The following is a 230,686-nucleotide window of genomic DNA, read 5'->3' as shown; positions in this document are numbered from 1 at the left end:
GATGTGGTTAATATAATAGTGGGAATATGTTTTAATTCATCACTTGCTTTTATGATTCTAAGAAATTCAATGCCATTTATTTTAGGCATGTTTAAATCTAATAGAATAATATCAGGAATATTAGCGCTGTTTTCTAAAAATTTAAGTGCTTCTTCACCGTTTTTTGCTTCATGTATCATATGCTTTAAATTTAAAAACGAAATAGTTCTTTTCATTTTCATTATTTCAATCAAATTATCTTCAACTAATAAAACTTTTAAACTTTTTTCCATTTTTATATATTTTGTTGCAAAAACGAAACTAAAGTACCATTAAAGAGAATTATTTTTACCTAAAGAATGGTTAAAAGCAAAATTATAAAGACAAAAGACCTATATCTATCGATGAACTGTTTTTTTTTTATCAAAAAAATAAATACTAAAAGTATACTGAAAATAAATTTAACTTACTAAGCTATTAAAATATTCGAAAATTTCACCTTTAGAAATGGAACTTCCTTTTTCAATTAAATCAAAAATTTCTAAATTTCTTTCAGATTGATATGCTTTTGAACCTTTAAAAACATCAACTGAATTATCCATAGGGTTTTGCATCAACCATTCAAAACCTTCTTGTTTTAATAAGTCAATATCCCAATTTATTTTGATAGCAATTCTATGCACTACCTTTTCATCACATTTAAATAAGTTAGCAGTAGTTTCAGAAAAATGTTCTACATAGCTTGTTTTTGATAAAACATCATCCCAAACAACATCAGAAAAAACATTCATTTCATCTTCTGCAACCGTTGGTTTTTCTTTTTTAATTTGATTCCATTCTTTTACATCGATACTTTGGGATGCTAAAAAACGTGCAAATTCTTCGTGTAAACTTTCAAATTGTTCTTTGGTAAGTTGTCTGTATTTCATATTCTATTATAAAAAAAACCGCCCAGTTATGGGCGGTTCAAATATCTAATTTTTTAAACGATTTAGAAAATATATCTTAATCCTATTTGCGCTTGCCAACGAGATCTTAAATCTGATACCGGAATATAAGTTTTAGTTAAATTAGAATCAAAAGTATACGTAGGTACTCTTGTTGTTGCATCTACAGAAACACCTAATGGTTGTAAATTTCTTGCTTGCTGTACAACCCCCAATTAGAATTAATTAAATTTCCAAGATTTAAAACATCTAAACTAATTTGAATAGTGTTTTGTTCATCTTTTGAAACATTAAAATTAATATCTTGTAATACTTTTAAATCCCAACGACCTGTCCAAGGTGCTAAAGCTCCATAGCGCTCAACATATTGACCTCTTCTTCCACTCAAGTAATCATCTTGTTTAATATATGATTCAAAAGCTGAAGATTGTCCTGCTCCTGAGAACTGCATTTGTGTAAGTTCTGATGCAGTTGGTACATATAATAAATCGTTAAGGTTAGAACCATCATTATTAATATCCCCACCGTACGTGTAATTGAATCTTCCTCCTTTTGCATATTCAAAAAATGTAGCAAATGTTGTTGGAGAATTTTCACCAAAAAAGTTAAACTTTTTAGAAACTACTCCTATTACTCTATGTGTATTTCCATATTTAGAAAAAGCTAAAACATCTGTGTTAGCATCACCTATAACAGGATTAAAAGCAAATGCATCTCCAGTAATTTCTGCTTCAATAGAATTCACATCTTTAGAATTTACATGACTATAAGCTATGTTCGCATATAAACCATTATCAAACGTTTTTTCAACTTTTGTAGAGAAACTATAAGTTCTCCCTTTGTTTGAATTTGTAAAAACAAAAGCGCTATTTCCTTTATCTGTATCTAAATAATAAGCTCTATTATCTGCACCTGTCAAAGTTCCCGTAGGGCTTCTTAAACCCCAATTTTGTACGTGTGCACCATTTAAATCTTTAGTATACGAAACATCCCCAGAAACTATATAACCACTTTCTAATTTGTAATCTAAACCAACATTAGTTCTCCATACTTGTGGAAATTTAAAATCTGGATCAACGGCTTGATAAAAGAATACTTCTGGATTTCCAATCTGGTTTCCTAACCAAACGAAAGGTAAACGACCTGTAAAAACTCCTGTACCTCCTCTAACTTGAATTGTACCTTCTCCGTTTGCATCCCAATTAAAACCTACTCTAGGGGAAACCAACCATTGATTTGTTGGCATTTTTCTATTATCTAATTTAACTGTTTCTCCTGTATTAGGATTATAATATGGAATATCTGGCACAAAACAACAAGCATTATCAATTACGTTTTGCGCTTTTTGTGAAGAATCAAAAAACAGAGGTTTATCGAAACGAATACCGTACGTTAATTTTAGATTATCGTTAACTTCCCATTCATCTTGAACATAAAATGCTAATTGACCTACATTTGTCTCTGCTAAAGCAAAACCTCCTGGATTTCCCGTGCCATTCGCTAGTCTATCATTATTTGCCGCTATAGCAGCATTAAATTGTCCTTGATAATTAGCGACTAAAGCTGCTGCTGCTGATGGGTTACCAACAGTATTCCTAAAATCACTTATGTCACCACTAGGAAAGAAAACTCCTTGTGCTCCATAAGCACCTAAATTAAACGAGTTATCAAATTCAAATTTCTCAAAAGCAAAGCCTACTGTATATGTATGGTCTCCTTTAAAAAAAGTCATATTATTTGTAATTTGAAAAACTTTTTGTTGTAAATTATTATTTATTGAAAATGGCTCATGACCAGCAATAATATAATTAGATCCACCACTTAAAAGTGTAATTGTTGGCGCAGGTGAAGATAATGCATTTCTAAAATCATCAAAATGCGTATAACCCACTTGTAGCTTATTTGTAGTTTCATCATTAAAAGAAGAATTAAGTTCAACTAAAAATGAATTGATATTATTATTAATTTCATATCCTGTGTTTTCAAATTGAAGGGTTGTAGCACTTGGTCCTCTAAAGCCTAAAGCTGTTGGGTGTGCAGGTTTTTCTTTTGATGCTGTTAAAAAATTATAAACAAAAGACACTCTATGTTTGTCGTTAATATTATAATCTAATTTAAACAATCCTTTAGTTGATTGTGCATCATAAGTAAATCCTCGATAAGTTCCTGGATCATAAAACTCGCCATTACCAATATTAACTTGAGATAAAATACCGCTAACTAACTGCATATCTGACTCCAACACTCTCGACTCATTGATTGCACCACTTCCTGTGTTTGGCTGAAAAGCAGAACCTAGTTCACTTACTTCATCCTTTTCGAAATTTGCAAAAAAGAATAATTTATTTTTAATAATTGGTCCACCTACGCTTACACCGTATTGATTTTGTTTTAAACTTGGTTTAAAAACTTTTTCTCCATTTACTTTTCCACCGGTTAAATCTTCATTTCTAAAGAAACCATAGACTGTACCTTTAAATTCATTTGTACCACTTTTTGTTACAGCATTTACAGAAGCTCCAGTAAACCCTGATTGAGTAACATCATAAGGAGCTACAGAAACTGATATTTGTTCAATTGCATCTAATGAAACTGGCTGAGAATCTGTTTGCCCTCCAGGTGTTGCTGCATCTAATCCAAAAGGGTTATTAAATATTGACCCGTCTAAAGAAAAATTATTGAATTGGTCATTTCTACCACCAAAAGAACCATTACTTGCAGTAGGCTCTAACCTTGTAAAGTCTGCTGCAGATCGCGAAATTGAGACCGTTGCAAGGAAGTGCCTAATAAAAAGCACAAAAATAACACGTTATTATTTATGTTAAATATTTGATTGTAAGTATATTAATCTGTAAATTTAGTGTATGAAAATACAAAAACAACCAACTTTAGCCGATAGCATTTGTGATTTACGAGCAAGAAAAATTAAAAAGACATTTTTCACCCAAATAAACACCCTTATCGATTGGGATACGATCTCTATCCTAATAAATAATGATTATTTAAAAGGAAAAAGTGCCACTGGCAAGCCTTCTTATGATGGGACATTACTTTTTAAAATGTGTCTTTTACAAAGTTGGTATGGTTTAAGCGATTATGAAGTTGAAGACCGAATAAATGACAGTCTTTCCTTTAGTTATTTTTGTGGGATGACCATTGAACAGGTTGCTCCAGATCATAGTACTTTAAGTAGGTTTAGAACCGCATTAACCAAAACACAAACCTTCGAAAAATTATTTACCTCCATAAACAAACAGCTAGAAGCACATAATATCATTGTAAAAACAGGTTTAATAATAGACGCTAGTGTAATAGATACGCCACTTAGACCAAAAGGAAAAACAAATTTTAAGGTAACCGAAGACCGCTGTGCAGACCAAGTAGAAGTACACAAAGAATATCCAGATAGTGTCGATAAAGAGGGTACTTGGTTAAAGAAAAGAGGAAAGTACCATTTTGGGTTTAAAAAGCATCATGTAACGGATAACGAAGGACTTGTTCTAGGAGTACTAACCACAACTGCGAGCAAAAATGAGATTGCAAATTTGGAGGAAGTTCTAGAAACTGTAAATGTAGCATTACCAAAAGACATCCCTCTAAAGGCAGATAAAGGGTACCAATCAAAGAAAAATGTTGCGATTTTAAAGAAGCGTAATTTAAAGAATCATATCCTTAAAAAGGCGGTAAAAAATAAACCGTTAACAAAATGGGAAACTAGATTCAATAAATTAATAGGAAAAACAAGGTTTAAAGTAGAACGTACTTTTGGAGGAATAAAATTATGGTTTAAAGGTGGAATTGCAAGATACAGAGGGATGAAAAAAATGCATACACAAAATTTGATGGAGGCAATGTGCTATAATTTATATCGAAGTCCAGGGATATTTGCGTCTAATTGTAAAAATTAAGGAAAAATGAAGCCTAAAAAAGGCATTTACTCACTTAAAATAGAAAAAAAATAGCATAATCGATGTTGTAGCTAAAAAAAAGGGAACTCTAAAAAGTAAAAATAATTAAGTTCGCTTTTTGCAACGGTCTTAAATTGTTGGTAATATTTTTAATTGAACAGCACTAATACTTGTCTGAGATCCAGTTCTATCTTTATTAAAAATTTTGTTTTTTGAAGATGAAATAATAATTTCATCTAAAGTTTCTCCGCTATCAGTAAGTGTTCCATTTACTTCTGCAGTTTTACCTAATGTTAAAAATATATTATTTACAACTTGTTCTTTATAGCCTAAATAACTAAAAGTTATACTATAAGGCCCTCCAACTCTTAAGTTTGGTATGGTATACTTACCATTATCTTGAGTTGTAGTACCAGATACAGATCCGGTAGGTACATGCATAACAACAATATTGGCGCCAAATAAAGTTTCTCCGTTATTGTCAATAACCGTTCCCTTAATCTTTGAAGTAGTTATTTGTGCATTTGAGCTATAACTAAAGATTAAGGTTACTAAAAATAAAAAAATAGTTTTTGTTTCATCTTGTTTGAGTGTTTTGAGTTTTAATCAAAGGCCAAAATAGGACAAAAAAAAAAGCCTACTAAAATTTAGTAGACTTTTTATTAACAATTTTTTAACAATTGATCTTATTCGGCAATCACTTCAAAAGTAATGTCAGCAACTACTGCTCTGTGCAATCTTACAGAAGCTTCGTATTTACCTAATCTTTTTACAGAACCACCAACAACTTTAATAAATTTCTTGTCTAATTCTGTTCCTGCTTTAGCAAGTGCTTCAGCTAAATCTATATTGTTTACAGAACCAAATAACTTGTCTCCTGAACCAACTTTAGAACCAATTTTAATTTCATATCCTTTAATTGTTTCCGCTACTACATTCGCATCTTCAATTAATTTAGCTTCTTTGTAAGCACGTTGTTTTAAATTCTCTGCTAATACTTTTTTTGCAGATGAAGTAGCTAAAACTGCTTGTCCTGTAGGGATTAAAAAATTTCTAGCATATCCGTTTTTAACGTCTACGATATCATCTCTAAATCCTAAATTGTCTACATCTTGTCTTAATATCAATTCCATGTCTCTACTTCTTTATTATTTTAACATATCTCCAACGTAAGGCATTAACGCTAAATGACGCGATCTCTTAATTGCTTGCGCAACTTTACGTTGATATTTTAGTGAAGTTCCTGTTAAACGTCTTGGTAAAATTTTACCTTGTTCGTTTACTAAATACATTAAGAAGTCTGCATCTTTATAATCGATATATTTAAAACCTTTCTTTTTAAATCTACAGTATTTTGCTTCTTTTTTAGTGTCTATATCTAATGGCGTTAAATATCTAACGTCAGCAGATTTACCACCTTTTGATTGTTGTTCTATTGTTGCCATTTCTTATTTTTTAGTAGATTTAACACGTTCAGTTCTAACTTTAGCCCAAGCAGCAGCATGTTTGTCTAATCTAACAGATAGGTAACGCATAATGCTATCATCTCTTCTAAATTCTAACTCAAATGCAGAAATTTCTTCTCCAGCTATTTTATACTCTAACAAGTGATAAAAACCACTTTTCTTCTTTTGAATTGGGTATGCTAATTTCTTTAAGCCCCAATCTTCTTTTGAGATCATTTCAGCTCCTTTGGAAACTAAATAATCTTCGAACTTTTGTACTGTCTCCTTTATCTGAGTATCAGATAAAACGGGATTCAAAATGAAAACAGTTTCGTAATGATTCATAAATTAAATATTTATTGTTTATTTTTGAGGATGCAAATATACATACTTTTTTATATTAAAAAGCATCTTTTTACCTTAAAAAATATATAACAAGAAATTATACGATTAACAAACTAAAATACTGATATGCAAATACCTGAAATACCAAATTTAATTCATTACGCAATTCCTTTTTTTATTTTAACTGTTATTATTGAAGTTATCTTGACTGTCAAAGTAAAATTAGAAGAATATGATTTTAAGGATTCTAGCACTTCTATTTTAATGGGTTTAGGAAATGTTTTTCTTGGTGTAATTGCAAAAGCAATAGTTTTAGTCATCTTTTTGTTTCTATATAAATATAGAATTTTTACTATTTCATTTGCTTGGTGGTCCTGGATTTTATTGCTATTTGTAGAAGATTTAACCTACTATTGGTTTCATAGAATTAGCCATGAAAGCAGGTTGTTTTGGGCGAGTCATGTAGTGCATCATTCCTCTAAAAAATACAATTTAAGCACCGCTTTAAGACAAACCTGGTCTGGCGGTTTCTATACCTTCGTTTTTTGGCTTCCTTTAGTTTTGATAGGGTTTCATCCTGTAATGGTATTAGTGCAAATGTCTATAAGTTTAATTTATCAATATTGGATTCATACAGAATTGATAAAAAAAATGCCAAAATGGTTTGAAGCGGTTTTTAACACACCAAGTCATCACAGAGTTCATCATGCTACAAACCCTCAATATTTAGATAGAAATCATGCAGGTATTTTTATTATTTGGGATCGCCTTTTTGGCACTTTTGAATTAGAAGTAGAAAAACCAGTATATGGTTTGGTTAAAAACATTGAAACTTACAATCCCTTAAAAATTGCTTTTATTGAATGGTATCAACTGTTTGTTGATTTTTTTACCTCAAAAACATCCATCCTCAATAAATTTAAATATTTCATAAAACCTCCTGGATGGAAACATGACGGAACAAGCGTTTTATCAAAAGATTTGAGAAAAGAATGGGTTGAAAAAAACCAATAAACTCGTTGTCTAATGAGTGAAACCGAACATAATTTAAAATTCCGATTCCACTCAAATTGACAACAAAAACTATCTTTAGTTCGTTTGTATAACTTTTATTCTAATCAAAAAGACCTTTTAATTCTTTGTAAACAATTTTACCTTTTACAATGTTTAACCCTTTTGATAAACTGATATCTGATTCACAAGCTTTTTCCCATCCTAAATTGGCTATTTTTAAGATGTAGGAAAGTGTCACATTTGTTAAAGCAATGGTAGAAGTATAAGGAACGGCTCCTGGCATATTTGCGACACAATAATGCACAACATCATCTATAATATATGTAGGATCTTCGTGTGTAGTTGCTTTTGTAGTTTCAAAACAGCCTCCTTGATCTACTGCAACATCAACCACAACAGTTCCTGGTCGCATTTCTTTTAGCATATCTCTAGTAATTAATTTTGGTGCCTTACCTCCTTTTACTAAAACTCCTCCAATAATTAAATCGTGTGTTTTTATAAGTTGTCTTATACTATATTCACTTGAAAAAGCAGTAATAACATGATTTGGTAAAATATCATTTACATAACGTAAACGCTTCATATTAATATCCATAATTGTTACATGAGCTCCTAAACCTGCAGCCATCTTTGCTGCTTGAACACCTACCACTCCTGCTCCTAAAATTAGTACTTTTCCAGGTGCTACTCCTGGAACACCGCCCAATAAAATTCCACGCCCTTTAATTGGTTTTTCTAAATATTTTGCCCCTTGCTGCACTGCCATTCTTCCTGCAACTTCAGACATTGGTGTTAATAATGGCAAAGTACCTTCATCATCTTCTACCGTTTCGTAAGCAATACAAATCGATTTACTTTCAATCATTGCTTTTGTAAGAGGTTCACTTGATGCAAAATGAAAATACGTAAAAACAATTTGATTTTCTTTAATAAGCGGATATTCTGATGCAATTGGCTCTTTCACCTTTACAATCATTTCACTTTGACTGTAAACTTCTTCGATGGTTGATAAAATGATTGCACCAACTTTAATATAATCCGCATCAAAAAAACCACTTCCTTCGCCGGCTGTATTTTGAATAAAAACAGTATGATTTTTTTTAGTTAGTTCAAAAACTCCTGCAGGTGTCATACCAACCCTGCTTTCGTTATTTTTAATTTCTTTGGGAATTCCAATTTTCATGTTGCTTAATTTGAATATTTAAGCACGTAAATTTATGTGGTTTTTTTTTCAATTTAAGATAAAAATTCAGCTTTTCTAATTTTTATGAATCCTACATAATTACATCAAAATACTATTTAATTCTTACAATATAAAGCGGATTTTAAACAATTAATAAAAGCCAACTTTTTACAGTTGGCTTTTATTTGATACTTGAAGAAAACGAGCTATAATTAATTCAAATCTAAACGAATTCCTAAAGAAATATTTCTAGTATCAGTATTTTTAAATAAAGAATTCATATCATACTTTGCATAAAAACTAGTAGATTTATATCCTAAATAAGCACTTAATCCATAATTAACAGTATTCATATTAAAGTTATCAAACTGAACTTCTTCTACATCCAATCCATTTATATCATTATATTCTAAATATTGTCTTGTTCCTAATTTAAAACCAACAAAACCACCAACTCCAAGACGAATCGCATTATTTGTTCTGTCTTTTACGCGTCCATCCTTATCTGTTTTATTTTTTGATAAATCCCATTCTAAATGCATAGGGAAGTTCATTTGCACATGTCTTAATCTGCTTTCTGATAATTGATTTCCATAAGTCTGAATTTCTGTATCATCTCCGTTTTTAACATGAATTCTATTCTCTTTTAATCTTAAATTATTCCAAAGAAAAGAAACCCCATATTTAAAATAAACCTGCGAAGGATCTTCCATTAAACGTGTTTTCCATGTCCAACCTACTTCATAAAAATGCGATTGCCAAAACTGATATTCAGAATCATTTAAAGAAGATAATTTATCGTTATTTAAAACATTGTTAACACCCATTGCAAATACAAATTGCGTCGATGTTCTTCTACTTGTTTTATTAAATATTTCCTTTTTAGAAACACTATCAATATCTTCGTCATTTTTTTCATCATCTTTAAATGTAAGTTTAAAAACTTTATTACCAATGGTAAATGTATTGTCATCATCTTCATTATCTGTTAATTCTTCAAAACTTGCTATCTTTCCGTTGGTTTTATCTTGTACCAATAATTGCAACAAACGTTCTTGTTCGCCAACCAATTTTTCAATCTTTCTTGCATGATACTCCGCAACTTCTTGCTTTAAAGTTCCCGAAGTTTCCTTGGTAATTTCACCTGCTTCTAGCTTATTATCAATGTCAATTATTTTCGCTTTTAAAGAATCTTTTTGCTGATTGGTAATATTTTCTATTCTTTTTGATATTTTAATCACTTCTTTCTCAAATGTTTTTTCTTGAGATTGCGCCATAGTTGTACATAACAACACTATAATTAGTAGTATTTTTTCATTTTATTAATTTTAAAATTTTGTAATTTATTTTTAACTTGGTCTTCTGATAACTTTGTCTCTAGCTTTAATTAAAACGTCTTTTAATATAACTAAAAACTGTTTATCAATTATTTAATCGTTTCTACTTGCAATTACCGTCGCAAAATCTGATATTTTATTCTTTAACGATTTCATAAAGTTATTCTGAAAATCATCATCATCAATTGTACGTTCTACTTCTGCCAAAATAGTTTCTGGATTTACTTTAATATTCGATTTTTTGAGCTCACTTTTAATCGTTCTTAAAATATCTTCTCTATCTAAACGATGTCTTGCATAATAGGTTTTTACCTCTATTTTGTTGTGAGTAACAGCGTACAATAAATCAATACTATTTATTTTAATTCTACTGTTTGGGTTTTGCTGTAAGGCTTCTTTTTTTACTTCGGATGGTTTCTTATCTAATAAGTTATTATCCACATTTGCTTTTATAATTTGTTCTTCATTTTTAGCAATAAGTATCCTGCTTTCCTTTGGATAAGATTTCGGACTCTTCACAACAACATTTGTGTTTTTAAGAGTACTTTTTATTTCCTTCTCGCCGACTTCATTACCATTTACAAGCGCTTTTTCAACAGGAATTTCGTTCATAAAGTTGTTCGTTTTTTTATCAATTATAGGCGTATCAATTGGATTCACAACTATAATTTCTTTCATTGGCTTACCTTCTGTCGTATTGTCAGAAAAAAATTGAAATCCGATTGAAACCAATAACAAAATACTCGCTGCTGCACCTATATAAAGAAACCAACCTTTTTTCTTTTTCTGTGGTTGTTCGTCTAATTGCGCAGACAAACGTTCCCAAGCGGAAGCTGAAGGTTCAAAAGTTCTATTAGCAAACTTTTCTTTTATACTTTTATCTATATTATTTGTCTCCATTAATCGTCTTATTCATTTTAATATAATTCTCTTGCAATAATTTACGTGCTTTAAACAATTGCGTTTTTGATGTACTTTCAGAAATGCCTAATTGTGCTGCAATTTCTGAATGTTTATAACCTTCTATGGCGTATAAATTAAACACCATTTTGTATCCGTCTGGCAATCTATCAATCAGTTTTTGAATGTCTTCTACAGAAGTGTTTTCTAAACTTTCTGTAGCTGTATCATTAAAAACATATTCTTCATCAGATAAATCTAACAAGTTTTTTTTGCGGAGATAAGAAAGACAGGAGTTTACCATAATTCTTCGAATCCAACCTTCAAAACTACCTTCGTTTTTAAACTTATGTAAGTTGGTAAAAACCTTTAAAAAACCCTGTAAAAGTAAATCTTCTGCGTGATGTACATCTTTTACATATTGCCTACAAACACCTAACATTTTAGGAGAATGTTGCTCAAACAATTGCTGTTGCGCATCTCTGTTATTGGCTATCACTTTTTTAATGAGCGATGTTTGGTTGTTATGTAATGATATAATTTTCACGCCTTTCGTTTCTGTTTTTACTGCCTTACAAATATATAGACTACAAAAGTTTTAAAAAGGTTGCCTTGGAGGAAAAAAATTAAACTTTTTTTATGAATACCTTTAATATTTGAAAATAAGGTGTTGTATTTATATATTATAAGAACAGAAAAAGTTAGAAAACTTCGAGTCCTTTTAAGTAGCATCTAATTTTACGGATACTGTATGCCATTTATAATTTCAGAAAAAGTGTACAGCTTTCATAATAAATACTAATTTTATTTTTAATCTAAGGTATTGCCTAAATTTTATTAATTTAACATTCATTAAAAATGACAATTATGAAAGAAAAACTATTCATCTTCTTACTATTAATACCGCTTTTTTTGTGTTCACAAACAGAAAAAGAATCAGAATACAATACAATTTCAGGTTTTATATCTTATCAAAACAATTGGCTATCAAATGTTACTATTTTTGTTGAAGGCACTATGAGATATACAGTAACAGATTCTAAGGGATTTTATAGTATTAATGTAAAACCCTTAGAATCTATAAGCTTCAGTTATGTTGGATTAAAAAAGTATATGTATTAATTGAAAAAATTACAAGTGTTCTTAATATCAATATGGAAATTGAAAACACTAGAGAGGAACTAAGGCTTAATAAAACCTTAAAATTAGGAGACGGTACTATTGGTGATTATCCTTCTGCATATATGATTAAGCAGATTGAAGGAGATAGTTTAAATAAAAATGCTACTTCATTAACAAAAGCCATTCAAGATAAAATTCCTGATTTGAGACTACGAATTAACGAATTTGCTGAAGAAGTTTTATATATAAGAGGACAAGAATTAGAAGGACCTGCTATTTGGATTTTTGATGGAGTTTCTTTTGATATTCCACTACCTGTTTACATCTCTGAGGTAAAAGAAGTTTTCGTAATAAATTCCAAAGAAACTGGTTTTGTAATTAGAGTAAAAACCAATATTGATTATTCGAAAGTAAAAGATATTGATTATGATAACTATTATTTTACCAATGCAGAGTATTATGCAAATGATGCCATTAAATACAAAAAATAAAATCAAAAACACCAATATATATAGATGAGTATCAAAAAAGAGCAAATTCAAATAAAGCGTTAAGCATATATCTAAACCAATACTCAAAATATAAAAATGAACCTAATTATCATTTTGAACTGCTTAATTATTTTAATAGGGAAAAATACAGTAAAAATATCATGTTAAAAGTTCTTTCAGATTTTGAAAACTTCGCTGCCAATAATCCTGAAGATCTCAAGGGAATTGCTTACAAATATCAAGAACTAGATGAACAGGAAAAAGCTTTATCCGTTTATAAGAAAATAATAGAATTAAGACCTAATTATTTGCAATCCTACAGAGATTTAGCGAATACTTTTTTAATCTTAAAAGAATATAGAAATCTATGGCTTGCTTACAATTACTTTCTAAATAAAGGTTATAAAATTGAAGATAATGACATTAGCGAAATTATGACTTCAGAAATAATAGCTGCTTATAATCTAGATAAAGAAGATCAAAGTAGTCGCAGAAAAATTAAAGTAAACAATCCGAACAAAAATATTGAAAGCGATGTTAGAATAGTTTTTGAATGGAATACTTCTGAAGCAGAGTTTATTCTTGAATTTGTAAATCCTAATTTACTAACGTATACGGCTGAAAATTCTTCTAACAACAATAATGATTTAATAATTGATCAAAAAAAGAAAGGTTATACATCTAAAGAAATATTTATAGAGGATTTAAAAGAAGGACCTTGGCAAGTAAATCTCACCTATTTAGGAAACAAACAATACTCGCCAACAATTTTTAAAGTTACAACCTATTATAATTGGGGAAGACCAAATCAACGTGAAAAAATAGATGTATTTGATTTTAATTTACAAAATATAAAAATGGAATTATTAAAATTGAATAGACGTTTTCTTTAAAAGCAACTTTTGTTTACGCACCGTTTTTTAAACCTTTTTTTTAGAAACAAAAGAAACAATTATTAAGAAGTCAAACAAAGACAAACTACATAAAAATGAACAACTAACTATTAATCTAATAAGCATCTACGTCAATTATAAACCGAATTGGTCTAAAATCTTTCACAGCTTCAAACGAATTTCTAATTTTTGAAACATGGTTTTTAGTATTTGTTAAATTTTGTTTTGGCGGAATTTTAATCACAATATTCTTTATAAACTGATTTCTAATTCGTGAAACTGCCGGTGAAGTCGGACCTAAAACATTTTCTCCGAATGAATTGTATAAAGATTTAAAAAGCCAATTAACTCCGCTATCAACTTTGTTATAATCTTTGTGTTTTAAAGTGATTTTTATCACTCGATAATATGGCGGATATTTATATTGCCAGCGTTCTTGCAACTGCTCTTTGTACATTTCTGTGTAACTTGTTGTAGAAACTTGCTGTAATATTTTATGAAAAGGATTGTAAGTTTGAATCGCTACATTTCCTTGTTTTTTACTTCTTCCTGCTCTACCAGAAACCTGCACCATCATATCATAAGCACGCTCATGCGATCTAAAATCGGGGAAGTTTAACATAGAATCTGCATTTAGAATTCCAACCAAAGTAACATTGTCAAAATCTAACCCTTTTGATAACATTTGTGTACCGACCAAAACATCAATTTCTCTGGCTTCAAAAGCACCAATTATTTTCTGATATCCGAATTTTCCACGAGTGGTATCTAAATCCATTCTTCCAATTTTAAAATCAGGGAAAAGTTCTTTTAATTCCAACTCAATTTGTTCTGTTCCAAAACCTTTGGTATCTAAAGTATTGCTGCCACAAGCGCCACAACTATTTGGCATTGCTCTCTGGTAATTGCAATAATGACAACGTAATTCGCTCCTAAATTTATGAAATGTTAGCGTTACATCACAATTTGGGCATTGAGGTGAAACTCCGCAAGTTTTACACTCGACAACTGGAGAAAATCCACGTCTATTTTGAAACAATATTACTTGTTCTTTTAAGTCTAAAGCCTCCTGAATTAATTTGAGCATTCGATCAGAAAAATGACCGTTCATTTCCTTTTTCCGATACTTCTCTTTCACATCAATCAACTCAATTTTGGGTAATAAAACATTTCCATGACGCCTATTTAGCTCAACAAAACCATATTTTTTTTGTTGCGCATTATAGTAACTTTCTAAAGACGGAGTTGCAGAACCTAATACTATTTTTCCCTTATGAATTTTAGCCAAAACAATTGCCGCATCACGTGCATTATATCTTGGCGAAGGTTCAAATTGTTTGTAAGAAGTTTCATGTTCTTCATCAACAACGATTAAACCTAAATTAGAAAATGGTAAAAAAATGGAAGATCTTGCGCCTAAAATAATTCTAGCTTTTGTTTTATTTTCTAAAACATTATTCCATACTTCTACCCTTTCATTCATAGAATATTTAGAATGGAAAACAGAAATCTGATCACCAAAATAAAATTGTAAACGGGTAATAATTTGTGTGGTTAATGCAATTTCTGGCAACAAAAACAAAACTTGTTTACCTTGATCTAAAACTTCCTGAATCAGCTTTGTATAGACTTCTGTTTTACCCGAACTTGTAATTCCGTGTAAAAGTGTTACGTCTTTTTCTTTGAAAGTTTCTTTAATTTCTACAAGTGCTTTTTGTTGATGTTCATTCAACTCTTTTAAATCATTTGTATCGCCTTTAAACTGAATTCTATCTGTTTGAATTTGATAAAACTCAAAGATATTTTTATCAACTAAAGACTTTAAAATTGATTGCGAAACTTTTGTTTTCTTTTCTAAATCTTTAGCTTTTATTGGTTTTTTAGTTGATAATAATTGAAAAAAACCTAAAACTGCTTCTCGCTGTTTTTTTGCATTAGATAATTCTTCTAACAAATTCCCAAGGGAATCATCATCAGCATAATCAGTATGTAAACGAATGTATTTAACTAATTTTGGTTTGTATTGCTCGTAAATTTCTTCCTTAATATAAATAGCAGATTTTTTTATCAGCTCGTTTACAATGGGCATTACTTTTTTATTTCCTAAAATATCTGCAACTTGATGTATGGTTAATTGAGATTGATGCTGCAACGCCTCAAAAATCAGAAACTCATCATCCTCTAAAACAGATTCCTCTAAAAAAGCATCATTTTTATACACAATAGTTTCACTTTCTAGTAAAAAAGCAGATGGTAAAGAAGCTCTATACACATCACCCAAAGAACACATATAGTAGGTAGAAATCCACTGCCAATGTTTTAATTGAAGCTCATTAACAATTGGTTTTTCGTCTAAAATCTGAAGAATTTCCTTAGCTTCGTATAAAATTGGCGCAGTTTGATGGATGTTAAAAACCAAACCGGTATACATTTTAGTTTTACCAAAAGAAACAGCCACGCGCATTCCCTTTTGCAAAAAATTTGCTTCATCTTCAGTTACAGAATACGTAAATGTTTTCTGAATTGGTATTGGTAATATAATGTCTATAAAATGCAATGTCACTTTAAATAATTTTACGGTTATACTGAGTAAAATTGTATCGAGAAGTCATCTTTAAAAAAGTGTTCGATACAATCCCGTACAAAAACAGGATCACGCAAACAGACCATTCGTACTAATAATTTCACCCAAAACTACATAAAATTCGCTACATTGTGATCAAAAATCACGAACAAATGGAAGAAATACAGAAACTTATTAATTACTCTGTAACTTCCAAAAATGTATTTGGTGCTGAATAAACTACAAATCCAGTTGTGAATTTAACAACTAAGTATAATTTTACGCAGATAATTGAACTAAAAGAGTTCATGCAGAACAAAAATTAGAAATAAAAATTAATATTTACATTTAAGAAACATGGGCAAACTTTTAAAAGACAAAAGTTAGGACGATATATTGCGAGACTTACAACTTATGGTTTTAGACAAATTAAAGACAAATTTAAAAGAGCAAATTTAAATCCAGAAATTCATACCAACTAAGATATTAATAAAGTTTGGGACAAATCAGATACTTCCGAAGGTAAAAATGAAATTATTATTTTAGGTAATTTTATAAATGAACACTATATATTTTGGCATAGATGGGTAAAGAGTTTAAAAGAAATAGAGTCCCTATAAAATTAATTATAGGAAGATAAGACTCTGTTAATAAAAAGTCTACGCCAGATCCTTTAGCTAAAAAAATTAAAGAAATTGAAGTTTTATGGATTGAAAACTATGAACGTAATCCCAAGTTAGAAAGTCCGAAAGAATGGGTTGAATCAGTACTGAAAGCATAAAATAAATACCAAAAATTATACAATTACAAATGTGTAAATCATCTAGATTGGAAAAATAAAAGTAAATTTATATCCGTTTTTTGTAATAACATTTTTGTTACTGACAAAGGGAAATCAAAAAAAACTATTCTTCTTCTTCTTCTGAACTAAAATCAGTATTGTTCTTTTTAAATTTACGTGAGCCTTCATATAAATCATATCTTACAAATTTACAGTCTAAATCGCCGTTTCGTAAATCAATTCTTTTAGAAGTTCGCAAGCCAACATTTTTCAATGCCTGAATATCCGAGGTGATAAACCAAGCTGTAGAATCTGGATAATTGTGTTTTAAAGTATCGCCAATTTTTTTGTAAAACTCTTGTGTATCGACATTTAAACGCTCACCATAAGGCGGGTTAAACAAGATGGTTGTTTTACCAAAAACCTCTTTGGTAGAGTTAAAAAAGTTAACGTGATGCACACCAATAAACTCATCAAGGTTCGCTTCAATAATATTTGCTTTTGCCTTTACAATAGCGGATGGCGCTTTATCAAAGCCCATAATTTTAAAATGGGAACTTCTAATTTTCTTTAAAAGTGCTTCTTGTATTACAAAGTATAACTCCTCATCATAATCTTTCCAGGTTTCAAAACCAAAACGTTTTCTGTTAATATTTGCAGGAATATTATTGGCAATCATTGCGGCCTCAATTAAAATTGTACCCGAACCACACATGGGATCAATAAAATTTTCCTCACCTCTATAACCAGATAACAAAACCATACCAGCTGCCAAAACTTCGTTTATTGGCGCAATATTGGTTGCTGTTCTATACCCACGTTTGTGCAAAGAATCTCCAGAAGAATCCAGAGAAATAGTTAAAAGATCTTTATTTATATGTATGTGGATTTTTAAATCTGGGTAATCTACATCAACATCAGGCCTTTTGCCAAAATTATCTCTAAAATAATCTGCAATTGCATCTTTCGATTTTAGTGCAATATAATGTGAATGATTTGGTAAATTTTTAGAATTAGATACGGCGCCTATTGCGAAAGTGCCATCAATATCTAAATATTTTTCCCATTTAATCTTTTTTACAGTATCGTATAAATCTTCTTCATCGTAGATTTTAGTTACTTTAATCGGTTTTAAAATACGAATAGCAGTTCTTAAAGCAATATTTGCTTTGTACATAAAACCTTCATCACCTTTAAAAGAAACACTTCTTATAGATTCTTGAACGTCTTTTGCGCCTAAATTTGTTAATTCTTCTGCTAAAACACCTTCTAAACCAAACATGGTGGTTGCCACCATTTTAAAATCTTTATTCATACTTGTAAAATTGACTGCAAAAGTACATTTTATATCTAGGAAAACGAACCCTGAATTCACAAATTTTCAGCAATACCAAAGTCTTAAATTAATTTAGGATAAAGCAAAACCCAATTTTATTTTATCATTTTTTAAAGATTAAAGTAAATAGTATCAAAACAGATTTTGTGCAACGTAAGATTTAGTTACTTTTACAGACTTAAAGTCCATAATGTACATTTGACAACAAAAACCAATATCAACCACTAAAAAACTATTTTTAAACACTTGGTTATTGCAAATTTTATAAAAATGAAAACAAAAGATTGGTTTACAGATTGGTTTAACACCCCTTATTACCACGTGCTTTACAAGGATAGAAATAATGAGGAGGCGCTGTTATTTATGAAAAATATAACTACCTTTTTAGCATTGCCAAAAACCACTCATATTTTAGATTTACCTTGTGGTAAAGGTAGGCATGCAGTTTTTTTAAATTCTTTAGGATATAAAGTTACTGGTGGAGATTTATCTAAAAACAGTATAAAATATGCGCAAGAGTTTGAGAACGATTCTCTAAATTTTAGCGTACATGACATGCGAAAACCTTTTAACAATCAGTACAATGCGGTTTTTAATTTATTTACCAGTTTTGGTTATTTTGAAGATGACAAAGATGATATTCTAATTCTGCAAAACATTAAAGATGGATTGAAAAAAGACGGTGTTTTTGTGTTCGATTTTTTAAATGCCGAATTTGTAAAAGCAACTTTAGTTGCTAAAGAAACTAAAATTGTAGATGGAATTACTTTTAATATCACAAGAGAAATTAAAGATGGTTTCATACTAAAAAATATTTCTTTTTTTGCGGATGATGAAAATCATTCTTATACAGAAAGAGTAAAATATTTAGAGGCAAAAAAAATGAAAGCTTATTTTGAAAAAGTAGGTTTTACAATCACCAATATTTTTGGAAATTATAACTTGTCTACCTTTGATGCACAAACATCCAAAAGATTAATATTAGTAGCAAAGTGAATTACATAATACTCCTTTTATCTGTTTTAGTTGGTTCTTTATTGGTTTTAATAATAAAACCCGGCAACAAAATTGTACGATTATTATTGGCGTTTAGTGGTGCTTATCTGCTATCTGTAACCATTTTACATTTATTACCAGAGGTGTACACAGTTCATACTGATGCCAAAAGAGTAGGTGTTTTTATTTTAGTAGGAATCATTTTACAATCGGTTTTAGAGTCATTTTCTAAAGGTGCAGAACATGGTCATATTCACATTCATTCTGATGGGAAAGAATTTCCTACATTACTATTTGTGAGCTTGTGTATTCATGCTTTTTCTGAAGGATTGCCAGTTCATAATGCTGATAGTAATTTATTATGGGCAATTGTAGTGCATAAAATACCTATTGCAATTGTGTTAACCACGTTTTTAATAAATACCAAATATCCTAAAAAAACTGTTTTTGGTTTTCTTTTTTTCTTCGGATTAATGAGTCCTTTAGGTGTTTTAGTTGGGGATAAAATTCCGTTTTTTACAGAGTATGCAACAGAAATTACCGCTTTAATTATTGGTGTTTTCTTACACATTTCTACGATTATTCTTTTTGAAAGTTCTGAAAACCATACGTTTAACTTACAAAAATTTACAGCGATTCTTTTAGGTGTTATTTTAACAATCGTTACTTTATAATATTTCACGTATTTTTAGTTAATTAAATATACCTATTTGTGGGTATAAGTATACTTATACCTTTTTTGGATATTTGAGATAAATTACTAACTCATAAAAAAAGAGAAATGGCACAATCTAAAATTAAAAGTATGCAATGTGTGCATTTTAAAATAGCTAAAAGAATCGTAGATTCTTATTCTAATTATTTTTAAAAAAAATTCTTTACAAGTCCTTTTGACCAAGAGCTAAATTCTTAGAAAGTAAGGATTAAAATTGGCTATCTGTTTATTTTTATCCAAAGGTAATTCTAAGGTTGATAAAATTTTAGAAAAATTAGTAGGTGACGGTTGAACAATCTTTTTTTGAATTTGATTATGAAATCAGCTTTATTGGATCCTTAAATAATGGCGAAGAGTTAGTAAAATTAGTTTCACGAAAACAACCAAAAATAGTAATTACTGATCCAAGAATGCCAAGAATGGATGGAATCCAAGCAACAAAGATTATCAACAAAAATGCCCACATATAAAAATCTTAGCAATGACAATATTTGATAAGCCAGAAGCAATAAAACAAATGTTAGATGCTGGTACAACTGGTTCTATTTTGAAAAACTCAGGAATTAAAATGTTATCAAAAGCAATTGTTGCAATTACCAATAGTGAATTTTTTTTAATCCAAATGTGGCTTTTAATTTTATAAATAGTTATGCAGACGATAATGTAACGTTAGATAATACTTCTAAAATTATTTTTTTAAACAGATAAAAAGAAATTTTAAACCTAATTGCAAATGCTACTAATTCTGAAAAATTTGCTGAATTCTTATTTATTGCTAAAACTAGGGTTGATGCTCATAGAAAAAATATGATTTATAAATTAGACTTAGCGTCTGGCGGTGATCTAATTAAATATGCTATTGATAAAAAATATAAATTTAATTCGCTACTTCATTTATAAATTTAATTCGCATTAAACGTAATTCTTCTTCATCATAATCCCCCTCAAATTCATCTAAAGCTTCCTGAATTTTATCAGATTTTGCTTCCATAAAATAATCGTGAATTTCTTCTTGCTGTTCTTCATCTAATAAATCATCTAACGCGTAATTTATATTTAATTTTGTTCCAGAAAAAATAATCATTTCCATTTCTTTAATTAATTCACTCATTTCCAAACCTTTAGACTTCGCAATATCATCTAAAGGCAATTTTCTATCTGTATTCTGAATGATATATAATTTTAGCCCAGAATTAACACCTGTACTTTTTACAATTAAATCATCTGGCCTTAAAATGTCATTTTCATCAACATAAGTTGTAATCAACTTTACAAATTCTTTACCAAATTTTCTTGCTTTTCCTTCACCTACCCCATGCACTGTGCAAAGTTCCTCTAGTGTTATTGGATATTTTAAAGCCATATCATCTATAGAAGGATCTTGAAAAACTGCAAAAGGAGGCAGACTTTGTTTCGCTGCAACACTCTTTCGTAAATCTTTTAATAATTTTACAAGTTTTTCATCCGCAGCACCTCCAGAAAATTTTGAATTTGAAATAATCAAATTATCACCATTTTCTATATATGAATGATCTTCTGTCATCATAAATGAAGTTGGATTTTTTAAATAACCTTCCCCTTCTTTATTTAACTTTATCACTCCATATTGTTCAATCTCTTTTTTAATAAAATTCACAACTAATACTTGACGTAAAAGTGCCATCCAGTAAGGAGCCGTTTTTTCTTTTCCAATTCCAAAAAATGGCTGTAGGTGCGTTCTATGAGACGTTAAAAGTGCATTTTCTTTACCAATAATTGTATTTACAACTTCTTTAGATTTGTATTGTTGCAAAGTATTTTTCACTACAGAAAGTAATTTAACAACATCTTCTTTAGCTTCATTTTTTTTCTTCGGATTTCTAGAGTTGTCATCCATATCTGCCCCATCTCCATGAACATCGTCAAATTCTTCACCAAAATAATGCAATAAATATTTACGTCTGTTCATAGAAGTTTCTGCATAACCAACAACTTCTTGTAACAAAGCATGACCAATTTCTTGTTCTGCAACTGGTTTACTAGACATAAATTTTTCTAACTTTTCAATATCTTTATAAGCATAAAAAGCCAAACAATAACCTTCACCATCATCTCTGCCCGCTCTACCGGTTTCTTGATAATAACTTTCTAAACTTTTTGGAATGTCGTGATGTATTACAAAACGCACATCTGGTTTGTCAATTCCCATTCCAAAAGCAATCGTTGCAACGACAACATCGCAATCTTCCATTAAAAACATATCTTGATGCCTCACCCTAGTTTTTGCGTCTAAACCTGCATGATAAGGAACTGCTTTAATTCCGTTTACCTGTAAAATCTGAGCAACTTCTTCAACCTTTTTTCTACTTAAACAGTAAATAATTCCTGATTTTCCCTCTCGTTGTTTTACAAAACGAATAATATCTTTTTCTACTTCTTTCGTTTTTGGTCTAACTTCATAAAATAAGTTTGCTCTATTAAAGGAAGCCTTAAATCTGTTTGCATCTGTAATACCTAAGGTTTTTAAAATATCTTCCTGTACTTTTTCTGTTGCTGTCGCTGTTAAACAAATAACAGGTACACTATCTATTGCTTTAATTATGTGTTTTAAATTTCTGTATTCTGGTCTAAAATCATGCCCCCATTCTGAGATACAATGCGCTTCATCAATAGCAACAAAAGAAATTTTTTGAGTTCTTAAAAAAGTAACATATTCTTCTTTAATAAGCGATTCCGGTGCTACATATAATAGTTTTGTAATTCCGCTTGCAATATCTTCTTTTACTTGATTTATTTCTGTTTTATTCAAAGAGGAGTTTAACACATGTGCAACTCCATTGTGCTCAGAAATACCTCTAATTGCATCTACTTGATTCTTCATCAATGCAATTAATGGTGAAACCACTATAGCAGTGCCTTCTGCCATTAAAGCCGGTAATTGATAGCAAAGTGATTTACCACCGCCTGTTGGCATTATTACAAAAGTATTTTCGTTATTTACAATACTTTTAATAACCTGCTCTTGTAATCCTTTAAACTTGTTAAATCCAAAGAATTTTTTTAGAGGACCATGTAAATCCATATATATTAATTTTCAATTTTTATTAAAGAAAATAAAACCAATTACTATAAAGTTTCAAGAAACTTTTTTTTGTAGTAAATTTGCTCGTTTTCTATATATAAAGATATAACTTTTTTTATTCTGATAAAAACATAAAGCTTGAAAGATAAATCTAACATTATTGCGAATGCAAAAAGAACAATTTTAGCAGAAAGCGAGGCTATTGCTAACTTGGCAAATTTTATAGATACTGCTTTTGAAAAAGCAGTTACCTATATTTACAAATCTAAAGGGCGAGTAATTGTCACCGGCATTGGCAAGAGCGCCAATATTGCTGCTAAAATTGTAGCCACATTTAATTCTACAGGAACTCCTGCCGTTTTTATGCATGCTGCCGATGCAATACATGGAGATTTAGGCACTGTTTTAAAAGATGATGTGGTAATTTGTATTTCAAAAAGTGGTAACACCCCAGAAATAAAGGTGTTAGTACCGTTAATTAAAAATTATGGAAATAAAATTATTGCTATTACTGGAAATGTTGATTCTTTTTTAGGTAAAAGTGCGGATTTTGCATTAAATACTTTTGTCGAAAAGGAAGCTTGCCCTAATAATTTAGCTCCAACCACTAGTACAACTGCACAATTAGTTATGGGTGATGCGTTGGCGGTTTGTTTATTAGAATTAAAAGGGTTTACAAGCAAAGATTTTGCAAAATATCATCCAGGTGGTGCTTTGGGAAAACGTTTATATTTAAGAGTTTCTGATCTGATAAAAAATAACCAGCTTCCAAAAGTTTTAGAGAATGATTCTATTGCACAAGTAATTATAGAAATTTCAGAAAAACGTTTAGGAGTCACTGCTGTTTTAAAAGATGATAAAATTGTTGGAATTATTACCGACGGAGACATTAGAAGAATGTTAAGTAAAACTACAGAAATCAATAATTTTAAGGCCAAAGACATCATGGGTAAGGACCCAAAATCTATTCATAAGGATGCGATGGCTATAGAAGCTTTAGATACTTTAGAAAATAATAGTATTACTCAGATTTTAGTAAAAGATGATGATAATAAGTATGTAGGCGTTGTACATTTGCATGATTTAATTAAAGAAGGAATTTTCTAATGGCAAAAAAACAAGAGGAAATGTCTTTTTTAGGACATTTAGAAGAATTAAGATGGCATTTAGTAAGAAGTTTTTTAGCCATATTTATTTTAGCATTTGTATTCTTTATTTTTGCAAAGGAAGTTTATGATAATTTTTTACTAGCGCATATTCAACCAGACTTTATAACGTATCGATTATTTTGTGATTTCTTTAATTTTTTTGGAATGGATAGTGCCTTTTGTACTATTAATTTTGCTGATAAAAAACTACAAAGTATTGAAGTTACCTCACAATTAATGAACTCCATTTGGTCTTCGTTAATTTTAGGATTTATAGCCTCTTTCCCTTATATATTATGGGAACTTTGGCGCTTTATTGCTCCTGGATTAACCAAAAAGGAGATAAATAATTCTAGAGGATTTATATTTATTGCATCTTTCTTATTCTTTCTTGGTGTACTGTTTAGCTTTTATGTAATAGCACCTATATCCATTCAGTTTTTATATAATTACCAAATTACGGATGCTATTGAAAATAGTTTTACGCTAGAATCTCATATAGGACTAGTTACCAACATGTTAATAGGAGTTTCTATTTTATTTGAACTGCCAGTTTTAATTTATTTCTTAACTAAAATCGGCTTAGTTACACCAGAATTTTTAAAGAGATACAGAAAACATGCTTTAGTGCTTGTTTTAATTGTCGCTGCAGTTATTACACCACCAGATATTGCAAGCCAAGTTATAGTTGCCATACCTATACTTATTTTATATGAAATAAGTATCATAGTTTCAAAAAGAGTAATTAAAAAACAACAAAAAAATGCCAACAAAAGTCCAAGAGTTTAATGAGTATCGTCAAAAAATGAACCATAAAATTTTAGCTTCTGATAATAAAGTAATTAAAAGAATCTTTAATTTAGATACAAATGCATATGCTGAAGGTCATTTATCAGTAAAAACAAAAGAATTATTAGGTTTAGTAGCATCGGCAGTTTTAAGATGTGATGATTGTATTGCTTATCACTTAGAAACCGCATATAAAAACGGCGTTACTAAAGAAGAAATGATGGAAACAATGTCTATAGCGACCTTAGTTGGTGGTACAATTGTTGTTCCGCATTTAAGAAGAGCTGTTGAATTTTGGGAAGCACTAGAGAGAGAAGTATAATTGTATACCTGTTTAAATGTGTAATTGTAATTGTAAACAATGTTTAAGAATGCTTTAAGATTCTTAGATATATTATTAATTATATTTACACCAATTAGCAATTAAACTTTTCCAAAATAAAACAATTACACATATTTTAAATATATGATTTTAAGAGCAGAGAACATTCAAAAAATATACGGAAGTAGAAAAGTTGTGCAGGATATTTCTTTAGAAGTTAAGCAGGGTGAAATAATCGGACTATTAGGTCCAAACGGTGCCGGAAAAACTACTTCTTTTTATATGATTGTTGGCATGGTAAAACCAAACGCTGGTCGTATTTTTTTAAATGAAGAAGAAATAACTGATGATGCCATGTACAAACGTGCACAAAAAGGTATTGGTTATTTAGCCCAAGAGGCGTCTGTTTTTAGAAAATTATCTGTAGAAGATAATATTTTGGCTGTTTTGCAATTTACAAACTTATCAAAAAAAGCACAAAAAATAAAGTTAGAATCTTTAATTGAAGAGTTTAACATAGGTCATGTTCGTAAAAATAGAGGTGATTTACTTTCTGGTGGAGAAAGACGTAGAACCGAAATTGCGCGTTGTTTAGCTTCTGACCCTAATTTTATTTTATTAGATGAACCTTTTGCAGGTGTAGATCCTATTGCTGTAGAAGATATACAAAGTATTGTTGCGCAATTAAAAAATAAAAATATTGGTATTTTAATTACCGATCACGATGTACAAGCAACTTTAGCGATTACAGACAAAACGTATTTAATGTACAATGGAAGCATCTTAAAAGAAGGAACTCCAGAAGAGTTGGCTGCGGATGAAATGGTGCGTAAAGTATATTTAGGTAAAGATTTTGAGTTAAAAAAGAAGAAATTTTTTACTCCTTAAAACTATCAAAATGCCAAAGAATTCCAGACGGGTCATGTAAAAAGAATTCTTTTCCCTAATCATTATGTACAATTTTAGCGGGTTTAACTTTCGTATATTTTGTGGTGAAATTTTTTTCTTGAATTGTATTAAAATACGCTTGAAGGTTTCTACTTCTAAAAATAGTATAGAATTATCTACCCAATCTTTTACGAATGCTTTTTGTAAATAAAACCCAAGTTTTTCATCAATTTTAAAATTAGACAAATTCTCTGATAAGGGGGTTTCTATAAAACCTAAATCTTTATAGAAGTTTTTAGATTCTTCAATGTTTTTTTGATCAAATAAAAGGTCATATTAATTTAAACATATCGTTTTAACCTTTGTCAAGTTTATTTTCTTTTATTAATGTAAAAATAGAAACAAACTCCTTTTTTACCATCTTCTCTTTTCTTTAAAGAAATTTCACCACCTAATCTCTTAACAATCGCTTTTACAGTTGCCAAACCAATTCCCGTATTATCATTATCTAAATCCTCTAAGGTTTCAAACATTACAAAGGCTTTATTCCAATATTGCTTTTCAATTCCTGGACCATTATCTTGGTAAGTAAAATGATATTTATGCACATCTTCTTTAAAACTTACCGCAATTATGGCCTTTTTTTCATTAGAAAATTTTCTAGAATTCGAAATTAAATTTTGGAAAACTTGTAAAAGTCCTATTTTAGAACTAAATATTTGCAAATCTAAATTTGCAGAATCTAAAAATAATCTTTCCTCAAAATCAATGTTATTTACAATGCTATCTATAAGCTCTTTTAAATTTAACTCTTCATACACTATATTCTCACTTGTTACTTTAGAGTAATTTAAAATCTCGTTTATTAAAGTATCTATATAAACAATTCTGTTAGAAATTAAATTTAAATGCCCCTCTGCTTCCGTATCTTTAAAGAGAGCTATATGATCTTCTTTTAAAACATTCAACAAAAAATAGATACCATTAATTGGTGACTTTAGATCATGTGTTAATCTGTAAGCAAAATTATTTAACTGCTCATTTAACTTTTCAACCTTTTTATTAGAAGCTAACAGTTCTTTATTCTTTTTCCTTAACTCTAAAAGTCGTACCACTTGTTTTGATAATAGTAATAAAGATTCTTTTTGATTTTCGCTAAGTATTTTAGGTTTATTATCAATAACACATAAGGTTCCTAAAGGATAACCTTCTGCAGTATTTAAAGGAGCCCCTGCGTAAAAAACTACTTTAGGATCTTCAGTTGTTAATGGGTTGTCAAAAAAGCGTCTGTCTTTCGTAGCATCATTTACGATAAATAACTCATCCGGTTTTAAAATAGTATACGCACAAAAAGCAATATCTCTTGGTGTTTCTATAAGGTTTAGTCCTTTACTAGATTTAAACCATTGTCTACTTTCATCCACTATAGTTACTAGAGCTATTGGGGTGTCACAAATACCAGCAGCTATTTTTGTAATCGCATCATATTCTTCTTCGGGTAAAGTATCTAAAATATTGTAATTTTTTAAAACTTTTAACCTTTCTTTTTCATTCTGGGGGATTTTAGCTGATTTCATTTTTATTATAATTTACAAAAATCTTTTTTTAAATACTGATAAAAGAATATACACCATGATGATTAATGGAATAGCGAGAAAGTTTAATTTAAAAATCAATAGCACTGAAGCTATCAGAAAAATGTATTTTATATAATTGTTCTTAAAAGAATACTCTTTAAACTTTAACGAAAATAAATGCAATTCTGCATTCATTAAAAAGCTTAAAACACAAGTCAAAGCAATTAAAAAGTAATTATTACTGATCAAATCATTTACAAATTCCACTTCTGAATGCATTCGTATTAATGGTAAAGAAATTACGAATAAACACATTGCTGGTGTTGGCAAACCTATAAAAGAATCCGTTTGTCTTGTATCTAAATTAAAACTTGCTAATCGATAACAAGCGGCTAAAGTTAAAATTAACCCAATAAGTGGTATGTCTAATATTTGCTCAGTTTTCATCTCTAAACTATTCTCCACAACTAAATTGCTTTGTATTAATTTAAACATTATAATACCAGGCACAACGCCACTTGTAACCATGTCTGCTAAGGAATCTAATTGTTTACCTAACTCTCCACTTACCTTTAATAAACGTGCAATAAAACCATCAAAAAAATCAAAAATAATTCCAATTAACACAAATATAGCTGCAGTTTTAAAATCTCCATCAACAGCAAATATAACTGCAACTGTGCCGGCAAGCAGATTACCTAACGTTATGTAATTTGGAATTTGGTTTCCTAAGCGCATAATAAGTTTTTTTCAATGGTAAAAGTAAGTAATCAAAATTAGCTAATTTTCTAAATAGTTATTTTTTTGTCATATTTGTAAAAAATAAAAACCTATGCCAGTTTTTTCTTCAGATTTTCTGCCAACTATGCCGTTTAGAAACGGTTATTTTAATACCACTTATAGGCCGCTTTTTATGAAGGATAAAGCAACCTATACTAGAAAAAGGATTTCCACTTGGGATCGTGATTTTTTTGATTTAGACTTTTCGTTTGTTGGTTCTAAAACCTTAATTTTATTGATACACGGCTTAGAAGGAAGTTCTGACTCCAAGTATATGGCTTCTAGCGTTAATCATTTAAAAAAGGAAGGCTTAGATACTGTTTGTTTCAATTTAAGAGGTTGTAGCGGCGAAGATAATTTGTTACTTTCTACCTATCACAGCGGAAAAACAGAAGATGTAGATTTTGTGGTAAATTATTTATTAGAAAATTATAATTATAAAAATATTGTTATTGTAGGTTTTAGTTTAGGAGGCAATTTAACGCTAAAATATATTGGTGAAAAAGGAGAAAATATTTCACCAATAGTTAAAGGCGGAATTGCAGTTTCAGTACCCATTGATATTGGCTCTGCAGAAATTGAAATGGATAAATTAAAAAACAAATTATTTATGGAAATGTTTTTTAAAACAATGAAAAACAAACTTTTAGAAAAAGCATACAAATTTCCAGAATACAAATTAGATCAAGGTAAACTTTTTAAAGCAACCAAGTTTAAGCACTTAGAACATTTATACACTGTGCCAGTTTTTGGTTTTGAAAGCCCAGAAGATTATTGGGAAAAAGCAAGTTCAAAGCCGCATCTTTTAAATATCAAGAAACCCACTTTACTCATCAACGCTAAAGATGACAGCTTCTTATCAAGAGAATGCTATCCTTATGAAGAAGCAGAAAATTCTAAATTTTTCTTTTTTGAGGAAACAAAATTCGGTGGTCATGTTGGTTTTATGACATCGTTTAAACCTAATGAAAACAGATGGTTAGAACATAGAATCGAGCGATTTATAAAAGAAAATATTCAATTAGATATTTTATAAACAATATCTGTCAAAAACATCAGTTATTTTAGTAGGTTTTTGGATATTTGTTATCTTTAATTTTCAATATTTGTGAAATACAAAGTAGTACTCTTATTAATTGCTTTTCCGCTTTTTTTTAATGCGCAATCCTTTAGAAATTATTCTAATGAATTTCTAAATATTGGTGTAGATGCTGCTGCGTTAGGAATGAGTAAAGCGGTAGTGGCAACTACCAATAATGTGAATGCCATTTACTGGAATCCAGCAGGTTTAGTTGGCATAGAAGATTATCAAGGTTCTTTGATGCATGCTTCTTATTTTGCAGGAATCGCCAATTACAATCATGCTGCTTTTGCAATGCCCGTTGATGACAATAGTGCTATTGGTATTTCTGTAATTCGTTTTGGAGTTGATGATATTTTAAATACCACAGAATTAATTGATAGCCAAGGAAACATCGATTTTAATAAAATTAGTTTATTTTCTGCGGCAGATTATGCTTTTAATTTTGCCTTTGCAAGAAAGTTAATTTTTAAGGATATTAAATTCGGAGTAAATGCAAAAATAGTTCGTAGAATTATTGGTGATTTTGCTTCTTCTTGGGGATTTGGTTTTGATGCTGGATTGCAGTTTGAAAGAAATAATTGGAAATTTGGATTGATGGCAAGAGACATCACTACAACGTATAATAGTTGGGCAATTAATGAAGAGGAGTTTAATAAAATAAAGGATGCAATTCCCGGACAAAATCAAGAATTACCAGAAACTACGGAAATTACAAAACCAAAAATACAATTAGGTGTTGCTAAAGATTTTAGGATCGGGCGCTTTTTTAATTTGCAAACCGAAGTAGATTTAAATGTTCGTTTTGAACAAACCAATGATATTTTCTCATCAAAAGTGGGTAGTATCGATCCTGCAATTGGTTTTCAGTTAGATTATGATCAGCTTGTATACCTGCGTTTAGGAGTTGGTAATTTTCAATATATCACAGAGTTTGACAATGGGAAATCGCTTTCTACACAGCCCAATTTTGGTGTTGGTTTTAACTACAGAGGAGTTCAAGTAGATTATGCTTTAACAAATATTGGTAGTGTTGGTAATGCCTTATTTTCAAATATTTTTTCAATTACTTTTGATTACAATTTTTTTAGATGATACTAATTTATGAAAAAAAAATACATACTATTATTCTTCCTTTTTGCTTTTATAAAATCCTATAATTCACAAGTAAATCTTTCTGTATATTCCGAAGTTAGTCTTATTACAGGTGGCCCAGGAGCTGAATTGTTTGAAGCCTTTGGCCATTCTGCCATCAGAATTAAAGATCCTGTTTTACAAATAGATCTTATTTACAATTACGGAATGTTCGATTTTAAAGCTCCAAACTTTTATTCAAACTTCACCAAAGGAAAACTTTTGTACAGTTTAGGAAGGTATAATTTCGAATACTTTTTAGAAAGTTATAAGAGAGATAAACGATGGGTAAAACAACAAGTTTTAAATTTAACGCAACAAGAAAAGCAAACATTTTTTTTGTATTTAGAAAATAATGCGCTACCAGAAAATGCTACGTATTCTTACGATCCTTATTTTAACAATTGCGCCACAAAATTAAGAGATATTACAATCTCAATTTTAGGAGATAAAGTTGTTTTTATTGATGAAAGTATTAAAAATAACCAATCTTTTAGACAACTAATGAACAAAGAAATTCATTGGAATACGTGGGGGAATTTCGGAATTAATTTAGCTTTAGGAAGTAAATTGGATCAAAAAGCAACTTCTGAACAGTATATGTATTTGCCTAAATATGTGTACGCCATTTTTAAGGACAGCCAATTATTTATAAAAAATCAGCCAGAAAATATAATTTTGAGACAAGACGTTCTTTTAGATTTTGAAGAACAAAAACAAGAAATAGCAATATTTAATCCTTTTTTAATTTTTAGTATCCTTTCTTTAATCGGAATTTTCATAACATTTTCTGATTACAAAAAGGGAAAAAGATCAAAATGGTTGGATTTTATACTCCTTTTTACAACAGGAATCGCTGGAATATTAATCGTTTTTCTGTGGTTTTTTACCGATCATTCTGCAGCGCCGAATAACTTTAATTTTTTATGGGCTTTTGCACCTAATTTAATTACTGCCTTTTTAATGCTCAAAAAAAATCATCAAAAATGGATGAAATTTTACTTCATATTTTCATTAGTTTTATTAATAAACATTCCAATTATTTGGATGTCTGAAGCTCAATTATTTCCGGTTGCAGTAATTCCTATTTTAATGCTACTTTTTATTAGATATTTGTTTTTATCAAAAAATTTGAAATAAGCAACTATTATTATTATTTTGATAATTTTTATAGCTTATTTTTGACGAATATTTTACATTTGATAATGTAATTTTTATTTTAAAAATACTTTTTTCTATCATAAAAATCTATGAAATCGGTAAAATTCGTATCTTATTTTTTTAACCAACAAATTCATCAATCATGAACAAACAACTTATAGAATGCGTTCCTAACATTAGTGAAGGTCGAGATATTAACAAAATAAATGCAATTGCAAATAGTGTAAAAACAGTTGAAGGTGTGAAATTATTGGATGTGGATGCTGGTAAAGCAACAAACAGAACGGTAATTACCTTTGTTGGCGAACCAAAAAATGTTATTGAAGCTGCTTTTAGATTGATAAAAAAAGCATCCGAATTAATTGACATGAGCAAACAAAAAGGCGAGCACCCGCGTTTTGGAGCTACCGATGTTTGTCCGTTAGTGCCAATCGCAAATATTTCAATGGAAGAAACTGCAGAATACGCGCGTCAATTGGGTAAAAGAGTTGGTGAAGAGTTAGGTATTTCTGGTTATTATTATGAAAACGCAGCAACTTCAGCAGATAGAAAAAACCTAGCTACCGTGCGTTCTGGAGAATATGAAGGCTTGAAAGAAAAACTTTCTAAACCAAATTGGAAACCCGATTTTGGTCCAACTGAATATAATCAACAAATAGTTTCATCTGGCGTTACAGCAATTTCTGCACGTGATTTTTTAATTGCTTACAACGTAAATTTAAACTCAACTTCTGCAAGACGAGCAAATGCGATTGCTTTTGATATTCGTGAAAATGGTCGAGTTCACACAATTAACGGGAAAAATGTTTTAGATAAAAATGGAAATCCAGAAAGAATTCCGGGTAAATTAAAAGCCGTAAAAGGTATTGGATGGTTTATTGAAGAATACGGAATTGCCCAAATTTCATACAATCTAACCAACATTTCAATCACATCCATGCACCAAGCTTTTTACGAAACAGATTTGTGTGCAACAGAACGCGGTTTGCGCGTAACAGGTTCAGAATTAGTTGGCTTAGTCCCGTTGCAAGCAATGTTAGATGCTGCCGATTTTTACTTACAAAAACAAGAACGTTCTTTAGGAATATCAGAAAGTGAGAAAATTAAAATCGCTATAAAATCGCTAGGTTTAGATGATTTAAAACCTTTTAATCCGCAAGAAAGAATCATAGAATATGTGATGAATGCGGATGCTGATAAAAAACTAATTGACTTTACAATTAAAGATTTTGCAGAGGAAACTGCATCAGAATCTATGGCTCCAGGAGGCGGAAGTATTGCTGCGTACGTTGGTGCTTTAGGTGTTTCTCTAGGTACAATGGTTGCCAATCTTTCTGCTCACAAACAGGGTTGGGATCAAAAATGGGAATATTTTTCTAACTGGGCTGTAAAAGGTCAAAAATATAAAAATGAACTGTTATTTTTGGTGGATGAAGACACCAACGCATTCAATAAAATTATTGACGGATTTAGAATGCCTAAAACCAACTATGAAGAAATTGAAGCAAGAAAGCTAGCCATTGAAAATGCTACTAAATATGCAACAGAAATTCCTTTTAAAGTGATGGAAACTGGGCACAATTCTATCGAAGTGATGATAGAGATGATGAAAAATGGAATTCAAAATTCACTTTCTGACGCTGGAGTTGGTGTTTTATGTGCAAAAACAGCCGTAACCGGTGCATATTTTAATGTACGAATAAATGCAAAAGATATAAAAGATAGAAAATTTGCAGAAGAAATCATCGCAAAAGCTGAAGCTATTTATCAAAAAACAATGGTTTTAGAACAGGAAATGATGCAAATTATTAATTCTAAAATTTAAACTTATTTGGGCATTCTTTTCTTTTTATAACGTCATTGCGAAGTTTACTTTTTTGTAAACTGTGGTAATCTCATAATTAGTAAACAGATTGCTTCGTTCCTCGCAATGACGCTTAATAGAAAGGATTTCCATTTAAATCCCTAATTATAATTATTCACTATGGAAATAGAAAAACTAGAAATTATAGCATATCAACCAGAATTTGCAAAAGACTTTTATAGTTTAAATGTGGCGTGGTTAGAAAAATATTTTTATGTAGAACCTTATGATGAAAAGGTTTTAAGCAATCCACAGGAATATGTCTTAGATCCCGGAGGGTATATTTTCTTTGCAAAATATAATGATGAAATTGTTGGAGTTATTGCACTAATCAACCAAACAACTTATTTTGAATTGAGTAAAATGGCTGTCTCACCAAAATATCAAGGTTTAAAAATTGGTTTAAAATTAATGAACTTCTGTGTAGAATTTGCTAAAAATAAAAAATGGAAAAGCATCACTTTGTACTCTCACAGAGGTTTAGTTCCTGCAATAAATTTATATAAGAAAATTGGTTTTAAAGAAGTTGACGTTGAAAAGGAGGTTCACTACAAAAGAGCAAATATTAAAATGCTTTTGGTGTTGTAGTCTATTAATTGGTAGTGTTTAGAAGCAGTTTAGAGTTTTTAAAAACTTTGCATACTTGGCGAAAAGCTTTGCATCTCTGTGTTTAAATTTTTATAAAAAACTCTGAATCGCTAATTCATATCCTTTTAAACCAAAACCAAATAAGACACCCTTAGCTGCAGGAGCAATAAAACTATGATGTCTAAATTCTTCACGGGCGTGTACATTAGAAATATGCAATTCTACAACCGGAGTTGTAATTCCTTTTACGGCATCTCCAATTCCTACAGAAGTATGTGTATAAGCTGCTGCATTTAAGATAATTCCATCATACTCAAAACCAACCTCATGTAGTTTATCAATAATTTCGCCTTCAATACTTGATTGATAATAAGACAATTCTATTTCTCTAAATTTTAGTTGAAGTTCCCTGAAAAATTCCTCAAAGGTTTTAGATCCATAAATTTCTGGTTCTCTTTTTCCTAATAAATTTAAATTTGGCCCGTTTATAATAATTAGTTTCATAAAATCTTTTAAAGTTGTAAATATATACTTTATTTTTAGCAAATGAAATGGCAAAACGCAATAAGAGATTATCAGTTGTATTTAAAAATTGAAAGAGGTTTGGCGCAAAATACAATAGATAGTTATTCTAGAGATTTAGAAAAACTGACCTTATTTTTAACTGAAAATGAAATCGACTTCACTCCAATTTCTATCGATACTGTTACCGTAAAGGAATTTAATTACGCGATTGCTAAAAAATAAATCCTAGAAGTCAAGCAAGAATCATATCTGGTTTGCGTAGTTTTTTTGATTATTTAGTATTTGAAGATTATAGAGAAACAAATCCTACAGATTTAGTTGAAGCGCCAAAAATTGGAAGAAAATTACCAGATACATTGTCTGTAGATGAAATAAACGAACTCATTTCTTCGGTCGATTTAAGCCATCCACAAGGAGAAAGAAACAGAACAATTTTAGAAACATTGTATAGTTGCGGTTTAAGAGTTAGCGAACTTATCACTTTAAAAATTTCAGACTTATTTTTTGAAGAAGGCTTTATAAAAGTCACCGGAAAAGGAAATAAAGAGCGTTTTGTACCGATACATTATAATGCTCAAAAATATATTACTATTTATATTGCAGAAATTAGAAGTCACTTAAAACCAACAAAAAGTTTTGAAGATACGTTGTTTTTAAACAGGCGCGGCAAAGGTTTAACGCGTCAAATGATATTTACTATTTTAAAAGAGTTGGCTGTTAAAATCAATTTGAATAAAAAAATAAGTCCGCATACATTCAGACATTCTTTTGCAACACATTTGTTAAAAAATGGCGCCGATTTAAGAGCTATACAGCTAATGTTAGGTCATGAAAGCATAACAACTACAGAAGTATATGTACATTTAGATACCGGTGATTTAAAAAAAGTTGTAGAAACGTATCATCCTAGAAAATAAAAAACAGGAATCAAAATTGGATACTTTGTAGTTAGATTATACTATTCTAATTTTTTTTTGTAGCCTTAAACCTTGTACCATAAGTATAAAATAACAAGTTCTTTTATTTGTTTTGTAAAAATACTACAACTTTCATACAATTATACTAGTTTATTTTAACGTAAATACTAGTCTAATTGCATAAAAACACTAGTACTATAGCAAATTTTCTAAGTAAGTTTGAGGAAAAAGTTACCTATAAATTACAAAAAAGTTACTAAGAAACAACAAACGTTCTTAGTAACTTTTTTTATGGAAATTCAATTTTATAATACTACTCTTTTATAAAAGTAAAAGGTTTACCAATAGAATATTTTTCTTAAGTTCTTAAAAAATATTTTAAGTTATAATGATATTCCTATATAATTGGCACTCTAGAATAATGAGATTTATCATCATATTTTGAACCATTTACGTCTTCCCACCAAGGAGTTAGTTCCTCTGAAACATTATCTAAAATAGGACTATTGCATTGTACTATTTTTACACCAAGTTCGAATTTTGAACACCAAATTATATCTCCATCAGAAATATCACCATCTTGACTGTCCTAGAATTCATATTGATATTAAAAAAATACTTAAAAATTTGTGTTTCATTTTGTAGTATATTTAATTTAATAATGAACTACAAAGCAAAAAATATGAAGTTAAACTAATGTATTGTGAGCCTTAGTATATTGAATCTAAAAACTAAAAGTAGTTTAAGACGTGGTTATCCCAAAGACCTTTTTTTGATTAAATGCACCATTAGTTTAAAAGTAACAACAAAAAAACCTTGAGTATATACTCAAGGTTTTTAAAACTATATTTTAATAGAAAACTACTTCGCCACATTTACAGCTCTAGTTTCTCTAATCACAGTCACTTTTACTTGTCCTGGATAGGTCATGTCATTTTGTATTTTTTGAGAAATACTAAAAGACAACTCAGCAGCTTTCGTATCACTTACTTTACCACTTTCTACCATTACACGTAATTCACGACCAGCTTGAATAGCATAGGCTTTCTGAACACCTGGAAAACCAAAAGCAATTTCTTCTAAATCTTTTAAACGTTGAATATATGAATCCAGAACTTGACGTCTTGCACCTGGTCTTGCTCCTGATATTGCATCACAAACTTGAACAATTGGTGATAGTAAACTCTTCATTTCTATCTCATCGTGGTGAGCTCCAATTGCATTACAAACTTCTTCTTTTTCACCGTATTTTTCTGCCCATTGCATTCCTAAAAGTGCGTGAGGAAGTTCGCTTTCTGTTTCTGGAACTTTACCAATATCATGCAATAAACCAGCCCTTTTAGCAAGTTTAGCATTTAAACCCATTTCCGAAGCCATAATTCCACAAAGGTTTGCAACTTCACGTGAGTGTTGTAATAAGTTTTGACCATAAGAAGAACGATATTTCATTCGTCCGATAGTTTTAATCAACTCTGGATGTAAACCATGAATTCCTAAATCTATCACCGTTCTTTTACCAACTTCTATAATTTCTTGGGTAATTTGAGTTTCTGTTTTCTTAACAACTTCTTCAATTCTTGCAGGATGTATTCTACCATCTGTAACCAATTTATGCATTGCTAAACGCGCAATTTCTCTACGAACAGGATCAAAGCAAGAAAGAATAATTGCTTCCGGGGTGTCATCAACAATAATTTCTACACCAGTTGCAGCTTCTAAAGCTCTAATATTACGACCTTCTCTACCAATAATTCGTCCTTTTACATCATCCGATTCAAGGTTAAAAACAGATACACAATTTTCTACGGCTTGCTCGACACCTACTCTTTGAATAGTTCCTAAAACTATTTTTCTAGCTTCTTGTTCTGCAGTTAATTTAGCTTCTTCTACCGAAGTTTGTACAAAAGCCATTGCTTCAGATTTTGCTATTTCTTTTAAAGATGCAACAAGCTCTACTTTCGCTTCTTGCGCAGACAAACCAGAAATTTGCTCTAACATATCTACATGACGTTTGTGCATTTTATCTAGATCCTCTTCTTTCTTTTCTAAAAAATCTAATTTAAAGGTGTAATCTTTTTCTTTTTGCTCTACAGATTGATTTAATCGTATGTTTTTATCAACTTCAGAAGCAACTTTAGATTCTCTCTCTCTTATTCTTTTTTCTACATCCAAAATCTTCTTTTCTCTTGATAAGATTACTTTTTCATGCTCAGATTTTAATTCAATAAATTTTTCTTTTGCTTGTAAAATTTTATCTTTTCTGATTGCTTCTGCATCAGTTTTTGCTTCCTTTAAAATTGAAGCCGCCTCTGCTCTTTTACTACTAAGTATTTTGTTCCCTTTCGATTTTTCAATCGATTTAAAGATTATAAAACCTACAGCTATTCCTATAAAAACTCCCACAATAATGGGAAGTATCATTCCATCCATAATTTAAATTTAAGGTATAAAAAAAAGCCTACGTTAGTTGGGTTTTTAAACTCCAAAATGATATTTATAGGACTAACTAACTCTTCAAGGGTCCTTTAAAAATGCTGAACAAGTTCAAGCGAAAAGGCATGCTTTAATAGTTAAGACTCATCCTTCATAATAGAATAGTGTTGAGTTTAATAAACAATTACTAACGTAGGCAGTGTCTTGTTAATGTATTTTAATGAACTTATTTTAAATGTTTACTTACCAAATTAGTAAGCTCATTTAATTTCTTTATTTCTTCTTCATTTGTGTCATTTTTATTTAAAGATAGCATTTCTAATTTTGATGCAAATTGTAATGCAGACATTGCTAAAACATCTTGTTTGTCGCTAACTGCATAATTTTGCTCGTACATAGAAATTAACTTATTAATAGCACTTGCTGCTTTACGCATACCTTCTTCTTCTTTCGTGTTGTTCACACTTAAAGGATATGTTCTACCCGCAATTACGATGTTAATCTTTAGTTTCTCCACAATTTAAAGAACTTTATTCTTGTAACTGAATTATACATTTATCAATTTCTCTAATTAATGTATTTATTTTCAGTTTTGTATCTTTTGTATTTGTACCACTGCCTTCAATAGTTTTAGCAATTTTTAACAGATTAAAATCTTTTTTTTGTTCTACTAATTGTTGCCTACTTTCTAAAACTTGATGTTGTAATTCTGTGCTACTTCGAAGCAAAATTTGATTTTCATTTTTTAAAAACTCATAATTTGAAAGTAGGTTTTTTAACTTATCTTCCAGTAAATGAATTGCTTCAAGCGTATTACTCATATTTAATTTTAGAATAAACTATAAATACAAAGTTAACATTCTGTTTGAAACTTTACAACATTTTATCACTTTTTTACTAATTATCTGAAAATAAACCAATTACAGAAAGGATGATTTTTCCTATTTTTGCATAAAAATAATTGAACTTTGAAAAAAACACTAATACTATCCTCTATATTATTTCATTTTTTATGTTTTTCTCAAGAAAAATATCCTCAAAATTATTTTAGTGTTCCTTTAGAGATTCCAATACTTTTATCTGGTTCTTTTGGCGAATTACGCAGCAATCATTTTCATGCGGGATTAGATATTAAAACCCAAGAAAAAGAAGGTTTAAAAGTTTTAGCTGCTGCAGAAGGATATATTTCTAGAATAAAGGTGCAACAGTTTGGATACGGAAAAGCTATTTATATTACGCATCCAAACGGATTTACAACTGTATACGGGCATCTAAGCAAATTTGCTGATAAAATTGAAACACATGTTATATCTGTACAATATAAGAAAGAAGATTATGAGACTGGTAATTTGTATTTTAATGAAACCGAATTTCCAGTTCAAAAAGGAGAAATCATTGCTTTATCTGGTGATACAGGCGGTTCTGGTGGGCCACATTTACACTTTGAAATAAGAAACACCATCACAGAAAATGTTATAAATCCGCTGTTCTTTGGTTTAAAAGTTGAAGATACTATTGCGCCTACTTTTCAAGATTTAAAAGTGTATGCTTTAAATTCGGATTCAAGAATTAATCAACAAAGAAAAAGTTTTCAAATTCCTCTTAAAAATATTGAAAAAGGAAAATACGCAGCAGATAGAATTACAGCAAGTGGCACAATTGGTTTTAGCGTAAATGTTATCGATCGATTTAATAATTCGAATAATAAAAACGGAATATTTAGTTTAGAAATGTTAGTAAATGGCAATCGAGTTTATTACCATGATGTTGAAGAATTTTCATTTTCTGAAAGCAAATATTTAAACTTACTAATTGATTATGAGTACTATAAAAAATACAAACAGAAATATCAAAAGACCTATAAAGAAACTGGAAGTAGATTATCTACTTTCAAAAATTTGATAAATAATGGTAAAATTAACATCGAAGAAGCACTAAACTATACTGTAGAAATCATAGCTAAAGATTTTGAAGGTAATACAAGTTCCATAAAAATACCGGTCGCTGGTGCTAAAAGTAATACCATATTTACAGAACAAGAAAACATAACAGCCTATAAAATCGTTGCAAAGAATTTTAATAAATTCAATGTAGAAAATGTTACGATCGCTTTCCCAAAAAAAACATTTTATGAGGACGTGTATCTAGATTTTAAAATAGATAAAGGAATCGCTAAAATTCATACACCAACAATTCCATTAGATAAAAGTTATACGCTAACTTTTAATGTTTCTAACTATTCAGAAGCCGAAAAACAGTTCTTATATATCGCAAATATCGAGTATCCAAGATACCCAAGATATCAATATACAAGAAAAAAAGACAGCTCTTTTTATACAACAACAAAAACTTTAGGTAATTACACATTAATGACCGATAAGCAAAAACCTACTATACAGTTATTGTATTTTAAAGACCAACAATGGCTTAGCAATTCTAAAACTCTAAAAGTAAAAATTGCTGATGTTGGTTCTGACATCAAAAACTACAGAGCAACCATCGATGACGAATGGATATTAATGGAGTTTAATCATAAAAAAATATTTTAACCTATAATTTTAGTGATAAAAAATTGGTTGGTAGCAAACATATCTTTAAAATTGTAGTCTCAGACAATGTAGGAAATACGAATGAGCTTTCTGCAACGTTCTTTAAGAAACAAATAAACTAACTTTTGTGAAAAATATACTTTTCTTTTTATTACTGATTCCTAGCTTTATAGTTGCGCAAAAAACAACGATCTTAAAAGGTACTGTAAAAAATAATCTAAATGAACCTGTAGAAAAAGTTTCTATAAAGTTTGGAAATACAGGAGATGTAACTGATAAAGAAGGGAATTATTCTATTAGAATTCCGTTTAACGAAGAAATTACCATAATTTTTAGCCATGTTTCTTACAGAACTTTTACCAAAATAATTACTGCAGCTAGCAGAAATGCAATTCGTTACTCGCCTACTTTAACTTTAAAAACAGAGGAATTAAAAGAGATTATTGTAAAAGATATTAGAAAAAAAGCAGAAGGGTTAATTAGTATCGATGCTAATAAAGCAAAAAATATTATCGGTCCCAATGCTGGGGTGGAAAATATTTTAATGACTTTACCAGGAGTCAATAACAATAATGAGTTAAGCACGCAATACAATGTTAGAGGTGGTAATTTTGATGAAAACTTAGTATATGTAAACGGAATTGAAATTTACAGACCATTTTTAATTAGATCTGGTCAGCAAGAAGGTTTAAGTTTTATCAACTCTAATATGGTGCAGAATATTAATTTTTCTGCCGGCGGATTTCAAGCAAAATATGGAGATAAATTATCATCCGTTTTAGATATTACGTATAGAAAACCTACGGAAACCGCCACAACAATAGATGCAAGCTTATTGGGAGCTAGTGTAACTTTTGAAGGCCAATTCCTAAACAATAAACTTAGTACTATTACCGGCGTTCGATATAGAGATAATAGTTTGTTTGTAAATAGCAAGCAAATTGAAACCAACTTTAGACCTAAATTTACTGATGTACAAACCTTTTTATCCTACGATTTCTCAGAAAAACTATCCTTAAATTTCTTAGGAAATTTTTCTTTGAATAATTACGATTATCAACCAATAAGTAGAAGAACAAGGTTTGGAACCGTTGCAAATCCGTTAGAATTAATTGTTTTTTATTCTGGTCAGGAAAAAGACAAATATTTAACACTATTTGGAGCTTTATCCGCAGATTATAAAGTGACTGATGATTTTACGCTAACCACAACCGCTTCTCGATATAATACTCAAGAAGAAGAGCATTTTGATATTGCTGCTGCTTACAATTTAGGTGAAGTAGATGCAAATATTGGTTCTCAAAATTTTGGTGAAGTAGATTTTTCTCAAGGAATTGGCTCTCAATTAAATCATGCTCGTAATGATTTAGATGCTTTAATATCCAATATTCAAGTAAAAGGAACTATCAAAAACGGTGAAACTCAATGGAATTTTGGCGCAAAATATCAGAAAGAAGATATTAAAGACAGAATTAGAGAATGGGAAATTATTGATTCCTTAGGATTTTCTGTAAGACCTCCTTTTCACTCCTCAAACAATCAGCCATACGAACCTTTTGAAGGCGAAATTACGCCGTTCCAAAACATCAGAAAAGATAACAATGTTGCAATCAATAGGGTTTCTGGCTTTGTGCAATTTAATCAACGCTCTTTTTGGGATAGTCATGAAGTTTTCTATAATTTAGGAATTAGGGCTCAAAATTGGTCAGTTACAGGAAACGGAATCCAATCTAAAAATCAAACAATTATTAGTCCAAGAGCTCAATTTGCAATCAAACCAAATTGGAAAAAAGACATGTTGTTTCGGTTTTCTGGCGGATTGTATGCACAACCACCTTCTTACAGAGAATTAAGAAATTTTGATGGTGATGTAAATGTGGATGTAAAAGCGCAAAAATCAATTCATTATGTGGCAGGAATGGACTATAGTTTTCAAATGTGGGAAAGACCTTTTAAGCTAACTACAGAGGTTTATTATAAAGATTTATTTGATGTAAATGCGTATTCGATTGATAACGTTAGAATTCGTTACAGAGCAGATAATGTTACCACTGCTTTTGCAACTGGTCTTGATGTTCGTTTAAATGGGGAGTTTGTTCCTGGAAGTGAAAGTTGGGTAAGTTTAGGATATTTAAAAACCGAAGAGAACATAGATAAAAGGGGTTCTATTGCAAGACCTTCTGATCAGCGAATTAAATTCGGAATTTTGTTTCAAGATTACGTGCCAAATTTACCAGATTTAAAAGCATATTTAAATTTAGTTTATAATACGGGCGTTCCTGGAGGTTCGCCTGCGTATGCAGATGTATATCGATTTCAAGAACGTTTAAGAGATTACAAACGTGCAGATTTGGGTGTTTCTTACATTTTTGTAGATGCTAACAAACAGTTTTCTGCAGGTTGGCTATCAAAATTTAAAGAATTAAGTGCTGGCTTGGAACTTTTTAATATGTTCGATATTCAGAACTCTATTACCAATACTTGGGTTAGAGATGTGTATTCTAAAACCCAATTTGGAATTCCGAATTACATGACAGGTAGAGTTTTAAATTTTAAAGTGGGCATGACATTTTAAAAAAAACGGATTGATAAATCAATCCGTAGAAATAATCAAAATTAAAAGTATTGCTAAAAAAATAATTATTTTATTTCTTTATTAAAAAGACAGAGCTAGACCTAATTTGGTAAAATTTCCATTATCATAAAAGATAATTATTCGAAATTACAAATACTAAAAATGCGCCCGAATTAATAAATTTTGGAATTAAAAACGGTTTAATATGAGCTTAGCTTAATATTTGCAGAGCATGTGCCTTCGTTTTTACTTTTAAAATAATATCTTCTATAATTCCTTTTTCATCAATTACAAAAGTAGTTCTATGAATTCCGTCATATTCTTTACCCATAAATTTTTTAGGTCCCCAAACATTAAAAGCTTCTATTACTGCTTTATCTTCATCTGCTAAAAGCGGAAAAGGAAGTTCGTTTTTATTGATGAAATTTTGTTGCCTTTTTCCAGAATCTGCACTCACACCTAAAACTTCATATCCTTTTGCTAAAAAAGATTGGTAATTGTCTCGTAAATCACACGCTTCTGCAGTACAACCTGGTGTACTTGCCTTTGGATAAAAAAATAACACTAATTTTTTACCAGCGTAATCTGTTAATTTTACCGTATTTCCTTCTTGGTCTTTCGCTTCAAATTGTGGCGCTAAATCTCCTATTTTTAATGATGTCATTTTTTATTGAGTTTAATTGTTATAAAGTAGGCAAGTTACAAAGTCTTAAAATAAATCCCTAAAAACTTACACAAAAAATTAAGTTGCAACGTGTACCTTTGTAATTATCAAAACGTAGACATGTTAAAGCAAGAAAAAGTACAATTTGTAATTGATACACTTCAAGAAAAGTATCCAGAAATCCCGATCCCTTTAGATCATAAAGATCCTTATACTTTATTAATTGCTGTTTTATTATCCGCTCAATGCACAGATATTCGTGTAAATAAAATTACACCTTTGTTGTTCGCTAAAGCGGATAATCCTTTCGATATGATAAAAATGTCTGTAGAGGAAATTAAAGCAATTATTCGCCCATGCGGATTATCGCCAATGAAGAGCAAAGGGATTTACGGTTTGTCAAAAATTATAATTGATAAATATAACGGCGAAGTTCCGCAATCTTTTGAAGGTTTAGAAGAACTTCCTGCAGTTGGTCATAAAACCGCAAGTGTTGTAATGAGTCAGGCTTTTGGTGTGCCCGCTTTTCCTGTGGATACTCATATTCACAGATTAATGTGGCGTTGGAATTTAACCAACGGAAAAAATGTTACTCAAACTGAAAAAGATGCTAAACGATTATTTCCAAAAGAAATCTGGAACGATTTACACTTACAAATTATCTGGTACGGACGAGAGTATTCGCCGGCTAGAGGTTGGGATTTGGAGAATGATATTATCACCAAAACTATTGGCAGAAAGTCTGTTTTAGATACGTATTATAAGAATAAGAAATAGACAAGGATTTTCACAAATGACACGAGCGTTTAGAAGGTTATTTCACAGAGAAATATTGAGATTCTCTCAAGTATCTTAAAAAAAATCATAAAAAAAGCTCCAACATTTTAATGTTGAAGCTTTTCCTCTCTTAATTCAAATTCAATTCAATGAGACCTTTTGATTTCGTTTTTACAAACGTTAAAGATTTGGAAAAATTAATCAAAAATTGAACTGTTTCTTTTTTAGGTTGCACCTGAAAATCAGATGACTTTTTTGAGTAAAGTTGCATCATATAAAGTTATTTAATCTACTGGTTATAAATTATTAACGATGCTTTTTTACTTTTATTATTGATTCACTAAAATAATTTTATTTTTTTCTATTAATTTTCTCATATTTATTAATGCATACCGCATTCTTCCCAATGCAGTATTAATGCTAACTCCAGTATTTTCGCTGATTTCTTTAAAACTCATGTCTTTATATATTCGCATAATTAAAACTTCTTTTTGTTCATCTGGCAAACCATTTACAAGCTCTCGAACATCCTCATAAATCTGATCTTGTATCAACTGTTTTTCGGCATTTAGGCTGTTATCACCTAAAACAGAAAAAATATTAAAATCGTCTGTATTTTTAAATTTAGGCATTCTGTTATTTTTCCTAAAATAATCAATCACTAAATTGTGAGAAATGCGCATTACCCATGGTAAAAACTTACCTTCTTCATTATAATTACCTTTTTTCAAGGTTTTTATCACCTTTATAAAAGTATCTTGAAAAATGTCTTCGGTAAGGTCTTTGTCCTTAATTTTACTATAAATAAAACTATATAAACGCTGCTGATGTCTCTTAATTAAAATTTCTAAAAAAGCTTCATTACCTTCTATATAACCCTTTATTAGACTGCTATCTGTTTTTTTTTGTATACGCATCATAACTACCCTTTAAAGAAAGAAAAGATTCTCTCTTTTTGATTTATTTATCAATAATTTAAAAAGTAATTTTTAACTATATGCGTCTTGTTTTGTGATTGTTAAGTTCTCAAATATATAAATATTTTTTCATCTAACAACTAATTTAACAAATTCCATATCAATCTTTTTTTTAGTGGTTAAAAATAATGGTATTTTTATAGCTTATATTTTTTATAAATGAAAGCAGACATTTCTACAGTAAATCCGAAAGAAAACATCATTATTAAAGGAGCAAGACTCCATAATTTAAAAAATATTGATGTTGTTATACCAAGAAACAAATTGGTTGTAATTACAGGTCTTTCTGGTTCTGGAAAATCTACTTTAGCGTTTGATACTTTATATGCAGAAGGTCAAAGGCGTTATGTAGAAAGTTTATCTTCTTATGCGCGTCAGTTTTTAGGAAAACTAAACAAACCAAAAGTAGATTACATTAAAGGTATTGCTCCTGCAATTGCTATTGAACAAAAAGTAAATTCTACAAATCCACGTTCTACGGTTGGCACATCCACAGAAATTTACGATTATATAAAACTTTTATACGCCAGAATTGGCAGAACCTACTCACCTATTTCGAATCAAGAAGTTAAAAAAGACACGGTTTCTGATGTTGTTAATTTTATAAAAAAGTTTGATGATAAAACGAAGCTTTTGTTATTAGCGCCTATTATTATTGATGAAAACAGAGAATTAAAAACCTTGCTACAAGTTTTAGAACAACAAGGATATGCGCGTTTAAAATGGAATGACATCATTTACAGAATTGCAGATTTTCCTCAAGATAAATATAAAAATGAAGCCCTTTTTTTGGTGATTGATAGAGTTGTAACGAAAGATGATGAAGATTTTTACAACAGATTGGCAGACTCCATTCAAACTGCTTTTTTTGAAGGAAAAGGAATTTGTTTTATAGAAAATTTAGAAGACAACAAAGTAACTGAATTTAGTAATAAATTCGATTTAGACGGTATGTCTTTTCTAGAACCTAACACACATTTATTCAGTTTTAACAATCCTTATGGCGCCTGCCCAACTTGCGAAGGTTATGGAAATGTCATCGGAATTGACGAAGATTTAGTGATTCCGAACACCGGATTATCCATTTTTGAAGATTGTATTTTTCCTTTTAAAACACCCTCTTACATTCATTATAAAGAAGATTTAATTGCGGTTGCGTATCAATTTGATATTCCTGTGCATAAACCTTGGTTTCAATTATCAGCAAAACAACAAGAATTGGTTTGGAATGGCAACAAATCTTTTAACGGAATTCATCATTTCTTTTCAGCTTTAGAAGAAAAAAGTTATAAAATTCAGAATAGAGTCATGCTTTCTCGTTATCGTGGAAAAACGAAATGCACCACTTGTCATGGCAAACGTTTGCGAGAAGAAACCAATTATGTAAAGATAAATGAACAAACAATTTCTGATTTAGTAACACTTCCTTTGGATGAATTATCGGTGTTTTTCAAAAACATACAACTAGATAAATACGATGAGAAAATTGCAAAACGTTTATTAACAGAAATCAATAATCGGTTACTATTTTTAACGGATGTTGGCCTGTCTTATTTAACAATTAACAGAACCTCTAATACACTTTCTGGAGGCGAAAGTCAACGTATAAACTTGGCAACTTCTTTAGGTAGTTCATTAGTGGGTTCTATGTATATTTTAGATGAACCAAGTATTGGCTTGCATCCAAAAGATACCGAAAGATTGATAAAAGTTTTAAAAGATTTACGTAATTTAGGCAACACAGTAATTGTTGTAGAACATGATGAAGACATCATGAAAGAAGCTGATTATATTATTGATATTGGTCCAGAAGCTGGAACATTTGGCGGACATGTTGTTGCAGAAGGAAATTTTGAGGCAATCTTAAAATCTGATTCTTTAACAGCTAAATATCTTAATGAGGATTTAAAAATTCATGTTCCTAAAAAACGAAGAACCTCAAAAAAAAGTATTCAAATTATTGGTGCTAGAGAGCATAATTTACAAAATATAGACGTTACGTTTCCGCTAAATTGTTTAACTGTAATTACTGGAGTTTCTGGTTCTGGAAAAAGTACGTTGGTAAAAAGTATTTTATATCCGTCCATGCAAAAAAAACTAACTGGATATGGAGATAAAGTCGGACAACATACAGAAATTAAAGGCGATTTTGAAGATATAAAAAACGTAGAATTTATAGATCAAAATCCTATCGGGCGTTCTTCTCGCTCAAATCCGGTAACTTATATTAAAGCCTATGATGATATTAGAGCTTTATTTTCTAATCAAAAATTAGCGAACATCAGAAATTATAAACCCAAACATTTTTCTTTTAATGTTGAAGGCGGACGTTGTGAAGTTTGTAAAGGAGACGGAATTGTTACCATAGAAATGCAATTTATGGCAGATGTTCATTTAGAATGTGATGTTTGTAATGGAAAACGTTTCAAAAAAGAAGTTTTAGAAGTTAAGTTTAATGGAAAATCGATTGACGATATTTTAAATCTTACAATAGATGATGCTGTTGAGTTTTTCTCTGAAAACTTAGTCTCTAAAATCGCTAAAAAACTAAAACCTTTGCAAGATGTTGGTTTGGGTTATGTGCAATTAGGGCAATCTTCATCTACACTTTCTGGCGGTGAAGCGCAGCGTATAAAATTGGCATCCTTTTTAGTAAAAGGAATTACCAAAGACAAAACCTTGTTTATTTTTGATGAACCAACAACTGGTTTGCATTTTCATGATATCAAAAAATTATTGGCGTCATTTAACGCCTTAATTGATAAAGGACATTCCATTATTGTAATTGAGCACAATATTGAATTGATAAAATGTGCAGATTACATTATTGATTTAGGTTTAGAAGGTGGTAAGAAGGGCGGAAATCTTATTTTTCAAGGAACTCCAGAGGATTTAGCAAAAAATAAAACATCATTTACAGCGAAGTATTTGGCAGAGAAATTATAAATTCAGTTTAAAAATATGGTTTATTTCTAGAAGCTATTTCCTGCTTTCACTACTCGCTTTTTTTATCCTAAAAAGGAATAAAAAAGAGCTCAAACAGACCGTTCAATCTGGGCTAAACCTGCTGAGTAACTCATAGGGAATTAAAAATATTATTCTTGTTTTCTAATTATTCAACGAATTCTAATTCACCTCTAACGAATTCTAAAACAGTAATAATTTACCTCAAGTTCAGTTTTACTTTTACAGTGTATTAACACCTAAAAAAGTAGAAATCATGAACAAAGTATTTAGAAAATCAGTATTTGCAGCAGCTATCATTTTAACTTCAAGCGTTTTTATAAATTGCGATAGAACATCAACAATTAAAAAAAATGAAACAGCAATTTCAGTAATCCACAACAATTTAGAGCATACTGTTAAAGAAAAAATAATTACACGAAAGCCCATTGTTTTTATCACTGGTTTTGATAAAGGTGATAAAACTTTTTACAACAATGCAAGAACCTATTTTAAAGAAAAAGAATTTGAAATTGTAGAAGATCAATATTCTTTAGAAGAAGTAATTACTTGGTTAAATAAGAATGAATCAGAAAATCCTTATGGAGAAATTCATATCGTAAACAAAAGTAATCCTTATAAAGGAATGACTTTAGAAACCATAATTAAAGGTGAAAAAGTAACCGCAGAATCGGTACGTAAAAATATTACAAAAGGAAATTTACCAACTTTAAAAGAAAGTGTAAATGCAAATTCTAAAATTATTTTTCATGCAAATGGTTTAGGTGAAAACATCGAATTAATGAATGCATTTAAAGATGCTTTTTGCTCAAATGAATTGCCAAATATAATCGCTTCGTCTTACTTTTCAATTTTTGATGGCGAGTTTACCAAACACTATTTAGCAAAACCATTTTATGTGTTTTATCCAACGGCCAATTCACCAGGAAAAATAGATTTATCAAAAGAAATAGCTAAAAAATATCCAGAAGAAAAAGACATCGATTGGTATGATGCTTTAAACAACGAGAAAGAACGTTATATTGGCGAAGCATATACCACCCAATTTTCGATTCCTGTAAAGTTTGAATTGGATTATCATAATTCTGATGATGAAGTTCCAAGTTTTGAAAATCAAGAAGAAATCATCCAATTTATTCAGTTAAAAGAAAGTTTATATGCAGATTTTGTAAAACTACAGATTCCTTTAAATAAATTTAGATGGACTTATACAATTAAAAATAGCAGCCTTACAATTTCTGGAAATACAACTGGTTTAATCGTTTTAAAACCCTTAATTAAACCTTATGGTGAGTTGCAACATATTGAACCAGATACCAATAACAAGCGCTTATATGCAATGAATTAAGTGAAAAAGGAAAATAAATTTAACAAACGTCATTATACAAAATTCTGTGTAATGACGTTTAAATTAGTAAGTTTGTACTATGATGTTTTACAAAAAAAATCTGCCCATTTTTTTTCTGTTGGTTTTTGTAAATGTTTTTGCTCAACAAAATAATTTACGCCTTTTCACAATTGATGATGGTTTGCCTAGCAATATTATTTTTGATGTAAAGCAAGATGAAACTGGCTATTTATGGATTGCCACAGACAAAGGAATTCTACAATTTGATGGCGATGATTTTACACAAATAACCAAATATAAAACCACCAATTTAGCTACTACAAACAATTTCATTTATATCGGTTTAGAAAACGGTTTATTTATTAAAAAACGCAGTAAAGAAAAATTTTTAGAATCTAAAAAAGTGTTGAAAACTTTCTTTTTTAAAGAAGAAGTTTTTGTTGGAACTGTTCAAGGTATTTATAGCATAAAAAAAGGCTCTTTACAACCAATTAAAATAAAGAAAGAAATTGATACGGCTAATATTAACGATTTACTTTTTGCAAATAACGCTTTCTATATTGGAACCAATAAGGGTTTATGGAAACTGAATCATTTAGAAAATCCGAATAAAATTGAAAAAATAAATAATGATAACATCATTTCTCTTACGAGTTTTCAAGATGAAATTATTGCAGCTACTTTTAGAAATGGATTAAAAACTATTGATATAAATTCGGTTGAAAAAACAATTACAACTAAAGAAAATTTAACATCCGTAAAAAAACTTAAAAACGAAATTTGGGTAACTTCTAGTAAAAACGGAATTGAAATTTTTACACTTCCCTCCTTTTCATTCAAACAAAAAATAAACAAATACAATTCTTTAAAAACCGATGCGATCAATGTTGTTTATAAAGACAATCAAAACACTATTTGGATTGCAACAAATAAAGGTTTATATCGTCTTAAAAATGAGGAATCAATCAATTTAAAGGATAATAAACCTCTTGTTTATTTTGAAAATTTAATAGTAAATAATCAAAATGTAGATTCACTTTTAGACAGTAACAAATCCATCAATTTTTTACCCTCAGAAAATAATATCTCCTTCAATTTTAAAACTGTTGATTTAATAAATTATCAAAAAGTAAAATATAGGTATAAATTGAATAGTAAATTTTCTTCTTGGTCTTCAAGTAATTCTGTGCAGTTTGCAAACTTAAATGCTGGCAAGTATACTTTTGAAATTCAATCTAAAATTGATGAAAATTTAAGTGAGATAAAACATTTTTCATTTAAAATTAAAACACCGCTATACAGAAAAACAGAATTTATTCTCGTGACAATTATTTTAATTTTATTAGCTGGATATTTTCTGTTGAATTTTTACATCAGAAATATCAATAAAAAAATAAAGAGAAAATTAACAAGCTAAAATTAAAAAATCATTTGATTTTTTTAGAGCAGAAAGCGCTCCAGCTACAAATGAATCCGCATTTTATTTTTAACGTTTTAAACGGAATTAAAGCCCTCGGAAACTCAGGAAAGACAGAAGAATTAAACACGACTATTTCTCAATTTTCAATCTTGTTAAGAAGTATTTTAAGCAACTCTAGAAAAGATGAAATTAGTTTAAAAGAAGAAATAGAATCTTTAAAAAACTATATTGAATTAGAACAAAAAATGAGTTCTAAAACCTTTGAATATCATATAATTACAAACCTAAATAATATTGATATTGAGGAGATTTTAATTCCGACTATGCTAATGCAACCGTTTATAGAAAATGCTATAAAGCACGGAATTCAAGCGAATCAAAAAGGAAAAATAACCATCTCTTTTGATGTAAAACATCATTTTTTAAATTGTTCAATTGTTGATAGCGGAATAGGAATTCATCAATCAAAAAAAGAAAAAATAAATTCAAATCATGATTCTCTAGCATTAAAAGTATCCAAAGAAAGAATTCAACATCTTTCAATGAAAAATTCATTTTCTATTGATGAAATTGTTGCAGATTCAATCATAAAAGGTACAAAAGTTTGGTTTAAAATTCCGTTAAAAACAGATTATTAATGAAAAGAAGAAAATTTATTAAAAAGACAATCTTTGGAGCTCTTGGTGTCGGTTTTTTAGGCGGAATTTATTCTTGGCAAATTGAACCCTATTGGCTTGAGTTTGTGCATAAAAAAATGCCAATTAAAAATTTACCAGAAAATTTAATAGGTAAAACACTCATTCAAATTAGTGATATTCATGTTGGTAATCGGTTTGACTATCAATATATAATAGATTCTTTTAAAAAAGCACAAAAATTAAATCCTGATTTTGTGGTGTATACTGGAGATTTCGTTTCTTACGATTCTGAAGAACAATTTGCTCAGTTAAAAGAAGTTTTTAAACATGTTGTTATTGGAAAATTAGGAACTGCTGGCGTTTTAGGAAATCATGATTATGGACATAATTGGATAGAACAAAAAGTTGCGAATACAATTACTTCAATTGTTGAAAATGCCGGAGTTAAAATTTTAAGTAATGCCGAATTTAATTTTAACGGACTTACGATTATTGGTTTGGATGATTTTTGGGGATTAAATTTTAATCCAAAAAAAATAATGGTCAAACACAATCCTACAAATGCCAATTTAGTGCTATGTCATAATCCTGATGTTTGTGATTTAAACATTTGGAATAATTACAAGGGCTGGATTTTATCTGGCCATACGCATGGCGGTCAAGTAAAACCTCCTTTTTTAAATCCACCAATTCTACCCGTAAAAAACAAAAAATATAGTGCAGGAGAAATTGATTTAAATGATGGAAGAACGCTTTATATTAATAGAGCTTTAGGATGCATCTATCCTGTACGATTTAATGTAAGGCCAGAAATAACTGTTTTTAATTTAGAAAAAAAAGCTTAAAATGAAAAAACTTACATCGATTGTAGTGGATGATATTCCTGTAGCATTAGAAATGTTGTGCGCTGATATTGAAAAAAATCATCCAGAAATAGAAATTATTGGAAAAGCAACGAGTGTAATTGAAGCAGCTAAATTATTACAAAAACAAAAACCTGACATTTTGTTTCTAGATATTATGTTAGGCGATGGAACTGGATTTGATCTGTTAGAAATCGTGCCAAATTTACAATCAAAAATAATATTCGTTACTGCAAGTGATGCCTATGCAATAAAAGCTTTTAAATTTGCTGCCATTGATTATATTTTAAAACCATATTCCAATGAAGATTTGGCAAATTCTATTGCAAAAGCGAAAGAGCAAATTCAACCAAATAAAGAACAAATAGCTGTTTTGCAAGAAGCTATAAAAAATCCTGTTTCAACCAATCAAAAAATATCTTTACACACATCCGAAAAAATAATTGTTGTGCAACTATCAGAAATTATCCGTTGTAAATCAGACAATAATTACACAACTTTCTATTTAGAAAACGGTCAAAAAATACTGGTTTCTAAAACTTTAAAATATTTTGCTGATATGTTAAAAGAGCATGGTTTTTCGAGAGTTCATCAAAGTCATTTAATAAACACCAAGTATATAAAAGAGTTTATAAAATCTGATGGTGGATATCTCATTTTAAAAGATAAAAGTAACATTCCGGTTTCAGTAAGAAAAAGAAACGAAGTAATAGAGTCTTTAAATAACCTAAAATAACTATTATTCATAAATTTTCCATACTTTCTGGATACAAAAAAAGTCTTCTCATTTCTGAGAAGACTTTGTTTTTGGGTGGAAGACGGGACTCGAACCCGCGACACTCGGTACCACAAACCGATACTCTAACCAACTGAGCTACAACCACCATATAATTTCGGGTGCAAATATAATTGTTTTTTCTTTTTCTATGAAAGAAAATATTAGATTAATTTACTTAAATTTTCAACAGCTGCGTAACGCTCTGTGGTAAAGCCTTCTGCATAATCCACACCAATTAATCTTCCAAGGTCTTTTGCTCTGTAATGAATACTGTCTATAAAGTTCTTACTTGTTATTGGTGTTTCGGGTTCATTACTCCTAGGATTATAAAATTGAGACGAATACGCCAAGATCGATTTTGTTTTAACATCCATAAACCCAGTGACATCGACAACAAAATGAGGTTCAATACTTTTCCATTGCAAATAATGGTATACTAATTTTGGTCGCCATTTTTCCTGTAATACCCCTTTTAATTGTGTTTCAACCTTTATCAATCCGCTTAAAAAACAAGCATCAGAAACTAAACTACTTCCTTTGGGATGATCTATATGTCGATCATCAATAGCATTGCAAAGCACTATTTCTGGCTGATATTTGCGAATCATTTTTATAATTTCTAATTGATGCTCTTTATCATTAGTGAAAAAACCATCCGCAAAACCTAAATTTTCACGAACAGAAACACCCAATATTCCCGCAGCATTTGCCGCCTCTTTATCTCTTAAATCCGCAGAACCACGAGTTCCTAACTCTCCTCTTGTTAAATCTATAATCCCTACTTTTTTACCCAAAGAAATTTCTTTGGCAATAGTTGCACCACAACCTAATTCTACATCATCTGGATGTGCACCAAAAGCTAAAATATCTAATTTCATATATCCTATGTATCAATTTTAATTCAATAATTACTTCCTCTTACATCAGAAAAAAAATATTCAGAAGTACAAATAGACATCATTTCTATTTAAAAAGAGTCTTTTAATGCCACAATATTAAAAAAACAACCAACTAATTGGTTGCTTTTTTTATGGCTTGTTCTATATCGGCAATTAAATCGTCTGTTTCTTCAATTCCCACCGAAAAACGAATTAATCCTGCTTTAATTCCTCTTTCTAAACGCTGTTCTTCACTTAATAAAGCATGTGTCGTTTGCGTCGGACTAACAGTAGTACTTTCCACGCCTGCTAAACTCATCGATGGTTTTATCAACTGTAAACTATTTTGAAATTTCATCGCATCAATTCCTTTTTTTAATTCAAAAGACAACATGGCACCAAAACCTTTCATTTGTTTTTTTGCAATTTCATACTGCGGATGACTTTTTAATCCTGGATAATAAACGCGATCAATATTAGTATTACTTTCAAAATATTCTGCCATAATTTGAGCATTTTTAGTTTGCTCTTTTACCCGCAGATTCAACGTTTTTAAACTTCTCTCTAACAACCAAACCGTTTGATCGCTTAAATTTCCTCCAAAATTAATAGCGGTTTTCCAAATTTGCTCAATATGTTCTTTGGATGCTGCAACTGCTCCTGCAGAAATATCTGAATGACCACCCATATATTTTGTTGCAGAATGTAAAATAATATCAATTCCGAAATCAACAGGATTTTGATTTATCGGTGATGCAAACGTATTATCAATCATTGTGATGATATTTTTTTCTTTTGCAGCATTGGCAATTTCCCGCATATCTGTAATTCCCAATAAAGGATTTGAAGGAGTTTCAATATATAAAATTTTGGTATTCTCTTTAATTAAAGCTTTAAAATCGGTTGCTTTATCGCTTTCTGTAAACGAATACTCAATACCATATTTTTTAAATTCAGTAACTACAAAATTATACATTCCTCCATAAATTACTTGCTGAATAATTACGTGATCACCTCTTTTCAAAAAAGCCAACATCGCACTAGAAATTGCCGCCATTCCTGAACCAAAAATCAAAGCATCTTCTGTACGCTCTAAAGCCGCAATTTTTTTGCATAACATTTCTTGATTTGGCGTGTTAAAATAACGCGGATACCGCTTTACATCTACTCCGTCAAAAGCATAGGAAGTCGACATATAAATTGGTGAAATTGCACCTTTAAATTGTTCGTCTTTTACTTCACCAACGTGAACGCATATTGAATTTATTCCTAGTTTACTACTTTTATTCATTTAAAAAAATTTATATCAGCAAAATTAAGGAAATCGATTGATTAGTTTCTACAAAAAAGCAATATCTTCGTTTTATGATATCAGTTTTACTTGTTGGAAAAGGAAATGTAGCAACTCATTTACAAAATGCCTTTAATCATATTGATAAAATAAAAGTTACACAAATCAGTTCTAGGGATTTAACCAGGGTTCCGCAAGCGGATGTTACAATTATTGCAGTTTCTGACGATGCAATTGCAGAAGTTTCATCAAAAATTACAAATAATTTTGTGGTTCATACTTCAGGTAGTGTTTCTTTAAGCGATTTAAAAAACAATACTAAAAAAGGAATTTTTTACATGTTACAAACTTTTTCCATGGATAAAAAAGTCGATTTTAAGGAAGTTCCTTTTTGTTTGGAAGCAGAAAATAAAAATGACTATAAATTATTGGAAACACTCGCAAAATCGATTGGAAAAAAATCTATAACATAAATTCTAAACAACGTAAAACCTTACATGCTGCTGCTGTTTTTGTGAACAATTTTACAAATCACATGTACAAAATTGGGAATGATATTTGCAAAGAAAACAATGTTCCTTTTGAGATTTTACAACCATTAATTAAAGAAACAGCATCAAAAGTTGCGCATTTATCACCAGAAAAATCGCAAACAGGTCCAGCGATTAGAAATGATCAAAAAACAATAAAAAATCATTTAAATTTGTTGAATTCAAATCAACAGAAAATTTATAAAATTCTCACAAAATCAATCCAAAATTCAATTGATTAAACCTAATACAAACTAACAATGTCACTTCTAGCGTAGTCGAGAAGTTTTATAAAATAAAATATGGAAATTAGTTACAAACAATTATTGCCCAATATAAATACTTTAATTTTTGATGTAGATGGCGTTCTTACAAATGGGATGGTCACGATTATGCCTGATGGAGAACTCATAAGACACATGAATATTAAAGATGGTTATGCTTTAAAAACTGCTGTAGACAAAGGTTATAACGTTTGTATTATTTCTGGCGGAACGAATGAAGGTGTAAAAACTCGTTTAGCAAATCTAGGTATTAAAGATATCTATTTAGGCGCACATAATAAAATTCATCAATACAACGAATTGATTAAAAAGCACAACCTAAAACCTGAAAATATCTTGTATATGGGTGATGACATACCAGATTATCCAGTAATGAAATTGGTTGGTTTATCTTGTTGCCCAAATGATGCTGCACCAGAAATTCAAAAAATATCTAGATACATTTCATACAAAAAAGGTGGCGAAGGTTGTGTTAGAGATATTATAGAACAAGTTTTAAAAGTTCAAGGAAAATGGGATTCTAATTTTAATGCTAAATATGATTAACACATTTTTTCGTTTGACTATTGAATCGTTTATCAAACTAAAAAATATTGTAATTCATAAACTCTAAATAGTTAAAACATAAAAAAATAATCTTAACAGCCCTTCTAATTACAATTAACTTTTCTATAAATGCGTAAGCTATTTTTGGAACATGGAATTCAAGAAATGATGTTACGGGCAAAAGTGATTCTGTAATTGAAGTTTATGATCAAAAGGGCAAAGCATTTGCAAAAATTATAGAGATTAAAAATCCTGACAGAAAAAATGCTGTTTGCGATTTGTGTGAAGGAAAAATAAAAACAAACTTATTTTAGGTTTGAATATTTTAACAGGCTTAGAAGAAGATGGTGACCAATGGTCTAGAGGCAAAGTATTAGAACCAAGAAATGGGAAAGCGTATAAATGCTGCATTAAACTTGAAGGAGCTAACAAACTTAAGATTAGAGGATACATAGGCTTTACTTTAATTGGGAAAACTGCTTATTGGGAAAGGCCAGAGTTAATTTTAGAATAAAATTTCTTCAATAAATTATTAAAAAAATTATGGAGAAAACCCATTTTGCTATTAAAAATGAGAGCCTTTCTGCTAAAAGTACTTTGGTAGAAAACATTTTAACCGGTGCCCATTCTTTACCAAATTTAGAAGGTAAAAAAGGACTTTTATTTTCTATTACAGTTTTAGATAAGTTTATAGAAAATGAAGCAAGATACGATGCACAAACTCTAACTTTTAAAGAGAACAGAGGTATTCGTACTTTTTCTAGTGGAGAACAAAAAAAAAGAGTGCTCAACTATTTAATTGAACAAAAACCCGATTTTTTAATTTTAGACAGTCCTTTTGATAGCTTAGATCTTAATGCAGTTTTAGACTTAAAAGAGAATCTTATAAAACTGTCTTCAGAAATTATTTTAATTCAAATCTTTAATAGAAAAGAAGAAATTTTACCAATAATTACGCACGTTTTAGAAATTAAAAATAATGTATTTTTATCAAGTAGTCCTATAGGAAAATATACTTTTAAAGAGAGTGATTTTGTTTTTAAAGGTACAATTCCTAAACCTATCACTTTTTATGAAAATATACCAAATCAGTTAGTATCACTACAAAATGTAACAATACATTACGGTGATAACTGTATTTTAAACAAGATAAATTGGACCATTAATAAAAATGAATTCTGGCAATTAATTGGACCAAATGGTTCTGGAAAAACAACTATTTTGTCTATGATTTATGGCAATAATGTAAAAGCTTACGGACAAGAAGTTTATTTATTTGGCAGGAAAAAAGGCTCTGGAGAAAGTGTTTGGGAAATAAAAGAGAAAATAGGATACTTTAGTCTGGCGATGTTAGAGTTATTTCAAAGACAAATAACTGTAAAAGAAATGGTCATATCTGGTTTCTTTGACAGTATTGGTCTCTATAAATCACCTACAACTTTACAAATTAAATTGGCTGAAGAATGGGTTAAAGTACTTGGTTTAGAAAGTGAAAAAGAGATTGCTTTTAAAAACGTAACTACAGCAAAACAACGTTTGGTTTTAATTGCTAGGGCTATGATTAAACATCCGCCTTTGTTAATTTTGGACGAAGCTTTGACTAATTTAGATAACCAAGGAACTGCTATCGTTGTGTCTTTAATTCATAAAATTGTAAGAGAAAGTGACACAACTATACTTTTTGTTTCTCACAGATACATTGATAATTTGCTACCTAATTGTGTATATGAACTTATTCCTACTAAGCATGGCTCTTTAGGAGCAATAAAACAATGCATTTAATTTTTTTGCTCCAACATTGGTACAAAAGCAAAATCCCCTAATTCGTGTTTTTCAAATTCATTGGCAGATTTTCTTATGAACAAAGTCATAATTTGAGTTTCATCACCAACCGGAATTAACAACCTTCCTCCTACTTTTAATTGAGACATTAAAGGTTTTGGAACAAATGGCGCACCAGCAGTAACTATAATTTTATCAAAAGGCGCTTGCTCTGGCAAACCTTTATAACCATCACCAAAAATAAATTTCTTCGGATTATATCCTAATTTAGGCAAAAATAAAGAGGTTTTTTTAAACAACTCTCGTTGTCTTTCAATGGAATATACTTCTGCATTTAGTTCTAATAAAACCGCGGTTTGATAACCCGAACCCGTACCAATTTCTAAAATTTTATCTCCGCTTTTAACGTCTAAAGTTTGAGATTGAAATGCAACAGTATAAGGCTGAGAAATTGTTTGATCTGCTGCAATAGGAAAAGCTTTGTCTTGATAAGCATGAGACTCAAAACTAGAGTCAATAAAAAGGTGTCTTGGGATTTTTTTAATTGCTTTTAATACATTTTTATCTGTAATGCCTTTTGCATTTAATACAGTAGCTAATTGGTTTCTAAGTCCTTGATGTTTTGCTGTGTCTTTCAATTCTTGGTAGTTTCTAGAGTCTAAAAATACTAATAAATCTAATTAAATTCTTATAAAATTGTATCTTTGTTTTATCGGTATTTAAAATACCAGAAAATACTAAAAAACAAGATTTTATGTTAAAAGTTGGGGTTTTAGGTGCAGGTCATCTTGGAAAAATTCATTTGCGTTTATTAGAGCAATCAAAAAAATACGAATTGGTTGGTTTTTATGATCAAGATACTATAAATGCACAAAAAGTTGCAGAAGAATTTGGATACAAATTATTTGCTTCTATCGATGATTTAATTGATGCTGTTGAAGTTGTGGATATTGTTACACCAACTTTATCTCATTTTGACTGTGCTAAAAAAGCAATAGAAAAAGGCTGTCACATTTTTATTGAAAAACCAATTGCAAAAACTGTTTTAGAAGCAGAAGCGATTAGAACTTTAGCGAGTCAGTATCATGTAAAAGGTCAAGTTGGTCATGTAGAAAGATTCAATCCTGCATTTATCGCGGCTAAAGGTATGATTGACAATCCGATGTTTATAGAAACGCATCGATTGGCAGAATTTAATCCAAGAGGTACAGATGTGCCTGTCGTTTTAGATTTAATGATTCATGATATTGACATTATCCTTTCTGTGGTAAAATCGAAAGTTAAAAATGTGTATGCAAGCGGAATTTCAGTAATTTCTGATACTCCTGATATTGCAAATGCAAGAATTGAGTTCGAAAATGGTTGTGTTGCTAATTTAACGGCAAGTAGAATTTCTATGAAAAACATGCGTAAAAGTCGTTTTTTTCAGAAGGATGCGTATATTTCTGTTGATTTGTTAGAAAAAAAAGCCGAAGTGGTAAGAATGAAAGATGTACCAGAAAATCCTGATGAATTTGCAATGATTTTACAGAATGCAGAAGGTGTTAAAAAACAAATTTATTTTGACAATCCTGAGATTGAAAATAACAATGCAATTTTAGATGAATTAGAAACTTTTGCAGATGCTATCATAAATAAAACCGAACCTATTGTTAGCTTAAGAAATGGAACAGATGCTTTAAGAGTTGCTCAAATGGTGATCGATAGTTTTTAAGTTTACCTTTTACTATATAAAAAGTATCATTGTTCATCGATATAAAGACTAAAGACCGTTTCACTTTTAGAACAAGACTTGCTTCCAATTATCTAATAAACAGATGAAAGTTAAAATAAGATTATCTGCTGTACCTCGATACTATTATCTCGAAAAAGCAAAGTGTCATTTAAAAAATTGGTGTACTATATTATTTATAAAAAGGTTTTATCAAACTAAAAATATTTTTTAATTGGACACTAATAAAAAGTTTTAAACCAAAAAAAATGCTTTCAATAATTTAAAAAAGTTAGCAAATAATTGCGTTAGGGATTGCAGTGGAAATCCTTTTTTTTAACATGTCCTTATAAAAAAGAGGGAGATTGCTTCATAAAGTAAAAAACTTTCTTTGCAAAGACGTACGTAAAAAAAAAGATTGAAACGTAAAACTCGACCTTTAGGGAACGCCCAAATAATATTAAAATAAAATAATACTTCATGAAAAATATAGCTGTAATTGGTGCTGGAACAATGGGAAATGGAATTGCGCATACATTTGCTCAGTTTAATTATAAAGTTCAATTGATTGATATTTCTGAAGCTGCTCTTGAAAAGGGAATGGCAACGATTACCAAAAATTTGGATAGAATGGTTGCTAAAGAAAAAATTTCTGAGGCTGATAAAGTAAAAACTTTAGGGAATATTAGTACTTTTACTTCTATAAAAGAGGGTGTTAAAAACACAAGTTTAGTAATTGAAGCTGCTACTGAAAATTCCATTTTAAAAGCCAAAATTTTCAAGGAATTAGATGAAGTTTGTGCTGAAGAAACCATTTTAGCAACAAATACATCCTCAATTTCTATTACTCAAATTGCAGGCGTAACTAAAAGACCCGAAAAAGTTATTGGAATGCATTTTATGAATCCTGTGCCAATTATGAAATTGGTAGAGATTATTAGAGGATACAATACTGCGGATGAAGTGATGACTTTTACGGTTGAATTGAGCAAAAAAATCAATAAAATTCCGGTCGAAGTGAATGATTATCCTGGTTTTGTTGCCAACAGAATTTTGATGCCAATGATTAACGAATCTATCGAAACTTTGTATAATGGCGTTGCGGGTGTTGCAGAAATTGATACCGTTATGATGCTTGGAATGGCACATCCAATGGGACCCTTACAATTGGCAGATTTTGTTGGTTTAGACGTTTGTTTGTCTATTTTAAATGTAATGTACGACGGATTTAAGAATCCGAAATATGCACCTTGCCCACTGTTAGTAAACATGGTAAATGCTGGTAAATTAGGCGTGAAATCTGGTGAAGGTTTTTATGATTATTCGGCAAGTAGAAAGGCGGAAAAGGTTGCTAAAATGTTTAGCTAACCTAAAGCTATGAAAAATAAGATTCTTACTCTTATATTATTTTTTATTGTCTCTTTTTCTTTTGGTCAGGAGAAAAAAAGGGTTGTTTTAAAACCTATTAAAATTGGTTTTTTATATAACTATGGTACAAATGAAAATTTTATAAATAATGATCCTGATTATACGTATGCTACAAATACATTTAAATTACAGGCTTTTTATACATTAGGAAACTAGAAAAATCTCGATTTCGAGTTAATAGTGCAACCTCAAGTTCAGTTTTTGGATCATCAATTATTAAACGGGCAATTTGTAACTCCGGATGAAGAAAATTACCTAGAAAAGAGAACCGAATTTACAAAAGCAAAAACTATCAATTTGTATGCGTTAGAATTTGGTTTTGCTGTAAAAAAACATATAACAGCCAAATTAGATTTTCAAACAACCTTAAGTTTAGGTTTTTCTGTGATTGATAAAAGAACCGAACGTTTGGCAAAAGGGTTTACGTTTATAGAAAACCTGTCTTTCGGATTTTCTCATGAAACTTTTTCGAATTCTTCCATATATCTAGGAACTAACTTTGGCCATGTTTCTAATTTAAATTTTCAAAAACCAAATAACGGTTATAATATTTTAGGATTAGAAGTTGGGTATTCTTATGTTTTAAATTAAAAAAAATGTCATTTTGAAAGTTAATTCAAAATGAAGTTTTAAAAGAATATTTATTTTGATTATTTACCCAACCAAGAGTTTAACATCCAGATTGTTTTTTCTTGTTCCGAAATAAAATCACTCATCATAGAATTTGTTCCTTCATCATTTGTTTCATCAGAAAGACTTAAAATACTTCTTTCAATTTTCAATAATTCTGATAAGGAATTTACAACCAGCTCCACTGCCTCTACATCATTAGAAATATCTTTTCCAACAGGCACAGAAGCTTTATTTATATAATCTTGAAAAGTATGCAAAGGCTTACCTTGCAAAGTTAAAATACGTTCTGCAATTTCATCTACTTTAACTTGAGAATCTGTGTAAAATTCCTCGAACTTTACATGTAATTGAAAAAAGTTCTTTCCTTTAATATTCCAATGTAAACCTCTTAAGTTTTGATAATATATTTGAAAGTTGGATAATAAACCGTTTAATTTTTCTACAGAATTTTGAGTCTCTTTTTTGTCTAAACCTAAAATGTTTTTGTCCATTTTTAATATGTTTTTAAATTATACTATAAATTTACAAAAAAATTAAGACTACAAACTATAATTATAATTGATAGTTTTAATATCTTTATCAAAAATAACTATAAAAATGACTATAACCCAATTAAAATACGTTTTATCCGTTGCAGAATATCAGAATTTCACAGTAGCTGCAGAACATAGTTTTGTTACGCAGCCCACATTGAGCATGCAAATTCAGAAACTAGAGGATGAATTAAGTGTTAAAATATTTAATCGTTCTAAAAAACCAATTGAATTGACTGAAGTTGGTAAAAAGATAGTTGGACAAGCAAAAGTTATTGTTGACGAAAGTAACCGCATTTTAGACATCGTTCATCAACAAAAAGGATTTATTGGAGGTGAATTTAAAATCGGAATTATACCAACTGTCATGCCTACTTTATTGCCGATGTTCTTACAAAATTTCACCAACAAATACCCAAAAGTAAAGTTGATTATTGAAGAATTAACAACTGAAGAGATTATTAGAAAATTAACAGACGGCCATATAGATGCGGCGATTGCTGCAACTCCTTTAGAAAATGAAGCCATTAAAGAACGACCTTTGTATTACGAACCATTTATTGGATTAATTCCGCAAAATCATCGATTATTCAAAAATAAAACCATCACTGTAGATGAATTAGAAATGGAAGATATTTTGTTATTGGAAGATGGACATTGTTTTAAAGAAAGTGTGCTCAATTTATGTAGAAATCATAAAGTTGATAATAAAAAACGATTTCAGTTAGAAAGCGGAAGTTTTGATACCTTGATAAAACTTTCTAAAGAAGGTCTAGGAATGACACTTTTACCGTATTTACATACGTTGGATTTAAATGAAATTGATAAATCTCATTTACGTGAATTTAACAACCCTCCTCCTGCAAGAGAAGTGAGTTTAATTTATCATAAATCGCAATTAAAAATGCAATTAATCGAAGCTTTAAAGAAAACGATTGATGGCGTAATTAGAGGTGCAATTTCTTTTTCTGATGTGAAAATTATTAGTCCTTTGCAGAAGAAATAAACCATAAAGAACCCTAAGAAAATAAAAAAATTCGCAAAGAAATTATAAAAAAATCTTTGCGAACTTTGATAAAAAGCTTTGCGATCTCTGCGTTTAAAAATTAAGCATACATACTTTCACGCAATTCTTTAATTTTTGGATCTGATAAATAATCATCAAAAGTTGAATATCTATCTATAACTCCCTTAGGCGTTAACTCAATTACCCTGTTAGCAACGGTTTGCGCAAACTCATGATCATGCGTAGAAATTAAAACAGTTCCTTTAAAGTTAATTAACGAGTTATTTAAAGATTGAATAGATTCTAAATCTAAGTGATTTGTTGGCTCATCTAAGATTAAAATATTAGCTCTTTTCATCATCATTCTAGAAAGCATACAACGTACTTTTTCTCCTCCGGAAAGCACATTACTTTTCTTCAAAGCTTCTTCGCCAGAAAAAATCATTTTCCCTAAAAATCCTCTTAAAAAAACTTCCTCACGCTCCTCTTCTGTTTGTGCATATTGTCTTAACCAATCTACTAAATTTAATTCTCCGCTTTGAAAAAATGATGAATTATCTAATGGCAAATAAGATTGAGTTGTAGTAACACCCCAAGAAAACTTACCCGCATCTGCTTTTTCATTATCTGTTATAATTTGATAAAAGGCAGAAATTGCTCTAGAATTTCTAGAAATAACCGCAATTTTATCCCCTTTATTTAAATTGATATGTACATTATCAAATAATTTATCACCTTCAAACTCTTTTGATAAACCATCAACCGTTAAAATCTGGTCTCCGGCTTCTCTATCTCTATCAAAAATAATTGCGGGATAACGTCTGCTAGAAGGTTTAATATCTTCAACATTTAATTTCTCAATCATTTTTTTACGAGAAGTTGCTTGTTTCGACTTCGCAACATTGGCAGAAAAACGACGAATAAATTCCTCCAATTCTTTCTTTTTATCTTCGGCTTTTTTATTTTGTTGTGCTCTTTGTTTTGCTGCTAATTGACTAGATTCATACCAAAAAGTATAATTACCGGAATAATTATTTATTTTGCTATAATCGATATCAGAAATATGTGTACAAACTGAATCTAGAAAGTGCCTATCATGCGAAACTACAATTACACAGTTATCAAAATTTGCGATAAAGTTTTCTAGCCACTCAATAGTTTCAAAATCTAAATCATTGGTTGGCTCATCCATAATTAACACATCAGGATTTCCAAACAGCGCTTGAGAAATTAACACACGTACTTTTTGTTTACCATCTAAATCTTTCATTAGAGTATAATGTAAATCTTCGGTAATACCTAAATTAGATAGCATTGCAGCAGCATCAGAATCTGCGCTCCAACCATTCATTTCTTCAAAAATTATTTGAAGCTCACCAATTTTATCCGCATTTTCATCAGAATAATCAGCATACAAATCATCTATCTGCTTTTTAATTTTAAAGAGCTCCTTGTTACCCATAACAACGGTTTCTAGAACAGGAAACTCGTCAAAAGCATAATGATCTTGGGATAAAACAGACATTCTTTTTCCTTTTTCTAAGTGAACTTGACCAGAAGTTGGATCCTGTTTACCAGAAATAATTTTTAAAAAAGTCGATTTTCCTGAGCCATTTGCACCAATAATTCCATAGCAATTTCCTTGAAGAAACTTTGTACTTACTTCATCAAACAAAATACGTTTTCCAAACTGAACGGATAAATTAGAAACTGATAACATAATTGTATTTTAAATTTCTGCAAAAGTACTAAATTGATTCTCTTTCCTTGCCTGATTTCTAATGCTTTTTGTAAAAAAAGATCTTAAAAGTTAAATTCTACTTAGAATATTTTTAACAGCGTATTAACAACTACAGCAACCTTGAATACCTAAATTTGTTCGTAGATTTTTTTGCCGTAAACTACTATGATGAAAAAAATAATTTACTTTTTACATTTATTGCTTTTAATGGCTTTATTGGCTTTAATGGGTTGTGATTCTAGTAAAAAGGAAACACTAACTTATTTTGGTGGTAAAATTATTAACCCAAAATCTAAATATGTGGTGCTTTTTTCTTTAGATAAAGTAATAGATACTTTATACTTAGATACAGAAAATAAATTTCTTGGAAAATTAAAAAACGCAAATGAAGGTTTGTATTATTTTTTTCATGGTGATGAAAATCAGTATATCTACCTAGAACCAAAAGATAGTTTAATGTTGCGTTTAAATACTTGGGATTTTGACGAATCTTTGGTATTTGCTGGAGAAGGTGCAGAAAGAAATAATATTTTAATAGATTGTTTTTTAGAAGACGAAAAGGAACGAAAAGCTTTTTATGATTTTAACAGGTTAGAACCTAAAACTTTTAAAAAGAAAGTAGCTTATTTAGAAAAGCAAAAGTTAGGTACATACAACGATTATTTAGAAAGTCATCCAAATGAAACCGAAGGTTTTAAAGAAATTTTAAAAGTTGCACTTATGTATCCTCTATATGAACAAATAGAAAAATACCCAATAATCTATGCTAAACATTCTGATTCTGAGCATTTCCCTAAATTAGACAAGTCCTTTTTCAATTATAGAAATCATGTGAACATAAACAAAGATTCTTTAATGTATTATCCTCCTTATTTTGGATATGTTAGAACTTATTTATACAATGAAACCTATGCATTAGGCCACCCATCAGTAAAAAGTAAATATTCGTCAAAATTTACTTCAGACCTATTGACCATAATTGATAAAAATATTACTTCTGAACTTTCAAAAAATGTACTCTTAAAACAAACTGTTATTAGTCATTTTTACAACAAATCTAGTTGTGAAATAAATGAAGAAGCTTTTGATAAATTTTTTGAGTTTAGTACGAACAAAAAAGATAAAAATCAAATTCAACAAATAATCAACGATTCTAAAGCTGTCAAAAAAAATAATATTTTACCCGATTTTAATGTCATTGACTTTGCAAATATTGAAATACCTATAAGTAAAATTATAAAAGGTAAGAATGCGCTCCTTTTCTTTTGGAATGAGGAATATTATACAGAAAATTATATAGCTTCAAGAATAAATTATTTATCAAAAGCCTATCCAACAGTAAGTTTTATTCAAATAAAAATGGATGGAGTAAAAACTAAAGGTATTGAAAATTCTGATTTAAAAAACCAATATTATATAAATGGTAAAAGTGAGGCAAATACTTTTTTAACTAGTAAAATGCCACGCTGTATTTTAGTAAATAAAGACAGAAAAGTAACAAATGGCTACGCATCTTTTTCTTCTTTTAACATAAACCCTTATTTAAAGGCACTTAGCGAAAATTAATTAATTCGTTTATAGGTGTATTATCTACTTAAATTAAAGTACCTTTGCACGATTTTAAAATTGAGATAACTCAATAAAATCAAGTCCAAGAATTATAATCAGATTTACAGGTGGGCGTTCTGTGAATCTACAAAAACACAGTAATGTCAACATTTAAAGAATTAGGTTTAAAAGAACCTATCATCAAAGCATTAACAGATTTAGGGTACGAAAACCCAACTGTTATTCAAGAACAAGCAATTCCACAAATAATTACCTCTAAAAGCGATTTAAAGGCTTTTGCACAAACAGGAACCGGTAAAACAGCTGCGTTTAGTTTGCCTATATTAGAACTTTTAGACACCAATAGCAATAATGTTCAAGCAATCATTTTATCACCAACAAGGGAACTTGCCGTTCAAATTGGTAATAATATTAAAGATTTTTGTAAATACTTAAAAGACGTTAATGTAACGACTGTTTATGGTGGATCTAGTATGGAAGAACAAATTAGATCTTTAAAAAGAGGGTCTCAAATTGTTGTTGGAACTCCAGGTAGAACGGTAGATTTAATTAATAGAAGAGCTTTAAAATTAGGAGACGTTAAATGGTTAGTCTTAGACGAAGCTGATGAAATGTTAAACATGGGCTTCAAAGACGAATTAGATAAAGTTTTAGAAGCAACACCAGACACCAAACAAACCTTATTATTTTCGGCAACCTTCCCTAGAGAAGTAGAGTCTATTGCAAGAAATTATATGACAAATCCAGTTGAAATTACTTCTGGTCAAAAAAATCAAGGTGCAGATAATGTAAGTCATGAATTTTATTCAGTTACAGAAAGAACTCGTTATCCGGCTTTAAAAAGGATTGCAGATTTAAATCCAGATATTTATGCAATTATTTTTTGTAGAACTCGTCGAGAAACACAAGAAGTTGCAGACAATTTAATAAAAGACGGTTATAGTGCAGATTCTTTGCATGGAGATTTATCGCAAGCACAAAGAGATTCTGTAATGGGAAAATTCAGGAAAAAATCAATTCAAATATTAGTAGCTACAGATGTTGCTGCTCGTGGATTGGATGTAACTGAATTAACACACGTAATTAACCATAAATTACCAGATCAAATAGAAAACTATACGCACAGAAGTGGTAGAACTGGTAGAGCTGGTAACACCGGAATTTCTATTGTTTTAGTAAATGGAAAGGAAAAAGGAAAGTTAAGAGCGATCGAGAAAATTATTCAAAAGAAATTTGAAGAAGGTAAAGTACCTTCTGGTAAAGAAATTTGTCAAAATCAATTAATGAACTTAATTGATAAAGTAAACAATATTGAAGTAAATGAAACTCAGATTAATGAGTTTTTACCAAGTATTTATGACAAATTAAAAGATTTAGATAGAGAAGAATTAATCAAGAAGTTTGTGTCTTTAGAGTTTAACACGATGTTATCGTATTATGAAAACGCTAAAGATTTAAACGATTTATCTAGAGATAATTCTAGATCTAGAGATACAGCAGATAATATGACTCGCTTTTTTATCAATATTGGTAGAAAAGACAGTTTAAACCCCGCTAAATTAATTGGATTAATTAATGACCAAAATATTGGTGATAAAATAGAAATTGGTGCAATTGATATTTTAGATACGTTCTCTTTCTTTGAAATTGATAAAAATTTCGAAGACAAAACATTAGAAGCTTTTTCTTCTAATCAACCAGATTTTGACGGTCGTTCTGTAAATATAGAAATTACTAAAAAAGATCGTTCTGACGGCGGTGGTGGCGGACGAAGAGGTGGTAAAAAACCTTTTGGTAAAAAAGATGGCGGCTTTGGAAGACGAAAAGGTTCTGAAGGTTCTTCATCTTCATCTGAAGGAGGAAGAAAAAGAAGTGATCGCCCTTCGGATAGACCAGACAGAGGTTCTGCTGACAGAAAAACTGGAGGATTTGGAAGAAGACATAGAGAAAGATAGTCTACAAAAATATACTTATAAAGCCTCACAAAATGTGAGGTTTTTTTATTTCTGAGTTTTTAAATATTCAATAACCGCTTTTCTAATATCAAAAGCTAGTTCGTTATTTTTTGGAGTATAAACTGAAAGTACTTCTTTGTTTTCCAATGATAAAAAAGGAATATCAAAACCTTTTAATAAGTAATCAGAAAAAGCAACCGTGTATGTTCTTTTAATATCTATTTCTTGGTTTTTAATATGCCATTTCTCTCCTACTTTTTCTGCATTAAACCTATGCAAATAGGCTCCAGTTCCGGCAGCTAAAAGTCCGTAATCTAAAACAAGTTTTAACAGTCTTCCTTTAATTTCAACTTTTAAAATCTCACCTCCATAGGGTAAAACTCTAAAAACATCTACCGCATTAATATCTCCTACTAATTCATCATCAATTCGAATAGAACCTCCATTTACGATTGCGCAATCAACTTTATCTTCAAAAGCAAAAGACATCGATTTTGTAATAATTGTTCCTAAATTAGTTTTTTTACTTCTAATTTGAGTATCTCTTCCATCCAAAGGAATTTTAGTTTTGTAGATTATCTCCTCCGGATTTTCGATAATATCTTTAATTTGTGTTTTTAAAATATCTTGCCATTTATGAACTACTACTCCAACTTTTTCATCACTCTTAATTGTTGCGTTTATTTCTTTTAATTCTGATTTTACAATGGTTTTCTTTGTCTTTTTATCATAAGAAACTCTATGGATATATGCCGTTTTAGCATTTGCATCGGCTTTAGAAATAATTACATTTCCTATTTTATCATAAGAATTTGTGTGTTCGTGACCACCCATAATTAAAGGTAAATTCGGTATTAATTTTGCAATTCTTTTATCATTTGTTAATTTTACATGTGTTAAACCAAAAACAACATCCACAGAATCTTTTATAGCCGCATAAGAAGCTCGCGCTTTTACAAACATATTTCCGTATTCTACGTATTCTGCGGGATTTGAAGGAATGCAAACACTTATAAAACCGACCTTAATTTTTGTACCATCTTCATCTGTAAACTCCTTTATAAACGTTTCATTTAAAGAAATTTGTTTTCCTTCCACTTCTTTGTAAAAAGGAATTGATTTTTCTTTTGTTTTTAATTTCACATTGGCAGAAATCCAGGGAAAATTACTTTCATTTAAACGTCTTTGTAAATCCTCTTGAGAAACATCAAACTCATGGTTTCCAAATGCAACCAAATCAAAATTCATCGCATTCATAACTTCAACCATTTGCCTCCCTCGAACTCTTTCTCCATCTACTTTTATGGTTCCTATTAAAGACGGATTTAAAAAATCGCCCGCCATAAATAACATTGTGTTTTTGTTCTCTTTCAATAATTCTTGATGCACAGTTTCTACTCTTCCCATTCCTCCAAATTCTCCTCCCTGAATTGGGGCTATTTCATACACATCATTAATTTGCAAAAAAGTGAACTCAATTTTATCATCATCTTTTTTACAAGAAAATAAAAGTGCAATAGATAGAATATATAGGAATAATTTTATACTTTTCATTTTAATTTTTTTTTTTGGTTTCGACAGTGCTTGACCAGATAAGTTTATAAATTACAGCTTTAAATCTTACACGAAAACCTCTAAAGCTTTGTTATACGCACTTTCAAAACTCATGGGCTTTATGTTTGTATCGGCTTTTGCCGCAGTAAAATAACTCAATAATTTTTCTGTTGGCATGTTGCCGGTTAATTCATCTTTCGCCATTGGGCAGCCGCCGTAACCTTTAATTGCACCATCAAAACGGTTGCAACCAGCTTTATATGCGGCATCTACTTTTTCGTGCCATTTATCTGGAGTTGTGTGCAAATGTGCACCAAACTCAATTTCTGGATACTTCGGAATTAGATTCGAAAATAAATACGAAATCACTTCTGGAGTAGAACTACCAACGGTATCTGAAAGCGATAAAATTTTTACACCCATTTTAAAAAGTTTCTCTGTCCACTCGCCAACAATATCAACATTCCAAGGATCTCCATAAGGATTTCCAAAACCCATAGATAAATACGCAACTACTTCTTTTTTTGATTTATCAGCAATATTTAAAATTTCGTCTAATGCTTCTATTGATTCAGCAATCGTTTTATGCGTATTACGCATTTGAAAATTTTCTGAAATTGAAAAAGGATATCCTAAATAATCAATCTCTTCAAATTGTGATGCATCTTTTGCGCCTCTTACATTTGCTATAATTGCTAACAATTTACTTTGTGTTCTAGATAGGTCTAATTTCGCTAAAACCGCCGCTGTGTCTCGCATTTGAGGTATGGCTTTTGGCGACACAAAACTACCAAAGTCGATGGTCTCAAAACCAACTTTTAATAAGGAATTAATATACAATGCTTTTTTTTCTGTGGATATAAAATGAGATTTTATACCTTGCATTGCATCTCTTGGGCATTCTATGATTTTGACTTTTTTCATCATTTCAAATATAGATAAAGTAATGTTGTTGCAAAATAATTTACGCTGATTATTATCCCCTTTATGGTAAATTCGCTTTCAAATGAGTAAATCAAAAATAATATTGCCCGTAATTGTTATTTCTCAATTTTTTTGTACCTCTTTGTGGTTTGCAGGAAACGGAGTCATGAGCAACCTTGTAAACACATTTCATCTAGAAGAAAATGCACTTTCTTTACTAACTTCTGCGGTTCAATTTGGATTTATAGCGGGTACTTTAATATTTGCGCTATTTACTATTGCAGACCGTTTTTCGCCCTCAAAAGTGTTTTTTATCAGTGCTTTTTTTGGCGCTCTTTTTAATATTGGTTTTATTTTTGAAAATCAAACTTTAGTTAGTTTGCTCACTTTACGTTTCTTAACAGGATTTTTCTTGGCAGGAATTTACCCTATTGGAATGAAAGTTGCTACTGATTATTATCAGAAAGGATTAGGTAAATCTTTAGGATTTATAGTGGGAGCCTTAGTTTTAGGAACTGCCTTGCCACATTTATTAAAAGATATTTTCATCCAATTTTCTTGGAAAAGTGTTTTAATTGCAACTTCTTCACTGGCGCTAACTGGAGGTTTATTAATGTTACTATTTGTTAAGAATGGTCCTTTTAGAAAACCAAGCACAACATTCGATGTATCAATTTGCTTTCACCTATTTAAAAATATAAATTTTAGAAAAGCAGCCTTCGGATATTTTGGTCACATGTGGGAATTGTATACTTTTTGGGCTTTTGTGCCTATTTTGCTAATTACATATCAAAACCTGCATCCAGAAATCACGTTTAATATTTCCATTTTATCCTTTATCATTATTTCAAGTGGCAGTATTTCCTGTATTATTGGAGGTTATATTTCAGAAAAAATAGGCGTTAAACAAACTGCTTTTAGCTTTTTATTCTTGTCTTGTATTTGTTGTATTGCCGCTCCCTTTCTATTTCAAGTTACAAATAAAAATTTATTTATCGCTTTTTTACTGTTTTGGGGAACGGTTGTTATTGCAGATTCACCTTTATTTTCAACTTTAGTTGCTCAAAATACACCATCAAAAGACAAAGGTACCGCTTTAACAATTGTTAATTGTATAGGGTTTTCAATTACAATTATTAGCATTCAAATTATAAGTAGCTTATTTAATTTCACAAAGTCAAATTTAGTTTTTTCAGCTTTAGCAATTGGCCCTATCTTTGGATTGATGAGTTTGAGAAATAAAACGATATAAATTTTAAAATAGATATTCTTTATTTATATTACACTCATGAAAATTTAAATAGTTAAGAAAGAAATTCAGTTTTTGTGTCATTATTCTGTAACAAAGAAAAACCTTAAAATATAACACAATAATAATTTTTGTTAATACGTAGTTAAAAACTGAGTATTTATAGAAGGAGTTTTCTTTTTTGTGTTATTTTTGACCGAACTAATAAATAAAAAAATGGCAAATATTACACTAAAAGGAAATGCGATAAACACAATTGGTACTTTACCTAAAATTGGTGCTAAAGCAGCTGATTTTAAATTAACTGCTGTAGATTTATCAGTAAAAAGTTTAAAAGAATATGCAGGTAAAAAAATTATTTTAAATATTTTTCCAAGCGTAGATACTGGTACTTGTGCAACTTCTGTAAGAGAGTTTAATAAAAAAGCAGCAGATTTAGAAAATACAGTAGTTTTATGCGTTTCTAAGGATTTACCTTTTGCTCAAGCTCGTTTTTGTGGTGCTGAAGGACTTGAAAATGTTGAAATGCTTTCTGATTTTGCTACTGGTCGTTTTGGAAAAGAATATGAAGTAGAAATTACAAACGGACCTTTAGCCCACTTGCATTCAAGAGCAATAATTATTGTTGATGAAAACGGAAACGTAGTATATACTGAACAAGTTCCTGACATTGTTGATGAACCAAATTACGCGGCTGCTCTAAAAGCAATTTAATTTATGAAAAATCCTAACGATGGTTATTTAAGAGGAAGATTAAGGAGTTTAAAATATGCCTTTAAAGGTTTTTATATTTTAATTACAACAGAAGATAGCATAAAAGCTCAGTTATTTTTTGCCTTAATTGCAACGATATTAGGATTTTATTTTAACATCTCTGAGACTGAATGGTGTTTGCAATTCATTGTTATTGGCTTAGTTTTAGTCGCAGAAGCAGCAAACACCGCTATTGAAGAATTAGCAGATTTTGTGCACCCAAAGTTTCATGTAAAAATTGGTTTGGTTAAAGATATTGCCGCGGGTATACCTACCTTTGCTGCGCTTATATCATTAATTGTTGCAGGTTTTATCTATATTCCTAAAATTTCATTGTTATTTTAAGCAAAAAAGTATCTTTACTTTTTAAAAGTATAATTAAATTTTAATGGCTAAACAGAAATTAAGTACCAATAAAACAAATGCCCAGAAAGTAGAAAAAACTAGTATTTTTTCTTACATAAAATCAAGGCATTCAAAAACATTGTTCTCAATATTTTTAATATTGTTTTCGTTTTTTTTATGTATTGCATTTATTTCGTTTTTTTTTAACTGGCAAGAGGATCAAAGTACATTAAACTACTTAACAGATAAAACTGTACAAAGTAAAAATCTTTTAGGTAAAATTGGTGCACATTTAAGTAACTTTTTTATCTATGAAGGTTTTGGATTAGCTGCATTTATAATTCCTTTTCAAGTTTTTTTAACAGGATTTTTTACAATTGTTCAAAAGAAATTTTCAAGAATTATTATTTCTTGGAACTGGGGTTTACTTACAATGGTATGGATTTCTATAGCTTTTGGATTTCTAAATGAAAATTATGCACTTTTGTCTGGTGTTGTAGGTTTTGAAATTAATAATTATTTACAAACTTTTATTGGAAAAACTGGACTAACAATCATTTTAATATTTACACTAATAAGCTACCTAGCTTTCCGTTACAAACTTTCATTTGATGCTTTCATCGAGAAAATGAAACAAAAAAGAGTGCAACGAGAAGCTGATAGCCTAGAAGAAGAAAGTCTAGACAAACCCTCAGAAAAAATTAAAGAAGAATCAAGTTCTGAATCTATCCATTTAAAAAAAGATAAAAAATCAGAATTTGAAGTAGCCCTAGAAAATTTAAAACCAACAATTGAAAAACATTCTGATGTTTCTCCCAAAAACGAAGGTATTATTTTAAAAATTGAAAAAGATCCTGAATTAAAAATTGAAGAAACAGTAAAAGTATTAGAAATTGATATTGAAGAAACCGAAGAAGAAGAATCTTCTACTGAAAATTTATCCGATAAAATATTAAAAGATTTTGGTGAGTTTGATCCTACTTTAGAATTATCAAACTTTAAATTCCCAACTTTCAATTTATTAAAACAATACAATGAAAGTATTTCAATCGATCCGCAAGAATTAGAGGCAAATAAAGACCGAATTGTAGAAACTTTAAAAAACTATAAAATTGGTATTGCAGAAATTAAAGCTACTGTAGGACCAACGATTACTTTATATGAAATTGTTCCAGAAGCAGGAATTAGAATTTCTAAAATTAAAAACTTAGAAGATGATATTGCATTGTCTTTATCGGCTTTAGGTATCAGAATTATTGCGCCAATTCCTGGAAAAGGGACCATCGGTATAGAAGTACCTAATAAAAAAGCGACAATTGTTTCTATGCATTCTGTTATTTCATCAAAGAAATTTCAAGAATCTCAAATGGAATTGCCAATTGCTTTAGGTAAAACGATTTCTAATGAAACTTTTGTAGTTGATTTGGCAACAATGCCTCACTTATTAATGGCAGGTGCTACTGGTCAAGGAAAATCGGTTGGTTTAAATGCGGTTTTAACCTCTCTTTTGTATAAAAAACATCCTGCAGAAGTAAAATTTATTTTGGTTGATCCGAAGAAAGTAGAACTGACCTTATTTAATAAAATTGAGCGCCATTATTTAGCAAAATTGCCAGATGTTGAAGAAGCAATTATTACGGATACGACAAAAGTTGTACACACATTAAATTCTTTATGTATTGAAATGGATAACAGGTATGACCTGTTAAAAGATGCCATGGTAAGAAATATTAAGGAATATAATGTAAAGTTTAAACAGCGTAAACTAAATCCTAACGACGGTCATCATTTTTTACCGTATATCATTTTGGTTATTGATGAATTTGCTGATTTAATTATGACCGCTGGTAAAGAGGTAGAAACACCAATAGCGCGTTTAGCACAATTGGCGAGAGCAATTGGAATTCATTTAATTGTTGCAACACAAAGACCCTCTGTAAATGTAATTACAGGTATAATTAAAGCCAATTTTCCTGCAAGAATTGCATTTAGAGTTACCTCAAAAATAGATTCTAGAACTATTTTAGATTCCGGTGGTGCAGATCAATTAATTGGACGTGGAGATTTACTATATACCGCAGGAAATGAAATAAATAGAATACAGTGTGCTTTTATAGATACACCTGAAGTTGAAAAAATTACAGATTTTATTGGTTCTCAAAAAGCCTATGCCGATGCTTATTTATTACCGGAATATGTAGACGATGAAAGTGGCACAAGTATTGATATTGATATTGAAGACAGAGATAAATTATTTAAAGATGCCGCAGAAATCATTGTGACAGCTCAGCAAGGTTCTGCTTCTTTGCTGCAAAGAAAATTAAAATTAGGTTACAATAGGGCGGGAAGATTAATTGATCAGTTAGAAGCGGCCGGTATTGTTGGGGGTTTTGAAGGAAGCAAAGCGAGACAAGTTTTAGTGCAAGATTTTATAGCATTAGAGCATCTATTAGAAAACGAAAAGAAACAATAAATTCTCGAAAATATTCGGGTTTACAATCACTACACATGAAAAAAATAACAACTTTATTTTTAAGTTTATTTATAACTACAATTGCTATTTCTCAAAACTCAAAAGGAGCAAAATCTTTGTTAGATGACGTTTCTGCAAAAATGGGAGCTTATCAGAATATGTTTATTGGTTTTAGCCAAACTTTAAGTAATGAAGATGCAGGAATTAAAGAAGGTGATGAACCGCCAATAAGAGGTGAAATTTATCTACAAGGAGAAAAATATAATTTAAAATACTTGGGGAATGATTTTATGTACGACGGAAAAAAACTCTATGTAATTAATAATGATGAAAAAGAAATTTCTATCACTAATGGTGATATAGATGGTGATGATGGTTTTATTTATCCTTCAAAATTATTAACTTTTCACAAAGAAGGTTACAATTTTAAAATGGGAAAATTACAAGATATGAATGGTCGAAAAATTCAGTTTGTAACCTTAAATCCCATTGATAGTAATTCAGACATCGTTAAAGTAGAGTTAGGTATAGATGCGAAAACAATGCACATTTACAAACTAATTCAAACGGGTTCAAATGGATCTAAAACGACATTTACAATTACTGAGTTTAAAAGTAATCAACCTTTATCAGAAACCTTTTTTAGGTTTGATAAAAAAAGGTATTTAGGTCAAAACTATACTATAGATTAATTATTTCAATTAACAGAAAATTAGTAGCACCTTTATAATTTAGATGCTACTTTTACGTTTTATGAAAATTTTAGATAAATACCTCTTAAAAAGTTTTTTTAAACCTTTTATAGCTACATTTTTAATTGTACTTTTTGTACTAGTGATGCAGGCTTTATGGCAGGCATTTGAAAATATTGCCGGTAAAGGAATTAGCCTTATTTTTATCTTGAAGTTTTTATACTACACAACTTTAATGATCATTCCGCAAGCATTACCAATTGGTGTCTTATTATCATCAATAATGGCTTTAGGAAATTTAGGTGAAAATTACGAATTTGCTGCGGCAAAATCTGCAGGAATCTCTTTGCAACGGTTGGTAAGACCAATTGGAATTTTAGCAATATTTTTAAGCGGAATCAACTTCTTATTTTTAAATAATGTATATCCCTATGCTGTTTTTAAACAAATAAACTTAAAGCAGAATATAAAAAAGAAACAACCAGCAATGGCTTTAGTTCCTGGAAGTTTTAATGCCGATTTACCGGGTTATCAAATTAAATTTGATGAAAAATATGGCGAAGAACAAAACCTTTTAAAAAATGTTTTAATCTATGACTTAAAAGGAAATAGAGGAAATCAAAAAGTAATTACGGCAAAAAGAGGGAAAATTGTTACAGAAGAAGGAAGTAGATATATGACCTTTATTCTATATGATGGCAACTATTATGAAGAACATGTAAAAGCTGCAAAAACCTCGCTTAAAAGATCAAAAATGGCAGCTTCAAATGCCACTTTTAAAGAATATGAATTTAACATAGATATTGGTAATGCTTTAGATGAAGGATCTTTAGATTCTTTGAGTAATAAAGGATATCCAATGATGTACAGTTTAAAAGAAATCAATGACACGATTCCTAAGTTAAAAGAAAGTTATTATGAAGTACTAGATATTAGAGCAAGAAATATCTTTTTAAGTGCACAAGCAATGGATTTATATAAATATCCAGATTCTTTAAAAAAGAAAAATTTAGAGAAAACTACTCTTCAAAACTTTCAAGACAAAGAAAAAGTTATTATTTTAAATTCGGCAATAGCAAAAACAAATAGAGTTGTTAGTAACTTAAAGAATAACAATCTTACCATAAAATGGAGAAGAAAAATATTGAACTTTTACGATACAGAATACTACAATAGATTTGCGTTTTCTTTATCCTGCATAATTCTATTTTTTATAGGAGCACCTTTAGGTTCTATCATTAGAAAAGGAGGTTTTGGCTTGCCAATGATTTTGGCAATAGCAGTATATGTAATCTATTTCTTTGCAAATACTTTTGGTAAAAACTTAGCAGAAGAAAGCACAATAACATCCTTCTTGGGTTCTTGGATTTCTGCAATTATTATGATACCAGTTGCCATATTACTAACAAGGAGAGCCACAAAAGACAAAGGAATATTTAATTTAGACTCATTTTTACAACCAATTACAAATTTTTTCAAAAAATTATACCAAAAAAAGGTACGAAAATATGACAGCACAAAATTTACATAAAGACACGAAATTAAATACAATAGAAGAGGCAATTAACGACATCAGAAATGGCAAAATCATTATTGTTGTTGATGATGAAAATCGTGAAAATGAAGGTGATTTTTTAGCAGCTGCAGAAAAAGTTACTCCAGAAATGGTCAATTTTATGGCAACGCATGGTCGTGGGTTAATTTGTACTCCATTAACTGAAAAACGTTGTAAAGAATTGGAGTTAGGAATGATGGTGTATAATAATACAGACCCTATGGAAACCGCCTTTACCGTTTCTGTAGATTTACGCGGAAAAGGAGTTACAACTGGTATTTCTGCTGCGGATAGAGCTTTAACAATTAGAGCTTTAATTGATCCTGAAACTAAGCCTTTTGATTTAGCGAGACCTGGTCATATTTTTCCACTAAGAGCAAAAGAAGGTGGCGTTTTACGTAGAACCGGCCATACAGAAGCTGCAATTGACTTTGCACGTTTAGCAGGCTTAAAACCCGCAGGAGTTATTGTAGAAATCATGAATGAAGATGGTACAATGGCGCGTTTACCACAACTTTTAAAAGTGGCAAAAAAGTTTGATATTAAAATTGTCTCTATAGAAGATTTAGTTGCATATAGAATGGAACATGATTCTCTAATTGAAAAGAAAGAGGATTTTGAAATTGAAACTCGTTTTGGAAAATTTAGATTAAGAGCTTACGAGCAAACGACTAATAATCAATTACATATTGCATTAACAAAAGGTTCTTGGACTAATAAAGAGGGCGTTTTAACCAGAATAAATTCTACCTTAGTGAACAACGATATTCTTGGCACTTTAACCAATAATGCTGATAAAAAATTAGACCAAATGTTTCAAGTAATAAATGAAGCAGAAAAAGGTGCAATATTGTTTATCAATCAGCAAAATGAATCTAAAAATTTATTGAGCAGATTATCAGTTTTAAAAGAAGGTCAGAAAAATGGCGAATTAAAAGCTCCAGCAATTGGCATGGATCAAAGGGACTTCGGAATTGGTGCACAAATTTTACACGATTTAAACATCAGTAAATTAAAATTGATAACCAATACGCAGCAAACAAAAAGAGTTGGTATGATTGGTTATGGGTTAGAAATAATAGATTATGTAAGTTATTAAAGAATAAAGAAGAGAGAATTTCGTATTTTTCTATTGATGAAATCCTTACTCGCATTCAACTTTACAAATTTGTAATTGGTGCTTTTTGCACCAATTTTCTATTCCAAAATTTCTTGCTTTTGTGTGTTCTACATTAATTTGTCTGCTAAAATGTCAGATAAAGTTTGCCAATTAGAAACAGTTATTCCTATTTTACTTCTTGCAGATTCAATTCCTAAATAGCCTTTTTTTTTAGCTAATGTTTCCATTCTCTCTGCTGTTATGGTGTAACCCTCTAAATTTTCGGCAACAACTGTGGTGAAAATTACAGCATAAAAATCTGTTTTTAAATCATCTACGATTATAATTTTAATTGGTATTTCGTTTCTGATAATTGAAGATCATCACTTGAAGATCATCACTTATAAATCTTTTTAAAATTTTAAAATTGTTATTTTCTACTATTTTTACGGATGCCTTATTTTCACCAACAACATAGGCTATTATTTTTTTCATTCCAATTTTTTGGCAATCAGAAATGAGACCTTTACAAATTTCAAAACCATAACCTAAACTCCAATAGTTTTCTAAAAAATGATATCCAATTTCATCATCATTATTAGGATCTTTTACAACTGCCACTGTTCCTATAAATTCATTATCGGACTTATTAATTATACCATATATCCAAAAATTATTATCAACCACAGTTTATCTATTGCTTAGTTCTTTTAATTCCTTCGTATTGTCATCGAAATTTTTTAATTTCCCATATGCAAATTGCTTCACTTTAAGATTACTTCGCATCTAGTGAAAGGATTGAACATCCTCAAAATTGAATTGTCTAACTATTAATCTTTCAGTCACAAAAACCATCATTAATTCTTAACTTTACCATGCTTAAATATAACTGCTTGATGATAGATACAGAAGTAACTTCTTACGTAAATTAAGACAAATAATCTAGTAGCTCAAAAAAGGTGAAATGTTACACTATTTATCAACATAAAAATTATAATAATTTATAGCTTGGCATTAAACTTGTAGCTATAAAGTAATGCAAATTCAATTCTTAGTTTTAAAAAAATAAAACATTAAAATGTCTAAAACACATATCTATTTTATGCCTGGACTAGGCGTTGGCCCAGAAATTTTTAAAAAGCTCACCTTATCGCCGGAGTTTGAAATGCACTATTTAGAATGGAAAAAACCTTTGTTCCAAGAAGAGACACTTGTTAATTATGCAATGAGAATGGTAGCCGATGTAACTCATGAAAATCCTGTTTTGATTGGTGTTTCGTTTGGGGGAATTTTAGTACAAGAAATGAGTACGTTTATTGACACTAAAAAACTTATAATTATTTCTAGTGTAAAGTCTAAAAATGAATTTCCAAAGAGATTTAAATTGGCAAATGCAAGTAACATTTATAAGCTTTTCCCCACAACTATTATTACAAATTTTGATGATTATAGTAAATTTTTTATCGGTAAATACCTTCGAAAAAAAGCTGAAAATTACAAGCGATACTTAACTGTTAGAGATAAAACTTATATTGAATGGTCTATTCACAACGTTTTAAATTGGAAACAAGAAATACCAACAAAAAACATTTTACATATTCATGGCACAAAAGACAATGTTTTCCCCATTAAATACATACATAATTGTGAAGAAATTATAGATGGAGACCATGCAATGATTATTCTAAAGGCAAAACAAATATCAGAAATTATTAATAATTATTTAAACTAAGAACAAAATTTAGAGTACTTTTAAATATAAAATATCAAATTAAAATGAGTAATACTTTCAAAATAATTTCTATCATTAGTCTAATTTCTGTCATTTTTTTATGTGTAAGTGCAAACAATAAAAGTCAATCAAACGCTGTATCCGCAGTAGCTAATGATCCAAAGGCAGTAGCTAATGATCCAAAGACTGGTACGCATTTAAACTATAAAATACAATCACTTAAGTTACCAGATAATCTAAATCTTGCGGGAGAAAGAGTTCCGCTTGAAATTGTAGATGTTAAGGAGCGAATGGAAAGAGAATTGTTAGTGAACACCTATTGGCAATCTAATGGTTTGCTTCTTTTAAAACGTGCAAATAAATATTTACCTATTATAGAACCTTTATTAGCAAAGCACGGCTTACCGGATGATTTTAAATTCTTAGCATTAGCCGAAAGTGGTTTTACTGATGAAACTTCTTCTGTTGGCGCTGCAGGTATGTGGCATTTTATGAAGGAAACTGGTAAAGAATATGGTTTAGAAATAAACGATAATGTGGATGAGAGATATCATATAGAAAAATCTACAGAAGTAGCTGCAGAGTATTTAAAAAATGCAAAAGAGAAGTTTGGATCATGGACACTCGCTGCTGCCTCCTACAATGCTGGTGTTTACGGAATATCAAGAAGAATAAAAGAGCAAGAAGTTACCAATTATTATGATGCCCTTTTACCCGATGAAACAGAACGCTATATTTTTAGAATTATCGCTTTAAAAGAAATTATAAATAATCCAGAAAAATATGGTTTTGTTTTTGAACAAGAAGACTTATATACTTTGCCAAAAACATACACGATTAAAGTTGATACAGCGATTACAAATATTACAAAATTTGCAAAAGGGTATGGATTAAATTACAAAGAGTTTAAAATTTTGAATCCTTGGTTAAGAGAAAGTAAATTGAATAACAGTAGTAAAAAATTATACGAAATTAAAATACCTGTAAAATAGTTATTCTATAATATTTTTAACTCTACCAACCAAACCAGATTCAAGCTGTACTTTTATTCCGTATGGATGTGACACAGATTTTGTTAATATTTTAGCAACTACACCTTGTGTAAGTTCCCCTGTTCTTTGATGTGGTTTTAATACTATTTCAACAAAAATTCCTAATTTAATATTTACTCTTTTTCTACCATCAATAATCATAATACAAAAATTTTACAAAAAAAAAGCCCATCAATATTTTGATGGGCTTTTAGATAAAAAATTAACTAGTAATAAATATATTATAATACTCTTACGTTTACTGCGTTTAATCCTTTTTTTCCATCTTGTAAGTCAAATTCAACTTCATCGTTTTCACGAATTTCGTCAATTAACCCTGACACATGCACAAAATGTTCTTTGTTTGATCCTTCTTCAGTGATAAATCCAAATCCTTTAGATTCGTTGAAAAATTTTACGGTACCTTTATTCATTATAAAAAATTATTGTGTTGCCAGTTTAATTACCAACAACGTTTATTAAAATGCAAATATAAAACCAATAAATGAATTACAAAATAAAATAATGTTTTTTTTATTAAATTTTAAATTCTATTTTAAATAAAAAAAAGCCTATCAACATTTGAAAGGCTTTTAGATAAAAATTAACTAGTAATAGATATGATATATATTATAATACTCTAACGTTTACTGCGTTTAATCCTTTTTTTCCATCTTGTAAGTCGAATTCAACTTCATCGTTTTCACGAATTTCGTCAATTAATCCTGACACATGTACAAAATGCTCTTTGTTGTTTCCTTCTTCAGTGATAAATCCGAATCCTTTAGATTCATTGAAAAATTTTACGATACCTTTATTCATTATAAAAAAATTATTGTGTTGCTAGATTAATTCCTATCAACGTTATGTTAAGCTACAAAGATAATACCAAATAAATTATTGACTACATAAAATATTAATTTTATTTTTAAAAAAACTTTAAAACCTAGTTATAAGCGTTTTAACTGAATTAAATTCCGAAATAATCTCTTCTAAAACATCTTTTGCAGGTTTTATTTCATGAATTAATCCTGCAATTTGACCAATTTCTAGCTCTCCGTCTTCTAAATCTCCTTCAAACATTCCTTTTTTTGCTCTTGCTCGGCCCAATAATTCCTTTAATTTTTCTTTGGATGGATTTTGTAAATACAATTCTTGAACATCATTATAAAATTTATTTTTCACCAAACGCACAGGCGCCAACTCCTTTAAAGTTACTTGAGTATCACCATCTTTTACATCAATAATTGTGTTTTTAAAATTTTGATGTGCAGAAGATTCTTCAGTTGCGGCAAACCTACTTCCTATTTGAACTCCATCGGCACCCAAGACCATCGCAGCCAACATTCCTCTTCCTGATGCAATTCCGCCCGCAGCAATTACAGGGATTTTTAAATACTCTTTCACCATTGGTATTAGTGTAAAAGTCGTAGTTTCTTCGCGTCCATTATGTCCGCCAGCTTCGAAACCTTCACAAACAACGGCATCAACTCCAGCTTCTTCTGCTTTTAACGCAAACTTTACAGAACTTACAACATGCACAACGGTAATCCCTTTTTCCTTTAAACAGGACGTCCATGTTTTAGGATTTCCTGCGGAAGTAAAAACAATCTTCACTCCTTCTTCCACAATAATATCCATAATTTTTTCAATATCAGGATACAACATTGGCACATTTACGCCAAAAGGTTTATTAGATGCTTTTTTACATTTTTGAATGTGTTCTCTTAAAATTTCGGGATACATAGATCCAGCACCAATTAATCCCAAACCGCCAGCATTTGAGACTGCAGAAGCTAATTTATAACCAGAAACCCAAATCATTCCACCTTGTATAATTGGATATTTTATATTGAAAAGTTGCCTAATTTTATTTGTCATTATTTTTTTATCAGTTTAACTGTTTTCTGCTGATTTTTATATTGAATTTTTAAGATATAAATTCCATTTTTAAGATTCTTCGTATCGATAGTTTTCGATACTAATTTAGAATTTTCGATAACTAATTGCCCTAAAATATTATAAATCTGAATGGATAAACTTTCGGTAGCATTCGCATCAACAGAAATAGAAAACGTATCTTTTATTGGATTTGGGAAAATTTTGATTGATGTATTCTTAAAATTATTCAGCGCCAATACTTGATTATAAGCAGCTTCAAAATCTGGAATTCCATACCCATATTGATCCGTAGGGTTATTAAATCTATCCGCAGATTTACGAATCAAATCCATAATTTCAAAATTCGTTTTATTAGGGAAAACTTGCCAAAAACAAGCGATAACTCCAGCCATTATCGGCGATGAAAAAGAGGTTCCATTTGATGTTGAAACGTTTCCTGAAGAATAATTTATGATTGCAGAATTTAGCCCTTGTGCCAAAACATCTGGTTTTATTCTTTGATCTGCAGTTGGTCCAAAAGAACTAAAAGAGGCAATTTTTTCTGAAGAGTTTACTGCACCAATTGAAAAAACAGAAACAGCATCTGCAGGAGCACCAATATATTTCCAGGTGCCATTTCCTTCATTTCCAGCGGCATTTACTAAAATAATTCCTCTTGAAGCACCAATTTCAGCACCTCGAGAAATAAAAGTCGTTTTCCCGTCCATATCTGCATACGTATGACTATGATTTGGATTATCATAAGTTGTATAACCTAAAGAGGTGTTTATCACATTTACACCTAAACTATCTGCTCTTTCTGCCGCTTCTACCCAAAGTGTTTCTTCTAAAACAGTTTCTTTTTCTGCAATTTCTGATATAAATAAATAAAACTTTGCATCTGGCGCTGTACCAACAAATTGATTTTCTAAATAGCCTGCAATTGTAGATAAAACATGAGTTCCATGATTATTTCTTGTATAAAAATTAGTGCTTCTATCAGCAAAATTATAACCCCCTAAAATTTGGTTATTACCTCTTATTCTTTGAAAAGCTGCAAGCGTATTTACATTAGGGAAACCAGCATCAATAATTGCAATTTGCATGCCTTCCCCTGTATAATTTTGTTGATGTAAAAAATCTCCTCTCAACATTTTAATCTGATTTTCTGCATTTCCGTACTTAAAATCGGTCGTAGTTTTAGAAAATTTATTTTGGTGTGAAGCAACTATTTTCTTACCCGTATTTTTAGCATTCGCATTTAAACTTTTATTTGCAAATTCAATGGATTCAATAAATGAATACGTATTTAATAGTGCTCTAACAGCAGACTCAACACCTTGAATATGAACAGCATTTAACCATTTAGATTTTCCTAAAACTGTAATATTCTCATTATTTTTTAATTGATTGTAATAGGTTATATCAACAGGTACATCTTTTAAATCTAAAGAAATATTTTGTGTAGTTCTTCTATCTAAAGAACGTTGAGAAAGCATTTGCAAAGGATTTTGTAAAAAAGTAGCAGAATTTGGTTTGTTGTAGAAATAAACCCAAGCGTCTTCTGTCTGTACAAAAGTGCTAAAAAAACTAATCGAGAATAAAAAAAGTAGCATTTTCTTCATATTTCGAAAATACTACTTTTTTACGATTTTATATATTTTTATTACGAAATTACTCCAGAACCTAACAATTCTTCATTTTGATACCAAGCAACAAATTGTCCTTCTTGTATTGCTGATTGTTTATTTCTAAATGCTACATATAAACCACTTTCTACTTTGTATAAAGTTGCTTTTTCTAAAACTTGTCTGTATCTTATTCTTGCATCAACATTCATAGTTTCTCCTGGTTTTAAAGCTAAATCTTCTCGAATCCAATGCAATTCTTTATTAGAAACAAACAATACATTTCTATATAATCCTTTGTGACTTTTACCTTCTCCTGTATAAATTACGTTTTCTACAACATCGGTTTCTATAACATACAAGCCTTCTTTTGTGCCGCCCACATTTAATCCTTTACGCTGACCTTTTGTAAAATAATGCGCTCCTTGATGTTTGCCTACTACTTTTCCGTCTTCTTTTTTATAAGAAAATTTTATTGAAAAAAAAGCAAGTTCAGCTTCCTTGTTTTCAAACTTTGGAACTTCTTTTGTGTACTGCTCAAAATCCGAAGGAATTGTAACGATTACTCCTTCTTTTGGCTGTAATTTTTGTTGTAAAAATTCTGGCAAACGTACTTTACCAATAAAACACAAACCTTGAGAATCTTTCTTATCAGCAGTAATTAAATTTGCTTTTTTGGCAATTTCCCTAACTTCTGGTTTTGTAAGTTCTCCAATTGGAAACAATGCTTTTGTTAATTGTTCTTGCGATAATTGACATAAAAAATAAGACTGATCTTTGTTATTGTCTTTCCCTGCTAATAATTTATAAACCGGTTTTCCATCAATAATTTCTTCATCCTTTCTGCAATAATGACCAGTTGCAACATAATCTGCACCTAGTTTTAAAGCGATATCCATAAAAACATCAAACTTTATTTCTCTGTTACAAAGAATATCAGGATTTGGAGTTCTTCCTTTTTCATATTCATCAAACATATAATCTACAATACGTTCTTTATATTGCTCGCTTAAATCTACAACTTGAAAAGGAATTTCTAATTTTTCGGCAACAATCATTGCATCGTTACTGTCTTCTAACCAAGGACATTCGTTAGAAATTGTTACAGAATCATCGTGCCAATTTTTCATAAAAAGACCAATAACCTCATACCCTTGTTCTTTTAATAAATGTGCTGTAACACTAGAATCTACACCACCAGAAAGACCAACAACTACTCGTTTCATTTTTTAATTTTGAGGATGCAAAGTTACAAAATTGATTAGAATTTATTGATTGAAAGAATTGATGTTTCTATTGCGGAAATTGATGATTAGATTTAGTGACGTAATTTATTCTGTTAATTTTTTACGTTTTATTTTCAATTCTGCAATCTCAATTTGCTCTTTTAATTCTTTCTTTTCATCAATACTTTTCTGTAATTCAGTTTCATCAATAATTCCGAAATTTGTTAGTTTCACGTAAAATCCAACAAGAACAGCTAAAACAAAAAGACAAAATATAATAGAAATTCCTTCCGTTCTAAAATAATCTCTATCAAATTCTTTTACAAAAACATAAATCAATGAAATTCCAGCAATGATTGAAATAATAAAAATGATTTTTCCTAAAATTATAATTCCATTTCTCTTTTTAGATTCAATAAATTTTCTCTTAAAAGTTATTGTTAATTTTTCTTTTTAAATTGCTTCTTATTATCCTTTTCATCTTTATCATTTGTTACTTCACCATCCAAATAATACTCCCATTCTCCTACTCTATTTCCATCTTTATACGAACCAGCTTCTTTTAAATTTCCATTTAATTCAAAATATTTAGCTGGCCCATTTTGCTTTCCTTTTTTAAAGGTGACTTCTTCTATTAAAATTCCGTCACTAGAATATTTTTGCGAAAGCCCTTCTTTTAATCCCTCTTTATAAAAAGTAATTTCTGTCTCTTTTCCGTTTGGATAATAATTAACCAATTTGCCCTCTAATTTTCCTTGTTTATAAACTTCTTCGGACATTATTTTTCCATCCGTAAAATAATACACCCAATCTCCTATTCTATTTTTATCTAAAAAAGAACCTTTGCTTTGTAATTTACCTTTTAAAGTATAAAATTCAACTAAAACTGCATCTTGACTTTTAGAATAAGTTTTAATAATTAAAGGAAAATCAGAACTCGAAATATCATAGAATTTAAAAACACCAATTTCTTTTCCATTTTCAAACTTACCGGTATAGCGTATTTTATCATTTGGATAATATTTTATCCAAGTACCAATTCGCTGTTTTTTCTCATTAAACTGATTGATTTTCTGTGCATTTATTTTATCAGCCGAAAAAAAACAACTAAAAATCACAGAAACAAAAAGAAGTCTTTTTATACTTAACATGGCAAAATTTTAAAGTAAATATACATAAATCAGATCAAAATGAGCATCCTATTTTTAACAGAACAACTTAATAATATGGAAAATCCTAAAAGGGAAAACCAACAACGAATTGCAAATCTGGCGTTAAAAGATCAAAAATTATGTAAAGAGTTCGTTTCTATTACTTTTGATGTTGATACTAAAGCATCTATAATAGCTGCTTGGATTTTAGAATGGATTTGCACACATCATTATTTAGAATAGATTTTACCACATTTAGATGAGTTTTCAGAAAAGATAACAACCCAAAATTTGGTAGCGCCATTAGACCTTGTGCAAAAATTTGTGAACATTTAGCAATTGCTTATTATGCCAAGAGCGAGAATGAAGTTCAAAAAAAACTAAAAATAAATCATATTGATACAATTATAGAAACTGGTTTTGATTGGCTAATTACGCCTCAAAAAATAGCTGTAAGAGCCCATACAAGAATACATTGTGTCTTTTCGGATTAAAAAAAGATTGGGTACATTTAGACTTAAAATACCTTATTATTACTACAATTATTTATGAAAGTATAAGCACAAATGCCAGAGGAAATCATATTTTAAAATTGATAGAAAACCATAAATAGTAAAAATTTAGATATGAATTTCACAAATTAAAAAAAGTTAGAACAAAATTTAGCTACTATAAGCGCAAAATTTATAAAAACTACAATTATATGGTGAATATAAAAGTATAAGAGAACGTTTACTTTTATTTCTGTTAATTCGTGAAATTAGTGTTTAAAAAACATCAAAAATCTACTTTATAAATCTGTTGAATTCACTATTTTTGCAATTAACAACAGAACTAAAATGAACTTAACACAATTAAATGCCATTTCACCAATTGATGGACGATACAGAGGTAAAATATCTAAATTAGCAGACTATTTTTCTGAAGAAGCTTTAATAAAGTACAGAGTTCGTGTAGAAATTGAATATTTTATTGCATTGTGCGAAATTCCTTTACCACAATTAGCAGATTTTAACACCGTTTTATTTACTGATTTGCGTAAAATTTATATCGATTTCACAACTGAAGATGCTCAGAAAATAAAAGATATTGAAAAAGTTACCAATCATGATGTAAAAGCGGTTGAGTATTTTATCAAAGAAAAATTTGATGCTTTAGGTTTACAAAAACATAAAGAATTTATCCACTTCGGATTGACTTCTCAGGACATTAATAATACTGCCATTCCACTTTCTATAAAAGAAGCAATGAACGACGTTTTTGTACCTCATTATTTTGAAGTCGTTGCGAGTTTAGAAGAATTAGTTATTGAATGGAAAGATATTTCTATGTTGGCAAGAACGCATGGTCAGCCAGCATCACCAACAAGATTAGGAAAGGAAATTAATGTTTTTGTAGTTCGTTTAAAGGAACAGTTTAAACTATTAAATGACATACCAAGTGCTGCGAAATTTGGAGGCGCAACTGGTAATTACAACGCACATAAAGTTGCATATCCAACAATTGATTGGAGAACTTTTGGTGGCGAATTTGTTCAAAAAAAATTAGGTTTACAACACTCTTTTCCGACCACACAAATAGAACATTATGATCATTTAGCGGCTTTATTTGATAACTTAAAACGTATCAATACCATCCTCATAGATTTAGATAGAGATTTCTGGACTTATGTTTCTATGGATTATTTTAAGCAAAAAATTAAGGCTGGTGAAGTAGGAAGTTCTGCAATGCCGCACAAAGTAAATCCGATTGATTTTGAAAATTCTGAAGGAAATTTAGGAATTGCAAATGCAATATTCGAACATTTATCAGCAAAATTACCAATTTCAAGATTGCAAAGAGATTTAACGGATAGTACAGTTTTACGCAATGTTGGTGTTCCTTTCGGACATACAATTATTGGTTTTACATCCACCTTAAAAGGATTGAATAAACTGTTACTGAATAAGCAAAAATTTGAGCAAGATTTAGATAATAATTGGGCTGTTGTTGCAGAAGCAATCCAAACAATTTTAAGACGTGAAGCGTATCCAAATCCTTATGAAGCGTTAAAAGGTTTGACAAGAACGAACGAGAAAATCAATCAAAAATCAATTGCGGATTTTATTGATACGTTAGAAGTTTCATCAGAAATTAAAAAAGAATTAAAAGCAATTACGCCATCAAATTATACAGGAATATAAATTATGATACAGATAGAATTCGGCAATAAAAAACAAGAAACAAGAAAATGGAAATTTAAAAAGCTAGGATCAATACTATCTTATTTTCTAATTTTATCCGTTCTTATTTTTTCGTCTTGTAAATCAGAATTTGAAGATAATTCAGATCGCTTTAAAGTAGGTGTTTTTGAAATTCCGGCCGGTAACGATTTTGTAAAAGAAACAATTATTAGAAAAGATAGTATTCAAATTAGTAAACATGGAAATCATGTAGATACTTTGTCTATAAAATGGAAAAATAATTTCTTTTACACTTTAAAATATATCAATCCAAAAAATGATTTAGAAAAAGATCCAATGTTTATACAGATTAATAAAATTAATAAAGATTCTTATGATTTTACTGTAAAAATTGGTTTTTCAAAATTCACGAAAAAAGGCACAATTTATAAAACAAAATAATATGGAAATATTTGCTCACGCAGATACTTGGGTTGCATTATTAACCTTAACCTTTTTAGAAATTATTTTAGGGATAGATAATATTATTTTTATTTCTATAACTGCCAATAAATTACCGAAAAATCAAATAAGGAAAGCGACACTTTTAGGTTTAGCTTTAGCAATGATTACAAGAATATTATTGCTTTTTAGCATCTCTTATTTAATTGCTTTAAAAGATCCTTTTTTTGGAGTAGATTTAGGTTGGTTTAAGACTGCTTTAACAGGACAAAGTATTATTTTATTTTTAGGAGGCTTGTTTTTATTGTATAAGAGCACTAAAGAAATTCGCCAAAAGGTAGAAAACACTAACGAAGAACAAGTTTTAAAATCGCCCAAAGTAATTTCATTTAAAAGTGTTCTTTTTCAAATTATATTAATAGATATCGTTTTTTCTTTTGATAGTATTTTAACTGCTGTTGGAATGACAAATGGTGTTGATGGTGCTTTACTTATTATGATAATTGCTGTTATTGTATCCATCATTATTATGATGATTTTCTCAAATCCGATAAGTAATTTTGTAAATAACAATCCTACAATACAGATGCTAGCCTTGTCTTTTTTAATCTTAATTGGTTTTATGTTAATTACAGAAGGTGCACATTTATCTCACACAGAAATATTTAACAAAACTGTAGGTGTGATTCCAAAAGGTTATTTGTACTTTGCAATTGCATTTTCTTTAGGTGTAGAAATGTTAAATTTAAAATCGCGTAAAAAATAAAATATTGTTTAAAAAATAATTAGTATTTTTTTCTTTTTGTATTGATAGCACCACTATCAATACAAATTTCGCATATTTTAGAAAACCATGAACATAGTGTTTGTACTTCGAAAGTAGACAAACACATTCATGAAAAAGATTTTGATTGTAAAATAGATCTTATAAAACTAAATCGTTTTTTTTTAGCAACTAATAATTTTCAATTAGATTTAAATACTAGAACAACTACTACTATAGGTAGTTTAGAATATAATTTCTTAAAAAATCATTATCAATTATCGTTTTCTGTGCGAGGGCCGCCTGTTAAATATTTAAATTAAGTTCTATTTAATTTAAATTATGAAAACAAAAAATGATAAAATTACTTTGTAAAAGTGTACTTGTAATATGTATAAGTACAAGTGCATTTGCACAAGATTGCCAACTATCCTTTAAAGGGAAAATCACTGATTTTCATGACAGTACACCAATTATTGGTGCTTCTCTAAAAATCGAAAATTCGAACAAATATGCCATAACAGATTTTGATGGTTTGTTTGAGTTTAAAAACTTGTGCGAAGGAAAAGCAATTATTATAATTGAGCATATATCTTGTGAAACTAAAAAAATTACGGTTAATTTAAATGAAAATACATTTAAAGAAATTACTTTGGAACACCATATAGAAGATTTAAATGAAATTATTGTAACATCTACACATAATGTAACATCTAAAACTATACAAACCACTAACATAGATCAGAGTACTATTGAGGAATATAGTGGTAAAAATTTAGGTGATATTTTAAAGAATGTAGCAGGAGTTTCTTCTATTAATACTGGTAATTCTATTGTAAAACCTGTAATAAATGGCTTACACAGTAGTAGAATTATTGTAATGACAAATGGCGTTAGATTGCAAGATCAAGAATGGGGAATTGAACATGCACCTAATATTGATATAAATAATGCAGCTAACATTACAGTGGTTAAAGGTCCAAATTCTTTAGAGTTTGGTGGTGACGCTATTGGTGGTGTTATTGTTTTAGAACCTACAAAGTACGCTTTAAAAGACAGCATTTTTGGTAAAACAATTTTAGGTTTACAAAGTAACGGTAGAGGCGGTAATTTGCATAGTAGTATCACTAAAACTAACAAAAAAGGTTGGTTTGTAAATGCTAAAACAACTATAAAAAGATTTGGCGATTTTAATACCCCAGATTATAATTTAACAAATACAGGTTTAGCTTCAAAAGCTTTTTCTTTACAAACAGGATTGAAAAAGTTTGAAGACGGATTTACTGTTGATTATAGTTTTGTAAATAATAATATTGGTATTTTAAAAGCCTCACATATTGGTAATCTAGATGATTTGGTAAGTGCTATAAATAACCAAGAACCTTTCATTATAGAGGATTTTAGTTATGATATTAACGAACCAAAGCAAGAAATAAATCACCATATTTTTAAAGTTGACTATTACAAAAGATTTAAAGATTTAGGTAAACTTGACATGCAATATGATTTTCAAAAAAACCAACGTTATGAGTATGATATAAGAGTAGGAGACGATAAAGATAAAGCAGCAATTGATTTAGATTTAACAACACACTCAATCGGTTCTGCTTTTGATTTTAACAACAAATTAGATCAAACTTATAAAGTGGGTATAAAAGGAGTTTATCAAAATAATTTTGCAAATCCTTTAACAGGTGTTAGACGATTAATACCAGATTACGATAAAATTGATGCAGGTATTTTTGCAATTGGTAATTTTGTTTTAAACGAGAAAACAACAGTAAATGTTGGTTTAAGATATGATTATAATTACATAAATGCAAAAAAATTCTATTTAAAAAGTAGATGGACAGAGAGAGGTTACGAGGAAGAATTTAGTGATTTAATTACCGGAGATTATACGACGCAATGGTTAGTAAACCCAGTATTTTCGTTTCATAATGTTTCTACTTCGGCAGGACTTGTTTATCAAGTTAATGATAAAAGTTCTGTTCTTTTTAACTACGGATTATCTAATAGAGCACCAAATGCATCAGAGCTGTTTAGTGATGGTTTGCATCATTCTGCTTCAAGAATTGAGTTGGGCGATTTAGCTTTAAAACAAGAAGTTTCTAACAGAATTTCTTCTACGTATAACTTTCAATCAAACAATTCAACAATTTCGGCAGAAGTCTTTTTTAACAACATTCATAATTTCATTTATTTAGAACCTACGGGAACAGAACAAACCATTCGTGGTGCATTTCCTGTATGGGAGTATAAATCTACAAATGCCAATTTATTTGGATTTGATTTAGCGTGGCAACAAAAAATTAACGATGCTTTTTTATTCAGTAATAAATCATCTTTAACTTTTGGAAACGACGCTAAAAACAATAAATCTTTAATAGATATTCCTGCTCCAAGTTTTAAGAATTCATTGGAGTACAGAAATAAAAAATGGCATCAACTAGGAGTTCGTTTAGAAAGTGAGTTGGTTTTAAAACAAAACAACTATCCAGATAACAACTTTACGGTTTATTTACCTGCGCAAGACAGTTATGCACTTGTAGATATTAGTTCTACTCCACCAAATTATCATTTATTGCATATACATACAGATGCCGTTTTTCATCTATCAAAAAAAACAGATATACAAATATCAGCAAGTATAACAAATCTATTAAACATAAAATATAGAGATTACTTAAATAGATTACGCTATTATGCCGATGATTTAGGAAGAAATTATAACCTACAATTAAAAATAAATTATTAAAAAACAGATTTTATGAAATCAATTAAGCACATATTAGTAGTAGCATCAATAATTATTTTAGCAGCATCTTGTTCTGATGATGACCCAGAAGTTGTAAACGAAGAAGAGCTGATTACAACCGTATCGGTTGTTTTAACCCCTCAAAGCGGTGGAAATATTATCACTTTAAAAAGCACCGATTTAGATGGTGATGGACCGAACGAACCTGAAATTTCGGTTTCTGGAAATTTAACTGCAAATACTATTTATACAGGAGTTACAACTCTTTTAAATGAAACTGTAAATCCTGCAGAAAATATTACAGCAGAGGTTGAAGAAGAAGGTATAGATCATCAATTTTTTTACGCATTTAAAAATAGTTTAGCATCTACAACTTATTTAGATACTGATGAAAACGGAGATCCTATTGGTATAAAATTTACTTTAACAACTGCAAGTGCTGGTTCAGAAGTTTTAACAGTAACTCTTATACATCTACCAGATAAAAATGGTAATAATGTTGTAAATGGAGATATTACTAATGCAAATGGAGGAACGGATGCTGAAGCTAGTTTTCCTTTTACAATTGAATAAACGTTAAAAGAATAGTAAGAAAGACACATAAAATTTATGTGTCTTTTTTTTATAATTTAGTTTCAAAAGAATTACTTTTGCAACTTATTTTTTAGCTGTTTTAAAGGTTTAATTAATCATTAAAAATGCGATTAACAAACCCGAAATGTCTAAATTACCAAAAGAACATCAATTTATAGATTTGTCTGATTATGGCAGACCACTAGCAAAAATCATTGCAAATTCCCTTAAAACCACAAAATTTACTCCAGTAGATGTTACGATTGCATTTGTAATTTCTGGATTGATTGGTGTGTTTTGTATTTTTAAAGGATTTTATTTTGCAGCCGCTTTCTTTTTAATTTTAAAATCTATTTTAGATGCTGCCGATGGTGAATTGGCAAGAATAAAAGAAACCCCATCTTACACAGGTAGATTTTTAGATTCAGTGTCTGATATTATCTTAAACTTTATTATTTTTATTACGATTTGGGTTTTAACTGATACCAGTTTATTCCTTACTTTTTTAGCTTTTTTCGGAATTCAATTACAAGGGACTTTGTACAATTATTACTATGTTATCCTCAGAAATAGATTTGATGGTGATACTACTAGTAGAGTTTTTGAAGATAAAACACCCATTGCTTTGCCTGGAGAAAAACAAAAAAATGTCAATATCCTTTTCTTCTTATACAAAGCTTTCTATGGCGTTTTTGATAAAATAATTTACGCTTTAGATAAAAATGCATCCGAAGGAAAAGCGCTTCCTAATTGGTTGATGTCTTTAATATCAACCTTTGGATTAGGATTTCAATTATTACTGATAAGTATTTTATTGGTTCTCAATTTAAAGGAAATTATAATTCCTTTTTTTATAGGATATTCTGGGTTGATTTTTGTCTTTATTGCTATCCGAAAAACCTTCTATTAAAATACATGCTTCGTTTTCTTTAAAGTACTTAAAACGATAAAAGAAGCTAAAAAGAAAATAGCTAAACACAACACAGACCATTGCATGGAATCTGTTATCTCATATAGAAATCCATACACAAAAGTTCCTAAAACAATTGCTATTTTTTCAGTAACATCATAAAAACTAAAATAAGTAGCGTGATCTTCTGTATCTGGCAATAATTTAGAATACGTAGATCTTGTTAAAGATTGAATTGCTCCTTGTACAAAACCTAATAAAACTCCTAATCCATAAAAATAATACGCTACATTTTCTTGGTTTTTATCTAACATAAAAGCAGCAAAACAGACGACCATCCAAATTAAGATTGTAACTTTTAATGCTTTAATATTTCCCCATTTTTCTGAAATTCTAGAAAACACGAATGCCCCAAAGATTGCTACAATTTGAACTAATAATATAGTAACAATTAAGTTCATAGTTGGCAAACCTAATTCACTAGAACCAAAAATTGCTGCCATTAAAATAATAGTCTGAACACCAATACTTAGTAAGAAAAATGAGATTAAAAAACGTTTTAAAACTGGGTAATTCGTCACTTCTTTTGCTACGATTTTCAACTCTCTAAAACCTCTCCAGATATAATCTTCTTTCGGTTTTTTATTGTAGATATCATTAGGCAATCTTTTAAACGTTATTTGCGCAAAACCAATCCACCAAACACCCACTAAAACAAAAGAAATACGCGAAGCCATGGCTGTTGTAATTCCAAATAAATCTGGCATTTGAATCATTACTAAATTTAAAATAAGCAAAAGAACAGAACCTGTATATCCATAAATAAACCCTTTTGCACTTGCTCTATCTTGTTGATCTGGACGCGCAACTTCTGGCAAATACGCATTGTAAAAAACCAAACTTGCCCAAAAACCAATACTTGCCAAAATGGTAAATATAATTCCGATCCAAACGGTATCTATTCCGTCAAAAAAATATAAACCTGCTACAGACAAACCTCCAATCCAACAGAAAAACTTCATAAATTTTTTCTTGCTTCCTGTGTAATCTGCAATTCCGGATAAAATTGGAGAAATAAAAGCCACAACCAGAAAAGAAAATGAAAGTGCATAACTGTACAAACTATCTGGATGATCCCATTTCATCCAAAGAAAAGAAACCGTTTTACTATCTGTAACGGCACTATAATATAAAGGGAAAACTGCAGTACTAATGACTAAAGAATACACCGAATTGGCCCAATCGTAAAACGCCCAGCCGTTTATTAGTTTTTTATCTCCTATTTTTAACATACTTATTTTATATAAAAAAACCGTTCAAAAAACAATTTTGAACGGACACAATATATGAAATCTATTTGTTATTCTATTTTTTCGACTGTAAATTACCTTTTACATTATATTCTGCTGCATATTTTCTAGCGGTTGGCAAATAACTTCTTAAATCTTGAATTCTAGATTCGTTTGATGGGTGTGTGCTTAAGATTTCTGGCTGAGAACTTCCGTCTGATTTCTCGCTCATTCTTACCCAAACTTCGGCAGCTTCTGTACCGTCATAACCTGCCATAATCATAAAAACTAACCCTAATCTGTCTGCTTCTTGTTCATGAACTCTGCTATACTTTAACATTCCTAAACCTGATGTTATACCAAAAGCTGTGTTCCAAATTTGTTGAGATTCTGCATTTTTATCAGAAGTTCCCAAAGCAACCAATAAACCACCTATTTGCTGTCCGTAAGAATTCGTCATTCTTTCTTGACCATGTTTAGCAAATGCATGTGCCACTTCATGGCCCATTACTGAGGCAACTCCGTCATTATTTGCGCAAATTGGCATAATACCTGTGTAAAAAACAACCTTTCCACCTGGCATACACCATGCGTTTATAGTTTTATCTTCTACTAAATTAAATTCCCATTTATATGAATTTGCCTCTTCAACCATGTTGTTTGCTCTCATAAATCGGTCTACTGCTGCTGAAATATTTTGACCAACTATTTTAACTTGATTCGTTAATTCTTTATTAGTGGAAAGTTTATTTTCTTCTAAAAACCCTTTGTATTGCGCAAAACTTGCTGGTAAAACCTGCGCATCACTTACTAAATTAATCCGTTTTCTGCCAGTAATTGGCACTGTGCTGCATTCTGCAAAAAGAAAAACTGCGACTACTAAAACTATTATTTTTTTCATTTTTTTTTACTTTTTAAATCCTATAATAAGACACTAAATATGTATTTTAGTCACTTATAAGAAAGGATATAAATTTTAATAAAATTACGTATTCTATTTTTCTAAAACTAAAACTTTACCATAAAAATAATGATTTTAACTGTAATTTAATTACGATATAACTGTAAGGTTTATCCTAAATAGTAGTCTAATTTTGCAAAGGGTAAATTTTATATTAAAGTGAATTAAATCGCCCTTAAATTCTAATAAATAAAAGTACAAATTAATTAATTTTTCTAATTTAAAATATATGAAAAAACTAGCAAGCATATTTGTTTTACTATTGATGATAAGTTGTGTTGGGAATGCGCAAAATTCATCCAAAGAAAAGAAAACTTATAAAGTTGAAAAGACAGCTACCGAATGGAAAAAACTACTTTCACCTGCACAGTATTACGTATTGAGAGAAGCAGGAACAGAAAGAGCATATTCAAGCGAGTTTAATGACAATCACAAAAAAGGAGTTTACGTTTGTGCAGCATGTAAAACAGCTTTGTATAAATCTGAATACAAATTTGATTCAGGTTCTGGTTGGCCTTCTTTTGATAGAGCTGAAAAAGGAAATGTAGAATTGGATGTTGATTACAAAATAGGTTATGCAAGAACTGAATTAAAATGCAATACTTGCGGAGGTCATTTAGGGCATTCTTTTGACGACGGGCCTAGAGAAACGACAGGGAAACGCCATTGTATAAATGGAGCTGCTTTAGAGTTTGTTGCTGAAAAATAAAATTTATTTTAAGTCTTTTTTAAAATAGTATCTTTAAAATCTGTTTTTAGACTTTAAAGATGAAAAAGATAAAATTTCCAAGCGCACAAACAGTTTTATTACTAATAGCTGCTTTTGTTGCGCTTTTAACTTGGGTTATTCCTTCTGGTCAATATGATCGATTAGCGTATAATAAAGAGGACAACTCCTTTATTAACACTACTCAAGAAAAATTAATTATTCTAGAAGCCTCTCAAAAAACATTAGATGATTTACAGGTTAAAATTCCCTTAGAGAAATTTACTTCTGGCGCAATTTATAAAGCAATTAGTATTCCCGGAACCTATCAAAAATTAGAAGCGAGACCTCAAGGTTTTATACCGTTTATTTTAGCGCCCTTAAAAGGGATTATTCAAGTTGCTGATATTATCATTTTAGTACTTTTTATTGGTGGATTAGTCGCTATCGTAAATTTTACGGGAGCTTTTGAAGCAGGAATATCCAGACTTTCAATTCTTTTAAAAGGCAAAGAATTTATCCTTATAATCGTTGTAACCACTTTAATTGCTTTAGGAGGGACCACTTTTGGTTTGGCTGAAGAAACGATTGCCTTCTACCCTATTTTAATTCCGATTTTTATTGCTGCAAAATACGATGCAATTGTAGCTTTAGCCTCTATTTATATTGGTTCTTCTATTGGCACAATGGTTTCTACCATAAATCCTTTTAGTACAATTATTGCCTCAAATTCGGCTGGTATTAATTGGACTAATGGAATTGAAGGACGCGTTATCATGTTAATTATTGGGTTAGTTATTTGCATTCTATACATTATAAGATATGCTCAAAAAGTAAAAAAAGATCCATCAAAATCTATCATTTTTGATCAAAAAGAAAGTATCGAAAAAAGGTTTTCTTTTCAGAATTCATCAGAAACCATCAACTTTACATTTCGTTTAAAATTAGTGCTTACTATTTTTATTTTATGTTTTGTAATAATGGTTTATGGTGTTAGTAATTTAGATTGGTGGTTTATAGAAATGACAGGCGTTTTCTTTGTTGGCGGACTTTTAATAGGATTTATATGCAGAATAAATGAAACAATTTTTGTGGATACTTTTATAAAAGGAGCTAACGAATTATTAAGTGTCGCTTTTATAATTGGTTTGGCAAGAGGTGTTACTATTTTAATGGAAGATGGTTTAATAAGTGATACTTTATTATTCTATTCTAGCTCTTTTACGAACGGAATGAACAAAGGCTTATTTATAAATTCTATGCTTTTTGTGTATAGCGGATTGTCGTTTTTTATTCCTTCATCATCGGGAATGGCTGTTTTAACAATGCCCATAATGTCTCCTTTGGCAGATACAGTTTCTTTAGGCAGAGAGCATGTGGTAAACACGTATCTTATAGGCATGGGGTTGTTTAACTTTATAAATCCAACAGGATTAATTTTAGCTTCGCTTGCTATTGTAAAAGTTGGTTATGATAAATGGCTAAAATTTGTAATACCTTTAGTTCTTATTTTAACCTTAGTTTCGATGATTTTTTTAACTATTTCTGTTTATCTCTAATTAAACGTCGATTCTTAAAAAAAATACTTCATTGATAAATGAAGTAAACTAATAAAACTTTTGTATTTATTTATTACTTTTAAAGCTGTAAATTATTGTTGGATGGATAAAGTTAAGATTGCCAATTTATTAGACGTAAAGTATCAAGAATTATTTAATTGGTTAGAACATCAACCAATAGAAAATTGGGAAAAGGGTCCAGACACAAAATGGTCTACAGGTCAGCATATACAGCACTTAGTCGATAGTTTACAATTATTAAATAATGCACTTAGTTATCCGAGATTTATTTTAAAATATAAATTTGGCATTTGTAATAGAAAACTTAGAGATTACGAAACTGTTGTTAAAATTTATAATCAAAAACTTATAGAAAATAAAGATGGTGCAAGAACTTTTAATCAAAAGTTAAAAAAACCAACTTTAAAAGAAAGAGATCGTTTGTTGACAAGATTGCAAATTCAACAAAAAAAATTACAATACAAAACCGTTCATATTAGCGAAAGAAATTTAGATACGTTGTTACTTCGTCATCCATTAATGGGTAAAATGACGGTTAGAGAAATTATTATGTGGACCGCTTATCATACAGAACATCATACAAATACTTTACAAAATTTATATTAAGTGAAAACGATTATTAAAAGACCACATATTTTCTTTTTTAGCTTAGTTCCGCTTTTTATAATTATCGGTATTCTTAAGCCTGATGGCATTATAGATGCGACTATAAACAATGCTTTTTTTTGCCATTAAAACACATTATTGGTGTTATTTTTCGGCTGTATTTATTAGTTTAATTGGCTTAAATTATTAAATATTTTATTGGGCTAAAAAACAAACTATACATATTTTGTCTTTGTTTTTATTATGTTTCAGGTCGCTTCATTAGTCCCTTTTATTTTTTGTGTCCTCTTTTTATATTCAAAAACAATTTTTACTTTCAATTTTTTATCGGATTCTATAGATTTTTATGCGATTCTTTCTGTCACCTATATCTTATTCACCATCTCTATTTGCTTGCATTTCCTTAATTTTATTTTAACTTTTTTCAAAAATACTTGATAATTGATTTTAATATTTATAAATAAAAAATTAATAACGAAACCTCATCTTTTTTTTTAGGACTAGCTTGCGCTTTTATTATATTAGGATTTTTAAAAAGGAATATTACTTTAGATATTGCTCTTTTTGATACGTATTTAATTTTTTATGCAGATTTGTGGTGTTATATCTCCGCTATTTTCTTTTGTTTAATTGGCTTAAATTATTTCTGTTTAATTTGGGCAAAAAAAGAAGCTAAAATATGGCTAACAATTGTGCATATATTTTTGCAAATAATCGCTGTAATTCTCTTTATATTTATCATTTTTAATTCAAAATCTGACGAAAAATTACCTGCAAATGATTTTTTATATTCTATCAATCTAGATCAAGCCTTACTTATATCCTTTATAATTTTCTTGTTTTCAATATTTATACATTTAATCAACTTTTTTACAAGCTTGTTTTTAAAGACTAATAATTAAAAAACTCCCTTTTATCACTTTACTAATCATCTCTAATTCTTATATTTGTGCTTCCTAAAAAAGAAGACAAATTATGTTTAATAATTTAAGCGATAAATTAGATAAAGCCTTACATACCTTAAAAGGTCATGGTAAAATTACAGAAGTTAACGTTGCAGAAACTTTAAAAGAAGTTAGAAGAGCACTTTTAGATGCCGATGTTAACTTTAAAATTGCCAAAGAATTTACCAAAAAAGTACAAACTGAAGCATTAGGTCAAGATGTATTAACGACCTTGAATCCGGGGCAATTAATGGTAAAGTTGGTAAAAGATCAACTAACTGAATTAATGGGTGGCGAAACTGTTGGCGTACATTTAGGAGGCTCACCAACGGTAATTTTAATGTCTGGTTTACAAGGTTCTGGTAAGACTACTTTTTCAGGAAAATTAGCAAACTATTTAAAAAATAAAAAATCTAAACAAGTTCTTTTAGTTGGTTGTGATGTATACAGACCAGCCGCTATAAATCAATTACAAATTGTTGGAGAACAAATTGGCGTTGAAGTGTATGCTGAAGTTGGCAACAATAATCCTGTAGAAATTTCTCAAAACGCTGTAAAATATGCCAAAGCAAATGGCAAAAATGTTGTTATTATAGATACTGCTGGGCGTTTAGCAGTAGACAAAGCAATGATGACAGAAATTTCTGACATTCATAAAGCTGTAAATCCGCAAGAAACCTTATTTGTGGTAGATTCTATGACTGGGCAAGATGCTGTAAATACTGCAAAAGCTTTTAATGATATCTTAAACTTTGACGGTGTTGTACTTACAAAATTAGATGGTGATACGCGCGGTGGAGCTGCTTTGTCTATAAAATCTGTTGTTAACAAACCGATAAAATTTATTGGTACTGGCGAGAAAATGGATGCTATTGATGTTTTTCATCCAGATAGAATGGCGGACAGAATATTGGGTATGGGAGATGTTATTTCTCTTGTTGAGCGTGCTCAAGATCAATATGATGAAGAAGAAGCTAGAAAATTACAAAAGAAAATTGCTAAAAATCAATTTGGTTTTGATGACTTTTTAAGTCAGATTCAACAAATTAAAAAGATGGGAAGCATGAAAGATTTAGTTGGTATGATTCCTGGAGCTGGTAAAGCAATGAAAGATGTAGATATTGATGATGATGCTTTTAAAGGAATTGAAGCAATTATTCATTCAATGACACCGGATGAAAGAAGCACACCTAATACGATAAATGCCAGTAGAAAAAAGAGAATTGCAAAAGGATCAGGAACGACCATTCAAGAAGTAAATCAATTGATGAAACAATTTAATCAAATGAGTAAGATGATGAAGATGATGCAAGGCGATGGTGGTAAAAAGATGATGCAAATGATGCAAGGAATGAAATAAAAATACTATTTGGATGCTTTTTTAGCAGCCATTTTAATTTGCATAATGTTTAAAGAACTTAAGAACTTTCTAAGCTTTGAAAAAATAAAAAATCTACTTTTTATATTTTTAGGCTTCTGTATTTTTTTTGTTTCCAATACGAATGGAATGTTTTGGGACAATATACTATTTGCCTCAAAAATGGGCAACCATTTATACTTAAATTCTATTTTAGATTGGACCATTCCAGATCAGTTTGATCCGGGTCATCCTCCTTTTTTAGGCTTTCTTTTAGCTATTTCATGGAAAATTTTGGGTCATAAACTTTGGGTAGCTCATTTATTGATGGTGCCCTTTACAATTGGTGTTTTTTATCAATTATTTAAATTTATATCCTATTTTATTGAAGATCAAAAAAATCAAATTCTAGCATTTTTATTGATTATTACAGATCCTACTTTATCAACGCAGTTTGTAATTGTAAATCCGGAAGTAATCATTGTATTTTTCTTTTTTCTAGCAATAAACGGAATTCTATTCAATCATAAAACAACTAAATTTATTGGTTTATTATTTTTAAGTATTGTCTCTTTTAGAAGTATGATGTTGTTTGGCGGACTCTTTTTGTTTGATGCTTTTAATAAACATTTTATAGAAAAGAAGAAACTAAAAATAATTCTGAATTTAAAATTTCTCTTATTCTACTTATTAAGTTGTTTACCCGGTTTTGTTTTTGTTTGTTGGAGATTACTAACAAAAGGTTGGTTACAAACTCACCCAGATTCCCCTTGGGTTGGACTTTGGGCGTTTGCTGATTTAAAAACATTTTTAAAAAACTGTTTTTTTTAGTTCAAAGATATTTAGATTTTGGAAGGGTTTTTATTTTTGTTTTTATAGTAGTCAGTTTTATCCTTTTTGGAAAAAAAATAATTGCATCATCAAAAAGTAAACAGCTTTTATTAATCGCATCAACTTCTGTATTTTTTATAGTTGTCGTTTCATTAATATCAACAAATACCTTTGGCCATCGCTATTTTATTGTCTCTTATATTACTTTTACTTTATTAGCATTTACTATTTTACAACACCGCTACAAATCAAAAAAAACACTATTCTCATTGCTTTTATTTGGCCTTGTTTCTGGGAACCTTTGGCTGTATCCAAGAGAAATATCACAAGGTTGGGATGCCACTTTAGCGCATGTTCCTTATCATTCCCTTAGAATAGAAGCTATTGATTATTTAAATAAAGAGAAAATTGATGTTGATAAAGTTGCTAGTTTTTTTCCAAATTTAACTACTTTAGATAATATTGATTTTAGAGGCGATCAAAGATCCTTTGAAAATTTTAATACAGTAAATAAGTATGTTTTTTATTCAAATGTGTACAATCTTACAGATAGCGAATATGAAATTTTAGATACTAATTACAGAATTTTACAAGAATTCAACAAAAATAATATAACAGTCATAATTTATATTTTAAAAGAAAATGATTTTACTAGACGGAAGAAAAACATCAGCAGATATTAAAGAAGAAATTGCTTTAGAAGTAAGAGAGTTCAAAAATAATGGAAACAAAACACCACATTTAGCTGCTATTATAGTTGGTAATAATGGCGCAAGTATTACGTATGTAAATGCAAAAGTAAAAGCTTGCGAAAGAGTTGGTTTTGAATCTACTTTAATACGATTATCAGAGAAAACCACCGAAGAAGATTTGTTAAATGAAATAGCAATTTTAAATGTTGATAATGATGTAGATGGATTTATTGTTCAGCTTCCTTTGCCAAAACATATCGATGAACAGAAAATATTAATGGCAATTAATCCTGATAAAGATGTTGACGGATTTCATCCAACAAATGTTGGGAAAATGGCATTGAACATACCAACGTTTATTTCTGCAACTCCTTTCGGTATTCTAGAATTATTAGACAGATACAACGTGGAAACTTCTGGAAAACATGTTGTTGTTTTAGGAAGAAGTCATATTGTTGGCAGCCCAATGAGTATTTTATTATCACAGAAAAGAAAAGTTGGTAATGCAACCGTTACCATGTGCCATAGCAGAACTAAAAATCTAAAAGAAATAACTTTACAAGCTGACATTATTATTGCTGCAATAGGGATTCCTGAGTTTATAAAAGCCGATATGGTTAAAGAACATGTTACCGTTATAGATGTTGGTATTACACGTGTTGCTGATTCTAGTAAGAAAAACGGATTTAGATTGGTTGGCGATGTTGCTTTTGACGAAGTTGCTAAAAAAGCAGATTTTATTACTCCGGTTCCTGGTGGAGTTGGCCCGATGACAATAGCAATGTTACTAAAAAATACTTTATTAGCTTGTAAAAGAAAAAGCCAAAATTAAATAATGAATTTTAAAAATAATATAGAAGCTTTTTTTGAAAATTTTCAGGTATTTATAGGAATTGTTCTTGCAAGTATTGGATTAAAAGCTTTTCTTTTACCTAATGGTTTTTTAGATGGTGGCGTTACTGGGATTGCTTTATTAGTAAAAACACAAGTAGATATTGACATCTCTTACTTGTTAGTCCTTTTTAGTATTCCTTTTTTAATTTTAGGTTTTTTTACAGTGTCTAAAAAAATTGTAATTAAATCTATCATTAGTATTTTAGGGTTGGCTGTATTTATCCATTTCGAAAACTTTCAAACTATTACGGATGATAAACTTCTTATCTCAATTTTTGGAGGATTATTAGTCGGGGCAGGAATAGGAATTGCCATTAGAAATGGTTCTGTATTAGATGGATCAGAAATTTTAGGAATCTATTTAAATGATAAATTTGGCATTAGTATTGGTAAAATTGTACTGGTTTTTAATGTTATTTTATTCAGTGCCACAGCTTTTGTAATATCCACAGAAATTGCCTTGTACTCTATACTTACCTACATTATTGCGGCAAAAGTAACGGACACGGTTATAGAAGGTTTTGAAGATTTTGTTGGCGTTACTATTGTTTCAAAAAAACATGACCTTATTAAAATTGCAATTATAGAAGAATTAGGTGTTGGCCTTACGGTTTACAAAGGTAGTTCTGGATTTGGAGGCAAGGGAACAGCTGAAGATTTTGATATTATTCACTCGGTAATTAACCGAATTGATATTAAAAAAATGTATAGAATCATACAAAAAATAGATGTAGAAGCTTTTATAATAGAATTTGACGTAAATAATGTAAAAGGTTGTGTTTTAAGACATTACCTAAACAAAAAGAAAAATAGTAAGTTTTTAAACTTAAAAAATTCAGTAACAACAAAAGGTTCTTAAATTTTCTATTCTTCCCTATTTACTAAATCCATAGAAAACGCAGGCAAACAAACAGCTAAATACTCACAATCGTTCTCAAACGGATTTGAATATTGAACGCGTGTATTTTTTTCTATTTTAATGGATTGACCAGCTTCCAAAATAATAACTTCGTCTTCAATAATAAACTGTTTTTTACCTTTAATGATATAGGTATATTCATCAAATGCTGGTGTTTGAAATGGTTCTTCCCATTTTGGCGGCGCAACCATATGTGCAATACTTATTTGTGAATTTTTAACTGTAGCATTGCCAAAATGCTCTTCAATTAATTTACCATCTGTCGTTGGCACAACAAATGGTTTATTTTGAATTGTATATTTCTTTTTCATATCCGTTAATAATAAATTAGGTTGTAAACGCTTTCGTAAAATCTGAAAAACCTCTTTCTATAGAATAATAATTATCTACTGCTTCAATACTAAAGTTTTCTAAAATAAGTTTTAGATAGAATTGCCAATTTAACATTCGATATATTTTTGCACTAATTGCCAATTTTAACGTATTTAAATGTGTTTTATCATTTAAAAGACAGCAAATAATACCGATGTTATCTGGCTCTACCGCTACACATTATAAAAGTATTTCTCTTTCCTTTTCATTAATTTGAATATCATTGTCTAAATAATTTTGAAAAATTATTCTTTTTTCAAACTCCGAATTAGGCTCTAAAACAGTTTCTCTATTATGTAAAAACGACAGGTCATTAAATAGTTTTACTTAAATAAACCAAACAATAAAAGATTTTATTTTTGCTAAATCAGGAATTTGTTCTAAAGATATTTTTTGCGTGATAAAATCTTTGATACCTAATTCATCTTTATCAATAGTAATTGTTGCATTTAATTCGTCTAAGAAAAGTGTAACAGATTGCAACGTAGATTCTGGTCTAAGAATATTACTAGCATTTATTTCAGAAAAATTAGAACTTAGACTAATGCCATTATTCGTTTTATAACGAATATCATGAATTTCAATACTTTTTATAGTTGATGTAGAATCTAATTGTTCTTTTGGTATTAATGTAAGTAAAAGGTTTCCGCCTTTTTCAAAAATTAAATATTCATCATCATCCTGAAAATAGTTATCGCCTAAAGCTCCTTCACTTAAATTTTTAACAATAGAATCATTTTTAAAAATTTTTTCTAAATCGTTAATTGTGGTTAAAGCAGAAATTTTGCCCACTCTTCCTTTCTCAATCTTAAAATCATCACTTTTATTACAGCTGATAATTAGTAATGAAAACACAATTACAATTAATGGTAAGAAATTCTTTTTATTCATTTTTAGTTGTTTTATTCTTAATTTAAACGTTAAATATTTAATTTTGTTATTTCATCACTTTATTTAAAATCCCAAAAAATGCTCTAATAAAAGGGCACTTGTTAAAACTTTTACAATTGGGTTTTCTTTTTACTCCTACTTGTGTATGTTCTAGAAGACGATTTTTGATTTCTTTCTCTTTCTTTCTGATCTTCTTCTTCCCTAATTGTTTTTTCTTTGGCGAAATTAATCTTTTCTATTTTACTATTCAGCATTTCGTAAGCACTTTCTCTATCTAATTCTTGGTAATATTTATATATTAATTTAGAGTTATCAATAATAGCCGTCAATTCTTTATACCTTAAAATATCCATTCTGCTCATTGGCGCACGCAACATCGCTATTGCTAAAGGAGTTGGAATACCTTTTTCGTTTAAAACGGATACAAATGCTTCTCCGATTCCTAATTGCGTTAATACTTCTTTAGGTTCATAATAATCAGAATTTGGGTGATTTTCTGCTGCCAATTTAATGGCCTTTCTGTCTTTTGCCGCAAAAGCTCTTAGTGCATGTTGCATTTTCAATCCCAATTGCGCTAAGACGTCTTCTGGAACATCATTCTGGTTCTGAGTTACAAAATACAACCCAATTCCCTTAAAACGAATTAACTTTACAATGCTCTCTATTTGATTTAATAATGATTTAGAAGCTTGCTCAAAAACCAGATGTGCTTCGTCTATAAAAATGATCAATTCTGATCTATCACTATCTCCTTGTTCCAGGAAAGTTTCATATATTTCTGCCAATAATTGCAGTATAAATGTAGAAAAAAGTTTTGGCTTATCTTGAATATCTGTTAAACGTAAAACAGAAATAATTTCTCTTCCGTTTTCATCAATTCCTGTTAAATCTTCTACATCAAAAGATTTTTCCCCAAAAAATAAAGCGCCTCCTTGTTGTTCTATTTCTATAATTTTACGCAAAAGAGTGCCTGTGCTTGAAGAAATGCGACCATATTCTTTTTAAATTTATTCTTTACCTTCATCCGTGACATATTGCACCACTTTTTTAAAGTCTTTAATATCTATTAAAGGCAATTTATTATCATCGCAATATTTAAAAATAATGGCAACAATTCCTTGTTGTACTTCTGATAAATCTAAAATTCTTGATAACAAAACTGGACCAAATTCTGATACAGTTGCGCACATTCTTTTTCCTTTTTGTTCTGATATTGACAGTATTTCAATTGGAAATTTTTTAGCTTCAAAAGGAAAACCAATCTTTGCATGACGTTCATCTATCTTTGGTTGTCCAGGCCTTGGTTGTGCTAAACCAGATAAATCTCCTTTAATATCCCTCAATAAAGCAGGAATTCCTTTGTCTAACAACGTTTCTGCTATAACTTGTAGCGTTTTTGTTTTTCTTATTCCGGTTGCGCCAGCAATAAAACCATGTCTGTTAAAAGTTTTTAAAGGTATTTTTACAACTGTGTTTGTAACTGTTTCTTATCCTAACATTGCTGCTCCCAATTCTATATAATCGCCTTTGGTTGCATAACCATTGTTTATAAACTCAGAGAATTCTTATTGCTGACTCATTTTATTAAATTTCTATAAAAATAATCAAAGTTTAAGATTATGAAAATAAAAAACAAATTTAGTTACCCTTTTCTTCCCTTCAAAAAATTATTGATACTACAAATTTGTTAAAATTAATTTCTAACTTATAAAGAGTCCTCAATTTTGTATATTGATCGCTTTTATCGCTAAAAACTAAACTCAATGAAAAAATTACTTACAATCCTTTTTATAAGTGCTAGTTCCCTACTCGTTTCACAAGAGTTTTCTATGGATATTCTAAAAAACATGAAACCAAGAAATATCGGCCCTGGCGGAATGTCTGGTCGTGTAACGTCTATAGATGTAGTTACCTCTAATCCTGAAATCATGTATGTTGGTACTGCTTCTGGTGGAATCTGGAAATCTACTTCTGGCGGTGTAAAATGGGAACCAATTTTCGAAAAAGAACTAACGGCTTCTATTGGTTCAGTTGCTATTCAACAATCAAATCCAAGTGTTGTTTGGGCAGGAACTGGTGAAGGAAATCCAAGAAATAGTTTAAATGGTGGATTCGGAATTTACAAATCTTTAGATGCAGGTAAATCTTGGAAATCTATGGGTTTATCAAAGACGAGACATATTCATAGAGTTGTAATCGATCCTACAAATCCTGATGTAGTTTACGTCGGCGCCATTGGTTCGCCTTGGGGAGAACACAAAGAACGTGGCGTTTATAAAACTACTGATGGTGGAAAATCTTGGAAACAAATTTTATTTACAAATACAAAATCGGGTACTGCAGATTTAATTATGGATCCTAAAAATCCGAATAAATTAATTGCTACCATGTGGGAACACAAACGTGATCCTTGGTTTTTTAAATCCGGAGGAACAGGAAGTGGCGTTTATATTACGCATGATGGCGGAGAAAATTGGAAACAAATTACAGAAAAAGAAGGTTTTCCAAAAGGAGAATTAGGTAGAATTGGTGTTGCAATTGCGCCTAGTAATCCTGATATTATATACGCTTTAGTAGAAGCAAAAAAGAATGCTTTATACAAAAGTGAAGATGGCGGATTTAAATGGGCAAAAATAAACGATAAAGAAGATATTGGAAATCGTCCTTTTTATTATTCAGAAATTTATGTTGATCCGCAGAATGAAAATAGATTATATACCGTTTTTACCTATATAAATGTTTCTCAAGACGGCGGTAAAAACTTCAAAGAATTAATGCCAGCTTATGGCGTTGATAATGGTGTGCATCCAGATCATCATGCCTGGTGGATTCATCCAACAAACGGCAAATTTATGATTGATGGTAATGATGGCGGTTTAAATATTACAAAAGATGGTGGAAAATCTTGGCGTTTTATTGGTAACATTCCTGTTGCACAGTTTTATCATATAAATGTAGATAATGAATTTCCTTATAATGTATATGGGGCATGCAAGACAATGGTTCTTGGCGAGGTCCTGCCTATATTTGGAAAGCGCAAGGAATTAGAAACTCCTATTGGCAAGAAATTAGTTTTGGTGATGGTTTCGACGTAGTTCCAGATAAAGATGATTCAAGATACGGCTGGTCTATGAGTCAGCAAGGTTCTGTTGTAAGATATGATTACATCACAGGAAATAATTACTCTGTACAACCAACACATGCTGACGCCACTATTGCCTTGCGTTTTAATTGGAATGCAGCTATAAATATAAATCCTTTTGATAGTTCTACCTTATATTTTGGAAGTCAGTTTGTACATAAATCGACGGATAAAGGGTTGACTTGGAGTGTTATTTCTCCTGATTTATCAACCAATAATCCTGATAAATTAAAACAAGGAGAAAGTGGCGGTTTAACGATGGATGCAACGGGTGCAGAAAATCATTGTACAGTTTTGGTAATCGAACCATCTGTTTTAGAAAAAAATATGTTGTGGGCTGCTACGGATGATGGTCAAGTGCACATCACAAAAAATGGTGGAGAATCTTGGACAAACGTTGCAAAAAACATTAAAGATTTGCCAGAAAATAGTTGGATTACACAAATAAAAGCATCCAACAAAAACAAAGGAGAAGCCTTTTTAATTGCGAATGATTATAGACGTTTTAACTATACGCCGTATGCATATAGAACCAAAAATTATGGAAAATCTTGGGAGCGTATTGTTGATGAAAATGACGTACAAAGTTACGCTTTGTGTATTATAGAAGATCCTGAAAATGAAAACTTACTGTTTTTAGGAACTGATGATGGTTTATATATTTCTATAAATGCTGGTGAAAAATGGATAAAATGGACGGAAGGTTTCCCTACTGTTCCTGTAAAAGATTTAGTAATACATCCAAGAGAAAACGATTTAATTATTGGAACTTTTGGCCGTGCAGCTTGGGTTCTAGATGACATTCGCCCTTTAAGAGCAATCGCAAAAGGAAATGTGATTTCTAAAAAATTAGAGCTATTTGCGCCACCAACCGCCTATCAATCAGAAACACAACAACCTACAGGAAGCAGATTTGGCGCGGATGCAATGTATCAAGGAGAAAATAGAGGTCGTGGTGCGCTGATTTCTTATTATATTAATAATCCTGATGCGAAAAAGAATGAAAATACATCCGATACTGATAAAGATGAAAAAGCGGATGAAAATAAAGAGGAGGATGCAATAACATCTAGTGATGATCCAGATAAAAATTCTGGTAAAAAAGAAAATACTGTAAAAAATGATTCTATAAAATTAGAAATTTTTGATGGAGAAAGACAGATTAGAACCTTAAAATTTAAAGTTCCTAAAGAAAACGGAATTCACAAAACTACTTGGTATTTAGATGAGAAAGGAGTTGAAAGTGCTTCAAGAACTCTTAAAAAATCGAAAAGAGAACCAAGTGGAGTTTCTGTAAAACCAGGCACGTATCGTCTAAAGATGACTTTTGGGGATATCTTTTCTGAACAGAATATTAAAGTTGAATTTGATCCAAGATTACAAATTTCTGAAGAAGCAATCAACCAGAAATACAATGCTAGCAAAGAACTTGAAACGTATCAAGAAAAAATTGCAGCCATTGTAAAACAATTAGTGGAAAGTAAAAATACTGCCGAAGCTATAAAATCTCAACTAACAAAAGAAGATGCTAAAAAGTTTAAAGCAGAAATAAAATCATCTACAGAAATTAGTAAAAAAATTGATGATTTAATTGCATTGTACTTAGGTAAAGTCGATAAGAGACAAGGAATTACAAGAAATCCAGAAGTTACCGTAACACAACGTTTTGGAGTTGCAAGCTACTATGTTAGTTCGCGTTTTGGAGAGCAAACAGCTACAGAAAAACAATTGATAAATCAGTTTAAAGAAGCCTATATAAAAGCGGTTTCTGAGACAAATACGTTTTTTAATACGGATTGGTTGACTTACAAATCGGCAACTGATAAAATTCAAATTTCAAAATTTAAGGAGACTAAAATTTATTCAACAAATTAAAAAACAAAAACAAAAAATAAGTATTCTTTTGTGCTTGCGTCTTTTTCATATTTAGGATACAAGCACAAAATTTTACTTAAAAAATTAAATAATAGTAGAAATTAACAACTTAAATAAAAACCAAAATTTAATGATCGAACCAATTTTTACAAATGATGCCATCGTTTTTGGTGTTTTAATGATTTCTTTAGGCTTTGTTTTTTACACCGAAAAAATAAAAACAGGTTTTTGGTATACCTTTTACAAGATTGTACCTGGTTTATTTATGGCCTATTTTATTCCTGCACTTTTTACAACTTTTAGAATTATATCCCCAGAATGGGAAACTGAAAACGCTGCTGGTGAAGTTGTAAAAAACAGCTCACAATTGTATTTTGTTTCCAGTCGATTTTTATTACCCGCAGCTTTGGTTTTAATGACCTTAAGCATCGATTTAAAAGCCATTTTTAATTTAGGTTCTAAAGCATTAATTATGTTTTTTACGGGAACTGTTGGTATTATCATTGGCGGACCTTTAGCTATTTTGTTAATTTCAATTTTCTCGCCAGAAACTGTTGGTGGATCGGATTTTAATGCCGTTTGGCGAGGTCTTTCTACACTTGCAGGAAGCTGGATTGGTGGTGGAGCAAACCAAACAGCCATGTTAGAAATTTACAAATACAACCCTGCAAAATACGGAGGAATGGTAATTGTTGATATTATTGTTGCCAATATTTGGATGGCAATTTTATTGATAGGAATTGGGAAGAAAAAGAAGATAAACAAATGGCTAAAAGCTGATAATTCTGCCATTGACGAATTAAAAGAAAAGGTGATTAAATTTACTAAAAAGGTAAAAAGAAATCCGTCTCTTACAGATTTAATGGTGATGCTCGCAATTGCTTTCGGAACTGTAGGTTTTGGTCATTTTGCAGCCAGCTATTTAAGCGCATTTTTCTCGGATATAGTTTTATCTTTAACATCACAAACATGGAGAAATATCTTCTCTTTTTTAGATTCAGAATTTTTCTGGTTGATTAGTATTTCTACAATTGTTGCCATTATTTTATCATTTACAAAAGCACGAAATTACGAAGGTGCTGGTGCTAGTAAATTAGGAAGCGTTTTTATTTATATTTTAGTAGCAACCATTGGAATGAAAATGGATTTAAATCAAGCTTTTGAAAACCCAGGTTTAATGGTTATTGGTATAGTTTGGATGACAATTCATGCAGTATTGTTAATTGTAGTTGCCAAAATTATTAGAGCGCCATATTTCTTTTTAGCAGTAGGAAGCCAAGCAAATGTGGGTGGTGCAGCTTCTGCTCCAATTGTTGCACAAGCTTTTCATCCCTCATTGGCAAGTGTTGGTGTTTTATTAGCTGTATTTGGCTATGCAATTGGTACTGTTGGCGCAATTGCTTGTACTATTTTAATGGAATTAGCATCCACCTTATAAAAAAAATTAGCATATTTGCATTCCAAAATTTTAATCAAAATGAAAAAAATTACTGCTGTTTTAGCTTTATCAATTATACTTTTTGCATGTTCTTCAAAAAAAGAAGGAAACATGATTGTTCAAGGACAAATTAAAGGCCTTAAAAAAGGAACTTTATATTTGCAGAAAATGGCAGATACTTTATTAATTTCTGTAGATTCGATTGCTTTAAACGGATCTGACATTTTTACTTTAACAGATAATGTAACATCACCTGTTTTGTATTATTTAACCTTTGATGGAAATACTACCGATAAAAGAATTTTATTTTTTGGTGAACAAGGTAGTATTACAATTAATGATAATGTAGAAAATTTTGGTTTTTCTCCTATAATTACGGGTTCTAAAAATCAAGAAATTTTAGAAAAATACAATGCTATTAGTAAACGATTTCAAAGTGAACGTTTAGAATTTATCAAAAATGATTTTTATGCAAAAAAGGCAAATGATGAAGATTTGATAAAAAAAATAGAAGAAGATTATAAAAGGTTAGTGAGAAAAAGAGTTTTATATACTACTAATTTTGCACTTACAAATGCTGATTTTGAAGCTGCGCCTTACATCGCTTTAACAGAAATGTATGATGCAAGTATAAAAATGTTAGATACTGTAAATGCAAGTTTAACACCTAAAATTAAAAATTCTGTTTACGGTAAACAGTATCAAAAATATTTAGATGCTATAAAAGCGAATGAACAAAAATAATTAAAAAGTTAATAAAATAAAAAACCGAGCAAGTTGCTCGGTTTTTTTTATGGAAAATTTTTAGAAAGAAATAAAAATAATTGATTCCTAAATCTATCAAGAATCTGTTTGAGTTATAAATCAGTATTAAGAATATTTATTAAAAAGTTGAAATTTTGTTTATGAAAAACGTTAGCTAGAATCCTTAAATCCTATAAAAGTAAAAAACGAGAAATAGTTTATTTCTCAATACTTTTTATAGCATCTAAAAGGCTTGTTTGTGGTAATTTACAAGTACCATTTACACAAACATAAATAAAGGTATTATCTTCATTAAACTTATAGGATAAAAGTGGTAAAGTACTATTATCGTGAGATACACCAGCAATTAAAATATTGGGTAAATACTTATTTATTAACCTTTTATTTATTCCAGAAGCATTTTTACCAGCAACTACCACTTCATAAAATGGCTTCGTAAAATTGGTCATTAAATGCAACCAATTACTATAATTACCTGGACTCATCTTAATATCATCCTTTAAATTATTTAACATTTGTTCTGAACTTTTTAAATAATTAGTATCAGAAAAATAATGCCCTAATTTAAAAAGAGAATTTGCTATTATAGAGTTTGATGATGGAATTACACCGTCTATAACTTCATATTTTCTAGAAATTAAATTTTTATCTTCTTTGGATGTAAAGTAGAACATTTTATTATTTTCATTAAAGAAATTAAGATGTAAAGTATCCATCAATTTTTTAGAAGTTACTAACCATTTTTCATCTAAGGTAACTTCATATAAAGAAATAAACGCATGAATTACAGCTGCATAATCTTCTGAATATCCATTTATGGTGCTTTTTCCATTTTTAAAATTTCTATTTAAACCATAATATGCTCTTAACTGATTTTCTATTAAAAAATTTGCATTTTTAAGTGCAGCCTCTAAATATTCTTTTGTACCAAAAGCCTTATAGGCATCTATATAACCTTGCAGCATTAATGCATTCCAAGACGTTAAAACTTTGTCGTCTAAATTTGGTTTGCTCCTTCTATTTCTTGTCTCAAAAAGTGTTTTTTTCCAGTGCTTAATTTTCTGATTCAAATTCTCTAAGGATAAATTATGTGCTTTTGCAAATGCTTCTTTTGACGTGTTTCTAATTAAAACATATTTCTCATTCTCCCAAAATCCATACTCATTTACATTATAAAATTCTTTAAAAAGATTAAAATCAGTATTTAATACTAATTTTAATTCCCCTACTTTCCAAGCATAAAAAGCACCTTCCTCTTTTTCACCTAATTCGTTTTTGCTATCAGCATCTAAAGAAGAGTAAAACGCGCCGTTTTTAGCCGTTAATTCTTCTTTGATAAAATCTAAAGTTTCATAAACGACGTTTTTATACAGCTCGTTCTTTTCATTTAAATAAGCTTTAGCATATAAACTTACCAGTTGCGCATTGTCATATAACATTTTTTCAAAATGAGGAATATGCCAATCTTCATCAATAGAATACCTTGAGAAACCCCCACCAATTTGATCGTAAATTCCACCATAGGCCATTTTAGTTAATGTAGTTTGTACATAGTTATCGATTATTTTATCATTAAACTGATACTTATACCTTACTAAAAAGTCTAGAGAATTTGGTGTTGGAAATTTTGGCGCATTTTTAAATCCGCCTTTAATTGTATCTAGTTGACTTTTTAAAAAGTTAACCGAAGATATAATCTCATTAAAATTAAAAACAGGAGCTTCTTTGTTTAAAGTAATTAATTGTGACTCTTGAATTCCTTTTGTTAGATTTTCTGCAAACTCAATTACTTTTTGAGGTTCTTCTTTGTATAATTTAGAGATACTAATTAAAACTTTAGACCATTGTTCTTTTGTAAAATACGTACCTCCAAAAATGGGTCTTCCGTCTGGAAGGGCTATACAATTTAATGGCCAACCATCACTTCCTGTCAAGAGCTGAACCGCGTTCATGTATACTTTATCAACATCGGGTCTTTCTGCTCTATCTACTTTTATACTGATAAAATTATCATTCATAATTTTAGCAATAGAATCGTTCTCAAAACTTTCTTCTTCCATTACATGACAACAATGACACGCAGAATAACCTACAGAAATAACAAGTAACTTATTTTCTTTTGTCGCAAGTTCTAATGTTTCATTATTCCAAGCTTTCCAATTAACAGGATTGTATGCGTGTTGTAATAAATAAGGACTTGTTTCATGGATCAAGTCGTTACTTGCCTTAGAACTTACTGTTTCTTTATTAGAACAACCTGCAACAAGAAACAAGTAGAATAAAAAAGAAAAAGATTTTAGAATAGTTTTCAATTGAATTATATTTTAAAAAATAAAGATATTAAATTCCTTTGATGTTATTAGGTAAATGGATTAAAATATATGGTATAAAAAAACGCCCAAAAAAATTTGGGCGTTTAACATTTGAAGAAAAGAAAGGATTCCTTACTCCTTTATAAATTTCATTGAACCAACAACGCTGTCTACTGTATACTTTAAGATATAAATACCTGTACTTAAAGAAGAGATATCTAATTTCTTAGAAGTTGCATTTACTGTATAAGACTGTACTTTTCTACCTAATACATTATAGATCGTAGCACTTTCTATTGTATTTTTTGCAGAAATTGTCAATTCATTTTGTGCAGGACTTGGATATAAATTAACATTTAATATGTTGTTTTTATCTATATTTAAAGGAGATCCAGTATAAAAATACATATTGTCCAAATAAATATCCAACGTTCCATCTGCGTTTGCTCCATTAAAACCATAAAACTTCATTTGAAAAATTTTACTTAAATCCACTCCTGTGAAATCTGACAAAGCAATATCTACAGAACTCCATACACCATTATTTGAAGTGATATTAACACTTGAAGTAGCTCCTCCTGACTGTATTAAAGCAAGACCTACGTCCTGCGTTTGTGCCCAAATATCTAAATGTAACATTGTCATACCAGATAAATCTGTTTCAGGAAACTGAACTCCTTGAAAGTCAAATGCTGGTAATTTAAGAGCTAAATCATTCTCAAAAGCTACTGAAGTAACGTTCCCAGAATTACCCCCCAGTTTGGAAAATCTATGCCTGCGATGTCTGCATATACACTAGTAGTTTCTGTTGTTTTCGAATATATTGAAATTACATCTGCAGCATTTCTTGCAGGAGCCGTTGGAGCTGCACCAGTAGGAGCTACCTGAACTACCACAGGGTCTGCACCAGGTGAAGAAATACTAGAAATTAAATAAGAATTAGTCTTTCCATTATACTCATTTGCACCATCCAAACCAAAATCCATAAAAAGAATAATTCGACCCCACGTATCAGCACCCTCAATACCAAAATTAAAAGTTACCTGCTGTTCACCAGAACCAATACTTTGTCCTTTTACCTCACGCGCTGCAGTAGATAAAGGATCGAGTTGAAATTTTAATAAGTGTGTGCGCACTTCTCCTTCAGCAACTCCTATAGGGTTCATAGTTACTGTAATTGTATTATTAGCTTTATCACTTAAAGAAATAGGTGTTGTTAAATCAAGATATGCTTGATCATATGCACGTCCATTTCCATTAAATTTCATTTTTCCATTTTCCATAACTACAGAACCTCCACCACCTCCAGCAGCATTATAGGTAAATAATTGGTTAGCAGTACTAAAATTTAAAGGCAACTTAATTTCTGGACATGCATCACAAGTACCGCCACAGTCAATCCCTGTTTCGTCTCCGTTTTTAATACCATCTGTACAAGAAGGTGCAACTGCTGTACCGTAAAAATAAATATTATCAAAATACATTATATCCGCAGTCCCTGGAGTTACAGGAATAATCCATTTTAAGTCTGCTAAATTTGCAATAGTGAAAAGACTAAGATCAATATCATAAGATAACCATTCACCAGATGCAGGAGCAATTTCAATAATTTTAGCTTGGCTACCACCAACACCGTTAGGGCTTTCTAATTTTAACTGAAATTCTGCTGGAGCACCATTAAAATATACATCTATATGCAGTTTCTCCTTTGAAGACACATCATAACTATTTCCACCTATTCCTGAATAATTATGAGCAGTATACTTAACTACAGTATTACCGTCACCTAATACAACATCTCCAGCAATAGTTGTACCATTAAAGCTGTCAAAAGTTACTCCGGTCTCATTAACGTATTGATCACCTGAAGGTGAAGAAATACCATTATAAAAAGACATGTAGTCCCCAGTAGCTCTCGCAATTGGGTCAGTAGCGCCAGTTGCTGGGTCTGAAGGAATAACACTACCATTTTGAGTGGTTATGTTATCAATCCAAACTTCTCTTACCTCAGTATTCCCATCTGTACCTATCCATCCTGTACCATCTTTAAGAGGAAAAAACGAAATGGTATTATACTCACCTGTACGGCCCGTAAAATCCCACGTAACTGAGCTCCATCCTGTACCAGGATGTGCACCGTTTACTTCTACGCCCCCTGCTAATTTACCTAAAATATCGATTGCACCACCAACATAATAAACATCTGCTGTTATCGTTTTTGTAGTTGAAATATCAATCTTGAAATCTGTCTTTGTAAGTATAGCATTTTGCCAAGGCTGTCCGTCAGCCTTTGTTATCATACGTCCAACCTTTCCGTAAGTAGCAAAATCTACTGTTGCATCAATAACATCAACGGTAGTCATTGGCTCACCGGCATTTGAAATCCAAACACCTGCTACTGAATCGAACGTTTCTGTCGTTTGTGAAAATCCTAATGAACTTGTCAAAAGAAATAATAATAATAATAATGTAATTTTTTCATCATAAAATGGATTTAGTATAAATTTATATGTTATTTTTAGGTATTTATCAAAAAAATACTTTTCTGAAAATATACCAATTATAATATATTGCAATATAAATAAGAATAATTATTAAATCCGCAAATAATACCCAAACAAAATACATACATCATATATTTTAACATTTTTCGTTAATGAATAATCAGTATTAGCTTAAAAAAAGAATGAAAATAAAATAAAATTAATAGAATTTAATTATCTTGATATTTGTCATGTATAGGTAATGTTGTGTGTAGCAATGAAGATTATAATCTTTTTTAAATATTAAGATTTATAAATACACAAAAAAAAGAAATTTATTTAAAATGATACTACTTTTAAAAAATCATTGTTACTAGTCACAATGATTAAGTTATCATTTTTAACTTTTCTTTTTATAATTTTTAGCGATCTGAAATCTGAAGAAAGATGTAATACCAAAATAGTTTTTTAATGCCGTATATTTTCATTATATTACGTTATGGGAAGAATAGCAAGTTTAGATATTTCAGAATCACTAATTGAGCTTAAAGAACTAGTGTCAAAGCAAACAACATTAAAAGGGGAAAAGCGAGTAAAATCTTTAATTTATATAAAGACAAAAAAGTTTAAAACTCGACAAGAAGTGTCAGCTTCTGTAGGAGTTCACATCAGAACATTAGAAAGATGGGTAGAAACCTATAAATTATTTGGAATTGATCAAATGATTAGTGATAAGCCAAAAAATAAACAATCAAAAATTATTACTTCTGAAATTCATTTAGGTTTATCGCAAAGAGTTAATGACCCTCTCAACCCTTTTTTAGGATATTGGGATGCGCAAATATGGGTAAATGAAACCTATGGGATTGAGATAAAATATCAACGTATTCGAGAGTATTTAAAGCAACATTTTAAAACAAAACTTAAAAGCCCGCGAAAATCTCATTACAAAAAAAATGTAGAGGCTGAAAAAGCCTTTTTAAAAACTACCTAATACGCTAAACAACATTAGATTAAGTCTAAATAAAAATAAATACAAAGAGGTAAATCTATATTTTCAAGACGAAGCTAGATTTGGAATGATGAATCATTTAGGAAAATATTTAACAGCTAGTGGAGTCAAACCAATAGTTACTTATCAGCATATTTTCAAAACAACTTATCTATATGGAAGTTATTCCCCAATCAATGGAGATTGTTTTGTATGGGAAATTAATGGTGTTGATACTAAAATATTCGAAGCCTATCTTAAAGAATTCTCTTTATATAAGCCTAAGGAATATAAAATTGTGGTGATCGATAACGCAGGTTTTCATTCAACAAAGAATATCGAAATACCTGAAAATATTCATTTATTAAGAATCCCCCCTTATAATCCAGAGTTAAATCCTTGTGAACAAGTTTGGCAATACATTAAAAATAGATTTAAAAATCAACGCTTTGAAAAAATGGAAAACCTTAAAGAATGGCTACATAAAACCGTCACGAAAATGGATAGTGAAACGATTAAATCTATAACTGGAAATCATCATTTTCTAAATGCATTTAATGCGGCATTTATTAACTAAATTGGTATAATACACTCTTTTCTAAAGGAGTAACTGCAAAATTATTTTCACCATCCCCAAGAAGTGATAATCCAGAACCAGCATAATACCTTGTGGTTTCTATTTCTACCCCATAATGATTACCTACTACCATAATATCTTTAAAGCCATCTCCATTAGAATCTTTAATTAACGGATCTTTTACAGGGATAACCTGCCCTTGTATTGGAAAAACTACTCTTTTTAAGATATTATTATCATTTATTAGAACGATACTTTCAAAATTGCTAATTTCATATACAACTGCATCATTCATTTTATCTTTAGGTAAAATATCTAGTAAGGTTGAGGACGCAAAACTATGATAATCTTTATATTTCTTTTATAGCTAAGGCATTTGTTGTTAAGAACATTCTTTTCCTCTCATTGGCACGTAATCATCCTTGTAGTTTTTTACCAAAACTAGATCATTAGTACCATTATTATTAAAATCATTGGCATACGTTTAAAATAAATGTTCTTTTGAAGATTTCAACTTCTTATTGATACCATATTTCCAATAATATATTCGCCGTCAACTACTTAGTTCACATCATTAGTAACAATATGCTAATAAGGCCAGGGACTTTTTTCTAGAATTCCAAATTTTTAAGTGTTGTTTTTAAGTATTCAATTTATATTTTCTGAAACCTTAATACCCGCATTCTCTCCTACAACCCATAACTCTTTATCTGCATCAATACAGCGTTGCGCAAGCATTTATATATAAGCATAAAGATACAGGAAGCTTCCTTAAAATTAATTTAGGAGGACACAGCTGGATGCTTTTAATAGTTCAAAACTACCACTTAGTTCTTTGAGATTCAAATCTCTTTTTTGAAGTAGTACAAGAAGAAAATAAAACAGTCGAAAACAAGGCAATGAATAAGAATAATTTGTACGTTTTCATAAAAAATATCGATTATGTACGTATTTTTAATTGTGATTTACGATTAAGATAGCTATTATTCAAAAATAATACTTTTTACAGAAATATCATAGATTCAAAACCAAAAAAAAAGGTTTTCATATTCCGAAACCTTTTTTTAGTAAAATATTTTGATTTTAAACTTGTAGTATTCTTTTTAGCGGAAAAATAAAGTAAGAACCTTCTCAAAAGTCTCTATTCTCTATTCTTTTACAGCATTTCTTTCCGCTAACGCAGCACTTACTTCGTGTGCTCTTTCTTCTGTTAAATCATAGTTCCGCATGACATACATTGCCAATAAAGTTCCTACTATGGGCAACCCAGAATAAAACAACCGAAGCCCGGTTATAGCGCCGTCTGGTTGTGTCTCGGCACCAGGATCAAAACCTACAAAGCCCATAATTACCCCAGTTAATAGGCCTGCAATTGCAAACCCAAATTTCACCATCCACCAATAAATAGCGCCAAAAGTTCCTTCCCTACGCTTTCCTGTATTCAATTCATCCAAATCGATTACATCAGATGTCATCGACATCATAAGTGTAAATAATCCTCCAATACCAAATGAGAAGAAAGGCAAGGCAATTAAAAATAAATATGGCTTTCCAGGAATAAATAAAAACCAAAATAAAATATACCCCACTATTGAAATAGATTGTGAAACTAAAAAAGCTTTCTTTTTACCTATTTTCTTTGACATCTTGGCAATAATAGGAATTACAGCAAAGGTAGTAATCAATGCACCTATACAGCCATTTAAAGTTGGCCAAAGACCTGCTGCACCTGCGTCTCCATTAAACATATAATATACAATTATAAAAAATGAAAATCCCGCAATGGTGTTAAAAGCATTGAAAATTAAGAAGGTAGCATAGCATAGTTTTTTAAATTGTGGAATTTTAAAAGCTTCCTTAAAACCGTCACGAATAAACCTTAAACTATTTCCGATATTTTTCGTATTTAAAGGCTCGTAATCTTCTTCTAATGTAGATTTACTTTTTATAAATAAAGCCGGTACCATGGCTAATACCATACAAATAATACCCACCCATGCTGCTAAAGATCTTGTCGCTACCTCACCAGACGCAAACCAATCTGGGTCATACATAATTACCCAAAACCAAGGTGCTATTACCCAGGCCCATTGCCCAATCCACTGTGAAACAGCCATAATATTGGTGCGTTCATGAAAATCGTCACTCATTTCATAACCCATCGCCACATACGGGACACTAAAGACTGTCATTCCTAAATAGAAGATTAATGAGGTAAATAGAAAGTAATAAAAATTATATTCCAACCCATTATCTTTGTAGAGCTGCCACATAATTATAAAAGTTAGCCCCATAATTAAAGCACCTATAAATACATACTGTCTTCTTCTTCCCCAGCGTGATTTTGTGTTATCTGAAATAAAGCCCATAATAGGATCGGTTATTGCATCAAACAATCTTGGCGCAAAATATAAAACGGCCCACATGGTTGTTGAAAAACCAAGATCTTCTACCAAAACAACAAAAAATATTCCCATGGCTGCTGGAAACATTTGGTTGGCTAGCATTCCTAGACCAAAAGCTACTTTTTGACCAAAATGTACTTTATTTGTATTTGACATTTAATTAATTTTTGTTGGTATCACTATTGTTTGAATAGCTTGTGGGTTAATATATAGTGCTGTTTCCTTGTCTCCTAAACGAATTTTAAAATTCTTTTTTTGATCTCCTTCATTGAATACAACTACGGAAATAGTACCATTCAGATTCTCTGCAGCAGTTACTAATAGGTCCTTATCTGAATGTTCAACATCCATTACTACTGCGCCTGGCCGTATGTATTTACTAAAATGAGCTAATGTGTAATAAATTGGTGTAAAGTAAACTTCGTCTTTAACCAGATCAACAATTACAGGTGCAACACACCAATTTTTAAACCAGTTTGGTCCTCCTTGGGTATCTAAAACCATATTCCAATCGATCCAACCATCTACATAATTATTTAAACAACCTATAATATCTCTTGCATATCTGTTTACTGGAGCGTACTTTGGATGCAAATGCTTGTCTTTTTCTGGAGCCCAATCCCAGCCCCAATCTGTAGCTTCTTTTTTCCAATACCAAGCGTCATCTTTCCATTTTGGTACTTCTGAATCTACACAAGCTTCTGATTGAATTAAATATTTATTTGGTGCTTTTTTATGAGCGTATTGTAATTGTTCTGGGAAATAATCATAAGTACTTGCATACCAATGAATTGCTGTTCCGTCAAAATATTTTGAGGTTTCTTCATTTTTATACATGGAATCTACCCACTCATTTAAGTGCTCTCTGTTCTGATCATAGCCTAATATTTTTACCTTTGGATAATCTACTTCTAATTTAGGTCCTAAATGATGCTGCACAAAATTGGTCATTTCATCAGGCGTATAATGCATGCTTTCCCAATTTTTATTGTTACCTAAAGGCTCATTTTCTACTGTAAATCCCCAAATATCAATGCCTTCTGCATTATAAGCGGACACATATTTAGAGAAAAATAATGCCCAAGTATCATAATATTCTGGCAATAACTTACCTCCAAGCCAACTCTTATTATCCTTCATCCAAGGAGAAGCTGTCCAAGGTGATGCCAAGATTTTAAAGCCGTCTTTAGATACTTTCATTGCATCTTTTATAAACGGAATAATATCATCTTTATCTTCATCAACAGAAAAATGCACGAGTTCTTTATCGTATTCAATTGGCGCATACGAATATTGACTTAAAGAAAAATCACAAGAATTCATATGCGTTCTTGTCAAAGAATATTTTGCACCACTTTCACCAAAATAAGCTTCAATAATACTATCTCTATTTTTTTACTGATATTATTTAATAAATACGCTGATGATTCTGTAAAAGAACCTCCAAAACCAGTTATTTTTTGTCGTTTTTGCCCCGGTAATAATTTAATTTGAATGGTGTTTTCTTGAATTTCATCCGAAGAAAAGTTTTCTAATTTGGTTAAATTATTTCCATTAGCAGAAGTTTCATAAACTTCTACAACTAATTTATTGTTTTGTGTATTACAACTTAGCATCATAAATGCTAAAAATGTATAGAAAAAATATTTTATGCTTTTCATAATAATCTTTAATTACCTTGGATAATCAGTATTTGGAACCATCACAGTTTTCATCATAGCTTTTTTATCGCCATTAAATGTTTTAGCTATTTTATTATCTCCTCTTTTTAATCCTTTAAAAGTTCCTTTATCAACTTCATCCCATAAAGCATATTTTGCTTTGCCATCAATAGTAAATAAACCAAAATTATTTTCTGAACCTTGAGGGTTTGTGGCATCTTTCCAAGATTCATCAAAAGCTGAAAAGTAAAAACAAGCTATTTTATTTTCATTCGTCCAATTTCTAATCAAATCATGGTATTTGGCTTGTTTATACTCATCAATAGCTTTTGAACCATTTGGTCCATAATGATCATTAGAAACTGTTGCCCAACCCGTTTCGCCAATATGAATTGGTTTATCAGCACCCACTTTTTTCATATAATTTGAAACACTTTCATATTGGTTTTTAGCATATTCTAAAGATCGTAAAAGAGCCAAATCAATTTTTTCAATATCAGATAAGTCTTTTTCATCCTCTGGAACTGCCCAAAAAGCAGAATTGTAATGTGTGTCATGCATAGGATAAGAATGCATGGAGATAAAATCTACAGCGTGAATTAATTTATTTAAATCTTCTGTATGATAGAAATCTTCTCCTCCACCCCAAGCAGCAAAATTATCTGAACTTGTTACCCATAAATCTTTCGGTAATTTTTCTGATTTTTTTAAATCTTGTAAATAATTTGCCCATTTTAAAATAATATTGGGTGTTACATAATATTGTTGTTGCCAAGTAATCATTGCTTCATTTCCGATAGCAATTACTTTTACAATATCTGGATATTTATTTGCCAAAGAAACAGCTATATTAATTTCCTTCGTATTACTTTCTAAATTTTCTTCATTATGAACTGGCGCTTTATCTGTAAATCCATTTTTACAATTAATCCAAACACCTAACATTACATACATTTCAAAATTTGGGTCTTCTTTTTTTAATTCTAATATTGCTTTTACAACATTAGAAGCATGAGGTAAATGCAATTTATACGTGCGAATAATGCCAATACCCATTGCAGATAATATTTTCATATCTTCTTTTAACTGTGCTATTGTTGGCTCTATGTCATGATTTACATCTCTATAACCACCATAAGAAATTGCTAAATAATCAGGGTTTCCTAAAATTGTAGCAGCTGTCATTGCTGGTTTTATTGCCAACTCTAACTTTACTTTATTTTTAGAATTGCATCCTACAAAAAAAATGAATGCAATAACCGCTATGAATATCTTAAAACTTATTTTCATGTTTAATTTTGAATGAATACTTACTTCTTTACAGAAACTTCAATTTTAGTTACTATTCCTGTTCTTTCAAAAACTAATTTTGAAGTACTTTCGTCAAGAATTAGGTCTTTTATTTCTTTTACACTTCCATCAGTATAAAATATTTTAACACCTTGTAATGCAGTGTTTTTATAAACAACCGGTATTTGGCAATAAGTAAAACCAAGAGAACCTTTGGCTAACTCAATTATTTTATCTTCTTTACTAATTGCTGTATATTTAAAAGTTTTAGGAGTCTTTAAAAACTCAGTTGCTCTTAATAATTTTGGATTAAAAATAATTTTACCTGCTCTTACAAAAACACCAAGCTCTCCTATTCTACTTAGCACATCCTCTTTCACTTGACCTGTCATTCCTGGCTGTTGTGCTCCTTTTCCTCCTGGTGTATGTGAATATGGGTCTGTTGGAAACGCACCATATAATTCTGGAGATTTATGCACACCAATACCCGCTTGAATCTCATAATAATGGTCAAAAAGCTTTCCTATTAGAACATCACTTTCATTATTTTGAACCGCTATTAAACAATTTTCTTGCACTGCTACTAACAACTTTGAAACCATGTGCCAGTATATAGAGCCTAAACCTTCATACCCAAAGAAAGTTCCAGAACGTCCTGTAAATGCCTTATGATTAAAAACCTCTTCAAAAATATGTAATACTAATTTTGATTCCGTTTCTATTAAAGCTGCATACCCCTCAGGCAATTCTTCAAAAGCTTCTTTTAAGCTTTTTGCATTGTTAAAGTTGGCATTAAAGTGATATTTCCCTGAAACGTCTTGGTTGATTATTTGCGTATTGCCGTCAATAACAAGCTTTGTTAATAATTGAGAGTTTGCTACTGCCTTACTAGCTATCACATTTTTCTCATCAAAGCGTGCCAATTCTTTATTTGGATATAAAATATAACTGTATTGATCTTCTCTGAACAAAGCGCTTGCCTTCATACCGTCTAAAACGTTTAAAGCTTCTTTAGAGGATAAATAACTTGCACTTAAAACAGCTACTTGCCCTTCTAACATTTCTGGTAAATAAGAAATAGATACTTCCGTATCATTTTCTATAGTCATTAAATTATACGCATGGTATAAATTATCTGAACGTTTGTTTGCTTTAATTGTATGCTCTAAATACTCTTTTGTAATTGAAAAGAAGGCTAATAATTCTGTTTTTGTAATCGTACTTCTTTCGCTAGAGAAACCATTTCCATAAATTGTAGATCTATACACACTTCCTGCCTCCCCTAAACCATCTAAAACAGTTTTTCTATCAATGTCTGAAACAGCACCCAAAAGGATATTTTTGTTTTGTTTAAAAGTTACTACTACCTCATTGAAAAACGTTGCTAATTCCGATGAAATTTCAACTTCTTCCGTTGCAGATTTTTCAACCAAATTTTCAAAGAATTTTATGAACCTATTTAAATAATTTAGCGTTACCATAGAAACACCATTACCCACTAAAGCGTTGTTTGCATCATTCCATTCCGGACGTTGCGTATTCATCCAAATTCCGCCCTCAGGAATAAAGTTAGAAACCTTCGCTAAAACAGTTGCTAATAATTTTTCTATTAAGTTTACTTTATATATAAAGAAATTTTCATCCCTTAACAATGCACCATCTGATCCTAATTCTTCTTTCTTTTGATGAATTTTAGCATCCAACTCGTGATCAAATTCAATAGTATCTTTAGAATTAGCTAAAATACTTTGGTAATCTTTTACCTTATAAGGCACATTTGCATACACAAAAATATCTTCAGAAAATCTTTTTTCTAATTGATTTGGATAATGATTTTCTATAAATTCTAAGAACTTTAATAAGTAAATTATTTGATGATCTCCCCAATATCCAATATAAGACCAAGGATCATTTTCTTCTATAATTTCCCAATCAAAACCATCTTTTGTAACTCTATAAGGATTGTAACCATCAAAAGTAGTTGCATTCAAAAACTTATGAATCATACTTTCTATAAAGGCAGGATATGAATGTGCTAATGTTTCCCAGTTTTGGAAAATATCACGCCAGTTTCCTTCATAATCTAAAATTTTAGAACCGTCTATTTCATTTTTTGTATTGATCGAAAACTTGTTCCAAGGCCTACTTGGATCTCCGTGTCTTCTGCTAAACTTTAATGGTAAATACTCAAAACAAAGTCTTTTAAAGTTTTGATCTTCATCTTTCTCTGCAATCTCAAGAATGGTGTTCAATTTAAATAATTCTGGTAAATCATTTAACAAGGCTTCTTTCTTTTTAATTACTTTTTTGTTTGCCTTTGCAATGTATTTTATAAAATCTTGCTTTTCAATATTGTAGTCGTCATCAAAAGTACCACCTCTCATTAAGTTAAAAAGTGTATTTGCAAAGTGTCTTGTATTTACTAAAGGGTCGTTTGTTACTTGCAAGCCATCTGCAGCTCCCGTTAAAGCAATTAACTTTTTAGTTCCTAATTGAATATCTTCTTGAATACTTTTAGCTAAATTTTTATCATTTACAATGGCTTTCGCAATACGTTGAATATCTACAATTGTTTGATTTACATTCGCAACAAAACGCCATTCCTTCGTTTCATTTGAATCTAAGGTTATATCGGTGCTAATAAAGAAAGCTCCTTTTTCTGCTTTTACATCTACTTCTTGATGTATGTCTTTTCCTCTTCTAAAGTTATCTAATTGTAATGATGATAGCAAATATGTTGGGTTTTCAATACCTAAAGACCATACAATATTTGCTTTTAAAGCCTCACTAGGCTCTGCTTTGTCGACGATTATAGCACTTAAAGCATATACTCCCAAACCAGATGGAAGTTGTAATTCACTTTTCTTATATGCATCCACTAGATTACTTCTAGAGTTTTGTAAATCTGTATCAACGTCTGAAGGAAGAATATTCTGTAATCCATCTAAAAAGGTAACTTGTACTTTTTCTGATGAATTGTTTATTAAAGTAGATTTTTTAACAAAACCAAAGATATCAGAAGAGCTCCACTGATATCTAAAAGTAATTCCTAAATCTTCATTTACTTCCTCAAAAACGACTTTGTTTCCAAAACTGTTTTTATATAAATTTTGTTTTGTTTCATACAAGCCAATTTGTCTTTGTGAAAAAGGCTCCCATAAATAAATATTTCCGTTTTTTAAAACTTGAAAAATAGATTTACTTCCTGTAACATCGGCAGCTTCTGTAATTTTGTCATCTGTATAATACGGAAACAATGAATACTCACTGTTTTTTCTACCTGCAGTAAGACCTCCATTACTTGAAATAAACATCCAATGGTTAGAATCTGAAACTAAACTCATAAAAAAAGGCCTCATTTCATCACTGTTGGCAATTTTATAATACGTTTCATTTTCAAAATGAATCATTTCACCTTTCACTTCTTGAGATTGAAAATCTGCTTTATTTTTTCCTAAAAAAATAGTTTTTTTTGTCATTAAAATTGGCATTCTATATACCTCTAAAATTTAAAAGAGGCTTGTTATTAAAATTTAATTACTTGTGAATCTTTTTAAAAATTCATCTTATTTTTTTTGTCTTCTTCTATTGCAAAAGACTTTTATTTTACTTTTAAAGGATATGCATAAAAAGCACATATAACCAATTATACGTACTTTTTATGCAAAGCTTTTTAAACTCAAGACTTTAAAATTGTACTTTTCTCTAAAAACAATATAGCCCCCCTTTTAAGATAGCAATACCTTAAGTAGCTCGAGTATTTAATATGTACTCAAGCTATTTATTGCTCTGAATTTATTTTATTTTTAAAACTACATTATCGATGTTTATAGTAGCATTCGCTGTACTGTTTACAATTTCTATTAAGAAGGAGAGCCCTCCTGCTACTTGCGCGGCACCGGCTGGTGTTGTAAATTCATATGATTTACGTTCCCAATTTGAAGACATACTCGTTGTAGCGGCTGTCAAAGTGTGCAGTGTTGCTCCTGAATTTGTACCTTCGGCTGGTTCAGAAAAAGTAAATGCTTTAAACACACCACCTTCTCCAAAAGCACCAGATGCTTTAATATCATACGTAACAGTGTATGTTGTATTTGGTTGAATGGTACCAACTCCTAACCTTTCTTGCTTTAAACCAACAGCGACTCCTGCTCTTCCTTGAATTTGACCTGACTTAGAACCACCATTGTTAATTGAAGTTGAAATCGTAGAACCGACTGCATCTAATAATTGCCAATCACAATCACAAGCCTCAAAATTACCATTAAATAATAATTCACCAGCAGGAGCGGCAGGACACGTAGTGGTACCTGCACAACCGTCTCCACCGCCAATAGTATTACCGCCGCCACCAGTTCCAGTTCCAGAACCATCGCCATACAGCTTCAAATCATCAAAATAATACGTGCTTGTATTGTTTGCATTTAAATCAAAGAAAATAACAACCTTATTAAACTTATTACTTTCTCCGCTACCAACAGCATATGTTAACTCTTCCCACCCACTAGTAACCGAAGTAGTCATTGTACCTATCTCTTTACTATTTCCTTGATTTCCAATTTCCTCTAACTTTATCAAAACAGCTGTGTTTGGTCTTGCAGACCACACTTTAATTTTTAATCCTGAATTTGAGTTAAAATCTAACTTAGCATTTAGGTTTAACTGAATATTATCCCAAGCAGCAACCCCTTGCTTTGTAACCTTTCCAACTTTACAAGAAGTATTTATTGCGTTGTCAAAATCTGGGTTGTCTATAATTTGAAAAGTCGCTCCATCTTCTATTATTGTAACTGCAGAAGCCATGGTAACATTTAAATCAGCTGCGCTAACTGATTGTGCTTCGTCTACATCACAAACACCTGGTGCAATTACTTGTACATTTCTAGCTGTAACAGTTGTATTACCATCTGAATCTATAACCATATAAGTTACTGCATAAGTTCCTAAAGTATTCGTATCTACAGTATCACCACCAATTACAATAGTACTTGTAACATCACCATCTTCGGTATCTGAAGCAGTTGCTCCTTGTTCTGTATACGGATCTCCTTGTGCTAACCTAATACTTGCGTCTCCAATTAATGTGATCACGGGTGCATCTCCTAAAGATACTTGCACAATATCGTCCATGTAAAAAGTTCCTCCTTTAGTACCAGTAGGGTCTACAAAAACAACTAGTTTAGAATAGCTAGCACTAGTGGTAAAGGTAAATTGCAGCTCTTCCCATCCAGATCCTGTATGGTTTACCGGAACTTCTTTGAAAGCAGTTCCTTGCTCTAATTTTAATAAAATACTTACTGCTGCATCCGACCAGAAATTCATTCTAATCGTATTGTTTGTTGTTAAATCAATTACGGTTTGTAATTCAAAAAACAGGCCTTCATAAGCTGCCCCGCTATTGGTAATAGATGCTACCATAGACGCTACATCATTAGATCCTCCTGGTGCAGGGTTCTCTACTACCTCATAGGCTACACCATCGAAAGCTGTTGCACTATAATTTACATTATCGTTGTCAAAAGTCATGGGTAAACCCAAAGGTAACGGCATATTTATAACAATAATATCTTCAAAATAAGAAATTGCTCCCGCAGCGTTCATTGCTTTTAATATAACGGTGTACGTACCGTTCATATAGCTTTTAATAGGATTAACTTCTAAAGAAGTAGATGCAGGTACCACGGGTATTTCATCTCCAAAGTCCCAAGAATAGGTAGTTGCATTCTCAGAAATATTAATAAATTCTACCGTACCTTTATTTTCATTTAAAGTATAGGTAAAGCCTGCAGTCATTTTAGGGAGTTCAACAACGTCTTCAGAACAACCTACATATATTATTGCCATCAAAAAGAAAGCAATAAGTTTACTGTTTTTTAATACTAATTTCATAATTATAATTTTATGTTTGTTTGTTTGTTTGTAAATATTTATTATTTGTTATAAACTCTTACGTAATCTATTAACATTGTTTGTGGAAAAACAGTTTCTTCATTTGGTGCGCCTACAAAATCTCCACCTACGGCTAAGTTGATAATAATATAGAAAGGTTGGTCGAATACCCAAGTTCCTTTTTCTTCTACCTGTTGGCGTGTAATTTGATTGTATAAAACATCATCCACATAATAATTAATATATTCTGGAGCCCACTCTATTCCAAAAACGTGAAAACCTGTATCGAAACGATCGTTTTCTAATGCATAACTTTTAGTAATCGCATTACCCGCAGCATAACCAGGACCATGAACACTGCCATGAACCACTGTTGGGTCTTGTCCTCGGTATTCCATAATATCTATTTCACCACAATTTGGCCATACTTCTGTATCTGCTGTTCCATCGCCACAATTAGCACCTAACAACCAGAAAGCGGGCCAAATCCCTTGACCTGTTGGTAATTGAATGCGCGCTTCAAAACGACCATAAGCTTGTTCTTTTAAACCTTTGGTTAAAATTTTACTAGATGTATATTCAGAACTATTATAGTCTTCTTTAAGTGCCTTAATTATTAATATACCATTCTGTACAGATACATTTTCTATACGATTTGTGTAAAATTGCTTTTCATTATTTCCCCATCCATTAGAACCCGTGCCAATATCAAAAGTCCAGATATCCGCATTGATTCTATTATCTGTATCAAATTCATCAGACAACACAAGGTTTTTAAACTCTGCAACGGTTTGTGTTTCGTCTGGATTACAAGCAATCATTATAAAAAAGATTCCTAAAAGAAGCGTTTTTAATAAAACTACTTTTTGACCCAATAAGGTTTTATTTGTTTTGTTCATTTTTTCTTGTTTTTATATTATTACTTATAGAAATACATATTATCCATATAAAAAGTTTTTATCTGAGAAGACTTTATATTTTCTATAATAATAATGTTAATTGCTGCTTTATTTAATCCAGTTTCTGAAGTTGGCCTAATTGGAATCTTTAGTGATTGCCATTCATTTGCAACCAATGAAGATGCAGGGTACACAATTGGAGCTCTTGAATCTAATTGATAATTTGAACCAATACGGTTTTGTTGAAAAGAACCGTCTGCAGACCTAAGTGTAATTAAAAGATCTATATTAAGAAGGTCTGTTGGTAATTCTAACATTAAAAGATCTACACTATAATGGGTCATAGCTGTAATATCTATCGCTTCTGTAAGCTGCGTTCCAACAAAATTAAAGTTGGTGTAATTTAAAATATTCTGACCATCTATGATCGTTTCCCCTCCTAATGTTGTTTGGTACGGTTGCCAATACCCATTGTGAAAATCTACAGGAACATTCGTGTAGGTATCACTAAATACTGAAATTACATTACTAGCACTTTCTTGAGGAGCAGGCGCAAGAGGAAAAGCGCCAGAAGCAGAAATTGTTAAAGACCCTTTCGCTTTAACTCCAGCAATAGCAGCTGTTATTTTTGCGGTACCAGGACCAACTATAGATACAATACCTGTTTCACTAACTCTCACTACCTCTATATCACTTGACTCAAAGTCAAAATACATTGGAGCAGCAATAATTGTTTGATTTAATCCAGAAGACAAATTAAATGTTTGTGTCAAACCGTAACCAGACAAGTTAAAAGAGTTCCCTACAAAGTTACCTTCCTCTAAATCTTTTCCATTTGCCATTGCTGGTTGAGGCTGACCAATATTTCCTAATTTTTCAAACTTTAAATCATCTATCCAAAAAGTAAAACCTAAACCATTAATTCCTGCTACTGCATATCTTAACATTCCTCTTTCATTAATCAATTTAGAGGGGTCTGGAATTGGAATTATATACTTTACCCAATTTGTAGATAAATCTACATTCCTAATAGTAGCTATATATTTATTATCACCAAAATCTTCTCCAAAACCTATTTCTCCAATAGTTCCTGTTTGTGATCCCTTAGCCCAAAAAGTTAAGGCGTCATATCCTGATAAATCACGCCCTTCGCCATCAATTCTTAAAATTGCACCTGCATAATTTCCTAGGGGATCTGTATCCTTTGGCACATCAATACGCATAGAAGATGCGCTTTCATGTCCCTCTTTAGTGTCTACTGACCATGCTGTTGGTTTTGACCCAACTGGATTGTTTGCATCTGGACCATAAGGAAAATAAAAATTACTCCCCAATCCAACCAAATTATCTGTAAATATATCTCCAGTTGTTGGGAAGGTTGTAAACTCAACATTTTCTGAAAGTTCTCTCTCACAATTGGCAAGCGTTAAAATTAAAATTAGTAAAAATATTAATTTTAGATATTTGTTTTTATTGTATTCATGATATCTCTTTTATAAATTATTTACCAATATTAATATGAATGTAAGTTCTTATTTCCCACTCTGAACCATTAGGAAACCCAACAGGACTAATAATTGGTGAAGTAGCAAATTCCTCTGCGATATTAGGGCTATATCTTGGAGAATTTTGATCTAATGATCTCCATGTACCACGAACCCCTACCTTCGTATTTGGTAACATAAACCAACCTGGTTTTCCTAAACTAGTAGATAGGTCTAACATTAATTGCGTTGGAAAGGTTAAGTTAAAATCCTTGTGGTAATCAAAAGGCCCCCAATCATTAAATTTTGCTTGTGCAGTAACCTTTAATTTATTTAAAATCATTCTAACATCTCCTCCAAAACGTTTAATCAATCTTGCATCATTCCCATTTGCCTGACCATTCCCATAGAAAAAATTACCAATAAACCCAAAATCTGGACCGACTTTAGAGACCACTCTAGAACTTATTTCCCATAAATCTTCTGCCGGAGCAGCCGTTGGAAAAGCAAAAAATGAACGATCTGCTAAAAACCCAATGTGTGCATCTTGCGTTGTCGGCAAGTGTCTGTATACGAAACCTAAATTCATAGCAAATACAGCGTCTTCTGCCCTGTCATTATCCCATTCATACATCCAAGTTCCTGGAGTAGGATCATAGCTAAACAACCATTCCATTCCTGCAGTTTCTCTGTTGCCTCTTACAGCAAAAGGATCGTCAATTACATTTCTCAATCTCCCGGTTCCCGTCACATCATTCGGCATTGCCGCTATCAATGGTTTTTGATATAAAAAATTTGGTGCTATCTGGAGGTCTCCAAAAGTATAAGTAGCACCAGTTAAAACATTTACTTGATTTCCACTTCCATTATCTTTTAATTTCCACCCTGTAAATGTCTTTGTCTGATCAGCACCTCCATTCGCAACTAAGCCCATGTAAGCTCCCTGGGCATACCAATTAAAAAGACCATTTTGGTAGGTGACTTTCGCTTTACCACCCCAATTATCCCGTGAATTTATTTTATCTTTATAAATGATATAGTTTCCAGAAGTACCTCTTGCATCCTGAAAAGTACTTCCATTTAAAGGGTTACCTGCCCAAAGAGCACCTACATTAAATTTAAAATCCCCAAAACTTCTTTCAATTGCAAGGCCAAATCTCTCTGTAGGAAATGCCGGAATAATACCTGATCTTAATTGATTTGCATCTAAGACTCTTCTTCCTGTTTCAGGATCAATTTTAATATCTGTATTTAAATCTCTATGATAAATACCTGTAACACCCCAATTTCCGAAATTTCTACTATATTTTAACAAGGCTGTAGGGTTTGCTCCCCACCATAGTTGTGGTCCAAATGCTGCTTTTAATCCTTTAAAAACACCTTTACCATCCATCTCAATTCCCGAGATTTCACCACCATAAATATCTAAATTTGGACCGTAATTTGCTTCTGTATAAAAACCAAAGAAATCTCCTTCATCTGCCCAATGATAATGTCCCGTTCTATAAAACCCTCTTAAATCAAAATCTTTAGCAGACCACTCAAATTCTGCATTGTAAACATTTACTCGGTTTACATCACCTAAAGTAACATTACCATTTTCTGTATTTACATTAATATCTCTACCTCTATTTTCATAGAAAATTTCATCGATAGCATTTTCTGTAATATTTCCTAAAACGTTAAAATTTACATTGGCTCTCATATTAGGCGAAGGATTTCCTTCTACACCAATATAATATGACTCCATGTGATCAAAACCTAATTGATTTGGATACCCTGCTAAATTTGAGTCTGCAGTATTTGGAGTTGTAATTAAACTACCCCCTGTATTAAATGTAGAAAACTCTGCACGTAAATTGCTAAGCTTAAGTTTTTCGTTACCTCCAATGGTAGCTTTATCACCTCTCGCTCTTAAAACACCATCCATTAGATTGATGTTTGAAAAATGGTTTAAAATGGATGCTGCAGTATTTCCTTTTTCTAGAGGATTTATACTGTGTACTTCTTTTAGAGCATAATATGCTGCTCTTGGATATAAAGTATACAAACCTTCTGAGTTAGTTGGGCCTTTAGCACAAATTCCAAACCACTCTTCATTCATGTTGTTATTACTACCTTTTATGTCTAAATAATATCCTCCATTAGACCAAGATGCATTGTTATCGTGTACATCTAAATTTTTTGTTTGACCATATTTCCACCAGCCATCTGAAAATTGAAATGTAAACCCACCAATTGCATTTCCTGCTTTTCCTAAGCCTGCAGCATTTTGATAAATTTCTTTCCAGTTTTCTACCATATAAAATGCTTGCATCTTTTGATCCTCTTCATTGCTAACTGCATTAAAAGCATCTGCACCAAATTCTGTGAATAAAATTGGCATACCTAATTCCTTTTTTACTCTTTCAAAAGCATCTGTAAATGATTTACCACGGTACATATTAGTTCCGTAAATATCTACATCTTTACATTCTTCAGCAATAATTTCAGCAAACAATAAATCACCATTACAAATAGCAATTGGTAAATTATTATTTATCGATTTCATTTTAATAGCTGCGTCATTCATCAATTTATACATTGGCCTACCACGACTCTCACCTATAAATTTTTTCTTTTCCTCCTCTTCTGGAAAATCTTCTGTTTCTGCTCCTGCCCAGAACAAACCATAATTATTTTCATTTCCTAATAAAAATAACAACAAACCAGGGATATCCTTATACTCCTTGGCCATTGCAGTAACTTCTGACAATAGCAAAATCTTAGTTTTAGGATCACCATATTCAGTAACTGGTGTCCAAACTCCGTTTATAGTTAGGCCATATCTACCAAACGTATGGTTTAACATTGTATAAATACCGTATGTTTCATAAACATAGGTAATCCATTTAGGCTGCATACCTGTATACACTCTAATAGTATTAACTCCCATGTTCTTTAAAAGACTCATTTCAGCATCTAAAGCGGCTTTAATCAACTCATCTGATTGCTTCCAAAGACTATAAGCATAGTTTTCACCAATTGGAACATAATCCCAATTCATACCGTTAACCATGAAATCTCTACCATTTACAACAAGTTTCATTCCTTGTTCGTCGCTAAATACAGAAACTTTATCTGCTTGTGCAAAACCATTTAACACGAATAAGAAAAGTGATAACTTCAAAATAATGTTACTCATAATTTTAATTTTTAATTAATGTTTGCACTTTTAATGCTTAATTATTACAAAATTTAATACAATTAATTTTTATTTTTTAAAACTAAAATAATTTTATTAGTATTTATCAAAAAAGACCTAAACAAAAAACATACATCGTAAGATTTTAACAAAAGGCCTATTTATATTAAACTTATAAAGAAAAATATGAAGTTCTACTTTGATTATTATCTCTATATGTTGTGGTGTTGTATTGTTAAATTTAAATACAGATTAGTGAAATAGGGAGTTTTATGTATTCTAGATTTTAAAAAACAGCATCAAAAAGCATCAAGCAATAAATTAATGTTCCTTAATTGTTGAAACTTTATACTATTTTTAAAAATTTCTATTGGTTAATAAAAAAGGTCAGTGATATACTGACCTTTTTTTATTAGCTTAAACTTGTTATCAAAGAATGATTATAAACCACCAATCAAAATCACTTGCTGCATCAGTTGTTTTTAAAATCATTTCATTGGGCGTTTCTCTACTGAAAATTTGATAGGTATGATTTCCACCTGTATAATATCCTATAAATGCATTACTAGTGTTAAGTTAATTATAATATGACGGATTTATTTTGTATTTCTGAAAAAAACATGATACGATACATTATTAAACTAAGTATTTGATACAAAATAAAGTGTACATTTTTAATAAATTGGCATATGGAAAAAGCACATCTTTTATTAAAAAAGAAATACGATTTATTACTTCCTCATTTGGATGAAAAATCAAGACGTCTTTACCTATCTTCAGAATCTATTGGTTTAGATAGAGGGAAAAAGCATCGTTTCTAATCTTACGAAAGTTTCAAGAGTAACCCTTATTTTTGGTGAAAAAGAGTTGTATTTAGAACCAACAAACCTATCCGATAAAGGAATAAGAAAAAAAGGGGGAGGTAGAAAAAAAGCGATTGCTTTAGATACTACTCTGGTTCAAGCGGTAAAGGATTTAGTTGCCCCTCATACATTAGGAGACCCTATGAGGCCTCTTTTGTGGACAAGCAAAAGCATTAGGAAATTGGAACAAGAAATTAATTCCCAAGGGTTTACTATCAGCTATAATGTTGTCAATCGAATTTTAAAATCAGAGTAATTTACTTTACAGTCAAACAGAAAAACAGATGAAGGTGGGAATCATCAGGATCGAGACGCACAATTTAAACATATAAACAAAACTACAATGGATTTTATGGCAAATGGAGACCCTGTGATTTCGCTTGACTGTAAGAAAAAAGAAGTAGTAGGTAATTTTAAAAATGGAGGAAAAGAATGGGATTTAAAAGGAAATCCCAAGGATGTAAAAGTGTATGATTTTATAGATAAAGACTTAGGGAAGGCCATTCCTTATGGAGTGTATGACATTTGTAAGAATGAAGGATGGATGAGCATTGGGGTTAATTTTGACACCGCAAAATTTGCAGTATCTAACATACGGAATTGGTGGTATGAAATGGGGGCGAATCTTTACAAGATCTTTCAAACGAATTAAACAAGGATATATATATTAGTCATTTTCCTCAAGGGACTAGTAAATGGAACAAAATTGAACATAAAATGTTTTCGTTTATTTCAATGAATTGGCGAGCAAAACCATTAACAAGTCTTCAAGTAATAATAAACCTGATTGCAAACACTACAACAAAAAAAAGGTTTGAAAATAAAAGCTAAAATGGATGAAAGAATTAACGAAAAAGGAATTAAAATAACTGATAAAGAATTGTTAGAAATAAATATTAGTAGAAACGAATTCCATGGAGAATGGAATTACATAATTAAACCAAAAGTGTAAATATTATTTTGTATCAAACCCTTAGAAAAATAAGTATTCACTATTAAAAAAAAAATTTCACCTAACTATAGAGCCTACCTGATAATAACAAATCTTTGTATAAAGTTACTTCTTCGGTAATCCTGTTAGACTGAGTAAGATTCAAATTGTTTGTAAAACTCTAAATGAAACGCATAAAAAAATCTCTTGGAGTTAAACTCCAAGAGATTAAAATATTTTTATTGAAACCTATAAAAGTTTTATAGGAGTAGTAATCAATTTAAAAATATAAATCTAATATCAATCAATCCTATATTTATTGTCTCACCAATTTATACGACCAAAATCCACCACCAGCAATTTCTATATCTAACTCTAAAGTATTACCATCTAAAACAGCAATATAAGTTATTGAGCCTGGTGCATCCCCTGGAGCTGCTAATTCACCACCATTAAAAGGTTTAGATAAACCCAAATATGCACCTTTTCCATTAAGCGTTACTGCACTGGCACCAGCATCATAAGTAAACGTTGCTGCTGCACTTCCGTCATGTGGAAAAACTGGTGTACCACAACCATCTGGTGTAGCACCTTGCCATCCTTCTAACCAAGTATCTGCTCCTAAAACATTTGAAAAAGTGCCATCTGCGTTAAATACATATTCATCATCAAATAAACATGCTCTTCCGGTTACATCATCTGCTGAACTTGAAAACCAAGAAACATTATCCTTTGCTGGGCCAACTCCAAAAGCTCCCGATTCTGGAGCTAATTTCCAAGTACCTTCTATCGAAGGTGCTGCATCTCTAACTAATTTATAAGACCAAAATCCTCCACCAGCAATTTCTATATCTAACTCTAAAGTATCACCATCTAAAACAGCAATATAAGTTATTGAGTCTGGTGCATCCCCTGGAGCTGCTAATTCACCACCATTAAAAGGTTTAGATAAACCCAAATACGCACCTTTTCCATTAAGCGTTACTGCACCGGCACCAGCATCATAAGTAAACGTTGCTGCTGCACTTCCGTCATGTGGAAAAACTGGTGTACCACAACCATCTGGTGTAGCACCTTGCCATCCTTCTAACCAAGTATCTGCTCCTAAAACATTTGAAAAAGTGCCATCTGCGTTAAATACATATTCATCATCAAATAAACATGCTCTTCCGGTTACATCATCTGCTGAACTTGAAAACCAAGAAACATTATCCTTTGCTGGGCCAACTCCAAAAGCTCCCGATTCTGGAGCTAATCTCCAAGTACCTGCTAAAGGGTTACCACCTGCTGTTGGTGGCGGTGCTACTACAAAAGTTACCTTATGTTCTTTAGTTATAGAAACATCTGCAACTCCTTCCAGCGAAGCAGTAACAGTAATTATATAAGTCATTGTTTCATCTGGGTAATCATACGTAACCATAGGAGCACTTGTTTGAAATAAATCTGTATCTGAATCTGCAGTTGCTCCAAAATCTACGGTATATAAAATATTCCCATTTCCGAATGCTGTTGTAGGTATTACTCCTGTTTTTGTTCCATCCGAATTTAATGTTGCCACTACAAAGTCTAAACCTGTAATTGAAGCCACATCGTCATTGTCATCTTCACAAGAAATTGTAAAGCTTGCTAAAAATACTAGTAGGATGTATGATCCTTTTTTTAATAAATTCATATTCTTCTGTTTATTGTTGTTTTACTTAATTTATATTAATATCCTGGGTTTTGACCCCACTTTTCTACCGCATTCGCCAATTGTAATTCTACTAAAGGAATTGGGAAAATTTCGTGTTTATTTTCTGTGAAATTTACAGCATTAAATTCTGCCGGCTTGCTTGCATTAAATGCATCAAAGTTAGCTTTCGCTTTACCTGTTCTTACAAGATCGAAAAAACGATGACCTTCACCAGCTAATTCTTTACGTCTTTCTGTATAAATTGCTTCTAAAAGAGAACCTTCAGCAGTAGTGTAATTTTGACTATTATTACCGAATGCTCTTGCTCTTACTTCATTTAGGTATGCAGCTGCATTTGAACCACCACTTTGCACTTCTGCTTCTGCAAGCATTAATAATACATCTGCATAACGAATTGCTCTGTAATTATTAGCATGGTTTAATGGATCTGCACCTATTTTAGCATCTGCTTTACGTGGTAAATATTTACGATTAAAAAAACCAGTATCATCTCTACCTTGAGAATAAGTATCTTGATCATTTCTTAAATCTAAAAAGGTAACTTCTCTTCTGTTATCATTTGCATCAAATAGATCATATAATTGTTGTGTTGGTAAATTAAATCCCCAACCTGATCTATATACTGGATTATCATAAGGAGATCTTGGTCCATTATATTGAACAAAATAAGATCCTTCACTACAGATAATACAACCCCATGACGCAGCTTCAACTCCTGAATACTGGATTTCAAAAACAGATTCGTCTCCGTTCTCACCTTCACTTTCAAAAAGGTTTGTGTAATCTGCGCCTTGTTTTAAACTATATTTACCATACACATGAACTAAAGTAGTCGCTGCCTGTGCAAATTTAGAATTATCAAAGGTACCATGATATAAATATACTTTACCTAATAATGCTTGAGCAGCACCTTTAGTAATTTTATATTTTTGACTTTGAGTCGCTGGTAAACTAGTAATAGCTTCTTTTAAATCTTCTTCAATTAAGCTATATACATCTGCAATACTACCTACTCTGTTTACATCAAACTCTTCACCAAATAAAATTCTTTTATCTGTCATTCTATTTACACCACCTCTTTCTTCAAATGTTAATGGAACATCTCCAAAAAACTTTGTCAATTCAAAAGTGAAATAAGCTCTTAAGAAATAAGCTTGTGCTATTACTGCAGCTTTACCTGCAAATTCTGTTTTATCTTTAAATTCTAAAACATAATTAGCTCTATTGATTCCTGCATACATCAATTGCCATACTTCTCTTAATTGATTATTATCAGAAGGTGTATGAATCATTGAATTGATATTCTGCAATGTTGGTTGATCATAATTAAATGGATCTCCACCAGCAATAAAATCATCTGAAGCAACTACGCTTATTAAAACATTTTGAAAAGTAGCTTGTAATAAATCATAAGCTCCTATAAGAGCACTTTCGTATTCTTCTTCAGAATTAAAGTAATCTTCTGCTTCAACCCCTATAGGATCTACATCTACAAAATCATCACATGCTGTAAATGTTATTAGTACCATTAAAAGATACTTTACTATTTTTATATTCTTCATCTTTTATTAAAAATTTAAGTTAACACCTAACAAATAAGAACTTGCAACCGGATAAAATCCTTTATCTACACCTGCTCCAATTGGAGATCCAGAACTTGCTGAAGGATCATAACCTGTATAATCTGTAATTGTAAATAAATTATTTCCTGTAAGATATATTCTTAATTTACTGATTCCTGAACCTGCTAAACTACTAGGTTGAATCGTATAACCAACTTGTATGTTCTGTAATCGAACAAAAGAAGCATCCTCTACAAAGAAATCAGAAAAATTATCTGTATTTATTGACGCTCCAGCAAAAGCTCTTGGTACAGTATTACTTGTACCAGTGCCTTGCCATCTGTCTAACATATAAGTACCTCTATTTGCATATAAATCTTTACGTTCATAATCTCTAACCATATCATTACCTATAGATGCAAATGCATTTGCACTGAAATCAAAGTTTTTATATGAAAAGCCAATATTGAAACCCATTGTAAGATCTGCTATTGGATCTCCAATATATGCTTTATCTGCATCTGTAATCTCTCCATCACCATTCGTGTCAACAAACTTTAAGTCTCCAGGACCAGCTGTATTATGATATATTCCATTTGGTGATGATGCATTTAAAGCATCAATTTCTGCTTGTGTTTGATACAATCCGTCAGTTTTAAATCCATGAAAATATCCCATTGGAAAACCAGCTTCCATTCTTGATGTGAATATTCCTAAACCAACTCCAAAATCCCCTCCTTGTTCAAAACCTGAATCACTTGAAACAAAAAGTACTTCATTATCAATTGTAGTAAAGTTAAAACTCATATTAAATTTAAAATCTTCTGAAAAACTATCATTGTAATCAATCTTAAATTCAAAACCTTTGTTTTCTACTGTTCCTGCATTTTTAACAGGTGTAGAAGCACCTGGCGCATACGGCCCAATTAAACCTGAGACTTGAGGTGCAATTAATAAATCTTCTGTTCTTTTTGAGAAAGCATCCATAGAAATTTTAACTTTTCTATCTAAAAAACTAGCATCAAAACCAATATTAGCAGATTTTTGTTTTTCCCATCTTATATCTGGATTTCCAATTTTACCAATTGCAACTCCAAATAATAAATCTTCTTGTGTTACTTCATTATTGGATGCGTATACTCCTTCACCATTTAATAATGAAACAAATGCTCCACCAGGTATTTTATCATTACCAATAACACCGTAACTTGCTCTAATTTTTAAAGAGTTAATTACTTTATTGTCTTCAAAAAATGGTTCATCTGAAACATTCCAACCAACTGATGCTGATGGGAAATAACCAAATTTATTATTTGGACCAAAACTAGTTGAACCGTCTCTACGAAGCACTGCAGATAATAAATATTTACCTTTATAACTATATTGCAATCTTGTGAAAATTGAAGATAAACGGCTATCAAAAAAACCTACTCCTCTTGCAATATCAAAATCTATAACTCTAGGCTGGACTAATGTTCCATCTTGACTAGATCCATAAAATTGTTCTCCTGTAGTTTTAAATATAGAAGTACCTAATAAAACAGTTAAATCATGATCATCGTTAAATATATTTGTATAATTAATATAGTTATCCCAAGTATAATCATCATAAATATCAGAAAAATCTGTTGTAAATTCTTGCAATCTATTTGCAGATTTCCCTGGACCATAATCAGCTATTGGACTAAAAGAATCATAAAGAACTGTTGCGTGATTTATTTGAAACTTAGAACTAGCTGTAAAGTTTTTTAAGAACGTATAATCTAAACCAATAGTAGCACTATATCTGTCTATTCTTGTTGTATTATTATTATTCGCAATTTGTGCTAATGGGTTTATGATTTCAATTTGTGAAATATCATCTACAGTAGAAAAATTCCCATTCTCATCTCTAATCGCCAAATCTGGATTCACGTTTACTGCACTATATAATACAGAACCAATTCCTCCTTCAGGTAAATTATTCTTTTCAGAGTTTGTAAATAAACCTGTTGTAGATAATTTTAAATTATCTAAAATATCATAATTAAAACCTATTCTTGCCGTAGTTCTTGTAAAGTTAGATTTACCTACACCCACAATTCCATCTTGATCTAAACGAGATACCCCAAAAGTATATGCTGCTTTTTTAGTACCACCACTTGCACTAAAATTAACACTAGAAATCATTGCTTGATCAAATACTTCATCTTGCCAATCAGTACCTTTATTTGGATATACAAAAAATCTTGTTTTGTCTCCCGCATCATTTACATAAAGTGCAAAATCTCTAGCATTTAATAAATCAATTTTTTTACTAGTTGATTGAATACCTGTCCATGCATCTAATTGGAATTTCAATTCAGATTCCTTTCTACCAGATTTCGTCGTTATTAAAACAACTCCATTCGCAGCACGAACTCCATAAATACCAGCTGTAGCATCTTTTAGTACATTGATACTTTTGATATCATTAGGATTTAAAACTGATAAATCTACAATTACGTTACCATCAACTAAAATTAATGGACTACTATCGCCGTTTGTAGAAACACCACGTATTCTAATATTAGAACTACTACCTGGAGAACCAGATGCAGAGGTAATATTTACCCCAGCAACTTGACCTTGTAACGCTTGTTCTACTCTAGTTGGGTTCAGCCTCTCAATAGCCTCAGCATCAATTACAGTTACTGCACCTGTTACTTCCTTTTTTCGTTGCGTACCATACCCTACAACTACAATTTCATCTAAAGATTCTGCAGACCCGTCTAAACCTACATTAATAGTTTGTTGGTTAACAGTTACTTCTTTTTGGGCGTACCCCAAATAATTAAAGACTAGTGTGGCTCCTTTTTCTACATTAGAAAGACTATAAAGTCCATCAAAATCTGTTTGAGTACCTGTGGTTGTACCTTTAATAGTAATACTTACTCCTGGCAATACATCTCCAGTAATTGCATCTTTTACAATACCCTTTACATTTATTGTTTGAGCAGTTGCCCAAAAACTAATAAACATAAAGATCAGTAATGAAATCTTTTTTCTCATAAATAATATTTTAATTTATAATAATAATAATAATAATAATGTAAAAATAGTGCTACTTTTTTCTTATATCACTAAAAAGAACCCCAACAAAAAACATACACAACAAGAAAATAAGTTGAATCTGTTGCATATACTAATGTTAATAAAATATTAAAAATACGTTATTGGGATGTAAACACCACTAATGTTGTGGTTTTGTATAGGTGATTTTTACGAATGTTGAGGCATTATACTTCTAATATATAACTTGTTAAATTTTCATCATGAGGTAAATTCATTTTTTTCCTTAATCTATAGCGTTTTACTTCCACACTTCTTGGAGATATATTTAATAAGGGGGCTATTTCTTTTGAAGACAAGTTTAGTCTTAAATATGCGCACAATCTTAAATCATTTGGAGTTAACTCTGTGTGCTTCGATTTTATTTTACCAAGAAACTTTTTATCCGCATTATTAAATGCTTCTTGAAACATTTTCCAATCGTCTCTATTGTTTAAATTTTTATCAATTATTTTAACAACTTTATTTAGGTTCTCTTTTCCTCCGGACACTAACTCCATTTTTATCGAACTTAAAAATTCGTTCTTTCTAATAATACTCATTGTAGAAGTTGCTAACTCTCTGTTTTTGACTTCAATATCATTCCTTAGTTTTTCGTTGTTGAGCTTTATTATTTTTTGTGAACTTTCTAATTCTTGTAATTCTAACTCCTTTTGTGCTTTCTCTAATAATTTTCCCTTTGATTTCTGTAATATTTACGATGTAAATCGTTCACTACATACCCTAAATAGATAAAAATAAGTATGTAAAGAGTAACCATTAAATTGCTAACATACCAAGGCTTATCAATTTTAAAAGAATACACTGCAACATTATCACTTAATTTATTGTCAATAGAAGCTCTTACCTTAAACGTATAAGAACCGTAAGGTAAATTTTCGAATAATAGCGAACTTGAATTTGATAAATTACTCCATTTTTCGTTAAGGCCACCTAAGTGATACTGATATTTTATAGAAGATGTTTTATTATAGTTTGGAACACTATAATAAAACTCAAAATTATTTTCATAACTTTTAAAATTACTACTTTTAGATAAGCTCAACCTATTCCTCGGGCTCTCAAATTCATGATTTAGAACCTTATTAATGCTTATTTTAAAAGTATTTGATTCTTTAATACTATTTAAATTAACAATTAAATATCCATCACTAGTACCAATCAAATATTTTTTATCACTTAAATAAATAATATTTTCATAGCCAGAAGCACCTTTATGTACTGATCCTTTTATCGGAATTATCTCTAAATTTGGTTCGTCACTTAGTTTCCCAGGTGTGAAATATCGAATATCTTCTTTTGTAAAAGACCATAATTTGTTACTCACTTTATCAAACAATAATTTTGCTGATAAAAATTTATCTTTCGGAACTAACTTGCTATAAATGGAATCAAGTTGAAATTTATCTTCTGCAGCATCATATCTAAAAACCCCTTTTTACTAGAATAAAAAATATCTTTATGATATTTCATTAAACTTGAGTGAATCCCTTTTTCTACGGATTCGTCCTTTTTAACTTTTAAAACTTTTCTAAAATCTTTATCAACTTCCAATTTAAAAACACCCTTGTACTCATGATTTACAAATATCTTATGGCCTTCTTCCACCATAAAATACTTGCTAGAATTAAAAAAACCATCAATTTTATTCCTTAACTTCCATGAAGAACCCTCTTTTGAAAGTACATACAAACCATCATAATTACCCTGAAGTATCGTAGTTTCGTTTATTTTTTTAACGCCCCAAGTACCTTCTGCTCCTTTTATTAGTTGTGCTTCATTATTATTGATAATAAATGTCCCCGAATCATGACTACAAAATAATGTATTATCTATTTCATCCAAATTCCAAACTTGACCTTGAGTATTTTCAACAAACTGAAAATCATTTTCTGAATCTTTTTTTCTATAGTATAATCCTTGATTTGTTCCTAAATACAAATAGCCTTTAAAAATAATTGAAGCGTAAATTGTACCCCAGAAATTGTTCTTTTTTTCATATAATTTAAATGGAGATGTTAAATTTATAGTGTTAATTCCGTTATCTAAACCTAACCATATATTGCTATCAAAGTCTTCGAAAATACTTAAAACAGTATTATTACTTAATCCTAAGGCTTGCGTTACTTGGTAGTTTAGTTTCCCTTCTTTTGAAATATAAATAAGTCCATCAGAAATTGTACCTATAGCAATGCTGCCGTCTTTTAAATGATTTGCACTATAAATCGTTTTATCTAATAAAAAATCATTTGAAAGTGTTTTCCAGGGCTTTATTTGATCAATATCTAAAAAGAAAAAACCTTTTTCTTGAGTTAAGAAAAGTAATTTTTTATCTTTTAAAAAAATATCTACAATCTTATTTTCTTTTAAAATTGTATCATCTGAAACTAATTTAGGAACACCATTTTCTATTCTATAAACTCCTTTCGTATTTTCTTGAAAATAAATAATTCCGTCAACGATAGATAATTTAAGAATCTTTCTTTCTGCACTTATCGTATTTATGGTGTTTGTTTTTAAATTAAATAAATAAATTCTTTCTAAAGATTTAAAAATCATAAATCCATCCAGCTCAAAAATTTCCCAAATTTGCTCGTCTTGTAACATTTTAATGTTCTGCTCTTTTACAATTGAAGTATATTCTAAAATGCCAAAATCATTTTTTACCCAATAACCAAAGCCCATGTAAAAACCAGTATAAATCTTATCTCCAAAAGATTTTACAGAACGCATTATTGTTTCATTTGGCGTAGGATACAACTGCCAATTAGCACCATTATACTCTAATAAACCTTCGTTATTTGCCACATAAATAAATTTATTAGGAGCTTGAGTTATTGCCCAGTTTTGGTTTTCGGCGCCATACATCTCCGGAGAAAAAATATTTATTGGAGGTATTTCTTGAGAGTACGACGTATAGCCGTGTAAACATATAAATATGATTATTAAGACTTTAAGAGATTTATAGCACATATACAGCGTTGTTGAGTTAACAATATAGCGCAAAATACTTAAAATTAGTATATTAAAATAAATCAGTATAGTTATTTTTAATTTTATTTTAATATTCTAAGGATAAAAATAAATGTTACACTGTTCTTTTTTGACTAGCAGTGCACCTAGTATTAAAAAAAAATAGTAACTTTATAAAAAATAAATAATTAATGAATTTCATAAATAAATTAGGAATTGCTAATACAATTATGCTTGTACTGTGTTTTTTGATAATTCTTTTTGCAGAGTATCTGTTTTTAACTGGCGAAAAACTTCATGGTATCTTTATGGGACTTTGGGCTCCAACATTATTAGGTTTAATGATTTTTCTAAAACTAATTAAAAATGAACATCGATAGTATCATTATTTATTTTTCTATTTTTGTAGTAATATGTGTTGTTATTTGGGCCTATTTTATGATCAATGAATTTAATAAAGCAAGTAAAAATTAAGTTTTATTCTATTTTTTCTAACAAAACAACACTATAAATAGATGTAAAATTCACTTTTCCGTCTATTACTACTACTTCTTTATCAGAATAAAAATCTCTTAGTTTTTCTCCATCTTCAAAGACTGAAGAAACATCAATAAGTATATTTTGTTCTAACATATTTATTGCCATCACCACTTTGTCCTCTTTTCTTATTCTTGAAAACACCAAGCCATTTTCATCAGAAATTAGTTGGTGCTTTCCTGCGCCAACAGACATATGATTTGCTCTAAACTGACCTAGTTTCTGCCAATGTCTTAGAATTTTCTTAGTATCATCATTGCTATTTATGGCATCCCAATTCATAAACGAACGCAAAGTTGCATCACCCACAGTTCCTTCTATAATTAAATCTTTTGCAGCTTCATCTCCATAATATACTTGGGATGTTCCAGGTGTCAATAATAACATTGTGGCTGTTTTATAAGGCATTTCTCTTTCTTTATCAAAAGGTTTGCCGTCATCATGAGATGTCATGTAATTTAAAACTCCGTTTAGCTGAAGGTAAAGGAGTGATGATGTGGGGTAAAATGACAGATCCTTATAGCCAATTAATTATGGGTTATGGCGCTAATTCTAATATTAATGGAATTGGACATAAATCTCGTGCACAGTTCAATGGGCCTAGACTTATTGGGTATCCAGAAAGTCATGATGAAGAAAGAATCATGTACCGAGCTGTTACTTTTGGTAGTGATGCAGTATCTAGTCATAATGTAAAAGATTTAAATACAGCATTGTCAAGAATGTCAGCAATTGGTGCTGTGAGTTTAACAATTCCTGGTCCAAAAATGATATGGCATTTTGCTGCTTTAGGAATGGATATTTCAATCTTTACGTGTAATAACGGAACGGTAAATGAACCTGGTGGTACTGACGGAGATTGCAAATTAGATACGAAACAACAACCTCAATGGTCAGAAAACTGGCTATCCAACCCAAGCAGAAAGAAAATTTACGATGATTGGGCGAGAATGAATGCACTAAAAATTAACGAACCTGTTTTTGAAGGAGATTATACGATTACTTCTGGTTCTTTAACGCCAAGAATTGATATTTTTGATACAAACATTCCAACTACGCAACTAAGAAATGTAGTTATTTTGGCAAATTTTGATGTAGTTTCTCAAACCGTAAACACAAATTTCCCTATTGCTGGAAACTGGGTAGATTTGATGGACAGCTCAGGAAATTCAACTTACAGTGCAGCAACTATAAATTTAGCTCCTGGTGAATTTAAAATTTTCGGAAATCAAGCAGCGACATTATCTACTGATGTTATTGCTATCGATTACAATATTTTACAACTGTATCCAAATCCTACATCAAACTTTTTTTCATTATCTACAGAAGTAAAAGAAGTTCGTGTTTTTGCTGTTACAGGAAAACAAGTTAAACAGTTCACCAACAATAACATAAAAACAAATGTATTCTCAGTAACTGATTTAAAAACCGGAATTTATTTTGTTAGAATTCAAGATTCTGAAAACAAAATAGAAACCAAAAAACTTTTTATTAACTAATCTAAAAGTTCTTTTAATTTTATAATAGTGGTATCAATTTCTTCTTTTGTAGTAAATTTTGAAAAAGAAAAACGAACAGACGTCTTATCTGCTTCCTGATCCTTCAGAATTTCAGCTAAAACGTGAGAACCTTTATTGCTTCCACTTTGACAAGCAGAACCACCAGAAACAGCAATTCCTGCCATATCTAAACTAAACAATAACATATCATTATTAACAGGAAAACGAACGTTTAAAATAGTATAACTACTTTTTTTGAAGTCTGATGAACGTCCATTAAACTGAATATCCGCAGATATATTTAGCAATTCAGTAATAAAATACTGTTTTAGGTTTTCTATATATTTTGTATCACTTTCCAGATTGCTCATTGCAATGGTTAGCGCTTTATCCATTCCTAAAATGGAGTGCACATTTTCTGTACTAGACCTTGCTCCTCTTTCTTGATCACCTCCATAAAACATTGGTAAAACTCCAAATCCTTTTTTAAAAAAAGCAAAACCAACTCCTTTTGGTCCGTGGAATTTATGAGCGCTTGCCACAATAAAATCTATAGGATATTTCTGTAAATCTAGGGCATAATGCCCAATTACTTGAACTGTATCAGAATGAAATAAAGCGTTATATTTTTTACATAAAACACAAATTTCATCAACAGGTAAAATGTTACCAATTTCATTGTTGATATGCATCAAACTCACCAACGTTTTTTTATCCGAAGTAGCTAAAATTTCTTCTAAATGATTTAAATCTATGGCTCCAAATTCATCGACATTTATAAAATCTAAAATGATATTTTGAGTTCTTTGAAGAAACTCTGCAGTGTGCAAAACTGCATGATGTTCAATTTTTGAAGTAATAATTCTCTGAACTCCAAGGTTTAAAACGGCATTATTTAAAATTAAATTATCTGCTTCTGTACCTCCAGCAGTAAAAATAATTTCGGGTGCAGTTACGTTAAAATGTTTTGCGATATTTTTTCTAGCTGTTTCAACGGCCGATTTTGCTTTTCGTCCGAATTGATGAGTAGATGAGGGATTTCCAAAATTTTCTTGCATCGAAACATGCATCAAGTTTAAAACCTCAATATCAATTTTTGTTGTGGCGGCGTTGTCTAAGTAAATAGGTTTCATAGTGCAAAAATACAATTAATTAGGGTTTTGTAAAATATGGACTTCCGTGGCTCCTAAACCATATTTTTTGTATGAAGCATCATAATATCTCACTGGATATTTATTAAGTAAATAATGTAATTCAGATTTTAGAACTCCTTCTCCAACTCCATGAATAAAAACAATTTTAGAAATTCTTTTACTAATAGCAAACTCAACTTTACTTTTTGCCGTATCTAATTGCAGATTTAACATGTCATAATTATCCAAACCTCTTACCGATTTTACTAACTTATTAATATGTAAATCAACCTCTAAAATAACCTCGTGTTTTTCTTTTTGAAAGAAGCTTTTTTTAGGTTTATTGGTGATCATTTTCTCTTTTAAAAGATCATTATTTATATCAGAAAATTTGCTTAGTTCGTCTTGTTCTTGGCCTATCTTAACTAATTCTGATTCATGAAAATTAAAAATCATTCCATCTGTAGTTTTAACAGAAATCACACCACCGTTAATATTGGTTACGATTCCTTTTAAAACATCATCTAAAACAGCAACTTTATGACCAATTTCTAAACGCATTCTTAACTTTCTTTTAATTTACAAAAGTACTTTATTTACTTAACTTGCAACGAAAATAACAAGATGCTTAGCACTTCAACTATTTCAGTAGAAAATTTTTTTGAAAACGCTTATAAAAAAGTAACAATTTCTGATGAAAGAAAAACACTTTTACTTAAAATTTCTGATGCAATTACAAAAGAACATACTCTAGATAAAGAAGTTAACCTTAACTTTATATGCACTCACAATTCAAGAAGGAGTCAATTAGGGCAAGTTTGGAGTTTTTATGCCGCTCATTATTTTAAACTGAATATCAATGCTTTTTCTGGAGGAACAGAAGTAACCGCATTTTATAGAAATACGGTAAAAACGCTTCAAAAAGTTGGTTTTGAATTTCAATTAACAGATTTTTCGCATCAAAATCCTACCTATCAGATTTCTTTTAAAGGTACAAAAAAGGCTATTTTAGGTTTTTCTAAATTTTATAGCGATCCTTTAAATAAAGAACCTTTTATGGCAATTACAACCTGCAATAATGCGGATGTAAATTGCCCATTTATACCCACTGCAAGTCATCGTTTTCATTTGCCTTTTGTAGATCCAAAACATGCTGATGGATCAGATACACAAGAAGAAACTTATTTACAAACAAGCCAACAAATTGCTGGTGAAGTTTATTTTATTTTTTCTGAAGTTAAAAAGTTAGTTTAACTATTTCCTAAAAATAACATTTGTTATGAAGCAACCATCTCGAATTTCTTTTTAGATTCAAATCTAAATGAAAAATAATTTCGTGAGAACTAAAATTACCACCAGGTGTAAATAAGTTATAATCATAAGCCGTATCTTATTCTATATTTCTCACTTATAATGAGCGCGAATAAAGTAATAACCGAATTTTCATAGCGATAAGAAAATCCTGCTTCAATAATTTCTTCATACAAAAAGTTAGCATTCAGATCTATTGAAATCCTCCCATTCAATAACTTAGAGCAACAAATCTAAATTTACAGAAAACTGAGTAACCGGTAAAATATCATCCTCATCTGTATCATTTGCCAAAACTCCTGATGCAATGCCATTTAGTGCTGTATTTATTTCGGTCGTATCGTAATCTAATTTAGCCGATGGGGGCACGTGTGCAAGTAAGAACTGTGAAAGTTACAAGAAAATAATAAGTTTGATAGTTCTATAAAGCTTAAAAGTCTAATTCAAAAAAACTAAATTTTTAAGTTTTTATCGTAAGGAATACTATCTAATATATGATTGATAACATTAGCTCTAGCTTCTGTTTTTCTATTAGCACGTATAATTTTCCACGGGGAAATCTTCGTATTTGTTTTTGCGAACATTGCATTTTTATACCCTGTGTATTGATCCCACAAAACTTGTGCTTTTTCGTCTAATTTGGTCATCTTCCATTGTTTTAAAGGATCATTCTTAATATCTTCAAAACGTTGCGCTTGTTCTTTTTTAGAAATAGACATATAAATTTTAACCAAATGAATTCCCGATTCTAAAATCATTCTTTCAAAATCATTTACTTGATTCATAAAGATCTCGTATTCTTCTGGTGTACAAAATCCGTTTACCGGCTCTACAACCGCCCTATTATACCAACTTCTATCAAAAAAAACCATTTCTCCAGCTTTTGGAAACTGCTCAACATATCGTTGAAAATACCACTGAGATTGTTCATCTTCAGATGGTTTTGGCAACGCTACAATACGCATATGACGTGGATTTATACGCTCTGTAACCCGTCTAATTGCACCACCTTTACCTGCAGCATCTCTTCCTTGAAAAACAACAATTACGCGTTCATTATTATTAATTGCCCAAGTTTGCAATCTAATTAATTCAGTTTGCAATTTCTTTAGTTTTTTCTGATAATCTAAATACCTAAGGGCTTTTACAATATTAAAAGGCTCTTTAGATAGCAAAGCCAAAAATCCTTTTTTAGAATTCAACTTTTGTACGTCTGATGCTGTTAATTTTATATCCATAAAAATTTAATCTATTTGTAGCGTATTTGAGCGATAATAACGCATAGCAATGTTTGGATCTGGGTTTACAACTGTACCTGCGTCTAACTTTCCTTCATAATCAAATTGTGATAAAACATGTCTCATCGCTTCTAATCTCGCAACTTTTTTATCATTGGTTTTAATAATCATCCAGGGACTGTATGAAGTATGTGTTTTAGAGAACATTTCTGACTTATAATGTGTGTACTTATCCCACAAAATTTGGCCTTGTTTATCAACTGGACTAAATTTCCATCTTTTTAAAGGATTTTCTTTTCTAGCTTCAAAACGCACTTGCTGTTCCTCTTTGGTGATTGATAACCAAAACTTTATTATAACAACGCCGTCCTCATACATCATATGTTCAAACTCCGGAACTTGTACTAAAAATTGTTTGTACTGAATCGCTGAACAGAAGCCCATTACAGGTTCTACAACCGCTCTATTATACCAACTTCTGTCAAAAAAAACAATTTCACCAGGATTTGGCAATTCTTTTACATATCGTTGAAAATACCATTGGCCTTTTTCTAGATCCGTTGGTTTATTTAAAGCTACTAATCTACTCGACCTTGGGTTTAAATGCTCCATAAATCTTCGGATATTTCCTCCCTTACCTGCTGCGTCTCTTCCTTCAAAAACAATAGCAACTCTTATCTTTTTTTTGGAAATATAATTTTGAAGTTTCACTAACTCTATTTGTAATAACCGTAATTCTTTATTATAAAAAAGCGTATCTACTACCTTGTTATAAGAAATATTTTTTGTCTTTAAAAGCGATAAAAGTTCTTCATTATCTTTTATGTTCTCAAATTCTTCTATACTTACAGCTTTTTTTGTATTCATCTATCTAATTTAAAGGCCCTAAAATAAAACCTTTTTTTCAAAAATCTGTTAAAAATTTACTCTTTTAAATTAGTTATTTTATATTTGTCTGGTATGAAATATAGTCTTTCTTTTTATTTTCTGTTTTTTTCTTTTTACATTCTTTCTCAAGAAAAATTCTCTAAAGAAATCAGTTTTACAAGTGACAACGATTTATATGTTTCTTCGCAAAAAGACAGGTATTATACAAACGGAACATTTTTAAGCTACCGATATCTTTCTCAAATAAAAAAAGAAAATCAAGAAAAACGAATTTTTGAGTGGAAAATTGGCCACGAAATGTATACGCCTTATAAAGCAATTGTGCAGAATATTAATGATCATGACAGACCTTTTGCCAGTTATTTATTTGGAAGTTTTGGCGTTCATCGGGTGTACAAAAACCATAAAATTTTAAATACCTCTATTCAAATTGGCGTTGTTGGCTCAAACGCTTTTGGCAAAGAGTTGCAAGATTTTATACATGATATCTACGGATTTAAAAAAGCCATTGGATGGGAGTATCAAATAAAAAATGCTTTCGGATTAAATTTTAATGCAGAATATTTTCAATTTTTGGTAAAAGATCCTTCAAATTATTATGATATTTCTTGGATAAATACGGCAAAATTAGGAACAATTTACACAAATATTTCTTCGGGATTTTATGCTAGAATAGGTTTTAAATCCTTGGCTAAAATTACAAATTCCATTGCGTTTAATACAAATTTAAATAATGAAAAAACAAACTTTAATAGAGCGGTAGAATCCTTTTTATATATAAAACCAATGGTTAGCTATTCACTTTACGACGCTACATTACAAGGTAGTTTTTTAAATACAACAAGCCCTGTTACTAAAGAGTTGGTTCCTTTAATTTTCCATTTAGAGGCAGGTATAAAATTTACCGCAAACAGCTTTAATTTTGGGTATGCTTTTAATTACAGCACTAATAAATCTAAAGAATTAAGAACTGATAATGGTAATATCTACGGCACCATTTCCATTCATTATTTACTTCATTAATCAATAAAAAAATCATCTTTAAACCCTATTAAATACAACTTTTCTTGTGCTCTTGTAACTGCCGTGTATAGCCATCTAATATATTCTTTAGAAACACCATCAGGCAAATATGGTTGTTCTATAAAAACAGTCTTCCATTGTCCTCCTTGAGATTTGTGACAAGTCATCGCATAAGAAAACTTTACTTGCAGCGAATTAAAGTATTTGTTCTTTTTAATCGCTAAAAATTGCTTGTATTTTGATTTTTCGTGCGCATAATCCTCTTTTACTGCTTGGTATAATTTATTAGATTCTTCATACGTCAATGACGGACTTTCGCTTGTTAACGTGTCTAATAAAAGAACCGTTTCAAAAGGTTGCATTTCTGGGTAATCAATCATTTTTAATTCCACTTCCGCAAAGTTAAAACCATACAATTCTTTAATCGAAAAGATTTTTAAAACTTGGCAAATATCACCATTAGCGATAAAACCGGCTGTAGAATTTTCCTCTAACCAATAATAATTATTTTTTACAACCATTACAAAATCGCCTGCTGAAATCTCATTTTCTTGTCCGCGAATTCTTATCCGTATTTGCTGATTGTACTCATTCGCTCTTTTGTTAGAGCGCACAATAAAAGCGGTATCTTCTACTCCATCAGAATCATAAGCAGACACCAAAGCGTCTTCAATATCATAACCATCAGTCAATCTTTGGATGTCTGGAAAATCAATATCAAACTGAAAATTAGTTCCCTCATTTTGCAATAACAATCTTAATTGAGTTGCATTTGCCAAAATTCCTGAGTTTTCATGTTGTCGCATTACTTCATCCAACTCAATTTCTGTAACGCTTTTATGATACTCATAGGTTAGCGTGTCTGCTATTAATGCAGGACTTACATCTAATTTTACAGGCGGAAGTTGGGCAGTATCACCAATAAAAATAATTTTACATTTTTCGCCTGCATATACGTAAGAAATTAAATCATCCAACAAAGAACCAGCTTCAAACAATTTTTGATTTTGTCTGCTATCAGGAATCATGGAAGCTTCATCAATAATAAAAATAGTGTTTTTATGCTTGTTGGGTTGTAAAACAAAATCTACAGAACCATTCGATTGCTTTTTAGGAAAGTATATTTTTTTATGAATTGTAAATGCTGGTCTTTTAGAATAAATAGAAATCACTTTAGCCGCTCTTCCTGTTGGGGCTAATAATACTGCTTTCTTGCCCACCGCGCCAAGTGCATTTACAAATGCACTTATGATAGTTGTTTTTCCAGTACCAGCGTATCCTTTTAATAAAAATAAAGCATCTTTTTCTTCATTAAAAATAAAAATACTTAATAAATTTAATAATTGACTCTGTTTAAGCGTTGGTGTGTATGGAAATTTCTTTAATAATTCCTTGTAAAAATCAGTAGTTATTTTGTACATATTTGTCTTAAATGACCAAAGATACATTTCTTTATAAAGAAAAATTTTTATGATTAAAAAAAAAGTGTAGATTTGCGATAAGACTATTAAAAAACAATATAAAATGAATTTATTACTAATGATTATAGTAGCTATCGTGGCTGCTGTTGCTGTAGCCTTTGTTGTAGTTAAATATTTGCCATTAAAATTAAGATGGATTCCGTCCGTTATACTATTGCTTCTAGCAATATTTTTAGGGGTTAAGATTTATGATGGAATTTTAGAACCAATTAAATTTAATGAAGAAAAATTGGAAAATTTTCAGTTGTTGTAGATAACTTAAAAATTATCAGAGATGCAGAAGTAAAGTATTACGAAGTAAACTCTCAATACACTGCCGACAAAGCTGGTTTAATTAATTTTATTAATACAGCCCGATTAGCAATTACTGAAACTAAAACAATTGTAGAGCAAATTAATAAAGGTGGTGGGGTAATTATCGATGAAGAAAAAAGAGTTACAGACACTATTGGTTATGAACCTGTTTTAAAGTATTTCAAAAACAGAAACTTTAAAGATATGTTTAAAGTTCCTGGAACAAATGGTATAGAATTTGAAATAGAGGTTGGATCAGTAGAAAAAGTACCAGGTCTTGTTGTAGCAACTTTTAGAGCAAGAACACCTAAAAAAGGAATTTTAGCAGGTATGAATGAATCTCTATTGAAACAAGAAATAGAAGCGGTTGAAAATGACCAAATAAAAGGTGAATTTGTTTCTGTAGGTTCTTTAGAAGAAGTTACTACTGGTGGAAACTGGCCGCCTGCTTATGATAAAAAAGACCGTGCAAAAGAAGATCAGTAAAATTTCTTTAAAGAAAACAAAAGATATAGCATTATCCATCCAATTTAGTTTGGATGGATTTTCTTTTTGTGTTACTGACACAGAGACAAAAGAGAAAATTTATTTTACCGAATATCAATTTGAAGAAACGCTAAACTCTCCCGAAGAATTACTTGAAAAAATTGAGTATATTTTTAAAAATAACACTAATTTACAACGTGAATACACTTCGGTATTAGTGATCCATAAAAATAATTTAGCAACACTTGTACCTTCAAAATATTTTGATCAAAATTCTTTAGCATCCTATCTTAATTTTAATATTAAAACCTTAAATACCGATTTTATAGCCTTTGATGAAATAAACTCCATGGATGCTAAAAATGTGTATGTACCCTATATAAACATCAACAATTATTTATTTCAAAATTTTGGTGAATTTGAATATAGGCATCATCATACCATTTTAATAGAAAAACTATTGATGCTTGACCGCTCAAATGAAAAAACAATGTTTATTAATGTGTCTAAAAACTCATTTGACATAGTTGTTATAGAAAATAAAAAAATAGTTTTTTCGAACTCATTTTTATATCAAACAAAAGAAGATTTTATCTATTATGTTTTATTTACAGCGGAACAAATTCAATTAAATACCGCAATTTTTAAGTTGTATTTTATCGGTGAAATTAAAGTTGAATCAGAAATTTATAAAATTGCTTACAAATACATTAAAAACATCTTTTTCTTAGAAAGTCAAAATTCCATTTTCAAAGATTTAGAAGCACCAAATCACTCTAACTTCATACTACTAGGATAATGAGAATAATATCAGGAAAACTAAAAGCAAGACGTTTAAGAGCGCCTAAAAACCTTCCAGTTCGTCCAACTACAGATATGGCAAAAGAAGCGTTGTTTAACATCTTAAACAATCAATATTACTTTGAGAGCATAACAGTTATTGACCTGTTTTCAGGAACTGGAAATATTAGTTACGAATTTGCCTCTAGAGGTACCAAAAGTATTTATGCGGTTGATGCTAATTTTAACTGCATTAAATTTATAAATACCACAGCTAAAGAATTAGAATTAGACATTATTACATATAAAAGTGATGTATATAAATTTTTAGAAAAAACACCTTTACAAGCAGATATTATTTTTGCGGATCCTCCTTATGATTTTGAACTTGAGAAGTTTTTAGAAATCATTGAAACTGTTTTTACTAGAAATATGCTAAATGAAGATGGTGTTTTAATTATAGAACATTCTAAACACACCGATTTAACGACTCATACAAAGCATCGATATGATAAACGTTATGGTGGAAATGTGTTTAGCTTTTTTGAAAATTCTGCAGAAGAGGAAGAAGAAAATAAAAGTTAAAGCAGAGATTCTATAATATCAGAAATTGAGACTCCTTCTGCTTCTGCCTTATAATTTTTAACTATTCTGTGCGATAAGATTGGCATTACTACTGCCTTAACATCCTCTATATCTGGCGAATACTTGCCATTTATTGCGGCATGTGCTTTTGCCGCTAAAATTAAATTTTGCGATGCTCTAGGTCCGGCTCCCCAATCTAAATAACTTTTCACTAATTCTGTAGCTTCCTTAGATTTTGGCCTTGTTTTACCAACCAAAGTAACTGCATACTCTATTACATTATCAGTAACTGGTATTTTTCTGATCAGTTTTTGAATTGCGATAATGTCTTCACTAGAAAACAATGCATTTACTTTTTGTTCTATATTACTAGTGGTGCTTTTTACAACTTCGACTTCTTCCTTAAATGATGGGTATTCTAAGTTAATAGAAAACATAAAACGATCTAATTGCGCTTCTGGTAAAGGATACGTTCCTTCTTGCTCAATTGGGTTTTGAGTTGCCAATACAAAAAATGGTAGGTCTAATTTATAATGACTTCCAGAAACGGTTACAGAGCGTTCTTGCATTGCTTCTAACAACGCTGCTTGCGTTTTTGGCGGAGTTCTATTAATTTCATCAGCCAAAACGATGTTAGAAAAAATTGGACCTTTAATAAATTTAAAATGCCTATTTTCATCTAATATTTCGCTTCCTAAAATATCTGAAGGCATTAAATCTGGTGTAAATTGTATGCGCTTAAAATTTAATCCTAATGCATTCGAAACTGTATTTACCAATAAAGTTTTGGCCAAACCTGGCACTCCAATTAGTAAAGAATGACCACCACAAAAAATCGATAACAGTGTGAATTTCACAGCTTCTTGTTGACCAATAATTACTTTACCAATTTCAGATTTTAATGAATTATATTGAACTACTAATTCATTTACAGCTTTCACATCAGACATTATTTACTTTGTTTCTTTTTTCCAATTTTTTTAAAAGTACACTTGCTGTGTGTTTCAGACATTTTAATATAAGTATCTTTTATCTTTTCTTTAGACCATTTTGTAACGGTTTCTTCTTTCTTTTTTCTTAATGCTAAATCTTGAACCTTTACATAATCTTCAACCAAATCGGCAATATGAGTGTCTGTTCTATCTTTCATTAAAATAAATTTAAACATTTTCTCGCCACTTCTATTTTGATCAAAAAACACATCCGAAAGCTCTCCTTTTTTCAACTCAGCCACTCTTGCATATAAATCTGGATCCATTCTTGTTAAATCAAATTTAGAATCACCTGTGTATGGATTTGCGATTGCACCTCCGTTATTTTTGGTTTCTTTATCTTCAGAATACTTTTTAACAGCTTCTTCAAAGTCAATTTTTCCATCTTTAATATCTTTCGCTAGTTGTTCTACTCTCTCTTTCGTATCTTTTAATCTCGTATCAGGAATATCTGGCTGCATCAATATGTGTGATGCAACTCTCATATTTCCTTTAATTTCGTGCAATTGCATTAAATGATACCCGAAATCTGACTTAAAAGGTTTAGAAACTTGACCCACGTCTAAACTAAAAGCCATTTCTTTAAATTCTTTTATAAAAGGTGAATCTTTGGTTACTTCATATTGTCCGCCATTTTGGGTAACTCCTGGATCCTGAGAATTAATAATCGCTTTCATTTTAAAACTAGCTCCGTCTGCTATTTGCTTTTTAATCTCTTCTAATTGAGTAACAATTCTATCATTTTCTTCTTTCGTTGGGGCAGCGTATAGAACAATTTGCGCCAATTCTATTTCTGCAGGAAATTCTGGTAATTCTCCACTATTTTTTAAACCGTTATAATACAGACGGACTTCCTCTGGAGTAACATCTACTTTATCAGTAATTTTTTCCTGTTCTTTTTCGATTAAAACACTCTCCTTTTGAACAGTAAATAACTCCTTTTTTAAGTCGTCTAAATCATTAAAACCATAAGCCGCAATTACTTTATCTTCACTACCATATTGTTCTGTGAAATACCTTACACTTTGCTCTACTCTGCTATTAATATCTACATCAGAAACGACTATACTATCCACAACTGCATGATGTGCTAAGAGTTTTTGTTGCATTAACTCTTCCAACATTTCACAGTCTGAAATGGTGATTTTACCTTCTGATCTAACTTCTACTTCTTGTTTAAATTTTTCTATGTCAGAGTCTAAAACAATGTTTTTACCAATAACTACAGCAACCCCATCTATTTTTATTTTTTGAGCAAAAGTTGAAATACTTATCAACCCAAAAAAAACTGCTAAAACAGTTAATTTAGTATACTTTAAAATTGTTGTTCTTTGTTGCATCTTTAACCAATATTTTTTCTATGTCTCTAATTAATTCAATTTTACGTTTATGTAAAATCATTTGTTTTATGGTAGATTTAATATAGCTCAATGGAGCCGTATCATTCCTAATTAAAACCTCTTTTATAGCCGCCAAATATAACCCTAATGAATCTTGTTTTTGGAGTAATTTTGATTTTTTTAACATATTATCCTTTGAAAAAGGAAGTTTTAACAAAACCTTATCTAATTGTGTCCAAACAGAATCGTTAAATTGGAAATGCTTAAAACTTAGTTGTTGTTTTTCTAACTTTTCTAAATCTTCAATTTTTTCTGATGCAAATAATTTTATAAGCTCATTTTTATTAATTAGTTTTTTATCAAAATGAAGATATTTGATTTTCACGAGCTCCTCATTCAGTTTAAAGTTTTCTTTATTTTTAAAGTAAAAATCAACAATTTCTTCGTCTTTAATAAGGGTATCTAATTGCTGTTTAATCAAAATTTCTTTATAATTATTAATCAGTAGACTTTCTCGGTAATCTTTAACTAAAAGCTCAATTTCATTAATTTCCTCTATAGAGTTGTTGTTTTCTGCTTTTTGAAGTAATATTTGTTTTATTGCCCAATTATTAATAAAACTTTTCACCAAAATAACACTATCCTCTTTACTTATATATTCCGGTAAAATGCTAAGTAAATCTTTTTTATGAAGCTTTTGTGTATTTACAATTGCAACAATTTCTAAGGCTACTTCTTCATCTTCTTGCATTTTAAAATAAGTACAAGAATTTAATAGAAGTATCCCAAAGAATGCAATTATAAAATGTTTCATTAGTTGCTTTTATAAAATTTAATTAATTTTTAAGCTGTCTTTTATTAACCTCTATTAAACTCTTTCTTCTTAAATCTGATATCCAATTTTCATCCAAAAAGCTCTGATAATCATTCATTACTTCTCCTTTAATTTTATCTAATTCTTTTGGCTGATACTTTTTAATATTGGCATCAAAAAAATTCTTTAAACCTAGTGTGTCTTTAGATGATTTTTCCCAAATTTTTTGTTGCATTAATTCAAACAATAATAAACCGTCTTCATATTCCTGCAAAGTATATGCAAATTCTGGTTCTGTTTTCTCTAAATTATCTTTATGATAGGATAAAATTTCTGAATCCTTAAAATCTTCAAAACTTTGAAAAATAGGAACATTTCTTAGATTTTTAAGGTAATCTGCAAATTGTTCTTGAGTGATTTTCTTCTCATTTATTGATAAAATTATTGATTGAAGTGAATCTTTAGAAATTGATTTTAGATTTGATCTATTAAAAATTTCTTTAGCATCTTCATTTTCTACAATTGAATACTTTTTCTTCAATTTATTGATTATCGCTTTTTGAGATAATTGAGCTCTATCGCCAGATCTAACTTTATTTTTCAATTCACTTTCCATTTCACTAAAAGGTGCGATAGGATGCTTTTTAATTAATTGAACAATATGCCATCCAAAACGCGTTTGAAATGGTTTAGAATACTCATCTTCCTTTTCCAAACTAAAAGCAACATCTTCAAAAGGTTTTACCATCATACCAGTTCCGAATTGTCTCAATTTCCCTCCTTTAGATTTTGTACCAACATCACTAGAGTACTGTCTTGCTAAAGCACCAAATTGCGCATCACTCTCTAGTTTTTTATACACTTCATTTGCCAGTTCTTTACCTATAGAAGAAGTATCATTTATTAAAATATGAGCAACCTCAACCTCACCTTTCGATTGTCTTAAAGAATCAACTTGTAAAATATGATATCCAAAACTGGTTCTAAAAGGATCTGAAACTTGACCAATTTTAGTAGTATAAGCAGCAGCTTCAAAAGGATACACCATTTTAAAAGCAGAGAAATAACCCAAATTACCGCTATTCCCAGATCTACCAGATTTTTGATCATCTCTTGCAGAAGGATCTTCAGAAACTTCTAATGCAACCTCTTCAAAAGCTTCTCCTTTAACAATTCTATCTCTAATTTTTATAATTTTCTGATACGCTTCTAAAGTATCTTTTGGGCTAGGAATCTTTGGTGTTGTAATTAAAATATGTTTTGCTTTAACTTCGTGCTTTGTTCTAAAATAAGCGTCTTTTACAAGCTTATTTATAAACGCAGAATCTTGCATATAAGGTGCGGAAAGCTGGTTTCTGTATGTTTCCATTTCCTTTACATACGTGGTTAAAGTGTCTAATTTTATTGCATATGCGTCTTTAACTTTAAGCTTGTAATTAATGAAAAGGTCTAAATTTTTCTCGACATCTTTTGCTTCTTCGTTATCAATAGCATCTAAATTTTTTCATAAATTCTTTTAAAATCAGAAATGGTTGTTTTTTTACCATCAATAGTAACTAACACTTTGCTTTTCTTTTGTGCAAAAACGATACTTGAACAGCCTAATACGGCTAAAAATACTAACTTTCTCATAAATTTATAATGATATAATTCCTTTAATTTTTTCTGCTTTTTTGTAATACTCAATTACTTTACTAGCACTTTCTATCTGTAATACGACAGAAAGACTAGAATATTTTCCTGTTTTTGATTTTTTTGTTTTAATAACAGCACCTGCATTATTAAATATTTTTTGCACTTCTTCGAACTGATTTTCATCCGTAGGCACAATAAATTTATACATATACTCCCCAGGAAAACTTGTTGTATCCTTTAGCTGAAGCTCTAATTTGGTGTAAAAAGCATTTTTTTCGCTCATTTCGCTCATATTTCCATCTCTTTTAACTATTTATAGAATAACAACCCACAATATTACATTAAAAATTAGTTTTATAAAGCGAATGATTTATTTTTGTGCAACTCGAATTTCGGGTAAAAATCAAAATCAATAACTCTAAGACAAAATACTTGCAAAAATATCAGCAAAAAATCGTTTTAATTGGTGGCCCAGGAACAGGAAAAACAACTGTTTTAAATAAATTGAAAGAAAAAGGTTTTTTCTGCTTTCATGAAGTTTCTAGAGACGTTATTTTAAAAGCGCAAAATAAAGGAATTGAACAGCTTTTTTTAACAGAACCACTTTTATTTAGTGAAATGCTTTTAGAAGGAAGAGAGGAACAATTTTTATCAGCTGAAAAAAGACAAGAAAATGTTATCTTTTTTGATAGAGGAATTCCTGATGTTCATGCATATATGAATTATTTTAAAACCGATTTTCCTGCTACTTTTTTAGAAAAAAGCAAGCAATATAAATATGATATTATCATACACTTTTCTCCTTGGAAAGAAATACATATAACTGATAATGAGCGCTATGAAACTTTTGAAGAATCTTCTGTAATTGATACTTTTTTACTAAGCGCCTATTCCGAATTGGGTTATAAAATTATAAATGTTCCTTTTGGATCTGTGGATGAAAGAACTAATTTTATCATTAATTTGCTTTCTTGCGAATTATGATTTCTGCAAAAGAAATAATACAAGAGTACTGGAATTTTTCTTCTTTTAAAGAACCTCAAGAAGAAATCATAAATGCTGTTTTAGAACAAAAAGATGTAATTGCCTTATTGCCAACCGGTGGCGGAAAATCAATTTGTTTTCAAGTTCCAGCTTTGGTAAAAGACGGCGTTTGCATTGTAATTTCACCTTTAATTGCATTAATGCAAGATCAAGTTGAAAATCTAAATAAACGAAATATAAAAGCCACGACTATAAAATCGGGTACTTCCCAAAATGAAATTATTACACTTTTTGACAATATTAAATTCGGAAATATCAAGTTCCTATATATTTCTCCAGAAAGATTACAATCCACTTTTATTCAGCAAAAAATACAGGAATTAAACGTTTCTTTTGTTGCAATTGATGAGGCACATTGTATCTCTGAATGGGGTCAAGATTTTAGACCTTCTTACCGAAATATTAAAATATTGAAAGAGCTAATTCCGGATGTAAATTTTATCGCACTCACGGCAACTGCAAACAATATCGTTTTAAAAGATATTGCAGAAAACCTTGAATTAGAAAATCCGCAGATTTTTAGAAAGTCTTTTGAAAGAGAAAATTTAGCCTATCAAGTTTTTACAGTCGAAGATAAATTATTAAAGCTCGAACAAATTTTTACGAAGACTAAAGAGCCCGCAATTATTTATGTCACTTCTAGAAAAAGAACTGAAGAAATTAGTAATTTTTTGAATGCTAAAAATTATAAAAGCAGTTTTTATCACGGAGGTTTATCAGCTAAAGAAAAGCAAATTTCTTTTAATAATTGGATGACGGAAAGAACACCAATTATAGTTTCTACAAATGCATTCGGAATGGGAATTGATAAACCAAATGTTGCCATTGTAGTGCATTTTGATTTGCCTTTTAGCATCGAAAATTACATTCAAGAATCTGGTAGAGCAGGAAGAAATGGAACTAAATCTTTTGCGGTTTTATTTAAAAATGAAAACGATATTAATGTATATAAAAAGCAAGTAAAAAAGGCACTGCCAAGCATTGCTGAAGTGAAAGAAGTTCACAGACAATTATACCAATTTTTTAGAATCGCAAAAGGTGAAATTATTGATAAATTTTATAGTTTTAACCTTCTAGAATTCTCTAAAATTTACAACTTTACAGCCGTAAAAGTAGATTCAATTTTAAAGATTCTATCTAATAATGGCATTATCGAACTTACAAATACGTACAATCAAAAATCTACAATAATTTTTAATTCCACTAGTAAAAACGTCATTTTATACGCTATAAGTAATATCTATACCAAGAGCTTTATAGATTCATTATTAAGAACTTACAGTGGTATATTTAAACAAGAAGTTAAGGTAGATGAATTTTTACTCGCTAAGAAAAATAATATTACTTCTAGGCAAGTAATTGCCAATTTAGAACAATTAGAAAAAGAAAATATTCTTACTTACAACAGCGTAAAGACAGATACAGAAATTCGGTTTTTAGTTCCTAGAGAAGATGATTTAACAATCAATAGATACTCGAGAGAAATCAATCAATTTTTAAAACAAAAAGAAAAAAAGTCAGAAGATTTTTTAGCCTACATCCAGAATAATAACACTTGCAGAAACACACAAATATTAGATTATTTTGATGAAAAATCAAAAAAAATATGTGGCATTTGCGATGTTTGTTTGTCAAAAAAAAGAATAAAAAAAGTTGCTATTTCTTTAGAAATTTTAGCACTTTTAAGAGAAAAGAACGCATTAACATCGCAAGAAATAAATCAGCATTTAAAGGCAAATGAAAAAGACATTTTAATACATTTGCGTCAACTTTTATCCGAAGATAAAATACAAATGAACCATCAAAATAAATACCAACTAAAATAAAATCATGAAAGATGTACGTATCGTTTTTATGGGAACTCCAGATTTTGCTGTTACCATTTTAAAGCATTTAGTAGACAACAATTACAACATCGTTGGTGTAATTACAGCTGCAGATAAACCCGCTGGAAGAGGCAGAAAACTAAACGAATCTGACATAAAAAAATATGCGCTGTCTAAAAATTTAAACATCCTACAGCCAAAAAATTTGAAAAACGAAGATTTTCATCAAAAATTAAAAGCCTTAAATGCCGATTTACAAATTGTGGTTGCGTTTAGAATGTTGCCAGAAGCAGTTTGGAAAATGCCTAAATTTGGCACTTTTAATCTCCATGCATCATTATTACCTCAATATAGGGGTGCAGCACCAATTCATTGGGCAGTTATAAATGGCGAAACCAAAACGGGAGTTACCACTTTCTTTATTGATGATAAAATTGATACAGGAGAAATAATTTTACAGGAAGAAATTGCAATTTTAAATAACGAAACTGTTGGTACTTTGCATGACAAATTGATGTTTTTAGGAGCCGATTTAGTTGCTAAAACTATTGATTTAATTTCTGATGGAAATATTATTACCAAAAAACAACCCGAATTAGAAAAGAAATCTGCACCAAAACTAAATCCAGAAAATACAAAAGTAGACTGGACAGATTCTTTGGATACCATATATAATAAAATTAGAGGCTTAAATCCTTTTCCGGCCGCTTGGACAATCATAAAAAATGATGGTGAAGAAATATCAGCAAAAATTTATGCCATTCAAAAAGAAATAACTGAGCATAAATTTGCTACAGGAAAAATAATTACTACTAAAAAAGAGATGAAAGTAGCAGTAAATAACGGATTTATAATTATTGAAGAAATCAAACTTTCTGGTAAGAAAAAAATGGATGTAAAAAGTCTTTTAAATGGTTATACATTTTCTAAAAAAGCAGAAATGCTTTAACCCTTTATTGATAAGGTTTTAAGAGTTTTTGATTTTTCAACCCTACCTTATTAACAATTTGACGCTATTTATTAACAAAATAGCGCTTTTTTTGAGGTCAAACTTGCGTAAACCCTTAATCCGTCTATATTTGTTAAGCTTATAAAGCAAAAAATAATATTCAATTAATTTTAAAATCTATTTATTATGAACAAGTCTGATTTAATCGATGCAATGGCTGCTGACGCAGGAATTTCTAAAGTAGCAGCTAAGGCAGCTTTAGAGTCTTTTACAGGTAATGTAACTTCTGCTTTAAAAGGTGGTGGTAAAGTTGCTTTAGTTGGTTTTGGTACTTTTTCAGTTTCTAACAGAGCTGCAAGAAGTGGTAGAAACCCACAAACTGGAAAAACTATTCAAATTGCTGCTAAAAATGTAGCGAAATTTAAAGCTGGAGCTGGATTAAGCGAAGCTGTAAACTAATACGTTACAACGTAAAGCTATAAGAAAACTCTCTTTTTGGAGAGTTTTTTTTATTCCTATATTTTACATACATTTACTTATGAGCCATTTAAAACCCCTAAAAGGAAGATTATTAATAGCAGAACCCTCTATTTTAAATGATAGTTCTTTTAATAGAGCAATTATTTTAATCACAGAGCATACAGACAAAAATTCTGTTGGTTTTATTTTAAATAGACCCTTAGAATATACGCTTCAAGATTTATTACCAGAGATAAATTGTGATTTTACAATCTATCAAGGCGGACCTGTAGAACAAGATAATCTATATTTTGTGCATAACGTACCTCATTTGATACCAGGAAGTATTGAAGTTGATAGTGGTATATTTTGGGGTGGTAATTTTAAATCATTAAGAGATTTACTGAATAATGGTGGTTTAGAAAGCACCAATATTCGTTTTTTTCTTGGCTATTCTGGCTGGACAAAAAATCAACTTACGAATGAATTAAACCTAAATTCTTGGTTTATATCAGAAGATGACATTAAAAATATTTTATCCAAGGATGATGAATCTCTTTGGAGAAATAACATATTGCAAAAAGGTGGTGACTACAAACTTTGGGTAAATGCACCAAATGACGTTACTTTAAACTAAGAAGTAGTTACCTCTAAAACCTTTAAACTCTTGCTTATTTTATTAGAAAAACTTGTGGTGAATGTTTTCTTTTTATAATTAGTTACAGCCTGAACGCCCATAATAGCATTTGTAATAAAAACTTCATCTGCTTTTTGAATTTCGAAAGGAGAAATGGTGGTTTCTTCTATAGTAAAATCTTCATTTTTAGTAATTATTTCAATCACTTTTGTTCTGATTATACCTTTTATACATCCTTCTGTGTATGCCGGTGTTTTTACAACATTTCCTTTTAAAATAAAAATATTAGCGTTGGTAACTTCAACTACACCTTTATTTTCATTAATTAAAACACAGTTATCTAACTCATTTTCTTTCGCATAAATACTTGCCAAAGTGTTCACCATTCTGTTATTGGTTTTTATGGTTGACAATAATCCTGAATAATTATAAAAATCTTTAAAAATATCAACAGTGTAAATATCTTTAGTTACATAGGTGTTTGCTTTTGCATCAATAAAATAATCAATTTTATTTGTTTTTGGTGTGTATAAACCTCCATCTTTTCTATATACATTTAATCGAACTCTAAAAGAAATAGCAGTATCTTGAACTGCAACAGTTTTTAAAATTTCTTGCTCTAAAAACTCTAAAGTGAATTCCATTGGAATTTTCATACGCAACATTCTCATAGATGACATTAATCTAAAATAATGATCCTCCCAAAAAATAACTCTGTTATTACTCACTTTTATAGTTTCAAAAATTGCATCACCATATTTAAAACCCCTATTTTCGGGAGAAAGTTTCACATTTTCTTCAAACAATAATTCACCATTAAAATTAATCATCAATATATATTTAGAATTGCAAAACTACTACATTTTAATAAAAATAGGGCATAAAAAAAACCAGCAGTTTGCTGATTTTTATATATTTTTAAACAATTATTACGCACCAATTGTATGTTTTAATTCATCAATCTGATTTTCCCAAAGTTGTTTAGACTCTTCTACTTCATCTTCATCATCAGCAAAATCTGTAACAATTAATGAAACATCTTTTGTTAATGCGTCAACTTGAATCTTAATTTCAAAATAACTTTCATCATCTTTACTCTCTAACCACTTAAACCTGATTTTGTCTTCAGACTTTTTTGTAATTAATTCTGCTTTTTCTTCTACTCCTTCCCAAATAAAAGTAAATATTTCACCTCTAGAATTCACTTTGTCAGCAAACCACTCTTGCAAATTAGAAGGTGATGAAATGTACTGATACAGCATGCTAGGTGACGCACGAATAGGGATTTCTAATTCAAATTTTACTTTATCCATTCTTAAAATCTTTGATGGACAATATAGGTATTAAATCTATTTAAAAAAAATTAAAAACACTTCTTGCGTATATGTAAAAATCGATTATATTTGCACCCTCAAATACAAATGGCGAGGTAGCTCAGTTGGTTAGAGCGCAGGATTCATAACCCTGAGGTCACGAGTTCAAATCTCGTTCTCGCTACTATTTTAAATAAATAAAAAACAACAGTTTAGGCCTCTAAACTGTTGTTTTTTGCAATCAATTTATGATTACCTTCTGGGTACAACAAAAATTGAACACAATTTGGTTCGCGATTCGAAAGTTTTACCCCAATTTTCAACACCAAAAATTTACACAACAAAAGGGGATTTATCCAAGCGCTGATGTGTCTTTTTTTCTTTCAAAAATCCAAAAATAGGTAAATTCGAACAGATGGCAAATGCATTTGGTAAAGTAAACCACTACAAAACCAAAGAGTCTAGAATGAGTATCTTGTCTTCTTAAAGAAAGAACTTGTAGCTTTTATTAAAACTAGGCTTTAATCATTTTGTAGATAATTCTGAATTGTATCAGCAGTTGAAAACTACTGTTACTTAGAAAGAGATAACAGAAACTCCCAAAGAAGAAGTAATCCCAACTACAACAATAAACGTAGCTATAAAGATTGCTGTTAAGGAAGCCTTAGATGAAAATACGATTACTTCACTATTACAAAACGTGCTTGTAAAGGGAAAATTAGCTAAAACAACGAAAAGTACTATAGAAAACACTCAAAAAACGATTCCCATAAAACAACAAAATACTGAGAATAAAAATCAAGAAAGAATGTCTATTGCAAAAGCTTTTGACTTTGCATTAAGTTTGAAAGAAAAGGCAGTAAGTATTGGTACAATAAAAGATTATAGAAGAAAGATAAAACTATTCATTGCATTGATGGAAGAAACGTGTCCAAAAAAAAATATAAGGTAAATTTCTAGAAAAGATTTATTAGATTATTTTGATGGAATTGTCTTAAAAATAAGTGCAAGAAATCGTAATAAATATAGAACAGAGCTTGGAAGCATCTTTCAAGTAGTGAAAAATAATGAATTGGTTACTGAAAACTATATACAATCGATTCCTATTTTAAAATCCAAAACAGAAAGAAATAATGTAAATTTGACTGAATTAATAATTTAAAATAATAGCAGTTCAACATAGTTTGAACAGTGTAAATAAACCTCAAAAAGAGTCAACCTATATCGAAATAATACAGAATGCACTTTCCTGAAATTGGTTGACTAAAAATTAAACACTTAATTGTAGTCACTTATGAAAACACAAAAAGATCCCTGTCCAAAAAAAGTTTGCGAAAAAGTAACGTTTGAATTCAAATTATACATCGTTGACCAAATTCAGAATGGATAAATATCGGCTAACTTTACTGCTGAAAAATATACTATTTCTAGATCTACTAGAACCTATTGGTTGAAAAAATATAGTAATTTAGAAAATCAAAATAACAACACAAATAAAGACAAAGAGATTAAAAAACTCAAGGAGGGTATTGAAGAATTAGAGTTTGTAAAAAACTTTCAACAAGATATGATTCCAGGCCTTAAAATCATCACTGGGTTCTAGGTGCAAAAAAACCAAGCGAAGTGCATTGAAATCGGAATATAACATATAAATTATATCGCAGAAATAATGTAAATTTGACTGAACTAACAATTTAAAATAATAGCAGTTCAAAATATTTTTTCACCTTCTAAACGATTAAAAAAAATAGCTTAAACGAGTTTAGTTAAACAAAAAAAAGTCAACCTGTTTCAGTATAATACAAACCCCGACACCAAACACAGAAAATTAAGAATGAGCCAGAGTATTTTAATTAAGAATTCTACCATAGTAAATGAAGGAAAATCATTTGTCGCAGATGTACTTTTATCAGACGGACTAATTGAGCAAATTGGAAATATTGTTGTTGAATCAGATTATAAAGTAATTGACGGAACCGGTAAACACCTATTTCCAGGAATTATTGACGGACAAGTTCATTTTAGAGATCCGGGACTTACACACAAAGGCGATTTATATACGGAGAGTAAAGCTGCCATAGCAGGTGGTGTAACTTCTTTTATTGATATGCCGAATACTGTTCCGAATATTTTGACGGCGGAGAGCCTGAGAGAAAAATATGAGATTGCTTCCCAAAAATCTTTGGCAAACTATTCGTTTTTCCTTGGCGTAAACGGAGATAATATTGATGATGTTATAAAAATGGACACTAGCCAATTTATTGGTGTTTCTGATGACGGCTTATACTTTACTAAAAAAGGAAATCTATTGGCTGACAGTCCAGAAAAAATGGAGAAACTGTTTGCCAATTGCAATTCGATCATTGCTATTCATTCAGAGAAAGAGGAAATTGTAGAAGCCAATGAGCAGGCTTTTAAAAAAAAGTATGGAGAAAATATTCCGGCAAAATTTCATCCAATAATTAGGAGTGCTGAAGGCTGTTATGAAGCTACTAAACGTGCAATTGGTATAGCCAAAAACCACAATGCTCGACTTCATATTTTACATTTAACAACAGAAGCAGAAACACATCTTTTTCAAAATGACATTCCTTTAATAGAGAAAAAAATAACTACCGAAGTTTCGGTACATCATTTATGGTTTTCAGACAAAGATTATGACCGACTTGGAATGCTTATAAAGTGGAATCCAGCCATTAAATCAGAAAAGGACAAACAAGGTTTATTAAAAGCTTTGCTTGATGATAGGATAGACATTATAACTACAGACCACGCACCACATGCGTTAGAAGAAAAGGAAAAACCCTATTTTCAATCTATGTCAGGAGCACCAATGGTTCAACATTCGCTTAATTGTATGTTAGAGTTTTATAAACAAGGTCTGATTTCATTAGAAAAAATAGTGGAGAAAATGTGCCATAATCCAGCAATTCTCTATCGTATTAAAAACAGAGGATTTATCAGGGAAGGTTATTTCGCAGACTTAACTTTGGTGGATTTGAACAGCCAATGGACAGTTGCCAAGGACAATCTTTTGTATAAATGTGGTTGGTCGCCATTAGAAGGAACGACGTTTCTAACAGCAATAAAACAAACGTTTGTGAATGGAAATTTGGTGTACGATAATGGAAGATTTAACGAAACAATTAAAGGAATGGAAATAACGATATCAACACAATCAAATTAAAGAGATTATCTCCCCTATGTTCAACGGAAGAAAATTAATCATAGCAACTAAGCACAAAAAGGAAAGTGTAATTGCACCAATTCTTGAAAAAGGTTTAGGAGTAAGGTGTTTTACAGATGAAACATTCGATACGGATGCATTGGGAACTTTTACGGGAGAGATTGAAAGGAAACTTGACCCGATAGCCACCGCTAGGCAAAAATGCCTTTTAGCTATGAAGATGAATAATTGCGATTTAGGTGTGGCAAGTGAAGGCTCTTTCGGCTCTCATCCAACACTATTTTTTGCAAGTGCAGATGACGAGTTTTTAATATTCATTGACAAAAAGAACAACTTAGAAATAATCGCCAGAGAACTGAGTATGGAAACCAATTTCAATGGTAGTGAAATTGAAAATGAAAAAGACCTTTTAGAATTTGCTGAATCAGTAAAATTTCCATCTCACGGACTCATACTTCGCAAGTCAAAAACAGACTATAGCGATATAATCAAAGGCATTACAAAATTGCAAGACTTAAAAAAAGCATTTCATTTACTGTATAAAAATTTCAATGGGGTTTACGTTGAAACCGATATGAGGGCAATGTACAACCCGAGCCGAATGACTATCATTGAAAATGCCACCAAGAAATTGGTTGACAAGGTAAATTCTTGCTGTCCTCAATGCAATATTCCAGGTTTTGGAGTGACAGACGCGAAAAAAGGATTAGAATGTAGCTTATGCGGTTCAGCAACCAATTCGACATTAAGCTATATTTACATTTGCCAACATTGTCAATATACAAAAGAAGAAATGTATCCGCATAAAAAATCAACCGAAGACCCTATGTATTGTGATTATTGCAACCCATAATTACTTAGAAAAGATTAAAATGATAACGAGTAAAATAGAAACAAAGCCGCTAACACGGTGTATAGTTAATAGAGATTTTATGCTAATTATCAATGTTTTAGTATTTATTAAGCTAAGTACAAAATTCAAAGCTAAGTGATTTAAAATCAAACACTAACCACTGTAAACATCTGATTTGACGAAGTTTTTAAATGATTTTTTAAAAACAAACTGAAGAATAACCTACTTATCGCATTTATAAAATAATAATTAATTTTAAAATGAAATATAATAAATACATCAAAGACTCATCCCTAGTCTCTGAAATTGGACTTGGCGCATGGCAGTTGGGAAATAATTCCGGATGGAAAAGTATGTCAGAAAAGGATGCTGTAAAACTGGTTGAAAAATCATTGGAATACGGAATCAATTTTTTTGATACAGCACCAAATTATGGACATGGATCAGGAGAAGAAAGGCTTGGTAAAGCACTTAAGGGTGTTGATAGAAGTAAAATTGTAATCAACACAAAATTCGGACATACTGATTCGGGTATCACTAATTATAATTCAGATTATATTCGGGAATCTTTGGAGGGCAGCCTTAAAAGATTACAAGTTGATTATGTTGACTCACTAATTATTCATAGTCCGCCTGTTGAGTATCTGGATGGTAATAAAAACGACCATTACGAGATCCTTGAACAATTAATTGAAGAAGGCAAAATAAAAGCATATGGAGCATCTTTAGATACGTACGAAGACATGAAGCTGCTAATGAATACCACAAATGCTAAAGTGATTGAAGTCTTTTTCAATATTCTACATCAGGATACCTCAAGAGCATTTGCAATGGCAATAGAAAAAGAAGTTGGCATCATCGTTAAAATCCCTCTCGATTCAGGTTGGTTATCAGGAAAATACACTGCTAAAAGCACTTTTCACGACATCAGAAATCGCTGGTCCAGACAGGATATTCAAACCAGAGCACATCTGGTAAATAGCGTAAAGGAAATTATCCAAGCAAAAGATAATCTTGTACAAAAAGCAATTTCGTTTTGTTTGGCATATGGTGCTGTCTCTACAGTTATACCTGGGAATGTAAATATAGCTCAGTTAACAAGTAATGTGAAAAGCTTAAACAACCCTATTTCAACTGAACTTGTTGAAAAGCTAGAGGATTTTTATCTAAATGAAGTAAGACAACTCAATCTTCCATGGTAAATAAAATCCTTTCAGAGTTTTTTATTTCAAATGACGAAAAAACAATAGTCTTATTTGAGTAATAATATTCTCATAACTTTAAAAGAATAGATTTAACAACCGATAAAACCCTGAAATTACTGATAATGTTGCCTAACACCATATAAATTTATGCTTATGTTTAAACTAAATAACGAGCCTACAAACATTCAATTAACAATTTGCAACATCCAAAAAAATTACTATTTCTAAGTCGCACAAATCGTATAAAAACTCGTTGTTCCACAAAAAAAGATATCTGTCCAAAAAAAGTATACGAAAAAGCAACTTTTGAACAGAAATTATCCATCGTTGACCAAATTAAAAATGGACAAATATCGGCTGACTTGGATGCTAAAAAATATACTGTATCTATATATATATATATTAGTACCTATCGGTTGAAAAAAACAGATAATGGGCACTAATATTTAAAATTAAATGTTGCTGCGAATATGAGAAGTTTCAGTTGTTAAACTATAATAAAAAAGAGTATTGAAATAAAAATCCGAACGATCCCTATTCTTTAACAAACCCTTCTATTTTATTTATTAATTTAGCATGTGAATTCATAATATGCAAATTGGAGAGTTCCAACTCTTAAAATTAATGTTACAGAAGTTAACGCTTGTCTTTAACGAGTAATCGCTCAATTTATAAAGTGTATCAATAAATGATTAAAGAGAAAGTTTTAGAAGAAATAATTGAAGGATATCGAAATACGGTTTCTCAAAGATATCAATATCAGCGTATCAAAGATAGTTACGGTCTCCCGGAAACCATCGATGAAGACACTGTAAACCAGCTTCGATTGTACTTTTTAAATTACATGTATCCAACACATGATAAACGGGCAGAATTAAATCAGGCCTTTGATAGTCTAGAAGATTATATTAAGCATCCGCAAAAATTATTACGAATCTTACTGGAAGCTGCAAAAATTATTTTTAAATATGGACGACATTTACCCAAAATACTGACTGCAGGGTTGGGCGCCATGAAAACCTTTAAGGCTGCAACAAACTTTGAGAATAATCTAGTCGCTGAAGCAATCAAAAATAAAATAGAAGCACCGTATGACGCCGCAAAGATTTCTGCATTGCTCAAATTATTATCCCGTGAAGAAATTGAAAAATTTATAGAAAGTTCACAAGCCTTATTTGAAATTTTACACGATAAAATTCTAATTAAGAAAATCAAGGAGGTCATTCAGCACCTCATCACTGCCATGCGGAAAAACACAACCGTATATTCTCAAAACCAAATTAAAGGACTTGAAATAGGACTTGAAATGATTACTGAAGGCGATGCAATTTTTAATAGATTAACCAAAGAAGATCAGCAAAACCTAGTGAAATTGATTACAGATATAGAGCGAGATCATTTAGATCATATTTTTTAAACCATGAATCTCTAAAAAAAGCAAGGTGTCATTTAAAAAATTCTTAGAATCCATTATTTTAACAGCCTTTATTAAACTAATAATATTTTTAATTGGACACTATTTGTTATCTGCAGGAGAATAACCATTATTTAATCAACTTAAAGTTCATATAAAGTAGTTATAATTACGCCTTTGTTATCCTTCAAATGAATAGCTGCTAATTGCTTTTGTTCTTTTATCTTAAAATTAAATGGTGGCGCTAATAAGTTTACGCCACTTTGTTTTTTTAGCCGAATTCCTTGTCCCGAAATAATATTTTTATTGGGTGTGAAATTTCCAACAGGAAGATGCTCTGTTACGATCACATATTTAAAAGCAGTTAATTTGGTTGCAATACATTTAATTTCAGCATTTGATACATGCTGTAATACTTGTCTTATTAAAGCACAATCTGCTTCAGGCAACTCGTCTTTTGCGATATCTAAACAATAAAACGCTACATTTTCTTCTTTAAAATATTCTTTATTATGCGCTATTAGGTCTTCAACAATATCCACTGCAATAAAATTTTTGGAATACTTTACCAATTCTTTGCCTACATTAAAATCACCACAACCTAAATCACAAACGGTAATTGGTGTTTTAAAAGAGGTTAAAAATATTTTTAAAACCTCCATGTATGGATTTATTATTTCAGGTTGATGAGATCCTAAACCAGAGTAAAAATCAGCATTATTAGTGCCCCAAAGTTTCATTTTGTAAACTTGTTCCATCGCATCTTTTGTGGACCAAGGTTTCTTTATTTTTTTAGTTGGGTTTATATTCTCTTTCATAAAAACAAACTAGATTATTTTAAACGGTGAATATAGAAAACTTAAGTGTTTTCAATTTGGATTTCAGATTAAAAGCGCATTACATATTTGAAATAAATACCATTATTTTGTAACAAAACGGTTAAATTAGTCGTCTAAACTATAGAATCATTTTAGCAAGCCAACCATGAAAAAAATTTTACTTCCATTATTTTTACTTCTTTTATTGATTAGTTGTACTTCACAAAAAAATTCTGATGCATTTATAAATGCTGCTTCTGGTCGCTACTTATTTAATACAGACGAAGTTTTAGAAGTACATTTTAAAGATAAAGTATTACAAGTAAAATGGCGAGGAAATGATGATATAGAGCCTTTAAAAGTAGCCGAAAATTCATTTTATATGAAAGCATTAAACGAAAAAATGGTATTTGTTGAAAAACCAGAAATGCATATTGAATTGGCGCCAAAAACGGAACATGATGGTAGTATCTATCATTTTAGAAAAATGAAGGAAGGTGAAAAAACGCCAAGTGAATATTTTATGGCCAAAGAATATGATAAGTCTTTAGCCGCTTTTTTAGAAATTAAAAAGCAAGATTCTTTGAGTCCGGCTATCAATCAAAATAAGATGAACAGACTGGGCTATGATTATATAAGAAAAAATAATTTAAATCTGGCGCTAGAAGTTTTTAAAATAAATGTGGCTCTATATCCTACCAATTCGAACGTTTATGATAGTTTAGGAGAAGCTTATTTGTTCCAAAAAGACACTTTAAATGCTGAAATCAACTTTAAAAAAGCGTTGTCCATCAATCCAGAGAACAGAAGCTCTAAACGCCTTTTAACCAAAATAACTAAATAGAAAATGGACTTAGAAACACTAAAATATCCGATAGGAAAAGCGATTCTTCCAGAGCATATCACTAAAAAGAATATTGAAGATTGGTTATTTGTTTTAGAAACTTTTCCTCAGAATTTAGAATTTTTGACTCGCGAATTATCAGAAAACCAATTAGATACTCCTTACAGAGAAAATGGCTGGTCTATTCGGCAAGTAGTGCATCATTGTTATGACAGTCATCTTAATGCTTACATCCGTTTTAAATGGACTTTAACCGAAGATAAACCCTTAGTTAAAGCCTATTTTGAAGAACGTTGGGCAGCATTACACGATTCTAAATCTGCTCCTATTTTCTTATCTATTGACGGATTAAAAGCATTACATGCAAAGTGGATTTATCTCATAAACAATTTGAAGGATGGAAATTTAGATTGCTATTTTATACATCCAGAAAGCAACTCAAAAGTTACCTTAAAAGAAAATATTGGTATCTATGCTTGGCATTGCAACCATCATTTTGCACATATAGAGCAGTTGATGGTTCGTAAAGGTTGGAAATAATAGCCTTTTATTTTTAATTTTCTTTTATAAAAATTCTTATATCTTTAAACTCTTAATTTAGAGATATGAAAACTGCCAAAGAATACTTTGATGAATATGCTGTTAGTCATCAAAATGAAACCAACCAAGCGATTCATTATATTTGTGTTCCACTTATATTTTTTAGTGTAATTGGTTTGTTAATGAGCATCCCAACTACTTTTTTAGAAAATATATTTAACGCTTCTAATCCGCTTTTAGAAAATTGGGCAGTTGTTGTTGGCCTTGTTATTTCTGTTTTTTACCTGCGACTAGGATTTTGGTATTTTACAGAAATGCTCTTCGTTATTTTAATCTGTATTATTGCAAACTTCTGGCTAGGTAATTTTGTAAACTTACTGTATGCATCGATAATTATTTTTGTTTTAGCGTGGATTGGTCAGTTTTATGGTCATAAAGTAGAAGGCGCAAAACCCTCTTTTTTAAAGGATTTAGAGTTTTTACTAATTGGCCCTTTGTGGGTAATTCAGAAATTAGGAAAAAAGTAATTGTTAAATCTTGTAATTGTTAAGAACAATCCATCAAAACATACATTTTTTAAATAAATATGATAGAAGAAATTACATTCGAAGATTTTTTAAAAGTTGACATAAGAATGGCAACAATTATTGAAGTAAATGACTTTCCGAAAGCTAGAAAACCCGCGTACCAGCTTACCCTTGATTTTGGTGCTTTAGGTATTAAAAAATCAAGTGCTCAAATAACAGATTTGTACACCAAAGAAGAATTACTGAACAAACAAGTTTCTGCAATCATCAACTTTAAACCGAGACAAATTGCCAATTTTATGAGCGAATGTTTGGTTATAGGTGTTTATAATACGGATGGAGATGTTGTTTTATTACAAGCTTCTAAAGGGGTTAAAAATGGAGAGCAGGTTTCTTAGTTTTTAGTTAACTGAAAATTAAACGCTTACAACTAATTTTTTGGATTATTCAAAATCACCAAAGCCCCTATTACTCCTGGAATCCAACCGCAAAGTGTAAGTAAAAAAATAATAAGAAACGAGCCACAACCTTTATCAATAACTGATAATGGCGGAAAAATTATTGCAAATAAAACTCTAAAGAAACTCATTTTTATAATTGGTTGGTTATTTTATAAGACGATTCACTTTTTGTTTTGTTACATAAATAAGTTTTAGAATTTAAAAGTCGCAACGTTTTAGAGTTTAACTCCAAAACGTTGCGACTTTGATACTTTATTAAAAAAACTAAATAGATCATTTAAGTACAAACCTTTTTACTCCACTCAATCAGAAATCCTCACTAAAATTTCAAACTAAAACTGCAAACCAATAACCGATAACCGATAATTGATAACTGATAATTGATAACTGATAACCAATAACTGATAACTGATAACTGATAACCGATAACTGATAACCGATAACTGATAACTAAAAACCCTACATCATATCTCCAAAGAAAATAGTATTCATTAACAACTTATTTGTTCCGAACCAGAAAGCTCTAAAGTTTGTATTATCTGTAAAAACTATTACGCTACCTCTACCTAATCTTTGTACTTTAAAAGGAACTGTGTTTTTAATTAGTTTTGAATTTTCCTTTGAAATATACCCACTTAATAAAGGATTTGAAGTATACTGAATCGGATTGTTATAACTCTTTTTATCCGCTTTAATAAACATCGTAGAATTCCTAAATAACGCTATTTTCTCATTCTTATATCCAAAGCTTATAGGATGCGATCTGTCTATTTTCGCTTCAAAAATTGCACCTCCAATATACTGTGCACCAGACTGTAAAGAACGATTTTCGAAGGATACATTTTTAATAGTATCGATTTTAGAATCTTCAAAATCAAGATTAATCATTTTGTTACTTGCCAACCATTTTGCCGTGTTTTTATAACCCACTAAAATTCCGCCATTTTGCACCCATGTTTTTAATTTTTCAATTGCAGCTATATCAATAGTACTACTCGGAATTACAATATGCGTGTATTTGCTGATATCCGTTCTTGTAAAATAACTCATATCTAAACGTGTTATATGCATATCAAAACGTTGATCGAATAGATGCCAAATTTCACCAGAATCGTAACTTGTTATTCCGTCGCCCACCAACATGGCTACTTTTGGTTTTGTGATTGCGCTAAAATTTTCACTTCCTAAATCAATTCCGTCATTTAAACCCGTGGTCACTCCTGTTATTAAAACATTACTTTCTTTTGCAACCTGATTTAAAAACTCAAACATTTCTGCAGAGTCTAATTTCTGATTTTGAACAGGAATAAAAATCGTTCCGTACTCATACGAATTTCCACCATTTTTAAAGTTTTTCATAGAAACTTTTGCTCGCAACTCTTTTTGTAAAATTGCGCTTAAGGCTTTTGGAGTGTAATATTCATTCCAAGGCATTAAATATCCATAATCACTTTTAAATGAAACCAATCCTTGCTTCATTTTTAAATCTGTGATTTCATTTCCTGCTTTTGAAAGTGATATGTTTTCTGCGTAATCAACTCCGAATGCATGGTTAAACGTCCATGCAGAAACATCATAAAACAAACTGTCTGTAAATGTTTTTTGAACATCAAACATCGCTTTTACCAAACGTTGATTTTTCTGATTCATCGGCACCACATAACTATAGCCCTTTTTAAATGTTTTTCCGTTTTCTGTAAAATCAGCTTTTACTTCATGAATTTTAATTTGATGACGTTTTAAAACTTCTGCTAACATAAAACTTTTTGCCGCATCTTTTTCATCCCCAAAAACAATTGCTTTTTTCTCTCCAGTATTTCTAGATTCTTTGTAAAAATCTTGCTGATATTGTAAGATTTTTACCCTCATATTTTTTGCTGCTTCCAAAGTTGATAAAGCGGCTGTAAACTGATTTCTAATCGTAAAAGGAAATGTTAAGATTCCGTTTTCTGTTTCCTGTGCGTGCCCTCTAGAACTTGCTTGTTCAAACAAAATACCGATACCTCCATTAATATCTGGAAAAGTTGAACCTTTTCCATAATAAAAATCATCAAAACTTTCTTCGGAATAATATAAAGAACCTATTTTATCCAAGGCTTTTGCATGATACGTTGCAATTTCTTTGGTTAAATCCTGATTCATTTGTGGCGTTAACGGATTTGTTCTTGACGGAATTCCAGGTTGAAAAAAGAAACTAGAATTACTTCCCATTTCATGATGATCCGTTAAAATATTTGGCAACCATTTATGAAAACTTGCAATTCTTACTTTGCTTTCTGGCAATTGCACTGGCAACCAATCTCTGTTCATATCAAACTGATAATGGTTGGTTCTTCCACCCGGCCAAACCTCAGAATACTCTCTATCATTAGGATCAGGATTGATATTTTTACTCTTATTTGTGTTTGCCCAATATGCAAAACGTTGCAATCCATCTGGGTTTAAAGAGGGATCAAAAAGAATCACCGTATTATTTAACAAGGCATCAATATTTTCTGCAGCCGCCAAATAATACGCAACCGCCAAAGCCGCATTAGAACCACTTGGCTCGTTGCCATGGATCGAAAACCCTTGGTAGACAACAATTGGGTTTTTAGAAATATCTACAGAAGGATCATCCGTTGCATCGATATGCTTTTGTCTAATACTTTCTATGTTTTTATGATTTTCTGGTGAAGTAATTGTCAGTAATAACAACGGTCTTCCTTCATAAGTTGTTCCTCTATTTTCTATCGAAATTCTATCCGAAGAAGCCGCTAAAGCCTTCATATATTCCACTAATTTATCATGGGTAACGTGCCACTCACCTACTTCATGTCCCATAATATCTTTAGGAGTTGGAACATTTTTATTGTAAGTTACATTGTTTGGCAAATAATAAGACAAATCAACTTCTTGTGCTGATATTGAAATAGAAATGAACAGAAAGAATACCAATAGTTTTTTCATTTATAGTAAAATTTTGATTATTAACAAATATAACAATTCAAATACTTTCTATTTAATTAATTTCAATTACTTACTTGAACAGACAACTTTAAATTTTACAAAACTATAAATAGTAATAATTCCAAAATTTAATGACGTAATAGATCTCTTTTTAAGCTGTTGATTAGCGCCATTTAAAAGAAGGTTTATAAGGGTCATTTAAAATACGAGGCGGCATAATACTCTAAAATAATTTAGATTTTTTAACTTAAAAATATTTAAATTCGCTGATGATTAATATCGTCATTACTTAAAAAACCGTCGATTTAATAAACAAATTTTTAGAATTTTAACTTTTAAATATTAGAACGTATCACTTAAAAGTTGGCTCTTTGTTTCTGGTTCTTCTGATTATAATTATTACTAAAGCTGTTTTTCGGAATAGAAATTTAGACAAATTTGATAAAGGAAGTATATCGTCTTAATATCAAATTATAAAATATATCATTTGGATCATTGCTTTTGGTTTTATTTTAGAGTCATTTGGTGTCAAAATTTCTATTTTAGTAGCTGGCTCTGTGGCTTTATTAGTAGGTGTTGGTTTAGGTTTGCAACAAACGCTTAACGATGTTATTTCCGGCGTCATTTTTACTTTCTAAAAGATTTATTAAAATTGGCGATGTTTTAGAAATAGACAGAAACATTTTAAAATTCAAGAAATTGGTTTGCGAACCTCTAAAAAACTAAATACAGGTGATATTTCTACGATCATTCCGAATTCCTTAATTACCACAAATAAAGTGATTAATTGGGGTCATCAAACAAGACAAAATAGATTCAGAATTGAAGTTGGCACAATTTATAGAATTGATTTTTAACTAGTTATTAAAACTCTTGAAGATAGCGACGGAGAGCATACAGAAGTTAATAGCACTAAATTTATTGAAGCAAGAATTGTGAATTTTGGAAGCTTATCATTAGATTTTCAAGTACTTTTTTATAGTAGTGCTATTTTTGGTGCAGATAGAATGAAAAGTGATATTAGAATGGTTATAAACCAAAAATTCATCGAAAACAATACTACCATTCCTTTTCCGCAAATGGATGTACATATAAAGTCTGATAGATAAAACTTGCAATTTATCCCTACAAAATTTTATAAAAATGAGAATTTTAAAATAAATAGGCTAAACGAATGCACTAAAAATAATAAAAGCAGCAATCTAAACAGATATATTTAAAAACTCGTAAAACTTTAGATTACAACTTTGTTTATTCTATTATAAAAATAATTTTAGCGATATTTGTAGTAGAAAAAGACACTCAAATTCCATTGTAAAAAATGATTGACACTACTACTTTAGAAACTTTACATAAATCACTTTCTGGTGATGTTCTTTTTGACAATTTACACAAAACTTTGTACGCCACGGATGCTTCAGTGTATCGTAAAATTCCGTTAGCAGTTGCGTTTCCAAAGGATGAAAAAGACATTAAAACTTTAATTGATTTTGCGACTAAAAATAACGTTACGTTAATACCTAGAACCGCAGGAACATCTCTTGCAGGGCAATGTGTTGGAGACGGAATTGTAGTAGACGTTTCTACCCATTTTACCAATATTATTTCTTTTGATGAAAAGGCGAAGACAATCACTTTAGAACCCGGAATTGTTAGAGATTCTTTAAATCTTTTTTTACAACCTTACGGATTATTTTTTGGACCAAACACCTCAACATCAAATAGATGTATGATTGGCGGAATGGTTGGTAATAATTCATCCGGAAGTACCTCTATAAAATACGGCGTTACGCGCGACAAAGTGCTAGCCATTGATGCTATTTTAAGTGATGGAAGCACCGCTATTTTTAAAGAAATTTCATCCGAAGAATTCATCAGAAAAACAAAAGAAAATACACTCGAAGGACAGATTTATAAATCCATTTACACAGAACTTTCTTCTAAGGCAAATCAACAAGAAATTAAAGAACAGTTTCCAAAAGAAACCATTCACAGAAGAAATACCGGTTATGCAGTTGATGAGTTTTTAACTTCGGATTTATTTGGAGGAACCCAACCAACCATCAATGTTGCAAAGTTCCTTTCTGGAAGTGAAGGAACCTTGGCTTTTTCAACTTGCATAACGGTACAATTAGATGTTTTACCTCCGAAAGAAAGCATCATGGTTTGTTCGCATTTTACAAGTATTAATGAAAGTTTATTGGCTACTGTTACCGCCATGAAACACAATTTATACAATTGTGAATTGATGGATAAAACCATTTTAGATTGTACAAAAAGTAATAGAGAAGCTGCAAAAAACAGGTTCTTTTTACAAGGTGATCCAGAAGCTGTTTTAATGTTAGAAGTTTCTGCAAATACGCTTGAAGAAACAGAAATTTTAGCAGACACTTTGATTGCAGATTTAGAGAAAAATAATTTTGGCTATCATCACCCAAAAGTATACGGCAGCGATATTGCAAAAGTGCATAATTTGCGCAAAGCAGGTTTAGGCCTTTTAGGAAATATTGTTGGCGATATGAAAGCGGTTGCTTGTATAGAAGATACCGCCGTGGCTTTAGAAGATTTGCCAAATTATATTCAGGAATTTACCCAAATCATGGATAAATATCAGCAAAGCGCCGTTTATTATGCACATGCAGGCGCTGGAGAATTGCATTTACGTCCTATTTTAAATTTAAAGAAAAAAGAAGATGTTGTTTTATTTAGAAAAATAACGACAGAAACTGCCGAATTAGTTAAGAAATATAAAGGTTCTTTTAGTGGTGAACATGGAGACGGAATTGTGCGTGCAGAGTTCATTCCGTTGATGATTGGTGAGCAAAATTATCAATTATTAAGACGTATTAAAAAAGCATTTGACCCGAACAATGTTTTTAACCAAGGAAAAATTACGGATGCTTTTTCGATGGATAAAAATTTACGCTACGAAATTGACCGAATAGAACCAGAAATTGAAACCATTCAGGATTTTTCTGATAGTGAAGGAATTTTAAAATTAGCAGAAAAATGCAATGGTTCTGGAGATTGTAGAAAACCAGCAGAAGCCGGCGGAACCATGTGTCCTAGCTATAGAGCCACAAAAAACGAAAAAGATACTACCAGAGCAAGAGCAAATACGCTGCGTGAATTTTTAACAAATTCTGACAAGGTAAATAAATTTGATCACAAGGAATTAAAAGAAGTGTTTGACCTCTGTTTAAGTTGTAAAGCCTGTGCATCAGAATGCCCAAGTAATGTTGATATTGCAACTATGAAAGCAGAATTTCTGTATCAATATCAGGAAACAAACGGCTACTCTTTTAGAAACAGCCTATTTGCAAATAATGCAAAATACAATAGATTAGGAAGTAAATTACCCAGAATTACGAACTTTTTTACCAATTCACTTTTGATGAAAAAAGTTTTAGGCGTGGCTGTTGAGCGATCAGTTCCTAAATTGGCAAATGAGACCTTAGAGAGTTGGTTCAAGAAACATCAACCTAAGGTATCTAAAAAGGCGGTGTATTTATTTAAAGATGAATTCACTAATTTTTACGATGCTGAAATAGGAAAAGATGCCGTTATTTTATTGGAAAAATTGGGTTATGAAGTTAAAAATATTGCCCATGATGAAAGTGGAAGAAGTCATATTTCTAAAGGATTTTTAAAAGAAGCGAAGAAAATTTGCAACAATAATATTGCTATTTTTAAAGATATAATAACAGATGACATTCCCTTAATAGGAATAGAACCTTCGGCTATTTTAACCTTTAGAGACGAGTATATTCGTTTGGCAACTGATAAAACATCCGCAGAAAAAATTGCAAAAAACGTGTTTACTTTCGAGGAGTTTTTAGCCAAAGAAATCGAAAAAGAGAATATTACGGACGCTCTTTTTACATCAGAAAAAAAAGAAATAAAAATTCATGGACATTGTCATCAGAAAGCATTATCCGGAACTTTTGCAAGTTTTAAAATGTTAAACATTCCAACTAATTACGCCGTAACTATTTTAAATACTGGGTGTTGCGGAATGGCAGGTTCTTTTGGATATGAAAAAGAACATTATAAAGTGAGTATGCAAGTTGGTGAAGACACGTTGTTTCCAAAAGTTAGAAATTTTAATGCTGACACAGAAATTGCAGCAGCAGGAACAAGTTGTAGACATCAAATTTTTGATGGCACAAAACGCATTGCAAAACACCCAATAACAATTTTAAAAGAAGCTTTGAAATAGTTTTCAGTTGGCAGTTTCAGTTGGCAGTAAAATACTCACTGAACACTGTGACTGGATGCTGATTACTATTCTTTTCGTACATTTAAACTATAATCAATTCAATTTGCCAAAAAAATCTAAAGTAACTGCAATGTTTGCCCTGATTATTGCAGGCGAAGCTATCTTTTTATTGCCCTTCATTTTAATGCGCGTTTTTAAGCCTGTAATTAGAGATGCCTTTTTAATTTCTGATGCTCAAATTGGAGAAGCACAAGCTTTGTATGGAATTACGGCTGTTCTCTCCTACTTTTTTGGTGGTTTTATTGCTGATAAATGGGAACCTCGTAAATTATTATCCCTTTCATTATTCCTAACAGCTTTTGGTGGCTTTTGGCTAACTAAAATTCCCTCGATTTTTACCCTAAAAATATTATACGCTTTTTGGGGAGTTTCTACAATTTTGTTGTTTTGGGCTTCTTTGATTAAAGCAACTAGACAATGGGGAAATCAAAATAACCAAGGTTTATCTTTTGGGTTATTAGATGGTGGAAGAGGCTTTTTCGCTGCTACAATTGCGTTATCTGGAGCAGGAATTTTAACCTTCTTTTTTCCTCAAAAAGGAGAAGAAATCACTTTTGAACATAAAGTAGCAACGTTACAATACATTATAGGGACAATTACATGTATCGTTTTTTTAATTGCGTTTTTAGTTTGGAAAGTAATTCCGGAAGAAAAAGAAGCTTCTCAGGTTCATGATAGTGATCATAATAAAGAGTTTCAATTTAATTTTAAAGAAGCTTTTTTATTAATGAAACAAAAAAAAGTAATCTTTCACTCCACAATTATTTTCTGCGCTTATTGCTCTTATAAACTCACCGGAGTTTATGGAACCTATGCCAAAGATGTGTGGAATTATAGTTTAGAAGAAGCTACTTATTTTGCTGTTTTTATTCAGTATTTAAGACCTATTGCAGCAATTTCTATCGGTTATATTGCAGATAAATTTTTACCATCAAAATTGATTGTACCAAGTTTTTCTGTACTTATTTTTGCATCTGTAATTTTAGGTTTTGGTTTTTTTAACGAGCAACCTATCTTTTTATCATTTACAATTTTTATCTTTATGGCTTTTGGCACCTATTCTTTAAGAGGCTTGTATTTTGCCATTATTGAAGAAACAAAAACACCTTTGCAACTCACAGGAACTTTAGTTGGTATTATTTCTGTAGTTGGTTTTACACCAGACATATTTATGTCCTTATTTAATGGATATATGTTAGGCGAAAATCCTACAATTATTGAATATCAAAATTTATTTACCACCTTTACAATTATACCTATTGTTGGTTTATTAGCAGCTTTAGGATTTAGAAAAAGTATGTCAAAATTATGAGTAAAAAAGATAAATATTTAGCTGATGAAAATCGCTACGAGAAAATGAACTACAGAAGAACAGGAAATAGTGGCTTATTATTGCCTGAACTTTCTTTAGGCTTATGGCATAATTTTGGAAAAAATGACAATTTTAATAATTCTAGAGAGTTATTAAAATGTGCTTTTGATAACGGAATTACTCATTTCGATTTAGCAAATAATTATGGGCCACCTCCTGGTTCTGCTGAAAAAAACTTTGGTAAAATCTTAAAAAAAGATTTCAAATCTTATAGAGACGAATTAATTATTTCTACAAAAGCGGGTTACGGAATGTGGCCAGGACCTTATGGAGATTTAGGTTCTAAAAAGTTTTTAGTAGCTAGTTTAGATCAAAGTTTAAAAAGAATGAAATTGGATTATGTTGATATTTTTTATCACCACAGACCCGATTATGATACGCCTTTAGAAGAAACTATGGGCACTTTAGATTTGATGGTTCGCCAAGGAAAAGCATTGTACGTCGGTATTTCTAATTATCAGCCAGAAGAAGCAGAAAAAGCATTTAAAATCTTAAAAGATTTAGGAACGCCGTGTTTAATTCATCAACCAAATTATAGCATGTTTAATAGATGGATTGAAGATGGGTTGTTAGATTTATTAGGAAAAGAACAAGTTGGCGCTATTTGTTTTTCGCCTTTAGCACAAGGAATGTTGACTGATAAATACATTAATGGTTTGCCAAAAGATTCGAGAGCAGTAAAAGACAGTCCGTTTTTAAATACAAATCAGGTATTAGACATGCTTCCTAAAATTAAGGCGCTGAATGAAATTGCTAAAAACAGAAATCAGACGCTGGCTCAAATGGCAATTTCTTGGATTTTGAAGGATGAAAGAATTACATCTGTTTTAATTGGCGCAAGTAAAACTGAACAAATTTTGGACATTATAAAAGCTACAGAAAACACTAGTTTTGAGCCGAATGAATTAGAAAAGATTAATAATATTGTAACTTCTTAGGTTTTTAAAAGGGCTTTAAATTTTATTTAAGATCGTTCTATTTGTTAAACCTTATCTTTGACCAAACTCAATAGAATTTATGTCTACTAAAAAAATTATTATTACGAATGCATTATTAATTTCAGTCTTAATCGGAGGGTTCTTCTTTTTAAGCAAGTTTCTAGGACTTGCTGATAATGGATTCCTTCGGTTCTTTAATCTTGTTTTCGTAATAATTGGAATTCATCAAGCGATAAAAACAAATATTTATACGAATAAGGTAACCGAATTTACTACGAATCTAGGAGTTGGAATTCAGACTTCAGCCTTGGCAGTAGCTTTATCCATTATTGGCGTAGTTGTGTATTTAGAAGTTATTAACCCTGATTTTATGCAAGTAATGCAGAATTCATTTTTAATTGCTGGAGATTTGTCGTTAGCAGAAATTATACTAACGTTGGTACTAGAGGGTTTTGCTTCGTCTGTAATTGGTTCTTTTATCATTATGCAATTCTATAAGAATCACGATAAAAAAGGTATTTCTTAATTTCTTAAAAATGATTTATCTAAAATAGAAAGCTTCAATTTGGAGCTTTTTTTGTTTTGATACTATGAATACTTATTAAAATGGAAGATTTTAACTAACGAAACAGTACTAATTAACTAAAGAATTTTAGAAATTTTAGCGGTAATTTGTTTTTAAGTACTTTATTACACTGATAGTGTTCAAAAAATTAGTTGGAGATTTTGTCTCTAAATTATTGTTGTCTATAAAAAGCTCAAGATTGTTTCACTCTTAGAACCAAGATTTAATCCTAACGATCTCACAAACACACAGAACTTAAGCTAAAATTAGCTACTTTATCTTGATGAAATTATTTTAAAAAAAACCTCTTTTCTGAGTTTAGAAAAGAGGCTTTTTAAATTTATACTAATTTCTTAGCATTGGTTACTTTTTGCTTTGTGAGTGCTAATTCTATTACTTGTTTCATGTCTGTAACATAGTAAAAAGTTAAGCCTTTTAGATAGCTTTCTTTAATTTCTAAAATATCTTTTTCATTTTCTTTACACAAAATTATTTCTTTAATATTAGCTCTTTTTGCAGCTAATATTTTTTCTTTAATTCCGCCAACAGGCAATACTTTTCCACGCAATGTAATTTCGCCAGTCATGGCTAGCTTATTTTTAACTTTTCGCTGAGTATAAGAAGAAACTAGAGATGTTAACATCGTAACACCTGCGCTTGGTCCGTCTTTTGGCGTTGCGCCTTCAGGCACGTGAATATGTACATTATACTTTTCTAAAATTTCTGGATTAATTCCGAATTCCTCAGCATTCGATTTTATGTATTGCAACGCAATTGTTGCAGATTCTTTCATTACAGTTCCTAAATTACCTGTAATAGAAAGCGTTCCTTTTCCTTTAGATAAAATAGATTCTATAAATAAAATATCACCTCCAACACTTGTCCAAGCTAAACCTGTAACCACACCTGCAACATCATTGCTTTCAGATTTATCTCTAAATCTTGGTGTACCTAAAATAGCTTCCACTTTTTCTGATGATAAAACAATATCATATTCTTCTTCTAGAGCTATCGATTTTGCTGCAAAACGCACCACTTTTGCTATTTGTTTTTCCAAACCACGAACACCAGATTCTCGCGTATAGCCTTCAACAATTTGTTCTAATTGCTTTTTGCCAAGTTTTATTTCTTTGGCCGTTAAGCCATGTTCTTTTAATTGTTTTGGTAACAAATGTCTTTTCGCAATTTCAATTTTTTCTTCAATAGTATAACCTGTAACATTTATAATTTCCATTCTATCGCGCAAAGCCCAAGGAATTTGGCCTAAATTATTCGCGGTAGCAATAAAAAGTACTTTTGATAAATCGTACCCAACTTCCAAATAATTATCGTGAAAAGCCTCATTTTGTTCAGGATCTAAAACCTCTAACATTGCAGATGATGGATCTCCTTGATTACTATTACTTAATTTATCAATTTCATCCAATACAAAAACAGGATTTGATGTTCCAACTTTTTTCAAGTTCTGAATCAACCTACCTGGCATTGCTCCGATATAGGTTTTTCTGTGTCCTCTAATTTCTGCTTCATCACGCAAACCACCCAAAGACATTCTAACGTATTTTCGTCCTAAAGCTTCTGCGATCGATTTTCCTAAGGAAGTTTTACCAACTCCTGGAGGTCCATATAAACAGATAATTGGTGATTTCATATCTCCTCTTAGCTTTAAAACCGCCAAATGTTCAATAATTCTTTCTTTAACGTCTTCTAACCCGAAGTGATCTCTATCTAATACTTTTACGGCATGTTTTAAGTCGAATTTATCCTTTGAAAAAATTCCCCAAGGCAATTCTAATAACAATTCTAAATAGCTTCTTTGAACGCCATAATCTGAAGCTTGCGGATTCATTCTTCGCAAACGTGCCAATTCTTTTTCAAAAGTATCGCCAACTTCTTTAGTCCACTTTTTCTTTTTAGCTTGCACGCGCATTTCTTCTAATTCTCCATCATTAGAAACGCCTCCCAATTCTTCTTGGATCGTTTTTAATTGCTGATTTAAATAATATTCACGTTGTTGCTGATCTAAATCTTCACGAGTTTTAGACTGAATATCATTTCTCAGTTTCAATTTTTGAAGCTCTTTATTTAAGCTCTTTAAAGTAAGCAATGCACGTTCTTTTAGATTGTCTTTTTCTAAAATAATTTGTTTTTGCATCACACTTAAATCCATGTTTGATGCAATAAAATTGACCAAAAAGGCATCCGAATGAATATTTTTAATTGCAAAAGAAGCTTCTGAAGGCAACATTGGGTTTTCTTTAATTACCTCTAAAGCTTGTTCTTTAATAGAATCTATAATCGCTTCAAACTCTTTTTTATCCTCAATAACCTTATCATCAAAAGCTTCTTTTACAGTTGCTTTTAAATACGGTTCATCTTGAATAATTTCTTCAATTTCAAAACGTTTTTTTCCTTGGATGATCACTGTTGTGTTCCCATCAGGCATTTTTAAAACACGTAAAATTTGTGCCACAACGCCAGTTCTATGTATATCTTTTAACGTTGGTTCTTCCTCATCTTCGTTTCTTTGCGCAACGACTCCAATAATTTTATCGCCTTTATTAGCGTCTTTAATTAATTGAATTGATTTATCTCTACCAGCCGTAATCGGAATTACAACTCCTGGAAATAACACAGTATTTCTTAACGGGAGAATTGGTAATATTTTTGGAACGCTTTCTTTATTGATGATTTCTTCATCTTCTGGCGTCATTAATGGAATTAATTCAGAATCTTCGTTCATGATATTTTGAAACGACAAACTGTCTAACTTTATAATCTTTGATTTGCTCATATGTTGTATATATGTCATTGTGACATTGATTTTCTTTAACATCAAAAACCAATATCAGTATTATATTTATAAAATACTGATAACTAAATATTTAAAAATTAAATAGGAATTATCCATCTTAATTAGTTCAATTGTTATGCCAAAGGAATTTAATTAAAAGTATATCTTTTAATTTTCTAACTATAAAAAATAGTATTTTTATTTTTGTTAAACTGTAACAACTCAAAAACAACTAAGTCTTTAACATAGTACCGTTTTATTGGAAACCAATCAACCACATATAACCAACCTTGTAGAGCGCTGTAAAAAGTTTGATAAAAACGCGCAGTTACATCTATACAAAGCCTATTACAGCGCTATGTATAACACTGCACACAGAATTTTAAAAGATAGTTTTGAGGCAGAGGATATGATGCAAGAAGCTTTTTTAACTGCTTTTACAAAGTTAGATTCGTACAAAGGCGAAGTTGCTTTTGGAGCTTGGTTAAAACGCATTGTGATTAATAAAAGTTTAACACAATTAAAGAAAAATAATCGATTTGTAGAAGTGAAAATGGAAGTGATTGCTGATGTTGAAATTGAAGATGAAACTATTGATTATAAAGGTTTAAATCCTAAAAGTGTTTTAAATACGTTGCAAACTTTAAAAGAAAATTACAGAGTTGTACTTACTTTAAATTTGATAGAAGGTTATGATTATGAGGAAATTGGACAAATTTTAAATTATACAAACGAGAATGTTAGAACCACAATTTCGAGAGCAAAGAAAAAATTAAAGCAAGCGTTACTTGCAGAAAATACACAAAGACAAGCACATGGAAAATAAAATAGATGCTTTTTTTTCTGAAAATAATTTTGATTTTCAAGAGCTACATTCCGGACATTTAAAACGTTTTGAACGCAAACTAAATCAAACAAAAAAGAATGCCAAAACTTCTTGGAAATGGTTAAGTGCTGCTGCATCCATTATTCTAGTTTTTGGCTTTTGGCTGGGCAGCAATCATCAAAAAAAACAAATGGATTTGGCGGATATTTCTCCTAAAATGGAAGAAGTGCAAAACTATTTTGTGTCCACAATCCATCAAGAATTAAAAGTCCTTGAAAAAAACAGAAGTTTAGAAACAGAAGTTATAATTGAAGGTGCTTTGGAGCAATTGGAAGAATTAGAAGACAGTTATAAAGCTTTTGTAAAAGAACTAAATATTGAGGGCAACTCTAGACAAATTATAAGTGAGATGATTCAAAATTATCAACAACGTTTAGAAATTTTAGAAAATGTATTAAAACAAATTGAAGAAATAAAAAATCTTAACCTTTTAAAAGATGAAATCTATATATAAAATTGCCTTACTCTTTTTACTTTTTCCGCTAATTACGTCAGCAACTATTAGTAGTGTAAAGCAGGAAAAGAAGAAAATTATCAAAAAAGAATATTCTGTAAATACGGATGCTAAAGTGTTTATTAATAATAAATACGGAAATTTAAATATCACCACTTGGGATAAAAACAGCGTAGAAATCGAGGTTGTCATTACTGTAAAAGGTGATGATTTAGACAGCGTTGAAGATAAACTTGCAAGTATTAATATTCAATTTGAAGCTTCTTCTAATTTTGTTTCTGCAAAAACCAACTTTGAAAAAGAAGAAAAAAGCTGGTCTTTCTGGAAAAAAAGCAGCAACATTATTTATCAAATTAATTACATCGTAAAAATGCCAAAATCTAATTCGGTAGCTTTATACAATGATTATGGCAGTATTTATTTAGATTATTTATCTGGACAGGCTTCCATAAATTGTGATTACGGCAAAATTTCGGTGGGAGAATTGACAGCAAATAACAACGATATTAATCTAGAGTATTGCAATTCATCGACCATTGGTTACATAAAAAGTGGAAATATAAATGTTGATTACTCTAAAATTAGTATCGATAAATCTGAAGATTTAAAAATAAATACCGATTATTCAACTTTAAAATTTGGAACCGTTGGTAACATCAATTTTAATGCTGATTATGGCTCCATAAGTATTGAAGAAGCCAACAGTGTGGACGGAAATTCTGATTATGTAAGTATGAGCTTTGGAACCATCAAAAAAAACTTAGTCATTGATACTGAGTACGGTTCTATTTCTGTAAAAAAATTAGTAAAAGGTTTCGGAAAAGTAGCAATTGATGCAGAATACACAGGTGTTAAAATAAACGTTGAAAGTGATGCTGTTTTCGATTTTGAATTAGATTTGCAATATGCTGATTTTAAAGGTAAAAATGATAAAATGGAGTTTTATAAAAAGATATCAAAACCCACAAAAAGTTATTACGAAGGTAAATTTGGAAAAGGAAATTCTAATTCTAAACTAAAAATAAGATCTCAATATGGAGGTGTTTCAATTACAGAATATTAATAAAAATCAACCAAAAAAACATAAAATCATGTTTAAAAAAATTATTTTAATTGCACTTATTTTAACAGGAACCTTTGCTATTAGTGCACAAAATAACCAAAAAATTAAAGGAAACGGAAAAATAGTGACCGTAAATAGAACTACCTCTACTTATGATGGCGTTGCGGTTGGAGGTCCTTTTGATGTTATTCTTGTAAAAGGCAAAGAAGGTGAAATTACGATTGAAGGCGAAGAAAATATCATTCCGTATATAGAAACTGAAATTGAGGGCGATATTTTACAAATAAAATTCAAGAAAAACACAAATATTAACACCACAAAAAGACTTACAATTACAGTTTATTTTGAAAGTATAGAGAAAGTTTCTTTAGCTGGCTCTGGAAATATTACTAGTAATGAAATTATAAAAAGCAAAGATTTTGCTGTTGCTTTAGGGGGTTCTGGAAACATTACTTTAAAAGTGGACGCCAATGAAATTAGCGCAAATATTGGCGGTTCTGGAAACATTGAATTGATAGGGAAATCAAACGAATTAACATCCTCTATTGCCGGTTCAGGAAGCATAAAAGCCTATGGTCTTAATGCCGATAGCTTGAGCGTAAATATTGCCGGTTCTGGTAGTGTAAATTCAACTGTTAAAACAAAAATTAAAGTAAAAATAGTAGGTTCTGGAAACGTTTATTACAAAGGAAAACCTTCAAGCATTGATACAAAATCTGTTGGTTCTGGAAGTGTAATTGACAGAAATTAAAACATATCTTACTCTTCCAAAAGGAAAAAATTTAAAAAAGCTGTAAAATGAAAATCCTTTTACGGCTTTTTTACTTTGAAACTAAAAAAGGCATAACTTAGCTAACACTTTAAAAAAAAACATGAAACAAACTATTTTACTGCTATTTTTCCTCTGTGGATTTACTTTCTTCGGACAAGAAAAAAGCATAAAAAAGCCTGAATATGTGATTATTGTTAACAATGAGATTATTACAAAAGAACAACTTGAAGCATCTGGTAAAAATGGCGCCATAAAATCTATGGATAAAGGTGCAACTCAAGAAGAACGAAATCAACTTGCAAAAAATTTTGGAAACAAAATTGGCGATAAAGATTTTATACTTCAAATAGCCGTTTCTAAGGAGCAGGAATTATTAATCCGGAAGAAAGAAATAGTTTCAAGCCCAAAAAATACAGATAAGAAGCAAGAAATTGACGAGCTTAAATTACATGTTAATGAAGTTGCAAGCGACTTTACTGTAAAAATGATGAACGGTGAAAAAATTACATTATCCAACCTGAAAGGCAACGTTGTTCTTTTAAATTATTGGGCAACTCGGTGCGCGCCTTGTTTAATAGAATTTTCTGATTTTCCGAAAAAAATATTAAAACCTTTTGAGGGTTAAGATTTTGTTTTAATTCCTATTTCTATTGGAGAAAATAAAGAAAAGGTTCAGAAAAAATGTTGCAGTTAAAAAAGTAAGGAGTTTATTTTAATGTAGGTATTGATCCAACTCAAAAAATTTGAGATCAATATGCAACAGGTTCTATTCCTAAAAACTTTGTAATTGATAAAAAAGGCGTAATTCGATATATTTCAGTTGGGAATTCAGAAGGAAATATTGACAAATTAGCATCCGAAATAAAAAAATTATTGAACGAGTAAATAAGTATTAGCAAAATCAAAAATCATTCATATAAAATTATGGATATAGCAGAAATTCGAGCACTTTTTCCGGTTACCAAAAAAGCAATTTATTTAAACAGTGCCTCACAATCGCCTCTAAATTTATTAGTGTATAATAAACTTCAAAACTGTTTAAAAACAGAACTACAGCTTATCGGTAAAAAAGGTTTTAATCGTGATAAAGTTCGAGTTCCGTTATCAAAATTATTAGGTGGTTCTGCCGATGAATATGCGCTAACAACAAGTACTGGCATTGGTCTAGGAATTGTAGCACAAGGAATCAAATTTAAAAAAGGAGACAATATTATAATTCCAGAAAACGAACATTGGAATACCACGTATCCTTGGTTACATCTTCAAAAAAAAGGTATTGAAATTCGGTTTGCAAAAGTAAACGAAGATCAAAGTTTTGAGCCAGCGGCTGTAAAAACACTAATTGATAAAAATACCCGAGTTGTGACGATGGCTGCTGTAAGATTTAATAGTGGTTTTAGACCAAATTTAGTTGCAATCGCAAAAATTGCGCATGAAAACGATGCTTTGTTTGTTGTGGATGCTGCACAAGCCGCTGGAGTAATCCCGATTGATGTTGCAAAAGATCAAATTGATGTGCTTTCTGGTTGTGGTTTTAAATGGCTTCTTGGCATGCACGGAACAGGATTTTTATATGTTAGTAAAAGAGTTGTGAAAATGATCAATCCGGTTTTACCCGGAATGTACGCAGCCGAAAGAATATATGACGAACTTTCGTTTTATGAAGATTCTAGAAAGTTTGAAACGGGCACTATTGCCTATCCCCTATTTGATGCTTGGTCTGCAGGATTAGAATTACTACTTAAAATCGGAATTGAAAATATTTATAAAAAAGCGATCGAAAACACAGATATTATTATTGATGGACTTTTAAAAAAAGGATATCAAATTATATCACCCATAAAAAAAGAGGAAGATCGAAGTGCAATTATTCATTTTAAAACCGATTCAATAAAAACCACTAAAAAGCTTTATCAAAAGTTACTGGCTAAAAATGTTCTGGCAACTTTACAAGGCGAAAATATGAGAGTAAGTCCTAATTTTTTTACAACAAAAGAGGAAATTAATACATTCTTAGATTTAATTTAACTTGTTTTTAAATATGAAAAAGATACCTTCGCTAAATACGTATGTGAAAAAAGTGTGATGAACTTGTTTCCCTCAAACTTCATTTAAAAAAATAATATGCAAGTAATTTTAGGAGCAAACGGAATAATTGGAGAAGAATTAGCAAAAGAATTAAGCGCTAATTACACAACTGAAATTAAATTAGTTGGACGAAATCCTAAAAAAGTAAATGCAAACGATATTTTATTTAAAGCTGACTTGCTTAATTTGGAGGAAGTTCATAAAGCGTTAGAAAACTCAGAAATCGCATACTTAACCGTTGGCCTTCCCTATAAATCGGAAGTATGGTTGTCAGATTGGGCAAAAATTATGCAAAATGTAATATCAGCGTGTAAAATAAATAATTGTAAACTTGTTTACTTTGATAATACCTATGCATATTCTCAAGATAGCGAAATTCAGGTAGAAAATACTCTTTTAAAATCGGAAGGAAAGAAAGGGAAAGCCAAGAAAGTTACAGCTGAACTATTATTAAATGCCATTAACTGCGAGGAAATCAATGCTGTGATTTGCAGAGCGCCTGAATTTTATGGTCCAGGTAAAACAAAAGGGCTTACTAATTCCCTTATTTTTGAAAATCTTAAAATTGATAAAAACCCAAAAGTATTCTTAAAAGACACAGTATTAAGAACCCTCATTTATACTCCGGATGCAAGTAAAGCGATGGCGCTTATTGGAAATACGCCAGATGCTTACGGACAGACTTGGCATCTTCCTTGTGATGACAACCGACTCACGTGTAAAGGCATATTAGCTGAAATATCAACGCAATTAGGCAGAACCATAAAGTATTGGATATTGAACTCGTTTGTATTGAAAATAGCTTCGTTTTTCAATGAAAACATAAAGGAAACGCAGGAATTACTTCCTAGATATGCTATTGACAATATATTTGATTCCACTAAATTTAAGAAAAGATTCCCAAGTTTTAAAGTAACTTCTTATCAAGAAGGAATTAAAAATATACTTATTGATTATGAAATAAAGTAAACCACTTTTAAAGAGTTACTATCTAAAAATATGTTGAAACTCATCAAACGTAATTATAACAAATATTTAATTTCTTTTAGTCTGAATTGTATTTAAAAAAATATAATTTAACTAAGTATCTTGAATTTATATCAGTATTTATTTAACAAGAAATTAAAACAAAATTAGTTGAATATGGCAGAAATTAAAACATTTGAAACCATAATCTAGATTGTACTCTTTTTTATTATTCGAATAGTAATCATTAAAATAATTGACAGAGCTGTGCATAAAAGTTTATTGCAAAAAACACAAGGAAAAATTATCAAAAAAGTTTTTAAAGGAGTATTAATATCAATCATTTTAATTTTCATTCTTTCTATTTGGGGCGTAGATCAATCAGAATTATTTTTATTCATGGCTTCTGTTCTAACCGTAATAGGAATCGCGTTATTTGTCCAATGGTCTCGTTTGTCAAATCTTACATCTGGTATGATTATCTTTTTTAATCATACCGCAAAATTAGATGATACGATTCAAATCATAGACAAAGAATACTACGTAGAAGGTAGAATAAGTGATATCTGCCTTTTCTTTGTGCAGATAAAAACAACTGAAAACGAAGAGGTGACATTGCCAAATAGTGTCTTTTTACAGAAAATGATAAAAAAGAAAATTAGCTAGTTTTAAAATAGTTTAAAATTTTACCCCAAAAGAAACTCCAAAAAGAGTATCTAAAAAGTATACTCCTTTTGCAAATGGCTTTTCTTCTCTGAAAGTGCTGGTATTAAAAGTCCGAGCATTCTTTTTATTTTTAAAGGAAAAGAATCAGTATATCCGTGCTTACTAAGTTCAAATTTGGCATTCTTAATTTGGTATAAAACAAAATCTAATGTTATGGTCATCGCTGAAAGTACTGTTCTTTAAAATATAGAAACAGGAAAGATAGAGAGACAATGTAGCTGTTTTAAGACTAAATTTCTAGAAGATTACGATGCAGAAGGTGGAGATGAAACTTTTAGAAAATGAATAGAGAGAGAGAGAGAGAGAGAGAGAGAGAGAGAGAGAGAGAGAGAGAGAGAGAGAGAGAGAGAGAGAGAGAGAGAGAGCAAACCATTGTTTTTATGGATAAAAGTACCTATTATGTGACTATTGAAAATTACGTTGAGCTACATATAGGTGATAAATCTACTACTAAAACAACAAAAGAAATAGTAAGTTGGGTGCATGTTGCAATTAGTAATAAGAAACGAAATTTTACAATAAATTATCATAAAATCAAGAAGAAATACGTGCAATTATACTTAAATGAGTTTGTTTACAAACTCAATCGTAGATATTTTGGAGAAAAAATATTTGATAGGCTCAAAATTGCTAATATTACTCGATTATGATAGATTACAAAAATATATATTTTTTTAATCAATCATAATAATCAAGGGAACCAACTATTTTAAAAAGAAATATCTTCTACAAAAACAAACTTAATAAAAATATCAATCAAAGTTAGTTACAACTTTTTATTTATATTTGCAGCACTTTATTATGGTATGGCCCTCTAATTTAAGAAAAAACATGAATATTCAAAATATTTTAACCAGTAATGTTGTTGATTTAACTTCGCTTAAAGAATACTTTGCTTCGGATAAAGATTCTTTAGTTCAGCTTATTGGCGTTTATTTATCTGATACTGCTCCCAGAATTGACATTTTAGAAGAAAATTTAACTAAAGTTGATTATGATTCGGTAAAATCTATTTGTCATTTTTTAAAATCTTCTTTTGGTTTAATGGGCGTTAATTGCATAGACGAAATTGCAGAACTTGAAAAACAAGCGCAAAGAAATGAATCAGAAGATGTTATAAAAGAAAGATTAAATTATATTCTACCAATTTGTAGAGAAAGTATTATCGAATATCAATTGATTTTAGACCGACTTGAAGCACTTTAATTTTCTAAATTTGCAGAATGATTAAAGACCTACAACTTCGTGTAAATTTAATAGAAGAACTTACAGAAAACATACTTTTACACAAAGCCGCTAAACAACTTGGCGTTGATGCTTCAGAAATATCTGCTGTAAAAGTTTTAAGGAAATCTATTGATGCACGTAAAAAAGAGATCATCTTTAATTACAAAGTAGCTGCTTATATTAACGAGCAAATACCCGAAAAATCAGATTATATTTTTGACTACAAAGATGTTTCAAAAGCGAAAGAAGTTCATATTATTGGTTTTGGTCCAGCAGGAATGTATGCCGCTTTGAGATGTATAGAATTAGGATACAAACCCGTTGTTTTAGAGCGTGGTAAAAATGTTCAAAATCGCAGAAGAGATATAAAGGCTATAAATCGAGATCATATTGTTAATGAGGATTCTAATTATTGTTTTGGCGAAGGTGGTGCAGGGACATATTCTGATGGAAAACTCTACACTAGAAGTTTAAAACGTGGTGATGTTCGTAGAATTTTTGAAAACCTAGTTTTTCATGGAGCTACAGAACAAATTCTAGTAGATGCGCATCCACATATTGGAACCAACAAATTACCAAAAATTATTGAAAATATTCGTGAAAACATTTTAAAATTTGGCGGCGAAATTCATTTTGAAACTAGAGTTGTCGATTTTATAATTAAGAATAATAAGTTACAAGCAATTCAGCTTCAAAACGGAACAGAAATGGCTGTAAGTTCCGTTATTTTAGCAACGGGTCATTCTGCCCGAGACATATACGAATTGCTGCACAAAAAACAAATCGCACTAAAAGCAAAATCTTTTGCGATGGGCGTTCGAGTAGAACATCCGCAAGAAATTATTGATCAAATTCAATACCATTGTTCTGGTGAAAGAGATGAATTATTACCTGCAGCAGCTTACAGTTTAGTGCAGCAAGTGAATAATAGAGGTGTGTATTCTTTTTGCATGTGTCCCGGAGGGTTTATTGTCCCTGCAGCTACAGCAAGCGGCGAAGTTGTTGTAAACGGAATGTCGCCATCCAAAAGAAATAATAAATTTGCCAATTCAGGGATTGTAGTTGAATTAGATATTGATCAAGATTTTAAGAAATATGAAAAATTTGGTCCTTTAAAAGGATTAGAATTTCAAAAAGATTTAGAAAAAATTGCTTTTTTAGCAGGCGGAAGAACACAAGCTGCACCCGCACAACGGTTGGTAGATTTTGTTGATGGAAAAATCTCAACAGATTTAAATGATTGCTCCTATCAACCAGGATTAGTTTCTGCTCCTATTCATTCTTTATTACCAAAAATAATAGGAAGTAGGTTGCGTAAAGGTTTTGCTGCATTTGGTCAAAAAATGCATGGATATTATACTAATGAAGCAAATATTATTGGGGTAGAATCTAGAACTTCATCACCCATAAACATCCCCAGAAAAGAAAATTTAGAACATCCAGAAATTGAAGGATTATTTCCTTGTGGAGAAGGCGGTGGTTATGCTGGTGGTATTGTTTCGGCAGCGATGGATGGTGAGCGTTGTGCAGAAGCAGTAATTGCAAAATTGTAAATATTTAACCTACTTTTGATATTAAGTCAATAACTATAACTAATTTTACAACAGTTTAATTTACATACATGAAAACTACAATTGGTAGAATTGATAAAGCAGATTTTCCAAAATTACATTTAGTAGATATTGATTTAAAAATAGATTCTGGAGCTTACACATCATCTATACATTGTTCTAACATTAACGAAATTGAGGTTGAGGGTGCTAATTTTATCAGATTTACATTGCTAGATCCCGAACATGATTTTTATAATAATAAGGAATTTTCGACAAAAAATTATGCTTCAAAAATGGTAAAAAGTTCAAACGGAATTTCTGAAAAAAGATTTTTAATTGAAACAGAAATTGTGATTTTTAACGAATCTTTTCCGATCCATTTAACATTAAGTGAACGCAAAGACATGACTTTCCCTATACTTTTAGGAAGAAAGTTTTTAAATAAAAAATTTGTGATAGATACTTCAAAGAAAGATCTATCCTTTAAATTAAAAAATATAAAATAAATGAGAATTGTAATTTTATCTAGAAATCCGAAACTATATTCAACAAGAAGATTGGTGGAAGCTGCAATAAAAAGAAAACATGAAGTTTTTGTTGTAGACCATTTAAAATGCAATATCGAAATTGAAAAAAGAGCTCCTAAAATATTTTATAAAGGAGAATATATCACCAATATAGATGCTATTATCCCTAGAATTGGTGCTTCTGTAACCTTTTACGGAACTGCAGTTATTAGACAATTTGAAATGATGAAAGTTTTTACTGCAGTTAGTTCTCAAGCATTAGTTAGATCTAGAGATAAATTAAGCAGTTTACAAATTTTAGCAAGAGCTGGTGTTGGTTTACCTAAAACTGTTTTTACAAATTACACAAAAGATGTAGAACATGTGGTAGATTCTGTTGGTGGTGCGCCATTAGTATTAAAATTATTAGAAGGCACACAAGGTTTAGGTGTTGTTTTAGCAGAAACCAAGAATGCAGCAACATCAGTGTTAGAAGCATTTAATGGTTTAGGAGCAAGAGTAATTGCACAAGAATTTATAAAAGAAGCTGGTGGTGCAGATATTAGAGCTTTTGTAGTAGATGGTAAAGTAGTTGGAGCTATGAAACGTCAAGGAAAAGAAGGCGAGTTTCGCTCTAATTTACACAGAGGCGGAAATGCAACAATTATAGAATTAACGGATGAAGAAGAAAGAACAGCTTTAAAAGCGACCAAAGCGATGGGCTTAGGTGTTGCAGGAGTAGACATGTTACAATCCTCTAAAGGCCCCTTGGTTTTAGAGGTAAACTCTTCTCCTGGTTTAGAAGGAATTGAAGTTGCAACAGGAAAAAATATTGCGAAAGAAATTATTAGATATTTAGAGCTCCATGTCGAATAAACCTTTAATTCTTTTAGGTCAAAATATTCCAGAAGGAAAACGTACCGTTTTAGATATAGAAGTTGCCAAATTACATACAAGAACAACGGTAAAAGTGCCTATAATTATTGAGCGATCTAAAGTTGAAGGACCCGTAATTTTACTATTGGCGGGTGTTCATGGTGATGAAATAAATGGCGTAAGTATTATACGTGAAATTATTAATAAGAAACTAAACGTACCCAAAAAAGGAACGATTATTTGTATTCCTGTTTTTAATATTTTTGGATATTTGATTCAGACAAGAGAGTTTCCTGATGGACGCGATTTAAACAGAATGTTTCCAGGTTCTTTAAACGGCTCTTTGGCTAGCCAATTTGCACATCAGTTTACCAAAGAAATTGCCCCTTTTGTAGATTATGTAATTGATTATCATACAGGTGGCGGCGAACGAGATAATATTGCGCAAATACGATTAGATACTTCTGAGGAAAAAACCTTAGAATTGGCGAATGTCTTTAACCCTCCTTTTGTAGTTCACTCTAATTATATTGCAAAATCTTTGCGTGAATCGCTTAAAAAAATGGGTAAAATAGCTTTGCTGTTTGAAGGCGGGAAATCTAAAAATTTAGATCCTGTTGTTATAGATCACGGAATTAGAGGAACCAAAAATGTTTTAACGCATTTAGGTTTTATTGATGGCGATATTTCTATCACTTTAAAACCTACTTTTATTAAAAAAGCAAAATGGTTACGTTCTAATCATTCGGGAATGTTTAAAATTTTAGTCGAAAACGGAACTCACGTTAAAAAGAAAGATATTCTTGGAGTAATTCAAGATCCTTTTGGCGAATTTAAGAAAAATATTTACGCTCCTTTTGATTGTCATATTTTCTGTATTAATAAAACTCCTATTGTAAACAAGGGAGAAGCTTTGTTTCATGTGAGTATTGACGAGTAATTAATTTCGTTTTTCATATTTTTAATCGCTACTAAAATTTAAAAAAAATACCAATCTTTAATATACTTCAATCAAAAAAAATTAAGAAAGTTTACTTTTAAAAGACAGCTAATAATGTCAAAAAAAACAAAACCAGACTCAGAATTACAAGGTCTTACCCATTTAATTGTGGATGCCACTATTGGTGTCACTGATTTGGTGGAAGAAATGCACAAACAAGTGGTTCATCCTCCTTTTTTGCCATCAACAAGTATTCAAAAACTAATTACCAAAATTGCCGGTTTTACTTTTAGTAATATTAGATGGAGTACTAAAGTGATAGGGAATTCCGTTTCTAAAATATTAAAACACTTAACACCTGCCATTGGAAATATAAAATCTTCAGATAAAAAAGAAGTACTACTTTCAGTTTTAAACGGCGTAATTGGTGATTATTTAGAGGAAAAAGAAAATCCGCTAAAGATTGACATGCAATTTCGTTATAAATCAAAAGCCATACAAATTAATAATGAAAGTTTAAAGGGAACTTATCCAAAAATTAATGGTAAAATTCTTTTAATGATTCATGGTTCCTGTATGAGTGATATTCAATGGAATCATAAAAATCATAATCACGGAGAAATTTTATCCGAAGAGTTAGATAAAACACCCATTTACTTAAATTATAATAGTGGAAAACATATTTCTACCAATGGAAAAGATTTAAATAAAAACCTTCAAAAATTAGTGGAAAACTGGCCAGTTCCTGTTGAAGAAATTATGATTATTACTCATAGTATGGGTGGGTTACTAACTAGAAGTGCCCTTTATTACGCAGACCAAAATAATAATAATAAATGGACAAAACACCTTAAAAAAGTAGCTTTTTTAGGAACACCTCATCATGGATCTCATGTGGAGCGCATAGGAAGTTATTTGGACCTTATTTTGGAATCTGTACCGTATTTAAAGCCTTTTGCAAGATTAGGGAAAATTAGAAGTGCTGGAGTAACAGATTTAAGATACGGGAATCTTGTTGATGAAGATTGGCAACGCAGCGGTCGATTTGAAAGAAAAGGAGATCAAAGAGAACATATTCAGTTGCCAAATAAAATTGAGTTTTTTGCTGTAGCTGCAACTACAGGGAAAGAATCTGCCCATGCCTCCACTCAAATTTTAGGCGATTCTTTAGTAGATATAAAAAGTGCTTTAGGTCAGCATAAAAAAACCGCCAAAAATCTAAATTTTAAAGGAGAAAATACTTGGATTGTTTATGAAAATAATCATTTGGAATTGTTAAGTAATCCTAAAATATTGGACAAATTAAAAACTTGGTTGCTTTAGTTAATTTTACTACTCAAAATGTAAGTTTTAAAAAAAAATGAACTACCTCGACCAAAGGGTACGGGGTCTCAAGACAATTTAAGCTGTGACTTGTGTATCTTTTGATACTGCTGACCTTTGCCTTGACCTTGAACATATTTCTTTATAACTTCTTCATTTGCATATTGACCGACAGTATTTATATAATAACCACTTGTCCAAAAATTTGCCACCCATAAAAACCTCTTTACTTCGGGATGCAATCTAAAAATCTCAAGAGCAGTTAAGTTCTTTACAGTATTCACTATCTTTTTTGGGGATAACATTGGAACACTTTGAATCAAAAAATGTACCTGGTCTCCATCACATCCTATCTCCAAAAAATGAGTCTCATAGCGCTGTGATATTTCTAAACATACCGCTGGTAAGGTTTGAGAAACTTATTCGCTCAAAACTTTTCTCCTATACTTAATTGGACAAACCAAATGATACAGCAACAAACTCTTATTATGACTTTTATGAGTAGGAGCCCTCATAAATCAAAAATTACAAATCTTTACGCTACTCCCAACGCAAGCGTCGAGGAACTCTATTGATTAAAAAAATTTATATATAAGACAGAAAACTTTTAAATTTAAATGGCTAAAAATTATATTTGAAATTCTCACATTTTCCCATACTAGGTGTTGATATTTTTTTTGAAAAACCATATTTAAAAGCTCTATAAAAACCTACATTTGTAACATGCGAATAGATATTATTTCAGTAGCGCCAAATTTATTAGAAAGTCCGTTTAATCATTCTATCATAAAACGAGCGCAAGACAAAGGATTAGCAGAAATTGTAATTCACGACTTACGTAAATTTGGTTTAGGCAACTACAAACAAATTGATGACACTCAGTTTGGCGGTGGCGCAGGCATGGTTTTAATGATAGAACCAATTTCTAATTGTATAAAACAATTGCTTGTAGAAAGAAATTATGACGAAGTTATTTACATGACTCCCGATGCAAAAACCCTGAATCAGTCTACAGCAAATACACTTTCTCTAAAAGAAAATATTCTTATTTTAACTGGTCATTATAAAGGTGTAGATCAAAGAATTCGCGATAAATATATTACCAAAGAAATTTCGATTGGCGATTATGTTTTAACAGGCGGCGAATTGGCAGCAGCAGTTTTAGTCGACGCGGTTGTGCGTTTAATTCCGGGCGTTATTGGCGACGAACAATCTGCATTAACAGATTCTTTTCAAGATAATTTATTGTCACCACCAGTATATACAAGACCTGCAGAATTTGAAGGTATGAAAGTTCCTGACGTATTATTGTCTGGAAATTTTCCAAAAATTGATGATTGGCGAAGTAATCAAGCTTACAAAAGAACCCAACAAATAAGACCCGATTTACTAAAAGATGAGTAAGTTTTTATCAATTATAAAAAACAAAAAAGCCATTTCTTGGGTTTTAGGATTTCAAATTTTTAGGTTGATTTTACTCCCATTTATGGGATTAATGCCACAAGACGCTTATTATTATTTGTACGGTCAGAATTTATCTTTATCTTATTTTGATCATCCGGGAATGATTGGTTACATGCTAAGGATTTTTACAGAGGTTTTTGGGCAATCTATTTTTACCATAAAATTTGCTGATTTTGTAATTACTTCTTTAACAATCTTAAGTTTCTACAAATTAGCGTCTTACTTTTTATCCAAAGAAAAATTACAACGAGCTTTTGTTTTATTAGCTTCTACCATATTTATATCAATTTTATCATTTAATTCTACTCCCGATGTACCACTATTATTATTCTGGACATTGAGTTTAATTTGCTTATACAAAGCTATTTTTGAAGATAAGAAGTTGTTTTGGATTTTAGGCGGAATTGCCATGGGCTTTGCTTTTGATAGCAAATACACCGCTTTATTATTACAAATTGGGTTGCTAGGATTTTTAGTGTTTTCAAATACATATAGAAAATTATTATTTTCTCCTTGGCTTTGGATTTCATTAATTATTTCTATTGCCGTTACATTTCCTGTTTGGTATTGGAACTATCAAAATGATTTTGCATCCTTTGCTTTTCAATCATCCGAACGAACGAGTTCAATTTCTGAATTTAAAATTTCTCCCAAATATTTCTTTGGTGCAATTGGTCATCAAATGTTCTTGTTACTGCCCGTTTTGTTTCTGAGTATTATCACGTTTACGTATAAATATGTAAAAAGAGCATTGCTGAAATTTAAACTTCCGCAAGCCAAAACCTTATTCTTGTTAGCATTTTTTATCCCAACTTTTGTTGGGTTCTTTGCCCTGACTCCTATCTATTGGGTGAAACTAAATTGGATGATGCCTTCGTATATAACAGGAATTATTTTAGCAGGAATGTTCATCAGCAGGAAATTATTGAAAATTCAGCTTCTATTTTCAATTGTATTTCATGTTTTGTTTAGCTTACAAATTATCTTTTATTTAGTCCCTATTAAAAGTGACGATACTTGGGTTGGCTGGAAAGAATTAGCAATTGAAACTACTAAATTACAAGAAAAACATCCAAATACCTTTGTGTTTTCTAATGATAACTATAAAACTTCCGCGTGTTTAAACTTTTTTATGGATGAAAAAGTATTTGCACAAAACATTATTGGTTTACCGGCTTTACATTTCGATTACTTAGGGGATAATTTATCTGATTTAGATAAGAAAAACGCTATTTTTATTGATTCTGACAAACAATTTAAAGACAATAAGTTAAAAGGAAAAAATGACCCATTATTAAGTAAATACTTTGATTCAGTAAAAGAATTAGCGCCTATTATCATTAAAATAAATGGAAAAGAAGTACGTAAATTCTGGATTTTCTACTGTACGAACTATAAATATAAAAAATAATGCATTTTAGTTTTATCTACAATAAATAATTTATTACTTTTGCAAACGCTAAATTAACCTCTGACGAAGAAATCGTGAACGTTGCTTTACTATAAAATAAATATTAAATATGGAAGCTTTAATAAAATTTGTTCAAGACGAATTTGTAACAAAAAAAGAATTCGCAGAATTTTCTGCTGGTGATACAATTACAGTGTATTACGAAATTAAGGAGGGAGAAAAAGTACGTACTCAGTTTTTTAGAGGTGTCGTTATTCAAAGAAAAGGAACAGGTCTTTCTGAAACTTTTACAATCAGAAAAATTTCTGGTACTGTAGGTGTTGAAAGAATTTTCCCTGTAAACTTACCTTCTATTCAAAAAATTGAAGTTAATAAAAGAGGTAAAGTACGTAGAGCTCGTATTTTCTACTTTAGAGGTCTTACTGGTAAAAAAGCTAGAATTACTGAAAGAAGAAGATAATTTCTTCTTATATAAAACTATAAAAAGCGTTGTGATTAATCACAACGCTTTTTTAGTTAACAAATGTTAACAACTGTAGTTAATAACATGTTGACTTATAATTTATTAAAATTTTGTTTAAATAGATAAGACTTCTATATTTGATTTATAATTTACAAACTAATTAAACTTGTTAGTATACAAAAAGCTAATGAAAAATTAATAGTGAATATATAAAGTAACGTTCTTTATAAATTGTTTATCCAAAAAAATGATAGAATAGCAATGTTCATTTCAAAAAATGATAGTTATCGCTTAAAAAAGTTCGTTGTGAGAATAACTAACTGAAATAAAGTATCATCTTTAGAAGGATAACAATAGAAACATTAATAAAAATTTTAAAAAAGTAGAATGCTCGTTTAAAATTAAGGATGTTTCAAAAAACCGAAATAGAAAAATATAATTTCTTTATAACAAAGAAATATAAGATTAATTTCTTATTTGATTTGTAGTAATACAAAAAAGTATAAAAGACTATTTCAAGAAAGCCATATCTCTGCAAGTAATTGTAAGCTATGGCTTTCTATTTTTAATCATTCTTGTGCCATAAAAGACTGAAGATTGCTTCGCTTTTAAAACCAAGAACAAAGACTCGACCCAAACTATATTACAATCGGATATTAATTAAAATAAAATTGTCTACTTTGTCTTGATGAAATTATTTTAAAAAAAAATAGTGTCTTTTAAAAAATTCGCGGAATTTCATATTTTAAAAGGTTTTATGAACTAAAAATATTTACAACTAGACGCTAATGATTTTTAATATCAATTCCTTAAAAAAAAGACCTTTTTTTTATTAAAATCGTTATAACAATCGGTAATTAATGGAAATTTAACATCTAAAATCTCACCTTAAATTCATAAGTTTGTGCCGCTTTATGCGAAATTGATTTCGTACTAGCACAGCATTCTATTTCTTACAAAAACAAAATACTTTTATGAGCAAAATAGCCAAAATTATATATACAAAAACAGACGAAGCACCAGCATTAGCTACTCGTTCATTTTTACCAATTGTAAAAGCTTTCACAAAATCATCTAATATAGAAATTGAAGTTAAGGATATTTCTTTAGCCTCAAGAATATTAGCAAATTTTTCTGATTATTTAACAGATGATCAAAAAGTAGAAGATGCTTTAGCTGTTTTAGGAGAATTAGCAAATCAACCAGATGCAAATATTATAAAATTACCAAATATTAGTGCTTCTGTGCCACAACTAAAAGATGCAATCGATGAGCTACAAGCCTTGGGTTACGCATTGCCAAATTATCCTGATGAAATAAAAACGGATGAAGATAAAGCTGTTTCAGCCTTGTATAATAAAGTAAAAGGATCTGCCGTAAATCCAGTTTTACGCGAAGGAAACTCTGACAGAAGGGCGCCAAAAGCAGTGAAAAATTTTGCTCGTAAGCATCCGCATTCAATGGGTAAATGGTCTAAAGACTCTAAAACTCATGTTGCCACAATGACTCATGGTGATTTTGCTTCTAATGAAAAATCGATCACCTTAAAAAAAGAAGCAATAATTAAAATTATCCATACAAGCTCAAATGGAAAAACGACAGTTCTGAAAGAAAAATTAAATCTATTAGAGGGTGAAATTATTGATGCAACAATAATGAGTAAAAAAGCATTGATAGATTTTTTAGAAGAACAAGTTGAAGATGCCTTAGATAAAAATGTATTGTTTTCTTTGCATATGAAAGCAACAATGATGAAAGTGAGTGACCCAATTATTTTTGGCCATGTTGTTCGTGTTTATTTTAAAGATTTATTTGGAAAACATGGAAAAACATTTAAGAAAATTGGTGTTGATGTTAACAATGGTTTTGGGAATCTTCTCAGTAAATTAAGTGAATTGCCTAAAAACAAACGTGATGAAATTAGAGAAGACATTCGTTTTGCACTAGATCATAGCGCAGAATTAGCAATGGTAAATAGTGATAAAGGTATTACCAACTTGCACGTACCAAGTGATGTTATTGTAGATGCTTCTATGCCAGCAATGATTAGAACTTCTGGCCAAATGTATAATGCAGAAGGAAAGCTACAAGACACAAAAGCAGTTATTCCTGATAGTGCTTATGCAGGTATATACTCAGCAACAATTGACTTTTGTAAAAAGCATGGAGCTTTTGATCCTACAACAATGGGAACAGTACCTAATGTTGGTTTAATGGCTCAAAAAGCAGAAGAATATGGTTCTCATGATAAAACTTTTGAAATTGCTGCGGATGGTAAAGTTCAAGTAGTAGACGAAAAAGGAAAAATTTTAATTGAACATGCTGTTGAAACTGGTGATATTTGGAGAATGTGTCAAACGAAAGATTTACCAATTCAAGATTGGATTAAATTGGCAGTAACAAGAGCAAGAGCGTCAAGAACACCAGCTGTTTTTTGGTTGAATAAAAACAGAGCTCATGATGCAGAAATCATTAAAAAAGTAAATATCTATTTACCAAAACACGACACCACTGGATTAGATATAAGGATTTTATCACCTATAAAAGCAACTGAATTTACTTTAGAAAGAATTATAACAGGAGAAGATACTATTTCTGTTTCTGGTAACGTATTGCGCGATTATTTAACAGACTTGTTTCCTATTTTAGAAGTTGGTACATCTGCAAAAATGTTATCAATTGTTCCCTTAATGAATGGTGGTGGCTTGTTTGAAACTGGTGCAGGAGGCTCTGCCCCAAAACACATGCAACAATTTTTAGAAGAAAACCATTTACGTTGGGATTCTTTAGGTGAGTTTTTAGCATTAGCCGTTTCTTTAGAACATTTAGGAACCACAAACAACAACCCAAAAGCATTAGTTTTATCAGAAACTTTAGATGAAGCAACTGATAAATTTTTAGAAAATGATAAATCTCCTTCAAGAAATGTAGGCGAATTAGACAATAGAGGTTCTCATTTTTATTTAGCCTTATACTGGGCAGAAGCTTTAGCAAATCAGAATAAAAACGCTGAATTAAAAGCCGAGTTTACGGTTATCGCAGAAGCTTTGAGTAAAAATGAAGCTAAAATTATATCAGAACTAAGCACTAATCAAGGAAATTCTTTAGACATTGGTGGTTATTATCTTCAAAATGAGGACTTGGCAACAGCGGCTATGAGACCTAACAGTACTTTAAACAGTATTTTAAAATAGGTGTAAATTTACGTTTTCTTAAAATATTAACAATTAAGAGTGCTTCATAGCACTCTTTTTTCTTTAGTTTTGAAATTAACTTATACTAAAACTAATGAAGAAGAAAAAAATTGTTATAATTTCCATCAGTGTCATTGTTGGAACTTACTTAATTTATAATTATTTCTCAGCTTAATCTAAAACAAATGATTACTTAACATCTAAAGTTACAAAAAGCTTTAGAAGAAGCAAAAGAAAATAGAAAAGCAGTAATAGAGTTTAGAAGAAAACGTTTACAAGCAGCGCAAAATGTTGCTGAAGTTATTGGTAGTAATAGGTTACAGGTAAGGTTAAATGCTAATTTTGGTATCTCACAACAAGGAGCCGTTTTTAATGATTTATTTCAAAACTATAACCAACAACAAAATGTAAGTTTATCTCTAGGGATACCAATTTTAGATTGGGGCGTTTCTAAATCTAAAAGAAAATTAGTAGAAGCAAATAAAGACTTAGTAAATACAAATATTGAGCAAGATGAGCAAGAGTTTGAACAAGAAATTTACTTGCATGTTTTAAATTGGCAAAATCAACGTAACTTTTTGGAAACGTCGCAAAAAGCACAAGAGATTGCCATAAAAAGATATGACATTACAAAGAAAAGGTTTGTACTTGGTAAAATTACAATTACCGATTTAAACTTAGCGCTTCAAGAAAAAGACAGATCCGTGCTGCAATACTTAAATTCTTTAGAAAATTTTTGGGTAGATTATTATACACTAAGAAGATTAACATTGTATGATTTTATAGAAAATAAAAAAATTGAAGTTAACGACATTCTTTATAATTAAGTGTTGTTTAACATTTTATTAGCAGATTAAAAACGTATTTTTGTTGACTAAATTAAATAATATATTAAACAAGATATGTTTCATTTCAAAAAAATATTTTATATAATTTTTCTGCTCTCTTTACACGCTTTTAGTCAGGAAAAATCAACAATTAGTGGTTCTGTGTATGATGCAAATAATAACGAAACTTTAATTGGAGTCTCTGTTTATTTTCCAGAATTAAACTCAGGAACCACTACTAATGAATACGGCTTTTACTCAATTACACTTCCTACAGGAATTTATAAAGTTCAAGTTAGCTATTTAGGTTTTACATCCATTGTTGAAACAATTAACTTATCAGAAAAAATAACAAAAAACTTTAAACTAACGGAAGAAGCTGAAAGTTTAAATGAAATTGTAATCGAGGGTAACATCGAAAAATTAAATGTCAGAACTCCGCAAATGAGTGTTAACAAACTAACTGCTGCAACTATAAAACAAATTCCTGTTGTGTTAGGTGAAGCAGACATTATTAAAGCCTTATTGCTTTTACCTGGTGTAACAAGTGCTGGTGAGGGTGCTTCTGGCTTTAATGTGAGAGGTGGCGCAGCTGATCAAAACTTAATTTTATTAGATGAAGCAATTGTGTTTAATTCTTCGCATTTACTTGGTTTTTTCTCAGTTTTTAATCCTGATGTAATTAAAGATGTTAAATTATATAAAGGCGGAATTCCTGCACGTTTTGGAGGAAGATTGTCATCCGTATTAGATATTTATCAGAAAGAAGGCAATAGTAAAGATTTTAATTTAACGGGTGGAATTGGTTTGGTTTCAAGTAGATTGTTAGCAGAAGGCCCAATTGTAAAAGAAAAAAGCTCTTTTATCGTTGGTGGAAGAGCCTCTTACGCACACTTATTTTTACCACTTTTTGATAATGATAACAAAGCTTATTTTTATGATTTAAATAGTAAAATTAATTATAGATTTAATGATAATAACAACGTATTCTTATCCACTTATTTTGGAAAAGATGTCTTCGGAATTAGCGACAACTTCGTAAATAAATACGGAAATACAGTTGTTAATTTGCGTTGGAATCATTTATTTTCTGATAAAATATTTTCTAATCTTTCAGCAATCTACTCTGATTATTTCTACGGATTAATCTTAGATTTTGTTGGTTTTGAATGGAATTCAGGCATTACAAACTTCAACTTAAAATACGATTTTAAACATTATTTAAATGATAATTTTAAATTAAGTTATGGTATTAATAACATTTATATAAAATTTAATCCTGGAGAAATCGTACCAAATAGAGCCGATTCCGGAATTCAATCAGAAAAATTAATTGACAAATATGCCAATGAATTTGCGGCATATTTAGAAGCTGAACATTCCATTAATGACAAACTTACCCTGCAATACGGAGCTCGTTTTAGCAACTTTACACGTTTGGGACAAGATGAAATAAATGTATATGCAAACGACAATCCTGTAATTTACAATTCACAATTTAAAAAGTACGAATCTGCAGAAGCAATCGCTACAGAGTCTTACAAAAGAAGCGATGCCTTGGCAAGTTTTAACAATTTTGAGCCACGAATTTCGCTTTCTTATTTACTAGATAATCAAACTTCATTCAAATTAAGTTACAATAGAATGGCGCAATATTTACACTTACTTTCAAATACCGCATCTCCTACTCCATTGGATGTGTGGGCGCCTAGTGGAAAGTTTATAAAACCGCAGTTGTTAGATCAATTTGCTGCCGGATATTTTAAATCCATCAAAAATGGAGATTATTCTCTAGAAACCGAGGTTTTCTATAAAGACATTCAAAATAGAATCGATTATACTAATGGTGCAAATTTAGTTGCCAATAACGAAATTGAAACTGTTATTTTAAACGGGCAAGCGAGAGCTTATGGTTTAGAGGTTTTATTTAAAAAGAACGAAGGTGATTTTAAAGGTTGGCTGGCGTATACGCTTTCTAAATCTGAGCAAAAAACGCAAGGAAGAACTGCGAATGAGCCCGGAATAAATCAAGGTGAATGGTACAATACACCGTACGATAAAACCCACGATATTTCTATAAATACTAGTTATGAATTGTCTAAAAAATGGCTATTTAATGCCAACTTTTTGTTTCAAACAGGTCAGCCTACAAATTACCCTGTAGGTCAATATGAAGTTCAGGGTTTAAATGTGCCAATTTATAACGATAATACAAGAAATGCAGACAGACTTCCGGCCTATCACAGGCTTGATATTTCTGCAACTTTAACTCCAGAAAGCAATAAAAATAGAAAATGGCAAGCAGAATGGGTTTTCGGAATTTATAATTTATATGGAAGACAAAATGCAGCTTCTATCAATTTTAGACAAAACCGCGAAACCTTTCGAAATGAAGCAATTCAGACTTCCATTTTTGGTCTAGTACCTTCTGTGACTTATAATTTTAAATTTTAAATTGATAATGAAAAAACTATATATACTCTCCGTTTTATTAATTTTTCTTTTTACAAGTTGTGAAAAAGTAGTAGAAATTGATGTCCCCTCGATTGAACCAAAATTAATTATTGATGCTTCTTTTGAAATCTTTTTTGATAAAAGCCCTGTAACTGCAAAAGTAAATGTAAAATTGACCTCGTCTGCTGATTATTTTGATGAAATAATACCTGTTGTAACAAATGCAATTGTATTTTTAACTGATTTATCAAACAATACAATTATTGTTTTTTCTGATTCGAATGCTGATGGAAGTTTCGAACCTATAACCCCTTTTATACCTGCGGATAATAAAGCCTATGAGTTAACGATAATTTATAAAAACGAAACTTATAAAGGAGTTGCAACTAAAGTGAAATCGACCCCATTTATTGACGTTTTTCAAGGTGATCAAACACTTTTTTCTGGAAAAGAAACAGAGTTAAAAGTATCATTTTTTGATGCACCGATTGTAGAAAATTATTATTTATTTGATTTTAGCAAAGATTTATTTCTAACCATTGACGACCGTTTTTTTAATGGTGCTGAATATAACTTTTCTTTCTTTTATCAAGAAGACGAATTAGTACTTCCTGAGACAGTAACTCTAAAAATGTCTGGAATATCTAAAGACTATTTTTCTTATTTTAGAGTTTTGGTTAATCAAAGCGGACAAAATTCTGGTGGTCCTTTTGAGTCCGTTCCTTCTTCATTATTAGGGAATATGATTAATACAACAAACGAAGATAATTTTCCTTTAGGATATTTTCATATTTCAGAAACAGACACTTTTACAGTAGATTTGGTTCAGAAAAACTAGAAATATTTTTTAATTTCATGGCTGTTAATAATTTGAGAACTCAAAACAGGTTGCTACTATTTATAATGAAACAAAAAAATTATGACTCGTTTTCAATTAATAAGAAATTAAATACAACTCCATATATTAAAAATTACTATATTTAACAAAACTTAAACTGGTTGTCTTTTTGACGGTTCCCGAATTTAAATAGTAAATTCTTACCACAGAAAAAAGTAACCAACTTCACATAAAAGTACGAGTAATCTTAAAGAAAAGCCTGTCGGATAAGTTGAGAGTTCAGTTATAAATAAAATTATCTTTCTAAAATGGAATCAAAGAACAAAATAAAGGAAAATGAATGGCTTAAATTATTGCAAGAAGCTATTAAAGAAGGCGTTAAAATTCAAGTAAATCATCGGTTTAAATACAAAAATAAAGGTTTAGGTACTTTTCTAACTTCTGCAAAAAGAAGTAATAAAATTGAATTAATTGAAAAAATAGAAAGTTTAGGTATCAATTTTAAAATGTATAGCAAAAAACCTGAAGACTATTTAGAAAAATACATTTTACAACTTTCAACACGGAAAAAACCAAATAAGCAGCAATTTATCACAAGATTTAATGCTTATATTTTACCTAGAAAAGGATTACTAAAAGAGCAAACCATAGAGCAAATAAATAAACTTTGGGAAAAAGATTTAATGAAAAAAGGAAATGGACAAAACCTGAAACAGATCTTGATAGAATTCAATATTGGAAAGATTTTAGATATAATGGAAATATAAATCCCGAAGGAAAATGGTTTCACTATAGAAAATATATGGGGAAATTATACGGCTGGGTGTATTCTAGAAAAAAAGACGAACAAAAAATGAGTTTAATTAAAGCGCATTTTACTAAAAAGGAATTATCCGAATTAAAAAAAGAAGGCTTTTAGAATAAAATCTATATATAAATTACTCATTTAAAACTAATATAAAATTTTTGAGTTAGTCATTTAATTTCCGTATATTATAACCTTTAAAACAAGAGATATGGAACAATTTGAAGGTCAAGATATACTAAACTTTATAAAAGAATTACCAAATGATGCTGCGTGTAAAGCGTATTTAGCCAAAATAAAATGGCAAGATGGATTTACTTGTATGAAATGTGGTCATACCAAAGGCTGTGAAAAAGTAGATTATAGATACCATTGTTATAACTGTCAACACGTAGAAAGCGCCACTGCAAACACCTTATTTCATAAAGTTAAATTTGGATTGCAAAAAGCCTTTTGTGTGGTTTTTGAAATGAGTACAAGTAGTAAAAGTATTTCAAGTATTCAAATGGGAAAACGTTTTAGCATTCGCCAAGGAACAGCGTGGTATTTCATGCAAAAAGTGCGTAAAGCAATGAAAAGCAGTCAAAAATATCCTTTAGAGAAATTAATCCATGTTGATGAATTTACTGTTGGAGGGAAAGAAGAAGGCAAACAAGGAAGAAGTTATGATACGAAAAAGAAAAAGGCTGTTATCGCAGTAGAATTAACAGATGGCAATAAAGTTAAAAGAGTTTATATCAGATCCATCAAAGACTATTCTGCAAAATCATTAACCCCGATATTTGAAGAGCATATAAGTACATCTGCTAAAATAGTAACTGATAAATGGAGAGGTTACCAACCTTTAAAAGAGATGTATGACATTGACCAAATATATAGTAATAATGGTGCTAATTTCAAACAATTACACATTGTGATTATGCAAGTTAAGTCATGGTTGAGAGCAATACCAACCCATGTAAGTAAATGGCATATTCAAGCATACTTTGATGAGTTTTGTTTTAGAATTAATCGATCTCAATTTAAAACCAGCATATTTCATAAAACGATTAATAGAATGGTAGAAAGTAAACCAATATATCAAAATCAAATAAAACAGACGCTAAGCGTATAACTCAATAAAATTTATTTATTCAAGCACAAATCAATAAGTTTAAAACTATGGTTTATAAAAAAAATGTATTTTTGATATAATGAAATTTATAAAAACCACAGAGCAAGATTCGAAATACAATCATCTAGAAATGATGTCGATATCTTCAATAATAAGAAATATTAATAGTGAAGACAAGACTGTTCCTTTAGCGGTAGAAAAATCTTTACCACAAATAGTAAAATTAACAGAACAAATTGTTGAAAAATTAAAAATTGGTGGAAGACTTTTTTATATTGGCGCAGGCACTTCTGGAAGGTTAGGAGTTCTAGACGCCTCGGAATGTCCGCCAACTTTTGGTGTTCCCCATGAATTGGTTGTTGGTTTAATTGCTGGTGGAGATTATGCTATTAGAAAAGCTGTGGAATTCGCCGAAGATTCTAAAAATCAAGGTTGGTTAGATTTGCAAGAACATTCTATTTCTGACAAAGATGTTGTTATAGGTATTGCTGCTTCTGGCACAACCCCTTACGTAATTGCTGCTTTAGAAAAATGCAATGAACACAACATTATTACAGGTTCTATTTCTTGCAATCAAAATAGTCCTTTAACCTTAACTGCAAAATTCCCTATTGATGTTGTTGTTGGCCCAGAGTTTATTACCGGAAGTTCCAGAATGAAAGCAGGAACTGCACAAAAACTAGTTTTAAATATGATTTCAACTGCCACAATGATTCAATTAGGTAAGGTAGAAGGCAATAAAATGGTGGATATGCAATTATCCAACAATAAATTGATTGACAGGGGTGAAAAAATGATAGTTAAGGAATTAAATATCGACCAAAAAGAAGCTCGTAAATTATTACAAAAATTTGGAAGTGTAAGAAATGTTATTCAAAATTATAAAAAATGAGTACAGACGTAAATTTATTAAGTAAAGCATTAATTAGATTGGGAATTTTAGTACTATTTTTTATTGCTTCACCAATCATCACTACCATGGGGTTTAAGGCTTTGAATAGATTTACGGAAGCTCCATATATATATATTGCATATGCTATCATTTTAGCTGGCTTAGCGTCGTTAATTTTCACTATTATCTTCGCTTTTAAAACTTTTAGGATTCTTAAAGACGCGATTTTTACAAGCAAATAAATTACTAGAACTAAAAATTTATCAAAAGTTTTGATTCAAAAAAAACATGTTTGAATGAAAAATAGTGTAGCAGAAAATGCGATTATAGTTATTATATCTTATCCGGATACCATTGTAAGGCCAACTTATTGGGAACCTTCCAGTAAAATTTGGCCGAAAATTGGTATTGGAAATGCCCATGCTGTTCAAGCAGGACATGCAGCATTATTATTGATAAAGAAAAATGAGCCCGAAGTTAAATATTTTGATTTTGGCAGGTATATAACTTCCTATGGAAATGGCCGAGTTCGGTCTTCTGAAACAGACCCAGAACTTCATATCCCTTTAGAAGCAAGGTTTAAAAATAATAGAATCTCAAACTTAGATAGTATTTTATTATGGTTAGAAAAACATCCTGAAAAAACTCATGGAAAAGGACGGTTAATTGCCAGTATAAATCACAAAATTAATTATGATAATGCTATCAAATTTATACATAAATTAGTTGATGAAAAAGAATATCCTTACGGTGTTTTTATAAAAAAAGCCAGTAATTGTGCTCGATTTGTAACTGATACCCTTATAAATTCTTGCACGAATAGAATAATTACTTTAAAACTAAAAAGTTCTTATTTACTAACTCCAAGCCCTATTGGAAATACATTAAAAGGAAAAACCGTTAACAAAGTTTACAACGTAAAAAATCAAAAAATAGAGATTTATAAAAATAGATCCATTTTAAAAGAATATAAGGCAACCTTTTTTAAAAAGTTTGATATTGAGCTCAATTTAATAGGCACCGAATTACCTGATTTTAAATACTTTAATTTAAACCAAGGCACTTGGCTTTCTGGCATTGGAAGTGGCGCTTGGTTTCATATTGATGAAAAATTAGATCATTTAAATTATAAAATATCCAGACATACTTTAAAGGGAAAGAAAGATTTTGAAGGTTATTTTACTGCGAATGACCCTTCTTTTAACTTCAGCCTAAATCATACATTTATGCATCCGTCTAACTGTAAAGAAATGTACATCAAACAAAACGATAAAGAATATATTTTCAAACCGTTAGGAGTAAACTTTTAATTTACACTGGTGCCAAATCTTGTAAAGATAAATACTTCTTAATTCTTTAAGAACAATAAAAAATCACAAAATTTCTTTGTATCATTAAATACATTGTAAATATGAGTTTATCATCAATAAATTTCGTTGATTCGAATAAAATTAACCATGAAGGCAGTAAATATTCGATTTAATTATTAAAACCTACATAGCACTAATAATATCGTATTTAGTTATTATTTGATGATTTCCATTTTCTAAATCTACCAAAACCGCTTGATTTTCTTTCGTTATCAATTTAGAAATTACTTCTAGTTTGGTAGATTTTTTCACGATTGGATAAGGTTTGCCCATAATTCCTTTCAATGGTTTTTTTGCAATATCCTTATCGGCAATAAAATGATATAACAAAACAGATTCATCTATTGAACCTACAAAGCCGTGCGCATCTTTTACTGGTATCTGTGATATCTTAAACGTTTTCATTCGCTCAATTGCATGCGAAACCAACTCTTCTGTTTGAGCCGTAATCATCGGAGTATTATCATGGCTTTTAATTAAATCTGCAGCAGTTTTAATTTCTTCCTCAATAAATCCTCTATCTCGCATCCAATCATTATTAAACATTTTACCAACATATCTACTTCCATGATCATGAAATAAAACCACTACCACATCGTCTTTTGTAAAGTGTTCTTTTAATTGTAGCAACCCTTTTACAGCAGCTCCAGCAGAGTTTCCTAAAAACATACCTTCTTCTTTTGCTAAACGTTGCGTGTAAATTGCAGCATCTTTATCGGTTACTTTTGTAAAACCGTCAATAACTCCAAAATTTACGTTTTTAGGTAAAATATCTTCTCCAATTCCTTCTGTTATATAAGGATAAATCTCATTTTCATCAAAAATACCTGTCTCATGATATTTCTTAAACACGGAACCGTAAGTATCAATTCCCCAAATTTTCACAGTCGTCCCTGCTTCTTTAGCTTTCATTTTTAGATAACTTCCAACACCAGAAATTGTTCCACCTGTTCCTACTCCAACTACAAAATGTGTAACTTTCCCTTCCGTTTGTTCCCAAATTTCTGGACCTGTACTTAAAAAATGTGCTTTACAATTACTAGGATTGTCATATTGATTTACGTACCAAGAATTCGGAGTTTCCTCTCCCAATCTTCTAGAAACCGAATAATAAGAACGTGGGTCGCTGGGTTCAACGTTTGTAGGGCAAACCACTACTTCTGCACCAACTGCTCTTAAAATATCTATCTTTTCTTTAGATTGTTTGTCGGCCATTACAAAAATACATTTGTAGCCTTTTACAATTGCCGCTAAAGCCAAGCCCATTCCTGTATTTCCAGAAGTTCCTTCAATAATTGTTCCACCAGGTTTTAAGCGTCCATCTGCTTCTGCATCGTGTATCATTTGCACTGCCATTCTATCTTTTACCGAGTTTCCTGGGTTAAAAGTTTCGTATTTAGAAAGCACCAAACAAGGCAATTCTTTTGTTAAAACATTCAATTTTACTAAAGGTGTGTTCCCAATAGTTTCTAATATATTTTCTGCGTACTTCATTTCGTGATTTTACAAGTGCAAATGTAATTTATTTTTTGTGCGTTCCCAAAAGGTCTTGCTTTCATTACTGGCTTTTTTTTGTTTTGTTGTTTATATAAATTCGTTTTTTTTGCAAATTCACTCAAACAGCCAACTAAAAAAGAGCTCAAACATGTCATTAAATCGCGAACCCAGCAAGTCTAACTGCTTTTAGCGCAACTATTTGTAGGTTGATAATTTGCGTTTGCTATTAAAAGCAGGCGAATAACTATTGATTTTCTTACCCATTTTAAGCATAACTTCTAGAAAGTTTATAAGGAATATATAAAATTCTATCGAGAAGAAGCTTAAAAGAAATAGAAAAAACATCACCTAGATTCAAAAGGCCCTCAGCGTATGGAAAAACTAAATTATAATGTTAACAAAGTCCAATAATATATAAATAAAAAGGCATGCCAATGGTAATATTAAATGGAAAAGTAATAGCTAGTGCCATAGAAATATAAAGGCTTGGATTTGCTCGAGGAGCTGACAATTTCATTGCAGCAGGCACTGCTATATAAGATGCACTTGCTGCTAAAATAGCCATTAATAACCTATTACCAACTTCTTCCATGAACAAACCGCTAATTACTGCGACTAAACAACCATTTAAAATCGGAATTATAATTGCAAAAGATAATACAAACCAGCCTTTTTTAATTAGAGCTTTTAGTTTCCCACCACTAGTAATTCCCATATCTAATAAGAAAACTGCTAAAAAACCTTTAAAAAGATCTGTTGTAAATGGCTTAATTCCTGCTGCTTGAGCATCATTTGTTAAATACCCGACCAATAAACTACCTAAAATTAAAACCACACTTCCATTTGTTAAAGAATGATGAACTACACTTTTAAAAGAAGTTCTGTTCTTTTTGTCTTTGTTATAGATTGCGATTAATAACACACCAACAATTATAGAGGGAGCCTCCATTAGAGCCATAACTGCTAACATATGTCCGCCAAAAGCAATGTTAGACATTTCTAAAAAAGAGATAGTCGTTACAAAAGTTACCGCACTAACAGAACCATAAGCAGAAGCGATTGCACCTGAGTTTTCTACACTTAGCTTAAGTCTTAAAATATAGTAGCAATAAATAGGTACTATTAATGCTAACAAAACCCCAAAAAATAAAGACCAAATGATTTCTGATGTAATAACACTATGAGCTAATTCTTGACCTCCTTTAAAACCAATTGCTAATAAAAGATAGAGAGAAATAAATTTAGAGGAGTTCTCTGGAATTTTTAAATCGCTTTTTAAGTTTACGGCAATTAAGCCTAAAAAGAAAAATAACAATGCTGGGTTTGTTAAATTATCTAGTAAATAATGAAAATCCATAAATTAAAGTTTGAGCGTAAAAAAAAGCAGAGAAACCTTTTACAAGAAAAAATTTCCCTACCAATTAATTCAAATTTATAATGCTAACTAATCTCCTAATGAAATATGTATTGTACTTGATATTTTAATATTGGAACTTGTTCCTTCTAAAGACATTAAAATTGCCTTCACCTCTGCTTTATCCTTTATTAATTCTGTAATTCTAGAGTTATCATAAGTACATTCATCATGCATATTACCCTCTGTTATTGACAATCTCTGTAATTTATGAAAATTGATTTTTACATCTACAACATTATTTATAATGTCTAATGCTTCTCTTTTCGTGAATACACCATCAATTAATTTTAAATGTTGATCTATTGTAAATCCATTTATTGTCTTTGATACTTTTAAAGCTTCGTTTTCCATAATTTATTTATTTAGAAATATTGTTAGAATGAGCATTTTTAATACAAAATACAAGTAGTAGAATAGCCTGAGAAATAAAAAGATCTTTTAGAAAAGGGCTTGAAGTTTTAATAGCCACAATATTTAAAATTAACATGCATATAATTACAATAAACTGTAAGAATCGAATTAATTGCGTTTTTGTAACTTGAATTACAAAATCTTTGTTTAAAGAATTGGTTTGTTCTGATGGTTTAATTACTGTCTGACTCATTATCTTATTTTTTTACAAAGAAATGCAGTTTATTTTATATATTTTTATTTATATTTATTATGAATTACATAAAAATATTTTATGACCTATACATTGCATCAATTAGAAATTTTTAGAAAAGTTGCTGAAGTTAAAAGTGTAACTAAGGCTTCCGAACAACTTTTTTTAACTCAACCCGCTGTTTCTATTCAATTAAAAAACTTTCAAGATCAATTTAATTTACCACTTTTTGAGGTTGTTGGCAGAAAACTATATATCACAGAATTTGGCGAAGAGATTTCTGAGACAGCTTTTAAAATTTTGGAACAAGTGGAGACTATTAATTATAAATCTGCGATTTTTGAAGGAAAATTAGCAGGAAAATTAAAAATTGCAATGGTTTCTACAGCTAAATATGTAATGCCTTATTTTTTAGCAGATTTTATTAAAGAGAATCAAATGGTAGATTTAACGATGGATGTTACCAACAAAATGAAAGTAATTAGAAGTTTAGAAAATAATGAATGTGATTTTGCATTGGTTTCAACAATTCCTAAAAAACTAAGCATAGAACGCATCGAATTAATGAAAAACAAGCTATATTTTGTTGTGAAAAAAGATTATGATACATCAAAAAAAACGATGCTAAATGATTTAAATAAATCTTTATTTATTTTTAGAGAAAATGGATCTGCAACTCGTCTGGCCATGGAAAGGTATTTAATAAAACATAAAATTACAATTCATAAAAAAATGGAACTTAAATCTAATGAAGCTGTAAAACAAGCAATAATTGCTGGCTTAGGCATCTCCATAATGCCAATTATTGGTATTAAAAACGAGCTACAAAAAGGAGATTTACAGATTCTTGACATAAAAGATTTACCTATAGAAACCTATTGGAATTTAATTTGGTTGAAATCAAAAAATTTATCTTCTGTTGCAAAAGCTTTTAAAAAACATATTGAAAAAAATAAAGAAAAAGTTATTAATGAACATTTTAATTGGTTTTATAATTACCACTAAATTAGGCAAACTTAATTGACTTTGAAGGGCTAATTTTTGTGATGATAAAAGATGGGATTATCAACATTAAAAAACATAAAACTAAAGTACCAATATTCAAAAGTAAAATGGCTGAAAACGAGATATAAACTGGCATTGTTGTTACATAATAGGTCTCTGGATTTAAAGTAATTACCTTAAAATAATGCTGAATAAAAAGAATTGATAACCCAATCACGTTTCCCCAAAAAAGTCCTTTTAAAATTAGATAAGAGGCGTTGTATAAAAATATTTTACGAATGCTTGTGTTGTTACTTCCTAATGCCTTTAAAATACCAATCATTTGTACACGTTCTAAAATTAAAACAAGTAAAGCAGTGATCATGTTTATACCTGCAATTAAAATCATAATTGCAATAATAAACCAAACATTATTATCGAAAAGTTCAATCCATTCAAACACATTTGGATATGCATTTACAATACTTTTGCTTGTTAAAGTAGAAGGTATTTCACTATAAATTTCTTCGTTTTTTTTATCAACTTCATCAAAATCATCAATCAGCACTTCAAAACCACCCACTTCATTAGCCGTCCATTTATTTAATTTTTGCACTTCCCGGATATCGCCAATCATCATACTTTTATCAAACTGTAAAAAGCCGGTGCTGTAAATACCGCAAATAATATATTTTTTATTGGAAGGTAATTTGCTATTTGCTGTTTTTATAAAAGTTGCTAAAATAGTATCATTCAATTTTAGTCGCAAACGGTTTACAATTGTTTCCGAAAGCAAGACCTCCTTGGTTCTATCTTGATTAAAATCTGGGACTTTGCCAACTATTAAATATTCTTTAAAAAAAGACCAATCATAATCTGTGGAAACGCCTTTAAAAATAATACCTTCAAAATCGGTTTCTGTTCTTAAAATACCGGCTTTATTAGCAAAAACTTGTACATTTTTCACGCCATCAATCGTTAAAAATTTAGGATAAAAATCTTGATTCTTCGAAATCGGAGTCGTAGAAACATCAGAATTATTAGAATCGTAATTAACAATTTGAACATGCCCTTTAAAACCCGCCATTTTGTCGCGAATTTTATATTGCAATCCTGCGCCAGTTGCTACAGCAATTAACATAATAATGATTCCTAACGCAATTGCAGTGATTGCAATTTTTATTATTGGCGAGGAAATACTATTTTTATACTTTTTGCCGGCAATAATGCGTTTGGCTATAAATAACTCGTAATTCAAATTGATGATAAATTTTAAACCTTTCAAAAGTACATATTTATGCTGGTTTTTGGCAATGAATTTTATCCTAATTTCTTGCGCTATAAAAACGAATGTAAAAGATTTACCAATCGAAATTCCAAATGTATATGCCGAAAAATTAATCTTAAAAACGGGATCGGAAAGAACACATTTATATCTCCGATTATTAAAAGGAAAAAATATTGCTATTGTTGGCAACCAAACTTCTATTATAGAACGAAATATAAAGCAGGAGGTTGGAAGCAACAAGCAAAACGAGATACATTTAGTTGATAGCTTGCTGTCTTTAGGTATAAAAGTGAAAAAAGTTTTTGCACCAGAACACGGATTTCGTGGAAAACATGATGCAGGAGAAACCATAAAAGACGGTTTTGACACTAAAACAGGCTTACCAGTTATTTCTTTATATGGAGAAAATAAAAAACCTTCTGCAGATCAACTAAAAAATATTGATGTTGTTATTTTTGATATTCAAGACGTTGGTGCGCGTTTTTATACGTATATCTCTTCTTTACATTACGTAATGGAAGCTTGCGCGGAGCTGGAAATTACGGTTATACTTCTAGACAGACCAAATCCGAATGGACATTATATTGATGGACCAGTTTTAGAATTTGAGCATAAAAGTTTTGTTGGGATGCATAAAGTGCCTGTAGTATACGGAATGACCATTGGCGAATATGGACAAATGATTAATGGTGAGAAATGGTTAGAAAACGGAATTCAATGTGATTTAACAGTGATTCCTTTGCAAGGTTACACCCATAAAACGGAGTATAGTTTACCCGTAAAATCATCACCAAATTTACCAAATGACAAAAGCATTAACCTCTACCCTAGCCTCTGTTTTTTTGAGGGGACAAACGTTTCTGTAGGTCGCGGAACTGAAATGCAATTCCAAATTGTAGGAAACCCAGAGCTGGGGCTAAAACCTTATAATTTTGAATTTACTCCGAAACCAAATGAAGGCGCTAAATACCCAAAACATAACGGTGAAATTTGCTACGGATACGATTTAAGAAAAGAAAAAAAGTTAAACCGAATTGAATTAAAGTGGCTTATCGATTTTTACGAGAGTCATAAAAACTATTCTAAAGAAAAGCAATTTTTTACTATTTTCTTTACCAAATTAGCAGGGACAAAAAAACTGCAACAGCAAATTGAACAAGGCTTATTAGAACAAGAAATTAGAAAAACCTGGGAAAACGATCTGGAAGAGTTTAAAATAATTAGAGGGAAGTATTTACTTTATGAATAATTATAATAATTAACAAAGGCAGGAACCAATGATAAATTATCATCCATCAAAAAAATAAGCTTTTGGTTTTTGTAAAGAAAATAATAATTTTCAAAATTTACTTAAAATTAAGACTTATCAGAAATGATAAACAAAAAAAATTATCTATTAACTTCTCACTTTTTTCTCATTATAGTCATATGGCAAACGTTTTTTAAGTGCTTCCACAATATTATACGCTGCAGGACAAACCTCGGTATTTGCAAGTGTTAAATCTGTAATTTGAATAAATTTACGTCTATTTGTATGTGGA

Annotated in this window: 207 protein-coding genes, 2 tRNA genes and 10 pseudogenes (2 of these 219 cut by a window edge); 130 read left to right on the top strand and 89 right to left on the bottom strand. The window is 30.4% G+C overall.

Annotated elements, in window-relative coordinates:
* From BST83_RS05035 to BST83_RS05025, 3 genes and pseudogenes are all read right to left on the bottom strand, one after another.
* Positions 1 to 272, bottom strand: the 5' portion of a protein-coding gene (locus tag BST83_RS05035; RefSeq protein WP_104808846.1) for a response regulator. 142 nt of this gene lie to the left of the window's left edge; the window shows 272 of its 414 coding nt (coding positions 1-272); the start codon lies at positions 270 to 272; the stop codon falls past the left edge of the window.
* Between the two features lie 168 nt (positions 273 to 440).
* A complete protein-coding gene (locus BST83_RS05030) occupies positions 441 to 908 on the bottom strand; it encodes a DUF6495 family protein (protein ID WP_104808845.1) in 468 nt (155 codons plus the stop codon).
* Positions 909 to 970: 62 nt separating this feature from the next.
* A pseudogene (locus BST83_RS05025) lies at positions 971 to 3,690 on the bottom strand (TonB-dependent receptor domain-containing protein); the annotation flags it as partial.
* Positions 3,691 to 3,790: 100 nt separating this feature from the next.
* On the opposite strand from BST83_RS05025, the gene BST83_RS05020 reads away from it, so the two are divergent.
* Positions 3,791 to 4,834 carry an IS5 family transposase gene (locus BST83_RS05020; protein ID WP_104808844.1) on the top strand — a complete coding sequence of 348 codons (1,044 nt, stop codon included), beginning with the start codon at positions 3,791 to 3,793 and terminating at the stop codon, positions 4,832 to 4,834.
* Positions 4,835 to 4,963: 129 nt separating this feature from the next.
* Here BST83_RS05020 and BST83_RS05015 read toward each other — a convergent pair whose 3' ends face one another.
* The 4 genes from BST83_RS05015 to rpsF all read right to left on the bottom strand — a co-directional run bounded on the left by BST83_RS05015 (position 4,964) and on the right by rpsF (position 6,624).
* A complete protein-coding gene (locus BST83_RS05015) occupies positions 4,964 to 5,335 on the bottom strand; it encodes a carboxypeptidase-like regulatory domain-containing protein (protein ID WP_302849473.1) in 372 nt (123 codons plus the stop codon).
* Between the two features lie 185 nt (positions 5,336 to 5,520).
* Positions 5,521 to 5,967 carry a 50S ribosomal protein L9 gene (rplI, locus tag BST83_RS05010; RefSeq protein WP_104808842.1) on the bottom strand — a complete coding sequence of 149 codons (447 nt, stop codon included), beginning with the start codon at positions 5,965 to 5,967 and terminating at the stop codon, positions 5,521 to 5,523.
* A 15-nt stretch (positions 5,968 to 5,982) separates the two neighbouring features.
* Positions 5,983 to 6,279 carry a 30S ribosomal protein S18 gene (rpsR, locus tag BST83_RS05005; protein WP_104808841.1) on the bottom strand — a complete coding sequence of 99 codons (297 nt, stop codon included), beginning with the start codon at positions 6,277 to 6,279 and terminating at the stop codon, positions 5,983 to 5,985.
* 3 nt (positions 6,280 to 6,282) lie between these two features.
* Positions 6,283 to 6,624, bottom strand: coding sequence for a 30S ribosomal protein S6 (gene rpsF / locus BST83_RS05000; protein ID WP_104808840.1), 342 nt, complete (start codon positions 6,622 to 6,624; stop codon positions 6,283 to 6,285).
* A 126-nt stretch (positions 6,625 to 6,750) separates the two neighbouring features.
* Between rpsF and BST83_RS04995 the strand changes: the two genes are divergently transcribed.
* Positions 6,751 to 7,638, top strand: coding sequence for a sterol desaturase family protein (locus tag BST83_RS04995; protein ID WP_104808839.1), 888 nt, complete (start codon positions 6,751 to 6,753; stop codon positions 7,636 to 7,638).
* A gap of 100 nt (positions 7,639 to 7,738) precedes the next feature.
* Here the strand turns inward: BST83_RS04995 and ald are convergent, their stop codons facing one another.
* The 4 genes from ald to BST83_RS04975 all read right to left on the bottom strand — a co-directional run bounded on the left by ald (position 7,739) and on the right by BST83_RS04975 (position 11,605).
* Complete coding sequence (ald, locus tag BST83_RS04990) at positions 7,739 to 8,821, bottom strand: alanine dehydrogenase (RefSeq protein ID WP_104808838.1); 1,083 nt, start codon at positions 8,819 to 8,821, stop codon at positions 7,739 to 7,741.
* Between the two features lie 212 nt (positions 8,822 to 9,033).
* Positions 9,034 to 10,098: a hypothetical protein gene (locus BST83_RS04985; protein WP_104808837.1), complete on the bottom strand. Its 1,065-nt coding sequence runs from the start codon at positions 10,096 to 10,098 to the stop codon at positions 9,034 to 9,036.
* Positions 10,099 to 10,251: 153 nt separating this feature from the next.
* The gene (locus BST83_RS04980; RefSeq protein WP_104808836.1) at positions 10,252 to 11,058 is read right to left on the bottom strand and encodes a hypothetical protein; all 807 of its coding nucleotides are present in this window, start codon (positions 11,056 to 11,058) and stop codon (positions 10,252 to 10,254) included.
* On the bottom strand, positions 11,045 to 11,605 hold the full coding sequence (locus BST83_RS04975; protein ID WP_104808835.1) for an RNA polymerase sigma factor: 561 nt from the start codon (positions 11,603 to 11,605) through the stop codon (positions 11,045 to 11,047). Before BST83_RS04975 ends, BST83_RS04980 begins: the two co-directional genes overlap by 14 nt.
* 320 nt (positions 11,606 to 11,925) lie before the next feature.
* Between BST83_RS04975 and BST83_RS20475 the strand changes: the two genes are divergently transcribed.
* The 3 genes from BST83_RS20475 to BST83_RS20465 all read left to right on the top strand — a co-directional run bounded on the left by BST83_RS20475 (position 11,926) and on the right by BST83_RS20465 (position 13,564).
* Positions 11,926 to 12,180 (top strand): carboxypeptidase-like regulatory domain-containing protein, encoded by a 255-nt coding sequence (locus tag BST83_RS20475; protein ID WP_240614659.1) that lies wholly within the window; start codon positions 11,926 to 11,928, stop codon positions 12,178 to 12,180.
* 32 nt (positions 12,181 to 12,212) lie between these two features.
* Positions 12,213 to 12,671, top strand: coding sequence for a hypothetical protein (locus BST83_RS20470; RefSeq protein WP_240614658.1), 459 nt, complete (start codon positions 12,213 to 12,215; stop codon positions 12,669 to 12,671).
* Positions 12,672 to 12,832: 161 nt separating this feature from the next.
* Positions 12,833 to 13,564, top strand: a complete 732-nt coding sequence (locus tag BST83_RS20465) for a DUF2135 domain-containing protein (RefSeq protein WP_240614657.1) — start codon at positions 12,833 to 12,835, stop codon at positions 13,562 to 13,564.
* A gap of 115 nt (positions 13,565 to 13,679) precedes the next feature.
* Here BST83_RS20465 and priA read toward each other — a convergent pair whose 3' ends face one another.
* Together priA and BST83_RS04960 are read right to left on the bottom strand one after the other, a co-directional pair.
* Positions 13,680 to 16,127 carry a replication restart helicase PriA gene (gene priA / locus BST83_RS04965; RefSeq protein WP_240614656.1) on the bottom strand — a complete coding sequence of 816 codons (2,448 nt, stop codon included), beginning with the start codon at positions 16,125 to 16,127 and terminating at the stop codon, positions 13,680 to 13,682.
* A gap of 905 nt (positions 16,128 to 17,032) precedes the next feature.
* Entirely contained in the window at positions 17,033 to 18,223 is a 1,191-nt protein-coding gene (locus tag BST83_RS04960) for a THUMP domain-containing class I SAM-dependent RNA methyltransferase (protein ID WP_104808834.1), read from the bottom strand.
* Positions 18,224 to 18,514: 291 nt separating this feature from the next.
* Here BST83_RS04960 and BST83_RS04955 point away from each other — a divergent pair, with 291 nt between their 5' ends.
* The 5 genes from BST83_RS04955 to BST83_RS21380 all read left to right on the top strand — a co-directional run bounded on the left by BST83_RS04955 (position 18,515) and on the right by BST83_RS21380 (position 20,855).
* A complete protein-coding gene (locus BST83_RS04955) occupies positions 18,515 to 19,240 on the top strand; it encodes a class I SAM-dependent DNA methyltransferase (protein WP_104808833.1) in 726 nt (241 codons plus the stop codon).
* The gene (locus BST83_RS04950) at positions 19,237 to 19,914 is read left to right on the top strand and encodes a ZIP family metal transporter (protein WP_104808832.1); all 678 of its coding nucleotides are present in this window, start codon (positions 19,237 to 19,239) and stop codon (positions 19,912 to 19,914) included. The genes BST83_RS04955 and BST83_RS04950 overlap by 4 nt, the downstream gene beginning before the upstream one ends.
* 322 nt (positions 19,915 to 20,236) lie before the next feature.
* Complete coding sequence (locus BST83_RS04945) at positions 20,237 to 20,425, top strand: response regulator (RefSeq protein WP_104808831.1); 189 nt, start codon at positions 20,237 to 20,239, stop codon at positions 20,423 to 20,425.
* 11 nt (positions 20,426 to 20,436) lie between these two features.
* Positions 20,437 to 20,598 (top strand): hypothetical protein, encoded by a 162-nt coding sequence (locus tag BST83_RS19795; protein ID WP_170062740.1) that lies wholly within the window; start codon positions 20,437 to 20,439, stop codon positions 20,596 to 20,598.
* A 71-nt stretch (positions 20,599 to 20,669) separates the two neighbouring features.
* Positions 20,670 to 20,855: a LuxR C-terminal-related transcriptional regulator gene (locus tag BST83_RS21380; RefSeq protein WP_146092192.1), complete on the top strand. Its 186-nt coding sequence runs from the start codon at positions 20,670 to 20,672 to the stop codon at positions 20,853 to 20,855.
* On the opposite strand, the gene BST83_RS04940 is transcribed toward BST83_RS21380, so the two are convergent.
* Entirely contained in the window at positions 20,833 to 23,016 is a 2,184-nt protein-coding gene (locus BST83_RS04940) for an ATP-dependent DNA helicase RecQ (protein ID WP_104808830.1), read from the bottom strand. The two genes, BST83_RS21380 and BST83_RS04940, sit on opposite strands and share 23 nt — an antisense overlap.
* A gap of 138 nt (positions 23,017 to 23,154) precedes the next feature.
* Here BST83_RS04940 and BST83_RS04935 point away from each other — a divergent pair, with 138 nt between their 5' ends.
* The 4 genes from BST83_RS04935 (at position 23,155) to lptB (ending at position 26,163) form a co-directional block, all read left to right on the top strand.
* Complete coding sequence (locus BST83_RS04935) at positions 23,155 to 24,123, top strand: KpsF/GutQ family sugar-phosphate isomerase (RefSeq protein ID WP_104808829.1); 969 nt, start codon at positions 23,155 to 23,157, stop codon at positions 24,121 to 24,123.
* Positions 24,123 to 24,953 carry a twin-arginine translocase subunit TatC gene (gene tatC / locus BST83_RS04930; RefSeq protein ID WP_104808828.1) on the top strand — a complete coding sequence of 277 codons (831 nt, stop codon included), beginning with the start codon at positions 24,123 to 24,125 and terminating at the stop codon, positions 24,951 to 24,953. The genes BST83_RS04935 and tatC overlap by 1 nt, the downstream gene beginning before the upstream one ends.
* The gene (locus BST83_RS04925; RefSeq protein WP_104808827.1) at positions 24,928 to 25,275 is read left to right on the top strand and encodes a carboxymuconolactone decarboxylase family protein; all 348 of its coding nucleotides are present in this window, start codon (positions 24,928 to 24,930) and stop codon (positions 25,273 to 25,275) included. The genes tatC and BST83_RS04925 overlap by 26 nt, the downstream gene beginning before the upstream one ends.
* Before the next feature lie 144 nt (positions 25,276 to 25,419).
* Entirely contained in the window at positions 25,420 to 26,163 is a 744-nt protein-coding gene (gene lptB, locus BST83_RS04920; protein WP_104808826.1) for an LPS export ABC transporter ATP-binding protein, read from the top strand.
* Positions 26,164 to 26,534: 371 nt separating this feature from the next.
* Here lptB and BST83_RS04910 read toward each other — a convergent pair whose 3' ends face one another.
* Positions 26,535 to 27,740 carry a sensor histidine kinase gene (locus BST83_RS04910; protein ID WP_104808825.1) on the bottom strand — a complete coding sequence of 402 codons (1,206 nt, stop codon included), beginning with the start codon at positions 27,738 to 27,740 and terminating at the stop codon, positions 26,535 to 26,537.
* 12 nt (positions 27,741 to 27,752) lie between these two features.
* A complete protein-coding gene (locus BST83_RS04905) occupies positions 27,753 to 28,478 on the bottom strand; it encodes a CDP-alcohol phosphatidyltransferase family protein (protein WP_104808824.1) in 726 nt (241 codons plus the stop codon).
* 94 nt (positions 28,479 to 28,572) lie between these two features.
* Here BST83_RS04905 and BST83_RS04900 point away from each other — a divergent pair, with 94 nt between their 5' ends.
* From BST83_RS04900 to BST83_RS04880, 5 genes are all read left to right on the top strand, one after another.
* Positions 28,573 to 29,556, top strand: coding sequence for a YheT family hydrolase (locus BST83_RS04900; protein ID WP_104808823.1), 984 nt, complete (start codon positions 28,573 to 28,575; stop codon positions 29,554 to 29,556).
* 72 nt (positions 29,557 to 29,628) lie between these two features.
* Complete coding sequence (locus tag BST83_RS04895; protein ID WP_205853554.1) at positions 29,629 to 30,696, top strand: putative type IX sorting system protein PorV2; 1,068 nt, start codon at positions 29,629 to 29,631, stop codon at positions 30,694 to 30,696.
* 9 nt (positions 30,697 to 30,705) lie between these two features.
* The gene (locus BST83_RS04890; protein WP_104808821.1) at positions 30,706 to 31,875 is read left to right on the top strand and encodes a lipoprotein N-acyltransferase Lnb domain-containing protein; all 1,170 of its coding nucleotides are present in this window, start codon (positions 30,706 to 30,708) and stop codon (positions 31,873 to 31,875) included.
* Between the two features lie 163 nt (positions 31,876 to 32,038).
* Entirely contained in the window at positions 32,039 to 33,721 is a 1,683-nt protein-coding gene (gene ftcD / locus BST83_RS04885; protein WP_104808820.1) for a glutamate formimidoyltransferase, read from the top strand.
* Positions 33,722 to 33,880: 159 nt separating this feature from the next.
* On the top strand, positions 33,881 to 34,348 hold the full coding sequence (locus BST83_RS04880) for a GNAT family N-acetyltransferase (protein ID WP_104808819.1): 468 nt from the start codon (positions 33,881 to 33,883) through the stop codon (positions 34,346 to 34,348).
* A 90-nt stretch (positions 34,349 to 34,438) separates the two neighbouring features.
* Here the strand turns inward: BST83_RS04880 and aroQ are convergent, their stop codons facing one another.
* Entirely contained in the window at positions 34,439 to 34,852 is a 414-nt protein-coding gene (gene aroQ / locus BST83_RS04875) for a type II 3-dehydroquinate dehydratase (protein WP_104810792.1), read from the bottom strand.
* Positions 34,853 to 34,894: 42 nt separating this feature from the next.
* Between aroQ and xerD the strand changes: the two are divergent.
* Positions 34,895 to 35,790: pseudogene (gene xerD / locus BST83_RS04870) on the top strand (site-specific tyrosine recombinase XerD).
* An 861-nt stretch (positions 35,791 to 36,651) separates the two neighbouring features.
* On the opposite strand, the gene rny reads toward xerD, so the two are convergent.
* The 3 genes from rny to BST83_RS04855 form a co-directional block, all read right to left on the bottom strand.
* Complete coding sequence (rny, locus tag BST83_RS04865; RefSeq protein ID WP_104808818.1) at positions 36,652 to 38,220, bottom strand: ribonuclease Y; 1,569 nt, start codon at positions 38,218 to 38,220, stop codon at positions 36,652 to 36,654.
* A gap of 229 nt (positions 38,221 to 38,449) precedes the next feature.
* The gene (locus tag BST83_RS04860) at positions 38,450 to 38,740 is read right to left on the bottom strand and encodes a cell division protein ZapA (protein ID WP_104808817.1); all 291 of its coding nucleotides are present in this window, start codon (positions 38,738 to 38,740) and stop codon (positions 38,450 to 38,452) included.
* A 13-nt stretch (positions 38,741 to 38,753) separates the two neighbouring features.
* Positions 38,754 to 39,044 carry a coiled-coil domain-containing protein gene (locus BST83_RS04855; protein WP_104808816.1) on the bottom strand — a complete coding sequence of 97 codons (291 nt, stop codon included), beginning with the start codon at positions 39,042 to 39,044 and terminating at the stop codon, positions 38,754 to 38,756.
* Positions 39,045 to 39,191: 147 nt separating this feature from the next.
* Here BST83_RS04855 and BST83_RS04850 point away from each other — a divergent pair, with 147 nt between their 5' ends.
* Both BST83_RS04850 and BST83_RS04845 read left to right on the top strand, forming a co-directional pair.
* Complete coding sequence (locus BST83_RS04850; protein WP_240614655.1) at positions 39,192 to 40,772, top strand: M23 family metallopeptidase; 1,581 nt, start codon at positions 39,192 to 39,194, stop codon at positions 40,770 to 40,772.
* Between the two features lie 127 nt (positions 40,773 to 40,899).
* On the top strand, positions 40,900 to 43,347 hold the full coding sequence (locus BST83_RS04845) for a TonB-dependent receptor (RefSeq protein ID WP_104808815.1): 2,448 nt from the start codon (positions 40,900 to 40,902) through the stop codon (positions 43,345 to 43,347).
* Positions 43,348 to 43,558: 211 nt separating this feature from the next.
* On the opposite strand, the gene bcp is transcribed toward BST83_RS04845, so the two are convergent.
* Positions 43,559 to 44,011 (bottom strand): thioredoxin-dependent thiol peroxidase, encoded by a 453-nt coding sequence (bcp, locus tag BST83_RS04840; RefSeq protein ID WP_104808814.1) that lies wholly within the window; start codon positions 44,009 to 44,011, stop codon positions 43,559 to 43,561.
* A gap of 120 nt (positions 44,012 to 44,131) precedes the next feature.
* Between bcp and BST83_RS04835 the strand changes: the two genes are divergently transcribed.
* Positions 44,132 to 44,788, top strand: coding sequence for an endonuclease III domain-containing protein (locus tag BST83_RS04835; protein ID WP_104808813.1), 657 nt, complete (start codon positions 44,132 to 44,134; stop codon positions 44,786 to 44,788).
* 329 nt (positions 44,789 to 45,117) lie between these two features.
* On the opposite strand, the gene BST83_RS04830 is transcribed toward BST83_RS04835, so the two are convergent.
* Complete coding sequence (locus tag BST83_RS04830; RefSeq protein WP_170062804.1) at positions 45,118 to 45,705, bottom strand: RNA polymerase sigma factor; 588 nt, start codon at positions 45,703 to 45,705, stop codon at positions 45,118 to 45,120.
* 219 nt (positions 45,706 to 45,924) lie between these two features.
* Here BST83_RS04830 and uvrA point away from each other — a divergent pair, with 219 nt between their 5' ends.
* From uvrA to BST83_RS04800, 6 genes are all read left to right on the top strand, one after another.
* Positions 45,925 to 48,711, top strand: coding sequence for an excinuclease ABC subunit UvrA (gene uvrA, locus BST83_RS04825; protein ID WP_104808811.1), 2,787 nt, complete (start codon positions 45,925 to 45,927; stop codon positions 48,709 to 48,711).
* 274 nt (positions 48,712 to 48,985) lie between these two features.
* On the top strand, positions 48,986 to 50,077 hold the full coding sequence (locus tag BST83_RS04820; RefSeq protein ID WP_104808810.1) for a hypothetical protein: 1,092 nt from the start codon (positions 48,986 to 48,988) through the stop codon (positions 50,075 to 50,077).
* A gap of 79 nt (positions 50,078 to 50,156) precedes the next feature.
* Positions 50,157 to 51,494, top strand: coding sequence for a two-component regulator propeller domain-containing protein (locus tag BST83_RS04815; RefSeq protein ID WP_104808809.1), 1,338 nt, complete (start codon positions 50,157 to 50,159; stop codon positions 51,492 to 51,494).
* A gap of 14 nt (positions 51,495 to 51,508) precedes the next feature.
* Entirely contained in the window at positions 51,509 to 52,135 is a 627-nt protein-coding gene (locus BST83_RS04810; RefSeq protein ID WP_302849445.1) for a sensor histidine kinase, read from the top strand.
* On the top strand, positions 52,135 to 52,980 hold the full coding sequence (locus tag BST83_RS04805; protein ID WP_104808807.1) for a metallophosphoesterase: 846 nt from the start codon (positions 52,135 to 52,137) through the stop codon (positions 52,978 to 52,980). The genes BST83_RS04810 and BST83_RS04805 overlap by 1 nt, the downstream gene beginning before the upstream one ends.
* A gap of 1 nt (position 52,981) precedes the next feature.
* Complete coding sequence (locus tag BST83_RS04800; RefSeq protein WP_104808806.1) at positions 52,982 to 53,734, top strand: LytR/AlgR family response regulator transcription factor; 753 nt, start codon at positions 52,982 to 52,984, stop codon at positions 53,732 to 53,734.
* A gap of 73 nt (positions 53,735 to 53,807) precedes the next feature.
* On the opposite strand, the gene BST83_RS04795 is transcribed toward BST83_RS04800, so the two are convergent.
* From BST83_RS04795 to BST83_RS04785, 3 genes are all read right to left on the bottom strand, one after another.
* A tRNA-His gene (locus BST83_RS04795) sits at positions 53,808 to 53,883 on the bottom strand.
* A 54-nt stretch (positions 53,884 to 53,937) separates the two neighbouring features.
* Positions 53,938 to 54,654: a bacillithiol biosynthesis deacetylase BshB1 gene (bshB1, locus tag BST83_RS04790; protein ID WP_104808805.1), complete on the bottom strand. Its 717-nt coding sequence runs from the start codon at positions 54,652 to 54,654 to the stop codon at positions 53,938 to 53,940.
* Between the two features lie 133 nt (positions 54,655 to 54,787).
* The gene (locus BST83_RS04785; protein ID WP_104808804.1) at positions 54,788 to 55,945 is read right to left on the bottom strand and encodes a trans-sulfuration enzyme family protein; all 1,158 of its coding nucleotides are present in this window, start codon (positions 55,943 to 55,945) and stop codon (positions 54,788 to 54,790) included.
* 74 nt (positions 55,946 to 56,019) lie between these two features.
* Between BST83_RS04785 and BST83_RS04780 the strand changes: the two are divergent.
* From BST83_RS04780 to BST83_RS04765, 4 genes and pseudogenes are all read left to right on the top strand, one after another.
* Positions 56,020 to 56,717 (top strand): annotated as a pseudogene (locus BST83_RS04780) (Rossmann-like and DUF2520 domain-containing protein).
* 60 nt (positions 56,718 to 56,777) lie between these two features.
* Positions 56,778 to 57,305 carry a KdsC family phosphatase gene (locus BST83_RS04775; protein WP_104808803.1) on the top strand — a complete coding sequence of 176 codons (528 nt, stop codon included), beginning with the start codon at positions 56,778 to 56,780 and terminating at the stop codon, positions 57,303 to 57,305.
* A 316-nt stretch (positions 57,306 to 57,621) separates the two neighbouring features.
* A complete protein-coding gene (locus tag BST83_RS20460) occupies positions 57,622 to 57,819 on the top strand; it encodes a DUF2147 domain-containing protein (RefSeq protein WP_240614654.1) in 198 nt (65 codons plus the stop codon).
* 29 nt (positions 57,820 to 57,848) lie between these two features.
* Complete coding sequence (locus BST83_RS04765) at positions 57,849 to 59,087, top strand: ATP-binding cassette domain-containing protein (protein ID WP_104808802.1); 1,239 nt, start codon at positions 57,849 to 57,851, stop codon at positions 59,085 to 59,087.
* On the opposite strand, the gene BST83_RS04760 is transcribed toward BST83_RS04765, so the two are convergent.
* A complete protein-coding gene (locus BST83_RS04760) occupies positions 59,084 to 59,725 on the bottom strand; it encodes a protein-L-isoaspartate(D-aspartate) O-methyltransferase (protein ID WP_104808801.1) in 642 nt (213 codons plus the stop codon). The genes BST83_RS04765 and BST83_RS04760 overlap by 4 nt on opposite strands.
* Positions 59,726 to 59,841: 116 nt before the next feature.
* On the opposite strand from BST83_RS04760, the gene BST83_RS04755 reads away from it, so the two are divergent.
* The 4 genes from BST83_RS04755 to BST83_RS04740 all read left to right on the top strand — a co-directional run bounded on the left by BST83_RS04755 (position 59,842) and on the right by BST83_RS04740 (position 62,817).
* On the top strand, positions 59,842 to 60,801 hold the full coding sequence (locus BST83_RS04755) for a Gfo/Idh/MocA family protein (protein WP_104808800.1): 960 nt from the start codon (positions 59,842 to 59,844) through the stop codon (positions 60,799 to 60,801).
* A 477-nt stretch (positions 60,802 to 61,278) separates the two neighbouring features.
* Positions 61,279 to 62,166, top strand: a complete 888-nt coding sequence (locus BST83_RS04750; protein WP_104808799.1) for a 3-hydroxyacyl-CoA dehydrogenase family protein — start codon at positions 61,279 to 61,281, stop codon at positions 62,164 to 62,166.
* 9 nt (positions 62,167 to 62,175) lie between these two features.
* Positions 62,176 to 62,382 (top strand): hypothetical protein, encoded by a 207-nt coding sequence (locus tag BST83_RS04745; RefSeq protein WP_104808798.1) that lies wholly within the window; start codon positions 62,176 to 62,178, stop codon positions 62,380 to 62,382.
* Positions 62,383 to 62,427: 45 nt separating this feature from the next.
* Positions 62,428 to 62,817: an acyloxyacyl hydrolase gene (locus BST83_RS04740; protein WP_240614653.1), complete on the top strand. Its 390-nt coding sequence runs from the start codon at positions 62,428 to 62,430 to the stop codon at positions 62,815 to 62,817.
* 59 nt (positions 62,818 to 62,876) lie between these two features.
* Here BST83_RS04740 and BST83_RS04735 read toward each other — a convergent pair whose 3' ends face one another.
* Positions 62,877 to 63,350: a Dps family protein gene (locus tag BST83_RS04735; protein WP_104808797.1), complete on the bottom strand. Its 474-nt coding sequence runs from the start codon at positions 63,348 to 63,350 to the stop codon at positions 62,877 to 62,879.
* Positions 63,351 to 63,456: 106 nt separating this feature from the next.
* On the opposite strand from BST83_RS04735, the gene BST83_RS04730 reads away from it, so the two are divergent.
* The gene (locus BST83_RS04730) at positions 63,457 to 64,398 is read left to right on the top strand and encodes a hydrogen peroxide-inducible genes activator (protein WP_104808796.1); all 942 of its coding nucleotides are present in this window, start codon (positions 63,457 to 63,459) and stop codon (positions 64,396 to 64,398) included.
* A gap of 100 nt (positions 64,399 to 64,498) precedes the next feature.
* Here BST83_RS04730 and BST83_RS04725 read toward each other — a convergent pair whose 3' ends face one another.
* Positions 64,499 to 66,118, bottom strand: coding sequence for an ABC-F family ATP-binding cassette domain-containing protein (locus BST83_RS04725; protein ID WP_104808795.1), 1,620 nt, complete (start codon positions 66,116 to 66,118; stop codon positions 64,499 to 64,501).
* A gap of 186 nt (positions 66,119 to 66,304) precedes the next feature.
* Between BST83_RS04725 and BST83_RS04720 the strand changes: the two genes are divergently transcribed.
* On the top strand, positions 66,305 to 67,705 hold the full coding sequence (locus BST83_RS04720; RefSeq protein ID WP_104808794.1) for a hypothetical protein: 1,401 nt from the start codon (positions 66,305 to 66,307) through the stop codon (positions 67,703 to 67,705).
* 143 nt (positions 67,706 to 67,848) lie between these two features.
* Positions 67,849 to 69,663 carry a DEAD/DEAH box helicase gene (locus BST83_RS04715; protein ID WP_104808793.1) on the top strand — a complete coding sequence of 605 codons (1,815 nt, stop codon included), beginning with the start codon at positions 67,849 to 67,851 and terminating at the stop codon, positions 69,661 to 69,663.
* A 45-nt stretch (positions 69,664 to 69,708) separates the two neighbouring features.
* Here the strand turns inward: BST83_RS04715 and BST83_RS04710 are convergent, their stop codons facing one another.
* Both BST83_RS04710 and BST83_RS04705 read right to left on the bottom strand, forming a co-directional pair.
* Positions 69,709 to 71,217 carry a bifunctional metallophosphatase/5'-nucleotidase gene (locus tag BST83_RS04710; protein ID WP_104808792.1) on the bottom strand — a complete coding sequence of 503 codons (1,509 nt, stop codon included), beginning with the start codon at positions 71,215 to 71,217 and terminating at the stop codon, positions 69,709 to 69,711.
* A gap of 66 nt (positions 71,218 to 71,283) precedes the next feature.
* Positions 71,284 to 72,141 carry a hydroxymethylglutaryl-CoA lyase gene (locus BST83_RS04705; RefSeq protein ID WP_170062739.1) on the bottom strand — a complete coding sequence of 286 codons (858 nt, stop codon included), beginning with the start codon at positions 72,139 to 72,141 and terminating at the stop codon, positions 71,284 to 71,286.
* An 82-nt stretch (positions 72,142 to 72,223) separates the two neighbouring features.
* Between BST83_RS04705 and BST83_RS04700 the strand changes: the two genes are divergently transcribed.
* The 7 genes from BST83_RS04700 (at position 72,224) to ribB (ending at position 80,307) form a co-directional block, all read left to right on the top strand.
* On the top strand, positions 72,224 to 73,393 hold the full coding sequence (locus tag BST83_RS04700) for an MFS transporter (protein WP_104808790.1): 1,170 nt from the start codon (positions 72,224 to 72,226) through the stop codon (positions 73,391 to 73,393).
* Positions 73,394 to 73,606: 213 nt separating this feature from the next.
* Positions 73,607 to 74,104 (top strand): thiol peroxidase, encoded by a 498-nt coding sequence (tpx, locus tag BST83_RS04695; RefSeq protein WP_104808789.1) that lies wholly within the window; start codon positions 73,607 to 73,609, stop codon positions 74,102 to 74,104.
* A 3-nt stretch (positions 74,105 to 74,107) separates the two neighbouring features.
* The gene (locus BST83_RS04690; protein WP_104808788.1) at positions 74,108 to 74,488 is read left to right on the top strand and encodes a diacylglycerol kinase family protein; all 381 of its coding nucleotides are present in this window, start codon (positions 74,108 to 74,110) and stop codon (positions 74,486 to 74,488) included.
* A 43-nt stretch (positions 74,489 to 74,531) separates the two neighbouring features.
* Positions 74,532 to 76,961, top strand: a complete 2,430-nt coding sequence (locus tag BST83_RS04685; RefSeq protein ID WP_104808787.1) for a DNA translocase FtsK — start codon at positions 74,532 to 74,534, stop codon at positions 76,959 to 76,961.
* A 35-nt stretch (positions 76,962 to 76,996) separates the two neighbouring features.
* Positions 76,997 to 77,653 (top strand): outer membrane lipoprotein periplasmic chaperone LolA1, encoded by a 657-nt coding sequence (gene lolA1, locus BST83_RS04680; protein ID WP_104808786.1) that lies wholly within the window; start codon positions 76,997 to 76,999, stop codon positions 77,651 to 77,653.
* Between the two features lie 61 nt (positions 77,654 to 77,714).
* Complete coding sequence (locus BST83_RS04675; protein ID WP_104808785.1) at positions 77,715 to 79,184, top strand: LptF/LptG family permease; 1,470 nt, start codon at positions 77,715 to 77,717, stop codon at positions 79,182 to 79,184.
* Positions 79,162 to 80,307 (top strand): 3,4-dihydroxy-2-butanone-4-phosphate synthase, encoded by a 1,146-nt coding sequence (ribB, locus tag BST83_RS04670; protein ID WP_104808784.1) that lies wholly within the window; start codon positions 79,162 to 79,164, stop codon positions 80,305 to 80,307. The genes BST83_RS04675 and ribB overlap by 23 nt, the downstream gene beginning before the upstream one ends.
* 348 nt (positions 80,308 to 80,655) lie before the next feature.
* On the opposite strand, the gene BST83_RS04660 is transcribed toward ribB, so the two are convergent.
* Positions 80,656 to 80,994, bottom strand: a complete 339-nt coding sequence (locus BST83_RS04660; protein ID WP_104808783.1) for a GNAT family N-acetyltransferase — start codon at positions 80,992 to 80,994, stop codon at positions 80,656 to 80,658.
* 391 nt (positions 80,995 to 81,385) lie between these two features.
* Between BST83_RS04660 and BST83_RS04655 the strand changes: the two genes are divergently transcribed.
* Together BST83_RS04655 and BST83_RS04650 are read left to right on the top strand one after the other, a co-directional pair.
* On the top strand, positions 81,386 to 82,039 hold the full coding sequence (locus tag BST83_RS04655; RefSeq protein ID WP_104808782.1) for an alpha/beta hydrolase: 654 nt from the start codon (positions 81,386 to 81,388) through the stop codon (positions 82,037 to 82,039).
* A 44-nt stretch (positions 82,040 to 82,083) separates the two neighbouring features.
* Complete coding sequence (locus tag BST83_RS04650; RefSeq protein WP_104808781.1) at positions 82,084 to 83,031, top strand: lytic transglycosylase domain-containing protein; 948 nt, start codon at positions 82,084 to 82,086, stop codon at positions 83,029 to 83,031.
* Here the strand turns inward: BST83_RS04650 and BST83_RS04645 are convergent, their stop codons facing one another.
* The 8 genes from BST83_RS04645 to BST83_RS04610 all read right to left on the bottom strand — a co-directional run bounded on the left by BST83_RS04645 (position 83,032) and on the right by BST83_RS04610 (position 88,956).
* A complete protein-coding gene (locus BST83_RS04645) occupies positions 83,032 to 83,232 on the bottom strand; it encodes a YwbE family protein (RefSeq protein WP_367889143.1) in 201 nt (66 codons plus the stop codon).
* A gap of 80 nt (positions 83,233 to 83,312) precedes the next feature.
* The gene (locus BST83_RS04640) at positions 83,313 to 83,504 is read right to left on the bottom strand and encodes a cold-shock protein (RefSeq protein ID WP_018943662.1); all 192 of its coding nucleotides are present in this window, start codon (positions 83,502 to 83,504) and stop codon (positions 83,313 to 83,315) included.
* 196 nt (positions 83,505 to 83,700) lie between these two features.
* Positions 83,701 to 83,892, bottom strand: coding sequence for a cold-shock protein (locus BST83_RS04635; RefSeq protein ID WP_104808780.1), 192 nt, complete (start codon positions 83,890 to 83,892; stop codon positions 83,701 to 83,703).
* 117 nt (positions 83,893 to 84,009) lie between these two features.
* A complete protein-coding gene (locus tag BST83_RS04630) occupies positions 84,010 to 84,951 on the bottom strand; it encodes an NAD(P)H-dependent flavin oxidoreductase (protein WP_104808779.1) in 942 nt (313 codons plus the stop codon).
* The gene (locus tag BST83_RS04625; protein WP_367889142.1) at positions 84,951 to 86,567 is read right to left on the bottom strand and encodes a S8 family serine peptidase; all 1,617 of its coding nucleotides are present in this window, start codon (positions 86,565 to 86,567) and stop codon (positions 84,951 to 84,953) included. Before BST83_RS04625 ends, BST83_RS04630 begins: the two co-directional genes overlap by 1 nt.
* Before the next feature lie 50 nt (positions 86,568 to 86,617).
* Entirely contained in the window at positions 86,618 to 87,805 is a 1,188-nt protein-coding gene (mnmA, locus tag BST83_RS04620) for a tRNA 2-thiouridine(34) synthase MnmA (protein ID WP_104808777.1), read from the bottom strand.
* Between the two features lie 105 nt (positions 87,806 to 87,910).
* Positions 87,911 to 88,144: a hypothetical protein gene (locus BST83_RS04615; RefSeq protein ID WP_104808776.1), complete on the bottom strand. Its 234-nt coding sequence runs from the start codon at positions 88,142 to 88,144 to the stop codon at positions 87,911 to 87,913.
* A gap of 101 nt (positions 88,145 to 88,245) precedes the next feature.
* Positions 88,246 to 88,956, bottom strand: coding sequence for a toxin-antitoxin system YwqK family antitoxin (locus BST83_RS04610; RefSeq protein WP_104808775.1), 711 nt, complete (start codon positions 88,954 to 88,956; stop codon positions 88,246 to 88,248).
* 39 nt (positions 88,957 to 88,995) lie between these two features.
* Here BST83_RS04610 and BST83_RS04605 point away from each other — a divergent pair, with 39 nt between their 5' ends.
* The 8 genes from BST83_RS04605 (at position 88,996) to BST83_RS04570 (ending at position 96,584) form a co-directional block, all read left to right on the top strand.
* The gene (locus tag BST83_RS04605; protein ID WP_104808774.1) at positions 88,996 to 89,199 is read left to right on the top strand and encodes a hypothetical protein; all 204 of its coding nucleotides are present in this window, start codon (positions 88,996 to 88,998) and stop codon (positions 89,197 to 89,199) included.
* A gap of 596 nt (positions 89,200 to 89,795) precedes the next feature.
* Positions 89,796 to 91,139, top strand: coding sequence for an adenylosuccinate lyase (gene purB, locus BST83_RS04600; RefSeq protein WP_104808773.1), 1,344 nt, complete (start codon positions 89,796 to 89,798; stop codon positions 91,137 to 91,139).
* A 3-nt stretch (positions 91,140 to 91,142) separates the two neighbouring features.
* Complete coding sequence (locus tag BST83_RS04595) at positions 91,143 to 91,580, top strand: hypothetical protein (RefSeq protein ID WP_240614652.1); 438 nt, start codon at positions 91,143 to 91,145, stop codon at positions 91,578 to 91,580.
* Between the two features lies 1 nt (position 91,581).
* The gene (locus BST83_RS04590; RefSeq protein WP_104810788.1) at positions 91,582 to 92,346 is read left to right on the top strand and encodes a TerC family protein; all 765 of its coding nucleotides are present in this window, start codon (positions 91,582 to 91,584) and stop codon (positions 92,344 to 92,346) included.
* Between the two features lie 41 nt (positions 92,347 to 92,387).
* Positions 92,388 to 92,666 carry a hypothetical protein gene (locus tag BST83_RS04585; RefSeq protein ID WP_104808772.1) on the top strand — a complete coding sequence of 93 codons (279 nt, stop codon included), beginning with the start codon at positions 92,388 to 92,390 and terminating at the stop codon, positions 92,664 to 92,666.
* A 32-nt stretch (positions 92,667 to 92,698) separates the two neighbouring features.
* Positions 92,699 to 95,101 carry a TonB-dependent receptor gene (locus tag BST83_RS04580; RefSeq protein WP_104808771.1) on the top strand — a complete coding sequence of 801 codons (2,403 nt, stop codon included), beginning with the start codon at positions 92,699 to 92,701 and terminating at the stop codon, positions 95,099 to 95,101.
* A 12-nt stretch (positions 95,102 to 95,113) separates the two neighbouring features.
* Positions 95,114 to 95,674 (top strand): type 1 periplasmic binding fold superfamily protein, encoded by a 561-nt coding sequence (locus tag BST83_RS04575; RefSeq protein WP_104808770.1) that lies wholly within the window; start codon positions 95,114 to 95,116, stop codon positions 95,672 to 95,674.
* Positions 95,675 to 95,819: 145 nt separating this feature from the next.
* A complete protein-coding gene (locus BST83_RS04570) occupies positions 95,820 to 96,584 on the top strand; it encodes a CDP-alcohol phosphatidyltransferase family protein (protein WP_104808769.1) in 765 nt (254 codons plus the stop codon).
* Here BST83_RS04570 and BST83_RS04565 read toward each other — a convergent pair.
* Together BST83_RS04565 and BST83_RS04560 are read right to left on the bottom strand one after the other, a co-directional pair.
* Complete coding sequence (locus BST83_RS04565) at positions 96,581 to 97,876, bottom strand: MFS transporter (RefSeq protein ID WP_104808768.1); 1,296 nt, start codon at positions 97,874 to 97,876, stop codon at positions 96,581 to 96,583. The genes BST83_RS04570 and BST83_RS04565 overlap by 4 nt on opposite strands.
* A gap of 73 nt (positions 97,877 to 97,949) precedes the next feature.
* Complete coding sequence (locus BST83_RS04560; protein ID WP_104808767.1) at positions 97,950 to 98,774, bottom strand: M48 family metallopeptidase; 825 nt, start codon at positions 98,772 to 98,774, stop codon at positions 97,950 to 97,952.
* A gap of 289 nt (positions 98,775 to 99,063) precedes the next feature.
* On the opposite strand from BST83_RS04560, the gene msrB reads away from it, so the two are divergent.
* From msrB to BST83_RS04520, 8 genes are all read left to right on the top strand, one after another.
* Entirely contained in the window at positions 99,064 to 99,543 is a 480-nt protein-coding gene (gene msrB, locus BST83_RS04555) for a peptide-methionine (R)-S-oxide reductase MsrB (protein ID WP_104808766.1), read from the top strand.
* Between the two features lie 59 nt (positions 99,544 to 99,602).
* Positions 99,603 to 101,099: a YfcC family protein gene (locus BST83_RS04550; RefSeq protein WP_104808765.1), complete on the top strand. Its 1,497-nt coding sequence runs from the start codon at positions 99,603 to 99,605 to the stop codon at positions 101,097 to 101,099.
* 102 nt (positions 101,100 to 101,201) lie between these two features.
* Entirely contained in the window at positions 101,202 to 101,726 is a 525-nt protein-coding gene (locus tag BST83_RS04545) for a DinB family protein (RefSeq protein WP_104808764.1), read from the top strand.
* A gap of 975 nt (positions 101,727 to 102,701) precedes the next feature.
* Positions 102,702 to 104,030 carry a signal recognition particle protein gene (gene ffh / locus BST83_RS04540; RefSeq protein WP_104808763.1) on the top strand — a complete coding sequence of 443 codons (1,329 nt, stop codon included), beginning with the start codon at positions 102,702 to 102,704 and terminating at the stop codon, positions 104,028 to 104,030.
* A gap of 180 nt (positions 104,031 to 104,210) precedes the next feature.
* On the top strand, positions 104,211 to 104,858 hold the full coding sequence (locus BST83_RS04535) for a hypothetical protein (protein ID WP_146092114.1): 648 nt from the start codon (positions 104,211 to 104,213) through the stop codon (positions 104,856 to 104,858).
* 269 nt (positions 104,859 to 105,127) lie between these two features.
* Positions 105,128 to 105,541, top strand: coding sequence for a hypothetical protein (locus tag BST83_RS04530; RefSeq protein ID WP_104808761.1), 414 nt, complete (start codon positions 105,128 to 105,130; stop codon positions 105,539 to 105,541).
* A complete protein-coding gene (folD, locus tag BST83_RS04525) occupies positions 105,501 to 106,382 on the top strand; it encodes a bifunctional methylenetetrahydrofolate dehydrogenase/methenyltetrahydrofolate cyclohydrolase FolD (RefSeq protein WP_104808760.1) in 882 nt (293 codons plus the stop codon). The genes BST83_RS04530 and folD overlap by 41 nt, the downstream gene beginning before the upstream one ends.
* A gap of 3 nt (positions 106,383 to 106,385) precedes the next feature.
* The gene (locus BST83_RS04520) at positions 106,386 to 107,303 is read left to right on the top strand and encodes a YitT family protein (protein ID WP_104808759.1); all 918 of its coding nucleotides are present in this window, start codon (positions 106,386 to 106,388) and stop codon (positions 107,301 to 107,303) included.
* Between the two features lie 5 nt (positions 107,304 to 107,308).
* On the opposite strand, the gene BST83_RS04515 is transcribed toward BST83_RS04520, so the two are convergent.
* The 3 genes and pseudogenes from BST83_RS04515 to BST83_RS04505 form a co-directional block, all read right to left on the bottom strand.
* Positions 107,309 to 107,674 carry a cupin domain-containing protein gene (locus BST83_RS04515; RefSeq protein WP_104808758.1) on the bottom strand — a complete coding sequence of 122 codons (366 nt, stop codon included), beginning with the start codon at positions 107,672 to 107,674 and terminating at the stop codon, positions 107,309 to 107,311.
* Between the two features lie 388 nt (positions 107,675 to 108,062).
* A complete protein-coding gene (locus BST83_RS04510) occupies positions 108,063 to 108,626 on the bottom strand; it encodes a hypothetical protein (protein ID WP_104808757.1) in 564 nt (187 codons plus the stop codon).
* 46 nt (positions 108,627 to 108,672) lie between these two features.
* Positions 108,673 to 110,176: pseudogene (locus BST83_RS04505) on the bottom strand (helicase HerA-like domain-containing protein).
* A 213-nt stretch (positions 110,177 to 110,389) separates the two neighbouring features.
* On the opposite strand from BST83_RS04505, the pseudogene BST83_RS04500 reads away from it, so the two are divergent.
* From BST83_RS04500 to BST83_RS04490, 3 genes and pseudogenes are all read left to right on the top strand, one after another.
* A pseudogene (locus tag BST83_RS04500) lies at positions 110,390 to 113,643 on the top strand (VPS10 domain-containing protein).
* A 130-nt stretch (positions 113,644 to 113,773) separates the two neighbouring features.
* The gene (locus BST83_RS04495) at positions 113,774 to 115,081 is read left to right on the top strand and encodes a DUF819 family protein (protein ID WP_205853553.1); all 1,308 of its coding nucleotides are present in this window, start codon (positions 113,774 to 113,776) and stop codon (positions 115,079 to 115,081) included.
* 39 nt (positions 115,082 to 115,120) lie between these two features.
* Positions 115,121 to 115,825, top strand: coding sequence for a DUF4369 domain-containing protein (locus BST83_RS04490; protein WP_104808756.1), 705 nt, complete (start codon positions 115,121 to 115,123; stop codon positions 115,823 to 115,825).
* A 218-nt stretch (positions 115,826 to 116,043) separates the two neighbouring features.
* Here BST83_RS04490 and BST83_RS04485 read toward each other — a convergent pair whose 3' ends face one another.
* From BST83_RS04485 to BST83_RS04475, 3 genes are all read right to left on the bottom strand, one after another.
* Positions 116,044 to 118,158, bottom strand: coding sequence for a thioredoxin domain-containing protein (locus BST83_RS04485; protein ID WP_240614651.1), 2,115 nt, complete (start codon positions 118,156 to 118,158; stop codon positions 116,044 to 116,046).
* Between the two features lie 132 nt (positions 118,159 to 118,290).
* Complete coding sequence (locus BST83_RS04480) at positions 118,291 to 118,803, bottom strand: T9SS type A sorting domain-containing protein (protein ID WP_104808755.1); 513 nt, start codon at positions 118,801 to 118,803, stop codon at positions 118,291 to 118,293.
* A gap of 80 nt (positions 118,804 to 118,883) precedes the next feature.
* The gene (locus BST83_RS04475; protein WP_104808754.1) at positions 118,884 to 120,734 is read right to left on the bottom strand and encodes a hypothetical protein; all 1,851 of its coding nucleotides are present in this window, start codon (positions 120,732 to 120,734) and stop codon (positions 118,884 to 118,886) included.
* Positions 120,735 to 121,140: 406 nt separating this feature from the next.
* Between BST83_RS04475 and BST83_RS04470 the strand changes: the two genes are divergently transcribed.
* Both BST83_RS04470 and BST83_RS04465 read left to right on the top strand, forming a co-directional pair.
* Complete coding sequence (locus BST83_RS04470; protein WP_104808085.1) at positions 121,141 to 121,635, top strand: winged helix-turn-helix domain-containing protein; 495 nt, start codon at positions 121,141 to 121,143, stop codon at positions 121,633 to 121,635.
* 13 nt (positions 121,636 to 121,648) lie between these two features.
* Positions 121,649 to 122,209: an IS630 family transposase gene (locus BST83_RS04465; protein WP_104808084.1), complete on the top strand. Its 561-nt coding sequence runs from the start codon at positions 121,649 to 121,651 to the stop codon at positions 122,207 to 122,209.
* On the opposite strand, the gene BST83_RS04460 is transcribed toward BST83_RS04465, so the two are convergent.
* The 9 genes and pseudogenes from BST83_RS04460 to BST83_RS04420 all read right to left on the bottom strand — a co-directional run bounded on the left by BST83_RS04460 (position 122,202) and on the right by BST83_RS04420 (position 139,021).
* The gene (locus BST83_RS04460) at positions 122,202 to 122,504 is read right to left on the bottom strand and encodes a hypothetical protein (protein ID WP_104808753.1); all 303 of its coding nucleotides are present in this window, start codon (positions 122,502 to 122,504) and stop codon (positions 122,202 to 122,204) included. The two genes, BST83_RS04465 and BST83_RS04460, sit on opposite strands and share 8 nt — an antisense overlap.
* 853 nt (positions 122,505 to 123,357) lie before the next feature.
* Positions 123,358 to 124,770, bottom strand: a complete 1,413-nt coding sequence (locus BST83_RS04455) for an MFS transporter (RefSeq protein WP_104808752.1) — start codon at positions 124,768 to 124,770, stop codon at positions 123,358 to 123,360.
* A pseudogene (locus tag BST83_RS04450) lies at positions 124,771 to 126,275 on the bottom strand (glycoside hydrolase family 30 protein).
* A 12-nt stretch (positions 126,276 to 126,287) separates the two neighbouring features.
* Positions 126,288 to 127,565, bottom strand: coding sequence for a glycosyl hydrolase family 17 protein (locus BST83_RS04445; RefSeq protein ID WP_104808751.1), 1,278 nt, complete (start codon positions 127,563 to 127,565; stop codon positions 126,288 to 126,290).
* A gap of 20 nt (positions 127,566 to 127,585) precedes the next feature.
* Entirely contained in the window at positions 127,586 to 131,044 is a 3,459-nt protein-coding gene (locus tag BST83_RS04440) for a 1,3-beta-D-glucan phosphorylase, GH149 family (protein WP_104810785.1), read from the bottom strand.
* Between the two features lie 316 nt (positions 131,045 to 131,360).
* The gene (locus BST83_RS04435; RefSeq protein ID WP_104808750.1) at positions 131,361 to 133,454 is read right to left on the bottom strand and encodes an immunoglobulin-like domain-containing protein; all 2,094 of its coding nucleotides are present in this window, start codon (positions 133,452 to 133,454) and stop codon (positions 131,361 to 131,363) included.
* A gap of 41 nt (positions 133,455 to 133,495) precedes the next feature.
* Complete coding sequence (locus BST83_RS04430; protein WP_104808749.1) at positions 133,496 to 134,353, bottom strand: glycoside hydrolase family 16 protein; 858 nt, start codon at positions 134,351 to 134,353, stop codon at positions 133,496 to 133,498.
* A gap of 20 nt (positions 134,354 to 134,373) precedes the next feature.
* Positions 134,374 to 135,687 (bottom strand): CIA30 family protein, encoded by a 1,314-nt coding sequence (locus BST83_RS04425; RefSeq protein WP_146092112.1) that lies wholly within the window; start codon positions 135,685 to 135,687, stop codon positions 134,374 to 134,376.
* A gap of 166 nt (positions 135,688 to 135,853) precedes the next feature.
* Positions 135,854 to 139,021: a glycosidase gene (locus BST83_RS04420; RefSeq protein WP_104808747.1), complete on the bottom strand. Its 3,168-nt coding sequence runs from the start codon at positions 139,019 to 139,021 to the stop codon at positions 135,854 to 135,856.
* A gap of 689 nt (positions 139,022 to 139,710) precedes the next feature.
* Here BST83_RS04420 and BST83_RS04410 point away from each other — a divergent pair.
* Positions 139,711 to 140,836: pseudogene (locus BST83_RS04410) on the top strand (ISAzo13 family transposase).
* Between the two features lie 295 nt (positions 140,837 to 141,131).
* Here the strand turns inward: BST83_RS04410 and BST83_RS04405 are convergent.
* From BST83_RS04405 to BST83_RS04380, 7 genes are all read right to left on the bottom strand, one after another.
* Positions 141,132 to 142,487 (bottom strand): hypothetical protein, encoded by a 1,356-nt coding sequence (locus tag BST83_RS04405; RefSeq protein WP_104808746.1) that lies wholly within the window; start codon positions 142,485 to 142,487, stop codon positions 141,132 to 141,134.
* A gap of 35 nt (positions 142,488 to 142,522) precedes the next feature.
* Positions 142,523 to 144,037 (bottom strand): RagB/SusD family nutrient uptake outer membrane protein, encoded by a 1,515-nt coding sequence (locus BST83_RS04400; protein ID WP_240614650.1) that lies wholly within the window; start codon positions 144,035 to 144,037, stop codon positions 142,523 to 142,525.
* A gap of 39 nt (positions 144,038 to 144,076) precedes the next feature.
* Positions 144,077 to 147,100, bottom strand: a complete 3,024-nt coding sequence (locus BST83_RS04395; RefSeq protein ID WP_205853552.1) for a SusC/RagA family TonB-linked outer membrane protein — start codon at positions 147,098 to 147,100, stop codon at positions 144,077 to 144,079.
* Positions 147,101 to 147,327: 227 nt separating this feature from the next.
* Positions 147,328 to 147,702, bottom strand: a complete 375-nt coding sequence (locus BST83_RS20455) for a helix-turn-helix transcriptional regulator (RefSeq protein ID WP_240614649.1) — start codon at positions 147,700 to 147,702, stop codon at positions 147,328 to 147,330.
* A gap of 122 nt (positions 147,703 to 147,824) precedes the next feature.
* A complete protein-coding gene (locus BST83_RS20450; protein WP_240614648.1) occupies positions 147,825 to 148,487 on the bottom strand; it encodes a triple tyrosine motif-containing protein in 663 nt (220 codons plus the stop codon).
* A gap of 44 nt (positions 148,488 to 148,531) precedes the next feature.
* The gene (locus tag BST83_RS20445) at positions 148,532 to 149,968 is read right to left on the bottom strand and encodes a two-component regulator propeller domain-containing protein (protein WP_240614647.1); all 1,437 of its coding nucleotides are present in this window, start codon (positions 149,966 to 149,968) and stop codon (positions 148,532 to 148,534) included.
* A 642-nt stretch (positions 149,969 to 150,610) separates the two neighbouring features.
* Entirely contained in the window at positions 150,611 to 151,123 is a 513-nt protein-coding gene (locus BST83_RS04380; RefSeq protein ID WP_170062714.1) for a hypothetical protein, read from the bottom strand.
* Here BST83_RS04380 and BST83_RS04375 point away from each other — a divergent pair.
* Positions 151,117 to 152,169: an alpha-amylase family protein gene (locus tag BST83_RS04375; RefSeq protein ID WP_240614646.1), complete on the top strand. Its 1,053-nt coding sequence runs from the start codon at positions 151,117 to 151,119 to the stop codon at positions 152,167 to 152,169. The genes BST83_RS04380 and BST83_RS04375 overlap by 7 nt on opposite strands.
* On the opposite strand, the gene BST83_RS04370 is transcribed toward BST83_RS04375, so the two are convergent.
* A complete protein-coding gene (locus tag BST83_RS04370) occupies positions 152,166 to 153,302 on the bottom strand; it encodes a cysteine desulfurase family protein (RefSeq protein WP_104808740.1) in 1,137 nt (378 codons plus the stop codon). The genes BST83_RS04375 and BST83_RS04370 overlap by 4 nt on opposite strands.
* A gap of 15 nt (positions 153,303 to 153,317) precedes the next feature.
* On the bottom strand, positions 153,318 to 153,863 hold the full coding sequence (locus tag BST83_RS04365; RefSeq protein WP_104808739.1) for a DUF8465 domain-containing protein: 546 nt from the start codon (positions 153,861 to 153,863) through the stop codon (positions 153,318 to 153,320).
* 63 nt (positions 153,864 to 153,926) lie between these two features.
* Between BST83_RS04365 and BST83_RS04360 the strand changes: the two genes are divergently transcribed.
* Positions 153,927 to 154,556 (top strand): low molecular weight phosphatase family protein, encoded by a 630-nt coding sequence (locus BST83_RS04360; RefSeq protein WP_104808738.1) that lies wholly within the window; start codon positions 153,927 to 153,929, stop codon positions 154,554 to 154,556.
* Between the two features lie 122 nt (positions 154,557 to 154,678).
* Here BST83_RS04360 and BST83_RS21375 read toward each other — a convergent pair whose 3' ends face one another.
* The 4 genes from BST83_RS21375 to ppk2 (BST83_RS04350) all read right to left on the bottom strand — a co-directional run bounded on the left by BST83_RS21375 (position 154,679) and on the right by ppk2 (BST83_RS04350) (position 156,718).
* Entirely contained in the window at positions 154,679 to 154,789 is a 111-nt protein-coding gene (locus BST83_RS21375; protein ID WP_170062738.1) for a hypothetical protein, read from the bottom strand.
* A gap of 43 nt (positions 154,790 to 154,832) precedes the next feature.
* Positions 154,833 to 154,982 (bottom strand): hypothetical protein, encoded by a 150-nt coding sequence (locus tag BST83_RS19790; protein WP_170062737.1) that lies wholly within the window; start codon positions 154,980 to 154,982, stop codon positions 154,833 to 154,835.
* A gap of 83 nt (positions 154,983 to 155,065) precedes the next feature.
* Positions 155,066 to 155,851 carry a polyphosphate kinase 2 gene (gene ppk2, locus BST83_RS04355; protein ID WP_104808737.1) on the bottom strand — a complete coding sequence of 262 codons (786 nt, stop codon included), beginning with the start codon at positions 155,849 to 155,851 and terminating at the stop codon, positions 155,066 to 155,068.
* 6 nt (positions 155,852 to 155,857) lie between these two features.
* Positions 155,858 to 156,718: a polyphosphate kinase 2 gene (ppk2, locus tag BST83_RS04350; protein ID WP_104808736.1), complete on the bottom strand. Its 861-nt coding sequence runs from the start codon at positions 156,716 to 156,718 to the stop codon at positions 155,858 to 155,860.
* A gap of 93 nt (positions 156,719 to 156,811) precedes the next feature.
* Between ppk2 (BST83_RS04350) and BST83_RS04345 the strand changes: the two genes are divergently transcribed.
* The gene (locus BST83_RS04345; protein WP_104808735.1) at positions 156,812 to 157,762 is read left to right on the top strand and encodes a lipid A deacylase LpxR family protein; all 951 of its coding nucleotides are present in this window, start codon (positions 156,812 to 156,814) and stop codon (positions 157,760 to 157,762) included.
* Here the strand turns inward: BST83_RS04345 and BST83_RS04340 are convergent.
* The gene (locus BST83_RS04340; protein ID WP_104808734.1) at positions 157,759 to 159,183 is read right to left on the bottom strand and encodes an ATP-dependent DNA helicase; all 1,425 of its coding nucleotides are present in this window, start codon (positions 159,181 to 159,183) and stop codon (positions 157,759 to 157,761) included. The two genes, BST83_RS04345 and BST83_RS04340, sit on opposite strands and share 4 nt — an antisense overlap.
* A 103-nt stretch (positions 159,184 to 159,286) precedes the next feature.
* On the opposite strand from BST83_RS04340, the gene BST83_RS20440 reads away from it, so the two are divergent.
* From BST83_RS20440 to BST83_RS04325, 4 genes are all read left to right on the top strand, one after another.
* Complete coding sequence (locus BST83_RS20440) at positions 159,287 to 159,496, top strand: hypothetical protein (protein ID WP_240614645.1); 210 nt, start codon at positions 159,287 to 159,289, stop codon at positions 159,494 to 159,496.
* 245 nt (positions 159,497 to 159,741) lie between these two features.
* A complete protein-coding gene (locus BST83_RS20435) occupies positions 159,742 to 160,023 on the top strand; it encodes a hypothetical protein (protein WP_240614644.1) in 282 nt (93 codons plus the stop codon).
* A complete protein-coding gene (locus BST83_RS04330; RefSeq protein ID WP_240614643.1) occupies positions 160,004 to 160,822 on the top strand; it encodes a DUF3822 family protein in 819 nt (272 codons plus the stop codon). The genes BST83_RS20435 and BST83_RS04330 overlap by 20 nt, the downstream gene beginning before the upstream one ends.
* Positions 160,822 to 161,388 carry an RsmD family RNA methyltransferase gene (locus BST83_RS04325; protein ID WP_104808732.1) on the top strand — a complete coding sequence of 189 codons (567 nt, stop codon included), beginning with the start codon at positions 160,822 to 160,824 and terminating at the stop codon, positions 161,386 to 161,388. The genes BST83_RS04330 and BST83_RS04325 overlap by 1 nt, the downstream gene beginning before the upstream one ends.
* Here BST83_RS04325 and BST83_RS04320 read toward each other — a convergent pair.
* The 6 genes from BST83_RS04320 to BST83_RS04300 form a co-directional block, all read right to left on the bottom strand.
* Positions 161,385 to 162,338, bottom strand: coding sequence for an AAA family ATPase (locus BST83_RS04320; protein ID WP_104808731.1), 954 nt, complete (start codon positions 162,336 to 162,338; stop codon positions 161,385 to 161,387). The genes BST83_RS04325 and BST83_RS04320 overlap by 4 nt on opposite strands.
* Complete coding sequence (locus BST83_RS04315) at positions 162,338 to 163,720, bottom strand: peptidylprolyl isomerase (protein WP_104808730.1); 1,383 nt, start codon at positions 163,718 to 163,720, stop codon at positions 162,338 to 162,340. The genes BST83_RS04320 and BST83_RS04315 overlap by 1 nt, the downstream gene beginning before the upstream one ends.
* Positions 163,686 to 164,534 carry a hypothetical protein gene (locus BST83_RS04310; RefSeq protein WP_104808729.1) on the bottom strand — a complete coding sequence of 283 codons (849 nt, stop codon included), beginning with the start codon at positions 164,532 to 164,534 and terminating at the stop codon, positions 163,686 to 163,688. The genes BST83_RS04315 and BST83_RS04310 overlap by 35 nt, the downstream gene beginning before the upstream one ends.
* Before the next feature lie 22 nt (positions 164,535 to 164,556).
* Positions 164,557 to 165,903, bottom strand: coding sequence for a peptidylprolyl isomerase (locus BST83_RS04305; RefSeq protein ID WP_240614642.1), 1,347 nt, complete (start codon positions 165,901 to 165,903; stop codon positions 164,557 to 164,559).
* 125 nt (positions 165,904 to 166,028) lie between these two features.
* The gene (locus BST83_RS20430; RefSeq protein WP_240614641.1) at positions 166,029 to 166,166 is read right to left on the bottom strand and encodes a hypothetical protein; all 138 of its coding nucleotides are present in this window, start codon (positions 166,164 to 166,166) and stop codon (positions 166,029 to 166,031) included.
* A 4-nt stretch (positions 166,167 to 166,170) separates the two neighbouring features.
* Positions 166,171 to 166,452 carry a DUF493 family protein gene (locus BST83_RS04300; protein ID WP_104810784.1) on the bottom strand — a complete coding sequence of 94 codons (282 nt, stop codon included), beginning with the start codon at positions 166,450 to 166,452 and terminating at the stop codon, positions 166,171 to 166,173.
* A gap of 149 nt (positions 166,453 to 166,601) precedes the next feature.
* Between BST83_RS04300 and BST83_RS04295 the strand changes: the two genes are divergently transcribed.
* From BST83_RS04295 to BST83_RS04275, 5 genes are all read left to right on the top strand, one after another.
* On the top strand, positions 166,602 to 167,153 hold the full coding sequence (locus BST83_RS04295) for an AAA family ATPase (RefSeq protein WP_104810783.1): 552 nt from the start codon (positions 166,602 to 166,604) through the stop codon (positions 167,151 to 167,153).
* Positions 167,150 to 169,039: a RecQ family ATP-dependent DNA helicase gene (locus tag BST83_RS04290; protein WP_205853551.1), complete on the top strand. Its 1,890-nt coding sequence runs from the start codon at positions 167,150 to 167,152 to the stop codon at positions 169,037 to 169,039. Before BST83_RS04295 ends, BST83_RS04290 begins: the two co-directional genes overlap by 4 nt.
* A 4-nt stretch (positions 169,040 to 169,043) precedes the next feature.
* Positions 169,044 to 169,988, top strand: a complete 945-nt coding sequence (gene fmt, locus BST83_RS04285; RefSeq protein ID WP_205853550.1) for a methionyl-tRNA formyltransferase — start codon at positions 169,044 to 169,046, stop codon at positions 169,986 to 169,988.
* A 186-nt stretch (positions 169,989 to 170,174) separates the two neighbouring features.
* The gene (locus BST83_RS04280; RefSeq protein WP_104808727.1) at positions 170,175 to 170,447 is read left to right on the top strand and encodes an HU family DNA-binding protein; all 273 of its coding nucleotides are present in this window, start codon (positions 170,175 to 170,177) and stop codon (positions 170,445 to 170,447) included.
* A gap of 79 nt (positions 170,448 to 170,526) precedes the next feature.
* On the top strand, positions 170,527 to 171,084 hold the full coding sequence (locus BST83_RS04275; protein ID WP_104808726.1) for a YqgE/AlgH family protein: 558 nt from the start codon (positions 170,527 to 170,529) through the stop codon (positions 171,082 to 171,084).
* Here BST83_RS04275 and BST83_RS04270 read toward each other — a convergent pair.
* Together BST83_RS04270 and BST83_RS04265 are read right to left on the bottom strand one after the other, a co-directional pair.
* Complete coding sequence (locus BST83_RS04270; protein ID WP_104808725.1) at positions 171,081 to 171,914, bottom strand: aminotransferase class IV; 834 nt, start codon at positions 171,912 to 171,914, stop codon at positions 171,081 to 171,083. The genes BST83_RS04275 and BST83_RS04270 overlap by 4 nt on opposite strands.
* A gap of 99 nt (positions 171,915 to 172,013) precedes the next feature.
* Positions 172,014 to 172,397, bottom strand: a complete 384-nt coding sequence (locus BST83_RS04265) for an START-like domain-containing protein (protein ID WP_104808724.1) — start codon at positions 172,395 to 172,397, stop codon at positions 172,014 to 172,016.
* Between the two features lie 110 nt (positions 172,398 to 172,507).
* Here BST83_RS04265 and BST83_RS04260 point away from each other — a divergent pair.
* From BST83_RS04260 to BST83_RS04235, 7 genes are all read left to right on the top strand, one after another.
* A tRNA-Met gene (locus tag BST83_RS04260) sits at positions 172,508 to 172,581 on the top strand.
* Positions 172,582 to 173,097: 516 nt separating this feature from the next.
* Positions 173,098 to 173,349: a hypothetical protein gene (locus BST83_RS04255; RefSeq protein WP_104808723.1), complete on the top strand. Its 252-nt coding sequence runs from the start codon at positions 173,098 to 173,100 to the stop codon at positions 173,347 to 173,349.
* 498 nt (positions 173,350 to 173,847) lie between these two features.
* Positions 173,848 to 174,000: a hypothetical protein gene (locus BST83_RS19785; RefSeq protein ID WP_170062736.1), complete on the top strand. Its 153-nt coding sequence runs from the start codon at positions 173,848 to 173,850 to the stop codon at positions 173,998 to 174,000.
* A gap of 231 nt (positions 174,001 to 174,231) precedes the next feature.
* Positions 174,232 to 175,584, top strand: coding sequence for a dihydroorotase (locus BST83_RS04250; protein ID WP_104808722.1), 1,353 nt, complete (start codon positions 174,232 to 174,234; stop codon positions 175,582 to 175,584).
* A gap of 16 nt (positions 175,585 to 175,600) precedes the next feature.
* Positions 175,601 to 176,437, top strand: a complete 837-nt coding sequence (locus BST83_RS04245) for a DUF6671 family protein (protein WP_104808721.1) — start codon at positions 175,601 to 175,603, stop codon at positions 176,435 to 176,437.
* A gap of 260 nt (positions 176,438 to 176,697) precedes the next feature.
* Positions 176,698 to 177,639: an aldo/keto reductase gene (locus BST83_RS04240; protein WP_104808720.1), complete on the top strand. Its 942-nt coding sequence runs from the start codon at positions 176,698 to 176,700 to the stop codon at positions 177,637 to 177,639.
* A 691-nt stretch (positions 177,640 to 178,330) separates the two neighbouring features.
* Positions 178,331 to 179,059 carry a hypothetical protein gene (locus BST83_RS04235; RefSeq protein WP_104808719.1) on the top strand — a complete coding sequence of 243 codons (729 nt, stop codon included), beginning with the start codon at positions 178,331 to 178,333 and terminating at the stop codon, positions 179,057 to 179,059.
* Positions 179,060 to 179,199: 140 nt separating this feature from the next.
* On the opposite strand, the gene BST83_RS04230 is transcribed toward BST83_RS04235, so the two are convergent.
* The gene (locus BST83_RS04230) at positions 179,200 to 179,874 is read right to left on the bottom strand and encodes a class I SAM-dependent methyltransferase (protein WP_104808718.1); all 675 of its coding nucleotides are present in this window, start codon (positions 179,872 to 179,874) and stop codon (positions 179,200 to 179,202) included.
* Between the two features lie 166 nt (positions 179,875 to 180,040).
* On the opposite strand from BST83_RS04230, the gene BST83_RS04225 reads away from it, so the two are divergent.
* From BST83_RS04225 to BST83_RS04210, 4 genes are all read left to right on the top strand, one after another.
* Positions 180,041 to 180,718 carry a tetratricopeptide repeat protein gene (locus tag BST83_RS04225; RefSeq protein WP_104808717.1) on the top strand — a complete coding sequence of 226 codons (678 nt, stop codon included), beginning with the start codon at positions 180,041 to 180,043 and terminating at the stop codon, positions 180,716 to 180,718.
* A 3-nt stretch (positions 180,719 to 180,721) separates the two neighbouring features.
* A complete protein-coding gene (locus tag BST83_RS04220) occupies positions 180,722 to 181,258 on the top strand; it encodes a YfiT family bacillithiol transferase (RefSeq protein WP_104808716.1) in 537 nt (178 codons plus the stop codon).
* A 65-nt stretch (positions 181,259 to 181,323) separates the two neighbouring features.
* Positions 181,324 to 181,785 carry an Mpo1 family 2-hydroxy fatty acid dioxygenase gene (locus BST83_RS04215; RefSeq protein ID WP_104808715.1) on the top strand — a complete coding sequence of 154 codons (462 nt, stop codon included), beginning with the start codon at positions 181,324 to 181,326 and terminating at the stop codon, positions 181,783 to 181,785.
* 59 nt (positions 181,786 to 181,844) lie between these two features.
* Positions 181,845 to 182,183 (top strand): tRNA-binding protein, encoded by a 339-nt coding sequence (locus BST83_RS04210; RefSeq protein ID WP_104808714.1) that lies wholly within the window; start codon positions 181,845 to 181,847, stop codon positions 182,181 to 182,183.
* 32 nt (positions 182,184 to 182,215) lie between these two features.
* Here the strand turns inward: BST83_RS04210 and BST83_RS04205 are convergent, their stop codons facing one another.
* Together BST83_RS04205 and BST83_RS04200 are read right to left on the bottom strand one after the other, a co-directional pair.
* Positions 182,216 to 182,374, bottom strand: coding sequence for a YqaE/Pmp3 family membrane protein (locus BST83_RS04205; protein WP_104808713.1), 159 nt, complete (start codon positions 182,372 to 182,374; stop codon positions 182,216 to 182,218).
* Between the two features lie 331 nt (positions 182,375 to 182,705).
* Complete coding sequence (locus BST83_RS04200; protein ID WP_205853549.1) at positions 182,706 to 185,195, bottom strand: M14 family zinc carboxypeptidase; 2,490 nt, start codon at positions 185,193 to 185,195, stop codon at positions 182,706 to 182,708.
* 470 nt (positions 185,196 to 185,665) lie between these two features.
* On the opposite strand from BST83_RS04200, the gene BST83_RS21370 reads away from it, so the two are divergent.
* From BST83_RS21370 to BST83_RS04175, 7 genes are all read left to right on the top strand, one after another.
* Positions 185,666 to 185,833 (top strand): hypothetical protein, encoded by a 168-nt coding sequence (locus BST83_RS21370; RefSeq protein ID WP_367889186.1) that lies wholly within the window; start codon positions 185,666 to 185,668, stop codon positions 185,831 to 185,833.
* 51 nt (positions 185,834 to 185,884) lie between these two features.
* Entirely contained in the window at positions 185,885 to 186,052 is a 168-nt protein-coding gene (locus tag BST83_RS21365; protein ID WP_367889185.1) for a hypothetical protein, read from the top strand.
* A 78-nt stretch (positions 186,053 to 186,130) separates the two neighbouring features.
* Positions 186,131 to 186,304 (top strand): hypothetical protein, encoded by a 174-nt coding sequence (locus BST83_RS20420; RefSeq protein ID WP_240614639.1) that lies wholly within the window; start codon positions 186,131 to 186,133, stop codon positions 186,302 to 186,304.
* Between the two features lie 212 nt (positions 186,305 to 186,516).
* The gene (locus BST83_RS04190; RefSeq protein ID WP_104808712.1) at positions 186,517 to 189,414 is read left to right on the top strand and encodes an FAD-binding and (Fe-S)-binding domain-containing protein; all 2,898 of its coding nucleotides are present in this window, start codon (positions 186,517 to 186,519) and stop codon (positions 189,412 to 189,414) included.
* A 130-nt stretch (positions 189,415 to 189,544) separates the two neighbouring features.
* On the top strand, positions 189,545 to 190,786 hold the full coding sequence (locus BST83_RS04185) for an MFS transporter (RefSeq protein ID WP_205853548.1): 1,242 nt from the start codon (positions 189,545 to 189,547) through the stop codon (positions 190,784 to 190,786).
* Positions 190,783 to 191,784 carry an aldo/keto reductase gene (locus BST83_RS04180; protein WP_104808710.1) on the top strand — a complete coding sequence of 334 codons (1,002 nt, stop codon included), beginning with the start codon at positions 190,783 to 190,785 and terminating at the stop codon, positions 191,782 to 191,784. The genes BST83_RS04185 and BST83_RS04180 overlap by 4 nt, the downstream gene beginning before the upstream one ends.
* Positions 191,785 to 191,863: 79 nt before the next feature.
* Positions 191,864 to 192,310, top strand: coding sequence for a hypothetical protein (locus BST83_RS04175; protein ID WP_104808709.1), 447 nt, complete (start codon positions 191,864 to 191,866; stop codon positions 192,308 to 192,310).
* A gap of 379 nt (positions 192,311 to 192,689) precedes the next feature.
* On the opposite strand, the gene lon is transcribed toward BST83_RS04175, so the two are convergent.
* Entirely contained in the window at positions 192,690 to 195,143 is a 2,454-nt protein-coding gene (gene lon, locus BST83_RS04170) for an endopeptidase La (RefSeq protein WP_240614638.1), read from the bottom strand.
* A gap of 259 nt (positions 195,144 to 195,402) precedes the next feature.
* Here lon and BST83_RS04165 point away from each other — a divergent pair, with 259 nt between their 5' ends.
* The 15 genes and pseudogenes from BST83_RS04165 to BST83_RS04095 all read left to right on the top strand — a co-directional run bounded on the left by BST83_RS04165 (position 195,403) and on the right by BST83_RS04095 (position 208,523).
* Positions 195,403 to 195,969: an RNA polymerase sigma factor gene (locus BST83_RS04165; RefSeq protein WP_104808707.1), complete on the top strand. Its 567-nt coding sequence runs from the start codon at positions 195,403 to 195,405 to the stop codon at positions 195,967 to 195,969.
* On the top strand, positions 195,959 to 196,483 hold the full coding sequence (locus BST83_RS04160) for a hypothetical protein (protein WP_104808706.1): 525 nt from the start codon (positions 195,959 to 195,961) through the stop codon (positions 196,481 to 196,483). The genes BST83_RS04165 and BST83_RS04160 overlap by 11 nt, the downstream gene beginning before the upstream one ends.
* Entirely contained in the window at positions 196,467 to 197,546 is a 1,080-nt protein-coding gene (locus tag BST83_RS04155) for a hypothetical protein (protein WP_104808705.1), read from the top strand. Before BST83_RS04160 ends, BST83_RS04155 begins: the two co-directional genes overlap by 17 nt.
* 28 nt (positions 197,547 to 197,574) lie before the next feature.
* Positions 197,575 to 198,297, top strand: coding sequence for a head GIN domain-containing protein (locus BST83_RS04150; protein WP_170062735.1), 723 nt, complete (start codon positions 197,575 to 197,577; stop codon positions 198,295 to 198,297).
* 121 nt (positions 198,298 to 198,418) lie between these two features.
* The gene (locus BST83_RS04145; protein ID WP_104808703.1) at positions 198,419 to 198,943 is read left to right on the top strand and encodes a TlpA family protein disulfide reductase; all 525 of its coding nucleotides are present in this window, start codon (positions 198,419 to 198,421) and stop codon (positions 198,941 to 198,943) included.
* A 299-nt stretch (positions 198,944 to 199,242) separates the two neighbouring features.
* The gene (locus tag BST83_RS04140; protein ID WP_104808702.1) at positions 199,243 to 200,346 is read left to right on the top strand and encodes an aminotransferase class V-fold PLP-dependent enzyme; all 1,104 of its coding nucleotides are present in this window, start codon (positions 199,243 to 199,245) and stop codon (positions 200,344 to 200,346) included.
* A 96-nt stretch (positions 200,347 to 200,442) separates the two neighbouring features.
* Positions 200,443 to 201,375, top strand: a complete 933-nt coding sequence (locus BST83_RS04135) for an NAD-dependent epimerase/dehydratase family protein (protein ID WP_104808701.1) — start codon at positions 200,443 to 200,445, stop codon at positions 201,373 to 201,375.
* Positions 201,376 to 201,639: 264 nt separating this feature from the next.
* Complete coding sequence (locus BST83_RS04130) at positions 201,640 to 202,038, top strand: mechanosensitive ion channel domain-containing protein (protein ID WP_170062734.1); 399 nt, start codon at positions 201,640 to 201,642, stop codon at positions 202,036 to 202,038.
* A 201-nt stretch (positions 202,039 to 202,239) separates the two neighbouring features.
* Positions 202,240 to 202,748 (top strand): annotated as a pseudogene (locus BST83_RS20115) (transposase); the annotation flags it as partial.
* Positions 202,749 to 202,929: 181 nt separating this feature from the next.
* Positions 202,930 to 203,304 carry an Hpt domain-containing protein gene (locus BST83_RS04120; protein WP_104810780.1) on the top strand — a complete coding sequence of 125 codons (375 nt, stop codon included), beginning with the start codon at positions 202,930 to 202,932 and terminating at the stop codon, positions 203,302 to 203,304.
* Between the two features lie 17 nt (positions 203,305 to 203,321).
* Entirely contained in the window at positions 203,322 to 204,878 is a 1,557-nt protein-coding gene (locus BST83_RS04115) for an NAD(P)/FAD-dependent oxidoreductase (RefSeq protein WP_104808698.1), read from the top strand.
* Positions 204,879 to 204,946: 68 nt separating this feature from the next.
* Positions 204,947 to 205,384 (top strand): ATP-dependent zinc protease family protein, encoded by a 438-nt coding sequence (locus BST83_RS04110; protein ID WP_104808697.1) that lies wholly within the window; start codon positions 204,947 to 204,949, stop codon positions 205,382 to 205,384.
* Positions 205,385 to 206,260 (top strand): 30S ribosomal protein S6--L-glutamate ligase, encoded by an 876-nt coding sequence (rimK, locus tag BST83_RS04105; RefSeq protein ID WP_104808696.1) that lies wholly within the window; start codon positions 205,385 to 205,387, stop codon positions 206,258 to 206,260.
* Positions 206,250 to 207,200, top strand: coding sequence for a succinylglutamate desuccinylase/aspartoacylase family protein (locus tag BST83_RS04100; RefSeq protein WP_104808695.1), 951 nt, complete (start codon positions 206,250 to 206,252; stop codon positions 207,198 to 207,200). Before rimK ends, BST83_RS04100 begins: the two co-directional genes overlap by 11 nt.
* A 114-nt stretch (positions 207,201 to 207,314) precedes the next feature.
* A complete protein-coding gene (locus BST83_RS04095) occupies positions 207,315 to 208,523 on the top strand; it encodes an esterase/lipase family protein (protein ID WP_104808694.1) in 1,209 nt (402 codons plus the stop codon).
* A 68-nt stretch (positions 208,524 to 208,591) separates the two neighbouring features.
* Here the strand turns inward: BST83_RS04095 and tnpA are convergent.
* Positions 208,592 to 209,038, bottom strand: a pseudogene (gene tnpA, locus BST83_RS04090) (IS200/IS605 family transposase).
* A 208-nt stretch (positions 209,039 to 209,246) separates the two neighbouring features.
* On the opposite strand from tnpA, the gene trmD reads away from it, so the two are divergent.
* The 12 genes and pseudogenes from trmD to BST83_RS04030 all read left to right on the top strand — a co-directional run bounded on the left by trmD (position 209,247) and on the right by BST83_RS04030 (position 223,295).
* The gene (gene trmD / locus BST83_RS04085) at positions 209,247 to 209,927 is read left to right on the top strand and encodes a tRNA (guanosine(37)-N1)-methyltransferase TrmD (protein ID WP_104808693.1); all 681 of its coding nucleotides are present in this window, start codon (positions 209,247 to 209,249) and stop codon (positions 209,925 to 209,927) included.
* A complete protein-coding gene (locus tag BST83_RS04080) occupies positions 209,920 to 211,398 on the top strand; it encodes a glycosyltransferase family 39 protein (RefSeq protein ID WP_104808692.1) in 1,479 nt (492 codons plus the stop codon). Before trmD ends, BST83_RS04080 begins: the two co-directional genes overlap by 8 nt.
* 109 nt (positions 211,399 to 211,507) lie before the next feature.
* Positions 211,508 to 211,858 (top strand): 50S ribosomal protein L19, encoded by a 351-nt coding sequence (rplS, locus tag BST83_RS04075; RefSeq protein ID WP_104808691.1) that lies wholly within the window; start codon positions 211,508 to 211,510, stop codon positions 211,856 to 211,858.
* Between the two features lie 977 nt (positions 211,859 to 212,835).
* Positions 212,836 to 215,055, top strand: a complete 2,220-nt coding sequence (locus BST83_RS04070) for an NADP-dependent isocitrate dehydrogenase (RefSeq protein ID WP_104808690.1) — start codon at positions 212,836 to 212,838, stop codon at positions 215,053 to 215,055.
* A gap of 230 nt (positions 215,056 to 215,285) precedes the next feature.
* A pseudogene (locus tag BST83_RS04065) lies at positions 215,286 to 215,882 on the top strand (TolC family protein); the annotation flags it as partial.
* Between the two features lie 75 nt (positions 215,883 to 215,957).
* Complete coding sequence (locus BST83_RS04060; protein ID WP_104808689.1) at positions 215,958 to 218,336, top strand: TonB-dependent receptor; 2,379 nt, start codon at positions 215,958 to 215,960, stop codon at positions 218,334 to 218,336.
* Positions 218,337 to 218,343: 7 nt separating this feature from the next.
* Positions 218,344 to 219,174, top strand: coding sequence for a DUF4249 family protein (locus BST83_RS04055; protein WP_104808688.1), 831 nt, complete (start codon positions 218,344 to 218,346; stop codon positions 219,172 to 219,174).
* 308 nt (positions 219,175 to 219,482) lie between these two features.
* Positions 219,483 to 219,941 (top strand): hypothetical protein, encoded by a 459-nt coding sequence (locus tag BST83_RS04050; RefSeq protein ID WP_104808687.1) that lies wholly within the window; start codon positions 219,483 to 219,485, stop codon positions 219,939 to 219,941.
* A 249-nt stretch (positions 219,942 to 220,190) separates the two neighbouring features.
* Positions 220,191 to 221,093, top strand: a complete 903-nt coding sequence (locus tag BST83_RS04045) for an IS1595 family transposase (RefSeq protein WP_104808686.1) — start codon at positions 220,191 to 220,193, stop codon at positions 221,091 to 221,093.
* Positions 221,094 to 221,172: 79 nt separating this feature from the next.
* Positions 221,173 to 221,985, top strand: a complete 813-nt coding sequence (gene murQ / locus BST83_RS04040) for an N-acetylmuramic acid 6-phosphate etherase (RefSeq protein ID WP_104808685.1) — start codon at positions 221,173 to 221,175, stop codon at positions 221,983 to 221,985.
* Entirely contained in the window at positions 221,982 to 222,227 is a 246-nt protein-coding gene (locus tag BST83_RS04035; RefSeq protein ID WP_104808684.1) for a DUF6095 family protein, read from the top strand. The genes murQ and BST83_RS04035 overlap by 4 nt, the downstream gene beginning before the upstream one ends.
* Positions 222,228 to 222,281: 54 nt before the next feature.
* On the top strand, positions 222,282 to 223,295 hold the full coding sequence (locus BST83_RS04030) for a DUF6695 family protein (RefSeq protein ID WP_104808683.1): 1,014 nt from the start codon (positions 222,282 to 222,284) through the stop codon (positions 223,293 to 223,295).
* 183 nt (positions 223,296 to 223,478) lie between these two features.
* Here the strand turns inward: BST83_RS04030 and BST83_RS04025 are convergent, their stop codons facing one another.
* From BST83_RS04025 to BST83_RS04010, 4 genes are all read right to left on the bottom strand, one after another.
* Positions 223,479 to 224,849 (bottom strand): pyridoxal-phosphate dependent enzyme, encoded by a 1,371-nt coding sequence (locus BST83_RS04025; RefSeq protein ID WP_104808682.1) that lies wholly within the window; start codon positions 224,847 to 224,849, stop codon positions 223,479 to 223,481.
* Positions 224,850 to 225,246: 397 nt separating this feature from the next.
* Positions 225,247 to 226,209, bottom strand: coding sequence for a sodium-dependent bicarbonate transport family permease (locus tag BST83_RS04020; protein WP_104808681.1), 963 nt, complete (start codon positions 226,207 to 226,209; stop codon positions 225,247 to 225,249).
* Positions 226,210 to 226,296: 87 nt separating this feature from the next.
* The gene (locus tag BST83_RS04015; protein ID WP_104808680.1) at positions 226,297 to 226,620 is read right to left on the bottom strand and encodes a hypothetical protein; all 324 of its coding nucleotides are present in this window, start codon (positions 226,618 to 226,620) and stop codon (positions 226,297 to 226,299) included.
* Between the two features lie 7 nt (positions 226,621 to 226,627).
* Positions 226,628 to 226,873, bottom strand: coding sequence for a hypothetical protein (locus tag BST83_RS04010; RefSeq protein ID WP_104808679.1), 246 nt, complete (start codon positions 226,871 to 226,873; stop codon positions 226,628 to 226,630).
* A gap of 81 nt (positions 226,874 to 226,954) precedes the next feature.
* Here BST83_RS04010 and BST83_RS04005 point away from each other — a divergent pair, with 81 nt between their 5' ends.
* Positions 226,955 to 227,878, top strand: a complete 924-nt coding sequence (locus tag BST83_RS04005; protein ID WP_104808678.1) for a LysR family transcriptional regulator — start codon at positions 226,955 to 226,957, stop codon at positions 227,876 to 227,878.
* Position 227,879: 1 nt separating this feature from the next.
* On the opposite strand, the gene BST83_RS04000 is transcribed toward BST83_RS04005, so the two are convergent.
* Positions 227,880 to 229,115 carry an ABC transporter permease gene (locus BST83_RS04000; RefSeq protein WP_104810779.1) on the bottom strand — a complete coding sequence of 412 codons (1,236 nt, stop codon included), beginning with the start codon at positions 229,113 to 229,115 and terminating at the stop codon, positions 227,880 to 227,882.
* Positions 229,116 to 229,119: 4 nt separating this feature from the next.
* Here BST83_RS04000 and BST83_RS03995 point away from each other — a divergent pair, with 4 nt between their 5' ends.
* On the top strand, positions 229,120 to 230,394 hold the full coding sequence (locus BST83_RS03995; protein ID WP_104808677.1) for an exo-beta-N-acetylmuramidase NamZ family protein: 1,275 nt from the start codon (positions 229,120 to 229,122) through the stop codon (positions 230,392 to 230,394).
* A gap of 147 nt (positions 230,395 to 230,541) precedes the next feature.
* Here BST83_RS03995 and BST83_RS03990 read toward each other — a convergent pair whose 3' ends face one another.
* On the bottom strand, positions 230,542 to 230,686 hold the end of the coding sequence (locus BST83_RS03990; protein WP_104808676.1) for a YkgJ family cysteine cluster protein. 380 nt of this gene lie beyond the right edge of the window; the window shows 145 of its 525 coding nt (coding positions 381-525); its start codon lies beyond the right edge, outside the window; it ends in the stop codon at positions 230,542 to 230,544.

Source organism: Polaribacter filamentus (genome assembly GCF_002943715.1).
In the GTDB taxonomy this organism is placed as follows: domain Bacteria; phylum Bacteroidota; class Bacteroidia; order Flavobacteriales; family Flavobacteriaceae; genus Polaribacter; species Polaribacter filamentus.
This window is presented reverse-complemented; position numbering and strand designations above follow the sequence as displayed.

What these genes read in the sequence shown, in the direction of transcription:
- rplS (WP_104808691.1), top strand. Translation starts at nt 211,508, where the DNA reads ATGGAAGCTTTAATAAAATTTGTTCAAGACGAATTTGTAACAAAAAAA.
- BST83_RS04590 (WP_104810788.1), top strand. Translation starts at nt 91,582, where the DNA reads ATGGAAATATTTGCTCACGCAGATACTTGGGTTGCATTATTAACCTTA.
- BST83_RS04060 (WP_104808689.1), top strand. Translation starts at nt 215,958, where the DNA reads ATGTTTCATTTCAAAAAAATATTTTATATAATTTTTCTGCTCTCTTTA.
- BST83_RS04140 (WP_104808702.1), top strand. Translation starts at nt 199,243, where the DNA reads ATGGATATAGCAGAAATTCGAGCACTTTTTCCGGTTACCAAAAAAGCA.
- BST83_RS04445 (WP_104808751.1), bottom strand. Translation starts at nt 127,565, where the DNA reads ATGAAAATAAGTTTTAAGATATTCATAGCGGTTATTGCATTCATTTTT.
- BST83_RS04610 (WP_104808775.1), bottom strand. Translation starts at nt 88,956, where the DNA reads ATGTTAAGTATAAAAAGACTTCTTTTTGTTTCTGTGATTTTTAGTTGT.
- BST83_RS04510 (WP_104808757.1), bottom strand. Translation starts at nt 108,626, where the DNA reads ATGAATAAAAAGAATTTCTTACCATTAATTGTAATTGTGTTTTCATTA.
- BST83_RS20465 (WP_240614657.1), top strand. Translation starts at nt 12,833, where the DNA reads ATGTTAAAAGTTCTTTCAGATTTTGAAAACTTCGCTGCCAATAATCCT.
- BST83_RS04700 (WP_104808790.1), top strand. Translation starts at nt 72,224, where the DNA reads ATGAGTAAATCAAAAATAATATTGCCCGTAATTGTTATTTCTCAATTT.
- BST83_RS04595 (WP_240614652.1), top strand. Translation starts at nt 91,143, where the DNA reads ATGATACAGATAGAATTCGGCAATAAAAAACAAGAAACAAGAAAATGG.
- BST83_RS04100 (WP_104808695.1), top strand. Translation starts at nt 206,250, where the DNA reads ATGTCGAATAAACCTTTAATTCTTTTAGGTCAAAATATTCCAGAAGGA.
- trmD (WP_104808693.1), top strand. Translation starts at nt 209,247, where the DNA reads ATGCGAATAGATATTATTTCAGTAGCGCCAAATTTATTAGAAAGTCCG.
- BST83_RS04150 (WP_170062735.1), top strand. Translation starts at nt 197,575, where the DNA reads ATGTTTAAAAAAATTATTTTAATTGCACTTATTTTAACAGGAACCTTT.
- BST83_RS04715 (WP_104808793.1), top strand. Translation starts at nt 67,849, where the DNA reads ATGTCAACATTTAAAGAATTAGGTTTAAAAGAACCTATCATCAAAGCA.
- BST83_RS04185 (WP_205853548.1), top strand. Translation starts at nt 189,545, where the DNA reads ATGTTTGCCCTGATTATTGCAGGCGAAGCTATCTTTTTATTGCCCTTC.
- BST83_RS04460 (WP_104808753.1), bottom strand. Translation starts at nt 122,504, where the DNA reads ATGAATGATGCAGTTGTATATGAAATTAGCAATTTTGAAAGTATCGTT.
- BST83_RS04535 (WP_146092114.1), top strand. Translation starts at nt 104,211, where the DNA reads ATGGGCAACCATTTATACTTAAATTCTATTTTAGATTGGACCATTCCA.
- BST83_RS04940 (WP_104808830.1), bottom strand. Translation starts at nt 23,016, where the DNA reads ATGGATTTACATGGTCCTCTAAAAAAATTCTTTGGATTTAACAAGTTT.
- BST83_RS04340 (WP_104808734.1), bottom strand. Translation starts at nt 159,183, where the DNA reads ATGTACAAAATAACTACTGATTTTTACAAGGAATTATTAAAGAAATTT.
- BST83_RS04030 (WP_104808683.1), top strand. Translation starts at nt 222,282, where the DNA reads ATGAAAAATAGTGTAGCAGAAAATGCGATTATAGTTATTATATCTTAT.
- BST83_RS04400 (WP_240614650.1), bottom strand. Translation starts at nt 144,037, where the DNA reads ATGGTACTAATAACATTTACAGCATGTGATGATTTTGTAGATGTAGAT.
- BST83_RS04480 (WP_104808755.1), bottom strand. Translation starts at nt 118,803, where the DNA reads ATGACAATGTTACATTTAGATATTTGGGCACAAACGCAGGACGTAGGT.
- BST83_RS04420 (WP_104808747.1), bottom strand. Translation starts at nt 139,021, where the DNA reads ATGAGTAACATTATTTTGAAGTTATCACTTTTCTTATTCGTGTTAAAT.
- BST83_RS04440 (WP_104810785.1), bottom strand. Translation starts at nt 131,044, where the DNA reads ATGACAAAAAAAACTATTTTTTTAGGAAAAAATAAAGCAGATTTTCAA.
- tatC (WP_104808828.1), top strand. Translation starts at nt 24,123, where the DNA reads ATGGCAAAAAAACAAGAGGAAATGTCTTTTTTAGGACATTTAGAAGAA.
- BST83_RS04580 (WP_104808771.1), top strand. Translation starts at nt 92,699, where the DNA reads ATGATAAAATTACTTTGTAAAAGTGTACTTGTAATATGTATAAGTACA.
- BST83_RS04640 (WP_018943662.1), bottom strand. Translation starts at nt 83,504, where the DNA reads ATGAATAAAGGTACCGTAAAATTTTTCAACGAATCTAAAGGATTTGGA.
- BST83_RS04995 (WP_104808839.1), top strand. Translation starts at nt 6,751, where the DNA reads ATGCAAATACCTGAAATACCAAATTTAATTCATTACGCAATTCCTTTT.
- BST83_RS04095 (WP_104808694.1), top strand. Translation starts at nt 207,315, where the DNA reads ATGTCAAAAAAAACAAAACCAGACTCAGAATTACAAGGTCTTACCCAT.
- BST83_RS04655 (WP_104808782.1), top strand. Translation starts at nt 81,386, where the DNA reads ATGTCTAAAACACATATCTATTTTATGCCTGGACTAGGCGTTGGCCCA.
- rpsF (WP_104808840.1), bottom strand. Translation starts at nt 6,624, where the DNA reads ATGAATCATTACGAAACTGTTTTCATTTTGAATCCCGTTTTATCTGAT.
- BST83_RS04300 (WP_104810784.1), bottom strand. Translation starts at nt 166,452, where the DNA reads ATGAGCGAAAAAAATGCTTTTTACACCAAATTAGAGCTTCAGCTAAAG.
- BST83_RS04210 (WP_104808714.1), top strand. Translation starts at nt 181,845, where the DNA reads ATGATAGAAGAAATTACATTCGAAGATTTTTTAAAAGTTGACATAAGA.
- bcp (WP_104808814.1), bottom strand. Translation starts at nt 44,011, where the DNA reads ATGACATCATTAAAAATAGGAGATTTAGCGCCACAATTTGAAGCGAAA.
- rpsR (WP_104808841.1), bottom strand. Translation starts at nt 6,279, where the DNA reads ATGGCAACAATAGAACAACAATCAAAAGGTGGTAAATCTGCTGACGTT.
- BST83_RS04005 (WP_104808678.1), top strand. Translation starts at nt 226,955, where the DNA reads ATGACCTATACATTGCATCAATTAGAAATTTTTAGAAAAGTTGCTGAA.
- BST83_RS04830 (WP_170062804.1), bottom strand. Translation starts at nt 45,705, where the DNA reads ATGCGTATACAAAAAAAAACAGATAGCAGTCTAATAAAGGGTTATATA.
- BST83_RS04755 (WP_104808800.1), top strand. Translation starts at nt 59,842, where the DNA reads ATGTTAAAAGTTGGGGTTTTAGGTGCAGGTCATCTTGGAAAAATTCAT.
- BST83_RS03995 (WP_104808677.1), top strand. Translation starts at nt 229,120, where the DNA reads ATGATAAATTTTAAACCTTTCAAAAGTACATATTTATGCTGGTTTTTG.
- BST83_RS04215 (WP_104808715.1), top strand. Translation starts at nt 181,324, where the DNA reads ATGAAAACTGCCAAAGAATACTTTGATGAATATGCTGTTAGTCATCAA.
- lolA1 (WP_104808786.1), top strand. Translation starts at nt 76,997, where the DNA reads ATGAAAAAAATAACAACTTTATTTTTAAGTTTATTTATAACTACAATT.
- BST83_RS20435 (WP_240614644.1), top strand. Translation starts at nt 159,742, where the DNA reads ATGTTTAAAGTTCCTGGAACAAATGGTATAGAATTTGAAATAGAGGTT.
- BST83_RS04050 (WP_104808687.1), top strand. Translation starts at nt 219,483, where the DNA reads ATGGAATCAAAGAACAAAATAAAGGAAAATGAATGGCTTAAATTATTG.
- BST83_RS04635 (WP_104808780.1), bottom strand. Translation starts at nt 83,892, where the DNA reads ATGAATAAAGGTATCGTAAAATTTTTCAATGAATCTAAAGGATTCGGA.
- BST83_RS04160 (WP_104808706.1), top strand. Translation starts at nt 195,959, where the DNA reads ATGGAAAATAAAATAGATGCTTTTTTTTCTGAAAATAATTTTGATTTT.
- BST83_RS04495 (WP_205853553.1), top strand. Translation starts at nt 113,774, where the DNA reads ATGATCGAACCAATTTTTACAAATGATGCCATCGTTTTTGGTGTTTTA.
- BST83_RS04960 (WP_104808834.1), bottom strand. Translation starts at nt 18,223, where the DNA reads ATGAATAAAGATTTTAAAATGGTGGCAACCACCATGTTTGGTTTAGAA.
- BST83_RS04225 (WP_104808717.1), top strand. Translation starts at nt 180,041, where the DNA reads ATGAAAAAAATTTTACTTCCATTATTTTTACTTCTTTTATTGATTAGT.
- BST83_RS20475 (WP_240614659.1), top strand. Translation starts at nt 11,926, where the DNA reads ATGAAAGAAAAACTATTCATCTTCTTACTATTAATACCGCTTTTTTTG.
- BST83_RS04115 (WP_104808698.1), top strand. Translation starts at nt 203,322, where the DNA reads ATGATTAAAGACCTACAACTTCGTGTAAATTTAATAGAAGAACTTACA.
- BST83_RS04270 (WP_104808725.1), bottom strand. Translation starts at nt 171,914, where the DNA reads ATGATTAATTTTAATGGTGAATTATTGTTTGAAGAAAATGTGAAACTT.
- aroQ (WP_104810792.1), bottom strand. Translation starts at nt 34,852, where the DNA reads ATGAAACTAATTATTATAAACGGGCCAAATTTAAATTTATTAGGAAAA.
- BST83_RS04375 (WP_240614646.1), top strand. Translation starts at nt 151,117, where the DNA reads ATGTCATGTAATTTAAAACTCCGTTTAGCTGAAGGTAAAGGAGTGATG.
- BST83_RS19795 (WP_170062740.1), top strand. Translation starts at nt 20,437, where the DNA reads ATGACAATATTTGATAAGCCAGAAGCAATAAAACAAATGTTAGATGCT.
- BST83_RS04380 (WP_170062714.1), bottom strand. Translation starts at nt 151,123, where the DNA reads ATGACATCTCATGATGACGGCAAACCTTTTGATAAAGAAAGAGAAATG.
- BST83_RS04240 (WP_104808720.1), top strand. Translation starts at nt 176,698, where the DNA reads ATGAAATATAATAAATACATCAAAGACTCATCCCTAGTCTCTGAAATT.
- BST83_RS04905 (WP_104808824.1), bottom strand. Translation starts at nt 28,478, where the DNA reads ATGCGCTTAGGAAACCAAATTCCAAATTACATAACGTTAGGTAATCTG.
- murQ (WP_104808685.1), top strand. Translation starts at nt 221,173, where the DNA reads ATGAAATTTATAAAAACCACAGAGCAAGATTCGAAATACAATCATCTA.
- BST83_RS04010 (WP_104808679.1), bottom strand. Translation starts at nt 226,873, where the DNA reads ATGAGTCAGACAGTAATTAAACCATCAGAACAAACCAATTCTTTAAAC.
- BST83_RS04070 (WP_104808690.1), top strand. Translation starts at nt 212,836, where the DNA reads ATGAGCAAAATAGCCAAAATTATATATACAAAAACAGACGAAGCACCA.
- bshB1 (WP_104808805.1), bottom strand. Translation starts at nt 54,654, where the DNA reads ATGAAATTAGATATTTTAGCTTTTGGTGCACATCCAGATGATGTAGAA.
- BST83_RS04305 (WP_240614642.1), bottom strand. Translation starts at nt 165,903, where the DNA reads ATGGAAACATACAGAAACCAGCTTTCCGCACCTTATATGCAAGATTCT.
- rplI (WP_104808842.1), bottom strand. Translation starts at nt 5,967, where the DNA reads ATGGAATTGATATTAAGACAAGATGTAGACAATTTAGGATTTAGAGAT.
- BST83_RS04550 (WP_104808765.1), top strand. Translation starts at nt 99,603, where the DNA reads ATGAAAAAGATAAAATTTCCAAGCGCACAAACAGTTTTATTACTAATA.
- ppk2 (WP_104808736.1), bottom strand. Translation starts at nt 156,718, where the DNA reads ATGAATACAAAAAAAGCTGTAAGTATAGAAGAATTTGAGAACATAAAA.
- BST83_RS04690 (WP_104808788.1), top strand. Translation starts at nt 74,108, where the DNA reads ATGAAAAATCCTAACGATGGTTATTTAAGAGGAAGATTAAGGAGTTTA.
- BST83_RS04025 (WP_104808682.1), bottom strand. Translation starts at nt 224,849, where the DNA reads ATGAAGTACGCAGAAAATATATTAGAAACTATTGGGAACACACCTTTA.
- BST83_RS04815 (WP_104808809.1), top strand. Translation starts at nt 50,157, where the DNA reads ATGATGTTTTACAAAAAAAATCTGCCCATTTTTTTTCTGTTGGTTTTT.
- BST83_RS04135 (WP_104808701.1), top strand. Translation starts at nt 200,443, where the DNA reads ATGCAAGTAATTTTAGGAGCAAACGGAATAATTGGAGAAGAATTAGCA.
- BST83_RS04325 (WP_104808732.1), top strand. Translation starts at nt 160,822, where the DNA reads ATGAGAATAATATCAGGAAAACTAAAAGCAAGACGTTTAAGAGCGCCT.
- BST83_RS04200 (WP_205853549.1), bottom strand. Translation starts at nt 185,195, where the DNA reads ATGAAAAAACTATTGGTATTCTTTCTGTTCATTTCTATTTCAATATCA.
- BST83_RS04890 (WP_104808821.1), top strand. Translation starts at nt 30,706, where the DNA reads ATGAAAAAAAAATACATACTATTATTCTTCCTTTTTGCTTTTATAAAA.
- BST83_RS04145 (WP_104808703.1), top strand. Translation starts at nt 198,419, where the DNA reads ATGAAACAAACTATTTTACTGCTATTTTTCCTCTGTGGATTTACTTTC.
- BST83_RS04955 (WP_104808833.1), top strand. Translation starts at nt 18,515, where the DNA reads ATGAAAACAAAAGATTGGTTTACAGATTGGTTTAACACCCCTTATTAC.
- BST83_RS04470 (WP_104808085.1), top strand. Translation starts at nt 121,141, where the DNA reads ATGGGAAGAATAGCAAGTTTAGATATTTCAGAATCACTAATTGAGCTT.
- BST83_RS04110 (WP_104808697.1), top strand. Translation starts at nt 204,947, where the DNA reads ATGAAAACTACAATTGGTAGAATTGATAAAGCAGATTTTCCAAAATTA.
- BST83_RS04710 (WP_104808792.1), bottom strand. Translation starts at nt 71,217, where the DNA reads ATGAAAAGTATAAAATTATTCCTATATATTCTATCTATTGCACTTTTA.
- BST83_RS04520 (WP_104808759.1), top strand. Translation starts at nt 106,386, where the DNA reads ATGAATTTTAAAAATAATATAGAAGCTTTTTTTGAAAATTTTCAGGTA.
- BST83_RS04370 (WP_104808740.1), bottom strand. Translation starts at nt 153,302, where the DNA reads ATGAAACCTATTTACTTAGACAACGCCGCCACAACAAAAATTGATATT.
- BST83_RS04820 (WP_104808810.1), top strand. Translation starts at nt 48,986, where the DNA reads ATGAACAAAGTATTTAGAAAATCAGTATTTGCAGCAGCTATCATTTTA.
- BST83_RS04800 (WP_104808806.1), top strand. Translation starts at nt 52,982, where the DNA reads ATGAAAAAACTTACATCGATTGTAGTGGATGATATTCCTGTAGCATTA.
- BST83_RS04290 (WP_205853551.1), top strand. Translation starts at nt 167,150, where the DNA reads ATGATTTCTGCAAAAGAAATAATACAAGAGTACTGGAATTTTTCTTCT.
- BST83_RS20440 (WP_240614645.1), top strand. Translation starts at nt 159,287, where the DNA reads ATGAATTTATTACTAATGATTATAGTAGCTATCGTGGCTGCTGTTGCT.
- BST83_RS04625 (WP_367889142.1), bottom strand. Translation starts at nt 86,567, where the DNA reads ATGCTACTTTTTTTATTCTCGATTAGTTTTTTTAGCACTTTTGTACAG.
- BST83_RS04545 (WP_104808764.1), top strand. Translation starts at nt 101,202, where the DNA reads ATGGATAAAGTTAAGATTGCCAATTTATTAGACGTAAAGTATCAAGAA.
- BST83_RS04205 (WP_104808713.1), bottom strand. Translation starts at nt 182,374, where the DNA reads ATGAGTTTCTTTAGAGTTTTATTTGCAATAATTTTTCCGCCATTATCA.
- BST83_RS04045 (WP_104808686.1), top strand. Translation starts at nt 220,191, where the DNA reads ATGGAACAATTTGAAGGTCAAGATATACTAAACTTTATAAAAGAATTA.
- BST83_RS04120 (WP_104810780.1), top strand. Translation starts at nt 202,930, where the DNA reads ATGAATATTCAAAATATTTTAACCAGTAATGTTGTTGATTTAACTTCG.
- BST83_RS04735 (WP_104808797.1), bottom strand. Translation starts at nt 63,350, where the DNA reads ATGGACAAAAACATTTTAGGTTTAGACAAAAAAGAGACTCAAAATTCT.
- BST83_RS04320 (WP_104808731.1), bottom strand. Translation starts at nt 162,338, where the DNA reads ATGTCTGATGTGAAAGCTGTAAATGAATTAGTAGTTCAATATAATTCA.
- BST83_RS04015 (WP_104808680.1), bottom strand. Translation starts at nt 226,620, where the DNA reads ATGGAAAACGAAGCTTTAAAAGTATCAAAGACAATAAATGGATTTACA.
- BST83_RS04705 (WP_170062739.1), bottom strand. Translation starts at nt 72,141, where the DNA reads ATGAAAAAAGTCAAAATCATAGAATGCCCAAGAGATGCAATGCAAGGT.
- BST83_RS04020 (WP_104808681.1), bottom strand. Translation starts at nt 226,209, where the DNA reads ATGGATTTTCATTATTTACTAGATAATTTAACAAACCCAGCATTGTTA.
- BST83_RS20430 (WP_240614641.1), bottom strand. Translation starts at nt 166,166, where the DNA reads ATGAGAAAGTTAGTATTTTTAGCCGTATTAGGCTGTTCAAGTATCGTT.
- BST83_RS04605 (WP_104808774.1), top strand. Translation starts at nt 88,996, where the DNA reads ATGAGCATCCTATTTTTAACAGAACAACTTAATAATATGGAAAATCCT.
- BST83_RS04245 (WP_104808721.1), top strand. Translation starts at nt 175,601, where the DNA reads ATGTTCAACGGAAGAAAATTAATCATAGCAACTAAGCACAAAAAGGAA.
- BST83_RS04730 (WP_104808796.1), top strand. Translation starts at nt 63,457, where the DNA reads ATGACTATAACCCAATTAAAATACGTTTTATCCGTTGCAGAATATCAG.
- BST83_RS04900 (WP_104808823.1), top strand. Translation starts at nt 28,573, where the DNA reads ATGCCAGTTTTTTCTTCAGATTTTCTGCCAACTATGCCGTTTAGAAAC.
- BST83_RS04155 (WP_104808705.1), top strand. Translation starts at nt 196,467, where the DNA reads ATGAAATCTATATATAAAATTGCCTTACTCTTTTTACTTTTTCCGCTA.
- fmt (WP_205853550.1), top strand. Translation starts at nt 169,044, where the DNA reads ATGAAAGATGTACGTATCGTTTTTATGGGAACTCCAGATTTTGCTGTT.
- BST83_RS04720 (WP_104808794.1), top strand. Translation starts at nt 66,305, where the DNA reads ATGATGAAAAAAATAATTTACTTTTTACATTTATTGCTTTTAATGGCT.
- BST83_RS04430 (WP_104808749.1), bottom strand. Translation starts at nt 134,353, where the DNA reads ATGAACAAAACAAATAAAACCTTATTGGGTCAAAAAGTAGTTTTATTA.
- BST83_RS04835 (WP_104808813.1), top strand. Translation starts at nt 44,132, where the DNA reads ATGTTAAAGCAAGAAAAAGTACAATTTGTAATTGATACACTTCAAGAA.
- BST83_RS04645 (WP_367889143.1), bottom strand. Translation starts at nt 83,232, where the DNA reads ATGATTATTGATGGTAGAAAAAGAGTAAATATTAAATTAGGAATTTTT.
- BST83_RS04675 (WP_104808785.1), top strand. Translation starts at nt 77,715, where the DNA reads ATGAAAATTTTAGATAAATACCTCTTAAAAAGTTTTTTTAAACCTTTT.
- rimK (WP_104808696.1), top strand. Translation starts at nt 205,385, where the DNA reads ATGAGAATTGTAATTTTATCTAGAAATCCGAAACTATATTCAACAAGA.
- rny (WP_104808818.1), bottom strand. Translation starts at nt 38,220, where the DNA reads ATGGATGGAATGATACTTCCCATTATTGTGGGAGTTTTTATAGGAATA.
- BST83_RS04630 (WP_104808779.1), bottom strand. Translation starts at nt 84,951, where the DNA reads ATGACAAATAAAATTAGGCAACTTTTCAATATAAAATATCCAATTATA.
- BST83_RS04230 (WP_104808718.1), bottom strand. Translation starts at nt 179,874, where the DNA reads ATGAAAGAGAATATAAACCCAACTAAAAAAATAAAGAAACCTTGGTCC.
- BST83_RS04395 (WP_205853552.1), bottom strand. Translation starts at nt 147,100, where the DNA reads ATGAGAAAAAAGATTTCATTACTGATCTTTATGTTTATTAGTTTTTGG.
- BST83_RS04650 (WP_104808781.1), top strand. Translation starts at nt 82,084, where the DNA reads ATGAGTAATACTTTCAAAATAATTTCTATCATTAGTCTAATTTCTGTC.
- BST83_RS04855 (WP_104808816.1), bottom strand. Translation starts at nt 39,044, where the DNA reads ATGAGTAATACGCTTGAAGCAATTCATTTACTGGAAGATAAGTTAAAA.
- msrB (WP_104808766.1), top strand. Translation starts at nt 99,064, where the DNA reads ATGAAAAAACTAGCAAGCATATTTGTTTTACTATTGATGATAAGTTGT.
- BST83_RS04250 (WP_104808722.1), top strand. Translation starts at nt 174,232, where the DNA reads ATGAGCCAGAGTATTTTAATTAAGAATTCTACCATAGTAAATGAAGGA.
- BST83_RS05030 (WP_104808845.1), bottom strand. Translation starts at nt 908, where the DNA reads ATGAAATACAGACAACTTACCAAAGAACAATTTGAAAGTTTACACGAA.
- BST83_RS04055 (WP_104808688.1), top strand. Translation starts at nt 218,344, where the DNA reads ATGAAAAAACTATATATACTCTCCGTTTTATTAATTTTTCTTTTTACA.
- ppk2 (WP_104808737.1), bottom strand. Translation starts at nt 155,851, where the DNA reads ATGGATATAAAATTAACAGCATCAGACGTACAAAAGTTGAATTCTAAA.
- BST83_RS04265 (WP_104808724.1), bottom strand. Translation starts at nt 172,397, where the DNA reads ATGGATAAAGTAAAATTTGAATTAGAAATCCCTATTCGTGCGTCACCT.
- lptB (WP_104808826.1), top strand. Translation starts at nt 25,420, where the DNA reads ATGATTTTAAGAGCAGAGAACATTCAAAAAATATACGGAAGTAGAAAA.
- BST83_RS04035 (WP_104808684.1), top strand. Translation starts at nt 221,982, where the DNA reads ATGAGTACAGACGTAAATTTATTAAGTAAAGCATTAATTAGATTGGGA.
- uvrA (WP_104808811.1), top strand. Translation starts at nt 45,925, where the DNA reads ATGAAAGCAGACATTTCTACAGTAAATCCGAAAGAAAACATCATTATT.
- purB (WP_104808773.1), top strand. Translation starts at nt 89,796, where the DNA reads ATGAACTTAACACAATTAAATGCCATTTCACCAATTGATGGACGATAC.
- BST83_RS04560 (WP_104808767.1), bottom strand. Translation starts at nt 98,774, where the DNA reads ATGAAAAAAATAATAGTTTTAGTAGTCGCAGTTTTTCTTTTTGCAGAA.
- BST83_RS04280 (WP_104808727.1), top strand. Translation starts at nt 170,175, where the DNA reads ATGAACAAGTCTGATTTAATCGATGCAATGGCTGCTGACGCAGGAATT.
- BST83_RS04220 (WP_104808716.1), top strand. Translation starts at nt 180,722, where the DNA reads ATGGACTTAGAAACACTAAAATATCCGATAGGAAAAGCGATTCTTCCA.
- BST83_RS04275 (WP_104808726.1), top strand. Translation starts at nt 170,527, where the DNA reads ATGAGCCATTTAAAACCCCTAAAAGGAAGATTATTAATAGCAGAACCC.
- BST83_RS04775 (WP_104808803.1), top strand. Translation starts at nt 56,778, where the DNA reads ATGGAAATTAGTTACAAACAATTATTGCCCAATATAAATACTTTAATT.
- BST83_RS04750 (WP_104808799.1), top strand. Translation starts at nt 61,279, where the DNA reads ATGAAAAATATAGCTGTAATTGGTGCTGGAACAATGGGAAATGGAATT.
- BST83_RS04575 (WP_104808770.1), top strand. Translation starts at nt 95,114, where the DNA reads ATGAAATCAATTAAGCACATATTAGTAGTAGCATCAATAATTATTTTA.
- ftcD (WP_104808820.1), top strand. Translation starts at nt 32,039, where the DNA reads ATGAACAAACAACTTATAGAATGCGTTCCTAACATTAGTGAAGGTCGA.
- BST83_RS04745 (WP_104808798.1), top strand. Translation starts at nt 62,176, where the DNA reads ATGAAAAATAAGATTCTTACTCTTATATTATTTTTTATTGTCTCTTTT.
- ribB (WP_104808784.1), top strand. Translation starts at nt 79,162, where the DNA reads ATGACAGCACAAAATTTACATAAAGACACGAAATTAAATACAATAGAA.
- ffh (WP_104808763.1), top strand. Translation starts at nt 102,702, where the DNA reads ATGTTTAATAATTTAAGCGATAAATTAGATAAAGCCTTACATACCTTA.
- BST83_RS04180 (WP_104808710.1), top strand. Translation starts at nt 190,783, where the DNA reads ATGAGTAAAAAAGATAAATATTTAGCTGATGAAAATCGCTACGAGAAA.
- BST83_RS05020 (WP_104808844.1), top strand. Translation starts at nt 3,791, where the DNA reads ATGAAAATACAAAAACAACCAACTTTAGCCGATAGCATTTGTGATTTA.
- folD (WP_104808760.1), top strand. Translation starts at nt 105,501, where the DNA reads ATGATTTTACTAGACGGAAGAAAAACATCAGCAGATATTAAAGAAGAA.
- BST83_RS04345 (WP_104808735.1), top strand. Translation starts at nt 156,812, where the DNA reads ATGAAATATAGTCTTTCTTTTTATTTTCTGTTTTTTTCTTTTTACATT.
- BST83_RS20470 (WP_240614658.1), top strand. Translation starts at nt 12,213, where the DNA reads ATGGAAATTGAAAACACTAGAGAGGAACTAAGGCTTAATAAAACCTTA.
- BST83_RS04570 (WP_104808769.1), top strand. Translation starts at nt 95,820, where the DNA reads ATGTCTAAATTACCAAAAGAACATCAATTTATAGATTTGTCTGATTAT.
- BST83_RS04685 (WP_104808787.1), top strand. Translation starts at nt 74,532, where the DNA reads ATGGCTAAACAGAAATTAAGTACCAATAAAACAAATGCCCAGAAAGTA.
- BST83_RS04080 (WP_104808692.1), top strand. Translation starts at nt 209,920, where the DNA reads ATGAGTAAGTTTTTATCAATTATAAAAAACAAAAAAGCCATTTCTTGG.
- BST83_RS20455 (WP_240614649.1), bottom strand. Translation starts at nt 147,702, where the DNA reads ATGAGTATTATTAGAAAGAACGAATTTTTAAGTTCGATAAAAATGGAG.
- BST83_RS04765 (WP_104808802.1), top strand. Translation starts at nt 57,849, where the DNA reads ATGGAGAAAACCCATTTTGCTATTAAAAATGAGAGCCTTTCTGCTAAA.
- BST83_RS04785 (WP_104808804.1), bottom strand. Translation starts at nt 55,945, where the DNA reads ATGAATAAAAGTAGTAAACTAGGAATAAATTCAATATGCGTTCACGTT.
- BST83_RS04315 (WP_104808730.1), bottom strand. Translation starts at nt 163,720, where the DNA reads ATGCAACAAAGAACAACAATTTTAAAGTATACTAAATTAACTGTTTTA.
- BST83_RS04365 (WP_104808739.1), bottom strand. Translation starts at nt 153,863, where the DNA reads ATGCGTTTAGAAATTGGTCATAAAGTTGCTGTTTTAGATGATGTTTTA.
- BST83_RS04725 (WP_104808795.1), bottom strand. Translation starts at nt 66,118, where the DNA reads ATGTTATCAGTTTCTAATTTATCCGTTCAGTTTGGAAAACGTATTTTG.
- BST83_RS04455 (WP_104808752.1), bottom strand. Translation starts at nt 124,770, where the DNA reads ATGTCAAATACAAATAAAGTACATTTTGGTCAAAAAGTAGCTTTTGGT.
- BST83_RS04985 (WP_104808837.1), bottom strand. Translation starts at nt 10,098, where the DNA reads ATGGCGCAATCTCAAGAAAAAACATTTGAGAAAGAAGTGATTAAAATA.
- BST83_RS04190 (WP_104808712.1), top strand. Translation starts at nt 186,517, where the DNA reads ATGATTGACACTACTACTTTAGAAACTTTACATAAATCACTTTCTGGT.
- BST83_RS04515 (WP_104808758.1), bottom strand. Translation starts at nt 107,674, where the DNA reads ATGAAAAAGAAATATACAATTCAAAATAAACCATTTGTTGTGCCAACG.
- BST83_RS04435 (WP_104808750.1), bottom strand. Translation starts at nt 133,454, where the DNA reads ATGAAATTAGTATTAAAAAACAGTAAACTTATTGCTTTCTTTTTGATG.
- BST83_RS04565 (WP_104808768.1), bottom strand. Translation starts at nt 97,876, where the DNA reads ATGTTAAAAATAGGAGATAAAAAACTAATAAACGGCTGGGCGTTTTAC.
- BST83_RS04360 (WP_104808738.1), top strand. Translation starts at nt 153,927, where the DNA reads ATGCTTAGCACTTCAACTATTTCAGTAGAAAATTTTTTTGAAAACGCT.
- mnmA (WP_104808777.1), bottom strand. Translation starts at nt 87,805, where the DNA reads ATGAAACGAGTAGTTGTTGGTCTTTCTGGTGGTGTAGATTCTAGTGTT.
- BST83_RS04910 (WP_104808825.1), bottom strand. Translation starts at nt 27,740, where the DNA reads ATGAAATCAGCTAAAATCCCCCAGAATGAAAAAGAAAGGTTAAAAGTT.
- BST83_RS04805 (WP_104808807.1), top strand. Translation starts at nt 52,135, where the DNA reads ATGAAAAGAAGAAAATTTATTAAAAAGACAATCTTTGGAGCTCTTGGT.
- BST83_RS04490 (WP_104808756.1), top strand. Translation starts at nt 115,121, where the DNA reads ATGAAAAAAATTACTGCTGTTTTAGCTTTATCAATTATACTTTTTGCA.
- tpx (WP_104808789.1), top strand. Translation starts at nt 73,607, where the DNA reads ATGGCAAATATTACACTAAAAGGAAATGCGATAAACACAATTGGTACT.
- BST83_RS04175 (WP_104808709.1), top strand. Translation starts at nt 191,864, where the DNA reads ATGTCTACTAAAAAAATTATTATTACGAATGCATTATTAATTTCAGTC.
- BST83_RS04235 (WP_104808719.1), top strand. Translation starts at nt 178,331, where the DNA reads ATGATTAAAGAGAAAGTTTTAGAAGAAATAATTGAAGGATATCGAAAT.
- BST83_RS04310 (WP_104808729.1), bottom strand. Translation starts at nt 164,534, where the DNA reads ATGAAACATTTTATAATTGCATTCTTTGGGATACTTCTATTAAATTCT.
- BST83_RS04925 (WP_104808827.1), top strand. Translation starts at nt 24,928, where the DNA reads ATGCCAACAAAAGTCCAAGAGTTTAATGAGTATCGTCAAAAAATGAAC.
- BST83_RS04405 (WP_104808746.1), bottom strand. Translation starts at nt 142,487, where the DNA reads ATGAATTTATTAAAAAAAGGATCATACATCCTACTAGTATTTTTAGCA.
- BST83_RS04980 (WP_104808836.1), bottom strand. Translation starts at nt 11,058, where the DNA reads ATGGAGACAAATAATATAGATAAAAGTATAAAAGAAAAGTTTGCTAAT.
- lon (WP_240614638.1), bottom strand. Translation starts at nt 195,143, where the DNA reads ATGAGCAAATCAAAGATTATAAAGTTAGACAGTTTGTCGTTTCAAAAT.
- BST83_RS04880 (WP_104808819.1), top strand. Translation starts at nt 33,881, where the DNA reads ATGGAAATAGAAAAACTAGAAATTATAGCATATCAACCAGAATTTGCA.
- ald (WP_104808838.1), bottom strand. Translation starts at nt 8,821, where the DNA reads ATGAAAATTGGAATTCCCAAAGAAATTAAAAATAACGAAAGCAGGGTT.